General features: G+C 70.2%; 203 protein-coding genes, 4 tRNA genes, 2 pseudogenes and 1 riboswitch (2 of these 210 only partly in view). Of the genes and pseudogenes, 120 read left to right on the plus strand and 89 right to left on the minus strand.

The window, feature by feature from the left end; translation table 11 throughout:
• Positions 1–214, minus strand: partial view of a class I SAM-dependent methyltransferase gene (locus tag OG584_RS20575; protein ID WP_405779844.1) — the start only. Its footprint begins 635 nt before the window's first position; the window shows 214 of its 849 coding nt (coding positions 1–214); its start codon is at positions 212–214; its stop codon lies beyond the left edge, outside the window.
• Positions 215–427: 213 nt separating this feature from the next.
• Here OG584_RS20575 and OG584_RS20580 point away from each other — a divergent pair, with 213 nt between their 5' ends.
• Both OG584_RS20580 and OG584_RS20585 read left to right on the plus strand, forming a co-directional pair.
• Complete coding sequence (locus OG584_RS20580) at positions 428–1,867, plus strand: MATE family efflux transporter (RefSeq protein ID WP_405779846.1); 1,440 nt, start codon at positions 428–430, stop codon at positions 1,865–1,867.
• Positions 1,868–2,448: 581 nt separating this feature from the next.
• Positions 2,449–3,060: a hypothetical protein gene (locus OG584_RS20585; protein WP_405779848.1), complete on the plus strand. Its 612-nt coding sequence runs from the start codon at positions 2,449–2,451 to the stop codon at positions 3,058–3,060.
• A gap of 632 nt (positions 3,061–3,692) precedes the next feature.
• Here the strand turns inward: OG584_RS20585 and OG584_RS20590 are convergent.
• From OG584_RS20590 to OG584_RS20605, 4 genes are all read right to left on the minus strand, one after another.
• Complete coding sequence (locus OG584_RS20590; RefSeq protein ID WP_405779850.1) at positions 3,693–4,142, minus strand: STAS domain-containing protein; 450 nt, start codon at positions 4,140–4,142, stop codon at positions 3,693–3,695.
• Positions 4,139–5,233, minus strand: coding sequence for a B12-binding domain-containing protein (locus OG584_RS20595; protein WP_405779852.1), 1,095 nt, complete (start codon positions 5,231–5,233; stop codon positions 4,139–4,141). The genes OG584_RS20590 and OG584_RS20595 overlap by 4 nt, the downstream gene beginning before the upstream one ends.
• Positions 5,230–6,924 carry a PP2C family protein-serine/threonine phosphatase gene (locus OG584_RS20600; protein WP_405779854.1) on the minus strand — a complete coding sequence of 565 codons (1,695 nt, stop codon included), beginning with the start codon at positions 6,922–6,924 and terminating at the stop codon, positions 5,230–5,232. Before OG584_RS20600 ends, OG584_RS20595 begins: the two co-directional genes overlap by 4 nt.
• 238 nt (positions 6,925–7,162) lie before the next feature.
• Positions 7,163–8,344 (minus strand): PP2C family protein-serine/threonine phosphatase, encoded by a 1,182-nt coding sequence (locus OG584_RS20605; RefSeq protein ID WP_405779855.1) that lies wholly within the window; start codon positions 8,342–8,344, stop codon positions 7,163–7,165.
• Between the two features lie 95 nt (positions 8,345–8,439).
• On the opposite strand from OG584_RS20605, the gene OG584_RS20610 reads away from it, so the two are divergent.
• Entirely contained in the window at positions 8,440–8,943 is a 504-nt protein-coding gene (locus tag OG584_RS20610) for a MarR family winged helix-turn-helix transcriptional regulator (RefSeq protein WP_405779856.1), read from the plus strand.
• A 156-nt stretch (positions 8,944–9,099) separates the two neighbouring features.
• Here the strand turns inward: OG584_RS20610 and OG584_RS20615 are convergent, their stop codons facing one another.
• Together OG584_RS20615 and OG584_RS20620 are read right to left on the minus strand one after the other, a co-directional pair.
• Entirely contained in the window at positions 9,100–9,507 is a 408-nt protein-coding gene (locus OG584_RS20615; protein WP_405779858.1) for a hypothetical protein, read from the minus strand.
• Positions 9,504–11,207, minus strand: a complete 1,704-nt coding sequence (locus tag OG584_RS20620) for a right-handed parallel beta-helix repeat-containing protein (RefSeq protein ID WP_405779859.1) — start codon at positions 11,205–11,207, stop codon at positions 9,504–9,506. Before OG584_RS20620 ends, OG584_RS20615 begins: the two co-directional genes overlap by 4 nt.
• Before the next feature lie 277 nt (positions 11,208–11,484).
• Between OG584_RS20620 and OG584_RS20625 the strand changes: the two genes are divergently transcribed.
• A complete protein-coding gene (locus tag OG584_RS20625; RefSeq protein WP_405779861.1) occupies positions 11,485–12,120 on the plus strand; it encodes a hypothetical protein in 636 nt (211 codons plus the stop codon).
• A 308-nt stretch (positions 12,121–12,428) separates the two neighbouring features.
• On the opposite strand, the gene OG584_RS20630 is transcribed toward OG584_RS20625, so the two are convergent.
• Positions 12,429–13,256 (minus strand): hypothetical protein, encoded by an 828-nt coding sequence (locus OG584_RS20630; RefSeq protein WP_405779863.1) that lies wholly within the window; start codon positions 13,254–13,256, stop codon positions 12,429–12,431.
• A gap of 555 nt (positions 13,257–13,811) precedes the next feature.
• Here OG584_RS20630 and OG584_RS20635 point away from each other — a divergent pair.
• The 3 genes from OG584_RS20635 to OG584_RS20645 all read left to right on the plus strand — a co-directional run bounded on the left by OG584_RS20635 (position 13,812) and on the right by OG584_RS20645 (position 17,189).
• A complete protein-coding gene (locus OG584_RS20635) occupies positions 13,812–14,408 on the plus strand; it encodes a hypothetical protein (protein WP_405779865.1) in 597 nt (198 codons plus the stop codon).
• Between the two features lie 995 nt (positions 14,409–15,403).
• Positions 15,404–16,594: a DUF262 domain-containing protein gene (locus tag OG584_RS20640; RefSeq protein WP_405779867.1), complete on the plus strand. Its 1,191-nt coding sequence runs from the start codon at positions 15,404–15,406 to the stop codon at positions 16,592–16,594.
• Positions 16,563–17,189: a HEPN domain-containing protein gene (locus OG584_RS20645; protein ID WP_405779869.1), complete on the plus strand. Its 627-nt coding sequence runs from the start codon at positions 16,563–16,565 to the stop codon at positions 17,187–17,189. Before OG584_RS20640 ends, OG584_RS20645 begins: the two co-directional genes overlap by 32 nt.
• 531 nt (positions 17,190–17,720) lie before the next feature.
• On the opposite strand, the gene OG584_RS20650 is transcribed toward OG584_RS20645, so the two are convergent.
• Both OG584_RS20650 and OG584_RS20655 read right to left on the minus strand, forming a co-directional pair.
• Positions 17,721–18,233, minus strand: a complete 513-nt coding sequence (locus tag OG584_RS20650; RefSeq protein ID WP_405779870.1) for a GNAT family N-acetyltransferase — start codon at positions 18,231–18,233, stop codon at positions 17,721–17,723.
• Positions 18,234–18,246: 13 nt separating this feature from the next.
• Positions 18,247–19,020: a GntR family transcriptional regulator gene (locus OG584_RS20655; protein WP_405779871.1), complete on the minus strand. Its 774-nt coding sequence runs from the start codon at positions 19,018–19,020 to the stop codon at positions 18,247–18,249.
• Positions 19,021–19,155: 135 nt separating this feature from the next.
• Between OG584_RS20655 and OG584_RS20660 the strand changes: the two genes are divergently transcribed.
• The 13 genes from OG584_RS20660 to OG584_RS20720 all read left to right on the plus strand — a co-directional run bounded on the left by OG584_RS20660 (position 19,156) and on the right by OG584_RS20720 (position 25,969).
• Positions 19,156–19,485, plus strand: coding sequence for a hypothetical protein (locus OG584_RS20660; protein ID WP_405779873.1), 330 nt, complete (start codon positions 19,156–19,158; stop codon positions 19,483–19,485).
• Positions 19,486–19,487: 2 nt separating this feature from the next.
• Complete coding sequence (locus OG584_RS20665; protein WP_405779874.1) at positions 19,488–20,840, plus strand: FtsK/SpoIIIE domain-containing protein; 1,353 nt, start codon at positions 19,488–19,490, stop codon at positions 20,838–20,840.
• 80 nt (positions 20,841–20,920) lie between these two features.
• Positions 20,921–21,103: a hypothetical protein gene (locus tag OG584_RS20670; RefSeq protein ID WP_405779875.1), complete on the plus strand. Its 183-nt coding sequence runs from the start codon at positions 20,921–20,923 to the stop codon at positions 21,101–21,103.
• 41 nt (positions 21,104–21,144) lie between these two features.
• Positions 21,145–21,816 carry a DUF2637 domain-containing protein gene (locus OG584_RS20675; protein WP_405779877.1) on the plus strand — a complete coding sequence of 224 codons (672 nt, stop codon included), beginning with the start codon at positions 21,145–21,147 and terminating at the stop codon, positions 21,814–21,816.
• Positions 21,817–21,834: 18 nt separating this feature from the next.
• Positions 21,835–22,020, plus strand: coding sequence for a hypothetical protein (locus OG584_RS20680; RefSeq protein WP_405779879.1), 186 nt, complete (start codon positions 21,835–21,837; stop codon positions 22,018–22,020).
• 2 nt (positions 22,021–22,022) lie between these two features.
• Complete coding sequence (locus tag OG584_RS20685) at positions 22,023–22,211, plus strand: mobile element transfer protein (RefSeq protein ID WP_405779881.1); 189 nt, start codon at positions 22,023–22,025, stop codon at positions 22,209–22,211.
• An 11-nt stretch (positions 22,212–22,222) separates the two neighbouring features.
• Positions 22,223–22,534: a SpdD protein gene (locus OG584_RS20690; protein ID WP_405779882.1), complete on the plus strand. Its 312-nt coding sequence runs from the start codon at positions 22,223–22,225 to the stop codon at positions 22,532–22,534.
• Positions 22,535–22,549: 15 nt separating this feature from the next.
• On the plus strand, positions 22,550–22,786 hold the full coding sequence (locus OG584_RS20695; RefSeq protein WP_405779884.1) for a hypothetical protein: 237 nt from the start codon (positions 22,550–22,552) through the stop codon (positions 22,784–22,786).
• 91 nt (positions 22,787–22,877) lie between these two features.
• Positions 22,878–23,060: a hypothetical protein gene (locus tag OG584_RS20700; protein WP_405779885.1), complete on the plus strand. Its 183-nt coding sequence runs from the start codon at positions 22,878–22,880 to the stop codon at positions 23,058–23,060.
• A gap of 5 nt (positions 23,061–23,065) precedes the next feature.
• The gene (locus OG584_RS20705; RefSeq protein WP_405779887.1) at positions 23,066–23,236 is read left to right on the plus strand and encodes a hypothetical protein; all 171 of its coding nucleotides are present in this window, start codon (positions 23,066–23,068) and stop codon (positions 23,234–23,236) included.
• Positions 23,233–24,627 (plus strand): replication initiator protein RepSA, encoded by a 1,395-nt coding sequence (gene repSA, locus OG584_RS20710; protein ID WP_405779888.1) that lies wholly within the window; start codon positions 23,233–23,235, stop codon positions 24,625–24,627. Before OG584_RS20705 ends, repSA begins: the two co-directional genes overlap by 4 nt.
• 2 nt (positions 24,628–24,629) lie before the next feature.
• Entirely contained in the window at positions 24,630–24,842 is a 213-nt protein-coding gene (locus tag OG584_RS20715; protein ID WP_405779889.1) for an excisionase family DNA-binding protein, read from the plus strand.
• The gene (locus OG584_RS20720) at positions 24,842–25,969 is read left to right on the plus strand and encodes a tyrosine-type recombinase/integrase (RefSeq protein WP_405779890.1); all 1,128 of its coding nucleotides are present in this window, start codon (positions 24,842–24,844) and stop codon (positions 25,967–25,969) included. The genes OG584_RS20715 and OG584_RS20720 overlap by 1 nt, the downstream gene beginning before the upstream one ends.
• 81 nt (positions 25,970–26,050) lie before the next feature.
• Here the strand turns inward: OG584_RS20720 and OG584_RS20725 are convergent.
• Together OG584_RS20725 and OG584_RS20730 are read right to left on the minus strand one after the other, a co-directional pair.
• Positions 26,051–26,123 (minus strand) — tRNA-Arg (locus tag OG584_RS20725).
• 227 nt (positions 26,124–26,350) lie between these two features.
• Positions 26,351–27,277, minus strand: coding sequence for an RNA polymerase sigma factor SigF (locus OG584_RS20730; RefSeq protein ID WP_405779892.1), 927 nt, complete (start codon positions 27,275–27,277; stop codon positions 26,351–26,353).
• Between the two features lie 549 nt (positions 27,278–27,826).
• On the opposite strand from OG584_RS20730, the gene OG584_RS20735 reads away from it, so the two are divergent.
• Together OG584_RS20735 and OG584_RS20740 are read left to right on the plus strand one after the other, a co-directional pair.
• Entirely contained in the window at positions 27,827–28,270 is a 444-nt protein-coding gene (locus OG584_RS20735) for an ATP-binding protein (protein ID WP_405779893.1), read from the plus strand.
• A 143-nt stretch (positions 28,271–28,413) separates the two neighbouring features.
• A complete protein-coding gene (locus OG584_RS20740; protein ID WP_405779895.1) occupies positions 28,414–30,303 on the plus strand; it encodes a class I adenylate-forming enzyme family protein in 1,890 nt (629 codons plus the stop codon).
• Positions 30,304–30,586: 283 nt separating this feature from the next.
• Here the strand turns inward: OG584_RS20740 and OG584_RS20745 are convergent, their stop codons facing one another.
• Positions 30,587–31,939, minus strand: a complete 1,353-nt coding sequence (locus tag OG584_RS20745) for a M6 family metalloprotease domain-containing protein (RefSeq protein ID WP_405779897.1) — start codon at positions 31,937–31,939, stop codon at positions 30,587–30,589.
• Positions 31,940–32,239: 300 nt separating this feature from the next.
• Here OG584_RS20745 and OG584_RS20750 point away from each other — a divergent pair, with 300 nt between their 5' ends.
• Positions 32,240–32,878, plus strand: coding sequence for a TetR/AcrR family transcriptional regulator (locus tag OG584_RS20750; RefSeq protein WP_405779898.1), 639 nt, complete (start codon positions 32,240–32,242; stop codon positions 32,876–32,878).
• 424 nt (positions 32,879–33,302) lie between these two features.
• Positions 33,303–34,832 (plus strand): MFS transporter, encoded by a 1,530-nt coding sequence (locus OG584_RS20755; RefSeq protein ID WP_405779900.1) that lies wholly within the window; start codon positions 33,303–33,305, stop codon positions 34,830–34,832.
• A 290-nt stretch (positions 34,833–35,122) separates the two neighbouring features.
• Here the strand turns inward: OG584_RS20755 and OG584_RS20760 are convergent, their stop codons facing one another.
• Positions 35,123–35,668 (minus strand): MarR family winged helix-turn-helix transcriptional regulator, encoded by a 546-nt coding sequence (locus tag OG584_RS20760; protein ID WP_405779902.1) that lies wholly within the window; start codon positions 35,666–35,668, stop codon positions 35,123–35,125.
• 91 nt (positions 35,669–35,759) lie between these two features.
• Between OG584_RS20760 and OG584_RS20765 the strand changes: the two genes are divergently transcribed.
• Positions 35,760–36,539 carry a dioxygenase gene (locus OG584_RS20765; RefSeq protein WP_405779903.1) on the plus strand — a complete coding sequence of 260 codons (780 nt, stop codon included), beginning with the start codon at positions 35,760–35,762 and terminating at the stop codon, positions 36,537–36,539.
• A 163-nt stretch (positions 36,540–36,702) separates the two neighbouring features.
• Here the strand turns inward: OG584_RS20765 and OG584_RS20770 are convergent, their stop codons facing one another.
• Complete coding sequence (locus tag OG584_RS20770; protein WP_405779905.1) at positions 36,703–37,251, minus strand: GNAT family N-acetyltransferase; 549 nt, start codon at positions 37,249–37,251, stop codon at positions 36,703–36,705.
• A 181-nt stretch (positions 37,252–37,432) separates the two neighbouring features.
• Here OG584_RS20770 and OG584_RS20775 point away from each other — a divergent pair, with 181 nt between their 5' ends.
• The gene (locus OG584_RS20775) at positions 37,433–38,413 is read left to right on the plus strand and encodes an RNA polymerase sigma factor RpoD/SigA (protein WP_405779906.1); all 981 of its coding nucleotides are present in this window, start codon (positions 37,433–37,435) and stop codon (positions 38,411–38,413) included.
• A 312-nt stretch (positions 38,414–38,725) separates the two neighbouring features.
• Here the strand turns inward: OG584_RS20775 and OG584_RS20780 are convergent, their stop codons facing one another.
• On the minus strand, positions 38,726–40,201 hold the full coding sequence (locus OG584_RS20780) for an MFS transporter (RefSeq protein ID WP_405784194.1): 1,476 nt from the start codon (positions 40,199–40,201) through the stop codon (positions 38,726–38,728).
• A gap of 220 nt (positions 40,202–40,421) precedes the next feature.
• Here OG584_RS20780 and OG584_RS20785 point away from each other — a divergent pair, with 220 nt between their 5' ends.
• On the plus strand, positions 40,422–41,393 hold the full coding sequence (locus tag OG584_RS20785) for a helix-turn-helix transcriptional regulator (RefSeq protein WP_405779908.1): 972 nt from the start codon (positions 40,422–40,424) through the stop codon (positions 41,391–41,393).
• Between the two features lie 267 nt (positions 41,394–41,660).
• On the opposite strand, the gene OG584_RS20790 is transcribed toward OG584_RS20785, so the two are convergent.
• Positions 41,661–42,407, minus strand: a complete 747-nt coding sequence (locus OG584_RS20790) for a DUF6227 family protein (RefSeq protein WP_405779909.1) — start codon at positions 42,405–42,407, stop codon at positions 41,661–41,663.
• A 157-nt stretch (positions 42,408–42,564) separates the two neighbouring features.
• Positions 42,565–43,656 carry a P1 family peptidase gene (locus OG584_RS20795; RefSeq protein WP_405779911.1) on the minus strand — a complete coding sequence of 364 codons (1,092 nt, stop codon included), beginning with the start codon at positions 43,654–43,656 and terminating at the stop codon, positions 42,565–42,567.
• Between the two features lie 423 nt (positions 43,657–44,079).
• Between OG584_RS20795 and OG584_RS20800 the strand changes: the two genes are divergently transcribed.
• From OG584_RS20800 to OG584_RS20825, 6 genes and pseudogenes are all read left to right on the plus strand, one after another.
• Entirely contained in the window at positions 44,080–45,222 is a 1,143-nt protein-coding gene (locus tag OG584_RS20800) for an MFS transporter (RefSeq protein ID WP_405779912.1), read from the plus strand.
• Entirely contained in the window at positions 45,219–47,564 is a 2,346-nt protein-coding gene (locus OG584_RS20805) for a molybdopterin oxidoreductase family protein (RefSeq protein ID WP_405779913.1), read from the plus strand. The genes OG584_RS20800 and OG584_RS20805 overlap by 4 nt, the downstream gene beginning before the upstream one ends.
• Before the next feature lie 7 nt (positions 47,565–47,571).
• Positions 47,572–48,168: pseudogene (locus OG584_RS20810) on the plus strand (4Fe-4S dicluster domain-containing protein); the annotation flags it as partial.
• Positions 48,169–48,395: 227 nt separating this feature from the next.
• Positions 48,396–49,079 (plus strand): ubiquinol-cytochrome c reductase iron-sulfur subunit, encoded by a 684-nt coding sequence (locus tag OG584_RS20815; RefSeq protein WP_405779915.1) that lies wholly within the window; start codon positions 48,396–48,398, stop codon positions 49,077–49,079.
• Positions 49,076–49,453, plus strand: coding sequence for a hypothetical protein (locus tag OG584_RS20820; RefSeq protein WP_405779916.1), 378 nt, complete (start codon positions 49,076–49,078; stop codon positions 49,451–49,453). Before OG584_RS20815 ends, OG584_RS20820 begins: the two co-directional genes overlap by 4 nt.
• Positions 49,454–49,664: 211 nt before the next feature.
• Entirely contained in the window at positions 49,665–49,871 is a 207-nt protein-coding gene (locus OG584_RS20825; RefSeq protein WP_405784196.1) for a hypothetical protein, read from the plus strand.
• Between the two features lie 13 nt (positions 49,872–49,884).
• Here OG584_RS20825 and mscL read toward each other — a convergent pair whose 3' ends face one another.
• The 6 genes from mscL to OG584_RS20855 form a co-directional block, all read right to left on the minus strand.
• Positions 49,885–50,361 carry a large conductance mechanosensitive channel protein MscL gene (gene mscL / locus OG584_RS20830; RefSeq protein ID WP_405779917.1) on the minus strand — a complete coding sequence of 159 codons (477 nt, stop codon included), beginning with the start codon at positions 50,359–50,361 and terminating at the stop codon, positions 49,885–49,887.
• 123 nt (positions 50,362–50,484) lie between these two features.
• Positions 50,485–50,814, minus strand: a complete 330-nt coding sequence (locus OG584_RS20835; protein ID WP_405779919.1) for an RcpC/CpaB family pilus assembly protein — start codon at positions 50,812–50,814, stop codon at positions 50,485–50,487.
• Between the two features lie 668 nt (positions 50,815–51,482).
• On the minus strand, positions 51,483–52,367 hold the full coding sequence (locus tag OG584_RS20840; RefSeq protein WP_405779921.1) for an S-methyl-5'-thioadenosine phosphorylase: 885 nt from the start codon (positions 52,365–52,367) through the stop codon (positions 51,483–51,485).
• Between the two features lie 88 nt (positions 52,368–52,455).
• A complete protein-coding gene (locus OG584_RS20845) occupies positions 52,456–52,845 on the minus strand; it encodes an FmdB family zinc ribbon protein (RefSeq protein WP_405779923.1) in 390 nt (129 codons plus the stop codon).
• A gap of 66 nt (positions 52,846–52,911) precedes the next feature.
• Entirely contained in the window at positions 52,912–54,297 is a 1,386-nt protein-coding gene (locus tag OG584_RS20850) for an MFS transporter (protein WP_405779925.1), read from the minus strand.
• 244 nt (positions 54,298–54,541) lie between these two features.
• The gene (locus OG584_RS20855; protein WP_405784198.1) at positions 54,542–56,050 is read right to left on the minus strand and encodes a potassium/proton antiporter; all 1,509 of its coding nucleotides are present in this window, start codon (positions 56,048–56,050) and stop codon (positions 54,542–54,544) included.
• A 190-nt stretch (positions 56,051–56,240) separates the two neighbouring features.
• On the opposite strand from OG584_RS20855, the gene OG584_RS20860 reads away from it, so the two are divergent.
• Positions 56,241–58,997, plus strand: a complete 2,757-nt coding sequence (locus tag OG584_RS20860) for a penicillin acylase family protein (RefSeq protein ID WP_405779926.1) — start codon at positions 56,241–56,243, stop codon at positions 58,995–58,997.
• A gap of 87 nt (positions 58,998–59,084) precedes the next feature.
• On the opposite strand, the gene OG584_RS20865 is transcribed toward OG584_RS20860, so the two are convergent.
• Positions 59,085–59,678 carry a 5-formyltetrahydrofolate cyclo-ligase gene (locus tag OG584_RS20865; RefSeq protein WP_405779928.1) on the minus strand — a complete coding sequence of 198 codons (594 nt, stop codon included), beginning with the start codon at positions 59,676–59,678 and terminating at the stop codon, positions 59,085–59,087.
• A 94-nt stretch (positions 59,679–59,772) separates the two neighbouring features.
• Here OG584_RS20865 and galU point away from each other — a divergent pair, with 94 nt between their 5' ends.
• From galU to OG584_RS20900, 7 genes are all read left to right on the plus strand, one after another.
• On the plus strand, positions 59,773–60,675 hold the full coding sequence (gene galU / locus OG584_RS20870) for a UTP--glucose-1-phosphate uridylyltransferase GalU (RefSeq protein ID WP_405779930.1): 903 nt from the start codon (positions 59,773–59,775) through the stop codon (positions 60,673–60,675).
• 3 nt (positions 60,676–60,678) lie between these two features.
• Positions 60,679–61,983, plus strand: coding sequence for a gephyrin-like molybdotransferase Glp (gene glp, locus OG584_RS20875; RefSeq protein ID WP_405779932.1), 1,305 nt, complete (start codon positions 60,679–60,681; stop codon positions 61,981–61,983).
• A 60-nt stretch (positions 61,984–62,043) separates the two neighbouring features.
• Complete coding sequence (gene moaC / locus OG584_RS20880; RefSeq protein WP_405779934.1) at positions 62,044–62,544, plus strand: cyclic pyranopterin monophosphate synthase MoaC; 501 nt, start codon at positions 62,044–62,046, stop codon at positions 62,542–62,544.
• Positions 62,545–62,630: 86 nt separating this feature from the next.
• A complete protein-coding gene (locus tag OG584_RS20885; protein ID WP_405779936.1) occupies positions 62,631–63,179 on the plus strand; it encodes a molybdenum cofactor biosynthesis protein B in 549 nt (182 codons plus the stop codon).
• Between the two features lie 22 nt (positions 63,180–63,201).
• On the plus strand, positions 63,202–63,813 hold the full coding sequence (locus OG584_RS20890) for a GNAT family N-acetyltransferase (RefSeq protein WP_405779938.1): 612 nt from the start codon (positions 63,202–63,204) through the stop codon (positions 63,811–63,813).
• A 198-nt stretch (positions 63,814–64,011) separates the two neighbouring features.
• On the plus strand, positions 64,012–65,130 hold the full coding sequence (glpR, locus tag OG584_RS20895) for a gephyrin-like molybdotransferase receptor GlpR (RefSeq protein WP_405779940.1): 1,119 nt from the start codon (positions 64,012–64,014) through the stop codon (positions 65,128–65,130).
• A gap of 84 nt (positions 65,131–65,214) precedes the next feature.
• Positions 65,215–65,288: transfer RNA gene (locus OG584_RS20900), tRNA-Ala, on the plus strand.
• A 270-nt stretch (positions 65,289–65,558) separates the two neighbouring features.
• On the opposite strand, the gene OG584_RS20905 is transcribed toward OG584_RS20900, so the two are convergent.
• Positions 65,559–65,795: a hypothetical protein gene (locus OG584_RS20905; RefSeq protein WP_405779942.1), complete on the minus strand. Its 237-nt coding sequence runs from the start codon at positions 65,793–65,795 to the stop codon at positions 65,559–65,561.
• Between the two features lie 169 nt (positions 65,796–65,964).
• Positions 65,965–66,222, minus strand: coding sequence for a hypothetical protein (locus OG584_RS20910; protein ID WP_405779944.1), 258 nt, complete (start codon positions 66,220–66,222; stop codon positions 65,965–65,967).
• A gap of 372 nt (positions 66,223–66,594) precedes the next feature.
• On the opposite strand from OG584_RS20910, the gene OG584_RS20915 reads away from it, so the two are divergent.
• Together OG584_RS20915 and OG584_RS20920 are read left to right on the plus strand one after the other, a co-directional pair.
• Positions 66,595–67,167, plus strand: coding sequence for a TetR/AcrR family transcriptional regulator (locus OG584_RS20915; protein ID WP_405779945.1), 573 nt, complete (start codon positions 66,595–66,597; stop codon positions 67,165–67,167).
• Between the two features lie 112 nt (positions 67,168–67,279).
• On the plus strand, positions 67,280–68,056 hold the full coding sequence (locus tag OG584_RS20920; RefSeq protein ID WP_405779947.1) for an SDR family NAD(P)-dependent oxidoreductase: 777 nt from the start codon (positions 67,280–67,282) through the stop codon (positions 68,054–68,056).
• Positions 68,057–68,513: 457 nt separating this feature from the next.
• Here OG584_RS20920 and OG584_RS20925 read toward each other — a convergent pair whose 3' ends face one another.
• The 7 genes from OG584_RS20925 to OG584_RS20955 all read right to left on the minus strand — a co-directional run bounded on the left by OG584_RS20925 (position 68,514) and on the right by OG584_RS20955 (position 77,938).
• Entirely contained in the window at positions 68,514–70,829 is a 2,316-nt protein-coding gene (locus OG584_RS20925; RefSeq protein ID WP_405779948.1) for an arylsulfatase, read from the minus strand.
• A gap of 114 nt (positions 70,830–70,943) precedes the next feature.
• The gene (locus tag OG584_RS20930) at positions 70,944–72,782 is read right to left on the minus strand and encodes a dipeptide ABC transporter ATP-binding protein (RefSeq protein WP_405779950.1); all 1,839 of its coding nucleotides are present in this window, start codon (positions 72,780–72,782) and stop codon (positions 70,944–70,946) included.
• Complete coding sequence (locus tag OG584_RS20935; RefSeq protein WP_405779952.1) at positions 72,779–73,681, minus strand: ABC transporter permease; 903 nt, start codon at positions 73,679–73,681, stop codon at positions 72,779–72,781. The genes OG584_RS20930 and OG584_RS20935 overlap by 4 nt, the downstream gene beginning before the upstream one ends.
• A 5-nt stretch (positions 73,682–73,686) precedes the next feature.
• On the minus strand, positions 73,687–74,631 hold the full coding sequence (locus tag OG584_RS20940) for an ABC transporter permease (RefSeq protein ID WP_405779954.1): 945 nt from the start codon (positions 74,629–74,631) through the stop codon (positions 73,687–73,689).
• 1 nt (position 74,632) lies between these two features.
• Positions 74,633–76,225 (minus strand): ABC transporter substrate-binding protein, encoded by a 1,593-nt coding sequence (locus OG584_RS20945; protein WP_405779956.1) that lies wholly within the window; start codon positions 76,223–76,225, stop codon positions 74,633–74,635.
• Between the two features lie 334 nt (positions 76,226–76,559).
• Positions 76,560–76,631 carry a putative leader peptide gene (locus OG584_RS20950; protein WP_405784200.1) on the minus strand — a complete coding sequence of 24 codons (72 nt, stop codon included), beginning with the start codon at positions 76,629–76,631 and terminating at the stop codon, positions 76,560–76,562.
• Between the two features lie 101 nt (positions 76,632–76,732).
• Complete coding sequence (locus tag OG584_RS20955) at positions 76,733–77,938, minus strand: ROK family protein (protein ID WP_405779958.1); 1,206 nt, start codon at positions 77,936–77,938, stop codon at positions 76,733–76,735.
• 578 nt (positions 77,939–78,516) lie between these two features.
• On the opposite strand from OG584_RS20955, the gene OG584_RS20960 reads away from it, so the two are divergent.
• Positions 78,517–79,482 (plus strand): TauD/TfdA dioxygenase family protein, encoded by a 966-nt coding sequence (locus OG584_RS20960; protein ID WP_405779960.1) that lies wholly within the window; start codon positions 78,517–78,519, stop codon positions 79,480–79,482.
• On the plus strand, positions 79,479–80,957 hold the full coding sequence (locus OG584_RS20965) for a sulfatase-like hydrolase/transferase (protein WP_405779962.1): 1,479 nt from the start codon (positions 79,479–79,481) through the stop codon (positions 80,955–80,957). Before OG584_RS20960 ends, OG584_RS20965 begins: the two co-directional genes overlap by 4 nt.
• A gap of 180 nt (positions 80,958–81,137) precedes the next feature.
• Here OG584_RS20965 and OG584_RS20970 read toward each other — a convergent pair whose 3' ends face one another.
• Positions 81,138–83,945: a glycosyl hydrolase 2 galactose-binding domain-containing protein gene (locus OG584_RS20970; protein WP_405779964.1), complete on the minus strand. Its 2,808-nt coding sequence runs from the start codon at positions 83,943–83,945 to the stop codon at positions 81,138–81,140.
• 285 nt (positions 83,946–84,230) lie between these two features.
• Between OG584_RS20970 and OG584_RS20975 the strand changes: the two genes are divergently transcribed.
• On the plus strand, positions 84,231–85,016 hold the full coding sequence (locus OG584_RS20975) for an SAM-dependent methyltransferase (RefSeq protein ID WP_405779966.1): 786 nt from the start codon (positions 84,231–84,233) through the stop codon (positions 85,014–85,016).
• An 82-nt stretch (positions 85,017–85,098) separates the two neighbouring features.
• Here the strand turns inward: OG584_RS20975 and OG584_RS20980 are convergent, their stop codons facing one another.
• Positions 85,099–85,593, minus strand: a complete 495-nt coding sequence (locus OG584_RS20980) for a GNAT family N-acetyltransferase (protein ID WP_405779967.1) — start codon at positions 85,591–85,593, stop codon at positions 85,099–85,101.
• Positions 85,594–85,790: 197 nt separating this feature from the next.
• The gene (locus OG584_RS20985) at positions 85,791–86,798 is read right to left on the minus strand and encodes a 4,5-dihydroxyphthalate decarboxylase (RefSeq protein ID WP_405779969.1); all 1,008 of its coding nucleotides are present in this window, start codon (positions 86,796–86,798) and stop codon (positions 85,791–85,793) included.
• Positions 86,799–86,924: 126 nt separating this feature from the next.
• On the opposite strand from OG584_RS20985, the gene OG584_RS20990 reads away from it, so the two are divergent.
• Together OG584_RS20990 and OG584_RS20995 are read left to right on the plus strand one after the other, a co-directional pair.
• Positions 86,925–87,566 (plus strand): TetR/AcrR family transcriptional regulator, encoded by a 642-nt coding sequence (locus tag OG584_RS20990; protein ID WP_405779971.1) that lies wholly within the window; start codon positions 86,925–86,927, stop codon positions 87,564–87,566.
• A 137-nt stretch (positions 87,567–87,703) separates the two neighbouring features.
• Complete coding sequence (locus tag OG584_RS20995) at positions 87,704–88,498, plus strand: exodeoxyribonuclease III (RefSeq protein ID WP_405784202.1); 795 nt, start codon at positions 87,704–87,706, stop codon at positions 88,496–88,498.
• 87 nt (positions 88,499–88,585) lie between these two features.
• Here the strand turns inward: OG584_RS20995 and OG584_RS21000 are convergent, their stop codons facing one another.
• Positions 88,586–89,284, minus strand: a complete 699-nt coding sequence (locus tag OG584_RS21000; protein WP_405779973.1) for a MerR family transcriptional regulator — start codon at positions 89,282–89,284, stop codon at positions 88,586–88,588.
• Positions 89,285–89,415: 131 nt separating this feature from the next.
• On the opposite strand from OG584_RS21000, the gene OG584_RS21005 reads away from it, so the two are divergent.
• The 4 genes from OG584_RS21005 to OG584_RS21020 all read left to right on the plus strand — a co-directional run bounded on the left by OG584_RS21005 (position 89,416) and on the right by OG584_RS21020 (position 93,049).
• Positions 89,416–90,972 carry a flavin-containing monooxygenase gene (locus OG584_RS21005; protein ID WP_405779975.1) on the plus strand — a complete coding sequence of 519 codons (1,557 nt, stop codon included), beginning with the start codon at positions 89,416–89,418 and terminating at the stop codon, positions 90,970–90,972.
• A complete protein-coding gene (locus tag OG584_RS21010) occupies positions 90,969–91,871 on the plus strand; it encodes an alpha/beta fold hydrolase (RefSeq protein WP_405779977.1) in 903 nt (300 codons plus the stop codon). The genes OG584_RS21005 and OG584_RS21010 overlap by 4 nt, the downstream gene beginning before the upstream one ends.
• The gene (locus tag OG584_RS21015; RefSeq protein ID WP_405779979.1) at positions 91,868–92,749 is read left to right on the plus strand and encodes an SDR family oxidoreductase; all 882 of its coding nucleotides are present in this window, start codon (positions 91,868–91,870) and stop codon (positions 92,747–92,749) included. Before OG584_RS21010 ends, OG584_RS21015 begins: the two co-directional genes overlap by 4 nt.
• Before the next feature lie 99 nt (positions 92,750–92,848).
• The gene (locus OG584_RS21020) at positions 92,849–93,049 is read left to right on the plus strand and encodes a hypothetical protein (protein WP_405779981.1); all 201 of its coding nucleotides are present in this window, start codon (positions 92,849–92,851) and stop codon (positions 93,047–93,049) included.
• Positions 93,050–93,177: 128 nt separating this feature from the next.
• Here the strand turns inward: OG584_RS21020 and OG584_RS21025 are convergent, their stop codons facing one another.
• Both OG584_RS21025 and OG584_RS21030 read right to left on the minus strand, forming a co-directional pair.
• Positions 93,178–96,552, minus strand: coding sequence for a S41 family peptidase (locus OG584_RS21025; protein WP_405779983.1), 3,375 nt, complete (start codon positions 96,550–96,552; stop codon positions 93,178–93,180).
• Between the two features lie 156 nt (positions 96,553–96,708).
• A complete protein-coding gene (locus OG584_RS21030; protein WP_405779985.1) occupies positions 96,709–97,149 on the minus strand; it encodes a hypothetical protein in 441 nt (146 codons plus the stop codon).
• Positions 97,150–97,300: 151 nt separating this feature from the next.
• Between OG584_RS21030 and OG584_RS21035 the strand changes: the two genes are divergently transcribed.
• The 4 genes from OG584_RS21035 (at position 97,301) to OG584_RS21050 (ending at position 102,261) form a co-directional block, all read left to right on the plus strand.
• Complete coding sequence (locus OG584_RS21035) at positions 97,301–98,560, plus strand: sensor histidine kinase (RefSeq protein WP_405779986.1); 1,260 nt, start codon at positions 97,301–97,303, stop codon at positions 98,558–98,560.
• On the plus strand, positions 98,548–99,195 hold the full coding sequence (locus tag OG584_RS21040) for a LuxR C-terminal-related transcriptional regulator (protein WP_405779987.1): 648 nt from the start codon (positions 98,548–98,550) through the stop codon (positions 99,193–99,195). Before OG584_RS21035 ends, OG584_RS21040 begins: the two co-directional genes overlap by 13 nt.
• A gap of 123 nt (positions 99,196–99,318) precedes the next feature.
• Positions 99,319–99,906 (plus strand): TetR/AcrR family transcriptional regulator, encoded by a 588-nt coding sequence (locus OG584_RS21045; RefSeq protein WP_405779989.1) that lies wholly within the window; start codon positions 99,319–99,321, stop codon positions 99,904–99,906.
• 159 nt (positions 99,907–100,065) lie between these two features.
• Positions 100,066–102,261, plus strand: a complete 2,196-nt coding sequence (locus OG584_RS21050) for an MMPL family transporter (protein WP_405779990.1) — start codon at positions 100,066–100,068, stop codon at positions 102,259–102,261.
• A gap of 49 nt (positions 102,262–102,310) precedes the next feature.
• On the opposite strand, the gene OG584_RS21055 is transcribed toward OG584_RS21050, so the two are convergent.
• A complete protein-coding gene (locus tag OG584_RS21055; protein ID WP_405779991.1) occupies positions 102,311–102,766 on the minus strand; it encodes an SsgA family sporulation/cell division regulator in 456 nt (151 codons plus the stop codon).
• Positions 102,767–102,992: 226 nt separating this feature from the next.
• Here OG584_RS21055 and OG584_RS21060 point away from each other — a divergent pair, with 226 nt between their 5' ends.
• The 3 genes from OG584_RS21060 to OG584_RS21070 are packed head-to-tail and all read left to right on the plus strand — an operon-like array spanning position 102,993 to position 105,560.
• Entirely contained in the window at positions 102,993–104,042 is a 1,050-nt protein-coding gene (locus OG584_RS21060; RefSeq protein WP_405779993.1) for an energy-coupling factor ABC transporter permease, read from the plus strand.
• A 1-nt stretch (position 104,043) separates the two neighbouring features.
• On the plus strand, positions 104,044–104,805 hold the full coding sequence (gene cbiQ, locus OG584_RS21065; RefSeq protein ID WP_405779994.1) for a cobalt ECF transporter T component CbiQ: 762 nt from the start codon (positions 104,044–104,046) through the stop codon (positions 104,803–104,805).
• On the plus strand, positions 104,793–105,560 hold the full coding sequence (locus OG584_RS21070) for an energy-coupling factor ABC transporter ATP-binding protein (protein ID WP_405779996.1): 768 nt from the start codon (positions 104,793–104,795) through the stop codon (positions 105,558–105,560). Before cbiQ ends, OG584_RS21070 begins: the two co-directional genes overlap by 13 nt.
• Positions 105,561–105,605: 45 nt before the next feature.
• Here the strand turns inward: OG584_RS21070 and OG584_RS21075 are convergent, their stop codons facing one another.
• A complete protein-coding gene (locus OG584_RS21075; RefSeq protein ID WP_405779997.1) occupies positions 105,606–106,022 on the minus strand; it encodes a DUF6176 family protein in 417 nt (138 codons plus the stop codon).
• 191 nt (positions 106,023–106,213) lie between these two features.
• On the opposite strand from OG584_RS21075, the gene OG584_RS21080 reads away from it, so the two are divergent.
• Positions 106,214–107,371 (plus strand): serine hydrolase domain-containing protein, encoded by a 1,158-nt coding sequence (locus tag OG584_RS21080; protein ID WP_405784204.1) that lies wholly within the window; start codon positions 106,214–106,216, stop codon positions 107,369–107,371.
• 7 nt (positions 107,372–107,378) lie between these two features.
• Positions 107,379–108,158 carry an SDR family NAD(P)-dependent oxidoreductase gene (locus tag OG584_RS21085; RefSeq protein ID WP_405779999.1) on the plus strand — a complete coding sequence of 260 codons (780 nt, stop codon included), beginning with the start codon at positions 107,379–107,381 and terminating at the stop codon, positions 108,156–108,158.
• Between the two features lie 20 nt (positions 108,159–108,178).
• Here OG584_RS21085 and OG584_RS21090 read toward each other — a convergent pair whose 3' ends face one another.
• Positions 108,179–109,540 (minus strand): chloride channel protein, encoded by a 1,362-nt coding sequence (locus tag OG584_RS21090; RefSeq protein WP_405780000.1) that lies wholly within the window; start codon positions 109,538–109,540, stop codon positions 108,179–108,181.
• Between the two features lie 195 nt (positions 109,541–109,735).
• On the opposite strand from OG584_RS21090, the gene OG584_RS21095 reads away from it, so the two are divergent.
• Both OG584_RS21095 and OG584_RS21100 read left to right on the plus strand, forming a co-directional pair.
• A complete protein-coding gene (locus tag OG584_RS21095) occupies positions 109,736–110,752 on the plus strand; it encodes an ATP-binding cassette domain-containing protein (RefSeq protein WP_405780002.1) in 1,017 nt (338 codons plus the stop codon).
• Positions 110,749–111,534, plus strand: coding sequence for an ABC transporter permease (locus OG584_RS21100; RefSeq protein ID WP_405780003.1), 786 nt, complete (start codon positions 110,749–110,751; stop codon positions 111,532–111,534). The genes OG584_RS21095 and OG584_RS21100 overlap by 4 nt, the downstream gene beginning before the upstream one ends.
• Here OG584_RS21100 and OG584_RS21105 read toward each other — a convergent pair.
• The 3 genes from OG584_RS21105 to OG584_RS21115 form a co-directional block, all read right to left on the minus strand.
• Positions 111,515–114,664 carry an ATP-binding protein gene (locus tag OG584_RS21105; protein WP_405780005.1) on the minus strand — a complete coding sequence of 1,050 codons (3,150 nt, stop codon included), beginning with the start codon at positions 114,662–114,664 and terminating at the stop codon, positions 111,515–111,517. The genes OG584_RS21100 and OG584_RS21105 overlap by 20 nt on opposite strands.
• Before the next feature lie 88 nt (positions 114,665–114,752).
• Positions 114,753–114,971: a DUF397 domain-containing protein gene (locus OG584_RS21110; protein ID WP_405780007.1), complete on the minus strand. Its 219-nt coding sequence runs from the start codon at positions 114,969–114,971 to the stop codon at positions 114,753–114,755.
• Positions 114,961–115,782, minus strand: coding sequence for a helix-turn-helix domain-containing protein (locus OG584_RS21115; RefSeq protein ID WP_405780009.1), 822 nt, complete (start codon positions 115,780–115,782; stop codon positions 114,961–114,963). The genes OG584_RS21110 and OG584_RS21115 overlap by 11 nt, the downstream gene beginning before the upstream one ends.
• Positions 115,783–115,955: 173 nt before the next feature.
• On the opposite strand from OG584_RS21115, the gene OG584_RS21120 reads away from it, so the two are divergent.
• The 3 genes from OG584_RS21120 to OG584_RS21130 are packed head-to-tail and all read left to right on the plus strand — an operon-like array spanning position 115,956 to position 116,924.
• On the plus strand, positions 115,956–116,237 hold the full coding sequence (locus tag OG584_RS21120; RefSeq protein WP_405780010.1) for a hypothetical protein: 282 nt from the start codon (positions 115,956–115,958) through the stop codon (positions 116,235–116,237).
• Positions 116,237–116,665, plus strand: coding sequence for an ATP-binding protein (locus OG584_RS21125; RefSeq protein ID WP_405780011.1), 429 nt, complete (start codon positions 116,237–116,239; stop codon positions 116,663–116,665). Before OG584_RS21120 ends, OG584_RS21125 begins: the two co-directional genes overlap by 1 nt.
• Entirely contained in the window at positions 116,655–116,924 is a 270-nt protein-coding gene (locus tag OG584_RS21130; protein WP_405780013.1) for a hypothetical protein, read from the plus strand. The genes OG584_RS21125 and OG584_RS21130 overlap by 11 nt, the downstream gene beginning before the upstream one ends.
• Before the next feature lie 223 nt (positions 116,925–117,147).
• On the opposite strand, the gene OG584_RS21135 is transcribed toward OG584_RS21130, so the two are convergent.
• Positions 117,148–117,726, minus strand: a complete 579-nt coding sequence (locus tag OG584_RS21135) for a TetR/AcrR family transcriptional regulator (RefSeq protein ID WP_405780014.1) — start codon at positions 117,724–117,726, stop codon at positions 117,148–117,150.
• An 85-nt stretch (positions 117,727–117,811) separates the two neighbouring features.
• Here OG584_RS21135 and OG584_RS21140 point away from each other — a divergent pair, with 85 nt between their 5' ends.
• Entirely contained in the window at positions 117,812–118,696 is an 885-nt protein-coding gene (locus OG584_RS21140; protein ID WP_405780016.1) for an SDR family oxidoreductase, read from the plus strand.
• 299 nt (positions 118,697–118,995) lie between these two features.
• Here the strand turns inward: OG584_RS21140 and OG584_RS21145 are convergent, their stop codons facing one another.
• Entirely contained in the window at positions 118,996–119,589 is a 594-nt protein-coding gene (locus tag OG584_RS21145; RefSeq protein WP_405780017.1) for a TetR/AcrR family transcriptional regulator, read from the minus strand.
• Between the two features lie 163 nt (positions 119,590–119,752).
• Between OG584_RS21145 and OG584_RS21150 the strand changes: the two genes are divergently transcribed.
• The 3 genes from OG584_RS21150 to OG584_RS21160 all read left to right on the plus strand — a co-directional run bounded on the left by OG584_RS21150 (position 119,753) and on the right by OG584_RS21160 (position 123,336).
• Positions 119,753–121,405: a serine/threonine-protein kinase gene (locus OG584_RS21150; protein WP_405780019.1), complete on the plus strand. Its 1,653-nt coding sequence runs from the start codon at positions 119,753–119,755 to the stop codon at positions 121,403–121,405.
• Between the two features lie 189 nt (positions 121,406–121,594).
• Complete coding sequence (locus OG584_RS21155; RefSeq protein ID WP_405780020.1) at positions 121,595–122,236, plus strand: RNA polymerase sigma factor; 642 nt, start codon at positions 121,595–121,597, stop codon at positions 122,234–122,236.
• Positions 122,233–123,336 carry a CU044_5270 family protein gene (locus OG584_RS21160; protein WP_405780022.1) on the plus strand — a complete coding sequence of 368 codons (1,104 nt, stop codon included), beginning with the start codon at positions 122,233–122,235 and terminating at the stop codon, positions 123,334–123,336. The genes OG584_RS21155 and OG584_RS21160 overlap by 4 nt, the downstream gene beginning before the upstream one ends.
• Positions 123,337–123,433: 97 nt before the next feature.
• Here the strand turns inward: OG584_RS21160 and OG584_RS21165 are convergent, their stop codons facing one another.
• Positions 123,434–124,270, minus strand: a complete 837-nt coding sequence (locus OG584_RS21165) for an alpha/beta fold hydrolase (RefSeq protein ID WP_405780023.1) — start codon at positions 124,268–124,270, stop codon at positions 123,434–123,436.
• The gene (locus tag OG584_RS21170) at positions 124,267–124,860 is read right to left on the minus strand and encodes a TetR/AcrR family transcriptional regulator (protein ID WP_405780025.1); all 594 of its coding nucleotides are present in this window, start codon (positions 124,858–124,860) and stop codon (positions 124,267–124,269) included. The genes OG584_RS21165 and OG584_RS21170 overlap by 4 nt, the downstream gene beginning before the upstream one ends.
• 288 nt (positions 124,861–125,148) lie before the next feature.
• Between OG584_RS21170 and OG584_RS21175 the strand changes: the two genes are divergently transcribed.
• A complete protein-coding gene (locus OG584_RS21175) occupies positions 125,149–125,916 on the plus strand; it encodes an alpha/beta hydrolase (RefSeq protein WP_405780027.1) in 768 nt (255 codons plus the stop codon).
• A 125-nt stretch (positions 125,917–126,041) separates the two neighbouring features.
• Here the strand turns inward: OG584_RS21175 and OG584_RS21180 are convergent, their stop codons facing one another.
• Positions 126,042–126,749 (minus strand): MBL fold metallo-hydrolase, encoded by a 708-nt coding sequence (locus OG584_RS21180; protein WP_405780028.1) that lies wholly within the window; start codon positions 126,747–126,749, stop codon positions 126,042–126,044.
• Positions 126,750–126,846: 97 nt separating this feature from the next.
• On the opposite strand from OG584_RS21180, the gene OG584_RS21185 reads away from it, so the two are divergent.
• The 3 genes from OG584_RS21185 (at position 126,847) to OG584_RS21195 (ending at position 129,377) form a co-directional block, all read left to right on the plus strand.
• Positions 126,847–127,413, plus strand: coding sequence for a TetR/AcrR family transcriptional regulator (locus OG584_RS21185; RefSeq protein ID WP_405780029.1), 567 nt, complete (start codon positions 126,847–126,849; stop codon positions 127,411–127,413).
• Positions 127,414–127,704: 291 nt separating this feature from the next.
• Complete coding sequence (locus OG584_RS21190) at positions 127,705–128,157, plus strand: universal stress protein (RefSeq protein WP_405780031.1); 453 nt, start codon at positions 127,705–127,707, stop codon at positions 128,155–128,157.
• Positions 128,158–128,165: 8 nt separating this feature from the next.
• Positions 128,166–129,377: an adenylate/guanylate cyclase domain-containing protein gene (locus OG584_RS21195; protein WP_405780033.1), complete on the plus strand. Its 1,212-nt coding sequence runs from the start codon at positions 128,166–128,168 to the stop codon at positions 129,375–129,377.
• Positions 129,378–129,476: 99 nt separating this feature from the next.
• On the opposite strand, the gene OG584_RS21200 is transcribed toward OG584_RS21195, so the two are convergent.
• The 3 genes from OG584_RS21200 to OG584_RS21210 all read right to left on the minus strand — a co-directional run bounded on the left by OG584_RS21200 (position 129,477) and on the right by OG584_RS21210 (position 132,257).
• Positions 129,477–130,322 carry an EamA family transporter gene (locus tag OG584_RS21200; RefSeq protein WP_405780034.1) on the minus strand — a complete coding sequence of 282 codons (846 nt, stop codon included), beginning with the start codon at positions 130,320–130,322 and terminating at the stop codon, positions 129,477–129,479.
• Complete coding sequence (locus OG584_RS21205; protein WP_405780036.1) at positions 130,319–130,807, minus strand: YbaK/EbsC family protein; 489 nt, start codon at positions 130,805–130,807, stop codon at positions 130,319–130,321. Before OG584_RS21205 ends, OG584_RS21200 begins: the two co-directional genes overlap by 4 nt.
• Positions 130,808–130,901: 94 nt before the next feature.
• Complete coding sequence (locus tag OG584_RS21210) at positions 130,902–132,257, minus strand: MFS transporter (protein ID WP_405780037.1); 1,356 nt, start codon at positions 132,255–132,257, stop codon at positions 130,902–130,904.
• A gap of 176 nt (positions 132,258–132,433) precedes the next feature.
• Here OG584_RS21210 and OG584_RS21215 point away from each other — a divergent pair, with 176 nt between their 5' ends.
• Complete coding sequence (locus tag OG584_RS21215) at positions 132,434–133,459, plus strand: LysR family transcriptional regulator (protein ID WP_405780039.1); 1,026 nt, start codon at positions 132,434–132,436, stop codon at positions 133,457–133,459.
• 238 nt (positions 133,460–133,697) lie between these two features.
• Here the strand turns inward: OG584_RS21215 and OG584_RS21220 are convergent, their stop codons facing one another.
• Positions 133,698–135,365 carry a penicillin-binding transpeptidase domain-containing protein gene (locus tag OG584_RS21220; RefSeq protein ID WP_405780041.1) on the minus strand — a complete coding sequence of 556 codons (1,668 nt, stop codon included), beginning with the start codon at positions 135,363–135,365 and terminating at the stop codon, positions 133,698–133,700.
• 162 nt (positions 135,366–135,527) lie between these two features.
• Positions 135,528–137,297, minus strand: coding sequence for a dolichyl-phosphate-mannose--protein mannosyltransferase (locus OG584_RS21225; protein ID WP_405780043.1), 1,770 nt, complete (start codon positions 137,295–137,297; stop codon positions 135,528–135,530).
• A 61-nt stretch (positions 137,298–137,358) separates the two neighbouring features.
• Here OG584_RS21225 and rsmI point away from each other — a divergent pair, with 61 nt between their 5' ends.
• The 5 genes from rsmI (at position 137,359) to OG584_RS21250 (ending at position 141,674) form a co-directional block, all read left to right on the plus strand.
• Positions 137,359–138,252, plus strand: coding sequence for a 16S rRNA (cytidine(1402)-2'-O)-methyltransferase (gene rsmI, locus OG584_RS21230; protein ID WP_405780044.1), 894 nt, complete (start codon positions 137,359–137,361; stop codon positions 138,250–138,252).
• A gap of 164 nt (positions 138,253–138,416) precedes the next feature.
• Entirely contained in the window at positions 138,417–138,854 is a 438-nt protein-coding gene (locus tag OG584_RS21235; RefSeq protein ID WP_405780046.1) for a hypothetical protein, read from the plus strand.
• Positions 138,855–138,940: 86 nt separating this feature from the next.
• Entirely contained in the window at positions 138,941–139,822 is an 882-nt protein-coding gene (locus OG584_RS21240) for a TatD family hydrolase (protein ID WP_405780048.1), read from the plus strand.
• A 47-nt stretch (positions 139,823–139,869) separates the two neighbouring features.
• Complete coding sequence (gene rsmA, locus OG584_RS21245) at positions 139,870–140,748, plus strand: 16S rRNA (adenine(1518)-N(6)/adenine(1519)-N(6))-dimethyltransferase RsmA (protein ID WP_405780049.1); 879 nt, start codon at positions 139,870–139,872, stop codon at positions 140,746–140,748.
• Positions 140,745–141,674 carry a 4-(cytidine 5'-diphospho)-2-C-methyl-D-erythritol kinase gene (locus OG584_RS21250; RefSeq protein WP_405780051.1) on the plus strand — a complete coding sequence of 310 codons (930 nt, stop codon included), beginning with the start codon at positions 140,745–140,747 and terminating at the stop codon, positions 141,672–141,674. Before rsmA ends, OG584_RS21250 begins: the two co-directional genes overlap by 4 nt.
• Here OG584_RS21250 and OG584_RS21255 read toward each other — a convergent pair.
• Together OG584_RS21255 and OG584_RS21260 are read right to left on the minus strand one after the other, a co-directional pair.
• Complete coding sequence (locus OG584_RS21255) at positions 141,662–141,922, minus strand: Txe/YoeB family addiction module toxin (protein ID WP_405780053.1); 261 nt, start codon at positions 141,920–141,922, stop codon at positions 141,662–141,664. The two genes, OG584_RS21250 and OG584_RS21255, sit on opposite strands and share 13 nt — an antisense overlap.
• Positions 141,919–142,170: a type II toxin-antitoxin system Phd/YefM family antitoxin gene (locus tag OG584_RS21260; protein ID WP_405784206.1), complete on the minus strand. Its 252-nt coding sequence runs from the start codon at positions 142,168–142,170 to the stop codon at positions 141,919–141,921. The genes OG584_RS21255 and OG584_RS21260 overlap by 4 nt, the downstream gene beginning before the upstream one ends.
• A gap of 133 nt (positions 142,171–142,303) precedes the next feature.
• Between OG584_RS21260 and OG584_RS21265 the strand changes: the two genes are divergently transcribed.
• From OG584_RS21265 to OG584_RS21280, 4 genes are all read left to right on the plus strand, one after another.
• Entirely contained in the window at positions 142,304–144,112 is a 1,809-nt protein-coding gene (locus tag OG584_RS21265; protein ID WP_405780054.1) for an ABC-F family ATP-binding cassette domain-containing protein, read from the plus strand.
• Between the two features lie 230 nt (positions 144,113–144,342).
• Positions 144,343–146,178: a PQQ-binding-like beta-propeller repeat protein gene (locus OG584_RS21270; protein ID WP_405780056.1), complete on the plus strand. Its 1,836-nt coding sequence runs from the start codon at positions 144,343–144,345 to the stop codon at positions 146,176–146,178.
• Positions 146,179–146,224: 46 nt separating this feature from the next.
• Complete coding sequence (locus OG584_RS21275; protein ID WP_405780058.1) at positions 146,225–148,051, plus strand: PQQ-binding-like beta-propeller repeat protein; 1,827 nt, start codon at positions 146,225–146,227, stop codon at positions 148,049–148,051.
• Between the two features lie 236 nt (positions 148,052–148,287).
• Positions 148,288–149,004, plus strand: coding sequence for a LuxR C-terminal-related transcriptional regulator (locus OG584_RS21280; RefSeq protein ID WP_405780059.1), 717 nt, complete (start codon positions 148,288–148,290; stop codon positions 149,002–149,004).
• Positions 149,005–149,042: 38 nt separating this feature from the next.
• Here the strand turns inward: OG584_RS21280 and OG584_RS21285 are convergent, their stop codons facing one another.
• Both OG584_RS21285 and OG584_RS21290 read right to left on the minus strand, forming a co-directional pair.
• A complete protein-coding gene (locus OG584_RS21285) occupies positions 149,043–149,339 on the minus strand; it encodes a hypothetical protein (protein ID WP_405780060.1) in 297 nt (98 codons plus the stop codon).
• Between the two features lie 15 nt (positions 149,340–149,354).
• Positions 149,355–151,025: a sodium:solute symporter family protein gene (locus OG584_RS21290; RefSeq protein WP_405780061.1), complete on the minus strand. Its 1,671-nt coding sequence runs from the start codon at positions 151,023–151,025 to the stop codon at positions 149,355–149,357.
• A gap of 214 nt (positions 151,026–151,239) precedes the next feature.
• Here OG584_RS21290 and galT point away from each other — a divergent pair, with 214 nt between their 5' ends.
• From galT to OG584_RS21310, 4 genes are all read left to right on the plus strand, one after another.
• Positions 151,240–152,325: a galactose-1-phosphate uridylyltransferase gene (gene galT, locus OG584_RS21295; RefSeq protein WP_405780062.1), complete on the plus strand. Its 1,086-nt coding sequence runs from the start codon at positions 151,240–151,242 to the stop codon at positions 152,323–152,325.
• On the plus strand, positions 152,322–153,323 hold the full coding sequence (galE, locus tag OG584_RS21300) for a UDP-glucose 4-epimerase GalE (RefSeq protein WP_405780064.1): 1,002 nt from the start codon (positions 152,322–152,324) through the stop codon (positions 153,321–153,323). The genes galT and galE overlap by 4 nt, the downstream gene beginning before the upstream one ends.
• Before the next feature lie 3 nt (positions 153,324–153,326).
• Positions 153,327–154,457, plus strand: a complete 1,131-nt coding sequence (gene galK / locus OG584_RS21305) for a galactokinase (RefSeq protein ID WP_405780065.1) — start codon at positions 153,327–153,329, stop codon at positions 154,455–154,457.
• A 177-nt stretch (positions 154,458–154,634) separates the two neighbouring features.
• A complete protein-coding gene (locus OG584_RS21310) occupies positions 154,635–155,402 on the plus strand; it encodes a LuxR C-terminal-related transcriptional regulator (protein WP_405780066.1) in 768 nt (255 codons plus the stop codon).
• On the opposite strand, the gene OG584_RS21315 is transcribed toward OG584_RS21310, so the two are convergent.
• Positions 155,361–155,858: a MarR family winged helix-turn-helix transcriptional regulator gene (locus OG584_RS21315; RefSeq protein ID WP_405780068.1), complete on the minus strand. Its 498-nt coding sequence runs from the start codon at positions 155,856–155,858 to the stop codon at positions 155,361–155,363. The genes OG584_RS21310 and OG584_RS21315 overlap by 42 nt on opposite strands.
• Before the next feature lie 103 nt (positions 155,859–155,961).
• On the opposite strand from OG584_RS21315, the gene OG584_RS21320 reads away from it, so the two are divergent.
• Entirely contained in the window at positions 155,962–156,747 is a 786-nt protein-coding gene (locus OG584_RS21320) for a trans-aconitate 2-methyltransferase (protein ID WP_405780070.1), read from the plus strand.
• On the plus strand, positions 156,747–157,109 hold the full coding sequence (locus tag OG584_RS21325; RefSeq protein WP_405780071.1) for a VOC family protein: 363 nt from the start codon (positions 156,747–156,749) through the stop codon (positions 157,107–157,109). The genes OG584_RS21320 and OG584_RS21325 overlap by 1 nt, the downstream gene beginning before the upstream one ends.
• Before the next feature lie 34 nt (positions 157,110–157,143).
• On the opposite strand, the pseudogene OG584_RS21330 reads toward OG584_RS21325, so the two are convergent.
• A pseudogene (locus tag OG584_RS21330) lies at positions 157,144–157,254 on the minus strand (Uma2 family endonuclease); the annotation flags it as partial.
• A gap of 147 nt (positions 157,255–157,401) precedes the next feature.
• Here OG584_RS21330 and OG584_RS21335 point away from each other — a divergent pair.
• Positions 157,402–157,905, plus strand: coding sequence for a hypothetical protein (locus OG584_RS21335; protein WP_405780072.1), 504 nt, complete (start codon positions 157,402–157,404; stop codon positions 157,903–157,905).
• A 90-nt stretch (positions 157,906–157,995) separates the two neighbouring features.
• Here the strand turns inward: OG584_RS21335 and OG584_RS21340 are convergent, their stop codons facing one another.
• Together OG584_RS21340 and OG584_RS21345 are read right to left on the minus strand one after the other, a co-directional pair.
• On the minus strand, positions 157,996–158,685 hold the full coding sequence (locus OG584_RS21340; RefSeq protein WP_385030778.1) for a TetR family transcriptional regulator: 690 nt from the start codon (positions 158,683–158,685) through the stop codon (positions 157,996–157,998).
• Positions 158,682–159,665 carry an acyl-CoA desaturase gene (locus tag OG584_RS21345; protein ID WP_405780073.1) on the minus strand — a complete coding sequence of 328 codons (984 nt, stop codon included), beginning with the start codon at positions 159,663–159,665 and terminating at the stop codon, positions 158,682–158,684. Before OG584_RS21345 ends, OG584_RS21340 begins: the two co-directional genes overlap by 4 nt.
• Positions 159,666–159,901: 236 nt before the next feature.
• On the opposite strand from OG584_RS21345, the gene ppc reads away from it, so the two are divergent.
• Positions 159,902–162,637, plus strand: a complete 2,736-nt coding sequence (gene ppc, locus OG584_RS21350; RefSeq protein ID WP_405780074.1) for a phosphoenolpyruvate carboxylase — start codon at positions 159,902–159,904, stop codon at positions 162,635–162,637.
• Between the two features lie 272 nt (positions 162,638–162,909).
• Here ppc and OG584_RS21355 read toward each other — a convergent pair whose 3' ends face one another.
• From OG584_RS21355 to OG584_RS21385, 7 genes are all read right to left on the minus strand, one after another.
• Entirely contained in the window at positions 162,910–163,374 is a 465-nt protein-coding gene (locus OG584_RS21355) for a hypothetical protein (RefSeq protein WP_405780076.1), read from the minus strand.
• Between the two features lie 42 nt (positions 163,375–163,416).
• A complete protein-coding gene (gene pth / locus OG584_RS21360) occupies positions 163,417–164,010 on the minus strand; it encodes an aminoacyl-tRNA hydrolase (RefSeq protein WP_405780077.1) in 594 nt (197 codons plus the stop codon).
• Between the two features lie 179 nt (positions 164,011–164,189).
• Positions 164,190–164,780 carry a 50S ribosomal protein L25/general stress protein Ctc gene (locus OG584_RS21365; protein WP_405780079.1) on the minus strand — a complete coding sequence of 197 codons (591 nt, stop codon included), beginning with the start codon at positions 164,778–164,780 and terminating at the stop codon, positions 164,190–164,192.
• 178 nt (positions 164,781–164,958) lie between these two features.
• Complete coding sequence (locus OG584_RS21370) at positions 164,959–165,936, minus strand: ribose-phosphate diphosphokinase (protein ID WP_405780080.1); 978 nt, start codon at positions 165,934–165,936, stop codon at positions 164,959–164,961.
• 139 nt (positions 165,937–166,075) lie between these two features.
• Complete coding sequence (gene glmU, locus OG584_RS21375; RefSeq protein ID WP_405780082.1) at positions 166,076–167,509, minus strand: bifunctional UDP-N-acetylglucosamine diphosphorylase/glucosamine-1-phosphate N-acetyltransferase GlmU; 1,434 nt, start codon at positions 167,507–167,509, stop codon at positions 166,076–166,078.
• A 168-nt stretch (positions 167,510–167,677) separates the two neighbouring features.
• Positions 167,678–167,750 (minus strand) — tRNA-Gln (locus OG584_RS21380).
• Between the two features lie 7 nt (positions 167,751–167,757).
• Positions 167,758–168,639 (minus strand): hypothetical protein, encoded by an 882-nt coding sequence (locus tag OG584_RS21385; RefSeq protein WP_405780083.1) that lies wholly within the window; start codon positions 168,637–168,639, stop codon positions 167,758–167,760.
• Between the two features lie 142 nt (positions 168,640–168,781).
• Between OG584_RS21385 and OG584_RS21390 the strand changes: the two genes are divergently transcribed.
• A complete protein-coding gene (locus tag OG584_RS21390; RefSeq protein WP_405780085.1) occupies positions 168,782–170,122 on the plus strand; it encodes a sensor histidine kinase in 1,341 nt (446 codons plus the stop codon).
• Positions 170,123–170,454: 332 nt separating this feature from the next.
• Here OG584_RS21390 and OG584_RS21395 read toward each other — a convergent pair whose 3' ends face one another.
• Complete coding sequence (locus tag OG584_RS21395; protein ID WP_405780086.1) at positions 170,455–170,973, minus strand: SUKH-3 domain-containing protein; 519 nt, start codon at positions 170,971–170,973, stop codon at positions 170,455–170,457.
• A 10-nt stretch (positions 170,974–170,983) separates the two neighbouring features.
• A complete protein-coding gene (locus OG584_RS21400) occupies positions 170,984–171,532 on the minus strand; it encodes a YwqJ-related putative deaminase (protein ID WP_405780088.1) in 549 nt (182 codons plus the stop codon).
• Positions 171,533–171,793: 261 nt separating this feature from the next.
• Between OG584_RS21400 and OG584_RS21405 the strand changes: the two genes are divergently transcribed.
• From OG584_RS21405 to OG584_RS21415, 3 genes are all read left to right on the plus strand, one after another.
• Positions 171,794–172,777: an HNH endonuclease gene (locus OG584_RS21405; RefSeq protein ID WP_405780089.1), complete on the plus strand. Its 984-nt coding sequence runs from the start codon at positions 171,794–171,796 to the stop codon at positions 172,775–172,777.
• Between the two features lie 7 nt (positions 172,778–172,784).
• Positions 172,785–175,472 (plus strand): SUKH-4 family immunity protein, encoded by a 2,688-nt coding sequence (locus OG584_RS21410; protein WP_405780090.1) that lies wholly within the window; start codon positions 172,785–172,787, stop codon positions 175,470–175,472.
• Positions 175,473–175,836: 364 nt separating this feature from the next.
• Positions 175,837–176,733 carry a cellulose-binding protein gene (locus OG584_RS21415; protein ID WP_405780092.1) on the plus strand — a complete coding sequence of 299 codons (897 nt, stop codon included), beginning with the start codon at positions 175,837–175,839 and terminating at the stop codon, positions 176,731–176,733.
• Between the two features lie 312 nt (positions 176,734–177,045).
• Here OG584_RS21415 and OG584_RS21420 read toward each other — a convergent pair whose 3' ends face one another.
• Positions 177,046–177,438 carry an HIT family protein gene (locus OG584_RS21420; RefSeq protein ID WP_405780094.1) on the minus strand — a complete coding sequence of 131 codons (393 nt, stop codon included), beginning with the start codon at positions 177,436–177,438 and terminating at the stop codon, positions 177,046–177,048.
• A gap of 687 nt (positions 177,439–178,125) precedes the next feature.
• Between OG584_RS21420 and OG584_RS21425 the strand changes: the two genes are divergently transcribed.
• Entirely contained in the window at positions 178,126–178,914 is a 789-nt protein-coding gene (locus tag OG584_RS21425) for an ABC transporter ATP-binding protein (protein WP_405780095.1), read from the plus strand.
• A complete protein-coding gene (locus tag OG584_RS21430; protein WP_405780097.1) occupies positions 178,911–181,484 on the plus strand; it encodes an ABC transporter permease in 2,574 nt (857 codons plus the stop codon). The genes OG584_RS21425 and OG584_RS21430 overlap by 4 nt, the downstream gene beginning before the upstream one ends.
• 445 nt (positions 181,485–181,929) lie before the next feature.
• On the opposite strand, the gene OG584_RS21435 is transcribed toward OG584_RS21430, so the two are convergent.
• The gene (locus OG584_RS21435) at positions 181,930–182,430 is read right to left on the minus strand and encodes a hypothetical protein (RefSeq protein WP_405780099.1); all 501 of its coding nucleotides are present in this window, start codon (positions 182,428–182,430) and stop codon (positions 181,930–181,932) included.
• Positions 182,423–182,914, minus strand: coding sequence for a SigE family RNA polymerase sigma factor (locus OG584_RS21440; protein WP_405780101.1), 492 nt, complete (start codon positions 182,912–182,914; stop codon positions 182,423–182,425). The genes OG584_RS21435 and OG584_RS21440 overlap by 8 nt, the downstream gene beginning before the upstream one ends.
• 299 nt (positions 182,915–183,213) lie before the next feature.
• Between OG584_RS21440 and mfd the strand changes: the two genes are divergently transcribed.
• The 3 genes from mfd (at position 183,214) to OG584_RS21455 (ending at position 189,958) form a co-directional block, all read left to right on the plus strand.
• Positions 183,214–186,753 (plus strand): transcription-repair coupling factor, encoded by a 3,540-nt coding sequence (gene mfd / locus OG584_RS21445; RefSeq protein ID WP_405780103.1) that lies wholly within the window; start codon positions 183,214–183,216, stop codon positions 186,751–186,753.
• Positions 186,754–186,881: 128 nt separating this feature from the next.
• On the plus strand, positions 186,882–189,146 hold the full coding sequence (locus OG584_RS21450; protein WP_405780105.1) for an MMPL family transporter: 2,265 nt from the start codon (positions 186,882–186,884) through the stop codon (positions 189,144–189,146).
• Positions 189,147–189,253: 107 nt separating this feature from the next.
• The gene (locus tag OG584_RS21455; protein WP_405780107.1) at positions 189,254–189,958 is read left to right on the plus strand and encodes an HNH endonuclease family protein; all 705 of its coding nucleotides are present in this window, start codon (positions 189,254–189,256) and stop codon (positions 189,956–189,958) included.
• A 97-nt stretch (positions 189,959–190,055) separates the two neighbouring features.
• On the opposite strand, the gene OG584_RS21460 is transcribed toward OG584_RS21455, so the two are convergent.
• The 8 genes from OG584_RS21460 to OG584_RS21495 form a co-directional block, all read right to left on the minus strand.
• The gene (locus tag OG584_RS21460; protein ID WP_405784208.1) at positions 190,056–191,210 is read right to left on the minus strand and encodes an MFS transporter; all 1,155 of its coding nucleotides are present in this window, start codon (positions 191,208–191,210) and stop codon (positions 190,056–190,058) included.
• Positions 191,211–191,310: 100 nt separating this feature from the next.
• Positions 191,311–191,805 (minus strand): GNAT family N-acetyltransferase, encoded by a 495-nt coding sequence (locus tag OG584_RS21465; RefSeq protein WP_405780109.1) that lies wholly within the window; start codon positions 191,803–191,805, stop codon positions 191,311–191,313.
• Positions 191,806–193,041, minus strand: a complete 1,236-nt coding sequence (locus tag OG584_RS21470) for a type III PLP-dependent enzyme (protein ID WP_405780111.1) — start codon at positions 193,039–193,041, stop codon at positions 191,806–191,808.
• Entirely contained in the window at positions 193,031–194,338 is a 1,308-nt protein-coding gene (locus tag OG584_RS21475) for a DUF6271 family protein (RefSeq protein WP_405780113.1), read from the minus strand. The genes OG584_RS21470 and OG584_RS21475 overlap by 11 nt, the downstream gene beginning before the upstream one ends.
• The gene (locus OG584_RS21480) at positions 194,320–195,384 is read right to left on the minus strand and encodes a phytanoyl-CoA dioxygenase family protein (RefSeq protein WP_405780115.1); all 1,065 of its coding nucleotides are present in this window, start codon (positions 195,382–195,384) and stop codon (positions 194,320–194,322) included. The genes OG584_RS21475 and OG584_RS21480 overlap by 19 nt, the downstream gene beginning before the upstream one ends.
• 369 nt (positions 195,385–195,753) lie before the next feature.
• Entirely contained in the window at positions 195,754–197,256 is a 1,503-nt protein-coding gene (locus tag OG584_RS21485) for a glycoside hydrolase family 3 protein (protein WP_405780117.1), read from the minus strand.
• Between the two features lie 321 nt (positions 197,257–197,577).
• Positions 197,578–199,314, minus strand: a complete 1,737-nt coding sequence (locus OG584_RS21490) for a thiamine pyrophosphate-dependent enzyme (protein ID WP_405780118.1) — start codon at positions 199,312–199,314, stop codon at positions 197,578–197,580.
• A 13-nt stretch (positions 199,315–199,327) separates the two neighbouring features.
• On the minus strand, positions 199,328–200,911 hold the full coding sequence (locus tag OG584_RS21495) for an FMN-binding glutamate synthase family protein (protein WP_405780120.1): 1,584 nt from the start codon (positions 200,909–200,911) through the stop codon (positions 199,328–199,330).
• 255 nt (positions 200,912–201,166) lie between these two features.
• Here OG584_RS21495 and OG584_RS21500 point away from each other — a divergent pair, with 255 nt between their 5' ends.
• The 5 genes from OG584_RS21500 to OG584_RS21520 are packed head-to-tail and all read left to right on the plus strand — an operon-like array spanning position 201,167 to position 205,154.
• The gene (locus tag OG584_RS21500) at positions 201,167–201,355 is read left to right on the plus strand and encodes a hypothetical protein (RefSeq protein ID WP_405780122.1); all 189 of its coding nucleotides are present in this window, start codon (positions 201,167–201,169) and stop codon (positions 201,353–201,355) included.
• A gap of 10 nt (positions 201,356–201,365) precedes the next feature.
• Positions 201,366–202,052, plus strand: a complete 687-nt coding sequence (locus OG584_RS21505; RefSeq protein WP_405780123.1) for a hypothetical protein — start codon at positions 201,366–201,368, stop codon at positions 202,050–202,052.
• The gene (locus OG584_RS21510; protein WP_405780125.1) at positions 202,049–203,095 is read left to right on the plus strand and encodes a DUF6895 family protein; all 1,047 of its coding nucleotides are present in this window, start codon (positions 202,049–202,051) and stop codon (positions 203,093–203,095) included. The genes OG584_RS21505 and OG584_RS21510 overlap by 4 nt, the downstream gene beginning before the upstream one ends.
• Positions 203,092–204,057 (plus strand): DUF6895 family protein, encoded by a 966-nt coding sequence (locus tag OG584_RS21515; RefSeq protein WP_405780127.1) that lies wholly within the window; start codon positions 203,092–203,094, stop codon positions 204,055–204,057. The genes OG584_RS21510 and OG584_RS21515 overlap by 4 nt, the downstream gene beginning before the upstream one ends.
• Positions 204,054–205,154, plus strand: coding sequence for a serine hydrolase domain-containing protein (locus OG584_RS21520; protein WP_405780129.1), 1,101 nt, complete (start codon positions 204,054–204,056; stop codon positions 205,152–205,154). Before OG584_RS21515 ends, OG584_RS21520 begins: the two co-directional genes overlap by 4 nt.
• Before the next feature lie 48 nt (positions 205,155–205,202).
• On the opposite strand, the gene OG584_RS21525 is transcribed toward OG584_RS21520, so the two are convergent.
• The gene (locus OG584_RS21525) at positions 205,203–206,069 is read right to left on the minus strand and encodes a class I SAM-dependent methyltransferase (protein ID WP_405780131.1); all 867 of its coding nucleotides are present in this window, start codon (positions 206,067–206,069) and stop codon (positions 205,203–205,205) included.
• Positions 206,070–206,401: 332 nt separating this feature from the next.
• Here OG584_RS21525 and OG584_RS21530 point away from each other — a divergent pair, with 332 nt between their 5' ends.
• Positions 206,402–206,950 (plus strand): winged helix-turn-helix domain-containing protein, encoded by a 549-nt coding sequence (locus tag OG584_RS21530; protein ID WP_405780133.1) that lies wholly within the window; start codon positions 206,402–206,404, stop codon positions 206,948–206,950.
• On the opposite strand, the gene OG584_RS21535 is transcribed toward OG584_RS21530, so the two are convergent.
• Positions 206,951–207,874 carry a class I SAM-dependent methyltransferase gene (locus tag OG584_RS21535; protein ID WP_405780135.1) on the minus strand — a complete coding sequence of 308 codons (924 nt, stop codon included), beginning with the start codon at positions 207,872–207,874 and terminating at the stop codon, positions 206,951–206,953.
• 107 nt (positions 207,875–207,981) lie between these two features.
• Entirely contained in the window at positions 207,982–210,540 is a 2,559-nt protein-coding gene (locus OG584_RS21540; protein ID WP_405780137.1) for a YfhO family protein, read from the minus strand.
• 151 nt (positions 210,541–210,691) lie between these two features.
• On the opposite strand from OG584_RS21540, the gene OG584_RS21545 reads away from it, so the two are divergent.
• From OG584_RS21545 to OG584_RS21600, 12 genes are all read left to right on the plus strand, one after another.
• Positions 210,692–211,144 carry a GtrA family protein gene (locus OG584_RS21545; RefSeq protein WP_405780138.1) on the plus strand — a complete coding sequence of 151 codons (453 nt, stop codon included), beginning with the start codon at positions 210,692–210,694 and terminating at the stop codon, positions 211,142–211,144.
• A 111-nt stretch (positions 211,145–211,255) separates the two neighbouring features.
• Positions 211,256–211,912 carry a SurA N-terminal domain-containing protein gene (locus OG584_RS21550; protein ID WP_405780140.1) on the plus strand — a complete coding sequence of 219 codons (657 nt, stop codon included), beginning with the start codon at positions 211,256–211,258 and terminating at the stop codon, positions 211,910–211,912.
• Between the two features lie 22 nt (positions 211,913–211,934).
• Positions 211,935–212,975 carry a nucleoside triphosphate pyrophosphohydrolase gene (locus OG584_RS21555; protein ID WP_405780141.1) on the plus strand — a complete coding sequence of 347 codons (1,041 nt, stop codon included), beginning with the start codon at positions 211,935–211,937 and terminating at the stop codon, positions 212,973–212,975.
• Positions 212,972–214,225, plus strand: a complete 1,254-nt coding sequence (locus tag OG584_RS21560) for a cytochrome P450 (protein WP_405780142.1) — start codon at positions 212,972–212,974, stop codon at positions 214,223–214,225. The genes OG584_RS21555 and OG584_RS21560 overlap by 4 nt, the downstream gene beginning before the upstream one ends.
• 136 nt (positions 214,226–214,361) lie before the next feature.
• A complete protein-coding gene (locus OG584_RS21565; protein WP_405780143.1) occupies positions 214,362–215,405 on the plus strand; it encodes a transglycosylase family protein in 1,044 nt (347 codons plus the stop codon).
• A gap of 257 nt (positions 215,406–215,662) precedes the next feature.
• A riboswitch (cyclic di-AMP (ydaO/yuaA leader) is annotated at positions 215,663–215,849 on the plus strand.
• Between the two features lie 3 nt (positions 215,850–215,852).
• The gene (locus tag OG584_RS21570; RefSeq protein WP_405780144.1) at positions 215,853–216,563 is read left to right on the plus strand and encodes a transglycosylase family protein; all 711 of its coding nucleotides are present in this window, start codon (positions 215,853–215,855) and stop codon (positions 216,561–216,563) included.
• 238 nt (positions 216,564–216,801) lie between these two features.
• Positions 216,802–218,091 carry a phosphopyruvate hydratase gene (gene eno / locus OG584_RS21575; protein ID WP_405780146.1) on the plus strand — a complete coding sequence of 430 codons (1,290 nt, stop codon included), beginning with the start codon at positions 216,802–216,804 and terminating at the stop codon, positions 218,089–218,091.
• A 108-nt stretch (positions 218,092–218,199) separates the two neighbouring features.
• Positions 218,200–218,676, plus strand: coding sequence for a septum formation initiator family protein (locus OG584_RS21580; RefSeq protein ID WP_405780147.1), 477 nt, complete (start codon positions 218,200–218,202; stop codon positions 218,674–218,676).
• A 225-nt stretch (positions 218,677–218,901) separates the two neighbouring features.
• On the plus strand, positions 218,902–219,450 hold the full coding sequence (locus OG584_RS21585) for a DUF501 domain-containing protein (RefSeq protein WP_405780149.1): 549 nt from the start codon (positions 218,902–218,904) through the stop codon (positions 219,448–219,450).
• Positions 219,451–219,506: 56 nt separating this feature from the next.
• Positions 219,507–220,454 carry an exopolyphosphatase gene (locus OG584_RS21590; protein ID WP_405780150.1) on the plus strand — a complete coding sequence of 316 codons (948 nt, stop codon included), beginning with the start codon at positions 219,507–219,509 and terminating at the stop codon, positions 220,452–220,454.
• A 638-nt stretch (positions 220,455–221,092) separates the two neighbouring features.
• Positions 221,093–222,505, plus strand: coding sequence for an NAD(P)/FAD-dependent oxidoreductase (locus tag OG584_RS21595; protein ID WP_405780151.1), 1,413 nt, complete (start codon positions 221,093–221,095; stop codon positions 222,503–222,505).
• Positions 222,506–222,707: 202 nt separating this feature from the next.
• Positions 222,708–224,003 carry a class I SAM-dependent methyltransferase gene (locus OG584_RS21600; RefSeq protein ID WP_405780152.1) on the plus strand — a complete coding sequence of 432 codons (1,296 nt, stop codon included), beginning with the start codon at positions 222,708–222,710 and terminating at the stop codon, positions 224,001–224,003.
• A 103-nt stretch (positions 224,004–224,106) separates the two neighbouring features.
• Here the strand turns inward: OG584_RS21600 and OG584_RS21605 are convergent, their stop codons facing one another.
• Together OG584_RS21605 and OG584_RS21610 are read right to left on the minus strand one after the other, a co-directional pair.
• Entirely contained in the window at positions 224,107–226,629 is a 2,523-nt protein-coding gene (locus tag OG584_RS21605; RefSeq protein ID WP_405780154.1) for an ABC transporter permease, read from the minus strand.
• A gap of 77 nt (positions 226,630–226,706) precedes the next feature.
• Positions 226,707–227,477: an ABC transporter ATP-binding protein gene (locus OG584_RS21610; protein ID WP_405780156.1), complete on the minus strand. Its 771-nt coding sequence runs from the start codon at positions 227,475–227,477 to the stop codon at positions 226,707–226,709.
• A 471-nt stretch (positions 227,478–227,948) separates the two neighbouring features.
• On the opposite strand from OG584_RS21610, the gene OG584_RS21615 reads away from it, so the two are divergent.
• Positions 227,949–228,008 (plus strand) — tRNA-Leu (locus tag OG584_RS21615) (it continues 23 nt past the right edge of the window).

Raw genomic sequence — 228,008 nt, forward strand, 5'->3', positions numbered from 1 at the left:
ACGAGACGCTCCCGGTCCCGCACCCCACATCCAGCACGGAGGGGCCCCCGGCCTCAGGGCCGCCGGTGGCATCGGCGCCCAGGACACCCCCGACACCGGCCGCGTCCAGCACGTCCTCCACCGTATGCGCGCACAGAGCGGCGAAGCTGACTCCGTAGGCGGTCGCCCGCCCGGCCCACAACTGCCGTTCGTGCACATCGAATGCCGTGCTCACCCGCACATCGCCTCCGTACACATCCGCCGTGTCCACCTGTGTCCCACTTCCGTGCATCCTCCTTCGTGCGGTCACCCGGCCGCTCGAGACCCTAGTCACGTGCGGATGGGGCCGGCGTGAAGAGAACCCGGCGCCCGTATGCCTGCGGAGGGCCGGGCGGCCGCCCCCGGGTTCCTTCGCGCGCGGTCGGCCCGAGTGGCAGGATCTGCGTATGTGAGCAACGAACGCAGCACGTTCATGGCCATCGCCAGGACCGCCGCCCCGCTTTACGTGACGACACTCGCCGCATCCGCCGGTTCACTCGTCGACACCGTGCTCCTCGGCCGGCATGCCACCGCCTCGCTGGCCGCGTTCGCGGTGGCGGTGGCGGTCTTCGCACCCGCCACCGCCACGGTGGCGGGTGCGCTGCGCGGGGTGATGCCGTTCATCACGCCCCACCGTGACGACCCGGACGCGCTGCTGCCCCTGGTGCGCAGCGGTATGTGGCTGGCGTTCGCGGTGGGCGGTGTGTGCGCGGCAGCGGTCGCGGCGGTGCCTCTCATCGGCGGCCTGTGGGGTGTGCAGCCCGCGGTGCTCCACCAACTGGGCCCGCTGCCATGGATGCTGGCGGCCAGTGTGCTGCTCATCGCCGTGGGCAACTCGGCGACATCCGTTCTGGTGGCGCTTGGCCGGTCGGCGCAGGTGATGCGTTCCGGCCTGGTGGGCACCGCCGTATCGGTCACCCTCTCGGTCCTGCTGGTCGGCGGCCTCGGCCCGCTCCCGAGCTACGGGCTGACCGGCGCCGGCGTGGCCATGCTCGCGGCCGGCCTGATCAGCACCGGGCTCAACCAACTCGCCCTGCGCCGCGGGACCGTACTGACCGGCCGGTCGCTGCGGCCGGGCCTGCCGGACCCACGGCGCGTGCTGCGCCTGGCCGCTGTGGGCATCCCGCTGGGCGGAACGGTCCTGGTGAAGTTCTCGGTACTGGGCGTTCTGACGTTCGCCGCGGCCCGGATCAGTACCGACGCGGCAGCCGTGCACGGTGTCTCGGAGTCGCTGGTGAACGTCATCTTCACCGCGGCGGTCGCGGTGGGCCAGTCCACGGTCCCGCTGATCGCCGACTACGCGGCTCGGCGTGACCTCCGCAGTGTCCGCGGCAGTGTGGGTGCGGGCGTCCGGGTGGCGCTGAGCGCGGTCACGGTGCTGGGAGCGGCTCTGCTGGCACTGCGGGGCCCGGTGGTGGGCCTGTTCACCACGGACGCTTCGCTCAGCCACCAGGTGATGAGGCTGCTGCCGCTGGTCCTCGCGGTGGTGGTGGCGGACGCGCTGCAGGCGGTGGCGGGTTTCGCGCTGGTCGGCCTGAAACGGACCGGCCCGAGCCTGGTGTCGACTGCGGTGTGGTTCGGGGTGCTTGCCGTCCTGGCGGTCCCGGTGGGCGACACGTACGGCCTGACCGGCCTGTGGGCGGCGCTCGCCTGCGCGAACCTTCTCCAGGCGGGGACGAAGACATTTTCGTTCCTGCGCCACAGCCGCCGGATCGTGGGCGGAACGGATCGGACGGTGGTGGCAGGGCCCGCGGGTGGGACGACGACCGGGACGAGCACCGGCGCCGGCAGCGGTGCCACTTCCGGTGGCGGTGCCGCCGGCCCGGAGAGCCGCGGCGACCTGCTCTGAAGGGCGGCCCGAACGGATGCCCGCGCCGGTCGCCCGAGCGGCCGCGGCTCCCCGTCGCTCGTACGGGTGGCGGCAGCGAGTCCGCGGGACGCACCACGGCTGAAGCACAAGGGTGAGGGGATAGCCGAGGAGGGACCCCAGGGTGCTGAGAACGCCGCAATGCCCGCACTGCCGCGAATACCGCCTGCTGTGGAAGGACACCAGCACCACCGCTCCGAAGACGCCCGACCGATGGCGCTGGTACTGCACGGGCTGCCGGCAGGTGTGGGAGCCCACCGAGGACCACAAGCTGAGATACCGGGGAGCGCCGGCAGCGCCGGACTTCCGGCCGGCGGCCCGGTCCGGGATGCCAGGGAGCTGAGTCCGCTTCCCCGGATCATCGCGAGACCGTCCCCAACTGGCCACACTGCCGGTGGGTTTGCCCGGACGGGGCAAGGTCGCCGACGCGAGGCGGGACGATCACCTCCTGGAGGCACACTGCTGGTCAACGTGCGGGCGGCTGTGGCGAGTTACGTTCTGTGGTGGCAGGTCTGCCGCAGACGGAACCGACCGGGGTGCGGGCAATGCGAGGGGGGACGTCCATGCGTGACGGGGGAGGGGGCGGCGGGAGAGCCGTTCCGGGTGGCATCGCGGAAACTTCGCAGCCCGGAGGCATCCGCGAAACCGCTCGGGCAGGGCCCGGCGCGCGGCGACGGCTGGCGGGTCCGGCCGCTGTGGTGGCGGTCCTCGTCCTGCTGGCAGGAGGCTTCTGCTGGTTGTTCCGCGGCGAGTTGCTCCATCCGTTCGGCGACGGCCGCGCCTGTGGGGGCAGCGACACGGAGCTTCCGGCGGTGATCTCCGCCGGGGGAGCGCCGATCCCCGCTGACGCCTCGGAGATCCACTACGTGACCGGGGACGGCAGGGCTCAGGTGTCCTTCCGGAGCGATCGGATGCCCGGCTACCTGCACCGCACGGGACTCGTTCCGGAGGGAAAGCCCCTGCTGGACGGGGGCTTTGGCGGCGCGTACGCCCTCGGCGAGGGTGAGAGCGAGCTTCCCGAAGGGCTGTGCGGCCCGGCTCTCAGGGGGCCCGCGTGGAGTTATCGGACCGCGGGGCCCGGCCCGGTCGTGGATGTACTGGTGGAACGCAGTTCCCTCACCCACGACACCTTGCGTTCCCCGGCCCGCGTCGTCGTCTCCTTCGGGATCGGCTGAGGGGGCCTGGTGAGCGGGTCATGAGATCGCTGAAGGAACGCTGTTGTTCCCGGCGCGAAATGCAGGGCTGACGTGGCATGGTGTGCTCATGAACAAGCGATCCAGAAAGGACGATGCCGCGTAATCGGCCGTCCCGGCTCCGCCGTGTCAGTCGTCGCACAGGACGGCAACCGTACAGAACACCGGTACCGGGTCTGGCGCGTGGCTCCAGCGCCCTCGCAAGCGCGGTCACCGCCCTTGAACGCGACCGGCTCTGGCCAGGTGCGGTAGCCCAAGCACTCCGGCAATGGTCGAGAGCGGCCCGCGATCCCGGTTTCGCTCTCGCGGACGGGCGAGGCTGTCCCCTGTGTGACCCCTTCTCCATCACCGACGAACGCGCTGTCCTGGAACTTGCCCTCCATGCGCTGCCATCGCGGCCGGCGCGTGAGCTGCGAGACATGGTCCAACCACTCGACGCCCTCTACACCGCTACGACCTGGCCCGATTCCTCTGCGCCACCCGGCGGCCACTGGTGGGCCCGTCGGGGCCGCGGCTGACGTGCACCGTCATTCCCCGTGCTCGGGAGGCGGGCGACCGGTCGACTCCCGCAAGAGGCAGGGTGGGACCCGGGCCGACGCTAAAGACAGCCGACGCTAAAGACAGGGGGTGTGGGGTGGGGTGCTGCTGAACTGCTTTCGTACGGGCGGACGTTCGTCGTGCGGCTCATCCGTCTGCCCGCCCCGGGCCTGGGCCTGGTGGCTCTGGTCCTGGACCTGGACCTGAGCGAAGAGGCGCCGCGTGCCGGTGATGGCCAGGAGCCGTTCCAGGAAGGGCGGCGCGTTGTCCAGGTGGAGGCGGACCTGGTGTGCGGTGGCGTTGCGGTGGATCTGGATGAGGGTGGACAGGCCCATGGAGTCGCACAGCGTGAGGTGCGCGCAGTCCAGGTGCAGTTCGCGCAGCCGTGGATTCTCGGCCAGGCACGTGCCGGCCCGCCGGGTGAGTTCGGCGCAGGTGTCGTAGTCCAGTTCCCCGGTGAGCCGTAGATGCGCGGTGTCCGGCCCGGGTTCCACGGTGAGGGCGAAGGAGGGGCGGGGAAGAGTCATCCGAGAGCTCCGGGGTGTGGGCCGGTTGTGACGAGGGTGCTGTCCAGGGCGAGCCGTGCCTGGTCGAGCAGCCGGATGGATCGGGGGAAGTCCTTGAGCTCGGTCGCCAGGATGTCCAGGGCGGGGTGCAGGGACCGGGCGGGGACGTTGCGGGCGGTGAGGATGCCGGCGGTCCAGGTCATGAACGTGGTGAACAGGTCGTCGTCGTCGGTGTAGAGAGCGACGGCCAGGAACTCGACGATGTGCGCGATGTCCTCGGCGGTGCGCTCGCGTTGCTGCTCGCTGTAGGCGGCCATCGCCGGGAACCGCTCCTCCAGCTGGGTCAGGACCTGCTTGACGAGCTGTCCCTGGGAGCGTGTGACGAGGGTGTATTCCTGGTCGGTCAGGTGGGGCAGGTCGTCGATCTGCTGCCGCCCGCCGGCCACGCTGTGTACCGGGATCCCGTCCGTGAGCTGCTGGGCGGCGGAACGGGCGTCCGGGGCCCAGGCGTTGGCACCCAGCAGGCGTGCGTAGCGTCCGTCGGGTCCGAAGGCGGCCCCGCCCACCAGCACCGGAATGCCTATGGCCTGGCAGGCGGTGATCGCGGCATGGGCGGTCGGCAGCCGGGTGGGGAGGGAGGAGGAGAGCGCGACCGCGTCCGCGCCGCTGCTGTGGAGATGGGCGATGAGGTGCGGCGTCGGGACCTGGGCGCCGAGGAAGTCGACATGCCAGCCCCGCAGGGAGAGGACTTCGGTGAGGAGCCGGGCCGGGAGGGAGTGCCATTCCTGGTCGACACAGGCCACAGTGATCCGGCCGAGATGGGGCGCGGTGCGGGTGGCGGGGTGGTGGGCGAGGGCGGCGACGACGCGCTCGGCGATGGCGCTGGCGGCGTGCTCCTGGGCGACGGTGAGGCGGTTGGCCGCCCACTCGGTGCCGACCTTCCTCTGTACCGGTGCGATGACGTCGAGGAGCGCCGTCTCGGCATCCATTCCGCTGTCCAGCGCGGCGAACACGACACCCGCCGCACCGAATTCGTCACGGTCTGTCACAGCCGCCCACAGCTGGTCCCGCAGTGTGTGGATGTCGTGGGCACCGGTGGTCATCACGTTCATGCGGTGTACCTGCCCCGAGTGTGGCCGTTCACCGCACTCAGATGTGTGGTGCGGGGCGCGGTGATCGCCACGACCGCCATGTCGTCGTGGCTGCCGCCGTGGAGCCACTGGGAGGCGAGCATCTGGATCCGTTCGACGACTGCCTCGCTCGGCATGTCGGCGCATTCGGACAGAGCGCGCTTCAGACGCTGGTCGCCGTACATTTCGTCACCCAGGGGCCCTCCGCGGGCCTCGGTGATTCCGTCGGTGTAGAGCAGGCACGTCTCGCCCGGCTGGAGGACGGTTTCCACGGTGTGCGCTTCGGTGTCGGGCAGGGCGCCGATCAGGGTGCCGTACGTGGGGACCTCTTCGACGGTGCCGTCGGTCCGCACGATCAGCGGCGCGGGGTGGCCCGCCGATGTGAGACGGAGGCGGACCTGGCTGTCGGTGCGCCGGACCGAGGCCATGACCATGGTCGCGAAGCGGGTGTGGTGGGAGTTGAGGAGCGCTCCGTTGAGGAGCTGCAGCATCCGCTCGTGGTCGTCGGACATCGGGGTGAGCGCCTGAAGAGTGTTGCGGATCTTGCCGGTCAGGACGGCTGCGTCCAGACCTTTGCCGCAGACGTCGCCCAGCACCACGAGGGACGCGTCCGCGGCTGTGCTCCCGGGGTGGACGTCGTAGAAGTCGCCTCCGACTCTCTCCCTGGCCCCGGCGGCCTGGTAGCCGCCCGCGAACTCCACCCCGTTGACCCGGTGCAGCTCCGGCGGCAGCAGATCGCGCATCAGTGTGCTGGTGATGTCGCTCTGTTCCGCGTACAGCCGGGCGGCGGACAGGGCGGCACCGGCCCGCGCTGCGAACAGCCGGGCGAAGATCTCCTCGTTCTCGGTGAACCCGCTCTGCCCGGTGCGGCGGAGCAGGATCAGCGCCCCGGCAGGCACGCCGTGCCCAGGCAGCGGCGTCACGACGACCGATCCGATCGTCCCGGTGAACCCTTCCGGCAGGACCCACGCGGGCAGGGCAGTGGGGTCGATCCAGCGCGAGGGTACGGGTGGGAACCCCTGCAGCGCCTCACTCAGACCCGGCAGTTGCGACGGGTCGGCGTCGACCAGGCCGCGAGTGACGTCCTGGCCCGCCGTGGCGTGCGCGACGGGCAGCCTGCGGCCCGAGGAAGGGGCGACGACGACGGCTACGTCCGTGAGGTATTCGGCGGCAAGCTGGGCGGTGGCGAGCATGCACCTGTCGGTATTCAACGAAGCGAGCAGAACACTGGAGGCCTCCGCGAGGAACATGGTGCGCTCCCGCTCCTCGGCGAGCGCTTCTTCGGCGAGACGGCGGTCGGTGTCCTCGACGAGCCACCACACCACATTCCCGTTCTCGCTCCGGGTGGGATGCGCTTCGAAGCTCTGGGCGGCGATCCGTCCGGTGATCGACGGAAGTGCGCCGGCGCCCTGTGAGCCCTGGCCCGGCAGAGTGACCCGCCCGCTCGCGTCGTCGTGCCCCTGGGCAAGCCATCCCGGCACCGTCTCGGCCATGCTGGCTCCGGGCGTCACGCCCTCCAGCAGCAGGGAGGCGGCGGGATTCAGTTCCACGACGCTGCCTGCGGCGTCGGCCACGATCACGGGATACGGGGCCATGCCCCATATGGCGGGCGTCATTCCGGGCGTCGGTTGCTGCTCAGTTTTCGTAACGGTGATTCCCTTGGTGGAGGCCATGGAGGGGGCTCGCCTGTGGCGAACCGCACCACCTTCCAACTGGACGGAAGAACATTTACCTTCCGGCAACCATCCCGCAGTCGTGCTCGGGATAGCAACCCAACCGCGCGTACGGGTCCCCGAAGTCGGCGTGCGGGGCGCCCATTCCGGGGCGAACGCCCAGTTCCTTCACACAAAGAACACAAGTGAGGGCGTAAACGAAGGGCGCAAACGAAGGGCGCGAGGACCGGGGCTGGCGTCAGCCGGTGGCCGGCCGGCCGTGCCAGTCCAGGCATACGACCAGGCAGTCGTCCGTAGCAGGACCAGTGCCGCGGTGCCCCAGCAGCTCCTGCAGCATCGCCCTGGGCACCTGGGAAGCGGGCAGCAGCCGCGTGCTGGTGATCGCCCTGGCCAGGGCGTGAAGGCTGTACTTCTCGCCCGCGGGTGACAGCGCGTCGTACACACCGTCACTGATGAACAGCAGCCGGTCCCCGGGCTCGACCTCGAAATGCTGAGGTGTGTACGCGGTGTCCTCGAACATCCCCAGAGGCATCTGTGCCTCCAGCTCGATCGCCTCGACGTTCCCGGCGCGCAGCCGCCAGATGCGGGGTGAACCGGCGTCGATGATTTCGGCTTTGCCGGTGGGGAGGTGGAAGCGGAGCAGCAGGGTGGACAGGAACTGCTGCCCCTGGTGCCGGCCGTAGATGGCCTGGTCGGCCAGGAGAGCCTGGGCGGCAAGATCCAGGCCGGCGCGGCGGGCGTTGCGCAGGGCGTTGATGGCGAGATTGGTGAGCAGGGTGGCTTCGATGCCTTCGCCCATGCCGTTGCTGACCGTAAGGATCAGTTCGTCGGCGGACGCGGACCAGTCGAAGCTGTCGCCGAAGATCGCGTAGGCGGGTTCCAGCTGGGCGCCGAGGCTGTACTCCGGCCGGGCGCACGAACGCCCCGGCAGCAACTGCCACTGCATCTCCGCGGCCAGAGTCAGCCGCTCCGCCCGGCGGGCCTGCAGGAACAGATCGGTGTCGCGCTCCGCGACGACGATCTCGTGCGCCAGCGCACCGGCGCACTCCGCGAGATCCTCCAGCACCTCGGCGTCGACGTCGCTCCCGTCGACGGGCAGCTGAACCCTGAGCACGCCGAGCCGGTCCCCGCGGACGCTGACAGGCAGGTAGACCGTTACGGTGGATACGGCGGGGTCGTGCACCCAGTGCGGCTGCTGGGTGCTGAAGGTGCGTCCCGGAGCGGTGCCATGGACCGGCACCGGGTCATGGGTCTGCGGGAGAACCCCCACGGGCTGGAGTTGCGTCAGGGCGTAGTCGGCCATCAACAGCTCGACGGCGACCGCGCCGTGGCGCCGCTCGATCAGGGCCCGGACCACGTCGAAAACCTCATGAGGCGCGGCCTCACGCAGCAATCGCTCGACCGCGCTGGGTCTGTCCACCGGTTCCCGGCCTGCTTTCTTTGGCATATCTTCATCACGCGGCTGTTCACATCGACCAGCCGGCCGAGCACGAAATGCTCACACGGGAGTGTCACATGCGCGAGGACCCCATCGCCCTCCACCAGCAGGTGCCCGACACCCTTGAAGTCAGTCACGTTCTGGAGCTCCTGGAAATCGCCTGGGACCGCAGCCGTGACATCCTGAGCACAGCACCCGTCTCGGCCGCACAGACCCGTGTGATGTACATCATTGAGCACGAGCCCGGTATCAACCTGAGCGCTCTGCGCCATCACCTGTCGGTAGCCGCGCCCTCCGCCACGCGCATCTGCGACCGCCTCCAGGCCGCCGGCTTCCTCCGCAGGACCCCAAGGCCGGACAACCGCCGTGAGATGCAGCTGACACTCACCGAGGCCGGCACCGCACACCTGCACGAGATCCGACGCCGCCGCGAGCAAGCCCTCCGCCAGGTCATGAACCGCATGACACCCACCACACGCGATGCCCTGACCACCGGCCTCGCCGCCTTCTGCGAAGCCGTCACCGAACCGCTCCCGCACGCGGACGACCGGCTGGGCGACCAGTTCCACGAGAGCGCCTGAGGGGGCGAGCCCGCCCGGCGGACCCGGCGGGGCGCTGCGCCTGTGCTGTGCCACGGGCCCGCGGCGCCGAATGGAAGGCGTACGGTCACCGCTTCCCCGCCCGTCCCGACGAGGTCTCGGAGAGGACGCGCCGCGGACCGCTGATGCCGGCGCTGGTCAGACGATGCCGGTCAAGCCCTCGATCGCCGCCCGAGCCCACTCCTGCGCTCCGGCCGCCGTACCAGCCACGACGCCGGTCGCGACCGGAGCGAGTGCTCCCTTGAGCGTGGCAATCGCGCGGCGGAGCCTGCCTGGCGCAGGAGGTTCCGGCTGGGCGATTGCCGTGAGGATCTCCCTGGCCGCCGAATCGGCGTCCTCGCGGTCCTGATCGGTGAGCCCTGCCTGGGGCAGCTGCCGCAGCAGGTCGGTGACCAGCTTGGCGAGCTCCTCGAAGCCCGGGGCCACGGCCCTGTTGTTCTGCTGGTTCTGGGTGGCCGTCTCGTTGTTCCAGGCGAACTGGGCGCCGGAGACGCCGGCGTTGAACACGGGACCGTCGTAATTGTTGACGTTCTGTGGCTCGTTCATGTGCTGGAACCGTCCTCGCCGGTCTGCTGCTGGATGACCTTGTTGTTGTTCCACGCCAGCTGAGCGCTGTGGACCGCGGCGTTGAACACGGGGCCGAGGTAGTTGTTGACGATCGTCGGAGGCTGCCCGACCGGCTTCGCGATCTCCTTGACGACCGGCAGCGAGGTGCGGAGAGAGACCAGGTCGACGCGGCCGTTGTCCTGTACGGCCACCCCCGCTGCGCCGCTGACGGAGCAGTCCACCAGCCGGCCGCCGGACGTGTGGTTGAAACTCGCCCCTACCGCGCAGTCGACGAACTGGCTGTTCGCGACATCCAGGTAGGCGGAGTCCTGCCCGAAGAGGCCGATTCCCTCCGAGCCCGACACGGTGAGGTTCCTCGCGACGAGCCTCGCCTTGCCGAGCCCGAACGCTCCGCATCTGCTCACCGCTGTGACGCGGCAGTCGTGCACGAACAGCTGAGCGTCCTCGCCGGCCCCGAAGCCCATCGGCCCGCGCTCCGCCTTCACACCTCTGAGCGTGACCCGTGACTGGCCGAGGGCCTCGACCGCGGACATGCCGAAGTCGCGGAACACCGAGTCGGTGATCTCGGCCGTGGTACCGCCGTCACCCCGGGTCTCCACGGGCGACGGGCAGCGCTCGACGCCGACTTGCTCGAACACCGCCCTGGCCCCGCTGTGGACCCGCAGCGCGACGCTCGTCAGGTCCTCGATCTCGACCCGGGTGAAGCGGCCCCTGCCGGCTTCAGTGACGGCTATGCCGACGTTGCCCCGTGAGATGCGGCAGCCGTGGACCTCAGGAGCGCCGCCCTTGGTCGAGAACACCGCGATGTTGCCGGCGTCGAAGACCTCGCAGTCCTCGAACCTGCCACGGCCCGAGGTGTGCACGTTGATGCCGGTGTCGCGGCACTCGGTGAACGTGCAGCCACGGACCACCGGGTCGGCACCACTTACCACGGCGATGCCGTGCTGCGCATCGGTGACGCGCGTGCCGTCCACGGAGCCTTTCGACTGCTCGATGAACGCGATTCCTTCCGCATGCACAGCGTTGATCGTGCAGCCGGTGACGCTGAGTTCCGCCTGCGAGTCCGCCATGACGGCCGCTTTGCCCGTACCGGTCAGCTCGCACCTCGTGACCTGCGCACGCGCACCGCTGACCCGCACTCCGTGGATCATGCTGCCGCCGATCCAGCTGTCCTGGACCGAGACGTGGGCGCCTTTGATCACCGCGACGGCATTGTCGGTGGCGTCGGTGAACCGGCACCGTTCGATGAGCCCGTTCGACCCGCTGAAGAGGACTCTGCCATGCAGAACCACGCTGTCCCGCAGCGTGACGGAGGTGTCCGGCCTCGCGTGCACACTGACGCCGTTGTGCGCCCGGATTTCCGAGTGCTCAAGGGTGAGCGTTCCCGTACGGCAGCCGACGACGTCGGCGTCGCGGCCGACCAGCACGAGGCCGTGCACACGAACCGACCCGCAGGCGTCGAGAACAGTGCCGTGGGGCCGGCTCACGACTACGGAGCCCGGCTCGCCGTGCGTGGCCAGCTGGACCTCGCCCCGGACGGTGAGCGCTTCCCCGTAGTGACCTGGCGCGATCTCGATCAGGGCCGCTCGCCCCCGTGCGGCCGCGGCAGCGAGAGCGGACGTGATGTCGGAGTAAGCGCGACGACCACCGCGCGGCGAGACGAAGTACCTGGCGACCATCTCCGCCCCCCACGCGCGGCCCACTGGAGGAGCCGATGTTACCCGAGCGCTCTGGAGCAGCCAGGTCACAGAGCGGCACCCGCGCCGGACCCGGTTGATCGCCTGGGCGCCGCGCGCCGGGCGAGCTGACTGATCCCCCCCGGAGCCCCGGCTGTGTGCTGCGACGCCGCAGGCCTTTCCGGCCCCGACCTGGCTGGGCGTCAACAGGCATTCAAACGCATTCAGTTGGTGCTCCGCACATGGAAGACTTCGTGAGTTGTGCGGAGGGGGATGGCCAGTGAGTAAGAGACACATACGCACGATGCTGCGAACGATGGAGAGCGGGGAGACCGTCAAGGTCACCAGGAGTACGGGGTCGGTCCGGACTCTTGCCCGACTCGCCTTCATCGCCCAACAGTTCGGTTACGCGTACGCCGACGCGGGGCTGGGCGGCTTCAAGTCGGAGCAACTCGTGCTGCGCCTCGTGCCGGACCCCGGGCCGGAGGCGCGGGCGCGCGCCGCGCGAAACCGGGAGCTGTACCCGAACGCGGGCGACGGGGTCTCGCTGCCGCCCCTCGTGCGTGAGGAGGTCGATTTCCTCGAGGCCCGCATCTCGTTCGACATCACCACCCAGTACACCGGCAGACAGCGACTGGCGATCGGGATTCCCGCCCTCACCGTGTTGGCGGCGGCCCCCTGCCTCCGATTCGGCGTGCACAGCACCGTCGCTCTCGTCGCCGGCATCGTCTGGGCCGTACTGATGGCCCTGCTCCCTCTCGGGCTCGCGAACCTACGGCGCAAGCGAGCCGGGTACGCCGCCCGGCTGCTCGCCGCAGGCTTCACACCGGTCACCGACATGCTCGGACGGCTGCGGTACGTGCCGCCGGGCGGACAACTGCCGGGACGCGGTGACCCGTCACCCGAGGGGGCGTAGGAACCTGGCGCGGCGGGCCGAGTGGCGGGCCGGGCTGCGGGCCGGTCCGAAGCTCGCGCGGGGGAGCGTGGGCAGGAAGGGGGAACGCCGTGCCCGCCGCTTCGAGGAGCGAGGAGCGAGGAGCGCTGTGGGGAGATCGGGGGAGCTGGCGACTGCTGTGGGGTGAGTTGAGGCCTGACCTGCGGGATGCCGACTTCGACGGCTACCGGCCACCGGCTCGGTTCACCGCCGGCTGCCGAGGTTCCCCACGAGCCCCCGCCCGATCCGGCGCGGTCGTGGCACGGCTGTGGCACGGCGGAACCTCCGAACTATCGCGACCCCACTCGCGAGTCCTGCTGCTGCCTCGGCCCCCGCGCGTTCACCGAGGATGCCACCACGCGCCGCTGGCGGTGCAGGAGCCGCACCATCACCCCGCACACCAGGACCGGCACCGTCACGAACACGGTCCACCACGGGATGCCGAACCACACCGACACGGCCCCCACGCCCACACCGACACCGATGTTGGTGAAGACCAGCCACCTCCCGTACGGCTCCCTGAAAAAGGCCGAGCGAGCGGTGGGCCTGACCAGGCGGACCGCGCCGAACACCAGCGACTGGGCCGCGAGGAGTGCTACGACGACGCCCAGCGCGGCATTCCCAGGGTGCTCGTGGCGGGGGGCGTCGGACGTGTTCTGGCGGACGCCGTCCTTGCTGAGTACGACGATCTCGCGGCGCCAGCCGGTCACCGTGACCTCGTCGCCCCGATGCAGCTTGCCGACGAGCGGCCCGGAGTCGCTGAACCGCACGGCCCTGTGCCAGGAGCCGTCGCCCCTGTCCTCAAGGGTCACCTCGTAGGCGGTGACCTTTCCTGTGTGTATGGACTCCGCCTTCGTGACGGTGGAGTGCCGGGTGGTGAGGCACTCCTCCGTAGCCGCCTCGTGCGGGGAGGCCTGCGCAGGGCACGGCTCGGCTGCCCGGTAGTGCTCGTAGCGCTCCTGCTGGTCCGGAACCCACACCGTGAATGCCAGGTAGCTCAACACCGCCCCCACCAGAGACAGCACGACCAGCACCACACCCGTGAGCCGCACCCGGCCCACCGATCTACGGTCGGGACTGTCCTGATTGCCCGCCGTGGCCCACGCCCGCTCCGCCATCGCTGACCCCCTCCACCCGTCCTTCATGAGCTGGAGCAGGAATAGCACCCCTGGCTCGCTGCATCAACTCACCATTGTCAGGCCCTTGCTGCCAGGCCCTTGCCGTCAGGTGCCGGCGATGACTTGGCGACCGTTGGGCGGACGGACGTGAGGTGCGTCGAAGTCCTGGGACCGCAAGGCGGCGCATGTCGTCACCGGTTGCCGTGAGTGCGGCGGCAGGGCTGCGGATCATGCAGAAGGGCCGGGTCAGAAGAGTGCTCCTTCTGACCCGGCCCTTGGTGCTGTGCCCCGGCAGGAGTCGAACTTGCAACAGCCGCTTCAAGGAGCGAGGTGGGGCGAGTTGAGGGCTGACCGGCGGGATGCCTACGTCGGCGTCTGCTGGCCATGGCCCCTGCCGGTGGCTGCGGTTCCCGTGAGTGCCCCTCCGATCTGGAGCGGTTGTGGCACACGGCTTTTGTGATCCGGAGTCAGCCCAGTCTCGGGGAATTCCCTTCGTGTGCCCGTGCGAGCCGAGACCCTGTACCCGGCAGGTCGCTCAACCGCTCTGGAGGATGTATGTCTGGCGAGGCTCTATCCGAAGCGGCCCTAGTTGTGTCGATTGTGGCATTCGGGCTGTCGTTGGCCGCCACGGTGGCTCAGAGGCGGAGGGCCAACATGGAGATTGCCCGTGCACTCCATGTCGACTTGACCTCGGGTGTTGTGGCGGAAGCGCGCAGGCCCCTGGGCGAGCTCGCATTCGCGCTCAGAAGTGACTGGGAAGCCGGGGGTGACGCAGCCCCAGGCCAGGTGCTGAGGCGGAACGGCGTGGACGCGGCGGAGCTGCGACATCACTACTTCGTCTTGCTGTGGTGCTTCGAGCGAATTTGGCATGGATATCAGGTGGTTAGCCGCGACCGTGTGCTGGGCCTCGGGGCAGGCAAGGAGTTCGCGAGCATGCTGGGGTGGCACGTTCGGAACTGGTCCGAAGACTTGCCCGCGATCAAGCAGGCCTTGGAGACGGAAGTGGGCGAGATCCATGACGGCCACGCTGTTCGGGCGCTCGCTGCGTTGGGAGACGCAGTGTTCACAGAGGCAGACATCAGAATGATTCGAAGCAGGCTGGGGCAGAGGAGTCTGCAGCCCGTGGGTAACCCCGCATGGGGGGTTGGGTAGAGCAGACTGCGCAGTCCTCTACTTGCCCTGGGCCGCGGCTGCTCGGCTTTACCTGGGCCGGAGGTGGTCGGGATGGGACCCTTCACTACGCTCGCCACGGCCCGGTCGGCCCTCGCGGACGGCACCCACCACTCGGCCCGCGTCTTTTCACCGCCCGCCAGAGGTATGTCTCTGGCCGTGGTCACGAAGTTTGCGGGCTCGACTCACGCCCTCTGGCCTATTCGCAGTGGGCGCGCCTTGATGAGGCAGAGAATCCTGTAACAGGTCAGTCCAGTCCTCCGGCGAGATGTAGCACGCGGCAGGGGTGCTCTTGCCGGACCGCAAGGGGTGGGTGGATTCGCCGCTCTTGTCGCAGGCGGGTTGTTCGCAGAGCCGCATGGCCGTGAGGTCTCGCGTCGGGTTCCGCTCCGGCGAGTTGGCTTCACCGCGTCGGCGGGAGATCGGCACCACGTATCTGCGCTCGCGGAAGCGGATCCGTAGTGGTCTTCCGAGTGTGCGTGGCATGGCGCCGTGATCATGCAGAAGGGCCGGGTCAGAAGAGTGCTCCTTCTGACCCGGCCCTTGGTGCTGTGCCCCCGGCAGGATTCGAACCTGCGACACCCGCTTTAGGAGCGAGGTGGGGCGAGTTGGGGTCTGACCTGCGGGATCCCGACTTAGGCGTCTGGCTGCTCTGGTCCCTGCCGGCAACCGCAGCTCCCCGTGAGTTCCCGCCTCATCTGGCGCGGTTGTGGCACAGATGCCGCCACCGTTAGCGCGCTCCATCAACACGGCCCGCGGCCACTGCGAGGCCCTCGAACACGGCATGCCGACGAGGGGCGGTTGCCGGAGCGCGAGTTGTCGGTGCTGTCGATCTGCTCAGTGCCCAACTCCAACTACCGTCAGCGGCGACCCGGCACACCCAAGACAGACGCCCTGCAAACCTTGTTTCGCGTTCGATGGCCTCGCCTCCGTGGCACGATGTGATCGACGCCTACCTCACCTGGAGACACAACGCAATGAATTCTGATGACGAAACAAATCTGCCTGACGATACATCGAATGATGCGGAAGAATTGTTCGGTGAGTCTGAGGACGATCTCACAAAGCTTCGCGAGGCGGCTTCCTTCGACGCGTTCGTCGTTTCGAGCGACTGGACTGCGGAAACGCTCCTTAGTCAGATTCAGCGCAACAATATTGAAATGGACCCTATCTTTCAGCGGCGGGATGCTTGGGATAGGAAAAAGAAGAGCCGCTTTATTGAGTCGCTGATCGTCGGACTGCCCGTACCGCAGGTTGTCCTTGCGGAAAGGAAAGGGAAGAAAGGTCAATTCATTGTATTGGACGGAAAGCAGAGGCTTCTAACCCTGGTTCAGTTCGCACAAGGTGAATTCAAACTGAGCGGACTTGAGCTTCGTTCGGATCTCAATCGTTGCAACATTGACGGCCTGCCGAGCGACGAGCGCCTTGCCTTTGAAACTCAAACTCTTCGCACCATGGTTGTACGGCACTGGCAGGGTGATGAGTTCCTGTATCTAGTGTTTCATCGATTGAATACAGGAAGTGTTCCGCTTAGCCCGCAAGAGCTTCGGCAGGCACTCCATCCAGGGCCATTTGTTGCTTTTGCTAACAGGTACACGACGGAAGATTCCACTTTTGCCCAGCTTTTTGGTCGGAAGAATGGCCCTGACTTTCGGATGCGTGATGTTGAACTACTAGTTCGACACTTCGCCTTCATTCGATTCCTTCCGGATTATGCCGGCAATCTAAAGGATCTACTCGATCTGACTTGTGCCCGATTGAACAAGTCCTGGTCGAATGAAAGCGCCTTGGCGGAAGAGGAGGCTAGGGATTGCGCTGAGGCGATTTCCGTAGTCACCGAAGTGTTTGGGAAGAACGCATTCCGGCGCCACAACGGTGAGGGCTACGAACGTCCCTTCAACCGGGCGGTTTTCGACATCATGTGTTTCTACGCGCGCCATCGTGAAGTGCGTGAACGGATGCAGTCTCGACAGGATGACGTTCGTAGCGCCTTCGAGCGGTTGTCGAGGGATAGTAAATTCGTTGCCTCGCTGACTAGCACTACGAAGAGTATGGACGCCGTGGAGACTAGGCTATCCAAGTGGGGTAGGGCGCTGGAGCAGGCGATCGAGATGGAGCTGCAAATCCCCGTGCTGCATGGGAGTCGCATTGCCTACTCAGCGGTATAACAAATTAAAGCGGAGGATTGATAGGCTGGATCGCCTATTTCTCCCAACGCAAAGCCCCGTCGGGTCGTATACCGCAGACGAATATGACCAAGTTCGTGCCTTCATCATGCTGAGTCATGCCGAGGTTGAAGAGTATATCGAGGCGATGTGCCTCGATATTTTGCAGAAGGCCGAAGCGCGTTGGTCTGGCTCAGATTTCGCTGGAGCGTGTGTAGCGGCGTTGATGCTCTATAACGACAAGCAGGCTAAGCCCCCCAAGTCGCTTGCTAAGCAGGCCCAAAAGGACACCATTAGCGAAATCGTCAAGTCGGCCTTCGAAAAGCATCGCACTCTCGCGGAGCGTGAAAATCATGGAGTGAAGGAAGCGAATCTCCTGCGGCTTCTGCTCCCCATAGGGTTCAAGGAATCCGACTTCGACAGCGTCTGGTTGGGTGTGATGAACAGCTTCGGCACTAATCGAGGAATGGTGGCACATCAATCGGCAAGTAGGGTGCAAAATCCGCCCGACCCAGCGATTTCGCGCCAACAAGTAAAAGACGTTCTGAGTGGCCTTCTTCTCTTGGAGGGCGTATTCGCTCGCATCAGGCGTAGATGACGGAACGTTGCGAGTGCGGGAACCTTTTGCGCCTACTCCTGTTGGTGTCGGAGATTTCTGGGCGGTCGTAATGCAAGTGGTCATGGCTCGCGGACCCCGCACTACTTACCCCAGCTCCCATCCCGTCCGCCTTCGGCCCACACACCGTGGAGCGGTCGTGGTTCAGGGCGTCAAGGTGGAGCGCGCCACTGTACGAACGACCTTGACGCCCTGGGCCGCGGCTGCTCGGCTTTGCCTGGGTCGAAGGTGGTCGGGATGGGAGCCCACCACGCTCACCACGAGACAGCCGGCACCCGCGAACGGCGCCCCGACCCATCCCGGAGTCTGAGCGCCCCCGCCGGAGGCATGTCCTTGGCCCGCGGATCGGTCTCGACTCATGCCCTTCGGCCTATCCACTGCGGGCGCGCGTCGGCGGCGGCAGCGACGAGCGGGCCGAAGGCAGGAGCGCGGGAGCGGCCAGAGCCGGGGCGCGCCCGGCGGAGCGGAGCGCAGCCGGGTGCCTTGATGAGGTAGAGAAACCTGTAACAGCTCTCAGAGCTTCGGCGAGACGTAGCACACGGCAGGGATGCTCTCGCCAGATCCGAAGTGGTGGATGGCTTCGCCGATCTTGCGCCAGCCGAGCCGTTCGTAGAGCCGCATGGCAGCGACGTCCTTCGTCACCACATCGAGGACGAGGCGTAGGTTCTGGTCCTGAGCGAAGCGAACTGCGGCTTCCATCAAGTGCTCGCCGACCGCGTTCTTCCGCGCGGCTTTGACCACGAACAGCCGTGCCAACACCCCTACATGCGCCTCGTCGTCACCGCTCTGTTCGGTCCACAGGGAAACCGCATCTTCTCCTTGCGACTGCATCACAGCCACATGCCCGACGATTTCCCCATCTGACTCCGCTACCCATGCCGCCAGCACGTCATCTGACGTCAGCCACGCCTCGGGATCTTCAACCCCCTCCACGGGGTACCCGTCCGTCTTGTGGACTTCGACCAATGCGGTTGCGGCGGATTCCAAGTCGTCGCGCTCGAAAGGTCGCACGATCGCGGATTGCATCAACGGTTCCTATCTACTCGACGGGCAGTTCGTAGAGAAGGCCGGTTCGGTCTGCGCGGTGTACGTACCGGGAGACCTCGAAGGGAACTCCGTCCTGATCGAGGCTGGTGTGGAGAACCTCAAGCACTGGCACACCGGGCAGCAGATCGAGGACCGCCGCTTCGGCCGGCGTGGGCATCCTCGCGCTGATCTCATCTCGCACGCGGGTCATTAGATGCCCAAGCTCTTCAAGACGGCCATAGATGCCGTCCTTACCCGTCTTGGGCTGCATCAAGAGCGTGCCCTGTGCCTCGTCCCAGCGCAGATAGGTTGAGACGATCTGGACGGGTTCGTCATCTGCGAAATAGTGGTTCTCGCGGTGGATGACGGTTTCCTCGTCGGTGGTCACCTTCAGCCGCTCGGCCACGTCGACCGGAGGGCGTTCGCGGGCGATAGATGGGACATCGATCCTCGGAACCTTGCCTTGCCGCTGAGCTTCGAGCCTGAACGGCGTGAGTCCCGTCTCGCGATTCTTGATCGAGTACCGATCACTGCCGAAGCGGAACAGCTTCTGTGGCTCTCGCACGAACACTCCGCTGCCGTGCTTCGCGGTGACAAGGCCCTGTTCCGCGAGTATCCGGATGGCTTCCCGCGCGGTGTTCCGTGCGGCGCCGTACTGCTCGGCCAGCCTTCGCTCTGAGGGCAACTTGTCGCCGCTGCGCAGCTCCCCAACCTCGATCTTGCGGCGTAGATCTTCGGCGATGCGCCTGCTCGGAGGCGGTTGGGTCGAGTGGCCAGGCGGAGTCATGCCCACATTCTAGCAACTGGCTCAAGCCACCTTGTTGACCCCGAGGCGGCCATGTGTTCAACTGGCTCAAGCCAGTAAGTGGCTCAAGCCAGTTGGGCGAGCTCCTGGAGCACGCCCTGGATCAGGGAGACACACATGCCGTCCTTCAAGATTGACGTTTCGACCGCTGTGGTGTTCGTTGCGACGCCTCCGACTCCGAAGCTGGTGAACAAGCAGACCGGTGAGATCGCGATTGACCGGGAGACCGGTGCCCCGCTCGCGACGGTGGGTCTGCTGATCTCGGATGAGGGTGAGGGGAACCTGTACCAGGTGACCGTGCCGTCCACGGGTGTCCCTGAGAACCTGGTGCCGGGTACGCCGGTGTCGGTGGTCGGCCTCAAGGCCCGCGACTGGGAGAACGAGTTCAACGGCCAGAAGCGCCACGGGATCAGCTTCCGCGCGGTAGCGATCACGGCGGGTGCCTGATCATGTCGGACGTTGCCGGAGTGATCGAGGTGGCCGGGGCCTTATCGGCTGCTGGTGGTCTCGGGTTCGCGAAGGTGCGGGCGCCGCGGGTGTTCTGGTCGGTGGCTGGTCTGCCGGTCGCCCGGGTGCGGTTTTCGCTCACGTACCGGTCCACGATGGATGTGTGCGGGCTGACGGTCCAGCCGTCTCGCCTGCGGGCGTTCATGGTCCGCAACCTCGGCCGCCGACAGGATGTGCAGCCGGTGCCCCCGAGGGTCCGACGGGTTCGGGGTTCCTCGACGGGGATGCGGGTCACGCTGCGTCTTCCGGCCGGGTTGGAGCCTGCGGACGTTGCGGCGGCTTCGGAACGGCTGCGCCATGCCTGGGGTGTTCACTCCGTTCATGTGGTGGAGACGAAGCCGGGGTTCGTGGAACTGCGGATGACCGGCTACGACGTCCTGGCGCGGGTGAAGATGCCGCGCCGCCTGCCCCGTACCGTGTCCGGGCCGATGGTGGTTCCGGTCGCGCTGCGGGAGGACGGCACCGCGTTCGTCCGGGACTACAAGAAGATCCCGCACTCTCTGACGCTGGGTGCGAATCAGTCGGGCAAGTCGATGTTCCAGCGCAACCTGATCACGGGGCTCGCGAAGCTCCCGGTGGGGTTGATTGGGATCGACTGCAAGCGCGGGGTCGAACAGCGTGGATACGCGCCCCGGCTCTCAGCTCTGGCCACCACTCCCGAGGAAGCCTCGGCCCTGCTGGAAGTACTCATCGGCGAGATGGAAGAGCGTTTCGACGCCCTGCGCGATCACGGTGTTTCCGACCTGTGGGCTCTGCCCGCGAAGGTACGGCCGGTGCCGTTGGTCGTCCTGGTGGACGAGGTAGCGGAACTGTTCCTGACCGCGGCGAAGAAGGATGAGGAACGCCGGGACCGGATGGTGATGCATCTGGTGAGGCTCGCGCAGATGGCCCGTGCGGTCGGTATCTACCTGGAGATCTGCGGGCAGCGCTTCGGGTCCGAACTCGGCAAGGGCGCCACGATGCTCCGCGCTCAGCTCACCGGCCGGGTCGTGCACCGCGTCAACGACAAGCAGACCGCGGACATGGGCCTGGGTGACATCGCCCCGGAAGCGGTCTTCGCCGTGACCACGATTGCCCCGGATCGGCCCGGGGTGGCGGTGGCCGGTGACTCCTCGGGCGGCTGGTCCCGCATCCGCACCCCGGAAATGTCCCCCGCCGAAGCCGTCGCGATCTGCCGCGAGTACGCCCACATGACCCCGGACGTTGCGGCCTTGGCCCCGTTCCGCCCGGTCGTCGCCGTGCCCTCGGCGGCCAGTGCTCCCTCGCTGGTCAAGCCGGTACCGGCCACCAAGTAACCCCCTGCTCTCACCGGTTGGCGTGACCCTCTCGCGCCAGGTCCCTACCCCCGCCATGCCCGGAACCGGAAGGAATCACCGTGACCACCAAGAAGCCCACCACCCAGCGCACGAAAGCCGCCCCGGTCGAAGAGCCGAAGTGTGAGCCCTGCGGGGGCACTGGAAACGTCCCGGTCACGGTGCGCGTCGGCCGCAAGCGCCGCCCGGTCGGCACACAGGACGGCCTGTGCCTGAACTGCTTCGGCACCGGCACCGCCGCCTGACCCTCGCTCCCTGCACCCCTTTCGAAGGGAGGTGACCCCTCATGTTCCGCACCATCCGCCTGGATGCCGTCCTCGTACAGGCCGTGATCGCCGGTGCTCTGTCCTTCTCCCACCTCCACGACCTCTCCGAGGCCGCCGGACAGCACGGCTGGAAGGCATGGGCGTATCCGGTCAGCGTGGATCTGCTGCTGGTGGCCGCGTGGCACCGGATGCGCACCCGCGCCGACAACCGGGCCGCCTGGATCTGGTTCGTGATCGCCCTGACCGCATCGCTGGGCGCGAACATCGCCACCGCCGGACTCCTCGACCTGAACGCCGTACCGGCCTGGCTGCGGATCCTCGTCGCCGGATGGCCCGCGCTGGCCTTCCTCGGCGGAACCCTCCTCGCCCACAGCCACGCCCCGGCCACTGCGCCGGCCGAACCGGAAACTGCCCCAGCACCCGTCCCGCTGCCTGCGGACGATCCGCAATCGGCCCCGGACATCACGGTCGAGCGCACTCCTGAACCCGCTCCCGAACTCCCGCCGCCCACGGCTCTGGCCCCCACGGCGGCTCCGGCTGCGGCTGTTCCTCCGGCCCTGCTCGATCACGCCCGGAAGGTCGCTGACGCCTACCGCGCCACGACCGGCGACCGCATCGACCCCGAAACCCTGCGCGCCCGCCTCGGTGTCCCCGGGCCGCTCGCCGAGTCCATCACTTCCCAACTCGCCTGACCTGAAAGGACATCGCTCATGGCCCTCTTCAACTTCAACCGTGCCGCCGATTACCTCGACGCGGCCCGCGAGATGGCCGATACCGGCCGCCCGACCCTCGCTCGAATGCTGGCCGAGGAAGCCGCGGACCGCACCACCGACCCAGCCGAAGCCGCTCGTATCCGGAACCAGTTCACCGGCCCCTCTCTTCGACAGGAGAACTGACCATGTCGCGCCCGAATCGCTTCTACGACGTGATCCGTATCGGACCCGTCCAGGTCGGTACCCACCACGACGGCCGGGGCCGCACCCGGCACACCGCCGCCTGCACCGCCCCCGGCTGCAACTTCTCCTCCGACTACCTCAACCGCTCCGCCGCCGAACTCGCCGCCCGCACCCACCACTGCAACCCCTGAAAGGAACAGCCATGTTCACCCCGAAATACCCCACCCCCGACACCGCCCCGGCTCTCCGACCGACCACCCACAACTCGCTCGCCCCAGTCTGCGACCACCACCACAGCCCCGCCCCCCTACCGGCCGCGGCACCAGCCCCAGCCACCCGGTCCGGTGTCCAGCTCACCCCGGGCACCCTGGCGGTCGCTATCGCTGGCGGCGCCGGTGTGGTCCTCGTCGTCGGCGCGGTCCTCGTCTCGATGCTCCTCGCGGTCGCCCTCACCGGCGTCTCCGTCGCGATCTGCGCCGTGGTCCTGCGCTCGCTCCTCAACAACCACCGCTGAAAGGAAGTCCCTGACATGGGCCTGTTCCGCCGCACCGAAAAGTCTGAGCCCGCCAATCCGGCCATGGTCGAACTCGGCCGTGAGTACGCCATCGCCAAACGCCACGGTGACCGCAAGGTAGCGAACCGCATCACCCGACAGCTCGGCAAGGGCAGCGTCTCTGCGTCTGACCGGAGCGCGTTCCAGCAGGGCAAGGAGGGCTACGACTCGATCCCGCCCGTGAACACCCCGCGCCGCAACCGGCGCCGCTGACAGCCCCCGGGGCGGCCTCAACCGCCAAGTTTCCGCCGCCCCGGGCGCCCAACCCAATCCAGGCCCAACAGACCCGAAAGGGAAAACCATCATGCCCCAGCACACCTCGAACCTGCCTGTCTGCTCTCACTGTGACGGCTTCCCCAACGTCGCCATCACCACCGGCCAGACCACCCCGGACGGCCAGCGCCAGACCATCACCGCCGACTGCCCCGCCTGCCACGGCACCGGCCACACCACCCCCGCCCGCGCCTACGCCCGCGCCGGGGCGTGACCGCGGTGGCACTCCTCAACTGGCGCTCCGCCGAGCACTTCGACCACACCGGCGACAAGCCCTGCGTCTGCTGCAACAAGCCCACCCAGCTGCGCTCAGACCGCGGTAAGCCCGTCCACAAGGTGTGCGCCGAAGCGTGGATCGACTCGCACACCCCGAAGGAGAACGAGCAGTGATCGACTCCGCCACCGCGGCGGGCCTGGACCCGATCACCCTGGGCGACCTGCTCCGGGTGGCCGGGTCCACCGGTTTCGACCGCTGGAACGAGCAGATCCGCCGCACCGGGGGATGCGCCGAACCCATCCACCTGTCCGGCACGACCAAGACCATCGACCCGACCACCGGCACCGTCCTGCACTCCTACAGCACCGACGCCGAACCCGGCGGGCGCCTCCGTATCGCGTGCGGTAACCGGCGTGCGTCCCGCTGCCCGGCCTGCGCCTGGACGTACGCCGGAGACACCTACCACCTCATTCGCGCCGGACTCACCGGTGATCCCGCCAAGGGCACCCCGCATACCGTCCGCGATCACCCCCGGGTCTTCGCCACCCTCACCGCCCCCTCCTTCGGCCCCGTCCACAACCGCCCCGGCAACCGCCCCTGCCGCTGCGGAACCCGCCACGGAGAGGACGCCCCGGAACTCGGCACCGCCTTCGATCCGGCCACGTACGACTACGCGGGAGCGGTCCTGTGGAACAACCACGCCGGGCACCTCTGGCGCTACGTGACCATCTACCTCCCCCGCGAACTCGCCGCCCGCGCCGGCATTACCCAGAAGGCGTTGAAGGAACAGCTGCGCGTCTCGTACGGCAAAGTCGCCGAGTACCAAAAGCGCGGCGCCATCCACTTCCACGCCGTGATCCGCTTCGACGGACCCGACGGCCCCGACACTGAACCACCCGCCTGGGCAACGCTCGATCTGCTCACCGACGCGTTACGCGCTGCCGCCGCCCGTGCGGAGATCGCCCTGCCCCCGGCCGGGGACCAGCCTGCCCGGGTCCTGCGCTGGGGCACACAGCTCGACGTCCAGCCGATCGGAGCGTTCGGCAACGGCGAAGACCTCACCGAACAAGCCGTCGCCTCTTACGTCGCCAAGTACGCGACCAAGGCGGCCGAGACCACCGGCACCGTAGACCGGCGCATCGGAGAACTCGCCGAACTCGACAAGCTCCCCGACCTGCCCGACCACACCCGCCGCCTCATCCGCGCCTGCTGGGACCTCGACGCCCTCTACCCGGACCGACGCCTCTGGCAGTGGGCCCACATGCTCGGCTTCCGCGGCCACTTCTCCACCAAATCCCGCCGCTACTCCACCACCCTCGGAGCCCTCCGCCAGGTCCGCGCCGACTACCGCGCCAACCAGCAACGAGCCGCCCTCGGCCTCCCCGACCCCGACGACCACCCCGAAGCAACCACGCTCGTCATCGCGCACTGGGAGTACGCCGGACACGGCCACACCCCCGGCGAATCCTGGCTCGCCGCCAACATCCACCGCGACATCCAACACAACCGCCAACACGCCCGCGAAGTACGCGCCGAACTCGATGACCACGAAGGGGAGTGGTGACCATGACCGACCGCCTACTGACCGTGGAACAAGTCGCCGAACGGCTTGGAACGACCGTGCGCTTCCCGCGCAGGCTCATCGAGGAACGACGGATCACCTTCGTGAAAGTCGGCCGACACGTCCGCATCCCCGAGACCGCCGTACTGGCCTTCGTCGCGTCCAACACAGTGGAGCCGGTGACGATCCGCCGGGCCGGATTGCGGAGGGCTGCCTGATGGCCAACAAGAAGGGCAACCGTCGGCGCTTCGGCTCCGTTCGGCAGCTTCGATCCGGCCGTTGGCAGGCTCGATACCGTGACCCTGCCACGGGGCAGCTCCGCGGCGCCGAACAGACCTACGCGACCAAGACAGACGCAGACGTCGCGCTGACCCACATCGAGGCGGACATCTCGCGCGGCCAGTGGGAAGACCCGGACAAGGGTGCCGTCCCCTTCACCGAGTACGCCAATGCCTGGCTGCGTGACCGCAAGTTGGCCGACCGCAGCAGGGAACGGAACGAGGCAGTGATTCGGCTGCACATCACGCCGACGTTCGGTTCGGGATCTCTGGCTGACGTAACCACGTCCCGCGTCCGGGCCTGGCGAGGCAAGCTCCTCGCGGCCGAAGTGGGGGAGCCGACCGTGGTCAAGGCCTATCAGCTTCTCCGCGCCATCATGAACACGGCCGTTGATGACGAACTGATCCGCCGCAACCCCTGCCGGGTCAAGGGAGCCGACCGATACGACGTACCCGAACGGCCGGTGCTGACCGTAGCTGAGGTGTACGCCGCTGCCGATGCAATCGCTCCCCGGTACAGGCTGCTCGTCCTGCTCGCCGCGTTCACCACGCTGCGGTTCGGTGAGCTGGCCTCCCTGCGCCGCCGGGACATCGACCCCGCCGGGCGGGTTGTCCTGGTCCAGCGATCCCAAGCTGAGATGCAGAACGGCAGGCTCTTCGACAAGGCTCCGAAGTCGGCGGCCGGCGTCCGCCCCGTCGCCTTTCCGGACGAGATCCTGGCGGATGTCACCGAGCACCTGGAGCGCTACGCGGGCGCGGGACGTGACGGCCATGTCTTCCTCGGCCCCCAAGGTGGACAGCTGCGGCGCAGCAACTTCCGGGAAGACTGGATCAAGGCGCGCAAGGACGCGGGCATCGCTGCGGACGTCCACTTTCACGATCTACGCCACACGGGAAACAACCTCGTCGCTGCCACGGCGAGTACGCGTGAGCTGATGACACGCATGGGACACAGCACCGCCCGCGCCGCGCTGATCTATCAGCACATGACCGCCGACCGGGACCGCGCGATCGCCGACCAGCTGGGGGCGATGATCCGCAAACAGCAGGGAGACGGCGGGACGTAGTGGCACGGGCGTGGCACGGTCACGATCATGCAAAAGGGCCAGTTCGAGAGGATCAATCCTCCGAACTGGCCCTTAGTGCTGTGCCCCCGGCAGGATTCGAACCTGCGACACCCGCTTTAGGAGAGCGGTGCTCTATCCCCTGAGCTACGAAGGCGAGCAGTCGGCCAGTGACCGACCCCCGACAGGGTACCGGATACGGACTCGGTGGGTCTTGCGTGTCCCGGCTTCGGATCCGCGGACCGTTCCGGGGGCCGCCCGGGTGCCGCTGCAGGGCGCCGAACAGGGGGTCTTCCGGTCCGGCCGGGCCGGGCGGTGACGCGGGCGCGCCGGTCGCCCAGGGTTTGCGGGCGGCCGGCGCGGCGCGGTGTGGTCAGTGGCGGGTCACTCTTCTACGAGCATCCCGCTGCGGAGACGCTTCAGGATGCGCGACAGCAGGCGTGAGACGTGCATCTGCGAGATGCCCAGCTCTTCGCCGATCTGGGACTGGGTCAGCTCCTCGCCGAAGCGCATTTCCACGATGCGGCGTTCGCGGGTGTCCAGCTTGCCCAGCAGCGGGGCCAGCGCGTGCAGGTCCTCGACCGTCTCCATGGCGGGGTCGGCCTCACCCAGCACGTCGGCGAAGGTGCGGCCGCTCTTGGTGGCCTGGCCGTCGCCGGTGGACTCGTTGGGCATGTCCAGGGAGCCGGCCGTGTAGCCGTTGCTCGCGACGATGCCCTCGACGATTTCGTCCTCGGTCAGCTCAAGGTGCTCGGCGAGTTCGGCGACCGTCGGGTCGCGGTCGAGCAGGACCGCAAGGTGTTCCTTCCCCTTGGCGATCTCCACTCGCAATTCCTGCAGCCTGCGCGGGACATGGACGGCCCAGCTGGTGTCACGGAAGAAGCGCTTGATCTCGCCGACAATATAAGGAACAGCGAATGTGGTGAATTCAACTTCACGGGAAAGGTCAAAGCGGTCGATGGCCTTGATGAGGCCGATTGTGCCGACCTGGGTGATGTCTTCCATCTCGCCGCTGCCGCGGTGGCGGAACCGGCTGGCCGCGAACCTGACGAGTGAAAGGTTCATCTCGATAAGGGTATTGCGGGCGTACTGGTATTCGTGAGTGCCCTCTTCGAGGACCTGGAGCTGGTCGAAAAAGATCTTTGAGAGCGCTCTGGCGTCCTTCGGTGCGACCTTCCCCGCGTCCTCGATCCAGGGGAGTTCACCCACGTCCGGCACCGCGGGCGCGGCGGTGGCAAGGATCGTCCCGCCAGATACCGACCCGGCAGGAACCGACTCAGTCGTGGCGGCATGCGCGGACTTCTGCGTCATGGTGTTCAGCCTCCCCAAGTAGCGGACCCCGTTCAATGTCCGCTCCTGCCCGGAGGTCGCGACTTCAATCCCCCCAGATCGCATGGAGGGATAAGTGGGGCTGTTTGCCCGAGTATGTACCGAAGATTTGTCCGTGATCCTCCTTGTCATGCTCGTCATCCGCGCTTGGGGGCGAGGTCTTCCGGTGGGTGCCGGCCGACGGCTTCTGTGGCCTCCGTCTCGGTCCGGGCGGATCGCGGTCCGGGCTTCGTGGGATCCGCGCCCGGCGGAGATCGATCTTCATTGCCCCGGTGCCCCGGTGCCCCGGTGTGTCCGGTGTGTCCGGCATTCCGTGTGGCCGGTGGTTTGCCGTGCCGTCCGCTTGCTGCGGGCTTGCCAGCAGTTCAGCTGCCCCACGTCTTCCGGTTCATGCATGCGAGTGAATCGGATCGAATCGGTGATTCTGCCTGTTGGATCCTGTGGTCGGGGGTAGGCGCGAAACTGTCAGCGAAAAGAACGGGCGTGCCAAGAAGGGCGTTTCAGTCAGCACCTATCGGCGGGGTGAGTCATATGCATCAGGACTTTGATGAGGGGCGCGGCGGCGTCGGGACGTGTGGCGAAACCGAATCCGATGACCTCCAGTTCGTCGACTGGACTTGTCGGCCGCGCCTCGCGGCCGAGGCTCGCGAAGCCGCTTCCGGGTTTCTCGCCGGGCTGCATCCGGCTCCACCGGCGCACACGTCGCAGAACCTGGTTCTCCTGGTCTCCGAACTCGTCACCAACGCCCTGCGTCACGCCGGAGGCGTGACCGTGATGCGGCTCAGGGCCGACCGTCGCAGCTTTGAGGTCGCCGTCGCGGATCCCAGCCCGGCGCACCCGCAGGACCGTACCCCCGACCTGACCGGGCGCACCGGCGGGTTCGGCTGGCCCATGGTGCAGCGGCTCGCCCGTTCTGTCGCCGTGAGCAGTGGGGTGGACGGCGGAAAGGTCGTCTCCGCCACTCTGGCGCGGTGACGCGGTGACGCGGTGACGCGGTGACGCGGTGGCGCGGTGGCGCGGTGATGCCGTGAGCCGGTGCGGAGTGGGAGTTCTTGACCCGGTTCGGATGGAGGCATAGCGTCCCAGGGGACTGAGCAAGCGCTTAGAAAGGGTCTTCAGTGCCGCAGACCGAGCCCCCCACCGCTCCTCCCGACCCTGCCGCCGTCGAAGCCGCGCTGCGTGCCCCCGGAGCCCCCTTCGCTGTCACGCGGGCAGAGGACGGTTCCCCGGTCTACGCGAGCGGGCCGCGTACTCTGCGGGAGTTCGTCGAGGCCGCCTGGGCCTTCGGGGATCAGCCGTTCCTCGTGGCCGAGAGCGGTACGTACAGCTACGGCGAGTTCTTCGCCGCCGCCTCCGCGCTCGCCCGGCGCTTCGTCGATGTGTACGGGCTGAAGCCGGGTGACCGCGCGGTGGTGGCGATGCGGAATCATCCCGAGTGGCAAATAGCCTTCTGGGCAGCGCAGTTGGCGGGGCTCGTTGCCGTACCGCTCAATGCCTGGTGGACCGAGGACGAGTTCACTTACGCCCTGGGCCACTGCCGGCCCCGCGTGCTGCTCGTCGATGGCGAGCGGCTGGAACGGGTGCTGCCCTGGGCCGAGCTGCAGGGCCAGGAAGCGGGGGACACCGGAAAACCGGAGGAATCAGGAACCCCTGGAGGGCCAGGAACCCCTGGAGGGCCAGGAACCCCTGGACGGCAAGGAACCCCTGGAGGGCCAGGAACCCCTGGGGGACCGGCAGCACCCGGGCAGGACGACGGTGATGTCGAGCCGGAAGCGCGGGGCGATACCCGGCCGTGGATCGTTGCCTTCCACTACGACGGGCCCAGCACATCCGACCGCTTCGAGCGCTACGCCGAGTTCCCTGCGGCCGATCCCGCCCTCGGCCCGCCCGATGTGGAGATCCGCCCCGAGGACGACGCCACGATCATCTACACCTCGGGCACCACGGGGCGCCCCAAGGGGGCGGTGGCCACGCATCTCGCGCAGGTCGGCGCCATGATGAACCCGCTGTACCACGCCGCCGCCTCCGCCCTGGCGCGCGGCGCGGTGCCCGGACAGGGGCCCGCGCCCGTGGTGCTGATGACCTTTCCGTTCTTCCATGTGGCCGCCTTCACCAGCGTCTACTCGGCGATGGCCGTGGGCGGCACCCTCGTCCTGATGCGGAAGTGGGATGCGGGTAAAGCGCTGGCCGCCATCGGTACGCACGGCGTCACGCATTACGCAGGGGTGCCCGCCACCGCGCTTCAGCTCCTCGAAGCCGCAGAGGTGAGCGGCGACGGCATGGAGAGTCTCGCCATGCTCAGCACGGGGGGCGCGGCGGCCCCGCCGGAGCTCGTACGGAGCGTCGTCGCCCGGCACAGCGGGCGGATCGAGGCGCGGAACGGGTACGGGCTGACCGAGACGAGCGGCGGCGTCCTGGCGAACTTCGGTGCGGAGTACCGAGCCCACCCGGAGAGCGTCGGCCGGCCCACACCAGCCACTGAGGTACGCATCGCGGACCGGTCCGGCCGGGCGCTGGCCGACGGGGACGTCGGTGAGCTGTGGCTGCGCGGGCAGGCGCTCGTACGCGGGTACTGGAACGACCCCGCGGCCACCGAGGCCGCCTTCCAGGACGGCTGGTTCAAGACCGGGGATCTCGCGACCGTCCACGACGGCCGGGTCAGTGTGGTCGACCGGATCAAGGACATGGTCGTCCGGGGCGGCGAGAACGTGTACTGCGTCGAGGTGGAGGCCGCTCTGCACGCGCATCCCGATGTGCTCGACGCGGCCGTACTGGGGGTCGCGCACCCGGTGCTGGGCGAGGAGGTCGCAGCTGTGGTGCAGCTGCGGGACGGCAGCGAGACCGGGCCCGATGCGCTCCGGGCGCACGTCGGGAAGTCGCTGGCCGCCTTCAAGGTCCCCGCATACGTCTTCGTACGGGCGGAGCCGCTGCCCCGCAACGCGACGGGCAAGGTGCTCAAGCGTGAGCTGCGCGGGCCCGTTCAGGAGCGGGTGTCCCGGGGTGAGTGACCGGGGCCGGAACGGCTGACGGGGCCAGCGGGTTGCACGATCACGCGTATCGGCCGGGGTGGGCCGGTCATTCCCGAGCCGAGCCGAGCCGAGCCGAACCGAACCGAACCGAGCGGATTCGAGCCGAGCGGATTCGAGCCGAGCCGGGCCGGTCCGGATGCCGGGCCGGGTCCCGGCGCCGGGCTGGTCGGGTGCGGCCCGAGCGTGAGCCCGGTGAGGGTGGTAGCGGCGGCCCGTGCGGCCCGGCGGTGCTCGGTGTGCGGCGCGGGACGGGAGGCTGCGGTCAGGAGCGGGTGATGCGCACGCGGTAGTCGCCGGATTTGTCCTTGCCGGTGACGTTGATGATGATGCCGTGCGCCGCGTCGGTGAAGGTCTGGCCCACTGCGTACGGGGCGTCGGACAGTTCGGCCTGCACATTGGCGCGCAGGGTGCAGCCGCCGCTGTCCGGGGTGCTGTCCCTGACGGAGACGGGGCCCTGGCCGGTGTCGACATCGCCGTCCACGCGATAGATCAGGACGCCGGGGCGGCAGACCGCGTCGTCGTTGCCCGCCCGGGTCCGGACCTCCATCACGTAGGCAGCGGACTCCGACATCGGTATCACCGCCAGTTTGGTGCCGCCGCGCGTGGCCAGTGGGGAGAGGGCCGCCTCGTGGGTCCCGGGCGTCGACGCACAGCTGACCTGGCTGTCGTCCAGCCAGCCGAGCTTCCACTTGTGCCAGCCGAGCATGTCGTTGTTGGCCCCCCAGTCCTCGGACATGATGTCCCAGTGCCCGACCGAGCCGCCGCCGCTCTGTGTGTAGAGGTCGGGGAGCCCGAAGGTGTGGCCGTTCTCGTGCGGCAGCACGCGGTAGCCGGTGTGGCTGTACGAGCCCGATCCGTCGTCCTGGCGGCTGTAGATGAAGGACATGTTGGAGAGTTTGACGCCGTCGGCCACGGGCGCCTCGTCATTGCCGGAGAACGTCACCGAGAGCACAGTGTCCAGCGCGGAAGGGCCCGCGTTCGGGGTGGCCAGCACATTGATCAGGTCGTACTTGCGGAAATTCACCTGGCGGTCGGCGACCTTCACGATGTCCTGGGCGAGCTTCCGGTAACCCGGCTGGTAGGGGGACCCCCGCTGTATCCCGTACGAGCTGAACGGCTGCGGCATCCGCAGCCAGCGCCTGACCGGCGCGTCGGGGTGGTAGGCGAGCCGCCCGTAGGAGCTGGTGCGGTACCAGGTGGACGTCTGGGGGAAGAACTCGCCGTAGCGCTTCATCGCGGGCCCGGAGCCCGGCGCGTCCGGGAAGTCGATCATGAGGGTGAGGGCGTGGACCGAGCCGGTCGAGTGGGCGTAGCCCGGTGCGGTGGGCAGGCCCTCCGACATCTGGACCCCCAGTGCGCCGCCGATCCGGCAGGGGCCGAGCGATACGGCCGAGCCGGTGTGGTCGGCGCGTACGGAGAGCCGGCCGCTGGTGGCTGCCGGGCCGCCCGGCGGGGTCTTCTGTATCAGCGTGGTGCTGCCCGACGTCAGCGCGGCGAGCGCGAGTGAGGCGAGGGTGACTATGGCCAGTGGACGGCGGGGGGAACGTATCCGCGGGCGGCGGTTCCGTGAACGGCCGGTGGGGTTGCCGCTCGACCTGGGGCGGGTCTCATGCATGCCTTCGCCTTCGGGCCGGGGCAGCCGACGGATCCGAACTGCACTCGTTCGATCACCCTCTGTCGGGCGTGGCGGGGGCGCGCGCTGGGTGGGCCGATCGTGGGCTTTCCGGGCGCCCGGCCACGGGGCAGCGCTCAGTGACTCAGGTCACATGGGGAGGGGGAAATAACCGGGGACCCTTTCCCCGTTTGAACCCTTGTCACAGCGAAGCGGGGAGACCTTCCCCGGTTACGGAAAAGCAATGCTGTTCGGGACCGACCGGAGCTGTTCGGGGTCGGCCGGAAAGGGAAGGGAAGCGCCGTGGACACCGCCACCGCCGTCCGGCCGCGCACCAGGGCGGATGCCCTGCGCAACCGGAAGCGGATCGTATCGGCCGCGCGTGAGATCTTCGTGGAGTACGGGCCGGACGTGCCGCTCGACGAGATCGCCCGCCGGGCCGGCGTAGGCAACGCCACGCTCTACCGGCACTTCCCCGACCGGATCGAACTCTTCCGGCACGTGGTTCTCTCCGTCATGGCCCGCGTGGCGGACCAGGTGGAGGCGGCCATCGCTGAGGAGCCCGACAGTTTCGCCGCACTCCGCCGCTTCGTGCACGCCGCGGCCGACGAGAAGATCGGTGCGCTCTGCCCGATGCTCTCCGACGGCTTCGACCGCGCGGACGCCGAGATCATGGCGGCGCGTGACCGGCTCGCGGAGTCCGTGGAGGACCTCATGAGCCGCGCGCGCCAGGAAGGGCACCTGCGCCCCGACGTCGATGTCGGGGATCTGTTCGTCGCCCTTTCCCAGCTCACCCGGCCGCTGCCGGGCGCGGGCTGCCTGGGGCTCGACCGATTCGTACACCGTCATCTACAGCTGTTCCTCGACGGGCTCCAGGCCTCGGCGCGGACGGTACTCCCCGGGTCACCGGCGACCCTTGAAGACCTGCGCAGGCCGTCGTGAAGGCAGCCGTGGCGCCTGACCGCGACAGCGCCTGGGCGTGACGAAGCCAGAACGTAACGAAGCCTGAACGTAACGGACCTGAACGTAACGAAGCCTGAAGCCTGCGGTGTCGGACAGAGTGCCTGGACGCGCTGCCGGGGCTTGCCGCCCGATCTCGACGTTTGATCACGACGCCTGAACAGGACGCCTGAAATGCACGCCTGACCTTGATGCCCGACGTACTCGCCCGAGGCGCATCCGAAGCTCCATGCCGGCCGCGCCCGAAAGCACTGACCGAGTACCTGAAGTACTGAAGCACTGAAGCGGACTCCCGGCACTCCCGGAGTGCGGCTTCTGAACTCTTGTTCAGGACCTCTTCTCACCTCCTGCTCGGGACCCTCTCGCTGCCCGTCCGACCTCTCCGCACCCATAGGTGGCTCCACCCATGCCAAAAATTGCCGACATATCACTCCCTGACCCCAACCGCTGGAAAGCGCTGGTCTTCATCGCCCTGGCGCAGCTGATGGTGGTGCTCGACGCCACGATCGTGAACATCGCGCTGCCGCACGCCCAGGTCGACCTCGGCATCTCCGATGCCAACAAGCAGTGGGTCATCACGGCCTACGCTCTCGCCTTCGGCGGACTGCTCCTCTTCGGTGGCCGTATCGGCGACCTCTGGGGCCGTAAGCGCGCCTTCGTCATCGGGCTGCTCGGCTTCGCCGCGGCGTCCGCTGTCGGCGGCGCCGCCGCCAACGAGGCGATGCTGCTCACCTCCCGTGCGGCCCAGGGCGTCTTCGGTGCGCTGCTCGCGCCGGCCGCGCTGTCGCTTCTCGCCGTGACGTTCACCGATGCCAAGGAGCGCGCCAAGGCGTTCGGCATCTTCGGAGCCATCGCAGGCGGCGGCGGCGCCGTGGGCCTGCTGCTCGGTGGATTCCTCACCGAGTACCTGGACTGGCGCTGGACGTTCTTCGTCAACATCCCGTTCGCGGCCGTCGCCGCGCTCGGCGCCTACTTCGTGATCCGTGAGCCCGCGGGCGGCCGCAACCGTTCGCCGCTGGACATCCCCGGTGTCCTGCTCTCCACGACCGGCCTGGTCTCCCTCGTGTACGGCTTCACGCGCGCCGCGTCCGACGGCTGGTCCGACCCGGTCACGATCGGCCTGTTCGTCGCCACCGTCGTCCTGCTCGGAGCCTTTGTCGTCGTCGAGTCGAAGGTCAAGGCGCCGCTGCTGCCCCTGCGCGTGGTCGCGGACCGCAACCGAGGTGGCATCTACGCCTCGCTGGGTCTGGCCATCATCGGGATGTTCGGTCTCTTCCTCTTCCTGACGTACTACCTGCAGGTCGTGCAGGGCTACTCCTCGGTCAGGACCGGCTTCGCCTTCCTGCCGATGGTTGCGGCCATGATCACGGGATCCACGCAGATCGGTGCGCGGCTGATGACCCGGGTGCCCGCCCGGTTCCTGATGGGTCCCGGCTTCGCCGTCGCGGCCGTCGGCATGCTGCTGCTGACCCGTATCGAGGTCGGCTCCTCGTACGCCGGAGTGATCCTGCCGGGCATGCTGCTGCTGGGCCTCGGAATGGGTACGGCCTTCATGCCCGCCATGTCCCTGGCCACACACGGCATCGCACCGCGTGACGCGGGTGTCGCGTCGGCGATGGTGAACACCTCGCAGCAGGTGGGCGGCGCGATCGGTACGGCGCTGCTGAACACGATCGCTGCCTCCGCCACCACCGCGTACCTCGTGGGGCACGCGGGATCCGGCGGCAACCCGAAGCTGGTCCAGGCCCAGGCGCTGGTGCACGGCTACACGAACGCCATCTGGGTGGCGGTCGGCATCCTGGCGATCGCCTCGGTGATCGCGCTGACGCTCATCAACGCCGGTCGTCCCTCGGTCACTCCGGCTCCCGCGGACTCCGGTTCCGGAGAATCGGACGTGATCGAGGACGAGGTGCAGATCCCGGTGATCGCTCACTGAGGATCGACCTCTGAGCTCGTTGAGCCCACAGTGATCGCTGAGTTCGCTGAGCCATCGGGGCTTCCGCCGCTGCGGGATACGGGGTACGTGCCCCGCAGTGGCGGAAGACCGGGGCGGGGGCCCGCGACTGGCCGTCCGTGACTGAACGTTCGCGGTTCAGCTCCTGCGGTTCAGCTCCTGAGGATCGACACCTGCGACTCAAGGGCGTGGCTCAAGGCCTGCGGCTCGACGCCCGCGACTCATCGATGGCTGCTGCCCTGGTTCGGCACGGACGTCTCCACCGTGAGGCGTCAGCGGAGCCAGGGCAGATCCGCGTCCTCACCCTGAGGCTGCAGCCCCTCGGCCATCACCCGCATGATTTCGCCGAGCTGGCCGGTCTGTTCGGGGGAGAGCCGGTCGAACAGCGCCTGGCGTACGGCCTCGACGTGGCCGGGCGCGGTCCGCTCAAGCACTGCTGTTCCTGCGGGTGTCAGGACCGCGTTCTGGCCACGCTTGTCGGACGGGCAGTCCTCGCGGCGCACCCAGCCGTTGCGTTCCAGCCGCGCTATGGCGTGCGAGAGCCGGGAGCGGGTGATCTTCGCGTCCCGGGCCAGCTCGGTCATCCGCATCCGCCGCCGGGGTGCCTGGGCAAGCTTCACCAGGAGCCCGTAGTAGATGTGCGGCATCCCTGCATCACGCTGCAACTGGCGGTCCAGGTGATCCTCCAGGAGCGTGGTGGCGTGGAGGTAGGCGCGCCAGATGCGCTGCTCCTCGTCGCTGAGCCAACGCGGTTCGTCGGGGCGAGCTTCGTCCCGGAGGGGTTCGTCAGGGGGCGGTGCCGAGGTCATGTGCTCCACTGTACGACTCTTTCTTGAATATTAAACTAGATGCGGTTAGGGTTCGTCATCAAGTAAGTGCTTGATGATTCAAGTAATGGAGTTGTCGTCCATGACTGCCGCTGCCCCGGAACGTATGCCCGCTCTCTACCTCTCCCACGGTGCGCCGCCGCTCGCCGATGATCCGGTCTGGCCGGGCCAGCTCGCCGCCTGGGCCGTCGGTCTGCCGCGCCCGAAGGCGGTTCTCATGGTCTCCGCGCACTGGGAGGACGCCCCGCTGGCACTGGGTGCGACCGTGCCGGCTCCGCTGGTGTACGACTTCTGGGGTTTTGACGAGCGCTACTACCAGGTGCGGTACGACGCCCCGGGCGCGCCTCGGCTGGCCGAGAGCGTACGGAAACTGCTGCGCGGAGCCGGCCACCCGGTCCAGGACGTTCCGGACCGGGGGCTCGACCATGGGGCGTATGTCCCGCTGGTGGAGATGTTCCCGGACGCCGGTATACCGGTACTGCAGATGTCCATGCCGACGCTGGACCCGCGGAAGCTGATGGAGATCGGGCGCAGGCTCGCCCCGCTGCGGGACGAAGGCGTACTGATCGTCGGCAGCGGATTCTTCACGCACAATCTGGCCGCGCTGCGGCACGGGGGCGTCCCCGGGTGGTCCGTCGAGTTCGACGCGTGGGGGCGTGAGGCGCTGGAGGCGCAGGACATCGACGCGCTGCTCGACTTCGAGCACAAGTCCCCCTCCGGCCGGCTCGCCCACCCGCGGACCGAGCACTTCGCGCCGCTGTTCGTCACGCTCGGGGCGGCCGGGGACGGGCTGGAGAGTCGGCGCGATGTGATCGACGGCTTCTGGATGGGGCTGGCGAAGAGATCGGTGCAGTTCGGCTAGGGCGCACGCGACACGGCGAGGCCACGGGGGAGTGGAGGTCACCCCGCGTGCCGCCCCGCGGTCCGCAGCCAGGCCGTGCGCCGTGCTGCTGTGACCTGTTCTGACGTCCGCTGGTACGTCGTGCGCCGTGCTGCTGTGACTCGTTCCGTGGTCCGCCGGCACGCTATGCCGCGGTCTGTTCCCCAGCCGCACTGCCGAGCTCCTTCTCGTACCAGGCGACGTCGTGGTACGCCCCGAACTTCCGGCCCACCTCCCGGTGTATGCCGGCCGGTGCGAAGCCGAAGCGGGTGTGCAGGGCGACGGAGGCCTCGTTGGGCAGGGTGATCCCGGCGTACGCCCGGTGTACGTCCTCGTCGCCCAGCGCCTCGAACAGCGACGTGTAGAGCAGTGTGCCGATCCCGCGGCCCGCTGCGACGGGGTCGCAGTAGACGGTCACCTCCACGGAAGTGGAGTACGCGGCCTTCGGTCGGAACGCGCTGCTGGTTGCGTACCCCAGAATGCGGGCAGACGGTACCTCCTGAGCAACCAGCAGCCGGTGCGGGCCGTCTTCAGGGTGGGAGACCAGCCAGGAGCGGCGCTCCTCGGGGGTGAAGACATTCGTGTCGAATGTGATCGCAGTCTCACGGACGTAGTGGTTGTAGAGGTCGGTCAGGGCCTGGAGATCCGCCTCCTTGCCGGGCCTGACCAGCACTTCCGTACGTTCCGTAGGCATTTGCTCTCCCTTGGTGGCCGGACAGGGTACTGCATGATCACTAAAAACAGAGCGCGTCATGGGAATTCTGTCCGGATTCCAGTCGTTGTTTCCATCAGATGCAGGACACCGGAGAGGGTGTTCCGCACCACACGAAGCCTGATTCGCGACCTCATCACGTTACTCACGTTAGGGAGCACGCATGGCAACCCGTGCCGTCGCCCGTCGTTCCGACCGGGCAAGCAGCGTTCGCGCCGTAGGCGGCGAGATCGCCGACCGCGACCTGGTCGGCATGTATCTCGACGAAATCGCACGTACGCCGCTGCTCGATGCCGAGAAGGAGGTCGAGCTGTCCCAGACCATCGAGGCCGGGGTGTACGCCCGGCAGATTCTGGACGGTTCCGTCGAGAGTGGGGCGGGTGGGGCCTCGCGCGACGAGCTGGAGGCGCTGTACGCCGCCGGGGAGCGCGCGAAGGACGTCTTCATCCGGTCCAACCTGAGGCTGGTCGTCGCTGTCGCCCGCCGTTATCCGCGAGCGGGGCTTCCGCTGCTCGACCTCATCCAGGAGGGCAACGCGGGCCTGGTGCGTGCGGTCGAGAAGTTCGACTACGCCAAGGGTTTCAAGTTCTCCACCTATGCGACGTGGTGGATCCGGCAGGCGATCACGCGTTCCATAGCCGACCAGTCCCGCACCATCCGGCTCCCTGTCCACCTGGTGGAGGAGCTGGGCCGGATCCGTCGCGTCCAGCGCGAGTTCAACCGCGAGCACGGCCGTGATCCGGAGCACGAGGAGATCGCCGCCGAGCTGGACACCAAGCCGGCGCGCGTAAGTGACGTGCTGGACTGGGCCCGTGACCCGGTCAGTCTGAACATGCCGGTGGACGACCAGGGCGAGACCCAGTTCGGTGACCTCCTGGAGGACACGTCGGCGGTGTCTCCCGAGCAGTCGGTGATGACGCTGCTGCGCAGCGAGGAGCTCGACGAGCTGATCGGCAGGCTCGATCACCGTACGGCTTCGATCATCAAGATGCGGTTCGGTATCGACGACGGCCGCGAGCGGACGCTGACCGAGGTCGGCAAGGAGCACGGCTTGACGCGTGAGCGGATCCGCCAGATCGAGAAGCACGCGCTGCTCGAACTGAAGAAAATGGCCGACGACGTGGGCTTCGACGCAGCGGCGTGAGCTGCTCGCCCCACCAATTCCGCGTCCCTCCCCGGCTGACCGCCCGCCGGACGCCGCCGCACGCGGCGCCGTCCGGCGATTGCTTTCCCCGCTGCCCCGGTGGCCCCCTTCCCGCGGCCCTCGCCCTGTTCGGTCACACGACATGACACGACACGGCACGGCCTGGACACGGTCGGCCATGTCCAGGTGACTCGTGACCGGCGGGACGGGTGACGAACCTTGGCGGCCCGCTCTTCGAACCTCGCGTCCCCTCCAGTGACACCGATCGTGAGAGGCCGGGTGAGGAGCCGGGCAGCCGTTCCCCGCTCAGGTTCAGAGGGCGAGGACTGCTTCGCTGGGCGCCTCATCCCCGGCGGAGCTCGCGTCGGTGTCCGACCCGGTGCCGGTGGCTGACGGATGATCCGTCCCGCTGCCCGCGGGTGCGCGTTTCGGCAGGGCGAACATCAGCAGGAAGATCGCACCGAGCACCCCGGCCACCCACCACAACGAGTCCATGAACGCGTGGACGAACGCGGGCCCGGTCGCACTCGGTGTCAACCGGTCGCTGATGGAGCCGAAGAACACCACGGACACCAGGCCGAGCCCCAGCGCGTTGCCCATCTGCTGCACGGTGTTGATCAGTCCGGAAGCCGAACCGGCGTGCTGCTTCGGGACATCCGCGAGTACGGCATCCGTCAGCGGGGCGACGATCAGACCCATGCCGACCCCCATGACCGCGAGCGGCGCCACCATCTGCCAGGACGTGATCCCCGTCCCGTACCGGTCCGCCTCCCAGATGTAGAGCAGCAGTCCGGCCGCCATCAGCAGCACACCCGCTTGGAGCACCTTGCGGCCGAAGCGCGGTACCAGCTTCTGTACGGAGATACCGGCGGCAGCCGAGACGGCGACCGAGAACGGTATCCCTGTGACCCCCGCCCGCAACGCGCTCCAGCCGAGCCCGATCTGCATGTACATGGTCCAGACAAGGAAGAAGATGCCGAGCGCCACACCGAACGTGGCCTGCACGGCGACACCTGCCGCGAAGCTCTTCACGCGGAACAGCTCCAGCTCGACCAGGGGCGAACCGTCCTTCCGCGCCTTCAGCCGCTCGTACGCGACCAGCCCGCCGAACACGGCCAAGCTGCCCGCCATCGAGACGTAACCCCAGACCGGCCAGCCCAGCTCGCGGCCGCGCGTCAGCGGGTACAGAAGCATCAGGAGCCCCACCACCACGAGCAGCACACCGACGACATCCAGCCGGAGTGCCTTCGGGGCCTGGGACTCGGTGATGAACCTGCGCCCCAGCAGCAGCCCGACCACTCCGACCGGCAGGTTGATCAGGAAGATCGGGCGCCACTCCAGACCGGCGATGTTCCACTGGGTGAGCAGTGCGCCGAGCAACGGTCCGGAGACCGCGCCCAGGCCGACGATCGCGCCGAACAGCCCGAAGACCTTGCCGCGTTCCTCCGCGGGGAAGGTGGCGTGCACGATCGACAGCACCTGGGGCACCATCAGCGCCGCCATCGCGCCCTGCAGGATCCGTGAGGCGACCAGCATCTGCGGATCGGCCGCGAAGCCGCACAGCGCGGAGGCCAGTGTGAAGCCGCTTATGCCGATCAGGAAGAGCCTCTTGCGGCCGTGGATGTCGCCGAGGCGGCCACCCGTGATCAGTCCGGCGGCGAAGGCGAGCGCATAGCCGGCGGTGATCCACTGGATCTGGCTGAACGAGGCGCCGGTGTCCTTCTTGATGGACGGGATCGCGATGTTGACGATCGTGACGTCGACGAGGTCCATGAAGGCCGCAGTCATCACGATGGCCAGAGCGAACCACCTGCGGCGGTCCGATCCGGGCGCATCCGGCGCCGTCCGCCCGGCCGCTGCCGTCCGCCCGGTCTGTGCCGTCGGCGCGTCCGGGGTGTCCTGTGCACCGGGCGCATCCGGTGGGGTGTGCTGGGGTGTTGAGGTCATACTGCGAAGTTAGCGGGCATGTAGGTCAGGCTATGTCCCACTTCCCCGGCATCCTGTTGCCATGACGGACACTCCGGTACGGCTGCTGCACCTGCTCTCGCTGCTCCAGACTCCGCGTGAGTGGCCCGGTGGCGAGCTCGCCGAGCGTCTCGACGTCAGCAGGCGCACGATCAGGCGCGATATCGACCGGCTGCGCGACCTCGGCTATCCCGTCCAGGCCACGATGGGCGCCGAGGGCGGCTACCGGCTGGTCGCGGGCAAGGCCATGCCCCCGCTGGTCCTCGACGACGAGGAGGCGGTAGCCATCGCGGTGGGGCTGCGCGCCGGGGCCGGGCACGCCGTCGAAGGCATCGAGGAGGCCTCCGTACGGGCCCTGGCCAAGCTGGAGCAGGTGCTGCCGTCGAGGCTGCGCCACCGCGTCGCCACGCTCCAGGCCGCGACGATCCCGCTGACCAGTGGTGACGGTGCGACGGTCGACCCGGCGACGCTGACAGTGATCGCGGCGGCGGCCACCGGGCCCGAGCGGCTGCGCTTCGGCTACCGCGCCGGCGACGGTACGGAGACGAAGCGGCTGGTCGAGCCGTACCGGCTGGTGTCCACCGGACGCCGCTGGTACCTCGTCGCGTACGACATCGACCGGGACGACTGGCGTACGTTCCGGGTCGACCGGGTGAGCGAACCGTTCGCGACCGGGGCGCGGTTCGCCGGACGTGAGCTGCCTGTGGGGGACGCGGCCGAGTTCGTCATCCGGTCCTTGTCGCGGCGGCAGCCGTCGGTGGATCTCGACGTCACTTTCGAGGCGCCTGCGGAGTTCGTGGCGGCCCGGCTGCCGAACGGGATGGGCGTGCCCGAGCCGCTGGGCGAGCGGCGTTGCCGGCTCCGGGCGCCGGTGGCGGACTCACTGGAGTGGCTGGGACTGCGGCTCGCGGTGGTGGACGCCGAGTTCACGGTGCACCACCCGCCCGAGCTGGTGGAGTACGTGGCCGAGCTCGGGGCCCGACTGGGCCGCGCGGCGGGACAGCGTGGACAGTGAACGGGGCCGGTGGACTTGTGGGCCGGTGAGAACTTCGCCGGGCCACCGGGGCCACGGGGGCCGCACGGGGCAGGGCCAACGGCCGTAGGGCGGGGTGCCGGGCGTGCGCGGGCGACGAGTGTGAGTGGCCGGGAGCCGGGCGGCCCGGTACGTGGGCGTGGCTCACCGGTGAGGCTGTCCCGCGGTCCGCCAACGGGTCCGGTTCTCGGGTTCTCCGGTTCGCCGGTCCCCCGGTTCGTCGGTCCCCGGTTCGTCGGTCCCCGGTTCTCAGCGCACGCGGGCGCGGAGCTCCATCGCAGAGCGCGCCGCACTCTGCGATGCGTACACCTCGCACATGTGGCGGCCGTCCGGCGTCGCCGTGTGCTCGACCTCCCAGAGACTGAACTCCTGGCCGTCGAAGAGCAGGAAGGCGTGCTCGTAGAGGGTGAAGGACGCGGCGTCGCTGCTCTCGAACCGGCACTGGCTGCCGAAGGCCTGGCTGATCTGATGGGCGAAAGCGGAACGCAGCAGCCGAGCCACGTCGTCACCGGGACGGTCCGGGTTCTCCGCGCGGCGAAGCACCCGGCGGGCGTGGTCGGCCGAACGGTCGGCCGAGTACGTCCTGGCCACCGCGGGCGGCGGAGCGGACTGCAGCGCGGCGAGGATTCCCAGGTCGTCCTCGGGGTCGTCGTCGGGGAACATCGCCGCGGCGTCCGCCCCGCGGATCCGGGTCACGGCGAGCCTGGCCTCCGCCTCGCCCGGATACAGCTCGTACTGCGGACCCGCACCGGTGCCCGTCTCGTACACCAGCTCCCACAGCGTCAGGTCGGTGCCGTCGGCGATGAGGAACGTGTGCCGGTACGTCTCGCGGTGCAGGCCGGCGCCCGAGCTGTGGTGCGAGGAGTGCAGCGAGGTGCTGTGCGCCAGCGCGGAGCCGAGCCGCTCGGCGGTGGAGTCGGGCAACTCGAAAGCGTTCAGTGCGCGGCCGAGGAGGCGCGCAAGGTGCTCCTCGGTCGTCTCATGCGAATGGCTCAAGGTCTCTCCAGGCCGTCGCGGCAAGTCATGAGGTCGGAACTCAACGTAGTCCCTGGGTCTGACAACGGGGCCTTCGTTCGGCAAAACGATGGGGGCGTGCGGAGAGTTCCCGGGCGCTCCGCCAACTGACTTGTCCGGTACGTCAGTAGATGCCGCGTCAGTTCCGGTCCGTTCCCGTCTCCGCCCCGTACAGATCGCGATGGGACGGGTACCGGCCACCGGGCCCCTCCACCGATTCCGCGGCTCGGACGGCCCGCACCACGGCCCGGCTCAGTGTATCGGCGCCCGCGGCCAGCACCTCGTTGAGGATGCTCAGGTCGGGGGGCTGCCCGGTGCCGGTGGCAAGTGCGAATACGGTGTCGCCGTCGTGCAGGAGATGGACGGGCCGTACGGCGCGGGCGAGGCCGTCGTGCGCGGTCCCCGCCAGCTTCTGGGCCTGGGCGCGGGTCAGTTCCGCGTCGGTCGCCACGACGGCGATGGTGGTGTTCAGTGGGGGGCGCGCATTGTGTTCGCGCGCCAGGGCCAGCCGTCGCTGTGCCTCCTCGTGGACGGCGGGGGCGGGGTATTCGGGGCGCCCCGTGCCGTACTCGCCGTAGAGCACACCGGTCAGCGGATCGACCGGTGAGCCCACCGCGTTGACCACGGCGAGGGCGCCCACGGTGACACCGGAAGCGAGTGTGACGCTCGCCGAGCCGACGCCGCCCCTGAGCCCGCCGGCAACCGCGCCCGTACCGGCACCGACACTGCCCTGTTCGACCGGTGTGCCCGTTGCCGTGTCCGCGGCGGCCTCCACGGCCGCGCGTCCGGTCGACGCGTCCGGCCTGGCCCGCCAGTGCCCTCCGCGGCCCAGATCGAAGATGCAGGCGGCGGGGACGACCGGCACGACCTGGGCGGGATCCGGCCCGACCTGGAAGCCGCGGCCCTGTTCCTCCAGCCAGGCCATCACGCCGGACGCGGAGTCCAGCCCGTACGCGCTTCCGCCCGTGAGGACGACGGCGTCCACGCGCTGTACGAGGTTGCGTGGATCGAGGGCGTCCGTCTCGCGGGTGCCTGGGCCGCCGCCGCGCACATCCACGGCCGCGACCGCCCCGCCACGCGGGGCGAGGACGACGGTGGTGCCGCTCAGTGCGAGCTTGCCGGGAACCCGTGCGTGTCCGACGCGGAGCCCGGTCACGTCGGTGAGCGAGTCGACCGGGGCGCCGGCCGGGCGGGGCCGTGCGGTTCCTGACGGGGTGTCTGATGCTGCCATGCCCCTATGGGACCACTGTCTCCCGTGCCTGGGGCGCCCATTGCCGTGCGCCGTTTGCTGCCGTGATGCGCCTGTCTGCCGTGACGTGCCTGTCTGCCGTGACGTTGCCGCACGTTGTGGTCGCCCTCCGCGTGCCGTGATGCGCCTGCGGACCTGGCGTATCCGCATGCCTGGCCTATCCGTGTGCCTGGCGTATTCGTCTGCCGCGGCGGGCCCGCCTGCGGTGATGCGACCGTCCGCCGTGCGGCAACTGCTGCTCGTGGCACGGCCCCTGCGACGCGCCCGCCGCTGCGGCTCCGGGTGGCCGCTGGGCCACGGGGCCCGCTCCCGCCCTGCGGTGGCCGGACCGGCATCTGAATGAAGCCTCACCCGCCCATCGCGCAGAAAGCGCATAAAAGGGATATAGGCGACTACGGTGGCGCCGTGACCGAGCCGCCTGCTGCCCCCGCCGTGCCACCGCCATCTCCGCCCGTCCCGCCGGAACCGCAGGTGTCTCGGGCGGGCGCTCCCGGCTCCGGCGGTGGGGCGGCCACCGGGCCGCTGTGCTCCGTCTCGGCACGTGCGACGACCGCGGGCGTCGTGGTCTCGCTGCTGCTGATCGTGGCGATCGTGCTGGGCAGCCGCTTCCTGCACGACTTCGACTCGGCTCTGTTGCCGTACGCGGTCGCCAGTGTCTTCCTCGCCTTCGGTGTCGCCCACCGGTACACCGTCTGGGTCTCCGCGCCCGGCGCCCGCAGACTGTTCAACAAGGGCTGGGGCAGCTTCTTCTCGCGTGCCAACTTCCGCAAGGCCCCGACCGCCCTGCCGAAGATGATCGCCACCTACCTCGGCCTCCAGAAGTTTCTCGGCGCCCGCTCGCATGCCCGCTGGGCCGCCCATCAGCTCATCTTCTGGGGGTGCATCCTCGCCTCGATGATCACCTTCCCGCTCACCTGGGGCTGGTTCACCTTCACTTCGGGCAGCGGCTCGGGGCCCGGCTACGAGATGCGGATCTGGGGCTTCAAGATCCTCGGCTTCGACTCGCTGAACATTCTGGGCTGGCTGATGTTCCACGGCCTTGACCTCGCGGCGGTCCTGGTCATCCCCGGCGCCTCGTACTTCCTGTGGCGGCGGATGAAGGACCGGGGGGCCATGACGGGGCAGCGGTTCGCCTACGACCTGGTGCCGCTGCTCGCATTGATCATCATCTCCGTGACCGGCCTCCTCCTCACCTTCTCCTCGGTCTTCCTGCACGGCGGCGGCTACGAATTCCTCGCCCTTCTGCACATGGTCTCGGTGATCTTCACGCTCATCTACATCCCGTTCGGCAAGTTCTTCCACATCGTGCAGCGACCCGCCGCCGTCGGGATGCAGCTCTTCAAATACACCGCCCGCCAGGACGACCAGGTCTTCACCTGCCGCCGCTGCCACGAGCCGATCGACACCGGGCCCTACGTCGAAAACCTCCGATCCACCATGCGTGACCTGGACCTCAGCTTCGACGCCTGGGCCGAGTACTGCCCCCGCTGCAAGCGGGTGCTGCGCGGCAACGCCTACCTCAGCCAAGTGAAGAAGGGCTTCAAGTGAGCACCCCGCACGCCCCGGCTGCCCCGCACGACCCGGCTGAACCGCACCGCCCCGCTGTCCCGTTCGACCCGGCCCTCGCACCTCCCGGCACCCGCAACTTCCGGGACGCGGGCGGCATCCCGGCCGACCAGTGGCACGCCGACCAGAACGGCGAGACGCTCGTCCCCACCCACTGCTGTTTCTGCGGGGTGCAGTGCGGCATGTACCTCCGGGTGGACAAGGGCGGCAAGGTCTTCGGGGTCGAGCCCCGTAACCACGACATCAACCGGATGCGGCTCTGCCCGAAGGGCATCAACGCCTACCAGCAGGTCAATCACCCCGACCGGCTCACCGCCCCACTGATGCGCCGATCCCGGGACGAGCCGTTCAGGGAAGCCTCGTGGGAGGAGGCGCTCGACTTCACCGTCGCCGAAATCCGGCGTATCCAGGGGCAGTACGGCAACGACGCCTTCGGGCTGCTCGGCGGAGCCAGCCTCTACTCCGAGAAGACGTATCTGGTCGGCAAGTTCGGCCGGGTCGCGCTCAAGACGCGCCACGTCGACTACAACGGCCGGCTCTGCATGGTCAGCGCGGCCGGTGCGAACAAACTCGCCTTCGGTATCGACCGGGCGGGCAACCCCTTCTCCGACATCCTCCTCACCGACTGCCTGCTCATCGCCGGCTCGAACGTCGGCGAGTGCTTCCCCGTGCTGACGCAGTACATGTGGGGAGCCAGGGACCGGGGTGCCTCCCTCATCGTCATCGATCCGCGCGAGACGGCCATCGCCCGCACCGCGGACATCCACGTCGCGCTCAAGCCGGGCACCGACTCGGTCTTTTTCAACGCCGTACTCAACGTGGTGATCCGCGAGGGCCTCGACGACAAGGCCTTCGTCGAGGCGCACGCCACCGGCTGGGAAGAGGTCCGTGCCAAGGCCGCCGAGTACACCCCGGAGCGGGCCGCCGAGATCTGCGGAATTCCCGCCGCGCAGGTTGTCCAGGTCGCCAGGGCCTTCGGCGGCGCCGACAGGGCCATGGCCTGGCATGCCCGTGGTATCGAGCACCACTCCCAGGGCGTCGAGAACTGCCTCTCCGTCATCAACCTCTGCACCGCCACCGGCCACATCGGCCGTCCGGGCGCCGGCTACGGCACCCTCACCGGCCAGGGCAACGGGCAGGGCGGCCGCGAACACGGCCAGAAGTCCGACCTCCTCCCGGGCGGCCGCTCGATCATGAACCCGGAGCACCGCAGGCAGATCTGCGAGATCTGGGGCATCGAGGAATCCGAACTCCCTCCCGCGGGAACCTCGATGATGGAAATGGTCTGGCAGATGCAGCGCGGTGAGATCCGCGGTCTCATCGGCATCTGCAACAACCCCTTTGTCTCGCTCCCGAACTACCGTGTGGTCAAGGAGGGTTACGACGCCACCGAGTTCCATGCGCAGTTCGACTTCTTCCTCTCGGAGACCGCGGCCAACGCGCACGTGGTCTTCCCCGTCACCACCTGGGCCGAGGACGAGGGCGTGATGGCCAATGCGGAGGCCCGTGTCGTCAAGCACAACAAGGCGCAGGACCCGCCCCCCGGGGTGCGGACCGATACCTGGGTGATCTCGCAGCTCGCCGAGCGCCTCGGCGTCGGTGACAAGTTCACTTACGCGGGCTCCCGAGACGTCTTCGAGGAACTGCGCATCGCGTCCGCCGGCACGGTGATCGACTACTACGGCATCACCTACGAACGGCTTGAGGAGACCGGCGGTATCGCCTGGCCCTGTCCGTCCACCGATCACCCCGGCACCCCCCGGCTCTTCGAGGACGGCACGACCTACCACCCCGACGGCAAGATCCATATGCAAGTCGTCGAGTGGCACCCGCCGATGGATCCGTACGACGACGAGCACCCCATGTCGCTCACCACCGGACGAACGGTGGCGCACTTCCTCTCCGGTAACCAGACCCGAAGGCTCGGCGGGCTCGTCGAGCAGACCCCGCGCCCCTGGGTGGAGGTGCACCCGTCGCACGGCTTCAGGTCAGGTGATCCGGTGCGTGTTGTCACCCGGCGGGGCAGCGAGGTCTTCCCCGCACTGGTCACGGAGGCCATCAGGCCCGACACCGTCTTCATCCCGTACCACTGGCCGGTTCCCGCCGCTGCCAATGCCCTCACCATCGATGCGCTCGACCCCCGCTCCAAGATTCCCGAGTACAAGGTCTGTGCCTGCCGTATCGAGGCCGCCGAGCGAGTCGACGAAGTCCCCGCACCCCCTGTCGCACCCGGCGGTACGGCCTACCCAGAGACGCAGATTTCCCGCACCGACCCCCTGCCGCCCTCGGCCCCGCAAGGGCGTGGCACGGCGGAGAGGAGCTGAGCCCCGCATGATGGGCAGAACGATCTTTATCGATCCAGGGCGCTGCATCGGCTGCCAGGCCTGTGTCTCCGCCTGCCGTGAGTGCGACTCGCACCGGGGCAAGTCGATGATCCACCTCGACTACACCGATCCCGGCCAGTCCGTCGCCTCCCTCCCTACGGTCTGCATGCACTGCGAGGACCCGGTGGCGCCCTGCGCCGAGGTCTGTCCGGCCGACGCGATCCTGGTGACATCCGACGGTGTGGTGCAGCAGGCCGACACCACCCGCTGCATCGGCTGTTCCAACTGTGTGAACGCCTGTCCCTTCGGCGTACCGAAGATCGACCTTCAGGCGAAGCTCCAGCTGAAGTGCAATCTCTGCTACGACCGCACCGCGTACGGCCTCGCTCCCATGTGCGCCACGGTCTGCCCGACGGGAGCGCTGTTCTACGGAACGCTGGAGGAGCTCCAGGCCGAGCGGCCGGGGGTCCAGGTCGCCGATTCCTTCGCGTTCGGCGATGTCGTGGTCAAGACCGGGGTCGCGATGGTGGTCCCCGCCGAGAAGGTGCAGTGGCCGGTGCCCGGCGGGCTTCCGGTCGTCGAGGTCAATGGAGTCGATGTGAGAGAAACACCTGGTGCCGACGGTGTTGGTGGTGTCGGTGCGGTTGGTGGTGGTGTCGGCGGTGCCGGTGGCGCTCGCGGTGTGAGCGGCGCCAGTGCTTCGGGCCGTACCGATGATCCGTTCGGCTCCAGTAGTGCTTCCGGCTCCGGTAACGCCTCTGGTTCCGGAAGCGCTGGTGATGCAGATGGTGCGGGCGGTGCCGACGGCGCGGTGGGCGGGGGCAGCGGACGATGAGTGTCACCCAGCAACCTCCGGGCCAGCAGCCACCGGGCCAGCAGCCCCCGGGCGGCGGCTCGGTGAACAACGGCGGGGCCCGTGAGGCGCTGCACGACCGGATCAGCGCGGATGCGCTGAGCACGCGCCGCGACTATCTGCGGATCGTCACCACCGTGTCGGGGGGCCTTGCCGTCGGCGGCCTCGGCGTCGCGGGGGGAATCCTGAAGCGGCACGGCGACAGTGAGACCGCCCCCGCCCCGAAGAAGGTCACCGACCGGTTGCAGCCCGGCGAATCCGTCTCCTTCCGCTTTCCTGGGGACGAGGACCGTGCTGTCGCCGTACGGCTCGCGGACGGCAGTCTCGCCGGGTACTCCGCCGTCTGTACCCACCTCGCCTGTGCCGTCCTGTGGCGCAAGGACCGAGGTACGGAGGGCGAGCTCTACTGTCCCTGTCATGAGGGTGTCTTCGACGCCAGGACCGGAGAGGTCACGGCGGGCCCGCCGCCTCGGGGGCTGCCCCGGGTGCTCCTCGTCGAGCGGGACGACGGCAGCGTCTGGGCCCTTGCCACTGCCCGCTCGGGCGAGGACACCAAGGACGCGGTGTGCCGGCAGTTCAAGGAGTCGGACCCGGAATCGACCGCGAGGATCGGCTGTCCCGGTGTGACGGGGGCTACACGTGAGCGAGGGGAGCAGACATGACAGGCCAGCCACCGCCGCCCGACCGGCCCCGGCCCGACTACCGGCCGGGCAGTGCCCAGCCCCGCCTCAACCGGCCGGTCGCCGAACGGTATCCGCAGATCCGCCCCACCAGCGGGTACGCCGATCCACGGATCCGGCACACGGGCCCCGGCCCCGGCGCCGGGAGTGAGCAGGAGCCTGAGCGTTCGTCCAAGCTGACCGCCCGGCTGGTCCTGGCGATGTCGGTCGTGATCGGCCAGCTCTGGGCGCTGACGATCACCGTGAACGAGTGGATGGAGGGAAACACGGGCACCGCCTGGTGGGGCGCCGGATTCCTCTGCCTGTCCTTCCTGGTGGTGCTCGGCCTCTGGTTCCTCGACCCGAAGGACCGGTGAAGGGCAGGCTGGGAGGAGGACCAGCCCGAAGAGGGGCCTGGAGCGCGATGGGCCGGGGCGGCCGGAGCCGCGGGGCGGACGGGGGTCGTACCCTTGCGGTATGAGCACTGCCCCCGCTTCCGGACCCGGTGACGACGGCGACCGCGCCCCCGGGCCCCGCCGAGGCGCGAAGCTTCCGGAGTCCGAGCCGAGCACGGAGCCGAGTGCAGACGTGAGCACCGAGCCGAGCCCCGAGCCGAGCGCGAAGGTGGATCCGAAGCCGAGGCCCAAGCCGCAGTCCAAGCTGGTCTTCGATGATCCGCTCGACCAGCAGTCCCCGGACGACACGGACCACGGCTGGGGCGGGCAGACATCCTCCGGGAGCAGCGCGTCGGATCTGGCTCGCTTCCTGGACGAGAAACCGCCGCACCACATCTGATCCGTCTCCGGTGTCAGGAATCGTGAGCTGATCCCGGCCCGTGCTGGGCTACCAGCGCGTCCCTGATCTCCCGCAGCAGCGCCACCTCGGCAGCCTCGGCCTCCACGGTTTCCTCGTGCAGCGCCTGCTCCTTGGCGGCCTTGCGTGCGAGGTACTTGGCCATGGGCAGCACCATGAGGAAGTAGACGACGGCCGCGGTGATGACGAAGGTCAGAACAGAGTTCAGCACCGACCCCCACAGGATGTAGATACCGCTGGTCACATCGCCGGAGGCGTTCACGGCGCACGGGTGCTTGAAGCAGGACTTGTACGAGTCCAGCTGCGAGGTGCCGAAGGCGCCGACCAGCGGGCTGATCACGCCCTTCACCACGGAATTCACCACGGCTGTGAAGGCGGCGCCAATGACGACGGCGACAGCGAGGTCGATGACGTTCCCCCGCATGAGGAAGGCTTTGAAGCCCTCCAGCAGGGTCGGGTTCTCTTTGCTCATCAAGCGATCCTTCTTCGTGTGCGCCGGTGGCGGAACGGTCCGCTCCGCCACCTAAGGCGCTGCACTGCGAAGCTGTCCAATTACCCCACTCCCGGAGGGGATATGACAGGGCATCAGTTCTATTCAGCACAGGGTCACCGCCAGTTCCGACGTTGCTCCGGCACCTGCCAGCGCGGTCGCCGTCGCGCGGGACACGTCGAGGACGATCAGCGCTCCGGGGTCGGAGGACCCGGAGATCTCGGAGGGTTCGGACGACGTGTCGCCCGCGCTCGGTACGTCGGACACGCGGGCCCCTGTCGCGACCACCCGGGCCGCGCCGGCGGAACCCGGCACGTCCCGCCCGGCGGCGGTGCCATCGGCTGTGCCGCTGCCGATCGCGATGACATCCACCCGGTCGCCGGCCGCCAGCAGGCGTACGGTCCCCGCGTCGGCGATCCGAATCGGCGCGGACACCAGGGGAGCGCGGCCCGAGGCCGCGGGCGTGCTCGGCGCGCGTGATCGCACGGCCGCCGGTACGTCTGATTCCGCTCCAGCGCGGGCATCAGCCCGGATGTCGGGCCCGGCCTCCGCGCCTCCCGCGTCACGTGGTGCCCAGGCAGCCAGCCCGGCAGCCGCGAGGACCAGCCCGGCGGCAACCGTCCGCCGCCATCTGCCCATAGCCCGCCGCAGGCGGAGCCGCCCAGGGGGCACCCGCAGTGGGGCGAACAGTGGCACTCCGCGCGGCTCGGGCGCGGATACGGCCGGTACGGGCATGGGGATCATGGGAACCACCGCCTGGTGAGAGGAGTCCGGGGCAAGCTCCACCCACGATCAGGGGTCCAGCGATATCCCGCTGAGAGCTGTGGACTACCCGCGAGTTGTGGAAAACTCCCTCACTCGCACGGTGCCCGCCGACACCGCATGGCGTCCCCGCCGACACCGCGCCTGCGCCTTCACCAGTACCGCGCACCAGTACCTCGCACCAGCGCCGCCCCCGCACCAGCGCCGCCCCCGCACCAGTGCCCGCCTCCCAGGGCGGCACCGCCCCGTCACCAGCACCAGCACCGCCCGGCCACCAGCACCGCCCCCGCACCAGCACCGCCCGGCCACCAGCACCGCCCCCTCAAGGCAGCGCGATCGCCTCAGGGCAGCGCGATCCCCGTGTCGACTCCGTCCAGCGCACGCGCGCAGTGGCAGGCCTGCGACTGCTCGGCGGGCAGCCCGGCCACCGCGTCGAAGAGCACCGTGCGCAACCGGTCCACATTGGCGGCGAACACCTTGAGCACCTCCTCGTGGGAGACACCTTCGCCGGCCTCGGCCCCCGCGTCCAGGTCCGTGACCAGTGTCATCGATGTGTAGCAGAGCCCCAGTTCGCGGGCGAGGACCGCCTCGGGGTGGCCGGTCATGCCCACGACGGACCAGCCCATCGCCGCGTGCCAGCGGGACTCGGCCCTGGTCGAGAATCGCGGTCCCTCGATGACGACCAGGGTCCCGCCGTCCACCGGCTCCCACTTCTGCCCGCGGGCCGCCGCGAGGGCCGCCCTGCGTCCCTCGGAGCAGTAGGGGTCGGCCAGCGACACATGCACCACGTTCGGGATGCTGCCGTCCGGCAGCGGCTCGCCGTCGTAGTACGTCTGGGTGCGGGCCTTCGTGCGGTCCACCATCTGGTCCGGCACCAGCAGCGTCCCCGGCCCGTACTCCGGTCGCAGCCCGCCCACCGCGCACGGGCCGAGCACCTGCCGTACGCCGACGGACCGCAGCGCCCAGAGGTTCGCGCGGTAGTTGATGAGGTGCGGGGGCAGATGGTGGCCCCGCCCGTGCCGGGGAAGGAACGCCACCCGGCGCCCGGCGATCTCGCCGAGGAAGAGGGAGTCGCTCGGCTTCCCGTACGGGGTGTCCACCACGACCTCGGTCACGTCGTCCAGGAAGGAGTAGAAGCCGGAGCCACCGATGACACCGATGTCCGCTGCCGGGGCCGCGGTTGCCAGTTCTGCTGCCAGGTCTGCCGGGTTCGCCACATTCACCATGCCGGTCACACTATCCGGGGTTCCGGAGGCGCCCCGGACACACCGAAGACCCCACCGTCGACGACGGCGGGGTCCTGGGAAAGCGGAATCAGGCGGCGGAGCTGCCGCTGGAGGAGCCGCTCGACGAGGAGGACGACGCCGGACTGCCCGACTTCGACGCTCCGGCCTTCGAGTCGGAACCCGAAGAGCCGGTAGATCCCGAGGACCCGGAAGAGCCCGAAGAACTCGACGACGAGCCCGACGACGAGTCCGTCGAGGAACCGCCGGACTTCGACGACGCCGCCGTGCTGCTCGACGAGGAGCCACGGCTGTCGTTCCGGTAGAAACCCGAGCCCTTGAAGACAATGCCGACCGCCGAGAACACCTTCTTCAGGCGTCCTTCGCAGCTCGGGCATACGGTCAGGGCGTCATCGGTGAACTTCTGCACCGCCTCGAGGCCCTCGCCGCATTCGGTGCACTGATACTGATAGGTCGGCACTTGCTCCTCCTGGCACTCTCACTCAGTGAGTGCTAACGACGCTCTATAGTGACGTATTCCGCTGGATCAGTCCACTGAGACCGGCACTCGGTGACCGATCCCACGCCCGATCCCACGCCCGGCGCCATGACCGGCGCCCTGGGAGGTGCCGCTTTCCCGCTCCCGCGCGGAGTCCCGTTCGGTGTCGCGCCCGACTGGGACGGCCGGTCCGGAGTCCGGTTCCGTGCCCGGTCCGGAGCCGCGCGGCGTCAGCCGCGACCGCAGGGCGAGGAGGACGGCCAGGGCCAGTACCGTCCCGCCCATCGGCACCAGGAAACCGGCGCTCGAGCTGTACGCGTCGGTCAGCTCGCCCGCCACCGAGACGGCCGCGGCCTGCCCCAGGGCGACCGAACCGGTCAGCCAGGTGAAGGCCTCGGTGCGTGCCGAAGCGGGCACCAGCGTCTCCACCAGCGTGTAGCCGCTGATCAGCGCCGGTGCGATGCAGAGCCCGACCAGCAGTCCGAGCCCCGCGACGAGCGGCGCCGTGTGCATGGCCCAGAGCCCGGACGCGGTCACGGCCAGTGCCGTGTACGCGGCGAGCAGCCGGAACTTCGGACCGGTCTTCCAGGCGACAGCCCCACAGATGATGCCCGCGAGCATGTTGCCCGCGGCGAAGACCCCGTACATCAGGCCGTTCACGCCGGGCTGCCCGATCTCCTCGGCGAACGCCGTCAGGGAGACCTGCATGCCGCCGAACACGGCGCCGATCCCCAGGAACGCCACGGCGAGCACCCGTACCCCGGGCACCGACAGCGCGGAGACCGGGCGCACGGAAGTGTGGCCCTCCTCACGGCCGCCGACGACCGGCTGGGTCCGGCGCTGCGCCGCGAAGACCAGGCCGCCCAGCAGGGTCAGCGTGGCCTCGGTGATCAGCCCGGCCGCCGGGTGGATTCCGGTGCACAGCGCGGTCGTCAGCACCGGGCCGATGACGAAGGTGAATTCGTCCGTCACCGATTCGAAGGCCGCGGCCGTCGTCATGAGGGGGGAGCCGTCCAGCTTCGCGGCCCAGCGGGCCCGCACCATCGGGCCGACCTGCGGCACCGAAGCACCGGTCGGTACAGCTGCGATGAACAGGGCCCACAGGGGTGCTCCCGCCAGGGCGAGTGACGTCAGGGTCACCACCGACGCGGTGTGCACGAGCACGCCGGGGAACAGCACCGCGCGCTGTCCGAACCGGTCGGCGAGCTTGCCGCTCTGCGGCGCGAACAACGCCATGGAGACACCCGTCACAGCGGCGACGACGCCGGCGCTGCCGTACGAACCCGTCGTGTGCTGCACCAGCAGCACGATGCCGATCGTCAGCATCGCGAACGGCTGCCGCGCGGCGAAACCGGGCAGCAGGAACGTCCATGCGCCAGGTGTGCGCAGCAGTTGCCCGTACCCCGGACGGGTCTCGGAGACCGTGGACACCACGGCCTAGCCTTTCTGCCGCCTGGTGGCGCTCCCCTTGTCGTACGGGCATGCAGGGGCATGCGTACGGGAGCTGCCGAGAGCTGTCCTCTTGCGCGGAACTGCGGTAGGCCGGGCTGTTTCGTCGTGCGGAACACCTGCGCGGATACCGCGCAGGCACCGCGACGGGGGTGCCTCGACCGCCATACGGTCGCGCCAGCTCTGCATCAGGCAGAGTTGGTCGATCAGGTCAATCTGGTCAATCGCGTCAAGTCGATCGGTTCATGGTACCGCTATTGGCGAGCCAGCCCGCCAGCTTGCCTCCTTGGCCGATGGCCCGCAACCGTGCCTCGGCCGCGTCGCGGACCGGATCGGTCGCCACCACGAGCAGTTCGTCCCCGCGGCGCAGCACGGTCGAAGGCTGCGGTACGAAGCTCGTACCGTCCCGGACGACCAGGGTCACGGCGGCGCCCTTGGGCAGGCGCAGTTCGCCGACCTCGACGCCGTGCATCCGCGAGGTCTCCGGGATCGCCACCGACAGCAGATGTCCGCGCAGCCGCTCCAGCGGCGCCGATTCGATGCCGAGGTCCGCGGTCCCGGTGCTGTCGCCGAGATTCAGCTTCCTTGCCAGCCAGGGCAGTGTCGGTCCCTGGACCAGGGTGTAGACGACGACGAGCACGAAGACGATGTTGAAGACCCGGGAGCTGCCGTCGATCCCGGACACCATCGGGATGGTGGCCAGGATGACGGGCACGGCTCCGCGAAGTCCGGCCCACGACATCAGGGTCTGCTCCTGCCAGGTCACCCGGAAGGGCGCCAGGCTCAGCAGTACGGAGACCGGCCGCGCCACCATCGTCAGGACCAGGCCCACGATCACGGCGGGCCAGAAGTCACTGCCCAGCTCGTGCGGGCTCACCAGCAGGCCGAGCAGCACGAACATGCCGATCTGGGCGATCCAGCCGAGCCCTTCGGCGAATCCGCGAGTGGCCGGCCAGTGCGGCAGCTTGGCGTTCCCCAGCAGCATCGCGGCGAGGTAGACGGCGAGGAACCCACTGCCGTGCGCGATGGCCCCGGCCGCGTACGCCATGATCGCGATGGCCATCACCGCGATCGGGTAGAGGCCGGAGGCGGGCAGCGCGACATGGCGCAGCCCCCAGGACCCGAGCCAGCCGACGGCGAGGCCGACGGAGGCGCCGATCGCCAGTTCCAGGGCGATCTCGCCGATCAGTACGTACCAGTGGTCCACCGGGCCCGCCGTCGAGAAGGCGATCACCAGGATCACCACCGGGGCGTCGTTGAAGCCGGACTCGGCCTCCAGCACTCCGGTGATCCGGGACGGCAGGGGCACCTTGCGCAGGACGGAGAAGACCGCTGCGGCGTCCGTCGACGAGACCACGGCACCGATGATCAGGGCCTGGCGCCATTCGAGACCGACCAAGTAGTGCGCGCCCGCGGCGGTGATGCCCACGCTCACGGCGACGCCGGCCGTCGACAGCACCACGGCCATCGGCAGGACCGGCTTGATCTCTTTCCACTTGGTGCCGAGGCCGCCCTCGGTGAGGATCACTACCAGAGCGGCGTAGCCGATCACCTGCGTCATCTCGACGTTGTCGAACTTGACGTGGAAGATGCCGTCCTGGCCGATCGCCATCCCGATGCCGAGGTACAGGAGCAGGCTGGGGAGGCCGCTGCGTGAGGAGATGCGCACGGCGGCCACGGCGATCAGCAGGACCAGCGAGCAGATCAGCAGGAGCTCGTTGAGATGGTGGACAGTCAGTGGCCGTTCCTTCCTTCGTGCACCTGCAGTTACTTCGTTACCCTACCTAATCCTTGACGCTTCCTTGACGCTTCGCTTACTTGTGCGATGCCGGCGGGGATGCCGAGTCCGGAGCGGGCGGGCGCTGCGCCTATGGTTGCTCCAGCGCTCCGTCGGTACTACAGACCACCCTGCCCCTCGAAGGACAGCGATGCCCGCCGCCACCACCTCAGCCGCCCCTTCCGGCACGAAATCCGGCACGAAATCCCGCAGGAAGAAAGGGCGTCGCGCCAGGCTGCTCGTGATCGTCCTGGTGCTGGCGCTCGTCGCGGGCATCGGGTACGGGACGTACTGGGGCGTGAGCACTGTGCGGGCGTCCCTGCCGCAGACGTCCGGTGAGATCAAGGTTCCCGGCCTCTCGGGCAACGTCGACGTCAAGCGGGACAGTTACGGCGTTCCGCAGATCTACGCGGACACCGACGCCGACCTCTTCCGGGCGCAGGGCTTCGTCCAGGCGCAGGACCGCTTCTACGAGATGGACGTCCGGCGTCACATGACGTCCGGCCGGCTCTCCGAGATGTTCGGATCGGGGCAGGTCAAGACCGACTCCTTCCTGCGCACGCTCGGCTGGCACCGGGTCGCGCAGCAGGAGTACGACACCAAGCTGTCGCCGCAGACCAAGAAGAACCTGCAGTCGTACGCGGCCGGGGTCAACGCATATCTGAAGGGCAAGGACGGGAAGCAGATCTCCGTCGAGTACGCGGCCCTGAACCTCACCAACGACTACAAGCCCGAGGCGTGGACGCCCGTCGACTCGGTGGCCTGGCTCAAGGCGATGGCCTGGGACCTGCGCGGCAACATGCGGGACGAGATCGACCGGTCGCTGATGACCTCGCGGCTCGACGCCAAGCAGATCAGTGACCTCTATCCGTCCTACCCGTACAGCCGGAACAAGCCGATCGTGCAGCAGGGCGGCATCGACCCGGTCACCGGCAAGTTCGACCAGGACGCGAACCCGGGCGGCTCCGTGGGCGGATCCAGCACCGCGGGCGGCGCGGTCGAGGGCATGCAGTCGCAGCTGTCCTCGCTCTCGGACACGCTGGACAAGATCCCGACGCTGCTCGGCCCGAGCGGCAGCGGCATCGGATCCAACTCCTGGGTCGTCTCCGGCAAGCTGACGACCACCGGCGAGCCGTTGCTGGCCAACGATCCGCACCTGGCGCCGCAACTTCCGTCCCTCTGGTACCAGATGGGCCTGCACTGCCGGACCGTCTCCAGCAGCTGCCACTACGACGTCGCGGGTTACACCTTCTCCGGCATGCCGGGCGTGGTCATCGGCCACAACCAGGACATCTCCTGGGGCTTCACCAACCTCGGCGCCGATGTCACCGACCTCTACCTGGAGAAGGTCACCGACAACGGCTATCTCTACGACGGCGAGGAGAAGCCCTTCACGACCCGCAAGGAGACCATCAAGGTCGCCGGCGGCAAGTCGCGGCAGATCATCGTCCGCGGGACGAACAACGGCCCGCTGGTCTCCGACCGGGACACCGAGCTGGCGAAGGTCGGCGAGAAGGCGCCGGTGGCCTCGGCCGCCCCCGACCGCGGCGACGGCTACGCGGTGGCCCTCAAGTGGACCGCGCTCCAGCCGGGCAACTCCTTGGACGCGGTCTTCGACCTGGACAGGGCCAAGGACTGGACCGGCTTCCGCGCCGCAGCCAAGAACTTCGACGTCCCCTCGCAGAACCTGATCTACGCCGACACCAAGGGCAACATCGGCTACCAGGCGCCCGGCTCCATCCCGATCCGCTCCAAGGGCGACGACGGCACGATGCCCGCGCCGGGCTGGGACCCCAAGTACAAGTGGAAGGGCACGATCCCCTTCGATCAGCTGCCCTACGAGTTCAACCCGAAGCGCGGCTACATCGTCACCGCCAACCAGGCCGTGATCGACCCGAAGAAGTACCCGTACCTGCTCACCGAGGACTGGGGCTATGGGACCCGCAGCCGGCGGATCACCGACCTCATCGAGTCGAAGACCAGGGACGGCGGGAAGATCTCGACCGAGGACATGCAGAAGATGCAGCTGGACAACAGCAGCGAGATCGCCAAGCTGCTGACCCCGCTGCTGCTGAAGCTCAACGTCAAGGACCCTGACGTCCGGCAGGCGCAGAAGCTCCTGGAGGGCTGGGACTACACCCAGGAGTCGGACTCGGCGGCTGCCGCGTACTTCAACGCGGTCTGGCGCAACATCCTCAAGCTCGCCTTCGGCAACAAGCTGCCCAAGGAGCTGCGGGTGGAGGGCCAGTGCCTCAATGTGCCGCCGGCCGACAGCGCTTCGGGCCCCGCCGACGAGCAGGGCAAACTGGTGCGGGAGTGCGGTCAGCGCTCGGCCGACTCGGCGCAGCCGGACGGCGGCGACCGTTGGTTCGAGGTCGTGCGCAAGCTGCTCGACAAGCCGGACAGCGACTGGTGGAAGACCCCCAGGACCCGGCTCGACCAGCCCACCCACAACCGTGACCAGCTGCTGGGCCGGGCCATGAAGGACGCCCGCTGGGAGCTGACGGCCAAGCTCGGCAAGGACGTCGACACCTGGAACTGGGGCCGGCTGCACCAGCTGATGCTCAAGAACCAGACCCTCGGCACCGACGGTCCCGGCGTGCTCAAGTGGATGCTCAACCGCGGCCCGTTCAACCTGGGCGGCGGCGAGGCGGCGGTCGACGCCACCGGATGGAACGCGGCCGGCGGGTACGGCGTCGTCTGGGTCCCCTCGATGCGCATGGTCGTGAACCTCAAGGATCTCGACAAGTCGCAGTGGATCAACCTGACCGGGGAGTCGGGGCACGCGTACAGCGCCCACTACACGGACCAGGAGAGCAAGTGGGCCAACGGCGACCTGCTCGGCTGGTCGTTCAGCAAGGCCGCCGTCGACAGGAGCACGGTCGACACGCTGGTGCTCAAGCCCTGACGCGGGGCGCCGGGTGGCGAACCGGTGAGTGCCGGTGCCGGGGTGCCGCCTGCCGGCGGCATCGCGAACACGGCCGGGCGGGCCTGCTCAGGCGCTGAAGCGGCGGACGCCCTCCGGGGTCACCACCGCGTGAACGGGGTGGTCGTGCGGTTCCTCCGGGACCCGTGCGACCACCTCGCCGCCGTACAGCAGCACCACCAGGGCGGGGTGCGCGGCCGCTCCCGCGAGACGGGCGAGCACCCGGTCGTAACTGCCGCCGCCGCGCCCCAGCCGCATCCCCCGCCCGTCGACGGCGAGTCCCGGCAGCAGGACGGCGTCGGCGTCGACCACCGCGCGTACGCCGAGCCGTGCGCCCCCCGGCTCAAGAAGCCCGCGCCCGGCGGGCACCAGTGCGTCCGCGCCCTCGTACGCGCCCCAGTCGAGGTCGTTGTCGGGCAGCAGTACCGGCAGCAGTACCCGGACCCCGCGGGCGCGCAGCGCGTCGAGCAGCGGGCGGGTGCCCGGCTCGCGGCCCACGGAGACATAGGCCGCGACGGTGTGCGCCCGCGCGAGCTCCGGGAGTGCGACGGCGTGCCCGGCGAGAACCGAAGCGGCCGATTCGACGTCTTTACCGGTCAAGAGGGTTCTCGCGGCGAGGAGTTGCCCCCGCAGGGTTGCTTTGTCCGTTTTTTCGGGCGCCATGGGGGATTCGCAATCCTCTCGTAACCTCGGGTATGAGGATCTATTAACCGGAGCATCATCTTCCGCCCAGAAGCCAGCGGATATGGTGCTGCGTATGACTCAGTCGCCACCCAGGATCAGCAAGGCTGTCATTCCGGCAGCGGGCCTCGGCACCCGGTTCCTGCCGGCCACCAAGGCCACTCCGAAAGAGATGCTGCCCGTGGTCGACAAGCCGGCCATCCAGTACGTCGTCGAGGAGGCGGTCTCGGCCGGCCTCTCCGACGTACTCATGATCACCGGCCGTAACAAGCGCCCGCTGGAAGACCACTTCGACCGCAACTACGAGCTGGAGTCGGCGCTCACCCGCAAGGGCGACGCCGAGAAGCTCGCCAGGGTCCAGGAGTCCAGCGACCTCGCGACCATGCACTACGTACGCCAGGGCGACCCCAGGGGCCTCGGCCACGCCGTCCTGTGCGCCGAGCCGCACGTCGGCGACCAGCCCTTCGCGGTCCTTCTGGGCGACGACCTGATCGACCCGCGCGACCCGCTGCTGGCGCGCATGGTGGAGATCCAGGAGCGGGAGGGCGGCAGCGTGATCGCCCTCATGGAGGTCGAGCCGAGCCAGATCCACCTGTACGGCTGCGCGGCCGTGGAGCCCACCGGTGAGTCGGACGTGGTCAAGGTCACCGACCTGGTGGAGAAGCCCGCGGTGGCCGACGCCCCCAGCAACCTCGCGATCATCGGCCGCTATGTGCTGGACCCCGCGGTCTTCGCCATACTCCGCAAGACCGAGCCCGGCCGAGGCAACGAGATCCAGCTCACCGACGCGCTGCAGCAGCTCGCCCACGACGAGAAGGCCGGCGGCCCGGTGCACGGCGTCGTCTTCAAGGGCCGCCGCTATGACACCGGCGACCGCGGCGACTATCTGCGGGCCATTGTCAGACTCGCGTGCGAACGTGAGGACCTGGGGCCGGACTTCAAGGCCTGGCTTCGCCGTTATGTCACCGAGGAGATGTAGCACGTGAGCAACACCCCGATCTGGTCGGTGGACGAGCACCTGGAAGACATCCTCGCGGCGGTCCGCCCACTCGAACCGATCGAGCTGCAGCTCCCGGACGCGCAGGGCTGTGTTCTCGTCGAGGACGTCACGGTGGAGGTCTCGCTGCCGCCGTTCGACAACAGCTCGATGGACGGGTACGCCGTCCGCACCGTCGACGTCGAGGGTGCGAGCGAGGAGTTCCCCGCCGTCCTCACGGTCATCGGCGACGTGGCGGCCGGGATGGCGGACCTGCCCGCTGTGGGGCCGGGCCAGGCCGCGCGCATCATGACCGGAGCCCCGCTGCCGCCCGGCGCGCAGGCCGTCGTGCCGGTCGAGTGGACCGACGGCGGCACCGGCGGGGGAGCGGCCACCACCATGCGGGCCGCGAGCGGCGCCCCCGAGGGCGCGAGCGGTGAGGTCCGCGTGTACCGCTCGGCGGAGGCGGGCGCGCACGTCCGTGAGCGCGGCAGCGACGTCCGCTCGGGTGATCTCGCACTCGAAGCCGGTACGCTGCTCGGCCCGCCGCAGATCGGGCTGCTCGCCGCCATCGGGCGGGGCTCGGTGCGGGTCCGCCCGCGCCCGCGCGTCGTCGTGATGTCGACCGGCAGCGAGCTGACCCAGCCGGGCGAGGTGCTCGCCGAGGGCCAGATCTACGACTCCAACAGCTTCGCCCTGGCCGCGGCGGCGCGGGACGCGGGCGCCATCTCGTACCGCGTGGGAGCGGTCACCGATGACGCGGCGACTCTGCGCGCCACCATCGAGGACCAGCTGATCCGGGCCGACCTCCTGATCACCACCGGTGGCGTCAGCGTGGGCGCGTACGACGTGGTGAAGGAGGCTCTTTCGTCCGTCGGTGACGAGGACGAGCACGGCAGCGGCATCGACTTCCGCAAGCTGGCGATGCAGCCGGGCAAGCCCCAGGGTTTCGGCTCGATCGGCCCCGACCACACCCCGCTGCTCGCGCTGCCGGGCAACCCGGTCTCCAGCTATGTCTCGTTCGAGTTGTTCGTGCGCCCCGCGATCCGCGCCCTGATGGGGAGGAAGGACGTCCGCCGCCCCACGGTCCGCGCCACCCTGGAGACTCGCCAGGCGCTCACGTCGCCCGCCGGCCGGCGCCAGTTCCTGCGCGGCAGATACGACGCCCAGAAGGCCACCGTCACCCCCGTGGGCGGTTCGGGTTCGCATCTGATCGCGGCTCTCGCCCACGCCGACTGCCTGATCGTGATCCCCGAGGAGGCCGACGGAGCCGAGCCGGGCACGGAGCTCGAAGTGGTCCTCCTGGGCTGAACACGGCGCTGTGGCGGTACCGTGTCTGACCACACAGGCCTGACCGGGAGCGCCACAGCAATGAGTACGCAGCAAGGGCTCACGCACATCGACGAGGTGGGCGCGGCCCGCATGGTCGACGTCTCGGACAAGGACGTCACCGCGCGCACCGCACGCGCCAGCGGGCGGGTCCTCGTCTCGCCTCGCGTCGTCGAACTGCTCAGGGGCGAGGGCGTCCCCAAGGGAGACGCCCTGGCCACCGCCCGTATCGCGGGCATCATGGGGGCCAAGCGCACCCCGGATCTGATTCCGCTCTGCCACCCCCTGGCGGTCTCCGGGGTGAAGCTCGACCTGACCGTCGCCGACGACGCGGTCGAGATCCTCGCCACCGTGCGGACGACCGACCGCACCGGTGTCGAGATGGAGGCGCTGACGGCCGTCACGGTTGCCGCGCTCACCGTGATCGACATGGTCAAGGCGGTCGACAAGGGCGCGGTCATCACCGACGTCCGGGTCGAGGAGAAGACGGGCGGCAAGTCCGGCACTTACCGCCGCCCGACGGCGGAAGGCGACGCGGCATGACGACGCCTGCCACCACCCCTCCCGTAGCCGGCACTCCATCCGTCGCGCCTGTCGCACCTGTCGCACCCACGGAGCCGGCACTGTCCGTGCTGCCTGACACGCTGCCCCAGTCCAGCGACCCGCATCCGTCACCGCACTCCGGCGCCCCGTACACCGCCCTCGTCGTGACGGCGTCGAACCGCGCGTCGGCCGGGGTCTACGAGGACCGGGGCGGGCCGCTCATCGCCGATGCGCTCGCCGGACTCGGCTTCACCGTCGAGGGACCGCAGGTCGTCCCGGACGGCGACCCGGTCGAGCAGGCGCTGCGCGCCGGGGTCTCCGCGGCGTACGACGTCATCGTCACCACCGGCGGTACGGGCATCTCGCCCACCGACCGCACCCCCGACGCGACCCTGCGCGTCCTCGACCGCGAGATCCCGGGCATCCCCGAGGCGATCCGCGCCGAAGGCCTGGCCAAGGTCCCGACCGCCGCCCTCTCACGGGGCGTCGCCGGTCTTGCGGGCACGACCCTCGTCGTCAATCTCCCCGGCTCCACCGGCGGGGTGCGCGACGGACTCGCCGTACTGGAACGGCTGCTGGTGCACGCCGTGGATCAGATCCGGGGCGGCGACCACCCCAGACTGCCGGGAGCATGAGCTGAACCTCTCACCGTGGCCCGTGGAACTGGCGGAAGGCCCTGTTGCCCTGCGCCCCATAAAACTGCGGGACCAGAAGACGTGGCGCGAGGTGAACCGGCGCAACCGCGACTGGCTGCGCCCCTGGGAGGCGACGGTACCGCCGCCTGCCCCCGGCGGTCCGGTCGCCCAGCGCCCCACCTACCGGCAGATGGTGCGCCACCTGCGTGCGGAGGCGAACGCCGGGCGGATGCTGCCGTTCGTGATCGAGTACCAGGGGCTGCTGGTCGGGCAGTTGACCGTCGCCGGGATCACCTGGGGTTCCATGTGCTCGGGGCATGTCGGTTACTGGGTCGACCGCGAGGTCGCCGGCCGGGGCGTCATGCCGACGGCGGTCGCGCTCGCTGTCGACCACTGTTTCCGTACGGTCGGGATGCACCGCATCGAGGTCTGTATTCGTCCGGAGAACGAACCGAGCCGGCGGGTCGTGGAGAAACTCGGATTCCGCGAGGAGGGGCTGCGGCCGCGATATCTGCACATCGACGGTGGCTGGCGTGATCATCTGGTCTTCGCGCTGACCGCCGACGAAGTCCCTGACGGCCTGCTCAGCAGGTGGCGCAGAGCACGTCCGGGGACCCCGCGGAAGCTCTCCTGAGACTGTCAGAAGACCCTATAAATAAAATACATGTTCGAAATTGGCGGCCAATCGGACGTGGTTCGGCAGTGAACACGCCCACATTCGGAGACTGTTGATCCGAACAATCACAAAAAAAGTTCGAGATATCAGCCGGATTGTGCGACACACCGGGCCAATTGGCAGATGGCCCCACGTGGACCCCTCTACGGTGTGAGGGTGAGCAGCAGTGGCCTCATCTACGCAGTCATCGTCGGGGCCTGGGCCGCCTACTTGGTGCCGATGTGGCTCCGCAGGCAGGACGAGCTGAACGAGGCCCGTCCGACGGAACGCTTCAGCACCGCCATCCGGCTGCTGTCCGGACGGGCGGGGATGGAGCGCCGGTACGCCAGGGAGCTGCAGGAACGCGCAGCGGGCGAGGGTGTTCCCGACGATGCGGTGCCGGACGGCACGACGGAATCCCGGAGTTCCGTCGACGTCCGGTCCTTCGCTGTGTCCTCGGCGGACCCGTCGGCTCCGGGGGACCCGGCCGAGCCGGCACCGGAGGGCGCCGCGGACCCGCACCAGGGCCCCGCGGCCCGCCGGGAGCGAACCGCACGGCGCGCCCGCAAGGCCGCGCCGGCCACCGGTCCCGCCGCCGAGCGCGCCCGGCGCCTGAAGGCGCTCGCGCGCCGCAGACGCACCACCGTGCTCCTCTTCGCGGCCTTCACCCTCGGCGCCGTCGTCGCCGCGGTCGGCGGCCTGGGCTTCCTGTGGGCGCCGGCCGTGCCCGCGCTGCTGCTGAGCACGTACATCGTGTACCTGCGGACGCAGGAGCGCCGCCGCTTCGCTTTCACCATGGACCGCCGCAGGGCGGAGGCCGCGGCGCAGCGGCTGCGCGAGAACCGCCCCCGCCGCCCCGGCCCCGGCGCGGCCGAGCAGCGCGCGGACACCGGCGCCCGCCGCCCCGAGCCGGAACCCGCACCGGTGGTCTCGGCGCAGGAGGCCGGCCGTCGCGCCCTGGTCGAGCAGACGGACCACGCCGAGTGGGTCGACCAGCAGCGCGAGCGCGGCCGGGGCCGCGGCGACAGCTGGGAGCCCGTCCCGGTGCCGCTCCCGACCTATGTGACCGCCCCGGTCGCACCGCGCGCGCCGGAGAACATCGACCTCGGCGCCCCCGACACGTGGAGCTCGGCCCGCTCGTCCAGCGTCGCCGAACCGGCATCGGACGACACCCCGGATCCGGCCCCCGCCCCGGACCGGCAGAGCCCGGCGTCCCGCCGCCCCCGCGAGCGCGGGCGCACACCGCTCTTCGATCAATACGAGGATGAGGACCGGCCGCGTGCGGCCAACGAATGACCGGCCGTGGCGGGCGTACGTGACCAGCGGGGGAGCGGATTTCCGAGCACCCCGGCAGGGGTGCTAAAGTTTCACTCGTTGCAAGGGCCTGTGGCGCAGTCTGGTAGCGCACCTCGTTCGCATCGAGGGGGTCTGGGGTTCAAATCCCCACAGGTCCACCGCAGGGCCGTTCACGGGTTTATCCCGAAACGGTTCACGAGATCCCGGTCAGACGGTCACCGTCTGACCGGGATCTCGTCGTTTGAGCTCCTGTTTGAGTGAAAGTCAGCCTGCCGGGCCGTCGGGAAGCGCGGCGGTCCGCGTCGGAACGGACCGGGGCGCGGGATGCGGACATGCCGCGGGGACCGCAGGCGTGGAGGCAGACTCCTGCGGTCTCGCGACGTGTCGATCTTCAATTACCCGGAACGTGCCCGCCCGGGGGCTACGGCTCAGTCGTTGAGTGTGTCCATACGGGTGAGTGCGTACGCCTCGATCTCGCGCAGCCGCTCTCGGAGCGGGATGCTTTCGCGCTCGTTCTTGGCGCTGCGGATCTGCGAGTACAGGTCGGGCAGACGGCGTGGCGTGAGGGGGCAGAAGAGTCGGCCAACTTTCGTGATCGCGCCCTGGTGATGGCCTTCCGCCCTGGCGGAGTTGACCTGGGGACCAGTGAAGTCGAGCACGGGCATGTAGCCGAGGGCACGCATCGGCCGGTGGAAGTTCTCGGGGAGGAGTTTGGTGCAGGCGCGGTCGGCCGCCGTGAAGCCACGGAGCTCGTGAGCTGTGCCGGCACGGCGCTGACGTGGTGGGCGTGGCGGCCCATGTCCTTCTCCGGTGTGTGGAGCACCATGCCGAGGATCAGCTGAGGGTAGCCGCCGGCTCGGTCCGGACGGCCAGGGCCCAGCGCTCGCCATCGGGACCACCAGTGGCCCAAGCCCCCACCAGGGATTCCTCCTCGGTGGCGCCGATCGCTCCCGGGGCCACGAGAGCGGGGTTACTGAAACGTCCGACGGCGTGCAGCATGAGCCGCCGGTGGCGGTGCACGTCGCGGCCCATTCCGGCGAGGGCCGAGACCGCGTCGTCGAGGGGATCGTCCTGAACGACGCCGCTCGCCACAGAAAGCACGTTCTCTGGAGCCACGGTGAGCCCGAGGGCTCGGATGGGGCGGGGGGAATGGCCTGCCCCCGCCTGGATTGGCGTGGGCATTGTCTGCAACACCCGCCGGCGGGCCGGTAAGCGCCCCGTCAGCCCTCAGGAGGGGGGAGGTCTTCGACGGCCGAGCCGAAGGGGCATTCAGTGCCGCGGTGCCGAGTTCAGGACATCGCGCTTTGCCAGCGTCTCCACTCCGGTTCCCGTGAGCGTGACCTTGCCGGAGTGAACGGTGTCCAGTTGCTCGACCTGCTTCCCGCGCGCTGCGGCGCGCGACTCTACCCGGTGACGCCGGTCACTCAACTTGACTGCCTACCAACTAGAAGGTAGCTTTGTCGCGTGACTACCACAGCGGATCGGATCCTGGACAGCGCTCAGGCGCTGGTGCAGGTTCGGGGGTACAACGGCTTCTCCTACGCCGACATCAGTGCCGAGCTGTCCATCACGAAGCCGAGCATCCACCACCACTTCCCCACCAAGGCCGCGCTGGCCGAGGCGCTGATCGCGCGGTATCGGGAACGGTTCGCCGTAGAGCGAAAGGAAGTCGACGACGATGCGGCGGGCGCGCGGCAGCGCCTGGTGGGTTATGCCGGGCTGTACGCCGAGACCTTCGCCCAAGGTGGCCGCATCTGCCTCTGTGGCGTCTTCGCCGTGGATGCGGAGAGTCTGCCCGTTCAGGTACGGCAGGCGACGGACGCGTTCTTCGCCGATCAGCGGCAATGGGTGGCCGGCGTGTTGGCCGAGGCGGGCATGCCCGCCGCCCGGACCGGTGCGGCGGGCGAAGCTTTCCTTGCGTCCCTGGAGGGGGCGCTGCTCCTGGCCCGCGCTCACGGGCAGCCGGACGGCGCCGCCGCACAGAATCGGGATGTGGTCCGGTCGGTGGCGGCGACCTTGGTCGACGCCCTGCTCTGAAAACGCACCACCCAAAGCCACCACCCAAAGCCACCGCGCGTGGCACCGCGGCGCCTTTGTGCATGACCAATCAACCATCCAACTAGTAGGTAGCCAGATGAGGAGAACCACCATGGGACAGGACTTCACCGGTCGCAAGCTCGTCGTAGTCGGCGGTAGCAGCGGCATGGGCCGTCAGATCGCCGAGGACGTCGTCAGCCGCGGCGGCAGCGCGGTCGTCATCGGCTCCCGCCGTGAACGGGTCGAGACGACCGTGGCCGACCTGGCCACCCGCGGACAGGCGTGGGGCATCACCGCCGACCTCCGCGATCCCGCTGAGGTGACGCGGGTGCGCGAGGAACTGGCCGGCCAGCACGCTGACACGACGTTGCTGGTCAACGCGGCAGGCGTGTTCAGGCCGCTGCCGTTCCTCGAACACACCCCGGCCGACTACGACGCCTACCTGGACCTGAACAAGGCCACCTTCCTGATCACCCAGACCGTGGCGCAGGGCATGGTGAACACCGGCCGCGGTGGCGCCATCGTCAACATCGGCAGCATGTGGGCGAAGCAGGCCATCGCCGCGACCCCGTCATCGGCGTACTCGATGGCCAAGGCCGGCCTGCACGCCCTGACTCAGCACCTCGCCCTGGAACTGGCCGCCCACAAGATCCGGGTCAACGCCATCTCCCCGGCCGTGGTAGCCACCCCCATCTACGAGGGCTTCATCTCACCGGCTGAGGTCGACACCGTCCTGGCGGGATTCAACGACTTCCACCCGATCGGCCGGATCGGCACCACCGAGGACGTCTCCGCCGTGGTCACCTTCCTCCTCTCCGACCAGGCAGGGTGGGTCACCGGCGCGATCTGGGACGTCGACGGCGGTGTCATCGCAGGCCGAAACCAGTAACCTCCGAGGCACTGCCAGGGCTGTACGGGTTTCACGGTTCGGAGCCCGTACAGGCCCTCGCCCCCCCTGGGTGCTCAGCAGTTCGCCCATCACAAGGCACAACTGCGGATACCCACCGGTTCGAGACCAGCCGAACGTCCGCTCATGCCGCATACCGGTGGTTCGGGAACGCGGCTGCGGCCAATGAACAGCGTGATAACCCGTTCCGCTTCTGCGCGAGTGCCGGTGGTCCCGCGACTGGCAACACGGTGGTCCCTCGGCAAATGGCAAACGACAGCCTCCGAGGTGGTTGACCGCGGTTCGACGGGGAGCGATCACTCGTCGCACGGGGATGGTTGGCGAAGTCCCGTCCGATCTGCTGATCGGGCGGGACTTCGTCGTTTCTGCGCGGTTTTCACGCCGGCCGGTCCCGCGCGATGGGGCCGGCCGGCGTGTGATCACCGCCGGGCCCGCAGGCTCACTCGAAAGCGGCCGCGGCCTCCTTCAGTGCGGCGGTCACCGCCTCCGGGGAGTCCGGCCCCGGGTCCCCGGGGCGGTACGTGACCGACCGCAGCCGACCGCTGTGGCGGAAGGAGCCGTGGCGTTCGTACAGCGGCCAGGAGACCGGGGACTTGCGGTCGATGCCTACGCTGATCCCCTGGAACGGGGCCATGCCGATGAGCTGGTGGACGCTGGGCGGCGCGGCCCGGACCTCGCCGTCGACGGTCACTGTGAACGCCCAGCGCAGCCCCGGCTCGGCCGTGGCGGTGAGCGTGATCAGCTGCGCTCCCGGCGCCGATGGGCCGGCGTCGGTCTCGTGGAGCACGCCGTACTCGTTGTAGGCGAAGTGGAGCCGGCCGTTCTCCACGTACAGGCTGTAGCCGCCGCCCTGGTCTCCGTGGGAAACCAGCACCCCTTCCCCCGCGTAGTCGAGGGCGACGGCGATCTCGAAGGAGCGCAGTGCGATCAGGCGGGACGAGCGGTAGCGCTCCAGTTCCGGGGTGCCAGGCAGCAGCGTCAGCGGGCGGGACAGCCTGCGTTCGGCCGGGTTGCGGCGGGCGAGGGCGCCGCTGCCGTCGGGCAGGGGGAAGACGCCGTTGCGCCGGGCCGCGGACTCCCACGCCGCCGACAGTTCCTTGACGAGGCCGGGCCGGTCGGATGCCAGGTCGTGGATCTCGGTCGGGTCGGCCCCGATGTCGTACAGCGCCCATTCGGCGTCGTCGTAGGGCGTGCCGGGCCTGTGCAGGGTGACGAGTTTGTGGCCGTCGCTGTAGTAGCTGCGGTTGCCGGTCATCTCGCAGTACTGCTCGGGGTGGGTGGACCGGTGTTCCGCGTCGGCGATCACGGGGGTGAAGCTGACCCCGTCCGGCTCCTGGACGGCTACGCCGCGCCGCTCGGCCGGGCGGTCGACACCGGCCAGGCGCAGCAGGGTGGGCGCGACGTCGGTGACGTACTGGTACTGGGTGCGCAGGCCGGGGGCGAGCTGTCCCTCGCGGGCTCCTCTCGGCCAGGACAGCACGAAGGGCACGCGCACCCCGCCTGCGTAGGTGTGCCCCTTGTAGAGACGGAAAGGGGTGTTGGACGCCATGCCCCAGCCGCGCGGGTAGTGCACGAGGCTGCGCGGGCCGCCGATGAGTGCCGGGTCGCGATCGACGTCCGGGGTCCAGTCGCCGGGGAGCGCGGGGTGGTGCACGAAGCGGCTGAAGTAGGAGCGGGTGCCCTCGGCGCCGCCCTCGCCGGTGCCGCCGTTGTCGGAGGTGAAGACGATGATGGTGTTGTCGAGCTCCCCGAGGGCGTCGAGGGTCTCGGTGAGCCGGCCCAGGTTCTGGTCGATGTTGTCGACGAGGGCTGCGTACACCTCCATGTACCGGGCGTACAGCTGCTGTTGCTCCTCGGTGAGGTCGGCCCAGGCGGGGACATCGAGTCCGGCCTCGGCGTTGCGCTCGGGCAGTTCGGTGCCGGGCGGGAAGAGGCCGCCGGCGAGCTGGGCGGCGAAGCGCCGCTCGCGCAGGACGTCCCAGCCCTCGTCGTAACGGCCCCGGTGGCGGGCGATGTCCTCCTCCTTGGCCTGGAGCGGGCCGTGGACGGCGTTGTGCGCCAGGTAGAGGAGAAACGGCTTGTCGGGGTCGTGGGCGCGCAGTGACTTCACCATGGAGATGGCCTCGTCGGTGATGTCGTCCGTGTAGTAGTAGCCGTCGGGGAACTCGTCGATGTCCAGCGGGCTGTTGTCGCGGACCAGTTGGTGGGGGTGGAAGAGGCTGGTGAGGCCCTCCAGCACGCCGTAGTACTGGTCGAAGCCCTTGCGCAGCGGCCAGTTGGCCCGGTCGTCGGCCGCGTTGGAGGCCGAGTCGCGCACCAGATGCCATTTGCCGACGGCGTACGTGGCGTAGCCCGCGTCGTGGAGCAGTTCGGCGAGGGTGGGGATGTCGTCGGCGATCTCCATGCCGTAGCCGGGGAAGCCTGGGTCCGAGTTGGCGACCATGGCGTAGCCGACACGGTGCGGGTTGAGTCCGGTGAGCAGCGCCGCACGGGCCGGTGAACAGAGCGGCATCGTGTGGTAGTTGGTGAGCTGTACGCCCTCATCGGCCAGGGCCGTGAGGACGGGCGTGGCGATCTCGGAGCCGAACGGGCCGATGTCGCTGTAGCCCATGTCGTCGACGAGGACGACCACGATGTTCGGGGCCTTCTCCGGCGGTGCGGCGCGCGCGGGCCAGGCGGGCTCCGACTCGGCGAAGGTGCGGCCTATCCGGCCCGGGAAGCCGTCGTACGGGTCGCGTCGGGCGCTGGTGGTCATGGGCGTGGGGCTCCGTCATCGTGAGGAGGGGAGGGGTGTGCCGCGGCGGCGGTGCGGTGGGCGGGTCGGGGCCGGGGCCGGTGGTGGACCGGAGCGGCTACCGGCAGCGGCGCCTCACGCGGGCACCTCCTTCCGCTGCGGCCGGGGCGGCTGGGGCACCGGTTCGGGCGCCGCCGCCAGCAGGGCGCGTGTGTACGGGTCCCGGGGGTGCTCGCAGACTTCGTCCGCGCTGCCGCTCTCCACGATCCGGCCCTGGTGCATCACCGCGATGCGGTGGCTGACCTGCCGGACCACCGCGAGGTCGTGCGCGATGAACACCAGGGCGAGACCCAGGTCGCGCTGCAGGTCGGTGAGGAGGCCGACGATCTGCGCCTGGACCGAGACATCGAGCGCGGAGACGGGTTCGTCGCAGATCAGGACCGACGGTTGCGGAGCGAGCGCACGGGCGATGCCGATGCGCTGGCGCTGTCCGCCGGAGAAGGAGCGGGGGTACCGGTCGGCGACCGCCGGGTCGAGGCCCGCCCTGCGCAGCAGTCCAGCGACCCGCCGCTCCCGCTCGTCCCGGTCTCCGGCGCCGAAGGCGACCAGGGGCTCGGCGACGATCTGCCCCACCGTCATCCGGGGGTTGAGCGAGGCGTACGGGTCCTGGAAGACCATCTGGACCTGTCGGCGCACCGCGTGCAGTTCGCGGCGGGACGGCCGGGTGACGTCCGCACCGCGCAGCCGCAGCGAGCCGCCGTCCGCGGGGTGGGCGTGTGCGAGGACCCGGGCCAGAGTGGACTTGCCGGAGCCGGACTCGCCGACGATGCCGAGGGTCTCCCCGGCGGCCAGGGTCAGGGACACCCCGTCGAGCGCGGTGAAGCGCCGCCCCCGGGCTCCGCGCCCCTTGTACGTCTTGCGCAGGCCTTCCGCCTCCAGAACGGTCGCCCCGGGTGCTGCGCGGTCGATGGGGGCGGGCGTGACCGGCGGCCGGGTGCGTCCCGCGGCGGGCGGGCAGGCGGCCCGTACCCCGTCTCCGAGCAGTGTGAGCGCCGGTGTCTCCTTGCGGCAGCGGTCCTCGGCGAACGAGCAGCGGTCGGCGAAGGCGCAGCCGTCACCGAGCAGGGTCAGGTCGGGCGGGCTGCCGGGGATTCCGGTGAGCCGGGTGCCCGAGGGGGAGGAGAGCCGGGGGACCGCGGCGAGCAGGCCCGCAGTGTACGGGTGGCGGGGACGGGTGAGCACTTGGGCGGTGGGGCCGTCCTCGACGACGGTGCCGCCGTACATGACGAGGACACGTGCGCAGGCGCGGGCGACGACGCCCATGTTGTGCGTGATGAGGACCAGGGCGGTGCCGGTCTCCCGGTTGAGGTCGGCGAGCAGGGTGAGGATCTGGTCCTGGACGGTGGCGTCGAGCGCGGTCGTCGGTTCGTCGGCGAGGAGGATGTCGGGCTCGCCGGCCAGCGCCATCGCGATCAGGATGCGCTGGCGCTGGCCTCCGGAGAACTGGTGCGGGTGGTCGTCCGCGCGGCGGTGCGGGTCGGGGATGCCGACCCGGTCGAGGAGCTCGACGGTGCGTGCGCGGCGGGCGGCCCGGTCGTGGTTGCCGTGGGCGCGGAGCACCTCGTCGAGGTGGCGGCCCGCCGTCAGGACCGGGTTCAGGGCCGTCATCGGGTCCTGGAAGATCATGCCGATACGGGCGCCGCGCACCCGGCGCAGCTCATCCTGGCCCGCTGCCGCCAGGTCCTGGCCGTCGAGGCGGACGGAGCCGGTGGTGATGAGGCCGGTGCCGGGCAGCATCCGCGTCAGGGCGAGCGCGGTGGTGGACTTGCCGGAGCCCGACTCGCCGACGATTGCCAGCGTCTCGCCGCGGCCGAGGGTGAACGAGACGTCCCGTACGGCGCGCAGGGCCTTGCCATCGGGGGTGGTGAACTCGACGCCGAGGTCATCGACCTGCAGCAGTTCCGGGTCGGTCATCGGCGTATCTCCCGGTTGAGCGCCTCGGCGACGAGCGAGAGCCCGAGGACGAGCGCGGTCACGGCGATCAGGGGCCCGGCCGCGAAGTTGGGGGCCTGGGCGAGGTAGGGCATGGACTGGCTCAGCACGGCTCCGAGCGTGGGTTGCGGTGGGCGTACGCCCACACCGAGGAAGCTCATCGCCCCCTCGATGAAGACGGCGACGCTCAGCGACACGGCGATCTGGACGATGAGCGGGTCGGCGGCGTTGGGCAGGATGTGCCGCATCAGCACCCGGCGGCCCGAACTGCCGCCGACCCGGGCGGCCGTCACGTACTCCCGTTCCCGCTGGACGAGGATGCCGCCGCGCAGCAGCCTTCCGAAGGCCGGGACCTCGGCGAGCGCGATGACGAGGATGACGGGGAGCCTGCCGGGGCCGAGGATCGCGGTGATGGCGAGTGCCAGGATCAGACCGGGAAACGCGAGGACGAGGTCGAAGACGCGCTGGACGACGGTGTCGGCGACCGGGTGCGCAGCGGCCACGAGTGCGAACAGGCAGCCGAGGACGGCGCCCCCTGGAACCGCGAGCGCGATGATGCCCAGGTCGGCGCGGATGCCGTACAGGACCCGGCTGAGCAGGTCGCGGCCGAGGTCGTCGGTGCCCAGCGGATGCCCCGGGGTGCCGAGGGCGGCGAGGCTCTGACCGCTCTGGTCGGTGGGCCCGTGTCCGGCGAGGACCGGTGCGAGCAGCCCGGCGATGATCACCGCGCCGACCAGCACCAGACCGGTGCGGGCGCGTGCGGTGGACAGCGCGCTGCGGTAGGGGTGGCGGTTGCGTGCCGTGCGGCGCGGCTTTCGGGGCGCGGCCGGTGGCGGCGCGCCGCCGGGGGTGAGGGCGGTGAGATCGGCGGTCGTGGTCATGGCTGTTACTCCCACCTGATCCGGGGGTCGACCCAGGCGTACACGACGTCGGTGAGTAGCTGGACGAGGACGAAAACGGCGACCAGGAGGAGCAGGAGGTCCTGCACGACCGGGTAGTCGCGGAGGGTGAGGCCCTGCTGGGCGAGCCGGCCGAGGCCCGGCCAGGCGAAGATCGCCTCGACGAGTACGGCCCCGCCGAGCAGTTGCCCGGTCTGCATGCCCAGCAGGGTGACGACGGGGGGCAGGGCGTTCGGCAGGGCGTGGCGCCACAGCAGCCGGCGCGGTGCCACACCGGCGGCGGTGGCGGTGCGCACGAAGTCCTCGGCGAGCGCGCGCTCGATGCCGTCCTTGAGGTACCGGCCGAGGACGGCCGCGCTGGGCAGCGCCAGGCAGAGCGCGGGCAGCAGCAGGTACTGCGCGGCGAGGTCGGGCGCGGTGAGGAAGGACACCCGGCCGCCCGGAGGCAGTACGGGCAACACCACGGCGAAGACCCACACGAGCAGGACCCCGCTGACGAACGGCGGCACGGCGAGGGCCGCGGTCGTGGTCACCCGGATCGCGCTGCGGACCCACCGGCTGCGGGCGGTGGCCCCGAGCACCCCGAAGGCCGTACCCAGGACGACGACGAACAGCAGTGCTCCCAGGGTGAGTTCGGCGGTGGCGCCGAGGCCGTTCCCGATCAGGTCGGCGGTCTGCCCGCCCACGGCGTACGAGGGCCCGAGGTCTCCCCTGATGAGGGAGCCGATCCAGTGCGTGTACTGGGACAGCAGCGGTGCGTCGAGGCCGAGCCGGTCCCGGATCGCGGCGACGGTCGCCGCGTCCGCGTCGGGTCCGGCGAGCGTGGTCGCGGGGTCGCCGGGGACGAGCCGCAGGATGGTGAAGATCAGGAACGAGGCGGCGACCAGGACGAGGAGGGCGGACGGCAGCCGCCGGAGCAGGTAGCTGCGCATGTCAGACCAGGTAGGCGTGGTCGAGGCTGAGGTACGAGAACTTGTTCAGGGTGGCGCCGTGCAGTCCTCGGGCGGCGACCTGGACCTGGCCGCGGACGACGAGGTCGATGATGAACGCCTCGTCGAGCAGGATTCCGGAGATCTCGTCGTGCAGGGTGTTGGCCCGCGCCGCACTCGACTCGGGCTCGGTCCATGCCTCCCGCACGACCTGTGTGTAGTGGGCGGAGCGGTACTTGGAGGTGTTCTTGGCCTCGTTGAAGGGATAGGCGCTCACGGCGAGGGTGGAGGGCTGTACCTGGGCGAAACCGTGGCTCATGGTCCACAGGGCCGGCATGCCCTGGGAGATCAGTTTCTTCTGCGCGGTCGCCGAGTCGGTGGGCTGGAGGGTGACGTCGATGCCCACCTGTTTCAGGTCGTACTGAAGGGCTTCGGCGACCGCCGTGTCGCTGGGCAGCGCGATGTGCAGCAGGTCGAGCGCGAGTCTGCTGTGGCCGGCGGACTTCAGCAGCTCACGGGCTCTGCCCGGGTCGTGGGTGTAGTGGGTGCGGTGCGCCTCGGTGAAGGCCGGCGATGACTTGGGCCACGGGGCCGCGGAGGCGAGGCCGTACCCTCCGAGCACCTGGCCGAGGAGCCGTTCGCGGTCCACGGACCAGGCGATGGCCTGGCGGACGGTCCGGTCGTTCAGCGGGGCGACCGTGGTGTTGGCGCCCAGGTAGACGGCGCCTGCGCCGGTGTCGTACGCGGTGATGCCGAGGTCCGGTGTGGTCTTGACGAGGCCGAGGCTCTTGCCGGGGACGTCGAAGGAGAGCTGGGACTGGCCGGAGCGCAGGGACGAGATCAGTGCGTCGGCCTGGGGTATCACCCGTATCTCGACTCTGTCGAGGTAGGGGCGGCCCGGCAGCCAGTAGCCTTCGTGCCGCGTCAGGCTCAGCCCGGAGCCGGGGCTCCACTTCTTCAGTGCGAACGGGCCGGTACCGATCAGCTTCCTGCCGGTGACGGCGGAGCCGACCGAGGCCGGATCCGTGATGATCATGAACTCGAAGAGGTCGAAGAGATTGTTCACGCGGTGGGCGAGCTTGAGCACGAGCTCGTGCTCCCCGCGCTTCTCGAAGCCGGTGACCGTAGCCGCGGTGGAGCGCAACTGGGCCGCCCGCACCGGGTTCTGGAGGTTCTTCACCGCGAAGATGACATCGTCGGCGGTGAACGTCCGGCCGTTGTGGAACGTGACGCCCTCACGCAGTCTGAGCGTGATGCTGCGCCCGTCCTTCGCGTACGACCAGGAGGTGGCGAGCTCGGGCTGCGGGCTGAGCCGGTCGTCGTACCGGGTCAGGGTGTTGTAGATCAGCCGGTGCTGCAGGGACTGGTTGCTCTGGGAGAAGAGCAGGCCAGGCGTGAAGTCGCTGTTGACGGCGATGTTGAGGGTGCCACCGCGCCTGGGGGCCGCGCCGGCGCTCTTCGACCCGGACGAGGCGTCCGAGACCGCCGACCGGCAGCCCGCCAGGCCCAGCACCGTCATCAGGGCGCCGCCGCCCGCGGCGGACAACGTCGTACGGCGGGACAGCCCGGTGGGCGTGGAGGGGTGGAGCTCGGTCATCGAAACCTGCCTGTGACGGTGAGGGACGGTGAGAGTGGCGGTCCGGTGGTGCGGGTGCGCTCGGACATTGCTTCCGCTGCGGTACGAATGAGGGCGCGCGCGGAGAACGGTGCGGGGTCGAGCACGGGAGACGTACCGAGTCAGTGCGGATGAGCCTGACCGCGAAGGGAGTTGGCGACCCGTGCAGGGGAGACGGCGGCACGGCGGAACGGGCCGTACCGGACTGGAACGTGAAACGGGCGCCGGGCCAGGGCCGGTCGGGAGCGGGCCCGCGGGTGCCGGGTCGGCTGCCGGCTACGGGTGTCCGGGCCGGGCCTTCGGGGGAACGTCCGGGTCAGCCGCGGACGGCACAGACCGCGCTGGCCTGTCGGCAGAGGTCGACGTGCCTGCGGGAGACGAGGCGCATGTCCGGGTTCACGGGAGCAATATGACAGTGGCTTCGCCGGGCGGTCAACACGTTCCGTCCGGATCCTGATACCGGGGCCGCCGTCTGCTCCGGCTGCCGGGCTAGCCGTCGAATGCCGTCAGAGGGTTCCTGAACAGCGGGTTCAACAGGATCGTCCCCGCTGCCACGGACAGGGCCGCCGTTCCGGCATGCGGGCTCACGATCCGCCCGGGATCACCGCAGACGTGGGACTGGTCGACGGCCGCGCCCCGGATCTCCTCCAGGTACTCCGGATTGACCAGGCTGGAGTGTTCCGTGACCACGATCAGATCCGGATTGAGGACATCGAGCAGCAGGGCCGCCGCACGGCCCACCGCGCGGGCCCGCTCCCGCAGCAGCCGGTCCGCACGGCGGTCACCGGCCGCAGCCGCGTCCACCACCAGGAACACGTCCGGCTCGGGAACGATGCCGCGCCGTACGGCGGTCAGCGCGACAGCGGTGTTGGAGGCCGTCGCCTCCAGACACCCGGACCGCCCGCAGGAGCACGGGACCGTGGAGTCGGGTACGGGCAGATGCGCCACGTCACCCGCACCGGAACCGGGACCCTGGTGGACCACCCCCGCGATGCCGAGGGCCGCGTCGACCACGTTGCCGACGAAGAGATGCACCAGGCTCCGGCGCGCGGCCGGCCGGCCGAAGAGGATCTCGGACTGTGCGATGGCGCGGGCGTGATTGTCGATCCGTACCTGAAGTCCGCCCAGACCGGAGGTGAGTTCGGCGGCGAGCGGCCGTTGCTGCCAGCCCAGCGCGTCGTGCCGCACGACCGTTCCGGGGCCGGGGTCCACCCACCCTCCGAGCGCCGCGCCCACCCCGAGCAGGCGCCGGCCGTGACCGGTGTCGGCGAGGAACGCGCGCAGCCCGCGGATGATGCTGTGCGGCAGGTCGGCGGGGGCGATGCCGTCGTGCGGGAGCCTGCGGCTGTCCAGCAGCCGGCCGCGCAGATCCAGCAGGCCGAACGTCGAGGCGGGCACACCGATGTGCACACCGCCCGCCACCGGGCCAGTGGTCTCGCCGGTGTGCAGGTCCACCGGGATCTGAGGTCTGCCGACACCGCTGCTCACCGTCAGATCGGGCAACTCCCTCACCAGGCCGATGCGTACGAGGTCGGTGCACTGACGTGAGACGGCGGCCGGGCTGAGACCGGAGCGTTCGGCGATCGTCCTCCGGGCGACGGGCCCGTGATCGAGCACGGTGCGCAGCACCGATGCGGCATTGGCCTCGCGCCGGCCGTCACCGGTCGTCCGGGAGGCCCGGGAACTGACTGTCATGGGATGTTCCTTCGCTCCTGCGGCGCCGGGGCGGTCGCAACATTACGGCGGCATGAAATCGCACCCGCCTCCTCACGCGGTGCCGGGACAGGGTGCGCGTCCCTCCCCCGAACTGGTGAGAACCCGCTGTTCAGAAGTGATTTCACGGGGTGCGGGCGGGAGATCCGCAGGCCCCGCGCAAGCGCCGATTCAACCACCACGGGGCACCCCCGGCGGCGGGGAGGCTCTTGACGCGGGCCGACAGGCGCTGGAAACCTCCGGGGCATGTTCGCGATGGCCGTTCCCGAGGCGGGGCCCACCGGCACAGCCGGCACAGCCCGCGCCGCCCGTGCCGCGGCGCCGGTGGCGTGTCCCGGCTCCTGTACCGCCGCCTGACCGCACAACGCCCCGGCCTCACCGCCCCGTGGACCGGTCGCCCGTCGCCGACGACTCGCCGCCACATCACCTCCTCGCACGGCCACCGCCACCTCTTCGCAGGGCACACCGCCTCCGCTCCGACCCGGCACCGTTGCCCGCCCTCATTAATTCCTCTCCGAGATTAATCGCCCGATGGTCTCGGCTTCCGAAGGGAACACCTCATGTCCTCGGCAACCACAGCCCCCGCTTCGACCGTCACCGTACGGAAACTCGGCGGCCGTATCGGCGCCGTCATCTCCGGCGTACGCCTCGGAGGCGGCCTCGACCCTGCGACCGTCACCGCAGTCCGGGACGCCCTGCTGGCCAACAAGGTCGTCTTCTTCCGCGGCCAGGACCACCTGGACGAGGACAGCCACGAGGCGTTCGGCCGGCTGCTGGGCACACCGGTCGCTCACCCCACCGTCCCGTCCGCCGACGGCCGTTACTCGCTCGGCATCGACTCCGACCACGGCGGCCGGGCCAACCAGTGGCACACCGACGTCACCTTCGTACCCGCCTACCCGGCCTTCTCGATCCTGCGCGCCGTCGTCATACCGCCGTACGGCGGCAACACCCTGTGGGCCAACACCGCTGCGGCCTACGCCGGGCTCCCCGAGCCGCTGCGCGCGCTCGCCGACGCGCTGCGCGCGGTCCACTCCAACGACTACGACTACGTGGCCCTGCGGCCCAACGCCCGGCCGGAGGCGCTCGCCCAGTACCAGAAGGTGTTCACCTCGACGAAGTTCCTCACCGAGCACCCGGTGGTGCGTGTCCACCCCGAGACCGGCGAACGCGTGCTGCTCCTGGGCAACTTCGTCCAGCGCATCAGCGGCCTGACCGGACGTGACTCGCGGGCGCTCCTCGACGTCTTCCAGTCGCACATCGAGCGCCCCGAGAACACCGTGCGCTGGCAGTGGCAGACCGGCGACGTCGCCATCTGGGACAACCGCGCCACCCAGCACTACGGCGTCGACGACTCCGACGACCACGAGCGCAAGCTCCGCCGCGTCACCATCGACGGCGACGTCCCGGTCGGTGTCGACGGCCGCGCCTCCACCCTCATCAGCCCCGAGGAGATACCGGCCCCCGCCTTCGGTATCCCCTCCGGAGCCTCGGACGCCCGGGTGGCAGAGCAGGCCGGAGTGTGAGCGGGTCCGCCTCGCAGAACGACGCGGCCGTCCCAGCGGACGGGGGCGCCCCGGTGCCCGCCGCCGGGGCGCCCCCGCAGGTGATCGTGGTGCTCACGGACCAGCAGCGCTGGGACACGGCCGGGGTGCACGGCAACCGTGCGGGAGTGACGCCGGAATTCGACCGCATCGCCCGCGAGGGCACCCTGTTCGAGCAGGCGATCACCCCCAACCCGGTCTGCGCGCCCGCGCGTTCGGCCCTGCAGACCGGCCGCTACCCCACAGCCGCCGGGGTGTTCCGCAACGGGCTGCCGCTCCCGCAGGACATCCCCACGCTCGCCGGCGCCTTCGCCGGGGCCGGGTACACGACCGGGTACATCGGCAAATGGCACCTGGCGGGCGAGGACTGCCCCGATGGCCCCGTGCCGCCCGGACGGCGCGGCGGCTACCAGAAGTGGCTCGCGTCGGACCGGCTCGAATTCACATCGGACGCCTACCGCACGGTGGTCCACGACGAGGAGGGCGAGGCGGTCCGGCTGCCCGGCTACCGCTCGGACGCGCTGATCGACGCGGCCATCCGGTTCGTCGCCGACCATCACGACCGCCCGTACCTGCTGTTTCTCTCCCTGCTGGAACCGCACCACCAGAACCCCACCGACGACTACCCGGCCCCCGCCGGCTATCGCGAGCGGTACGAGGGCAGCTGGCTCCCACCGGACCTGGCGGCACTGGGACCGGGCGCACCGCAAGGGGGCGCACACCGCCACATCGCCGGGTACCTCGGCCAGATCAAGCGGGTCGACGAAGGGGTGGGAAGACTGCGCGACGCGCTGCGCAGCCTCGGCACCGAGGACAGCACGGTGCTGGCCTGGACCGCCGATCACGGGTCCCACTTCCGTACCCGCAACAGTGAGTACAAGCGCTCCGCCCACGAGGCGTCGGTCCGTGTACCGCTCGCGCTGACCGGCCCCGGATTCACCGGCGGCGGGCTCGTGCGGCAACCGGTCGGGACGGTGGACCTGATGCCGACGCTGCTGGCCGCGGCGGGCATCGGCGTACCGGACGGCGTGCAGGGGCGCTCCCTGCTGCCGCTGACCGGCGGCGGCCGCGATCCCGGCAGGCCGGACTCCGTCTTCGTGCAGATCAGCGAGGACCGGGTGGGCCGGGCGGTGCGCACATCGCGCTGGAAGTACGCGGTGGAGGCGCCTGGCGCGGATGCCTGGAACGAGCCCGCAGCGGACCGCTACACGGAGACCGAGCTGTACGACCTGGCGGCCGACCCGTACGAGCTGGAGAACCTGGCCGGATTCGACTCGCACCGGTCGGTCGCGGACGGGCTGCGGGACACGCTCCTCGCGTGGCTGGAGCGCATCGAGGATGTGAAGCCCGTGATCGAACGGGCCGCACCGCGTCCCGCCGGACAGCGCCGCGCGGAGTCGTTCCCGGCGGAAGTCCCCTGGGAGGGGGTGCGGTTCGGGCACCGGCCCGGACGATGAGGGGCGCCGCGCGAGCGGGAGGTGTGCGGGCCGCGGCCCCGTGGGACCGGGCTCCCGTAAGGGTCCCTTGCACTGCGCCCGTCCAAGGTCATCGGATGCTCATAGTGCAAGGGCCCCTGAGAGCACGGTAATTCTGCGGACGGGGGCGGCCGGATGGAGTCGGCCGCCCCCGCGCACCGGCTACCCGCCGAAGGTCTTCTCCGGCGGATGAGTCGACAGCGCCGCCTGATTGAAGGTGACGGCCACTTTGTGCCCCCGCAACCGGGAAGCGTGCTGGTCGATCTTCCAGCCGTCGATCCGTACGCCGATCTCCTGGTGGCGACGGACTTGCTCACCGTCCAGCTGCACGCGGGCGGTACCGGACTCGCCGCCCGCCAGATTCAGGTAGTTGTCGTCGAACGTGGCCGGCAGGACGCGTTCGCCGGTCCGGGTGTCGTACACCTGCAGGTGCAGCATCAGTGCCACGGCGGTGCCGGTGTTCTCGACCTCCACCGTCAGCCCGACGCCGTCCCGCCCGTGCCGCGCGCGGGCCACGACGGAGACGGCGGCCGCGGGCGCGTCGTCCAGGCTCACGAATCCCGCGGCCCGCGCCGGATTCTCGGCCCAGTAGAAGTTGCGGACCGGTTCAGCACCGTGCGAGCTCTTGAACGACAGCCGGACGAAGGCGACGTCGGACGGCGCGCCCTTCAGCTGGGGGGCGATGTTGCCGACCACGGTGTGGTCGGACGCCGCCGCCCCGTCGACACGCAGGGAAGTGGCGGCGAACTCCGCCCCGTTCAGGTCGTGGAGCGTGACGGATACGGTGCCCCGCACCGCCCCTCGGGTGTGGTTGGCCACCACCACGTCGAGTGTCTGGCTGTTGAGAATCACGTTGACCCGTCGGCAGGCGTGCTGGACCGCGTAGAACGACGAATGCGCCTCCAGGTCGTGGCTGTACATCTGCCAGACGAAGCTGGGCTGCGCGGGATTGGTCATCCACATGATCACGCCGGTACGCGGGTACGGCTTGCCCTGCGCGGCACTCTGCATGTTCGCGGCGTGCGCCTCGTAGATCGCCTTGATGCACTCGTAGTTCATCAGCTGGGACTTGCGGGCGAAGTCCGGGAGGTTCTGCGGTTCGCCGTAGCGCTCCGCGGTGAGCTTGAGATATCCCGCGCCGCCGCCGTTGCCCCCGTTGCCGTTGACGTCACGGTCGGCCCAGAAGTCGTCCGGGTGCTCCCACGAGGCCTCGGGGAGCATCTTCTTGATGAATTCGAGCGTCGGGATCGAGTACGAGCCGACCTCGTTGTGGAACGGAGGCCAGTGCGTGCCGTCGTTGAGGGAGAAGTGGGTGCCCGGCGTGACCCAGTGGTACGGCCCGCCCGAGCTGTACCCGCCGATCGGGTCCTTGCCGGTGTCGCCGGCCGAGCTGGTCAGCGCGGCGCGTTTGGGGTCCAGCTCCGCGACCAGCGCGTTCAGGCCGTCGATGAGCGGCTGCGGGGGCGGGCCCTCGTTGCCGCCGCACCAGAGCAGGACCGACGGGTGGTTGCGGAACCGCACGATGCAGTCGCGGATGTTGTCCAGGTCCCGGGTGACGTTCGCCGGCGGTGGGCCTTCGGTCGAGCAGAAGAAGTCCTGCCAGACGAGGATGCCGTACTCGTCGCATGCGTCGAAGAAGTCCTCGGTGCTGCTCTGGCCGTTCCAGTTCCGGATCAGGTTGAGGTTGGCGTCGCGGTGCAACCGCAGCTGCGCGCGCAGCCGTTCGCGCGGAATGCGCTTGAGTGCCTCGTCCAGGCCCCAGTTGCCGCCCATCACCAGGATCGGCTGGTTGTTGACGGTGATCGCCAGGCAGTCGGCCGGGTCGCCGGACGGTGACTGGATCGGCTTGGTGTACTCGATCCGCCGGACGCCGAAGTCCACCGTCCGCTCGTCGTGGACCTGGCCGCCGGACTCGACACCGATCGTCAGCCGATAGCGGTGGGCGTCGCCGTAGCCGTTGGGCCACCACAGCTTCGGGCGGTTCAGCCGCAGGCAGTCGATGTCATCCGGCGTCACCGTGACCGAGGATGAGCCGGCCGGCACGGTGACGGTCCGTTCGAACTCGTGGCCATCGAGGGATCCCCGCACCGTCACGGCGCTGGGCTTGCCGAGCGCGCTGTCGAGGCCCAGGTCGATCGCGATGTCGGCCGTACGAAGATCGGCGGAGAGCGTCGGATCGACGCGGACGTCGGTCAGCCTGACCGGCCCGGTGGTGTACCAGGTGACCGGCTGCCAGATGCCGAGGTCGCGGTCGGGGATGGTGGGCAGCCAGTCCCAGCCCGCCGTGCAGAAGAGCGTCGGCCCGTTCTTCAGGGTGATCCCGGTCTTGCCGCCGTTGCGCCCGCCGCGGGTCACACCGCTGGCGTAGCTCGGCAGCGCCGGGGGATCGGCGTAGTCCAGCTTGCCGACCAGCACCGCGAGATGAGCCGTGCCGTCCGCTTTCGCGATGATGTCCGTGACGTCGAAGACACCGCGTTTGAAGGCGCCCTCGATGGTGCCCACCTCGGCGCCGTTGAGCCAGATGTTCCCCAGATAGTTGATGCCCTCGAAGTGCAGCCAGAACCGCTGGCCGGGGATCAGCCGGGGCACGGGGAAAGCGACCCGGTACCAGTAGCCGGTGTCTTTGAGGGTGTCCGGGACGGTGTCGGTCACGATGTGGCCGTACAGCGGATCGGGGTACTCGCCGTTGGCGATCATGCTTGTGAGCGGTGTCCCCGGCACGACGGCCGGCTTCATACCGGCGACGTGCCGTGCGCCGGCCTGCGCTTCGCCGGGCACCGTGGTGCTGTCGGCCGCCATGAACGTCCAGCCGCCGGTGATCTCGTGGCTGTCGGTGTGGAGGGGACGGGCACTGTCGGTTCCGCCCGTCGCCGCCGCGGCGAGGCCGGGCATTGCGAGCGCGCCGAGAACACCACCACCGGCGACGGCGATTCCACTGGACAGGAAACGCCTGCGATTCAACTGGGTCACGTCGCTCCCGATACACGCTTGACAACGTTGTCAGACCTGTCGGTTCAATGATCGGTAGGCTCCGGCTCCTTTGTCAAGAGGTCTCCGGGGTCTCCGCGATTCGAAGAATCCTGTCGGGTGGGACGAGCCCTGAAGCCTGAAGAGCCCGCCTGCGCAAGGGACTTGAGGGCAACCCGAAGGAACGGGGCGCGGCGGGCGCCGACCGGGTGCGTCGACCGTACGGCCTCCGGCTACCGTCCCGACTACCTTGTAGGGCACGCGATTCGAACACCCGAGGAGCACACTGTGACGGCCGGCAGCGACAAGCCCCTGATCGACACCAGCAGACCCCATCCGGCGCGCGTCTACGACTGGCTCCTGGGCGGCAAGGACAACTATCCGGTCGATCAGCAGGTCGGTGAGAAGCTGCCGTTGGAAGCGCGCGCCAACGCGGCGCGGAACCGGGCCTTCATGCACCGCGCGGCCGGCTGGCTCGCGCGGAACGGGGTGGATCAGTTCCTCGACATCGGTACGGGGATCCCGACCGCGCCCAACCTGCACCAGGTCGTCCAGGCGATCACGCCCACGGCCAGGGTCGTCTACGCGGACAACGACCCGATCGTGCTGCGCCACGCGGAAGCCCTGCTCATCAGCAGCCCGGAGGGTGCGACCGAGTACATCGACGCGGATGTGCGCGAGCCGGAGCTGATTCTCGGACGCGCGCGTCAACTGCTCGACTTCGAGCGGCCCGTAGCCCTGTCGCTCATCGCGCTGATGCACTTCCTGCCCGACGACCAGGACCCGTACGGCATCACCCGCACGCTCGTGGACGCGCTGCCGCCCGGCAGTTACCTGGTCCTCTCGCACGGCACGGCGGACCAGCATCCGGAGCTGGAGGACGAGACCAGGACGGCGTACCGCAAGGGCGCCATCGAGCTGCGGATGCGTACGCGGGCCGAGGTCGAGCCGTTCTTCGACGGGCTCGATCTCGTCGAGCCGGGGCTGGTGCCCGCGACGGAGTGGTACAAGGAGGGGCCGGCGCCGGAGAAGGAGCGGAGCGGGTTCTACGTGGGGGTCGGCCGGGTGCGCTGAGCCGGGCGCGGGCGGCGGTGCCGGTGACTCCGGCGCGGCGTGCGGGGCCGGAGCCGCCCCGTGTGCCGCGCGGGCCCGCCGCTCACTCGGCTGCCGGGGTCAGCTGCTTCGCGAAGCAGCGGCTGCTCTCGTACTCGCGGTAGTGGCCGAACTTCTCGCAGGGCGCGTAGCCGCTCGACGCGTACAGCTCTATCGCCTCGGGCTGCCGGTCGCCCGTTTCGAGCACCATGCGGGTACGGCCCGCCGCACGGGCGCTCTCCTCCAGGGCGGCGAGTATCCGCCGGGCCAGCCCGAGCCCGCGCGCCTCGCGGACCACGTACATCCGCTTCAGTTCGGCGTCCCCGGCCGAGTAGCCGTGTTCACCGGCTCCGTCCTGGTTCCGCCAGCCGCCGGTCGCCACCGGCCTGTCGTCCTCGTCGTACGCCAGGAGGTAGAGCCCGGCGGGCGGGTCGAACATCGTGGCGTCCAGCGGTGTGATGTCGCCGTCGTCGCCGTACCGCTCGGCGTATTCGAGCTGCACCTGGTCGTTGAGCTTGACGGCGTCGGGGTGATCGTAGCGGACCGGCTGGATATTCATGCGTTAAACCGTACATCTATACATAGGGGGAGGGTGATGCGGGTGCCGACGGGTGTCGTACCGCCCGTCGGGCCCATCCTAAATGGGTGAAAACGCGTTCACTGTGACTGTCTGTCTGCCTGCCCGTCTGCCCGTCTGCCCGTCTGCCCGTCTGCCCGTCTGCCGGACGGCCACGGTCGGGCGGGCGTGGTGGGAACTCACCCTTGAGCGGCGCCGCGCAGACCGGGGACGAAGATGTCCTCGGACGTGAGCAGCCGCTTCGACAGGCCCTGCTCGTGGTGGTAGCGCAGGAAGGTGTCGACGGCCTTGCGGTTGGCGTCGATGCCGTAGGGCCACCAGTCCTCGCCGAGCAGCGCGCGGTTCTCCGCGAACAGCTCGCTGAACCAGGGGGTGATCACCGACATGTGCTGTTTGGCCGCACCGGCCCGGTACCGCTCCTGCACGATGTCCTTGGCCTGGCTGAACGCGCGGTACACGGACTGCGCCAGGCCGGGCACTTCGGCCAGTTCACGGCGGATCGCGACGACGTGCATCATCGGGAAGACGCCGGTGCGGCGGTAGTAGTCGCGCTCGACCGCCCCGTAGTCGACGAACAGCCGCCGGATCTTCTTCGCCGAGCCGTCGATGAGGCCCTGCGGGACGTCGACCGACAGCAGGGCGTCGATCTCACCCGCTTCGAGCATGGCTCCGAGCGTCTGGTCGCCCTCGGTGTGGCGCACATCGACGCCGTCCGGGACGGGCTGCGGAATCCAGTCGAAGGCGGGGATCGGGTGATCGGTGCCGCCGATCACCCAGCGCATCCGGTCGGGCGTGACGCCGTACTCCTCGGCCAGGACGCCCTTCATCCAGACCCCCGGGTCGTGGCCCCACAGCGCGAACTCCCCGACGGTCCTGCCCGCGAGGTCCTCCGGCTTCTCGATCCCGCTGTCGGTGTTCACGAACAGCGACGAGTGGCGGAAGTTGCGGTTCGGGAAGACCGGCAGGGCCATGAAGGGTGAATCGTCCAGGTCGAACGTGCGCAGGAAGTAGGTCAGCCCGAATTCCGCGATGTCCAGTTCACCCTTGGCCATGCGGCAGAAGACGTCGGAGATCAGCGGCGAGGTGTCGAGAGTGGCGTCGACGCCGGCGATCGTGACCCGTCCGTCGAACAGCGGCTCGGTGTGCTCGTAGCGGTAGAGGCCCACCTTGAGCTTCAGCTCGGTCATCGTGGTGCTCCTTCTCCTCGCGCAGCGCGGGCCGCTTCCGTGAATGAGCGTTCACGTTTATGGTGAGGGAAGGCGTTCGCCGCCGTCAAGGCGAATGACTGTTCATTTACGGAAGGGGTGTGACCCGTGCCGCGCATCACTGCCGAACGCCGGGCGGCGAACCGGTCGCAGATCGTGGCGGCGGCCCGTCGCTGTTTCTCGCGTGACGGCTTCCACCAGACGTCGATGCCCGACATCGCGGCTGAGGCGGGTGTGTCGGTGGGCGCCCCCTACCGCTACTTCGCCGGCAAGGAAGAGCTGATCCTGGAGATCGCTGGTGACGCCTTCCGTGTGATGTTCGATCCCGTCGAGCGCCTCGTCGGCGAGGCCGGCGATGTGACGGTCGCCGATCTGGTCGCGGCGGCGGTCGACCCGGTGAGCGGTGAGGTCGCTGTCGACGGCACCGGCCGGGCCGTCCCTGTCGACGAGCTTCTGCGCTGCGCGGTCCAGGCATGGGGCGAGCTGCTGCGGCACCAAGGGCTGCGGGAGCAGGCCGGGGCGGGCTTCGAGCGTGTACGGGAACGCATCGCGGACGCGCTCCGCGCCGGTCGGCGGGCGGGAACTGTGCCGGCGGGGCTGGACCCCGATCGCGGAGCGCGTGTGGTGATGGCGTTGCTGCACGGTTTTGTACTGCAGTACACGGCGTTCGGACTTGACGACCCGGCCGGCTTCGCGCACGACGTCCGCGTCGTACTCAGCGACGCGGGAGTGCTGCGCGGCGATCGCTGAAGCCGGCCATGCGCGTTCCGGCCTCGCACGGCGAGGGCCGTACCTGCGGCTGTGCCGGCGGCCCGGCGCCGCCCCGTGGGCGGATGGGTAGGCTGCCTCACTCGGACAGCAGGCAGTAGGAGCATGTTTTGATCACCGTGACCACCGTGAACGTGAACGGGCTGCGCGCCGCCGCCAAGAAGGGCTTCGTGGAGTGGCTGGCGCAGACCGACGCCGATGTGATCTGCCTCCAGGAGGTACGCGCCGAGCCCCAGCAGCTGACCGACGAGGTCCGCGAGCCGGAGGGGTGGTTCACCGTGCACGCTCCGGCTGCTGCGAAGGGGCGCGCGGGTGTCTCGCTGTACGCCCGGCGTGAGCCGGAGCGGGTGCAGATCGGCTTCGGCAGTGCGGAGTTCGACGGCAGCGGGCGGTACGCCGAGATCGACCTGCCCGGTGTGACGGTCGCCAGCCTGTATCTCCCCTCGGGTGAGGTCGGCACGGAGCGGCAGGACGAGAAGCTGCGGTTCATGGCGGAGTTCCTGCCGTACCTCCAGGGGCTCAGGGAACGGGCGGCCGCCGACGGCCGTGAGGTCGTGGTCTGCGGCGACTGGAACATCGCCCACCAGGAGGCCGACCTCAAGAACTGGAAGGGCAACAAGAAGAACTCAGGCTTCCTGCCCGAGGAGCGCGAGTGGCTGACGCGCGTCTTCGCCGGGGACGACGGCGCCTACGTCGACGTGGTGCGGGCGCTCCACCCCGGTGTGGAGGGCCCCTACTCGTGGTGGTCCTACCGGGGGCGCGCCTTCGACAACGATTCGGGTTGGCGCATCGACTACCAGGTGGCGACCCCCGGGCTGGCCGCCAAGGCGGTCAAGGCCTGGGTCGAGCGGGCCGCCACGCACGACGAGCGGTGGAGCGACCACGCGCCGGTGACGGCGGTGTACGACCTGTAGGACCTGCGCCCCCGTACGGCCGGCAGGACCGGACCGGCTCGCACGGCCATGGCGTACGTGGCTGCGGTGCGGGCGGCCCGGCGGGTGTCACTCCCCTTCCGGGCCGCTCTTCTCCGCCCGTACCCGCCGGTCGAGCGACATGGAGAGTTCCGCTTCCACCACGTCCTTCGCCAGGGGCCGCACCCGCTCCATCGCGCTCGTGAACTCCTCGTCCCCGAGGTGGGTCCGGACCAGGCCGGAGAAGAGTTCGGTGAGGGCCTCGGTGTGCCTGCGGACCTCGCGGCCCGACGCGAGGACCGATGCCAGCGGGACGCCCTGGCGGACCAGGGCCGCCGATACGTCCAGCAGGCGGCGGCTGATGTGGATGATGTTGTCGCCGTCCGTGGCGAGATAGCCGAGGTCGAGGGCGGCTGCGAGGTTCTCCGCTGTGACCTCGCCCTCGAAGTAGTCCGCGAGCTGCTCCGGAGTGAGCCGGACCGGTTCCTCCTCCGTCCAGGCCGGCGGCTCGGTGGCGGCCAGGCCCAGGAGCTGGCCCACGTCCCGGCCGCTCTCGAAGGCCGTGGCGAGATCGGCGATGCCGCTGAGGGTGTGACCGCGCTCCAGCAGGGCCGAGATCGTGTGCAGCCGGGCCAGGTGGTGTTCGTCGTACCAGGCGATGCGGCCTTCGCGGCGCGGTGGCGGGATCAGCTTGCGTTCGCGGTAGAAGCGCAGGGTGCGCACGGTGATACCGGCCGCTTCGGCCAGCTCCTCCATGCGGTACTCGCGCCCCGTTCTTTCCTCTGCCACGCCGGAAGCCTATGCCGTACCGGCGCGAACTTTCCTTGGTCTGCCCCCTACCCATGAGTACGCCACTGTTCTACTCTCCAACTGTGCCAGTGATTACTGGCAGAGTTCGGGGTACTGCGGGAGGCGGCAGCATGGCCCAGCACGAGCACGTACGAGTGGCGGTGATCGGATCCGGATTCGGTGGCCTCGGGGCCGCGGTCCGGCTGCGCCGCGAGGGAATAACCGACTTCGTCGTCCTGGAACGGGCCGGCTCGGTCGGCGGGACCTGGCGAGACAACAGTTACCCGGGGTGCGCCTGCGACGTGCCGTCCCACCTCTATTCGTTCTCCTTCGCGCCCAACCCCGACTGGCCGCGCACCTTCTCCGGCCAGCCGCACATCCGGGCCTACCTGGAGAACGTCGCCGACACCTTCGGGCTGCGGCCGCATATCCGCCTCGACCACGAGGTGCAGATGATGCACTGGGACTCCGCCGAACTGCGCTGGGAGATCGAGACCACGCAGGGCACGCTGACCGCCGACGTGGTCATCTCCGCGACCGGGCCGCTCTCGGACCCGAAGATGCCGGAAGTGCCGGGACTCGACTCGTTCTCCGGCGAGGTCTTCCACTCCGCGCAGTGGGACCACGGGGCCGACCTGCGCGGCAAGCGCGTCGCGATGATCGGGACCGGTGCCTCCGCGATCCAGATCGTGCCCGCCATCCAGCCGGAGGCCGGGCGGCTCACCCTCTTCCAGCGCACCCCGCCGTGGGTGATGCCCCGGATGGACCGCGCCATAAGCGGTGCCGAGCGGTGGCTGCACGGGAAGGTGCCCGCCACCGCCGCGGTGCGCAGGCGGCTGCTGTGGAGCATACGAGAGCTCCAGGTCAGCGCCTTCACCAAGCACCCCAACGAGCTCGGGCTCATCGAATCGATCGGCAGGGCCAACATCGGCCGGTCCATCAAGGACCCGGCGCTGCGGGCCAAGCTCACGCCCTCGTACCGGATCGGGTGCAAGCGCATCCTCCTTTCCAGCACCTACTACCCGGCTCTGGCGCAGCCCAATGTGGACGTCGTGGCCTCCGGACTCAAGGAGGTCAGGGGAAATACGCTGGTCGCGTCCGACGGCACCGAGACCGAGGCGGATGTGATCATCTTCGGGACCGGCTTCCATGTGACGGACATGCCGATCGCCGAACGGGTGGTGGGCGCCGACGGCGTCACGCTCGCCGAGGCGTGGAAGGACGGCATGGAGTCGCTGCGCGGGGCGACGGCCGCCGGGTTCCCCAACTGGATGACCATCATCGGTCCGAACACCGGGCTCGGGAACTCCTCGATGATCCTGATGATCGAGGCCCAGCTGAGCTATCTCGCCGACTACATGCGCCAGTTGAACGTCCTGGGCGGCAGGGTCGCGCTCGATCCCCGCCCGGCGGCGGTGGACGCGTGGAACGTCCGCGTCCAGGAGCGCATGAAGCGGACCGTCTGGAACACCGGCGGCTGCACCAGCTGGTACCTCGACGCCAACGGGCGCAACACGACGATCTGGCCGGGCACGACAGCCGAGTTCCGCAAGGCGACGCTCGGCGTTGACCTCGGTGAGTACGAGGTCGTACGGGCCGCCGCCGGACAGACCGTCGTACGGCAGCGCACCGGTGATCACGACAGCGACGGCGCCCAGGACCGCACCGTGGACCGGGAGTCGGTGTGAGCGGCGTGGGAGTGCGGGAGCTGACAGCGGTCTCCGCCGACGGGGCGCGTATCCACGTCGAGGTGCACGGCCCCGACGGCGCCCCCGCTGTGGTGCTCGCACACGGCTGGACCTGCTCCACCCGCTTCTGGGACGCCCAGATCAGGGACCTCTCGGCGGACCACCGGGTGGTGGTGTACGACCAGCGCGGCCACGGGCGCACGCCCGGCGCGGACCCCGGCGGCTACACCACGGACACCCTGGCCGACGACCTGGAGGCGGTGCTCGCCGCCACCCTCGGACCGGGCGAACAGGCTGTGCTCGGCGGCCATTCCATGGGCGGGATGACGATGATGGCCGCCGGAGCGCGGCCCGGGTTCCGGGAGCACGCGGCGGCGGTGCTGCTGTGCAGTACGGGCAGCTCGCGGCTGATCGCCGAGGCGACCGTGCTGCCGATGCGGCCAGGCAGGCTGCGGACCCGGCTGACGGGCGCGGTGCTCGGGTCGCGGGCGCCGCTCGGGCCCGTCACGCCCGTGTCCAGAAGGATTCTCAAGTACGCGACGATGGGCCCCGGTTCGGCCCCGGACCGGGTGGCCACATGTGCGCGGATCGTGCACGCCTGCCCCCGGGCGGCGCGGGTGGGCTGGTCGCATGTGCTCGCGGCCCTCGATCTGGGTTCGGTGATACGGGAGTTGACCGTGCCCACCGCGGTCGTCGTCGGAACGGCCGACCGGCTCACCCCTGCGGTGCACGCACGGGAACTGGCTGCGGCGCTGCCGCACTGCCTCGGCCTCACCGAACTGGTGGGGATCGGGCACATGACGCCGGTGGAGGCGCCCGAGGTGGTCGGCGCGCGCCTGCGTGAACTGGTCGCCGCCCATCTGCGGGTGGACCGAGTGGAGAAGGAGGAGGCCGTATGAGCAGGACGAGTCTTGAGGGCCAGGTCGCGGTCGTCACGGGCGCCGCGCGCGGGGTCGGTGAGCTGCTCGCCCGCAAGCTCTCGGCGCGCGGGGCGAAGGTGGCGCTCGTCGGCCTGGAGCCGGACGAGCTGAAGGCGGTCTCCGGCCGTCTGCACACCGAGAGCGCGTACTGGTACGCCGATGTCACCGACCATGTGGCGATGGCGGACATCGCGCAGCAGGTCAAGGCGCATTTCGGGAAGGTCGACATCGTCGTCGCCAACGCCGGGGTGGCGTCCGGCGGGCCCTTCGTGGACTCCGACCCCGAGTCGTGGCGGCGGGTCATCGAGGTCAACCTGGTGGGCGGGGCGGTGACCGCGCGGGCGTTCCTGCCGGTGCTGATGGAGAGCCGCGGGTACTTCCTCCAGATCGCCTCGCTGGCCGCCGTCACACCCGCGCCGATGATGTCCGCGTACTGCGCGTCCAAGTCGGGTGTCGAGGCCTTCGCGCACTGCCTGCGGGCCGAGGTCGGCTACAAGGGCGTACGGGTGGGCGTCGGCTACCTGTCCTGGACGGATACGGACATGGTGCGCGGCGCCGACGAGGACGACGTGATGCGGGAGCTGCGCCAGCGGCTGCCGTGGCCGGCGAACCGCACGTATCCGCTGGGCCCGGCCGTCGACCGGATCGTGGCCGGCGTCGAGCGGCGGTCCGCGCACGTGTACGCGCAGTGGTGGCTGCGCGGGATGCAGTCCGTACGGGGCTACCTGCCCGCGCTGATCGGTACGGTCGGCCAGCGTGAGATGCGGCGCTTCGAGCCGAGGCTCGCCGGGGTGAGCAGGGGCCTGGTGGGTGCCGGCGGGGTGGCGGACGAGAAGGCGCGCACGGAGCGTGACTGATCGAAATGCGGTGAATGTTCCGTCATGTCAGTCTGGTTGAGGCCTGGAGGGCACAGCCCTCCATCCCCTCACACTTCACTGGGAGTGAACCTCATGGGCATGAAGGACCAGTTCAAGGACAAGGCGCAGCAGCTCGCCGACAAGGGCAAGCAGTCGGCTGACGGTGCGAAGGACAAGGCTCCGGAGCGCTCGCCGCGCCCCGGTGACGAGGCGAGGGAGCGCGGCGGGAACGTCGCGGACCGGGCGCGGGATCGCGGCCAGGGCCAGGCCGACCAGGTCCGGGACCAGTTCGACTCCTGAACGTGAATCCGTGAGAGGGCGCGCCTCCCTTGGGGGGCGCGCCCTCTCGGCGTGCGGTGGTGTGGGGCCGTGCGGTGGTGCGCGGCCTGCCCGCACGCGCCCGTCCGCGACAGCGCGGGCGCGTGCCCCTACCGGGGCGGCAGCGTCGGCCGCCGCTTGTCCGGTACCGCCGAGTAGTCCGGTGGTTCCGCGGCCGGCTTCGCCGCCAGGAGGTCGAGCGCCGTCCACACCGCGTCGTCGAGCTGCCCGTGCCGGCCCTCCGCCCAGTTCAGCGGGGTGCGCAGGGCCTCGACGTCCGGTTCCACACCGTGGTTCTCGACCGACCAGCCGTAGTCGTCGAACCAGGCCGCGTTCATCGGGACCGTGATCACCGTGCCGTCGCCGAGCCGGTGGCGGCCCGTCATACCGACCACGCCGCCCCACGTGCGCTGGCCCACCACCGGGCCGAGCCCCAGCAGCCGGAACGCGGCCGTGATCATGTCGCCGTCGGACGAGGTCGCCTCGTCCGCGAGGGCGACCACCGGGCCGCGGGGCGCGTTCGACGCGTAGGAGACGGGCTGGGCGTCCCGGGTGAGGTCCCAGCCCAGGATCGTGCGGGTGAGTTTCTCGACGACCAGCTCGCTGATGTGCCCGCCCGCGTTGCCCCGTACGTCCACGATCAGCGCGGGGCGTGAGACCTCCAGGCGCAGATCGCGGTTGAACTGCGCCCATCCCGAGCCGCCCATGTCCGGGATGTGCAGATAGCCGCACCGGCCGTCGCTCAACTCCCGTACGACAGCGCGCCGTTTGGCCACCCAGTCCTGGTAGCGCAGTGGCCGCTCGTCGATCAGCGGGACCACCGCGACCCGGCGGGAGCCGCCCTCCGGGCCCGCCGGGCCGAAGGTCAGCTCGACCGTGGTGCCGCCCGCCGCGGCGAGCAGCGGGTAGGGGCCGGTGACGGGGTCCACCGGGCGGCCGTCGACATGGGTCAGCGCGGCGCCCTCGCGGATACCCGTACCCGCCAGCGGGGAGCGGGCCTTGGAGTCCGACGAGTCGCCGGGCAGGATGCGCTTGACCACCCAGGCGCCCTCCCTGCACACCAGATTCGCGCCGAGCAGGCCCATCACCCGCTGGTAGTGGGGCGGTCCCTCGTTGCGACGGGCGGCGGTGACGTACGCGTGCGATGTGCCCAGTTCGCCGAGCACCTCGCGCAGCAGGTCGGCGAACTCGTCCGGGGTCGCGACCCGTTCGACCAGCGGGCGGTACTGCGCCAGGATCGCCGACCAGTCGATGCCGCCCATCTCCGGCTCCCAGAAGTAGGAGCGGATGATGCGCCCCGCCTCGTCGTACGCCTGGCGCCACTCGGACGCGGGGTCGACGTCGTGCAGGATGCGCCGGGGGTCGAGGTAGACCGTGGTGTCGTTGTCGCCGATGTCAGTGGCGGGAACCGCGCGCAGCTCGCCCAGGTCCATGACCACCAGCCTGCTGCCGTCGCCGCTGATGGCGAACCAGTCGAGGTGGCCGACCAGTTCGGTCTTGCGGGCCCGTGCGACGGCGAAGTGTTCGAGCGTGGGGCGGCCCGAGATGTCGGCCGGATTGACGAACGTCTCGCCCAGCGCGCCCGAGATGGGCCAGCGCAGCCAGACGAGACCGCCGCCGCTGACCGGGCAGAGCGAGGAGTACTTCGAAGCGGGCACCGGGAAGGGCGTGACCCGGCTCTCCAGCCCCTCGATCTCGACCAGCACCTTGCTGCCGTCCGCGCTGTCCCCCGGATCGTCGGCCGGGTCGAGACCGCCTGCCGCGGGGCGGCCGTCGGGGGAGAGGGCGAAGGGCGAGGGCGTCGTGGAGGTGAGCGGCACGAGGTACGGGCGGCAGCCGAGCGGGAACGACAGGTCGCCGGTGTGGACGTCGTACACCGGGTCGAAGCCGCGCCAGGAGAGGAACGCCAGATAGCGGCCGTCGCTGGTGAAGACCGGGTTCTCGTCCTCGAAGCGGCCGTTGGTGACATCGACGACGGTCGGGGCCATCGGCCCGGCGATCTTCGCCATCTTGATCTGGCGCAGCGAGCGGCCGATCCCGGGGTGCGACCAGGTCAGCCAGGTGCCGTCGGGGGAGAACGCCAGATCGCGCACCGGGCCGTTGAGGGAGCGGATCAGCTCGGTGACCCCGCCCTCGCCGTCACTGTCACCGTCACCGCCGGCCCGGGGGTCCGCCGGCTCGCCGTCCGCGCTGCCGTCCCCCGGCGCCCCCTCGGGTCCCGGTGTTCCGTCCGGTGTGTCCTGCGGAACCGTGAGCAGCAGCAGCCGCCCGTCGTGCGAGGCGATGGCCAGCCGCTCCCCTTCGGGGTCCGAGACCATCTCCTGGACGCGTCCCAGCTCGCCCGCGGCGAGCAGTACGGGCGGCCGGTCGCCGCTGGCGCGCGGCATGTACGCGACCTCGACCGCGTCCTCGCCCTGCGCGTCCGTGACGTAGGCGATCCGTCCCGCGCTGCCGAGCATCTCGGGCAGGCGGACCCGTACCCCGGGGGTGTCCGTGATGGTGCGGGCCGGGCCGTCGCGGTGGGTGAGCCAGTACAGGCTGCCGCGTACGAGGACAGCGCTCGCGCGCCCGGTCTCGTCGACGGACAGGCCGTCCACGTTCGCCGACGCGGGGATCTGATAGGCGCGCCGGCCCGTGCGCGGGCTGCCGATGCGGACCTCCAGCTTGCGCGGCACCGCGCCGGGCGACAGGTCGTCGGCCAGCCAGATATCGCCCGCGCACTGGTAGACCACCCGGTGGCCGTCGGTGGAGGCGTTCCTCGCGTACCAGGCGTCGTGGTCGGTGTGGCGGCGCAGATCCGTGCCGTCCGGCAGGCAGGAGTACAGGTTGCCGATCCCCTCGTGATCGGAGAGGAAGGCGACCCGGTCGCCGACCAGCATCGGGCAGCCCAGATGCCCGTCGATCCCGGCGAGCAGCCGCTCCCCGTGCAGCCAGAGGCGGCCGGTGGCGCCGCCGCGGTAGCGCTTCCAGGCGGCCGGTTCGTGCGGAGGCTTCCCGGTGAGCAGAAGCGTTCGCCGCTCGCCGCCCACGTCGCCGACCGCGATGTCGTGGACCGGCCCCCAGGGCAGCTTGGCCCCCGGTGAGCCGTCGGTGGCCACCGTGTAGGCCCAGCTGAAGTGCGAGAACGGCTGGTTGTGCGAGGCCACGGCCAGGATGTCGCCCTCGGGCGTCCAGCCCCGGACGCGGGTGTCCAGGGAGCCCCAGTACGTCAGGCGCCGGGACGGGCCGCCCTGTACGGGGGCCAGATGGATCTCCGGGTCCAGGCTGCGCCAGGACGTGTACGCGATGTGTGCGCCGTCGGGGGAGAACCGCGGCTGGCCCAACCGGGTCCGGTCCGCGGTGATCCGCCAGGCCCGGTCGGGGCGCTCGGCCCCGGCGGCGAGAGGCGCGACCCAGAGGTCGTCCTCGGTGGCGAAGCACAGCAGGTCGCCGTGGAGGTTCGGGAAGCGGAGGTACGCGGCATCTCCCACATCGGCATGGCTCACCCCTCAATGCTTTCCGCGCTGAGGGGGCCCGGCAACTCGTGGGGCTCGCCATCTCAGCCGTTGCCCCTCCCATTGCGGGCCTGCCTGTGACCGCCGTGGGGCCGCACGCACCACTGCGCAGTCCGAGCCCGGAGAGCCCGCGGGAGCTGAGGGGGGTCAGCCTGACTTGGGGAAGGCGGCGCGCAGTGCGGAGCCGCGGGTGGTGAAGGCGGCTCGGATGACGGGCAGCATGCAGAGGGCCTGCATCACGGCGTACCACGCAGGGCAGACGCCCGGGATCAGGTCGACGCCGATGATCGCGATCGGCATGATGACGACGAGGGCGGTCAAGCGCTCGAAGGCCCGCCGGGATCCCCGGGAGGCGGAGGTGGCCGTCCGGTGGAGCAGCAGGGCGACCACGGGCAGCAGGACTGCCCGGACCCACATGAACGTATTCACCGTATGACCGCTGCCCGATACCGCGACGACTGCCAGGAGGGCGACGGCGCCGAGTGCGCCGTAGACCTTGATGCTGTTCTTCGCCGTGCCGAAGGCTTCCTGGGCGCGGGGGGTGTCGAGGGATGCTGCCCCGGCTGTGGTGTGTCTGTTGGTCTCCATGCTCATCGACGCTACGAAGCGCCCGCCTGACGCGGTATCCGTCTGGACCCACGGGTGGGTGGGGCCAGCCCCACTTCCCTGCTGACCAGGGCGGTGGCGGACTCAGTGCGGTGCACAGTGGAAGCACCGAACGGAAGGCGACAGAAGAATCATGGGACAGCTGGGTTCGTGGCCGGCGCGCGTCGGCGTGGGGTTCGTCAGGGCGTGCGTCGTGTCGGTCGTCAGCATGCTGGTCCCGGCCGTGTGGGCCGGCGCCGTGGCACTGGGGATTTGGTGGGGGGCGGGGAACCCGTGGTCGTGGGTGGGGCCGGTCGTGCTGGTGTGCGTGGGGACGCTCGCCCTGTGCCGCCCGGTCTGCCGGATGACCCGCTCACTCGTAGCGAAGTGGACGGCAGCTGTCGTCCCGGCCGGATACCGGCAGGCCGGGCCGGTGACGCGGATGTCCACCGGGTACTGGTGGAACGGCTTCAGTTACGAGCGCACCCGCCGTGACGCCCTCCTGGACCAGAAGTGGCGGGTCCGATGGAGCGACCCCGCCAACTGGCGCGACCTGCGCTTCGTGGCTGTCGCGCCGTTCACCGCGGGCCTCGTTGCGTGCCTTCCGCCGGCCGGGGTGGCCGTGGCGGTCATCGGGCTCGGCCGGCCGGGGATACCCGGCCGCGTCGCCGGGCTGCTCGGCCTGGGCATGGCCGTCGCCAGTGCGCCGTACGCCTGGCGTCCCGTCGTGCCGGTCGCCGTCCGCTACCTGCGGCCGTCATCCGCCATGGAGCTGTCGGACCGGGTGGACGAGCTGACCGCCCAGCGTGCGGAGGCGACGGTGGCCCAGGCCGCCGAAATCCGCCGGATCGAGAGGGACCTGCACGACGGGGCACAGGCCCGCCTGGTCGGGCTCGGGCTGTCGTTGGCGACTGCGGAGAAGCTGATGGAGACCGACCCTGAACAGGCCAGAGCGCTGATGCGGGATGCGCGGGAAGGCGCCACCGCGTCGCTGGCCGAACTCCGTGAACTGGTGAAGGGAATCAACCCGCCCGTGCTGAACGACCGCGGGCTCGTCGATGCCGTTCGCGCTCTCGCCCTGGACAGCCCGCTGGAAGCGGCTGTCAGCGCCGGCCTCCGGCTCCGCCTGGACCCGCCGGTCGAGTCAGCCCTCTACTTCGCCGTCGCCGAACTGCTGACCAACGCGGTCAAGCACGCCCGCGCGACTGGGGCCCGGATCTCCATCACCCAGGACGGCGCCGGCATCGTCGTCGTCGATGTCGAGGACGACGGACGCGGTGGAGCCGTCATCCGAGACGCCGGAGGCCTCGCCGGGCTGCGCCGCCGCCTCGCGGTCTTCGACGGCACCCTGGAGATCACCAGCCCGGCCGGTGGCCCGACCCGGGTGAGGATGATGGTGCCATGCGAATCGTAGTAGCCGAGGACCTCTACCTCCTGCGCGACGGAATGGTCCGCCTCATCGAGGCGTGCGGGCACCAGGTGGTGGCGACGGCCGCCACGGGACCCGAGACCCTCGAAGCGCTGCTGAGGTGGCGGCCGGACGTCGCCGTCATCGACGTCCGCATGCCGCCGGCCCAGTCGGACGAGGGCCTGCGCGCCGCTCTCGCCGCCCGTCGCGAGCTGCCTGGACTGCCGGTCCTCATCCTCTCCCAGTACGTCGAGCAGCTGTATGCCCGCGAACTCCTGGCCGACGGCGCCGGCGGCATCGGATATTTCCTCAAGGAGAGTGTCTTCGACGCCGACCAGTTCATCGACGCCCTGGAACGCGTCGCCGGTGGGGGAACGGCCATGGACCCGGCCGTCATCGCCAAACTGCTGTCCAGCGGGTCCTCGAACCGGCGGCTGGAACGGCTCACCGAACGCGAGCATTCCGTGCTCGGCCTCATGGCCGAGGGACTGTCCAACCAGGCCATCGGCCGGCGGCTCTTCCTCAGCGAGAGCGCCATCAGCAAATACACGACCTCCCTCTTCGGCAAACTCGGCATCACCGACGACGACAGCAACAACCGCCGTGTCCTTGCCGTTCTCACCTACCTGAACAGCCCGTGATCCGCTTCGGTCTTATCCCGGTCCGACAACCGTGATCGAGTCCACAAGCGAAACGTTGCCGTTTCGCTCAGAGGCGGCGTACCGTCGTGGTGTACGAAACCGTTTCGCTCGGGAAGGCCGGGGATGGCAAGCAGACTGACGCCGGAGCGCGAGGGTGAGCTGTACGCGGCCACGCTCGATCTGCTGCGTGAGGTCGGCTACGAAACCCTGACCATGGACGCCGTCGCCGCTCGTACCCGCTCCAGCAAGGCCACCCTCTACCGCCAGTGGGGGAGTAAGCCGGAGCTGGTCGCCAGGGCGCTCCGGTACAACAAGCCCGTCCGTATCGACGAGGTCGACACCGGTTCGCTGCGCGGGGACTTCCAGTCCATGGTGGCGCGCGAGGACGACTGCGAGATGGAGCGGAATTCCGCACTGATGCGGGGCCTGATGCATGCCGTGCATGAGAACCCGGATCTTTTTCAGGCGCTGCGCGAGCTGCTGATCGAACCCGAGGTGACCGGGCTCAACCGCATGCTGGAGCGCGCTGTGGAGCGCGGCGAGGTCAGTGCCGACAACCCCGCGCTGAGTTTTGTCCCGCACATGATGGTCGGCGCTTTCGTCGCCCGTCAGCTGCTGGAGGAGCAGCCTGTCGACCAGGCTTTCCTCTCCTGTTATCTGGACGCTGTGGTACTCCCCGCTCTCGGCGCCCAGCCACCGGTCAACCCGTGACCAGTCACTGATCAGTCACTGATCAACCCGGTCCCCGCGGTGACCACCACTGAGCCATCGCCTGACACACCTGAACATCTCTCCACCTGACACGCCGCTCTCGTCGTCGGGCTGGTTCATTACGCCCTTTTCCACCCGACCTGACCGGGAGACGCCCTCGTGGCCACGTACCTCTACAAGCTCGGACGGTTCGCCTTCCGGCGCCGCCGTTATGTCGCCCTGGTGTGGGTGGCGCTGCTGGCGCTCGCCGGCTTCGGCGCCTCGTCCGCCGCCACCGCGACCGCAAGCTCCTTCTCGATACCCGGCACGGAGGCCCAGAAGGCCTTCGACCTGCTGGGACAGCGGTTCCCCGGCACCAGCGCCGACGGCGCGACCGCCCGGGTCGTCTTCAAGGCCCCCTCCGGCGAGAAGATGACATCCGCGCCGAACAAGGACGAGATCAAGACGGTCGAGAAGGAGCTCAGCGCCGGCTCCTCCCAGATCGCCTCGGTGAAGGACCCCTACAAGGCGAAGGCCGTCTCCAAGGACGGCAGCACGGTCTACGTCCAGGTCACCTACAAGGTCAGCTCGATGGAGCTGACCGACAAGTCCAAGGACGCGCTCCAGGACACCGCGGACAAGGCCCAGCACAACGGATACACGGTGGAGATCGGCGGTGACGCGCTCCAGGCCATGCCGGAGACCGGCTCCGGCGAGATCATCGGTGTTGTGCTCGCCGCGATCGTGCTCATCGTGACGTTCGGCTCGCTGATCGCCGCGGGGCTCCCGCTGCTGACCGCGCTCATCGGCGTCGGTATCGGTGTCTCGACGATCACGGCGCTGGCCAATGTGCTGGACCTGGGCAACACCACGTCGACACTGGCGATGATGATCGGCCTCGCGGTCGGTATCGACTACGCGCTGTTCATCGTCTCCCGCTACCGAGCGGAACTGGCCGAGGGCAGGGAACCGCAGGAAGCCGCGGGACGGGCGGTCGGAACGGCCGGCTCGGCCGTGGTGTTCGCCGGACTCACCGTGGTCATCGCCCTGGTCGGCCTGGCCGTCGTGAACATTCCGATGCTCTCCAAGATGGGCTTCGCCGCGGCCGGTACGGTCGTGATCGCCGTCCTCATCGCGCTCACCCTCATCCCCGCGCTGCTCGGCTTCGCCGGAAAGCGCGTGGTGGGCCGCAAGGCCCGCAAGAACCCGCCGGTGCCGGGCGCCGAGGTCAAGGCCAACGGCGGCACCCGCTGGGCGCGGGTCGTCCTGCGCCGCCCGCTGCTCGTGCTGCTCGTCGGTGTGATCGGCCTGGGTGCCATCGCGATTCCTGCGGCCTCCCTGGAGATGGGCCTGCCGGACGACGGGGCGCAGCCCACCAACACCACCCAGCGCCGTGCGTACGACCTGCTCTCCGACGGCTTCGGGCCCGGGTTCAACGGCCCGCTGACGGCCGTCACGGACGTCAAGGGCATCAGCGGCGGTACCGGCGCGGTCGACGAGGTACGGCAGAAGATCTCCAAGCTCGACGGTGTGGTCTCGGTGGGGCCGGCGTTCTACAACAAGGCGCACGACACCGCGACGATCACCGTCATCCCCAAGGACCGGCCCTCCTCGGTCAAGACCGAGGACCTGGTCCACTCCATCCGTGACGCGGGCGCGGAGGTCAAGTCCGAGACCGGTGCCACGGTGCTGGTCACCGGCGCGACGGCGATGAACATCGACTTCTCGCAGAAGATGAACGACGCGCTGGTCCCGTATCTGGCCCTCGTGGTGGGGCTCGCGTTCCTGCTGCTGATGCTGGTCTTCCGCTCGGTGCTGGTCCCGCTGAAGGCGGCGCTCGGCTTCCTGCTCTCGGTGGTCGCCGCCCTGGGCGCGGTCGTCGCGGTCTTCCAGTGGGGCTGGCTCGGGTCGCTCTTCGGCGTCCAGCAGACCGGCCCGATCATGTCGATGATGCCGATCTTCATGGTGGGTGTGGTCTTCGGCCTCGCGATGGACTACGAGGTCTTCCTGGTCACCCGGATGCGGGAGGCGTACGTCCACGGGGAGACCCCCGGCCAGGCCATCGTCACCGGCTTCAAGCACGGTGCGCGGGTGGTCACGGCTGCGGCCGTCATCATGATCGCGGTCTTCTCCGGCTTCATCGGGGCCAGCGACTCCATGATCAAGATGATCGGCTTCGGCCTCGCCATCGCGGTCTTCTTCGATGCCTTCGTCGTACGGATGGCCATCGTGCCGGCCGTCCTGGCGCTGCTCGGCAAGCGGGCGTGGTGGCTGCCGCGCTGGCTGGACCGCGCGCTGCCCAATGTGGACGTCGAGGGCGAGGGTCTGAACAAGCACATCGAAGCGCAGGCGCAGCGTGAGCTGATCGACGCCTGACGGCATCCTGACGGCGTGACGAGTGGGCGGCCCCGGCCGGGGCCGCCGCTCAGGCGCTGAGCGGCCCTCCATGCCCGACGGCGTGGGGGGCTTCTTCGCGCGCCGGTTCCCCGACGGGCGCTTCCCCGGCCGGGGCTTCCTCGTGGGGCGCCTCGGCGAGGGGGGTCTTGTCCAGGGGTGTCGCATGGGTGCTGCGCAGGAAGCGGATCAGCGGCGCGTTGTCGAACTGCACCACGGCCACCCCGTTCGCCGAGTAGAACTCCAGCACCACCTGGGCCCGCCCGCACGGCCAGATCCCGATGTCGCCCGTGCGCCGCGGGGTCCGCAGCCCCGCTTCGAGCAGCTCCCTGGGGAAGGTCCACTCGTTGTCTCCCGGGAAGGCGAAGCGCACGGCGCCAGGGTCGCCCTCCGGGTCGTAGCGGAGCGCGACGTACACCACCGTCCACTGGCCGGGGACGTCCGTCACGACATGACCACGTACGGGCACCTCGATGGCGGAGGACATGCGCGCTCCCTTGCTCCGGACATTCACGGTCGACGGCCTGGGTGGATGCCCTTTTTTGACTGTTTACATCTCTAATGTCCCATATTTTGACTGAGGCGCCACCGCTCCGCCGCTGCTCGGCCGCCGTAGCTGGGAGGCAGGCGCTCTTGCGAGCCGTTCGCAACAAGGCTCTATCATCGAACGGTTCACCACCGCCGGTGTGCGTTCGCGAGGAGAGAGTCACCACATGCATGTCCCCGACGGATTCATCAATGCCCCCGTCTCGGCGGTGACCGGTGTCATCGCCGCGGGCGCGATTGCCGTCAGTCTCCGGGGGGCGCGCCGCGAGCTGGACGAGCGGACCGCGCCGCTCGCCGGCCTCGTCGCCGCCTTCATCTTCTCCGTGCAGATGCTGAACTTCCCCGTCGCCGCCGGTACCAGCGGCCATCTGCTGGGAGGCGCGCTCGCCGCGATCCTGGTGGGGCCGTACACCGGTGTGCTCTGTGTGTCCGTCGTCCTGCTGATGCAGGGCATCCTCTTCGCCGACGGCGGGCTCACCGCGCTCGGTGTGAACATCACGGACATGGCCATCGTGACGACCGTCGTCGCGTACGCCGTCTTCCGCGGCCTGGTCAAGGTGCTGCCCCGCCGCCGCAGCTCGATCACCGCCGCGTCCTTCGTCGCCGCGCTGCTCTCCGTGCCGTGCGCCGCACTCGCCTTCACCGCGATGTACGCCCTCGGCGGCACCACCGATGTCCCGGTCGGCAAGGTGCTGACCGCGATGGTCGGCGTCCACGTCCTCATCGGTATCGGCGAGGCCGCGATCACCGCCCTCACCGTCGGCGCAGTGATCGCCGTCCGTCCCGACCTGGTCTACGGCGCCCGCGGCCTGACCGCCCCGCTCAAGCTCCGGGTGGGCGGTGAACTGATCGACGCCCCCGCAGCGGCCCCGGCCGCCGCCCGCTCGGCCCGGTCCACCCGCAAGGTCTGGGGCATCGGGCTGATCACGGCCCTCGTGCTGGCCGGGTTCGTCTCCTTCTACGCCTCCGCCAGCCCCGACGGCCTGGAGAAGGTCGCTCACGACAAGGGCATCGACGCCAAGGAGCAGCCGCACCACACCGGGGACTCCCCGCTCGCCGGGTACGGCGTCAAGGACATCTCCGACGCCCGGCTCTCCGGCGGCGTCGCCGGGCTGATCGGTGTCGGCGCCACGGTCGTCGTGGGCAGCGGAGTCTTCTGGGCGGTCCGCCGCCGCCGTGCGCAGTCGCCGGCCGGCCCGCACGCGGAAGCCGTCTGACATGGGCGCCGGCCACGCGCACAAGCTCTACCGGCACGGTCACTCGCCGGTCCACGACCTGCCGCCGCACTGCAAGCTCGCCGCCGTCTTCGCCTTCGTGATCGTGGTGGTCTCCACGCCGCGCGAGGCGATGTGGGCCTTCGCGCTGTACGCGGTGCTGCTCGCGGCGGTGACCGCCGCGGCCCGCATCCCGGCGGCCTTCCTCCTCAAGCGGCTGCTCATCGAGATCCCGTTCGTGGCGTTCGCGGTGCTCATGCCGTTCGTCGTCCCCGGCGACCAGGTGCACGTCCTGGGCCTCTCGCTCAGCGAGCCCGGCCTCTGGGGCGCCTGGAACGTCCTGGCTAAGGGCACCCTCGGCGTCGCCGCTTCCGTACTCCTCGCTTCGACCACCGAACTGCGCTCCCTGCTGCTCGGGCTCCAGCGGCTGAAGCTGCCGCCGATGCTGGTGCAGATCGCGTCGTTCATGATCCGGTACGGCGATGTGATCACCGACGAGATGCGCCGGATGTCGGTCGCCCGCCGCTCGCGCGGGTTCGAGGCGCGCGGCGTACGGCAGTGGGGGGTGCTCGGCAAATCGGCCGGGGCGCTCTTCATCCGCTCCTACGAGCGCGGCGAGCGTGTACATCTGGCCATGGTCAGCCGGGGATACACCGGGACCATGCCCGTCATCGACGAAGTGACGGCGTCGGGCGCGCAGTGGCGGTCCGCCGCGGCACTCCCCGTCGCCGCCCTCTGTATCTGTCTGCTGGGATGGACCTTGTGACTACGACCCCCGCTGCCCCGCCCTCCCTGGAGGTCGCCGGCCTCGCGTACGCCTACCCCGACGGCCATCAGGCCCTCTTCGGGGTCGACCTGGCCGTCCAGCGCGGACAGCGCGTCGCGCTGCTCGGCCCGAACGGCGCGGGCAAGACCACGCTGGTCCTCCACCTGAACGGCATCCTCACCGGCGGTGCCGGCACCGTGTCGGTCGCCGGACTGCCGGTGGCCAAGGCCAACCTGGCGGAGATCCGCCGCCGCGTCGGCATCGTCTTCCAGGACCCCGACGACCAGCTCTTCATGCCGACGGTCCGCGAGGACGTGGCCTTCGGCCCCGCCGCCTCCGGGCTGCGCGGTCCGGAGCTGGAGGCCCGGGTCACCGCCGCGCTCACCCAGGTCGGCATGGAGTCCTATGCGGACCGGCCCCCGCACCACCTCTCGTACGGCCAGCGCCGCCGCGTCGCGGTCGCGACCGTCCTCGCGATGGAGCCGGAGATCCTGGTCCTGGACGAGCCCTCGTCCAACCTGGACCCGGCGTCCCGCCGTGAACTCGCGGACATCCTGCGGTCGCTCGATGTGACGGTGCTGATGGTGACCCACGACCTGCCGTACGCCCTCGAACTGTGCCCGCGCGCGGTGGTGCTCAGCGACGGCGTGATCGTCGGCGACGGACCGACCGGCGACATCCTGGCCGACGACGCGCTGATGCGGGCACACCGCCTTGAGCTGCCGTTCGGATTCAACCCGCGCACGGTGGTCTGAGCCCGTGGACCTGCGCGCGCTCCGCGACCGCGCGGTCCGGACCCGCTACGGCTCCTCAGCGGGCCTCGCGGGCACCTCGCGCAGCGACCAGGCCAGGACCGCCTCCCGTACGGGGGCGGGAAGCATGAGGACCTGCGGTTCGGCCTCGACCCAGCCCGGCTCCTTCGTGCGCTTGGCCTGCTCGATGTGATCGCGGTCGATGGGGAGGCCGGGATCCGCACCGGCGCCGTTCTCACCCTTGACGGTGACCCAGTACAGGTACTCCTCGCCCTCCTCGCGCAGCCTGAATACGATCTCGATGGCCATTCGTTCCCGGTCCAGCGTCGCTACGCACTCGTCGAGCCGGTTGTTGAGCATCTGCATCCAACGGTCGGCCTCCGGGCCCCCGTCGGGTCTGACCTTGGCCCGGGACAGCTCAACGACCAGGCCTTCGGGGATGCTTGCGGGTCTGTCGGCAGTCATGAACGCAGAGCCTGCCAGATCCCGCTCCCGGGTCGCCGCGTGGTCCTGCTGTCCTCCGCCCGCCACCCGGCGGGCCCGCGCCTTCGCGCACACGCAAGACCCACCCCCCGGCGACTCCCGCCCGAGCCGCACCGCACCATGGACCCTGTACGCCAGTCCGGGCGTACAGCTAGACGTGGGAGCGCGACGTGGTGGACGTCCAGGGCACAGTGGCGGACGGATTCGAGCCGGTCCGGGAGGCTTTCGTACGGAACTTCACGCACCGTGCGGAGCGCGGCGCCGCCGTCACCGTCTACCGCGAAGGACACAAGGTCGTCGACCTCTGGGCCGGTACGAAGGATGTCGACGGCGCCGAGCCCTGGGCCCTCGACACCGCCCAGGTCGTCCGGTCCGCGACCAAGGGGGTGGCCGCCGCGGTCCCGCTGCTGCTGCACCAGCGCGGCCAGCTGGACCTCGACGCGCCCGTCTCCACGTACTGGCCGGAGTTCAAGGCGGGCGGCAAGGAGCGCGCCCTCGTCCGGCACTTCCTGGCCCACCGCACCGGCGTACCCCTCCTCGACCGTCCGCTCACGCCCGCCGAGGCCATCGACGGGGTTTCGGGGCCGCGCGCCGTCGCCGCCCAGCAGGCCGCCTGGGAGCCCGGCACCGAGCACGGCTACCACGCGCAGACATACAGCTGGCTGCTGAGCGAGCTCGTCCGGCGGGTCACCGGCCGCACCATCGGCCGCTGGATCGCCGAGGAGATCGCCCGCCCCCTCGACATCGACTTCTGGGTCGGCCTGCCCGCCGAGGAAGCGCACCGGGTCGGCCGGATCGGCACCGTCGCGGCGCCGCCGGTAGGCACCGGCCTCAAGCTCAAACCGAAGAGGTCCGTCAGCGACGCCTACCAGGACCCGTCCTCGCTGACCAGCCGCGCCTTCGGAGCCATCGAGCCGTTCCCCGACGAGAACGACCCCGCCTACCGCGCCGCCGAACTCCCGGGATCCGGCGGCATTTCCACCGCCCGCGCCCTGGCCCGCGTCTACGCCGCGATGATCGGCCACGTCGACAACGGCAGCCGCCTCTTCGCCCCCGCCACCCTCGCCCTGGCCCGCAGCGAGGAGTCGTCGGGCCCGGACCGGGTGCTCGTCGTCAACACCCGCTTCGGCCTCGGCTTCATGCTGCACGGTCCGTCGGCCCCGCTGCTCGGCCCCGGTTCGTTCGGCCATCCCGGCCGCGGCGGCTCGCTCGGCTTCGCGGACCCGGAGTCGGGGATCGCGCTGGGGTACGTGACCAACGCGCTCCAGAAGGGCGTCACCGCGGATCCGCGCGCCCAGGCCCTGGTCAGAGCGGTGCGCTCGGCTACATGATCGCTGTATGGATGCAACGAGGCGGTTCGAGGGTTACGCGGTACTGATCACCGGCGCGGGAAGGGGGATCGGCGCGGCCACCGCCCGCCGGTTCGCCGACGAGGGCGCCCGCGTCCTGGTCACCGACCTGGACGGCGCCCGCGCGCGGAAGACGGCGGCGGAGCTGCCCGGCGCGCTGCCGTTCACCTGCGACGTCACCGACCGGTCCGCCGTCGAGGCGGCAGTTGCGTACGCGGTGGCCGAGTTCGGCGGGCTCGACGTGCTGGTCAACAACGCGTACGCCTGCTCGCCCGACACCCCGCTCTTCGAGGACGAGGACGACGCGTCCTGGCACCGCGACCTGGACGCGACCCTGAGCGGCGCGTTCCGCGTCTCGCGCGCCGCCATGCCGCATCTCGCCGCGGCGGGCGGCCGGGGCGCCATCGTCAGCGTCGGCTCGGTCAACGGCGCGCAGGACTTCGGCAACCACGCGTACAGCGCCGCGAAGGCCGGCCTGGCGAGCCTGACCCGTACGCTCGCGGGCCACGCGGCACCGCGCGGTGTCCGGGTCAACCTGGTCGCGCCGGGCACGATCCACACGGACGTGTGGGCGCTGCGCGGAGTGGAGGACACGCTCGAACAGGCCGCAAAACACTACCCGTTGGGCCGGGTGGGGATACCGGACGACATCGCGGCGGCGGTGGCGTTCCTGGCGTCGGGTGATGCCGCCTGGATCACCGGGGTGACCCTGCCGGTGGACGGCGGGCTGCTGAGCAGCAACCTGGGGCTGCGGAACTCGCTGGGCTGAGTGGCTGACCGGCGGGCTGGTCAGCCGGCCGAGGGCGAGGGCGCGGCCGGTGGTGCCGCGGCCTCCGCCGGCGGCGGGTTGAGCCGTGCCGACACGACGTGGCAGACCACCACTGCCACGATCACCAGCGGCATGACAGTGAGCCCGTCATGTCCCAGCAGCAGCGTGGCCAGCAGCACGGAGGTCATCGGCAGCCGGAGCAGTGCCACCGACATCGCGCCCATCCCCATCGCGGCGGCGGAGACGAAGGGCAGCCCCGGAAGGTGCGACAGCGCGATCCCGCCCGCGGCGCCGAGGAACAGCGCCGGGAAGATCGGGCCGCCGCGGAAGGCCGCCAGCGATACGCAGTAGGCGATGCTCTTGCAGACGAGGAGCAGCACCAGTGCGCCGAGGGAGTACGAGCTGGTGCTGAGCAGGAGGTGCGGCAGCGCGCTCTGCCCGGAGAACAGCACGTCGGACGTTGCCTTCCCGGACCCTTCGGCGTACGCGATGGCGAGCCCCGCCACGGCCAGGCCGATCACCGGTGTCCACACCGTCCGCCGCCGGTTCACGCCGGGTTGGAGCCGCAGCGCCGTGCGGCGGACCCCCGCACCGAGGAATCCGGCGGCGATTCCGATCACCAGCGCGTAGCCGAACTGGGCGATGTCAGGGCGCTCCACATGGGGCAGGTTCGGGATGACGAGCGTTCCGGCGCCGACACCCGCCCAGGTGCCGAGCCCGGTGAAGATCAGCGAGCCGATCCCGGCGGCCAGCAGCCCGGGGACGAGCACGATCCCGAGCATCGGCCCGCCGAGCCCGGAAGCCTCCATCAGCAGGAAGGCCCCCACCAGCGGTGAACCCAGCAGCGCACTGATGGCGGCGAAGCTTCCGGCTGCCGCCACCAGGGCCTGTTCCCGCGCGCCGGCGCCGGGCCGCAGCAGACGGAAACCGTAGAGGGCGACACCGCCGCCCAGCGCGATCATGGGCGCCTCCGGGCCGATGACCGCGCCGAGCGCGAGGGAGGCGACGGCGGCCAGGAGGATGCCGGGCAGCTCGGCGGCGGGGGCGGCCCCCTTCGTCTTGAGCCCTTCGGCGGGCTGATGACCGCCGTTGCCCGGCAGGTACCGCACGGTCAACGCGACCAGCAGCCCGGCGAGTACGAGCAGGGGCACCGGCCACCAGACAGGAACGCTGTCAAGCCCGAGCGCGTGGGGCAGGTCGGTGAAGACGGCCTCCTGGAGGTAGTGGACGGCTTCCAGGAAGCCGTAGGCACCGGCCGAGAGCACGACACCGAAGAGCCCGGTGAGGACGAGGAGCATGAGGTAACCCCTGCTCCGCAACGGCCCGAACGGGTCTGCGAGCAGGGCGGCTTGCTGGTCGGCTGCTGGCTCGTCCGCTGACATCAGGGCGTCTCCTCAGGGGCCGACCGGGGCGGTCGGCTGCCTGACGAGCATGACAGCACAACGGATGTTTCCCCGCATACCTGGACACAATGCGCCCCGAGGGGCGGAACGCTCCTCACCCGCAGCCACCTGGTTCCAGGCCGCTGAAACCGTCGTGAAACCGCGTTGAATGCGCCCTGCCGGAACCTCATCGGCATGACGACAACGATTCCGCACTCCCTCGCCATCGAGGCCAGGGGAATGTGCAAGGCCTACGGGGACAAGACGGTCCTCGACGGCATCGACATCGCGGTACCGGCCGGCACGGTCTTCGCACTCCTCGGCCCGAACGGCGCCGGCAAGACCACCGCAGTCAAGATCCTCTCCACCCTCATCACCCCCGACGCCGGCGACCTGCACGTCGGTGGCCACGACCTGGCAAGCGACCCGCGCGCCGTGCGGGCAGCGATCGGTGTCACCGGGCAGTTCTCCGCCGTCGACGGCCTGATCACCGGCGAGGAGAACATGCTCCTCATGGCGGACCTGCACCACCTCTCCCGCACCGAGGGCCGCCGTACCGTCGCTGAACTCCTGGAGCGCTTCGACCTGGTGGAGGCCGCGAAGAAGCCCGCCGCCAGCTACTCCGGCGGTATGAAGCGCCGCCTCGACATCGCCATGACACTGGTCGGCAGCCCGCGGATCATCTTCCTCGACGAGCCGACCACCGGCCTCGACCCGCGCAGCCGCCACACCATGTGGGGCATCATCCGCGAGCTGGTCTCCGGCGGCGTCACCGTCTTCCTCACCACCCAGTACCTGGAGGAGGCCGACGAGCTCGCCGACCGCATCGCGGTACTCAGCGACGGCAGGATTGCCGCCGAGGGGACCGCCGACGAACTGAAGCGGCTCATCCCCGGCGGGCACGTCCGGCTCCGCTTCACCGATCCGGACGCCTACCGGTCCGCCTCCGCCGCCCTGCGCGACGCCACCAGGGACGACGAGGCGCTGTCGCTGCAGATCCCCAGCGACGGCAGCCAGCGCGAGCTGCGCTCCATCCTCGACTGGCTGGACTCGGCCGGGGTCGAGGCGGACGAACTGACCGTGCACACCCCCGACCTGGACGACGTGTTCTTCGCCCTGACCGGCGGCACCGACGTCCCCGGCCAGTCCACCCAGCCCACCCAGCCCGGCCAGCCCGGCCAGCCCGGCCAGTCCAAGGAGACAGTCCGATGAGCGCCCTCTCCCTCGCCGTACGCGACTCGGCCACGATGCTGCGCCGCAACCTGCTGCACGTACGGCGCTACCCGTCGATGACGCTGAACCTGCTGCTGACGCCGATCATGCTGCTGCTGCTCTTCGTCTACATCTTCGGAGATGTGATGAGCGCGGGCATCGGCGGCACCGACCGCTCCGACTACATCGCCTACATCGTCCCGGGCCTGCTGATGATGACCGTCGGCAGCACCGTGATCGGGGCCGCGATCTCCGTCTGCACGGACATGACCGAGGGCATCATGGCCCGCTTCCGCACGCTGGCGATCTACCGGGGCTCCCTGCTGATCGGGCACGTCGTGGGCAGTGTGCTGCAGGTACTTGCCAGCCTGGTCCTGGTCGGCATCGTCGCCGTGGCCATCGGCTTCCGCTCCACGGACGCCACCCTCCTGGAGTGGATCGCGGCCTTCGGACTGCTCACGCTGTTCACCCTGGCGCTCACCTGGATCGCGGTCGGGATGGGCATGGCCAGTCCCAACCCCGAGGCCGCCGGCAACATGGCCATGCCGCTGATCCTGCTCCCGCTCATCTCCAGCGCCTTCATCCCGGCCCACACGATGCCGGGCTGGTTCCAGCCGATCGCCGAGTACCAGCCGTTCACACCGGCCATCGAGACCCTGCGCGGTCTGCTCCTCGGCACCGGGATCGGCAACAACTGGTGGATCGCGATCCTCTGGTGCGTCGCACTGACGGCGCTCGGCTACCGCTGGTCGACGGCGCAGTTCAACCGCGACCCGAAGTAACCGCCATGACAGCGCGGGCAGCCTCCCGCAACTCGTCACGCCCCAGGGCGGCGTACTCCGACACCGCGTCGGTGTACGCCGCCCCGGCGGCGTTCCCGGTGGCCGCGACCGCCTGCCGGGCGCGCTCCGCCGACATCGTCGGCTGGAAGTCACGCAGCACCCGGAGCCGTTCGGCCAGCGCGATCATCCGCCCCGCGCAGGCGTCGCCGGTCACGAGCCCCGCCATGCCGAGCGCGTGCAGCACCGTCCCCCACACCGGCAGCTCCAGGAGCGAGCCGGGCGGCTCGGCGAGCAGGGTCCGCAGCCGCTGCCGCAGCCGGTCGACCGACTCCGCGACCGGTTCCAGGCGCCCCGCGTGCGCGTGCGCCGTCACCGCCGCCGACTGGATCTGCAGCGCCCAGGGGTCGAGCCAGGGGTCGCTGCTCAGTACGGAGCCGGCCGCGGGCATCCGCTCCACGGCGCGGCGCCACAGCTGGAGCCCGACCTCCGTCAGCCCGCGGGCCAGCGCTATCTCGGCGCGCCCGCCGAAGTCGGGGTTGTAGAAGTCGTCCTGCGGCTGGGGGTTGTCGCTCTCCACTTGCCGCGCCCAGTACTCGGCCTCGTCGGGTTCGTCGCGCTGCAGGCAGGCGAGGACGAGGGACGTGCGGATGCCGATGTAGTCGCGCCCGTCGCCGAGCCGAGGCAGCACCGTGAGCGCCGCTCTGAGGTGTTCGTACGCTTCTTCGCCCAGCCCGGTCCGCATACACAGCTCGCCCAGCCGGGAGTGCCCCATGAGCTGCAGCGACGGGTTGTCGAGGGGAGCCAGCGCGGGGATCATCCGCCGGGCCGATACGAGGGCCCGGTCGATGTCGTGTTCGTACTCCCAGACGTACGAGGCGATGCACTCGGCGATGCCGGCTACCAGCGGCTCCGCACTGTCGCAGAGCTGGTACAGCACGTCGTAGCCGGGCGGCCGCATCTCGGGGACCGCGCTCAGTACGACCGCCATGGCGCGCAGCAGCGTGTCAGGCCTGGCCGGAGGCAGCCGGCGGAGGCTGACGAGCTGGCGTACGGCCTGCAGGCCATAGCCCATGAGCAGGCTGGCCGCGCACAACACCGCGGCGGCGCGGGCGACTTCGACGTACTCGGGCGCCGGACGGTAATGCGAGAGGGCCGGTCCGGTATCGGCGGAGAGGGAGACGAGGCGCGGAAAGTTGGAGTCGGTGGACCACTGGGCGGCGAGGACGGCGGTGAGGGCGGCGGTGGTGGGCCCATCGGTACGGGCCAGCGCGTGCCGCAGGGCCAGCACGAGATTGTCCTGCTCGGCCCTGATCCGTTCCCAGGCCGGCAGGCGGTCGGGGCCGAAGAGTACGTCGTGGTGCGTGACCCCGAACTCCCGTGCCCAGTCGAGGAACCGGCCCACCGCCTCGTCGTCCTCGCCTGCCTCCGCGCACCGTGCCGCGCAGAACTCCCGTACGGTCTCCAGCATCCGGAACCGCACTCCCGACGGGAGCTCGGCGACGGTGAGCAGCGACTGACCGGCCAGCTGCTCCAGGAGGAACAGCGCTTCCTCCCCGAGGACCCGTTCCGCCGCCTCGCCGGAGAATCCGCCGGGGAAGACCGAGAGCAGACGCAGCGCCGCCCGTGCGTCCGGTGCGAGCAGGTTCCAGCTCCACTCGACGACCGCGTGCAGCGTGCGGTGGCGCTCCGGTGCGTCGCGCGCCCCGCCGCGCAGCAGCGCGAACCGGTCGCCGAGGCGCCGGGCGATCTCCGGGACCGAGAGCACCCGCACGCGCGCCGCGGCCAGCTCGACGGCGAGGGGCAGCCCGTCGAGCTGGCGGCAGAGCTCGGCCACCGCGTCCGGCGGCAGCTGCACGCCGGGCCGGGCGGCGCGGGCCCGCTGGGTGAACAGCTCGACGGCGGTGGCGGGCGCGAGCTCCGGCAGCGCGTACACCGACTCCGACGTCAGGCCGAGGGGGGCCCGGCTGGTGACAAGTACCCGCAGGTCCTCCGATGACGAGACCAGGGCCCCCACGAGATCGGCGGCGCCGCGCACGACCTGCTCGCAGTTGTCCAGGACCAGCAGCGTCGTCCCGGAGCCGAGCACGCCGAGGATGCCGGACACCTGGTCCGCCGCGACGTTGCCACTCAGGGCGCCGGGGCGGCCCTCGCCCGCGCCGAGCGCGGAGGCCACCTCCGCGGCCACGTCCTCGTCCGCCGTGACACCGGCGAGCGGCACGAAGTAAACGACCCGCTGCCCGGCCCGGCGGCTCACGGCGTGCGCGAGCCGGGTCTTGCCGAGGCCGCCGGGGCCCATGACGGTGACGGCACGGGAGTCGTGCAGCAGTCGCTCCACCGCCGCGATGTCTTCTTCCCGGCCGAGGAGCGGGTTGGGCTCGTGCGGCACCCCGTGCCTGGCCACGGGCGCCTCGCCGCGCAGCAGCTCCTGCTGTACGGCGGTGAGCCCGGCGCCCGGATCCGTGCCGAACTCGTCCCGCAGCTCGCGGCGGTACGCCTCGTAGCGCATCAGCGCTGCGGACGGGCCCGCCGTCGCCGCCTCGCCCCGCAGCAGTTCGGCGAGGACCTCCTCGTCCCGCGGTTGCTCCGACGCGGCCACGCCCAGGGGCCCGGCCGCCTCCGCGCGCCGTCCGAGGCGGGCCAGTGCGAGTGCCTGCGCGCGGACGAGAGCGCTGCGTACGGGGGCGCGCTCGGCCCGCAACGCGGCTGCGGGGTCGCCGGATTCGGCGCCGGTCCTGTCCGGAGCGCCCTCCCACAGCGCGAGCCCCGCCCCGGCCGCGGCCAGCGATCCCGCGTGGTCCCCGGCCCTGGCCCGGTCCGCGCTCGCGGCGGCGTGCAGCAGCAGGGCGGAGCTGTCGACCTGGTCATCGGCGAGCCCGAGCCGGTATCCGGTCGGCGTGCTGACGATGACGTCGGCGCCCAGCTGTGTCCGGGCCCTGGACACGAGGACCTGCAGCGCTTTTCCGGGCCGCTCCGGCAGCTCCTCCGGCCACAGCCCAGCCACGAGCCGCTCGGTGCTGCAGCCCGTACGCAGGTCGCCCGCGAGCAGCGCGAGGAGACCGCGCAGCCGTGGCGCGGTGACCTCCTGACCGCGATAGGCGACACGCGGCAGCAGGGTCAGGTCGGTGGTCATCCGTGCAGATTAGCCAAGCCCCGCCTGCCGGGCTCCCGTTGCGGCCCGAACTCCCGCCGGACGGGGGGATTCCGCTCTCTGTGCGGCGTTACGCGGTGAGATGCCCGCCCTTCACGGCGGTGACGAAGGCGGACCAGCCGTTGGCGGGGAAGACGAGGGCGGCGCCGTGGGGGTTCTTGGAGTCGCGGACGGGGACGGAGGTGTATCCGTCGGCGACTTCGAGGCAGTCGTCGTTGCCGGGTCCGCTGTAGCTGGACTTGCGCCAGTCGCTCACGAACGCGAGGTCGATGTGCGCGCTACCGTTCACGTTCGTACTCCTTCGCTACGGCCCTGACCAGGGCCAGTGATTCCTTGGCGGACAGGGCATCGCCCAGAGCCAAATCGTAGGCGAGGTGGCAGTGCTTCACCATGCTCGGATCGTCGAAGACATGACCAGTTCCGACGCCCTCCACATACGCGATGGGCGGAGCGTCTTCGAAGCTCAGCAGATACAGCATTCCCGCGAGCAGGGCGTGCGCCCCGACTCCGAACGGCAGGACATGCAGGCGGATTCGCAACCTCTCGGCCAGGTCAGCGATCTTGTGCAGTTGTTCAGCCATGATCTGCGGACCACCGATCCGCCGCCGCAGTGCCGCTTCGTCCAGCAGAGCCCAGAACACGGTGTTGGACGGGCTCTCAATGACGGGCGCACGGTCCATGCGGTTGACGACGTGTTCGTCAACCGGAGTCATCGGGTCGAGTGAGGCGTGGGCGCTGAGCACCTCCTTTGCGTAAGCGGCCGTCTGGAGCAGGCCGGGGATGAGCGAGCTCCCGTAGTGCCGTATTTCCACGGCCTGTTGCTCGAAGTCCGCAACCGGAGCGAAGTGGCTTGCGTACTTCGAATCCAGATCCTTCAGCCAACGGGCGAAGAACCCATCGGCCCCCAGAACCCGGTCCAGGCGCTGCGCATCGTCCGGGCTGGGCAGACGCCGCCCCGCCTCCCAGTGACTGACCAAGGTCGGTGAGCAGACCACCCCCTCGCTCACCGCCTCCTGCGTCAGGCCCGCAGCGACGCGCCGGATTCTCAGCTCTTCGCCGTACTTCTGGCGGATCGATTGCGACTTGGGTGTTCCGGTCACTGGGCCAACTCCTTCACTTGACGGTCGCGTTGTCAGGTCGAAACCCCTGGCAGCGTAGCGACGCAGGCAACAGTCTGTGAGTTATTCATCACAGTGCGACAGAAGCACGCAAGACCCCCGCGACCGCTGCAACGGTCCGGGGGCATGGTCAACGCCAATCCAGGAGCGCCGACATGCTGCATTTTATTGACCGCCTCACCGGCCCGGTGGTCCGATTCCTGAATCGGTCGGCGAGGCGGCGGCCCGGCCCGCCGTCGCCCCCACTCGTACTCCGCAGGCGCCGCCTGCTCGTATGCCGTGTGTATCTGCCGCTCGGTCACCAACTCCGCCCGAATCTGGGCGCGTTCTCGGCTCTGGCCCACGAGCGTCTGGAGTACAGCCGGATCGCGTGGTTCGACCTGCACGGCGTCGGCATCGGGCCGCGCTGCCCGCTCCACGGTGTGGCGGTGCGCTGATGGGGGCTGCGGAGAGCACCGTGGTGCGGCGGTGGAGCCGGCACCCCGCCTGTGTGGCCCGAGCGCGGGCGGAACTCCGTACGGTGCTGGAAGGCTGGGGGCTCGCACCGCTCACGGATGTGGCCTCGGTCGTCCTGTCCGAGTTGCTCACCAACGCCGGTCAGCACGCCATGGTTTCGCCGGGGCGGGAGATCGAGACCCGGTTCCTGCTGGGTGCGCCTGGCGACGCCTTCCGTATCGAGGTGCACGACGCGTCGTCCGCACCTCCGCGTCTCCTCGATCCGGACCCGGAGGCGTCCGGCGGCCGGGGCCTGCTCCTGGTGGACACCCTCTCGGACACGTGGGGCTTCGGCGAGCGGTGCGGGCCGGGCAAGGTGGTCTGGGCGGAGTTCGGCACCGGCGGCGGGGGTGGTGTCCGTGCCGGGTGAGGGCGACATGTGCGCCGTCCTGGTGGTTCCTGGCGACCTCGTCAGGATCCAGGGGGCGTGGTGCGAGGTACGGGCCTCGCGGCTCGAACGCTTCATGACCGGCGGCGCGGTCATAGTCCTGACCCTGGCGGAACGGCCCCCGCTGCGCGTGCCGGTGTTCCTGCGGCTCGCGGTGGCCCGGGGGGAGCGGGGTGCCCGGCAGCCTGCTCCCCCGCCCACGGCTGCACCGTCGGCGCAGGTCGGAGCCGAGGGGGCGTAGGCCGATTCGTTTGGATCGTCTGTTCTGGTCGGGGGATCCAGACGGAGGACTCCAGCCGCGGACCGCCGCCAGGCCCTGGTCGTACAGGCCCAGGATGTCGCCCTGCCCGTTGTCCTCGACCCATGCCGCGGCGGCGGCGTCGAAGCACGCGAACGATGTCGCGACGATGGCGCGGGCCTGTGCCCTGCCCGCCCCCGTTCGGCAGCCAGCCCCTGTCCGGTGGTCAGCCCAGTGAGGCGCTCGCGGCACGCAACTCGTCCAGGGCCGCCAGGGTGTATCCGGCGAGCTCGTCCGTGGTGTCGCGGGCGCCCTCGGACCATTCGGCGAATCCCCGTTTGAAGGCGAGGATGCCCAGCTCGCCGGCGAGAGCCGAGGTCGGTTCAGGGATGCCGCGGGCGATCAGGGCGGCTGTCACCGCAGCCGCGAGGCTGACGCTCTTGAGGGCGTCACGCTCCTGGAGCTCGGCGCTGGCGGCGACGGCCGCTTTCAGGCGAGGGGCGATCTCGCGGTTCACGGGGCCCATCGCGCTTGAGGCGCGCTCAAGACCAGCAGCGACCGCATCGAGCGGGCCGGCGTCACCGGGCGCCTCCGCGATCCCCTCGGTCAGCAGCCGGCTCAGCGTCTCCTGCCCGGCCACCAGCAGCTCGCGCTTGTCGGGGAAGTGCCGGAAGAAGGTGCTCTTGGTGACTCCCGCGCGCTCTGCGATCTGCGTGACGGTCGTGGCGTCGTACCCCTGCTCGGTGAACAGGTCGACGGCGGCCACGACGAGGCGTTCACGTGCGCCTGGTTCCCATCTGCCCATGAGGTCATCGTATGCGATGGGACTCTTGTCCCGTCGCTTTGCTAGAGTGATGAGACAAGAGTCCCATCGCTTACGGGAGAGTCTCATGCGTGTCTTTGTCACTGGTGGCACCGGTCTGGTCGGTTCCGCCGTAGTCGCCGAACTGCTCGGCAACGGTCACACCGTCCTCGCGCTCGCCCGCTCCGACGCCTCCGCGCTGGCCGCCGAGGAGGCCGGCGCGGAGGTGTTGCGGGGAGGTCTCGCCGATCTGGACATCCTGCGGGCCGGCGCCGCTCAGGCCGACGGGGTGATCCACCTGGCATTCACCAACGACTTCAGCAGCGCCGAGGTCCTCGCGAAGTCGGTGGCCGAGGAAAGTGCCGCGCTCGCGGCGCTGGGTGAGGAACTGGTCGGAAGCGACCGTCCCCTGATCACCGTCTCCGGTACGCCCTACGCGTCGGGCGGCAGCCTCTCCACCGAGGCCGATCCGGTGCCGACCGACGGGCCGGTCGGCGGCCGTGGCCGTGCGGTCACCGCGGCTCTGGGCCTGGCCTCACGCGGGGTCCGGAGTGCGGCCGTACGTCTGCCCCGTACCGTCCACCGCCAGGGCGCGGGCGGGTTCGCCGGGATGCTGACCGGCATCGCCCGCCAGAGCGGGGTGTCCGGATACCCGGGCGACGGCGCACAGCGCTGGCCGGCCGTGCACGTCCTCGACGCGGCCGTCCTCTTCCGGCTCGCCCTGGAGCAGGCCCCGGCCGGCAGCGCGTGGCACGCCGTGGCCGACGAGGGAGACACCGTGCGCGACATCGCCACGGTGATCGGCCGGCGGCTGGGTCTGCCGGTCGAGTCGGTGCCGCCGGAGACCTACGGTCCTCTCGGCCCGATCTTCGCGACCGACCAGCCCTCGTCCAGCACCCACACCCGGCAGGCACTCGGCTGGGAACCGAAGCACCCCGGCCTGCTGGAGGACCTGGAGAACATCCAGCCCTGACCGGCCCAGGGGGAGGCGCAGGGGACCGATGGCCCCGTGAGTCCGCGTGAAGCGTCGCTCCGACGGGCGCGGCCCACCCCGGCGACCAGAAGATCGGGCAGGGAGGCGGGGTCAGTGAGCCGGGCGGGCGCGGCGCACTGGCCCCGCGCCCGGATCGGGCCCGGTCCGGGCGCGAGCCTGGATGGCGGGGCCGCCCGGTGCTCCCGGCGCCTGGATGGCCGATTCCGAGGGACCGGCTGCGTATGTGAGGCGAGGGCATCGGCATCCGGAAGGCCCTCGGGGTGCGTGGCCGGTTCAGGCTACTGGCGGCTGACGGAACGCCAGATGTGCTCGGGCAGCGTACGGGCGGCTTCGTCCAGATCGATGTCGCCCACGGTGAGCCAACGGCGGACGACGGCGACGACCGGACCCATGACGAGGGATTCGGTCACGGGGGCGGAGAGATCGGCGAGTTCGCCGGACTCCTGGTGCGCGCGGATCCAGAGGGCGATCGGTGACAGACGGGCCTCCTGGGACTCGCGGAGCTGCCCGGCGCGGGGCGTGTTTTCACGGTCCGCGGTGGCGGAGTGCATGATGCGGGCCGCGTCCGGATGGGCCTTCGCGAAGTCGAGGTAGGCCAGGACCGCGGCCTGAATACCGGAGCGGGCGTCGGCGGCTTCCGACACGGCTGTCGACAGCCGGTGCAGGAGCTGGTCCAGTGAGCGCAGCGCGAGGGCGGCGATCACACCGTCGAGGCTGCCGAAGTGGTGATAGATGCTTCCGGAGCTGACGTCGCTGGCCTTGGTCATGGCGCCGAGGGTGAGACCGGCTTCCCCTGATGAGGCGTAGATGCGCATCGCTGCGTCCAGCACCTGCTCGACCGTGACAGTGCCACGCTGCTGCTTCGGACTCATCGGGCAAGTGTCCTCAATCTCGTGGCGACAGACCGCGTCAGCCCCCTCGTTGCGGACAGCGTAGAACCCTTTCTAATTTATTTTCTAGAAAGTGTTCCGGATTTGGGGACTGTGGCCACAGACTGACTCCAGCGCGGGTGCCGAGGCAGCACGGGGGTTGCGGATGTCGAGCCGATTCAGACCACTGACCGACGACGACCCGAAGACGGTCGGCGGATACGGCTTACGCGCCCGCATCGGAGCCGGTGGCATGGGGTGCGTCTATCTCGCCTTCACTCCTGGCGGCCGTGCCCTCGCAGTCAAGGTCGTACGGCCGGACTATGCCGAGGACGACGAGTTCCGCCGCCGGTTCCGCAAGGAGATCCAGGCCGCGCAGCGCGTACAGGGCATCTACACCGCGCCTGTCGTGGACGCGGACAGCGAGGCGGGTCTGCCCTGGCTGGCCACCGCCTACGTGCCGGGGCCCTCGTTGCACCAGGCCGTCACGGAGCACGGACCGTTCCCGAAGCTGACGGTGTTCCGGCTCCTCGGGGGAGTGGCCGAGGGGCTCACGGCGATCCATGCGTGCAAGCTGATCCACCGCGATCTCAAACCGGCCAACATCCTGCTCGCCGAGGACGGCCCCCGCGTCATCGACTTCGGCATCGCCCACGCCGCGGATGCCACGGCCCTCACCAGTACCCATGTGCGCATCGGTACGCCCGCGTTCATGGCACCCGAGCAGATTCGCGGCCGCTCCGCGAGCCCGGCCACCGATGTGTTCGCCCTGGCCAATCTCGCGGTGTTCGCCGCGACGGGACGTACTGCGTTCGGCGAGGGGAATCCGGACGCCCTCTTCTACCGAGTCATCAACGAAGAGCCGGAGCTGGGTAGTTGCTCCCCCGAGCTCCGCGTCATCGTTGAGCGGTGCCTCGCCAAGGAGCCCGGGGAGCGGCCTCCCGTCGCGGAGATTGTGGATTACGCGCGCCGCCAGACCCAGGGCGAGACGATGGGCTTCGCCGAGTCCTGGCTGCCCGAGCCAGTGGTGACATCGCTGGCCGGGTACGGCACGGCAAAGTACGGCAAGACCGCCGAGGTGAAGGCGGAGCCCATCACCAAGGTGAAGGAGGAGCCTGCCACCAAGGTGAAGGAGGAGCCTGCCACCAAGGTGAAGGAGGAGCCTGCCACCAAGGTGAAGCAGGCAGGGGGGACCAGCGGGACCGACAAGGCAGGGACCACCGGGAAGCCCAAGCCCAAGCCCAAGCCCAAGCCGCCTGCGGGCGGCGTCAAAGCCCCTCCGAAGCAGGAGAATCCGGGTGCGTCGATGGTCGGCTGGCTGGCCGTGATCGGCGTCGTCGTGGTGCTCGTCGTCGGCCCTCATAAGGTGCTCGACTGGGTCAAGTCGGAAGCCAAGCCGTCGAATCCGGCGGCACATGCGACTCCGGCCTTCACCTACCCGGCGCCGTCCCCGTTCGCCACGGGTGTGGGTACAGGGGTGCTGCCCACCGCGACGAGGACGACCGACCCGGGCTGTGATCAGGCGAACCAGGCGATGAGGAGCAACACCAACACCTTCACCAAGGCGTCTGCCGCCTCATTGGGCTCCCTGGCGTCGAACCTCGACGCCGCCGCGGACGCCGCGGACGATGCCGGGGCGCGCACCGCGATCCGCGCGCTCGCCAATGACAGCCGGTCCATGAGCGACAGCTCGGCCAGCTTCCATGATGCGATCGACCAGCAGAATTCCACTCAGTCCCAGGTCTACTCGGACGCGTTCAGCGCCGAGTTCAAGCAGTGGAAGAGCGATGCGGACACCTTCGCGTCCGCCTGCTCCTAGATGATGGAGTCCAAGGGCTCAGCGATTCAGCGGTTCAGCGGAGGGACATCGGCGTGACCGTGGACCGCTTGGACCTGGCGCGCGGTCCTCACCTGGGCGGTGGGACCGCCCAGGCCGTCCCGGCACACCGGCGGGACGACGTGAGGCAGGCCACAGGAACCCCTGCCCGCTCGCGGAGAGACAACGGGTATGAGGGACACAGACGACGGAGACGGCATGCGCGCGCGCATCCGGGCGGGAGACCGCCGGGCGTTCGCCGATCTCTACGAGGCACACGCGCGGTCGGTCTACAACCACGCCCTGCGGCTGACCGGTGACTGGTCGACCGCGGAGGAGGTGATGTCCGAGACCTTCCTCGCCGCCTGGTCCCACCGGGAACAGCTGGAACCCGAGGGCGGTTCGCTCGCGCCCTGGCTGCTGGGGATCGCGACGCACAAGGCGTACAACGCCAACCGCGGCCTGCGGCGGCGTCGCACCTTCCTGGCCCACCGGCCGCCCCCGCCTCCGACGCCGGACTTCGCGGAGGAGGCGGCAGGCCGCATCGACGACTCCCGCCGGCTCGCGGCGGTCCACGCCGCGCTGAGCGGACTGCGCCGCCATGAACGGGAGGTGCTCGCCCTGTGCGTGTGGTCGGGGCTGGACTACGCGCAGGCTGCCGAGGCGCTCGGAGTGCCGGTGGGCACCGTGCGGTCGCGTCTCTCGCGTGCCCGCGCCCGCCTCGGCAGGCTCAGCGAAGAACATCAGGAACGGCGGGAACCGCGGAAGCGCCGCGGAGAGGGAAGAAGCGAAGCCGTTTTCGCGGCCCTGCCCCTTCGGGAGGAGAACTCATGAACGCCGCCGAACCGTCCCGTCCCGGCCCCCAGCCGGACGACGTGGAGGAACTGGCCCGACTGCTGCCGCGGCCCGTGGAGTTCGACCTGCCCGCCGGGCGTCACCTCCACCACAAGGACCTCCTGATGCAGCACATCGACCACGACCGCGACTCCACCGCCCCGCAGGCCACCGCGCCGCTCGCCCCACCGCTCCGGCGCGGGCTGCTGCGGCCCGCCGTGCTCGTGCCGGCCGCCTCGCTGGCCCTGGCCGGAATCCTGGCCCTCACACTGACCGGCGGAGCCGGAGGCGCCCCTGCCTCCCCGGCGCAGAGCGCGCCGCACGCTGTCACCGCGCTCCACAGGATCGCCGACGCCTCCCTGAAGACCGACATCACGCCGGTCAAGGACAGTCAGTTCGTCTACGTGCGCAGCCTCGTGCAGGAGAACATGGGGACCATCGACGGCCCGGTGAAGCTGGGCAGGCCCCACAAGAGCGAGCGGTGGATGGCGCAGGACCCGGCCCCCGTCACCGTTGTCGGCTGGATGCGCGACACCGGCAAGGACGCCTCGATGTCCGGTGAGGACATCCCGATCGAGACCTCCGTACCCGACGGTTCGGACAGCAGCGGCGCCGAGGCCCCCGGGTTCCGCCGGCCCACCTACCGGTGGCTGGAGTCCCTGCCGACCGACCCAAAAGCGCTTCTGAAGCTGCTGGCCTCGCACAGCGGGGCCGACGAGCACGAGTCCAAGGACCAGGCGGTCTTCGAGATGATCGGGGACATGCTGAGCGGCAACCTCATGCCTGCCGAGAACGCCGCGGCCTTCTACCGCGCCATGGCCGAGATTCCTGGTGTGCGGGAGGTTCCCGACGCGGTGGACACGGCCGGCCGCCACGGCATCGGCATCACCCGCGACGACGACTCCTCCTCGACCCGCGACGTGTGGATCTTCGACAAACACAGCCTGACGCTCCTCGGGTCGCTCTTCTACACCACCGCGGACAAGAAGCCCGGTAAGGCGGACGTCCTGACCGGGTCCGTCGCCAACCTCCGGAGCGGCATCGTCGACCAGCACGGCATGGTGCCGGAGAAGGGCGCCGGTACCTCCGCCGCCGGCTGACCCACCGGCACACGAGCCCGCCCGGCGGCGCGGCCGGACGACGGGCGGGGCGGGGGAGCGGGCGGCGCGGGTCCCGATTCCCCCGGGGGGACTGCACTCAGGCGCGGAAGGCCTTCCGGAGCAGCTCCCCGAACTCGGCGGGGTGGGTGGTCAGGCCCGTGTGCCCGCCGGGGAAGTGCAGCAGCGCTGTGCCCAGACGCCCGGCCAGGAATGCGGCCGGGCGGTAGGGCAGCTCACCGCGTGAGTCCTGGCCGCAGGCGAGTACGAGCCGGTCCGACAGCGCCTCGAGCCGGTGGATGTCCGGGGCGTAGGACATGAAGCCGGGCACGATGCGCCCGACAAAGTACGGCAGGTCCGCCAGGGTGCGTTCGGCCCGCGCCGCTGCCTGCGGCGGGAGCCTGAGCCCGGTCTCCGGCTCGCTGGTGTCGCCGTCCTCCTTCAGGCCCGCGGCGAACACCGCCATCGCCGGCGTGAGCCCCTGGGTGCGGAACGTCTCCCGCACCCGTGCGACGAGTGCGCGGTGTTCGGAGGCGTCCGGCAGGACCTCCACCACGGGCGGCTCGTGCGCCACTACGCGTGCGACGTGCGCGGGGTGGGCGGTGAGCAGATGCAGGGCGGCGATGGCGCCCGAGCTGGCACCGAACACCCGGGCGGGCTCGTCGGGCGAGAGCAGCTCCAGCATCCGGAACGCGTCGTCGGCGTGCTCGGCCACGTACTGCTCGGCCCCGGGGTCGTCCAGCGTGCTGCGGGACATGCCGCGCGGGTCGTAGGTCGCGACGGTGTATTCGGTTGCCAGGCCGTCGGCGATGTCGTCATAGGAGGCCGCACCGCCCGTCCCTCCGGGGATCAGCAGCAGGAGCGGGCCCGCACCGCGCACTTCGTAGTGCAGGGTCGCGCCGTTCACGCGCAGGCTGCCGGTGGCCGGGGCGGTCATGAGGAGCCTCCTTCCCGGGACGGGGGCCAGTGCTCCAGGAGCCCGTGCAGGGCGTCGAGGGTGCGGGCCCAGGAGTCCTGGGGCGAACGCGCGTGCGCGAACCCGCCGGCGCCTTCCAGCGCGACGAAGCCGTGGAACGTGCTGCGCAGGAGCCGGACCGCGTCGGTCAGATCGGGCTCTGCCAGTCCGTAGCCGCGCAGCATGCCGTAGGTCAGCTCGACAGCGCGCCGCGGTCCGGGCGCTGCCGCGGCCAGTTCAGGATCGATCCGGATCTGGGTCTGCGTCGCCGTGTAGCGGCCCGGATGCGTGTGGGCGTACTCCCGCCAGGCGTTGGCGAACGCGACCAGCGCGTCCTTGCCCGCCCGCCCGGCGGTCGCTTCCGCGATACGGATGGTCTTCTCGTCCGCCGCGAGCAGCGCGACCCGTCCGCGCAGATCCTCCAGGCTGCGAACGTGCGAGTAGAGGCTGGCGTCCTTCACGCCGAGCCGCCGGGCCACCTGAGACATGGTCATCCGGTCGAACCCGACCTCGTCCGCCAGCTCGGCGCCCGTGATCGTCACCCGCTCCGGCGTCAGCCCGGCCCGCGCCATGTGCCCTCCTCATGTTCCTAGGGCTCCTAGTTTTAGACTAGGGGCCCTAGGGAGGCAAGCGGGAATCCGGTACCGATCCTGTTGAGGGGAAAGCCTGTTGAGGGAAAAGGGGGTGCACGGTCTCGCGGCCTGCTGATAGCTTCCGGTCGACCGCGACACCGTGCGAGGAGGTGAGACCCATGAACGCTGTTTCCGAGTGGGTGCTCCCCCTCCCGTCACGGTCAGGCGATTGACGTAGCTGTCGCCGGGAGCGCCTCGATCACAAGGCACTCCCGAAAGGCATCACTCATGTCCTCTCCGCAGTTCACCGCCGAGTCGTCATCGAACGGCATGCTCGAACGAGACTTCACCGTCGGCGGCGTCCCCGGCGTCCTCTGGTCACCCGCGCCGAGCGCGGCCGACCGTGCGCCCCTGATCCTGATGGCCCACGGCGGCGGCAACCACAAGAAGCACCCGGCGATGGCCGGCCGGGCCCAGCGCGCCGTGACGGGCTGCGGCTTCCATGTCGCTGTCATCGATGCGCCCGGCCACGGAGACCGGCCGCGCACGGCGCACGACGATGCGGAAATCGCCGAGCTGTTCCGGGCGAGAGCGGCGGGCGAGCCGGAAGGCCCGGTCGTCGTGCGCTACAACGACCACCTCGCGCAGCTCGCCGTGCCCGAATACCGGGCGACTCTGGACGCCCTCCAGGAACTCCCGGAGATCGGCACCGGCGGGCCGGTCGGCTTCTGGGGCATCAACATGGGCACCGCGATCGGTGTGCCACTGGTGGCGGTCGAACCCAGAATCACCGCCGCGGTCCTCGGCCAGCACTGGCCCGATGTCCTGGCCGAGAAGGCGAAGCAGATCACCGTCCCGATCGAGTTCGACATGCAGTGGGACGACGAGCACATCTCACGCGAGGAAGCTCTCGCACTGTTCGACGCCTTCGCGTCGACGGAGAAGTCCTTGCACGTGAACTCGGGCAAGCACAAGGAGCTGCCCCGGTTCGAGGCCGACAGCGCGGTCCGGTTCTTCGCCCGGCACCTCGGCGGGCCGGCCACCGTCCCGGCCTGACCCGGCCTGAGCCGACCTGAGCGGATGCGGCGCCCGGCTCGACAGCCCGGCGCCGCAACCGCGCTCCCGGCCGGGGCTGCCGGGCGACAGCACTGGCCGCGGGCGGTGAGCCGCCCCGCAGCGCCTCAGCCCTTCCTGATCGCCTCGCTCACCCGCGCCGGTGAGGTCTGCCAGGGGGCGCCGTGGCCCGGGAGTACCCAGGACGCCGTCAGCGGGGCGATGCGGTCGAGGGAGGCGAGCGCTTCGGCGGGGTCGTCCGTGAAGGGGGCGGGCTGCGGTCCGGCCTGTCCGGTGAGGACGTGCCGGGTGGTCAGCGCGTCGCCGACGAAGACCGCGTCGGCGAGCGGTACGTGGACCGCCACGCTTCCCGGGGAGTGCCCCGGCATGCCTACGATCACCGGCTTCCCGGGCAGGTCCAGGACCTGCCCGTCATGGACCTCGGTCACCTCGCCGACGTAGCGGGGGCGCAGGCCGTTCTTGCGGAGGGAGTACCCGAGGAACGAGAGTGCCGGGCCCAGGCGCATGGGGCCGGCCGGGGTCTTGGGCTTGTCGCCCGTACGGGCGCGGACGGCGTCGGCGGCATGCACGAATACCGGCACGCCGTGCTCGCTCCGCAGGCGCTCGGCGAAGCCGATGTGGTCGGAGTCCCCGTGGGTCAGTACGAGACCGCGGATGTCGTCGGCGGACTTGCCCAGGGAGTCGAGTTCGCGCTGCAGGTCCCGCCAGTGACCGGGCAGGCCCGCGTCGATGAGGGTGATGCCCTCGGGGGTGTCGATGAGGTAGCACGCCACCAGGTCGTTGCCGAGGCGGTGCAGATGGGGTGCGAGTTTCATGGGTCACTCCCGGGCAGGTACGGATGCGGGATATCGATGGCTAAGGTACTTAGCTATGATGGCTAGCGTCAATAGCCATGCGGTGAAAAGGTGAACCATGCCGACCCCTGAGAAGACCTCGCTCGACGCGATCGTCGCTGCGGGCCGTGACCTGCTGGAAGCCGACGGCCGGCAGGGGCTGACGATGCAGGGCGTCGCCGCACGGGTGGGGGTGCGGGCCCCGTCGCTGTACAAGCGCATCGAGAACCGCGCCGCCCTCCTGGCTGCCGTGGCCGGGGCCACCGTCGACGACCTGGCCGCCCGGCTGGAGGCGACCGACGGCTCGATCGAGCAACTGGCGCGCTGCTATCGGATGTTCGCCAGGAATCGCCCCGAGGGATTCCGGCTGCTGCACTCCGTGCAGGCGCCACCCGACGCCGGCCTCGTCCGCGCGGCGGGCCCGGTACTGCGCGCCGCCAGGGAACTCGTGGGCGAGCGGGAGGCGCTCGACGCCGCGCGCCTGCTGACGGCCTGGGTCACCGGCTTCATCGAGATGGAGCTGAGTGGCGCCTTTCGGCTCGGGGGCGACGTCGACCACGCCTTCGAGTACGGCCTGACCGGTATGCGCCGAGCGCTCACGGGTGGCGAGAGTGGTCAAGGTGCCCAGGGAGGCCCGGCGGTCTGACATTCGACGGAGACCACAACTGCCGTCCGTGCGGCCTCACTTTCCGTTCGCCGCGGGATGCGGGCTGATCATGGTGTTGAAAGTCCGGGGCCGCGACCGCAGCGACCTGAACGCCGCGGAGGTACGGCCCGGACCATATCGGGCCGGGCGCGGCCCGCCGCCCCGGATTTGGCGCTCTCCGAGCAAGCAAGTGGCCCGCGCCGCACCGGGTTTGTCAGTGCGGTACAACCTGGGCGCGTACCGCTCGTGCGGGCTCGTGGGGCGGTGTCCGGGCGGCTATGGTCACCCGTCATGACCGCATACGAGACCGTGATTGTCGGCACCGACGGGTCGACTTCGTCCTACGCCGCGGTGGACCGGGCAGCTGCCGTCGCCGTATCGAACGACGCCCGGCTGATCGTGCTCTGCGCCTACCGGCCCATCGGCCGGGACGACAGGGCCGCCGCCCAGGAGGCGCTGGGCGACGAGGCTTATCAGGTCGAGGGGTCCGCGCCCGCCGAGCAGACCCTGCGGATCGCTCTGGGGCGGGCGGAGGCCGTCGGCGCTCGCCGGGTCGAGACCCTCGCGGTGGAGGGGGACCCTGTCCCGGCGCTGGCCCGCGCTGTTGTGGAGGCCGGGAGTGCGAGTCTGGTCGTCGTCGGCAACCGGGGACTGAACACTCTGGCCGGCCGGCTGCTCGGATCGGTGCCGTCCGACATCGCCCGCAAGGCGGCCGCCGACGTTCTCATCGTCCACACCACCTGACCGCCCGGATGACCACCCCGGAGCCCGGCGCCGCCGCTGCCCCGGACCTCGAAGAGGTCCTCCTCGGTGGGGCCCGCCGTTACACGCGTGAGCAAGTCGCCGAACTCTCCGGGTTGCCCGGGGAGCGCCTCCGCGAGCTGTGGCAGGCTCTCGGCTTCGCCGCCGCGGACGACGATGCGGTGATCTTCACGGACGCGGATGTCGCCGCTGCCCGCACCGCTGCCCGCCTCTTCGGCTCCGGTCTCGTCGCACCGGGGCAGAAGTCCGCGGTCACGCGCGCGCTGGGACATCACCTGGCGCGGCTGGCGGAGTGGCAGATGTCCCTCGTCGTCGCGAACGGTGGCAGCGACAGCGGTGGCATCGGCAGCGACAACGACAACGACAGGGGTGCGCCCGACCGGCCCGACTCGCCCCACCCGCCGGGGGCAACCAGTGCATCCGGTACGTCCGGTACATCCGATACGGCCGCCGCCGGGGCCGGACATACGGCGAAGGCGGCGGAGTCTGCTGCCGAGGCGCTGCCCGCCCTCGAATACCTCCAGAGCTATGTCTGGCGACGCCACCTCGCCGCCCACGCGGGCCGGATCCTCGCCGCGCCGCCGGGCGCCGCGCGCTCCGGGCAGACGATCGGCTTCGTGGACATGGTCGGGTACACGGCGCTGACCCGGCGCGTCGCGGAGACGGTGCTCGTGGACGTGCTGGAGCGTTTCGAGTCCTTGGCGACGGACACCGTCGCCCGGCACGGCGGCCGCATCGTGAAGACCATCGGGGACGAGGTGCTGTTCCTGTTCGACAGCCCCGCCGCGGCAGCCGAGGCCGCGCTGGAGATGACGGAGTCAGCGGAACGCGACGCAGTCCTGCCGGAGTTGCGCACCGGACTGGCCTACGGGCAGGTGGTGCACCGGCTCGGTGACGTGTACGGCGAGGTGGTGAACATCGCCGCGCGCCTCACATCGGTCGCGCGTCCCGGCACGATCCTCACCGACGAGGCCCTCGCCGCCCGGATAGGCGGGCCCCCGTCGTTCGTGAACGGGGACGGCGGCGGACCCGGCGCGGCAGATGGCCTTGCCGGTGCCAGCGGTGCCAGCGGTGCCAGCGGTGCCAGTGGTTCCGGTGCGCCGTACCGGCTGCGTGCCCTGCGCCCGGTCTCGGTGCGCGGCTACAGCAGACTTCGGGTGTACGCCCTGCGCCGTTCACGGCAGGACGGCGGCCGGCCCTGAGCCGGACCGTCCCGGGCGAAGCCCTCGCGGCGCCCGGACCGGTCGGCTCCCGAGAGCTCCCGCGAGCTCCCGAGAACTCCCGCGAGCTCCCGCGAACCCCTAAGCCGTATGCAGCATCAGCCCGATACCGACCACCATCAGCCCGGCCGCCGCGATTCTCGGTGCGCCGAACTTCTCCTTGAAGAAGAGCGCGCCGATCGCCGCTCCCACGATGATCGACGACTCACGCAGCGCGGCGATCGGGGCCAGCGGCGCGCGCGTCTGGGCCCACAGGACCAGGCCGTAGGCGACCACCGACATCACACCGCCGACCAGACCGCGAGTGGCGTAAGGGCGGAGCTGGGCGACCAGTTGGCCCCGGCGGCGGTAGGCCGCGTACGCCGGGATGGCGACGCCCTCCAGGATCATCAGCCAGGCGATGTACCCGAGCGAGGAGCCCGAGTCACGGACGCCGACGCCGTCGACCGTGGTGTACGAGGCGATGGCCAGGCCGGTGGCCAGAGCGGCGACGATCGCGGGCCATTGCGGACGCGCCCCCTTCAGGCCCCAGAGGGCCACACCGACGAGTCCGGCGCAGGCCACCACCACCCCCGCCAGCTGCCAGCCGTTCGGGATCTCATGGACGAAGACCGCGGCCAGCACGGTCACCACCAGGGGCGCCGTACCGCGTGCGATCGGGTACATCTGGCCGAAGTCGCCGAGGGTGAACGACCGCATCAGCAACAGCATGTACGTGACGTGAAGCGCCGCCGATACGAGCAGATACGGCCACGCGGCGGCCGCCGGGAAGGGGACGAACGGCGCGGCCAGCGCACCGACCAGCAGTCCTCCAGCGGAGATCAGCGTGAAGGAGGCCAGCTGATCCTTGATGTGGTGGGCGATGGCGTTCCAGCTGGCGTGCGTTATCGCGGCGATGACGACCGCGACGATGACCGTCGGAGTCACGCGGCTGACTCCCGGACATCGGCGAGAGTGGCGCCCGCGTACTCGACCACCGACTTCGGCTCCAGGGCGAAGACCGTGTGCGGGGTGCCCGCGGCGGCCCAGACGATGCCGTGTTCCAGCAGGCCCCGGTCGGCGACGACGCGGGTGCGGTTGCGGTGGCCGAAGGGCGGCACGCCGCCGATCGCGTACCCGGTGGTCTCCCGGACGAGTCCGGCGTCGGCGCGCTTGACCTGCTCCGCGCCGAGCACCTCCCGTACGAGGCCGACATCGACGCGGGACGCCCCGTCCACCAGGACCAGGACGGGTGCCCCGTCCGCCTCGAAGATCAGTGACTTGACGATCGCGCTCAGTTCGCAGCCGACCGCGGCCGCCGCTTCGGCGGCTGTCCGCGTCGCCTCGGGAAAGCCGCGGACCTCGACCTCCAGGCCCAGTTCGCGCAGCGCCTCGGCGAACCGGGGATTGACAGTGGGTTCGGAAGTGCTCATGGCCCGCAACGCTAACGTCCGGTGTACGCACCACGCGACCCGGTTGATGCCGCTCCCTGATCAGGCACTGGGTGGGACATCAAGGGGCCGGACATCACGTGGTGAGGCGTACCGCCAGGGCGATGAGCACGAGCGCGGCGAAGGCCAGCACACTGGCGCACGGCACGGCCCACACCTCCCGCAGCCGGGCCTGCCGCTGCCACCGGCTCCGCACGCCGTCGGTATCCGCGGCGCCGGCCACGCACAGCAGCAGGGCGAGCACGGCGCCGAGCACGCACACCCCGTTCCAGCCCGCGTGGGCGTGGACCACCCCGACCAGGGCCGAGCCGATCGCCCCGCCGACGAAGTAGCACGTCATGTACGCCGAGGTGATACGGCCGCGTGCGTCCGGGCGCAGGGCGTAGATCAGCGACTGGTTGGTGATGTGCACGCCCTGGTGCGCCAGGTCCAGCAGCACGATGCCGGCGATCAGCATGGCCAGTTGGTGCCCTCCCGCGGCCAGCAGCCCCCAGGAGCCGAGCAGCAGCAGCGCGCTGACCATCGTGGTCTGCGTGGTACGTCCGCGGTCCGCCAGCCGCCCGGCGAGCTGGGCGGCGACAGCGCCCGCTGCACCGGCCAGCCCCAGCAGTCCGATCTCGCCGTCCGACCAGCCGTAGGCCGGTCCGGAGAGCAGGAAGGCCAGCGACGTCCACAGCGCGCTGAAGCAGGCGAAGGCCAGCAGGCCGATCAAGGCCCTTGCGCGCAGCACCGGTTCCTCGACGAGCAGCCGTGCGGTCGAGCGCAGCAGCTGTCCGTAGTGCAGGCCCGCCCTTCCGCGGTACTGGGGCAGCGCCCGGTGCAGGGCGGCGGCCAGGAGGACCATCGCCGCGGCCGCGGCCCAGTACACCGTGCGCCAGCCGCCGACCGATGCCAGGGCGCCGGACGCGGTACGGGCGAGCAGCATGCCGAGCACCAGCCCGCTCATCACCGTCCCCACGATCCGGCCGCGACAGTGTGGCGCGGCCAGATCGGCGGCGAACGGCACGAGCACCTGCGCGGTCACCGACAGCAAGCCGGTCAGCGCGGTGCCGGCCAGCAGCAGCCCGGCATTGGGGGCGACCGCGGTCAGTGCGAGGGAGCACGCAGTGGCCAGGGTCAGGCCGCACACCAGCCGGCGGCGTTCCAGCAGGTCACCCAGTGGCAGTACGAGGACAAGCCCCAGCGCGTAGCCGACCTGGGCAACCGTCACCACCAGCGCGGCGGAGGCGGCGGACAGCCGCAGATCCCGGGCGATGGTGTCCAGCAGGGGCTGGGCGTAGTAGTTGCTCGCCACACACAGTCCGACGGCCACGGACATCAGCACGACCGTGCCGCGTCCCGGGCCGTCGTCGGTGGCGGCGCCCGCACGGAACGGGGGAGCGCCCGCGGTGGACGGGGGGTGTGCGGCTGAGGAAGCAGGGGAGGTGGCCACGTCCGATTCCTTCCGGGAGTTCACTGACCGCGAACCGTGTCCCGGCGCCCTCGGCGCCGACCGGTCCGGACTCGCGTTCATGCTCCCCGGCCAGGGCAGATGAATCCAACAGATGGTTGTCATGCGAGCCATCTCGGAACGCGATGGATGACGTGCGCCGGTGGCAGGATGGGTGAGTGGAACTCCGTCAGCTCACCTATGCCGTCGCTGTCGCCGAGACCGGCAGCTTCACCCGCGCCGCCCACCGCTGCTTCGTGGTCCAGTCCGCGCTGAGCCACCAGATCGCCCGTCTGGAGAGCGAGTTGGGCACCCTGCTCTTCGAGCGCACCAGCCGCCGGGTGCGGGTCACCGCGGCCGGAGAGGCGTTCCTCGGCCCGGCCCGCGAGGCCCTGGCCGCCGTCGAACGGGCCCGCGACGAGGTGGCGGCCTGCGGCAGCCAGGTACGCGGCCGGCTGAGCATCGGCACCATTACCCCGCTCACCGCGGTGGACCTGCCCGACCTGCTCGCCACCTACCGGGACCGGTATCCCGCCGTGCACGTCACACTCTGCGCCCGGCCGGTCCGGGACCTGCTGCAGCAGGTGCGCGACCACGTCTTCGACCTGGCGTTCGTCGACACCCGTCCAGGGGCGCCCCCTGCCGGGCTGGCCGGGCGGGTGCTCGCGTACGAGGATCTGGTCGCGATCGTCCCGCACGGACACCGGCTGGCCGGGGCCGCAGAGGTCGCGCCGGGCCGGCTGGCCGAAGAGGACATGGTCGACATGCCGCCGGGCTCCGGTATCCGGGGGCACAACGACGCGGCGTTCGCGGCGGCCGGGGCCACCCGTACCGTCGCGTACGAGGCCGACACCATGGCGTTGCTCGAACAGCTCGTGGGGCGCGGCCTCGGTATCGGTCTGGTGCCCGCAGCCACGGCCGCGGGCATGCCAGGGGTGAGCGCGGTGGCGATGACGGGCGTCCCGCCGCGAACGGTGCGCGCGGTCTGGCTCGCCTCCGCGCCCTCACCGGCGGCTCGCGCGTTCCTCCAACTCCTGCGCGAACGCACGCCGGAGGAGCCGGAGGAGGAATCGGCGGAGCTCCGGGGGGAGATCCCTCCCGAGGCCTCGGCGGAGATCCCTCCGGAGATCCCTCCGGAGATCCCTCCGGAGACCTCGGTGGAGGCCCCGGAGGAGGCTGGCGGACCCCGGGGGGACCGGCCCTGACCCATGAGTTCGCCCCGCCCCGCGGGCGCTTGCCCCCACGGGCGATTGCCTCACGAGGCGCTTGCCTCATTCACCTGATCAGGACTCGCCCCACCGGGAACCCACCCCACGGGGAACTCTCGCCCCACCGGGAACCCACCCCACGGGGAACTCTCGCCCCACCGGGAACCCACCCCACGGGGAACTCTCGCCCCACCAGGAGCTCACCCCACCAGGAACCCACCCCACCGGGACAGGCTCAGGAACCCGCCGCCAGCACCGCTGCGACCACCGGGCCTGCGGCATCCCCACCGTGGCCGCCGGACTGGACGACCGCGGCCGCGGCCAGGTCGTCGCTGAACCCGGTGAACCAGCTGTTGGACTTGCCCTGGGCGTCGACCTCGGCCGAGCCGGTCTTGGCGCCCTTGTACCCGCCGACCCCGGACATCGCAGCGGTGCCCGTCCCGTACCCCGCTGTCGCCGTCGTGTGCATCATGTCCCGCAACTGCTGCGCGGTGCCGGCCGGGAGGGGCTGCGCGGTGGCTGTGTCCCCGTCCCGCAGCGACCCGGGCACGATCACCGGCTGGTGGAAGGCGCCGCTGCGGGCGGTGGCGGTGACGGACGCCATGTTGAGCGGGTTCATCTGGACCAGCCCCTGGCCGATCATCGCCGCCGCGGTGTTGGGTCCGGTCGTCTGCGGCACGCTGCCGTCGAAGGTCGGGATGCCGACGTTCCAGACCGCGCCGATACCGAAGTACTTCTTCGCCGTGTCCGGCAGCGCCGTGTCAGCGATACCGCGGTCGTGGAGCTTGCCGACCGGCTTGATGAAGGCGGTGTTGCACGAGCGGGCGAAGGCCTTCGCCATGGTGCCGCCGGGGATGGAGAAGTTGTCCAGGTTGTGGAAGGTCTGCCCCTGCCACACGACCGACGGCTCGCAGAGCAGGGGGCTGTTCTCGGATGCCAGACCGTTGTTGATGAGCATCGCGGCGGTCATGATCTTCATCGTGGAGCCGGGTGCGAGCTTGCCCTGCGTCGCCGCGTTGAACGCGTCGTCACGGTTGTTGGCGATCGCGCGAATCTCACCGGTGCTCGGCCTGACCGCCACCACCGACGACTCGCTGAACCTCTTCACCGCCACCTCGGCCGCCGCCTGCGCCCGCGCGTCGAGCGTGGTGTGCAGCAGCGCGGGGGTGCCCTTCGAGAGGGTCAGCAGGGTCTTGGCCGGGGCGGTGCTGTCCGCGGAGCCGTCGGCCCCGATGTACGTCTCGATGCCCGGCCTGCCGCCCGCCTTGTCGCCGTACTTCTGGCGCAGCGCGTCCAGGACCGGCCCGAGTGACGGGTACTTCTCCTTCGTCAGCTCGGTCCCGTTGTGGTCGACCGCCTTGATGGGCGCGGACCGCGCCTCACCCGTGGTGAGCGTCTCGCCCTTCTTCAGGTCCGGGTGGACGACCGACGGTTCCCAGTCCACCAGGGCCCGGCCGGTAGTCACCCCCCGTACGACGCTCAGCGAGGACGTGTACGACCAGGGCTTGGTCTCGCCCTTGTAGGAGACGGTGGCCTTCACCGTGAACGGCACCTTCGCACCCGAGGCCGCGCCGGGGGTCAGGACCACCCGCGTGACGTGCGCATCCTCGCGGTAACCGGCCAGCAGAGGCTGCGCGTCCGCCGCGTTGTCGGTCAGCTGCGACGCGGCGTCCGCGTCGCCCTTCGCCCAGGCGGCGAGGAAAGCCTTCGCCGCACCGCTGATCTCGTCCGCGGTCGGCGGGCCGGTGCGGGCGGGCGCGGCCTGAGTCGTCCCCGTGGGACCGCTGCCCCCGCCGCCCGAACCGTTCAGCCCGTTCCACAGGTTGTAGGCGCCGTAGCCGACCCCGCCGACCACGACCGCGAACACCCCGCCGACTATGCCTATCTTTGCCCCGTTACGCACTACCGCGTCCCCTCCCCAGGAGTCTCTTGAACATGTTCAAGAGAGTTACGCTCGGCAGCCTACGGGACCTGAGAGTCATCAGGGGTGCCCGTTACCCGACCGGGACCATGGGCCGTACCACAGCCGGGAGTTGCGGGAATCGGGGGCGGCGTGGCTCCGGGGTCAGATCCAGGTGCTCAGCCACATCCGGTTGTTCCACTGGCTCAGCGGGATCGCGTCTCCGGTGAACAGGGGCCAGAAATAAATGAAGTTCCACACGATCAGCAGCACCAGCACACCCGCGCCGACCGCTCCCACGGCTCTGCGCCGTTCGCTCGACCCGGGCGGCCCCAGGATCGCGCCGATCATCATGGCGACGGCCAGGCACAGGAACGGCACGAAGACGACCGCGTAGAAGAAGAAGATCGTCCGCTGCTGGTACATGAACCACGGCAGGTACCCGGCCGCGACCCCGCACACGATGGCCCCGGCCCGCCAGTCCCTGCGGAAGGCCCAGCGCCACAGGATGTAGAGGACCGCGAAGCACGCCGCCCACCAGAGCAGCGGGGTGCCGATCGCCAGCACCTCGCGGGCGCAGCTCTCGGTGCCCTGCGGGCAGCCGTCGACGCCCGGCTTGGGGGACTCGTAGAAGTACGAGACGGGGCGGCCCACCACGAGCCAGCTCCACGGGTTCGACTGGTACTGGTGCCCCTCGGTCAGATTGACGTGGAAGCTGTAGACCTCGGCCTCATAGTGCCAGAAGCTCCGCAGCGGCGCCGGGACCCAGCTCATGCCGAACTGCGGCAGATGGACCGTGCCGAGCACCGGCAGTTTGACGTGGTCGGGGGAGAGGCCCGCGCGGTGGTTCGCCCAGTCGCGGAAGTAGCCGCCCTTGGTCACGAACCAGCCGGTCCAGGACAGCAGGTACGTCACCACGGCGACCGGCACCGTCGAGACGAAGGCCGGCAGCACATCGTGGCGCAGGACGGCCCGGTACGGGCGTACGGAGCCCGCCGTGCGGCGCGCGCCCACGTCCCACAGCACCGACATGACCGCGAAGAAGACCAGGACGTACAGGCCGTTCCACTTGGTGGCGGCGGCCAGGCCGAGCAGTACGCCGCCGGCGACCCGCCAGGGCCGCACCCCGAGCCGCAGCGAGCTCGCGATACCGCTGTCGGGCCGCAGCCCGCCCTCCTCGCCCACCGGCAGCGCGGCGGCGAGCCGGGCCCGGCTTCTGTCCCGGTCGATCAGCAGCGCCCCGAAGGACGCCACGACGAAGAACATCACGATGAGGTCGAGGAGCGAGGTGCGGCTCATCACGAAGTGCAGGCCGTCGACCGCCAGCAGCAGGCCGGCCAGGCATCCCAGGAACGTCGAGCGCAGCAGCCGCCTGCCGATCCGGCAGATCATCAGCACCGAGAGCGTGCCGAGCAGCGCGGTCATGAAGCGCCAGCCGAACGGTGTGAACCCGAAGAAGTGCTCGCCGATGCCGATGAGCCACTTGCCCACCGGCGGGTGCACCACATAGCCGGGATCGGACGGCACCGAGACCCGGGAAGGATCGGCCAGGATCGCGTTGTTGATGTCGTCCGGCCAGTGGCCCTCGTACCCCTGGTGGACCAGGGCCCAGGCGTCCTTCGCGTAATACGTCTCATCGAATATCACGGCGTGCGGGCTGCCGAGATTCCAGAAGCGCAGCACCCCGGCGACCAGCGTGACAAGGAGCGGACCGCCCCAGGCCGACCAGCGCAGCAACCGCCCGGCCACGGCGGGGGAGAGGCCGAGCACGCCCCACACCTGCCGGCCCGGCGGGGCGTACGGCGGCACCAGCCGCTCGCGCAGACCCGTTTCGCGCGGGCCCGCGTACCCGAACCGGCGCAGCCTGCGCCCCCAGGCGGGCGGCTGTTCCCCGGGGTCTTGGCCCTTCAGGGCTTGAGGCGCTGTACTCGTCACCGCGCCATCGTAGGGAACCCGGCTGTGTGAGTGGCGTGCGCGGGGCTGGGAGAATGGAGTCGTGACAGGAATGCTGGTACTCGCAGGGACCCCCATCGGTGACGTGTCGGACGCGCCGCCCCGGCTCGCCAGGGAGCTGGAGACGGCCGATGTCGTCGCGGCCGAGGACACCAGGCGGCTGCGGAGGCTCACCCAGGCGCTCGGCGTCCACACCACGGGGCGTGTCGTCTCGTACTTCGAGGGCAATGAGACCGCCCGTACGCCGGAACTGGTCGAGGCGCTGACCGGCGGGGCGCGGGTGCTGCTGGTGACCGACGCGGGGATGCCGTCGGTCTCCGACCCCGGCTACCGGCTGGTCGCCGCGTGCGTCGAGAACGACATCAAGGTCACGGCGGTCCCCGGGCCGTCCGCCGTACTGACGGCGCTGGCGCTCTCCGGGCTCCCGGTGGACCGCTTCTGCTTCGAGGGCTTCCTGCCGCGCAAGGCGGGCGAGCGGCTCGGCAGGCTCCGCGAGGTCGCGGACGAGCGCCGGACGCTCGTGTACTTCGAGGCCCCGCACCGCCTCGACGACACGCTCGCCGCGATGGCGGAGGCCTTCGGCGACGAGCGCAGGGCGGCGGTCTGCCGCGAGCTGACCAAGACGTACGAGGAAGTGAAGCGCGGACCGCTGAAGGCGCTCGCCGAGTGGGCGGCGGAGGGCGTGAGGGGCGAGATCACCGTCGTCGTCGAGGGCGCCCCCGACACCGGGCCGCTGGAGCTCGACCCCGCCGAGCTGGTGCGCAGGGTTCAGGTGCGCGAGGAGGCGGGGGAGCGGCGCAAGGAGGCGATCGCCGCGGTCGCCGCCGACGCGGGGCTGCCCAAGCGCGAGGTGTTCGACGCGGTGGTCGCGGCGAAGAACGCGGCCCGCGCGGCGGACGGCGGCCGCGTGCCACCGGAAAGTAAAGGAACCGCGTGAATGGCAAAGCGGGCAACGTGATCGTGGGTCCTTTGGCCACGGCGAGGCCAAAAGCGGTCCAATAGTCGGCAGCCCCTGATGCATTCCGAGTGCCGCAGGCGTCCACTGGAAGTGGGACGGATTCGTCCCACGGAAGGCTTGTCCTTCGGGCAAGAGGAGCTGGCATGAGTGAGATCGTCGAAAGCACCGTCCACGAGGCGTATTCCTTCGCCTGTATGCGGTGCGGGCACGGCTGGGAACAGGCGTACGAAATAGAGCACCACGTCGACGCGTCCGGCCAGGCTTTTGTCGTCTACCGGGCCGACGGCGCGCGCGTACCGTCGCCGCTTTCCCATCCGAGCTGTCTCAACTGCGGCGGAAACGTCGTACGGATCATGGGGTCGGGGCGCGTCTCCTCGGTGCAGAATCTGCTTCATTACCCGGCGAGCGTCACGTCCACCGCCGGTACCGCACCCCACAGGACCGGCACCGGGCGTACGGCGAAGGCCGCGGCCGGGCCGGAACCGGTCCCCGCTCCACCCGCGGGCGGGGCGACCTCCGCCGGCGCCGAACCCCGGCACTGGCAGCTCCGGGACCTGCTGCACCCCTTCCACCGCCGGTAGCCGGCTGCTCCACCGCAGCTGAGCCGCCCGGGGCGGCCCTCCCCGGTTCCGCTGGGCCGGGAGGCGCCCCCATAGGATCGGGCGCCATGAGCAAGGACACTGCGCCGCCGCTGCCCGCACCGCTCGCCGTGCCGGTGGCCGACTCGCACACCCACCTGGACATGCAGGCCACCACCGTGGACGAGGCTCTGGCCAGCGCCTCGTCGGTCGGAGTGACCACCGTGGTCCAGGTGGGGTGCGACCTGAAGGGCTCCCGCTGGGCGGCCGAGACGGCCGCCGCGTACGAGAACGTGCACGCCGCGGTCGCCCTGCACCCGAACGAAGCGCCCCGCATCGTGCTGGGGGACGACGACGGCTGGTCGAAGCAGGGGGCGCGGACGGCCGGCGGGGACGGCGCCCTCGACGAGGCCCTCGGCGAGATCGACCGGCTGGCCGGCCTCCCGCAGGTGCGGGCCGTCGGTGAGACCGGCCTCGACCGGTTCCGTACCGGGCCGGAAGGCATGGCCGCCCAGGAACGTTCGTTCCGGGCGCACATCGAAATGGCGAAAAGGCACGGGAAAGCGCTGGTTATTCACGACAGGGAGGCCCACGCCGACGTACTCCGCATTCTGGAGGAGGAAGGGGCGCCGGACCGCACCGTATTCCACTGCTATTCCGGTGACGCGGAAATGGCCGAAGTGTGCGCGGCCCGCGGCTATTTCATGTCCTTCGCGGGAAACGTGACGTTCAAGAACGCCCAGCCGCTGCGCGACGCACTCGCCGTGGCCCCGCTCGATCTCGTACTCGTGGAAACGGACGCCCCTTTCCTCACACCCGCCCCCTATAGGGGACGGCCCAATGCGCCGTATCTCATTCCGGTGACGGTCCGGGCGATGGCCGCGGTGAAGGACATCGGTGAGGACGCTCTGGCAGCGGCCGTCATGGACAACGCGGTCCGGGCGTTCGGCCTGGACGGCCGCGCCGTGTGACGTCCGGTGCGAACCCGGGGCACCCGCCACGGCCGTAGGCTTTACGGGTGAGCAGCACTGAACCCGAGGCCTCCGAAGTCTCCGACGCCCTTCTGGGCCCCGCCGACATCCGCGAACTGGCCACCGCGCTCGGCGTACGCCCGACCAAGCAGCGCGGCCAGAACTTCGTCATCGACGCCAACACGGTGCGCAGGATCGTGCGGACGGCCGAGGTGACCCGGGACGACGTCGTCGTCGAGGTCGGCCCCGGCCTCGGATCGCTGACCCTGGCGCTCCTCGAAGCGGCCGACCGGCTGGTGGCCGTCGAGATCGACGACGTGCTGGCCGGCGCGCTGCCCGCGACCGTAGAGGCCAGGCTGCCCGCACGCGCCGACCGCTTCACGCTCGTCCACTCCGACGCGATGCAGGTCACCGAACTGCCGGGACCGCCGCCCACGGCGCTGGTCGCGAACCTCCCCTACAACGTGGCCGTCCCGGTCCTGCTGACGATGCTGGCCCGTTTCCCCTCGATCGAGCGGACGCTGGTGATGGTCCAGGCGGAGGTCGCCGACCGGCTGGCGGCCGAGCCGGGCAACAAGGTGTACGGCGTGCCGTCGGTGAAGGCCAACTGGTACGCGCACGTCAAACGGGCCGGCTCCATCGGCCGCAATGTGTTCTGGCCCGCACCCAACGTCGACTCGGGCCTGGTGTCGCTGGTCCGGCGCACCGAACCGATCAGGACGACGGCTACCAGGGACGAGGTCTTCGCGGTCGTCGACGCGGCGTTCGCGCAGCGCCGCAAGACCCTGCGGGCCGCGCTCGCGGGCTGGGCCGGGTCGGCGCCGGCGGCCGAGGCTGCGCTGGTCGCCGCCGGGATCTCCCCGCAGGCGCGCGGCGAGTCGCTGACGGTGGAGGAGTTCGCCCGGATCGCGGAGGGCAAGGTATGACGGTCCACGACGGTGCGACGGGCGTGACCGTCCGCGTCCCCGCCAAGGTCAACGTGCAGCTCGCGGTGGGCGGCGCCCGCCCCGACGGCTTCCACGACCTGGCCAACGTCTTCCTCGCGGTCTCGCTGTACGACGAGGTCACCGCCACCCCCGCCGACACCCTGCGCATCACCTGCACCGGCCCCGGCGCCGACCTGGTCCCGCTGGACCGTACGAACCTGGCCGCGCGGGCGGCCGAACTGCTCGCCGCCCGCCACGGCATCGCGCCCGGCGTGCACCTGCACATCGACAAGGACATCCCGGTCGCCGGCGGCATGGCGGGCGGCAGTGCCGACGGAGCCGGCGCCCTGCTGGCCTGCGAAGCACTCTGGTCCACGGGGGCATCCCGCGATGAACTCCTCGACATCTGCGCCGAGTTGGGAAGCGATGTGCCCTTCAGCCTGGTAGGCGGAGCGGCGCTCGGCACCGGCAGGGGCGAGCAGCTGACACCACTGGAGACGGGCGGCGCCTTCCACTGGGTCTTCGCGATGGCCGACGGCGGCCTCTCCACCCCGACGGTCTTCCGCGAGTTCGACCGCCTCACCCCGGACGCGGGCCCGCCCCAGGCGTCACCCGCGCTGATCGAGGCGCTGCGCACCGGCGACACCGTGGCCCTGGCGGGCGCCCTGTCCAACGACCTCCAGCCGGCGGCGCTCTCGCTGCGCTCCTCCCTGGCGGACACGCTCGCGGCAGGCACCGCGGCCGGGGCACTGGCCGCGCTCGTCTCCGGCTCCGGCCCGACGACGGCGTTCCTGGCGAAGGACGCGGACGCGGCCGAGCGGATCGCGGCGGAGCTGGTGGCATCGGGGACGTGCCGGTCCGCTCGGGCCGCGGTGTCCGGGGTGGCGGGGGCGACGGTGGTGCGGGAGCCCGGTCAGTGCCCGTAGCGGTAGCGGCAGGCGGCGATCCGGACCTCTTCGTCGACCACCTTGCAGATCAGCCGGTGCTCTTCGGTGATGCGGCGGGACCAGTACCCCTGGAACCCGTGTTTCAGGGGCTCCGGCTTGCCGATGCCCTCGTTGCCGTTGCGGGCGATGTCCTGCAACAGGGCGTTGATGCGCTTGAGGATCTTCCGGTCCTGGGCCTGCCACCAGACGTAGTCCTCCCAGGCGGATTCGTCCCAGACGAACTTCACTCGACCGGCTCCCGCGCAGTGCCACCGCCGTCTTCCAGGCGCTCGATCGACGCCAGCAGGCGTCGGGCGTTCGCCGGACTCCGGAGCAGGTAGGCCGTCTCCTTCAGTGACTCGTACTCGTCGAGAGCGACGATCACGACTGGATCGTGCCCGGCGCGAGTCACTATGACCTCCTCGCGGTCGTCGACCACCGCATTAAGCGTTTCGGCATATTTCGCCCGTGACTCCGTGTAGGTCATGGTTCGCATGGTGTCCGCCTTCCTGGGTTGTACAGAAAGCTGTACGTACAGGAAAACGTACGCGAGTGTGGGAGGTGTCGCAAGGAGCCCTCCCGCCGCGCCGTACCCTGGGAGATCGATCACCCCCGTCCCAGGAGCGTCAATGGCCGTCAACCTCGTCAATGTCGAGGCCGTCAGCAAGGTCTACGGCACCCGTGCCCTGCTGGACGGTGTCTCCCTCGGCGTCTCCGAGGGCGACCGCATCGGCGTCGTCGGGCGCAACGGGGACGGCAAGACGACCCTGATCCGGATGCTCGCCAGGCTGGAGGAGCCCGACACCGGCCGCGTCACCCACAACGGCGGCCTGCGCAGCGGCGTCCTCACCCAGCACGACTCCCTCGACCCGCAGGCCACCGTGCGGCACGAGGTCATCGGTGACCTCGCCGACCACGAGTGGGCGGGCAACGCCAAGATCAGGGACGTCCTCACGGGGCTCTTCGGCGGGCTCGACCTGCCCGGATTCTCCGAGGGCCTGGACACCGTCATCGCCCCGCTCTCCGGTGGCGAGCGCCGCCGGATCGCCCTGGCGAAGCTGCTCATCGCCGAGCAGGACCTGATCGTGCTCGACGAGCCCACCAACCACCTCGACGTCGAGGGCATCTCCTGGCTCGCCGGTCACCTGCGCGCCCGCCGCTCCGCACTCGTCGTCGTCACCCACGACCGGTGGTTCCTGGACCAGGTCTGCACTCGCATGTGGGACGTCCAGCGCGGCGCCGTCCACGAGTACGAGGGCGGCTACAGCGACTACGTCTTCGCACGGGCCGAACGCGAACGCATCGCGGCCACCGAGGAGTCCAAGCGGCAGAACCTGATGCGCAAGGAGCTGGCCTGGCTGCGGCGCGGCGCCCCCGCCCGTACGTCCAAGCCCCGCTACCGCATCGAGGCCGCCAACGAGCTCATCGCCGACGTGCCGCCGCCGCGCGACACATCCGAGCTGATGAAGTTCGCCAACGCCAGGCTCGGCAAGACCGTCTTCGATCTGGAGGACGTCACCGTCCGGGCCGGCGACAAGCTGCTGCTCCAGCACCTGACCTGGCAGCTCGGCCCCGGCGACCGGATCGGCCTGGTGGGGGTTAACGGCGCGGGCAAGACCTCGCTGCTGCGGGCGCTGGCCGAGGCGGCCCGTACCCAGGGAGACGCCCAGCCCGCCGCCGGGAAGGTCGTCGTCGGCAGGACCGTGAAGCTGGCCTACCTCTCGCAGGAGGTCGCCGAACTCAAGCCCACCCTGCGGGTGCTCGAGGCGGTGCAGCAGGTACGTGACCGGGTCGACCTCGGCAAGGGCCGCGAGATGACCGCGGGCCAGCTCTGCGAGCAGTTCGGCTTCTCCAAGGAGAAGCAGTGGACACCGGTGGGCGACCTGTCCGGCGGCGAGCGGCGCCGGCTGCAGATCCTGCGGCTGCTGATGGACGAGCCCAACGTCCTGTTCCTCGACGAGCCGACCAACGACCTGGACATCGAGACCCTGACCCAGCTGGAGGACCTCCTCGACGGCTGGCCCGGATCGATGATCGTGATCTCGCACGACCGGTTCTTCATCGAGCGCACCACCGACCGCGTCTTCGCGCTGCTCGGCGACGCGAGCCTGCGGATGCTGCCGCGCGGTGTCGACGAGTACCTGGAACGCCGCCGGCAGGTGATCGACGCGCAGACCCCGGCCGCCGTGCAGTCCACGGCCAAGGAGGTGCCCGGCGCCGTGTCGGCCAAGGACGGCCGCGCCGCCAAGAAGGAGCTCCAGAAGATCGAGCGGCAGCTGGACAAGTTCTCCGACCGGGAGGGCAAGCTGCACGCGCAGATCACCGAGAACGCCACTGACTTCGGGAAAGTGGCCGAACTGGACGCTGAACTGCGTGAACTGGCCGGTCAGCGCGAAGAGTTGGAGATGCGCTGGCTGGAGCTCGCCGAGGACGCGTAGTCCGCCGGCGGGACATGCGTAACGGGGGCATCACGGCCCGGTTCTCCCTTGGGAACAGGGGCGGACCGGGCCCGCTCACGGCGTTCTGCGGGTGATAGAAAGAACTCCCGCTCGACTGACGTTGATGTGCGGGATCCACACCCGATTCGCTCCTTTCCGGCGGCCTGTGCCGCTGGAATTGCGGGGGAGGCCGGTCGGGCAGTGGACCCCGCGTGAAGAGGTATGTGCTGATGACTCAGCCGCCCGACCAGCAGCCGCCGCAGGGCGGTTTCGGCGCCCCGCAGGACCCTCGGGCCGGTGGCTTCGGCGCCCCGACACCGCCGTCCCAGCCGCCGCAGATGCCGCCGCCGCCCCAGACACCGCCGGTCCAGCCGCCGGCACCGCAGGGGCCCCCGGCCGCACCGCAGGGACCCCCGTCCGGACCGCAGCCCGGTTACGGATATCCCCAGCAGGCCCCGCAGCAGCCGCAGTCGGGCCCCTACGGATACCCGCAGCAGGCGCCGGGTCCGTACGGACAGCCGCCGCAGCCCGGCCCCTACGGCCAGCCGCCGCAGGGCCCGTACGGCCAGCAGCAGGGCCCCTACGGCTACCCGCAGCAGCAGTTCCCCGGCGCTCCCGTCCCGCCGCAGGGCGGCGGCAAGAACCCCTTCAAGGGCAAGCCGGGTGCCGTCATCGGCGCAGTCGTCGCGGCGCTGCTCGTCGTCGGCGTCGGTGTCTTCTTCGCGGTCAGCGGTGGTGGCGACGGCGACAAGAAGCCGGTCGCGAGCGACAGCAGGAACACGGACGGCAAGCCGACCGCCTCTCCGAGCGTCGACCAGGGCGACGGCAGCGGCGACGGGCGCTCCGGCGACGACGACCTCAACGCCGGACGCAAGGCCGGTGAGGACAAGGTCCTCTGGCTGCAGACCAATGACGTCGCACTTCCGCAGGACGGCGCGCAGAACTACGGCATGTGGTTCAGCGGCGACGTCGTCGTGCGGGCGATGTACAAGAAGGTCACCGCGTACGGGGTGAACGACGGCAAGGAGAAGTGGAGCGTGCCGGTGCCGCACGCGATCTGTGCCGCACCGCGCCAGTCCACGCCCGACGGCAAGATCGTCATCGCGTACAAGAGCAACGACACCGACAAGGCCGACTGCAACCAGATGCAGCTCATCGACCTCAAGGCGGGCAAGGGCGGCTGGAAGAAGCAGATCCCCCAGGAGGGCGCCTTCGACATCATGAGCTCCCTGGAGCTGACGATCGCGGGCAACACCGTGACGGCCAGCCGGATGGGGCCCTCCAGCGCCTTCTCGGTCACCGACGGGCACAAGCTCTTCGGCCGGATGGACGGCGCCTGCCAGCCCGACGCGTTCGCGGGCGGCGCCAAGCTCATCGCGGTCGAGTCGTGCACCAAGAACAGCCAGCCGGACGCGAGCGAGCAGGTGCAGGAGCTCGACCCGTCGTCCGGCAAGTCCAAGTGGACGTTCCCGCTCCCCGCGGGCTGGCAGGTCAAGAAGGTCTACTCGCTCGACCCGCTGGTCATCTACTCGACCAACGAGAAGAAGAAGTCCTGGAACATCTCCGTCCTCAAGCACGACGGGACCCGGCGCTCCCAGCTGACCACCAAGGACAGCTTCCAGCCCGAGTGCGGCCTGTCGATCATCGACCGTGACCTCCAGGGCTGTGTCGGCACGGCGGCCGACGCCAACACGCTGTACCTGCCGACCCAGGTGAAGAGCGGTGCGAACGCCGTCGTCGCGTTCAACCTGAACACCGGCAAGGAGAAGTGGCGGGTGTCCGCGGGCAGCGACCGTACGATGCTGCCGCTGCGGATGGACGGCTCCAGCCTCATCGCGTACAAGGAGCCCTCGTACAACGGCGGCGGCGCGGTCGTCTCCATCCCGTCCACGGGCGGCAAGGCGAGTGTGCTCCTGCAGAACCCGGAGTCGACGCAGTCCATCGAGAACTCCTTCTACTCGAAGCTGGTCGCCTACCAGGACGGCCGGTTCTTCCTGATGTCGGGCCAGGTCAGGGGCAAGAAGGGCGACACCACCGAGAAGACGATGCTGGTCTTCGGCAAGTGAGCGGTCCCCGCAACCCCAACTCCCCCTCCACGAAGGCAGAAACGCGATGACGCAGCCGCCACAGCCACCTCAGCCGCCCAACGGACCACCGCAGGGAGGGTACGGCGCACCCAAGAACTCTCCGGGCGGCTACCGTCCCCCGACCCCGCCCCCCAACACCCCGCCGGGCCCACCGCAGATGCCGGCGGGCGCACCGCAGATGCCCCCGCCGCCCGTGGGAGCGCCGCAGGCCGGCCCCCCGCAGGATCCGGCGTACGGCTATCCGCAGACCCCACCGCCCGCCCAGCCCGGTTACGGCTATCCGCAGCAGCAGGCGCCCGGAGGGCCCGCCTACGGCTTCCCGCAGCAGCAGCCCGGCCCACCCGCGCAGCAGTACCCGACCCAGCCCATGCAGCAGCACGGCGCGGGATCCGGTACCGGCGGCGGGAAGTTCGGCATCGACGCGAAGATCATCACGTCCGCGGTCGTCGCGATCGTGCTCATCGTCGGCGCGGGCTTCGTCTACTCGTCGAGCAAGGGCGACAAGGAGCCCAACGTGTCGAGCGCGGGCCCCACGGGCGGCGGCGACGGCAAGAACACCGCGGACACCGCCAAGGGCGCGGGCGGCAAGGAGAAGGTGCCGGCCGACACCAACTCGAAGGTGCTCTTCCAGACGCCGGCCCCGAAGGTCAGTGACGTCACCGGCGTCAACGGCTCCTGGACCACGGACACGCTGTACGTGAAGTCCGGCGTCAACGAGATCGTCGGCTATGACGCGGTGAAGGGCACCAAGACCTGGACCCTTCCGCTGCCGGGCCCGCTCTGCGCCGCGACGAGCCACGTCAGCAAGGACAACAAGACGGCCATCGCCTTCCAGGCGAAGAAGCCGACGAAGGCCAAGCCGTCCTGGGGCTGCACCGAGGTCGCCGCGCTCGACCTCGACCAGGGCAAGCTCCTCTGGCAGAAGTCGTACAAGGACGGCGACCAGAAGGTCAGCGTCGACGAGGTCACCCTCGGCGCCGACACCGTCGCCGCCGGCAGCACCGGCGGCGGCGCCGCCTGGGACCTGCACAAGGGTTCCGTGCGCTGGCTGCCGAAGGCCAGCACCGACCAGTGCGAGGACGCCGGCTACGCCGGCGGCGCCACGACGCTGGTCGCCGTCCGCAAATGTGGGAACTACGACAGCCCGCAGGTCAGCGTTCAGAACCTGAACCCGACGACGGGTGCGCCCCTCTCCTCGTTCAAGATGCCGTCGGGCGTCGAGTACGCGCACATCGTCTCCACCGACCCGCTGGTCGTGGCCGCCGACGTCGGCGACACCGCCGGCGACGGCAGCGGCATCTCGGACTACTTCTCCGTGGACGCGAAGACCGGCAAGCTGCGCGCCCGGATCCCGGCCGACGGGGACAAGTACGCCGGTAACTGCGACAGCACGGCGGTCGAGCTCTGCAACGACCTGGTCGTCGGCAACGACCGGCTGTACGTGCCCACGGAGGAGCACGACGGCGTCGGTGACGACATCGGCCAGACCAACGAGATCGTCGCCTTCGACCTGGCCGACGGCAAGCCGGTACCGGGCCGCGCCGACGCCGGCGCGGGCTACTCGGCCTACCCCGTACGGATGGACGGCTCCAACCTCATCGCGTACAAGAAGGGCCCGTACAACAAGGGCGGTCAGGTCGTCTCGGTCAACGGCTCGACCCTCAAGCAGACGCTCCTGATGAACAACCCGTCGGACGAGGCGGTCCGCGACGCGGAGGCCACCTTCCTGCCGGACAGCGCCGAGATCCGGTTCTCCCACGGCCGTCTCTACCTCGCCGACGACTTGCTCAGCCAGTACACCGGCGACGACACGGAGAAGCACTACCTGGACATCGGCTTCGGCACGAGCTGACCGGGCCGGCCACCGCCGGGCTTCCGGAACTGCCGATGGGGCGCCACCCGGTGACGGGCGGCGCCCCATCGGCGTACCCAGGAGACTCACGACGGCCTGCCCGGCGGGGAATTCGGCAATGCGGGGGGCTTCTGGCCGTAAGGGGCGCGCGGCGCCTGACAACCGTGTAGCTTGCCGGGGCAGGAAAGCCGGGGCCGGGTCCGCTCCCGGTGCGGGGGGAACAGGGGGACTGCTCCATGGGCGTGCGGCTCATGGTGGTCGACGACCACCGACTGCTCGCCGAGGCGCTCGCCTCGGCACTGAGACTCCGCGGACACCGGGTGCTCGCCGCGGCCGCGCCCACCGGGGGCGCGGCCGACCTCGTGGTGAACCGGGCGCCCGACGTCTGCCTGTTCGGTACGGCCGCTCCCGCCGGGCCCGGGGCCTTCGACCCGGTCGTACGCATCAAGAAGGAACGCCCGCAGGTCGCCGTGGTGGTGCTGGGCCCGGTGCCCAACTCACCGGGAATCGCAGCCGCGTTCGCCGCGGGCGCATCCGGCTACGTACGCCACGACGAGCGCATCGAAGGCGTCGAGCGTGCCATGGTGCAGGCGTGCGCGGGCGAGACAGCGGTCTCACCGCAGCTGCTGCAGGGCGTCTTCGCGGAGCTGCTCAACCCGGCGGCCCCGCCGGACGACGAGGGCAGGCGCCTCCTGGGGCTGCTCACCGGACGTGAGGTGGAGGTCCTGGCCCGGGTCGCGGAGGGCGAGGACACCCGGCTGATCGCGGCCCGGATGCGTATCGCGCCGAGTACCGCCCGTACGCATGTGCAGCGGGTCCTGGTGAAGCTCGGCGTCGGCTCCCGCCTGGAGGCCGCCGCGCTCGCGGCGCGCACCGGGCTGCTCGACCACGCCGTGGTGCGGGCGCTCCCGAGCGCCCCGAGCACGCCGGAGGGGCCGGACTCACCTGAGTGAGGTCCGGCCCCTCCGGCGTACCGTCGCGGGACTTTCCGCTACGGCGTCTTCTGCTCGGCGGGTATCTCCTCGGGCGTGGGCGGCGCCACCGGGCGCAGCCACAGCCAGAGCAGGAAGAGCAGGCCGAGGACGAGCATCGCAAGCCCCGTCCAGAGGTTGATGTTGATCCCCTGGGCCTTCTTGAGATCCGCGTCGGACGCGGTGATCCCGGCGATCGTCACGATGATCCCGTAGACCACGAACAGTCCGCCGATGATCCTGCGGATGTCGAAGAGGCGGGCCGCCGTCGCGGACTTCTGCTCCAGTTCGGAGACTTCGTTCTGCAGTTCAGACATGGTGGGTGCCTCCGATCAGAGCGAGTAGGGCAGGTAGCAGAGCGCGGCGATGACGATCGCGCCCCAGCCGAGCAGGGCCGGCTTGCGGTACCACGCGTCGTCGCCCTCGGCCGGTGCCTCAGGTGCGTCCGGCGACTCCGTCCCGTACACCAGACCGGCCAGTTCGGCCTCCGGCTTGGGCGCCGTGAAGAGCGTGACGAGCACCATGACGACCGCACCGGCGACGAAGCCGACGATGGCCGAGACGAAGTTGGCGCCCTGGTCGGTCGGGATGTCGATGATGCCCTGCTTGTAGATCCAGAAGTAGTTGATCATCGCGGCGCTGGTGCCGGCGACCAGGCCCCAGACACCGGACTTCATCGAGGCGCGCTTCCAGAACATACCGATGATGAAGACCACGAACAGCGGGACGTTGAAGAAGGAGAAGAGCGTCTGGAGGTAGCTCATGATGTTGGAGAAGCTGGCGGCGATGAAGGCTGTGCCTATGGAGGCCAGCACGCCGACCGCCGTGATCAGCCGTCCGAAGCGCAGGTAGTACGCGTCGGGCTTGTCCTTCTTCACGTACCGCGCCCAGATGTCCGTCGTGAAGACGGTGTTGAACGAGGAGACGTTGGCGGCCATACCGGCCATGAAGGCGGCCAGCAGACCGGTCACCGCGATACCGAGGACACCGTTGGGCAGCAGCTCCTGCATCAGCAGCGGGATCGCGTCGTTGTACGTGAGGTCCGAGCCGGGCGTCCCGATCTTCGGGGCGATGACGGCGGCGACCAGGCCGGGGATCATCACGAGGAAGACGATGAACATCTTCGGGAAGGCGGCGATCAGCGGGGTGCGCTGGGCGGCCGAGAGGTTCTTCGCGGAGAGTGCCCGCTGCACCTCGGCGAAGTTCGTCGTCCAGTAGCCGAAGGAGAGCACGAAGCCCAGACCCAGGATGATCGTCAGCCAGTTGGCGCCGAGCGGGTTGGCGTGCCCGATGGACGTGCCGTTCCAGGCGGTCATGAAGTCATGGCCGTGGCTCTTCGTCAGAGTGTCGGACAGTCCGTCCCAGCCGCCGACGCGCTTGAGGCCCAGGACGCAGAGCGGGATCAGCGCGGCGAGGATGACGAAGAACTGCAGCACTTCGTTGTAGATCGCCGACGAGAGTCCGCCGATGGTGATGTATACGAGGACGAAGAGGCCCGCGACCACGATCGCGACCCACTGCGGCCAGCCAAGGAGCGCCTCCACGACGATCGACAGGGCGTAGAGGTTCACGCCCGCGATCAGGACCGCCGAGAAGGCGAAGAGTATGGAGCTCAGCAGGTGCGCCGACTTGTCGAAGCGGTGCAGCAGGAACTCGGGTACGGAGCGCACCTTCGACTTGTAGTAGAAGGGCATCATCACCAGGCCGAGGAAGACCATGGCGGGGATGGCGCCGACCCAGTACCAGTGGACGACGGCGACGCCGTACTGCGCGCCGGTCGCCGCCATGCCCAGGATCTCGGTGGCGCCGAGGTTTGCGGCGACAAAGGCCAGACCGGTCACCCAGGCGGGCAGTGAGCGGCCCGACAGGAAGAAGTCGAGGCTCGTCTTCACACTCGCTCTGGCAGCGAAGCCGATGCCCAGAACCACGATGAAGTAGATCGCCAGAATCGTGTAGTCGAGCCCGTTCGTGGGGAGCCGGAGTCCGGCAGCCAGGTATTGCATGAGTACTCGCTTCGTTGCCAGAACTTTTCCGCTGTGGAACCTACGCCCCCATGTTCAAAAAATGAACACATGATTGGTGTTCTTTGTTTGATTGTGATCGGGCCGGTTGCTATGTCCCGATGAAAGCGCTTGCTTCCTGCCCATTGACTGATCTGTTGACTTGTGGTTTGTTGTGTTCGGTTCTGTTTGGTAGCAGTGGGCGAGGAGCGCCAGCGTGAAGAAGACATCGACCCGTCTCGCCGACGGTCGTGAGCTGCTCTACTACGACTGCCGGGACGACGTGGTCCGTGACGCCGTTGACCGGCGCCCCCTCGGCCCCGTGGCCACCGCCTCCGAGATCCGCACCGACCCGCTGCTCGGCGACGCCGTCGCCATCTCCTCGCACCGGCAGGAGCGCCCCTACCACCCGCCGGCCGACGAGTGCCCGCTCTGCCCCTCGCGCGACGGACGGCTCAGCGAGGTCCCCGACTCGGACTACGACGTCGTCGTCTTCGAGAACCGCTTCCCCTCGCTCGCCGGGGACTCCGGCCGCTGCGAGGTCGTCTGCTTCACATCGGACCACGACGCGTCCTTCGCCGACCTCACCCCCGAACAGGCCGGTCTGGTCCTGGAGGCCTGGACCGACAGAACCGCCGAGCTGGCCGAACTCCCGCAGATCAAGCAGGTGTTCTGCTTCGAGAACCGCGGTGCCGAGATCGGCGTCACCCTCGGCCACCCGCACGGCCAGATCTACGGCTACCCCTTCGTCACGCCGCGCACCGCGCTGATGCTGCGCTCCGCCGACGCCTTCCAGGAGAGCAGCGGCGGGCGGAACCTCTTCGACGAGAACGTCGCACGCGAAGTCGCCGACGGCTCCCGTGTGGTCCTGGAGGGCGAGCACTGGGTCGCGTTCGTCCCGTACGCCGCGCACTGGCCGTACGAGGTGCACCTCTACCCGAAGAAGCGCGTGCCCGACCTGCGCTTCCTGGACGACGAGGCGCGCGCGGAGTTCCCGCGGATGTACCTGGAACTGCTGCGGCGCTTCGACCGCATCTTCGACGGTCCGGACGCCGCGCAAGAAGGGGCGGGCGAGCCCCCGACGCCGTACATCGCCGCCGTCCACCAGGCACCCTTCGGCGACCTGGAGGGATACGGCATCAACCGGGACGAATTCGCCCTGCATCTTGAGCTTTTCACCATTCGCCGTACTTCGGGCAAGCTGAAGTTCCTCGCGGGTTCCGAGTCGGGCATGAACGTCTTCGTGAATGACGTGCCGCCGGAGACCGCGGCCGAGCGACTGCGAGAGGTAGCGAGCAAGTGAGCAAGAAGTACCTGGTCACAGGTGGCGCGGGATATGTCGGCAGTGTCGTGGCGGCCCATCTCCTCGAAGCGGGGCACGAGGTGACCGTGCTCGACGACCTCTCCACCGGCTTCCGCGCATCCGTCCCCGAGGGCGCCGCATTCATCGAGGGCCGCATCCAGGACGCCGCCGAATGGCTCGACCCCTCGTACGACGGAGTGCTGCACTTCGCCGCGTCCTCGCAGGTCGGCGAGTCGGTCGTCAACCCCGAGAAGTACTGGCTGAACAACGTCGGCGGCACCACCGCGCTGCTCGCGGCGATGCGGTCGGCCGGCGTCCGCACGCTGGTCTTCTCATCGACCGCCGCGACCTACGGCGAGCCGCAGACCGTCCCGATCAGGGAGAGCGCCCCCACCGCTCCGACCAACCCGTACGGCGCCACCAAGCTGGCCGTCGACCACATGATCACCGGCGAGTGCGCGGCGCACGGCCTGGCCGCGGCCAGCCTGCGCTACTTCAACGTCGCGGGCGCGTACAAGACGTACGGTGAGCGCCACGACCCCGAGTCGCACCTCATCCCGCTGGTCCTCCAGGTGGCCCAGGGCCGCCGTGAAGCCATCTCGGTGTACGGCGACGACTACCCCACCCCGGACGGCACCTGCGTCCGCGACTACATCCACGTCGCGGACCTGGCCGAAGCGCACCTGCTCGCCCTGGACGCGGCCGCGTCCGGCGAACACCTGATCTGCAACCTCGGCAACGGCAGCGGCTTCTCGGTCCGCGAGGTCATCGAGACCGTACGCAAGGTCACCGGGCACGCCATCCCCGAGGTGGCCGCCGACCGCCGCGCGGGCGACCCCGCCGCGCTCGTCGCCTCCGCCGACGCCGCACACGAGCGGCTCGGCTGGACCCCGTCGCGCTCCGATCTGGCCGGGATCGTCTCCGACGCCTGGGCCTTCGCGCAGAACAGCCGCGCATCCGCGCAGGACAGTGTTGTCCCACAAAAGGGGAGTTGCTGAGGAATGAGTTTCGAGGAGCTGTACGGCAGTGCCCCCGAGGGCACGTGGGCCGCACCGGGCCGGGTCAACCTCATCGGTGAGTACACCGACTTCAACGACGGCTTCGTCATGCCGCTCGCCCTGCCGCACACCGCGGTCGCACAGGTCTCCCGCCGCACCGACGGCGTACTGCGGCTGTACTCGGCCGACATCGAGGGCGGCATCGTCCAGCTCCGCACCGACGAACTCGAACCGCTCACCAACACCAGCTGGGCCGCGTACCCGGCGGGCGTCGTCTGGGCGCTGCGCGAGGCGGGCCACCCCATCACGGGCGCCGACATCCACCTCAGCTCCACTGTCCCCACCGGCGCCGGACTCTCCTCGTCCGCCGCCCTGGAGGTCGTCACCGCACTCGCCCTGAACGACCTGTACGAACTGGGCCTCGACTGCAACCAGCTGGCGCTGATCGCCCAGCGCGCCGAGAACGCCTTCGTCGGCGTGCCCTGCGGCGTCATGGACCAGACGGCCTCGGCCTGCTGCGCCGAGGGCCACGCGCTGCACCTCGACTGCCGCGACCACTCGATACGGCAGGTCCCCTTCGACCTGGCCGCGCAGGGACTGCGGCTGCTGGTCGTGGACACCAGGGTCAAGCACGCCCTGGGCGACGGCGCGTACGCCGAGCGCCGCGCGGGCTGCGAGGAGGGCGCGCGCATCCTGGGCGTCCCCGCGCTGCGTGACATCTCGTACGAGCAGCTGCCCGACGCGCTGGCGAAGCTCGCCGACCCGAGGGTGCGCGGCTACGTCCGCCACGTCGTCTCCGACAACCACCGGGTGGCGCGGACGGTCGCGCTGCTCGACGCCGGCGACGTACGCGGCGTCGGACCGGTCCTCACCGACGGCCACGCCTCGCTCCGCGACGACCTGCTGGTCTCCTGCGACGAACTGGACCTGGTGGTCGCATCGGCGAACGCGGGCGGCGCGCTGGGAGCCCGGATGACCGGCGGCGGGTTCGGCGGATCGGCGATCGTGCTCGTCGAGGAGGTGCACGCGGAAGCGGTGTCCAAGTCGGTGGCGGAGGCGTTCACGGCGGCCGGACACGCGCCGCCGCGGATCTTCACCGCCACGGCTTCCGCGGGAGCGCGCCGCCTGTCGTGACGTGAGCCCCGCCGTGCGCCCCGCGAGAACCCGCGCGGCGCACGGCCCCCGCCCGTGCGGCGGCACCCGGACAGGCCCCGGCCGGCGCAGTGTCCGCAATCGCCGGACGGGCCTCACGCACGCCCGTACGCTGGAGGACCACCGGTGGGGGCCGGTGCGCGGGCGTGGGGGGTTCACATGGTTCATATCCGGGTGCTCGTCGTCGACGACCACCGCATCTTCGCCGAGTCGCTCGCAGCGGCCCTCGCCGCCGAGCCCGATGTGGAGGTCACCGCGGCGGGCAGTGGTGCGGCCGCGCTGCGCTGCCTGGACCGTGCCGCGGCGGACGGGCGCGCGTTCGACGTGCTCCTGGTCGACGCCGATCTCGGCCTCGCGGCGGGCTGGGGGGCCCGTCAGGACGCCGCCCCCGGCAACGGGCAGGCCACCGCGGTGGACGGCATCTCGCTGGCCTCATCGGTGCGCGCGTCCAGACCCGCGCTCAGGACCGTCGTACTCGCCGCCAGGGACGACGTGCGCCGGGCCGCGCAGGCGCTCCAGGCCGGAGCCTCGGGATGGGTCGCCAAGGACTGCTCGCTGCAGCGTCTGCTCGCTGTGATCCGGGGCGTCCTGCGGGACGAGACCCATCTGCCGCCCGCGCTGCTCACCGGCGTCCTGCGGGAGCTGACCACGGCCCACAGGCACCGCACCGAAGGCGAGCTGCTGGTCGAGGCGCTGACGCCCAGGGAGCGCGAGGTCCTGCGGTGCATGGTCGCGGGCCTGGGGCGCAAGGCGGTGGCCGAGCGGCTGTTCCTCTCCCCGCACACCGTGCGTACCCATATGCAGAACGTGCTGGGCAAGCTCGGTGTGCATTCCACGCTCGCCGCGGTCGCACTGGCGAGACGCGCGGGTGTCGGACCCGCCGACCTAACCGGGGATGTTGTCGAACGGGGCAGTCAACTGGCGTAGCAGACTGGCCAGTTCGCCCCGCTGGCTGCGCGAGAGCTCGGCGAGCAGTGCACGCTCCTGGGCGAGCAGCCCGGCCAGCGCCTGGTCGGCGCGGTCGCGCCCCTCGTCGGTCAGCCGGACCAGCACCCCGCGCCGGTCGCTCGGATCGGGCAGCCGCTCGACGAGCCCCTTGGTGGCGAGCCGGTCGATGCGGTTGGTCATGGTGCCCGAGGTGACGAGTGTCTGGGTCAGCAGCTGTCCGGGGGAGAGCTGGTACGGGTCGCCCGCGCGGCGCAATGACGTCAGGACGTCGAACTCCCAGGGCTCCAGACTGTGCTCGGAGAACGCGAGCCTGCGGGCCCGGTCGAGGTGGCGCGCCAGCCGGGAAACGCGGCTCAGCACCTCAAGTGGTTCCACGTCGAGGTCAGGGCGCTCCCGCCGCCATGCAGCCACCAGCCGGTCGACCTCATCCTCCATGTGGATCAGTGTAAAGGGTCTGTCGACATGAAGTCTCTTGGCGTCAACTATCTCGTCAACAACTATCTTGACATCGAGAGATTTTCGGGGGAATGCTGAACCCATGACCGCACCCACCTGGGATCCGCAGCAGTACCTGCGCCACGCGGACCACCGCACCCGGCCCTTCCATGACCTGCTCGCCCGGATCTCCGGCACCCCGGCCACCATCGCCGACCTCGGCTGCGGCGCCGGAAACGTCACGGCCCTGCTCGCCGAACGCTGGCCGGACGCCCGCATCACCGGCTTCGACAACTCCCCGCAGATGCTGGAACAGGCCCAGCGGTACAGAGGGCCCCGGCTCGGCTTCGCCCACGCCGATGCCGCCACCTGGACGCCCGCCGAACCCTACGACCTGCTCGTCTCCAACGCCCTGCTCCAATGGGTCCCCGGCCACCCCGACCGCTTCGCCGGCTGGCTGGACGCCCTCGCCCCCGGCGGCACCTTCGCCTTCCAGGTCCCCGGCAACTTCACCGCACCCAGCCACACCATCCTCGCCGCACTGCGCGAATCCCCGCGTTGGAAGCCCCGGCTCTCGGGCGTCGGCGACCGCACGGCAGCCGTCCTGGAACCCGCCGAATACCTCTCCCGCCTCACCGGCCTCGGCTGCACCACCGACGTCTGGGAAACCACCTACCTCCAGCTGCTCACCGGCGAGGACCCGGTCCTCGACTGGGTCAAGGGCACCGCGCTGCGCCCCGTCCTCACCGCGCTCGCCGACGACGAGGAGGCCACAGCCGCCTTCCTCAGCGAATACCGCGACCTGCTCCGCGAGGCCTACCCGCCAGGCCCGCACGGCACGGTCTTCCCCTTCCGGCGCATCTTCGCCGTGGCCCGCAGGGAGAAGTGATGCTCGCAGCTTTCGACCACGTACAGCTCGCCGCCCCGCCCGGCACCGAGGACGAGCTCCGCGCGTACTACACCGGGGTGCTCGGCATGACCGAGATCCCCAAGCCGCCTGCCCTCGCCGCGCGGGGCGGGTGCTGGTTCCAGTACGGCCCGGTCCAGCTCCACCTCGGCATGGAAGAAGGCCACCGCCCCTCGGCGAAGGCCCACCCGGCGCTGCGCGTCACGGGCATCGGGGCGTACGCCCAGCGGCTGGAGGAACGCGGCGCGAAGGTGGTGTGGGACGGCGACCTCCCCGGCCACCGCCGCTTCTACTCCTGGGACCCGGCAGGAAACCGCATCGAGTTCCTGGAGCCGGTGGCCTGACGGTCCTCGACCTCGGCTTCACCCTTTCGGACGATCACATCGGGACACCGACCGTGAGCTTGTCATGGTGGATCCCGGACAGCGCGTACGTCTTGGACAGCGGGTCGAGTTCATGGACGTGCACGACGGGGTGCTGATTGGCACCGGCCGTCTGCCGGAATCCGGAAGCGTCATCACAAGGAGTGACACCAGGCCCGGAGGCGGTGAACCACGCCCGCGCGCGCCGGGGGACACTGATCAGGGAACAGCCGTACGGGGCGGACGGCGGCCCGGCGACGGAGGTGAGAACGGGATGGCGAAGTTACGCGACTGGGCCGAAGTGGAGGTGGGTCCCGACTACCGGACGTTCGGCATAGTCGACGAGGCCTGCGCACAGGAGACCCACACCCCCGACGCCCCCGAAGGGAGCTGGCTGCGTGCGGCGCGGGGCATGGTGTACCTGGAGTGCCCGGGTGACGTCATCACGGTCCGGCTCCGGCTGGAGGCATGGAGTGGCCCGCCGCCTGCCGCGGGGCAGTGGTCGGGTACGGGCGAAGCGGAGGTGGAGCTGCCCAGTGGTGTGCTGTGCGTCGACATGCTGACCGCCGGCTGGGAGGAGGCGGTGTTCACCCTCCCCAAGCCCGGACACTACCGAGTGCGCATGCTGTGGGCGTTCAACCCCGAAGCAGGGCCCTTCCACTCGTCATTGACCGGCGCCACCGCCCTCGACACACCACCGGGGCGCGAGGAGCAGCTGGCGGGGGTGGACCAGTTCTGCCTGGCGCAGTTCTGGCGGCCGCCCTCGTTGGCCGGCTGATCCGGCCCCGGCTCGTACGGAGGCGGGCCGCCGTGGACCGGCCGCCGCCCGCCCCCATCGCCCGCGCGGGAACACCGGAGCGTGCGGGGCTCAGCCCTTCCGGTGCCCTATGAGCCGCGGCTTCGGCTCCAGACCGTCCAGACCGTGCCACGCCAGGTTCACCAGATGCGCGGCCACCTCCGCCTTCGGCGGCTTGCGGACGTCCAGCCACCACTGACCCGTCAGCGCCACCATGCCGACCAGCGCCTGCGCGTACAGCGGCGCCAGCTTCTGGTCGAAGCCGCGCGCCTTGAACTCCATCCCCAGGATGTCCTCGACCTGCGTGGCGATATCGCTGATCAGAGACGCGAACGTACCCGTCGACTGGGCCACCGGCGAGTCCCGCACCAGGATGCGGAAACCGTCCGTGTACTCCTCGATGTAATCCAGCAGCGCGAAAGCCGCCTGCTCGCACAGCTCACGCGGATGGCCCGCAGTCAGCGAGCCCGTCACCAGATCCAGGAGCTGACGCATCTCGCGGTCGACCACCACCGCGTACAGCCCCTCCTTGCCGCCGAAGTGCTCGTACACCACCGGCTTGGAGACCCCGGCCTTCGCCGCGATCTCCTCCACCGAGGTGCCCTCGAACCCCTTCGCGGCGAAGAGGGTGCGACCGATGTCCAGCAGCTGCTCGCGGCGTTCCTTCCCGGTCATACGGACCCGGCGCGCACGCCGGGCCGCGGGCGGCCGGTTCTTACCACCGCTGGTGCTGCTGCCTTCGATCGCCACGTCTGTCATCATGCCGTTTCTGTGAGCTCGCTCTTGCGCCGGGCATCGATCCGGGAAGCGGACGGCCAGCGCACGTCGTACGCCCAGCCCAGCTGCTCGAACCAGCGGATCAGACGCGCGCTGGAGTCCAGTTGGCCCCGCAGGACACCGTGCCGGGCGGACGTCGGGTCCGCGTGGTGCAGGTTGTGCCAGGACTCCCCGCAGGACAGGACCGCGAGCCACCAAACATTGCCCGAGCGGTCCCGCGACTTGAACGGCCGCCTGCCCACCGCGTGACAGATCGAGTTGATCGACCAGGTGACGTGGTGCAGCAGCGCCACCCGGACCAGCGAACCCCAGAAGAACGCGGTGAAAGCGCCCCACCACGACATCGTGACCAGACCGCCCACCAGCGGCGGGATCGCCAGCGACAGCACCGTCCAGTAGATGAAGTTCCGCGAGATCCAGCGGATCGCCGGGTCCCTGACCAGGTCCGGGGCGTACTTGTGCTGCGGAGTCTGCTCCTCGTCGAACATCCAGGCCATGTGCGCCCACCACAGGCCCTTGAGCAGGGCCGGGAAGGTCTCCCCGTACCGCCACGGCGAATGCGGGTCACCCTCCGCGTCGGAGAACTTGTGGTGCTTGCGGTGATCGGCCACCCAGCGCACCAGGGGCCCCTCGACCGCGAGCGACCCCATCATGGCCAGCACGATACGAAGCGGACGCTTCGCCTTGAACGCGCCATGCGTGAAATACCGGTGGAAACCGATCGTGATGCCGTGGCACCCGACGTAATACATCACCACGAGCAGCCCCAGATCGAGCCAGCTCACACCGCCCCAGCTCCACGCCAGCGGCACCGCCGCGACCAGAGCGAGAAACGGCACGATGATGAAGAGCAGCAGACCGAACTGCTCCACGGAGCCCTTACTGTCCCCGCCCAGCGTCGCGGAAGGGACTACGGGACCGGTCGGGGTCTGGGCGTCATCGATCAGATCGGGACCAAATGTCATGAAGGACTCCCCCGTGGGGTGAGGAATGCGGCTGATGCCCGGCTACGGTTCCGTAACCTACGGCCTCGTAAGTATGTCAGCGAGCAGCCTCGCGGCAAGAGGGCTGTGGACGGCCCGGCGAGGCGGACACCTATCCTGGTTCCGTGTCGTCGGACAGCGCGGTCCGTTCTGTGACTTCTGGGAATGACACCCAGACCCCTTTGCCAGTCGTGCCAACACTGCAAGGAGCCGCACCTGTGAGCAGTGCCGACCTGACCTCCAACCCGACCGCCAGCCCCGAGCTGCGCGCCGATATCCGCCGCCTCGGTGACCTGCTGGGCGAGACCCTCGTACGCCAGGAGGGCCCCGAACTCCTCGAACTGGTCGAGCGCGTCCGCGCCCTCACCCGCGAGGACGGCGAGGCAGCCGCCGAGCTGCTCGGAGACACCGGCCTGGAGACCGCAGCCAAGCTGGTGCGCGCCTTCTCCACCTACTTCCACCTGGCGAACGTCACCGAGCAGGTGCACCGCGGCCGCGAGATGCGCGCCGTACGCGCCGCCGAGGGCGGACTGCTGGCCCGCACGGCGGACCGGCTCAAGGACGCCGACCCCGACCACCTGCGCGAGACCGTACGCAACCTCAACGTACGGCCCGTCTTCACCGCGCACCCCACCGAGGCCGCACGGCGCTCCGTACTCAACAAGCTCCGGCGCATCGCCGAGCTCCTGGAGACCCCCGTCATCGAGGCCGACCGCCGCAGGCACGACCTGCGGCTGGCCGAGAGCATCGACCTCATCTGGCAGACCGACGAGCTGCGCGTCGTACGCCCCGAACCCGCGGACGAAGCACGCAACGCCATCTACTACCTCGACGAACTCCACGCGGGCGCCGTCGGTGACGTCCTGGAGGACCTCGCAGCCGAACTGGAGCGAGTCGGCGTCGAACTGCCCGCAGGCACCCGCCCGCTGAGCTTCGGCACCTGGATCGGCGGCGACCGCGACGGCAACCCCAACGTCACCCCCGCCGTCACCTGGGACGTGCTGATCCTCCAGCACGAACACGGCATCACCGACGCCATCGAGCTCATCGACTACCTGCGCGGCCTGCTCTCCAACTCCATCCGCTACACCGGCGCCACCCAGGAACTGCTCGACTCCCTCCAGCTCGACCTGGAACGCCTCCCCGAGATCAGCCCCCGCTACAAGCGCCTCAACGCCGAAGAGCCCTACCGGCTCAAGGCCACCTGCATCCGGCAGAAGCTCGTCAACACCCGCGAGCGCCTCGCCAAGGGGACCCCGCACCGCGACGGCCGCGACTACCTCGGCACCTCCGAACTGATCGCCGACCTGACCCTCATCCAGGCCTCGCTCCGCGACCACCGCGGCGGACTCTTCGCCGACGGCCGCATGGACCGCACCATCCGCACCCTCGCCGCGTTCGGCCTGCAGCTCGCCACCATGGACGTACGCGAACACGCCGACGCCCACCACCACGCACTCGGCCAGCTCTTCGACCGGCTCGGCGAAGAGTCCTGGCGCTACGCCGACATGCCCCGCGAATACCGCCAGAAGCTCCTCGCCAAGGAACTCAGGTCCCGGCGTCCGCTGGCCCCCAGTCCCGCCCCCCTCGACGCGGCCGGTGAGAAGACACTCGGCGTCTTCCACACCATCAAGCAGGCCTTCGAACGGTTCGGCCCCGAAGTCATCGAGTCCTACATCATCTCGATGTGCCAGGGCGCCGACGACGTCTTCGCCGCCGCCGTACTCGCCCGCGAAGCCGGCCTCCTCGACCTGCACGGCGGCTGGGCCAAGATCGGCATCGTGCCGCTCCTGGAAACCACCGACGAACTGCGCGCCGCCGACGTCATCCTCGACGAAATGCTCGCCGACCCCTCCTACCGGCGGCTCGTCTCCCTGCGCGGCGACGTCCAGGAAGTGATGCTCGGATACTCGGACTCCTCCAAGTTCGGCGGCATCACCACCAGCCAGTGGGAGATCCACCGCGCCCAGCGCCGGCTGCGCGACGTCGCCCACCGCTACGGCGTACGGCTGCGCCTCTTCCACGGCCGCGGCGGCACCGTCGGCCGCGGCGGCGGCCCCTCCCACGACGCGATCCTCGCCCAGCCCTGGGGCACCCTCGAAGGCGAGATCAAGGTCACCGAACAGGGCGAGGTCATCTCCGACAAGTACCTCGTGCCGTCCCTTGCCCGCGAGAACCTCGAACTGACCGTCGCCGCCACCCTCCAGGCATCCGCCCTGCACACCGCGCCCCGCCAGTCCGACGAAGCGCTCGCCCGCTGGGACGCCGCCATGGACGTCGTCTCCGACGCCGCGCACGCCGCGTACCGCAAGCTGGTCGAGGACCCGGATCTGCCGACGTACTTCCTCGCCTCCACACCGGTCGACCAGCTCGCCGATATGCACCTCGGCTCCCGGCCCTCCCGCCGCCCGGGTTCGGGCGTCTCGCTCGACGGCCTCCGCGCCATCCCCTGGGTCTTCGGCTGGACCCAGTCCCGCCAGATCGTCCCCGGCTGGTTCGGCGTCGGCTCCGGCCTCAAGGCCCTGCGTGAAGCCGGACTCGACACCGTCCTGGATGAAATGCACGAAAAGTGGCACTTCTTCCAGAACTTCATCTCCAACGTCGAGATGACCCTGGCCAAGACGGACCTGCGGATCGCCAAGCACTACGTCGACACCCTCGTGCCCGACGAACTCAAGCACGTCTACGCCGACATCGAAGCCGAACACGAACTGACCGTCCGCGAAGTCCTGCGCGTGACCGGCGGCCAGAAGCTGCTCGACTCCCACCCGGTGCTCCAGCAGACCTTCGGCATCCGGGACGCCTACCTGGACCCGATCTCCTACCTCCAGGTCTCCCTGCTCGCCCGCCAGCGGGCAGCGGCCGAACGCGGCGAGGAAGCCGACCCGACACTCGCGCGGGCACTGCTCCTCACCGTGAACGGCGTCGCGGCAGGACTGCGCAACACCGGCTGACCCCCGGTCGGAGGCGGATCCGGGAGGCCCGGGGCGAACTTTCGCCCCGGGCCTCCCGCCTGCCGGGGACCGCGGCCCCGCACGCAGGACGGGCGGAGGAGCGGCAGCCGGTGAGCCAGTACGCCCAGGAGCCGGTCCCCGAACGCCGGACGGACCCGCAGTACGGCCGTCGGTCCCCGGCCGGCCGGCAGCGCCGCGACGCGCTGGACGGAGTGGCCCGAGCGGCCCCAGGGCCCAGCACTATGAGCGCAAAGCCCCCTGACGCGCGCGGTTCAGAGCGCCACGAAAGCCGCCACCAGCAGCCCCGCACCCACCGCCCCCGACACCCACGCCGTACGCGGCATCCGCAGCCCGCCCCCGATCACCAGCGCCGCCAGCATCAACGCCCCGCCCAACGGCACCCAGGCATGCAGCCCCCCGGCCCAGCCCGTCCGTATCGCCTCGTCCGAGCCGGGACGGACCACCACCGGCAGCCGCTCACCCTTCTTCGCCGCAGTCGACTTGTCGATCCTCAGCCCCACGTGCGGAGCCGACCCCGCCGACGGCACGAACGGGCCCGTACACGTGTCACCCGCACACGAAGCCACCGTCAGCACGCCGTGATCACGGCCCTTCGCGAGGATCACATGCTGGGCCGTCCCCCACGACGACCAGAACCCGGCCACCAGGATCAGCGCCGCGACACAGCCCATGGCCGCCCGGCGCGCGAACAGCAGGACGCCACGATTCCGCTTCATGGGGCGCGATCCTTGGCCATAGGGCCACGCCAGGTCAAGCCGTCAGGAGTTGTACGTGGTCTGCGCCCGCTCAAGACCCTCGATGACCAACGCCTCCACCGCATCAGCGGCCCGGTCCACGAAGTACCCCAGCTCCTTGCGCTCCGCCGACGAGAAATCCTTCAGCACGAAATCCGCCACCTGCATACGACCCGGCGGACGCCCGATACCGAACCGCACCCGGTGGTAATCGGGGCCCAGCGACTTCGTCATCGACTTCAGCCCGTTGTGGCCGTTGTCCCCGCCACCCAGCTTCAGCCGCAGCGTCCCGTAATCGATGTCCAGCTCGTCATGGACAGCCACGATGTTCGCCGCCGGCACCTTGTAGAAATCCCGCAGCGCCGTCACCGGACCACCCGAGAGATTCATGTACGACAGAGGCTTCGCCAGCACCACACGCCGATTGGCGGGCCCAGGCGGACCCACCCGGCCCTCCACCACCTGAGCGCGCGCCTTGTGCGCCTTGAACCGGCCCCCCATGCGCTCGGCGAGCAGATCAGCCACCATGAAACCCACATTGTGGCGGTTGGCCGCATAGTCAGGACCAGGATTACCCAGGCCCACGACGAGCCAGGGAGCGGTCGGGTCGGGCGTCATCTGCACGTCTCCCTCTGCACGTGTCCGCCTGCCCGCCCTCACGAGCAGCGGCGAAACCGGAAAAGCCGGTGAACAGCCAGCCGCCGCCCGCGCCTTGCGGCACGGACGGCGGAATCAAGCACCCCGGGACGGCACAGCCCCCGGGCCGCCGGACCAGCCGGCGGAGATCAGCGCGAGGCTCAGGCCTCGGCGCCCTCGGCCGCCTCATCGGCGTCCGCGGACGGCTCCTCGGCCTGCGCGGCCACAACCTGGATGACCACAGCGTCCTCCTCGGTGGCGAGGGTCGTACCCGAAGGCAGCGGAACATCCTTCGCCAGGATCGAGTCGCCCGCGTCCATACCCGCGACCGAGACAGTGACCGACTCGGGGATGTGCGTGGCCTCGGCCTCGACCGTCAGGGTGTTCAGCACGTACTCCAGCAGGTTGGCGCCCGGCGCCAGGTCGCCCTCGGCGTGCACCGAGACCTCGACCGTGACCTTCTCGCCCAGCTTGACCGCCAGCAGGTCAACGTGCGTCAGGTCACGCTTGATGGCGTCACGCTGAACAGCCTTGGGAATGACGAGCTCGGTGCGGCCCTCGATGTCCAGACGCAGCAGAGCGTTGGCGGTCTTGAGCGCCATCATCAGCTCGTGGCCCGGAAGGGTGATGTGCACCGTGTCGGCGCCGTGACCGTAAACAACCGCCGGAACCTTGTTCTCACGACGGATCTGGCGGGCAGCGCCCTTGCCGAACTCGGTACGGACTTCAGCGGTGAGCTTGACCTCAGCCATGTGGCACTCCTCGGAGGTGACGAAAACGGATGGGTCACCCGGCCACGTATCGCGGCCTGCTACGAAGAGCGCGTCGATAACGGAGCGCCGTACCCATGAGTACGGCCTCCCTCGCCGAGCAACTCCGTGAGTCTACCCGGCGGGGAGGCCGTCCCAGAAATCGATCTTCAGACCGCTGCTACGCCTGCTCCTCGAAGAGGCTGGTGACCGAACCGTCCTCGAACACCTCGCGCACCGCGCGGGCGATCGTCGGCGCCATCGAAAGCACCGTGATCTTGTCGAGCTCCAGATTGTCAGGGTCGGGCAGCGTGTTCGTGAAGACGAACTCACTCACCTTCGAGTTCTTCAGGCGGTCCGCCGCCGGACCGGAAAGCACTCCGTGCGTCGCCGTCACGATGACATCCTCGGCACCGTTCGCGAACAGCGCGTCCGCCGCGGCACAGATCGTGCCACCCGTGTCGATCATGTCGTCGACCAGGACACAGACGCGGCCCTTCACCTCACCCACCACCTCGTGGACGGTGACCTGGTTCGCGACGTCCTTGTCACGCCGCTTGTGAACGATCGCCAACGGGGCACCCAGCCGGTCGCACCAGCGATCCGCGACACGCACCCGGCCCGCGTCAGGCGAGACGATCGTCAGCTTCGAACGGTCCACCTTCGCGCCCACGTAGTCCGCCAGTATCGGCAGCGCGAACAGATGATCCACCGGACCGTCGAAGAAGCCCTGGATCTGATCGGTGTGCAGATCGACCGTGAGGATGCGGTGCGCACCCGCCGTCTTCATCAGGTCCGCGATGAGACGCGCCGAGATCGGCTCGCGGCCGCGGTGCTTCTTGTCCTGCCGCGCATAGCCGTAGAACGGCACGATCACAGTGATGCTCCTGGCCGACGCCCGCTTCAGGGCGTCGATCATGATCAACTGCTCCATGATCCACTGGTTGATGGGAGCCGTGTGGCTCTGCATCAGGAAGCAGTCCGCACCGCGGGCCGACTCCCGGAAGCGAACGTAGATCTCGCCGTTCGCGAAGTCGAAAGCCTTAGTCGGCACCAGGTCGACCCCCAGCTGGGACGCGACCTCCTCGGCCAGCTCGGGGTGGGCGCGGCCGGAGAAGAGCATCAGCTTCTTCTCGCCGGTCGTCTTGATCCCGGTCACAGCACAGTCTCCTCAGACGTGTTGATTGCTGCTGGGCGAGCCAGCCGGCGGTATGTACCGGGGCGTACCCCGGAGTCCCGGCCCGTAAGCCGAGCATGCGTCTATCACGGTACGCGCAGATGAACGCACGTGTTTCCGGTCAGCTTTCGCCACCGGGCTCGTCGGACGCGGCCTGAGCGGCCTGCGCGGCGGCACTTCCGGGACGCTTCCTGGCCACCCAACCCTCGATATTCCTTTGCTGGCCCCGGGCGACAGCCAGTGCACCCGCCGGGACGCTCTTCGTGATCACGGAGCCCGCCGCGGTGTAGACACCGTCCCCGACCGTGATGGGAGCCACAAACATGTTGTCCGAGCCGGTCCGGCAGTGCGACCCGATCGTCGTGTGATGTTTGTCCTGTCCGTCATAGTTCACGAAGACACTCGCGGCGCCGATGTTGCTGAACTCACCGATCGTCGCGTCCCCCACGTACGAGAGATGAGGCACCTTGGAGCCCTCGCCGATCGTGGCGTTCTTCGTCTCCACGTACGTCCCGATCTTGCCCTTCGTACCCAGCCGGGTACCGGGCCGCAGATAGGCGTACGGGCCCACGGTCGAACGCTCCCCGACCTCCGCCCCGTCCGCCACCGTGTTGTCCACCCGCGCGTACGGCCCCACCACGGTGTCCTTGAGCCGGGAGTTGGGGCCGACCTCGGCACCCTCCGCGAGATGGGTCGTGCCGAGCAGCTGCGTACCGGGATGGACCACCGAGTCCGGCTCGAACGTCACCGTCACGTCGATGAACACCGACGCCGGGTCGATCACACTCACCCCGGCCAGCATCGCCCGCTCGAGGAGCCGGGCGTTCAACAGGGCACGGGCCTGCGCCAGCTGCACCCGGTTGTTGATCCCGACGATCTCCCGGTGGTCACCCGCGACGGACGCACCGACCCGGTGACCGGCGGCCCGCAGGATGCCGAGCACATCGGTGAGGTACTCCTCGCCCTGGCTGTTGTCGGTACGGACCTTGCCCAGCGCCTCCGCGAGGAGCCGCCCGTCGAAGGCGAACACCCCGGAGTTGATCTCCCGGATCGCCAGCTCGGCCTCGGACGCGTCCTTGTGCTCGACGATCGAGATCACCGCACCGGTGGCGTGGTCGCGCACGATGCGCCCGTACCCGGTGGCGTCCGGGACCTCGGCGGTCAGCACGGTGACGGCGTTGCCGTCGGTGGAGTGCGTGGCGGCGAGCGCCGACAGCGTCGCACCGGTGAGCAGCGGAGTGTCGCCGCAGACGACGAGAACGGTGCCTTCGGGGGCGGCGCCCAGCTCTTCGAGTGCGGTGCGGACGGCGTGCCCGGTGCCGTTCTGGGCCTGCTGCACGGCGGTGCGTACGCCCGCGTCGGCCTCGGCGAGGTGGGCCTGCACCTTCTCGCGCTCGTGTCCGACCACCACGACGAGCTGTTCGGGTTTCAGCTCACGGGAGGCCGCCACGACGTGGCCGACGAGCGAGCGCCCGCTGATCTCGTGCAGGACCTTCGGGGTGGCCGACTTCATCCGGGTGCCCGCACCTGCGGCGAGAACGACGACGGCGGCCAAGGGGGCCTCTCCCCCTGTTCGCGCGGAGCCGAGACCTTGGGGGGGATTGGCGCTCACGGTGGTGCCCTTCGGGTGCGGGTGGTGGACGTCCGCAGAATACCGGGGGGCCGGGGGGTGGACAGGGGGCGGGTCCTGACCTTGGGAGGTCAGGACCCGAACCGCGTATTGCTCCGCCGCTAGGACTCGAACCTAGACCGAACATCTCCAAAGGATGCCGTGCTGCCGATTACACTACGGCGGAACGCGCGTCAGCCAGGCAAGGAACGCCCGCCGACCAAAACGCTGGCATCTACTATGCCGTACCACCAGCCTTCAATGCGACGGTAAAGATCAGCGCTTTTTTGAACCTGGACGACGAGGCAGCCGCGGTAGTCGGCGCCGATGTTCTTGCGCAGGGTCTTCACGTTGTGCTTTTTGAGAGTGGTCTTGCCGAACGACGAGGTGTCGCTCCCCACGAGAGCCGCCCAGTACTTCTCGGCGGCGAGCACATCGGCCGACTCGTGAATCGTCACGTGGAAACGGAGTAGTTCGCGGTCCACTCCGAGGAGATCCAGCCAGGCCAGGAACACCTGAATCATGCCGGGGTCGCTGTTGATGAATGCGACCCTCTCGCGCCGTGCATGCGGCTTGTCCTTGGTCCCCTCGGACCAGTAAAGGGCCACCCCAATGATGAACAGCTCCCGCTCGGACATCGCGCCGATCTCGTCCGTGGCCGCCTGTTTGGTCTGCCGGCGCTCCACCTCGCGCCGCTGAAGGGTGGCCTCCCAGCCGCGCTTGGCGATCGCCGAGGCGTCCTCCCGTGTCCGCCGGGGAGGCTTCGGCAGATCCCGCACCCACAGGGAGATCGAACTCTTGGAGCACCCCAGCTCCACCTGTATCCGGTCGTACGTCATGCCCTGCAGCCTGAGTTCGCGGGCCTCTGCGCGGAGGTCGTCCTTCGCGTTCGGGCGCTTGGTCCACTCGGGGGCGGGCTCGCCCTGCAGCAGGCGGTTGAGGATGTCGTTGTTGTCGACGAAGAGACGGTCGCGGATCTGGCGGCGGCTGAGCCCCTCCCGGCGCAGCGCGATGGCTTGTTCGCGCAGTCCTTCGAAGTCGGAGTACTTGCTGTTTTCGCTGCGGATATCGGTCACATGAACAGACTCGTCCGGAATGCGGACGTCCGGTTCGAAAGTCTGCTCGATTCACTGGATCGAGTGATCGGGGCGTATTGCACGTAACCTCCCGCATCGAAATTCGTGGGGTGGGAGAGCGCCCGCCCGTAGGCTGGATGCCATGACCGCAACGGGGGCGCAGGACGCCACGGCCACGGGGCTGACCACCCGTGGCTGGTGGTGGTGGGAGCGGCGGCGCGGTGCCGCGCTGGATGTGGGGCTGGGCGTCGTCTCGGCTCTTGAGTGCGGGTTGGAGGGTGTGGACTTCTCCGGGCAGGCCGGGCTGCCCGTGCCGTTCGGGGTGGTGTTCGGGCTGCTGGCTGGATTCGTACTGGTGCTGCGGCGGCGGTGGCCGATCGCGGTGGTGCTGGTGTCGATCGCCACGACGCCTGCCCAGATGGGTTTCCTGATGGGCATCATCGGGCTCTACACGCTCGCCGCTTCCGACGTGCCGCGCCGGCTGACCGGTGTGCTGACCGTGATGGCGACGGTCGGCACGCTCATCGTCACGTTCGTACGGCTGCGGCACGGTGTGGGCGCCGAGGACGGGAGTCCGGGGCCGCTGTTCGTGGTGCTCGGGTCGGTCTTCATGTCGCTGGGGCTGACGGCCCCGCCTGTGCTGTTCGGCCTGTACATAGGGGCGCGGCGCCGGCTGATGGAGAGCTTGCGGGAGCGGGCCGACAGTCTGGAGCGGGAGCTCTCGCTGCTGGCCGACCGGGCGGAGGAGCGGGCCGAATGGGCGCGCACCGAGGAGCGGACGCGGATCGCGCGGGAGATGCACGATGTGGTCGCGCACCGGGTGAGTCTGATGGTGGTGCATGCGGCGGCGCTGCAGGCGGTGGCGCTGAAGGATCCGGCGAAGGCGTCGAAGAACGCGGCGCTGGTGGGGGACATGGGGCGGCAGGCGCTGACCGAGTTGCGGGAGATGCTCGGCGTGCTGCGTTCGGGCGAGGCGGTGCGTGTCCCGGCGGCGGTTCCGCTGGCGGCTGTCGGGGTCGCGGCGGCCGCGGCTGCCGCGGCGGCGGGGGAGGACGGTCCTTGCCTGGATGAGCTGGAGGTGCTCGTCGGGGAGTCGCGGGCCGCGGGCATGGTGGTGGAGCTGCTGGTGGAGGGCGAGGCCGGGCCGTACGACGCGCTGGTCGAGCAGACCGCGTACCGGGTGGTTCAGGAGGCGCTCACCAATGTGCACAAGCATGCTGCGGGGGCGAAGACGCGGGTACGGCTCGCGCACCGGGGGACCGAGGTCGCTCTGCAGATCGAGAACGGTCCTTCGGATGCCGGGGCGGCCGACGCGGGACTGCCGAGCGGGGGGAACGGGTTGCTGGGGATGCGGGAGCGGGTGACCGCGCTGGGCGGGGTGTTCGTGTCGGGGCACACGGAGGCCGGGGGGTTCCGGGTGTCGGCGGTCCTGCCGGAGCGTCGGCCTGTTGCACGTGCCGAGGTGACGGACACGGCGATGTGACGGGCGTGCAGGGGTGACGGACGTGGCGACGTGGCGGACGTGTCGAGGTCACGGACGTGGTGGCGTGACGGACGTGCAGGGGTGACGGGCGTGCAGGGGTGACGGACGTGGCGACGTGGCGGACGTGTCGAGGTCACGGACGTGGTGGCGTGACGGGCGTGCAGGGGTGACGGGCGTGCAGGGGGTACGGACACGGCGACGTGACAGGCGTGCCGAGGTCACGGACCTGGGGACGTGACGGGCGTGCCGGGGTGGCGGGACGCGGTCACGTGACGGGGGCGGTGACGCGATGGGCGTAGGACGTCGCGGGGGCGTGGCCGTGGGCCGGGCTGCTATCCGGAGCCGAGCCTGACCGGCTGGAGGCCGGTGATGAGGGTGGCGAGGCCTTGGTCGATGTCGTGGCCCAGGTACCAGTCGCCGGTGTGGTCGATGCTGTAGATCCGTCCTTCGGAGTCGATCGCGAGCAGTGCTCGGCCGTCTCCTTCCTCGCCGAGCGGGGCGATCTCGGTGTCGAGTGCGCGGCCGAGGTCGGCGAGGGTGCGGGCGAGGTGCAGGCCACTGAGCGGGTCGATCCTGACCGGGGCGGGGGCTGTCTGGCGTCCGGGTGCGGGGCCGGTGATGCGCAGTCCGCCGAATTCGGCCCAGGCTTCGACGGCTGCGGGGAAGACCGCGTGCTGGTGGCCGGCGGGTGAGACGTGGGCGCGCAGGGTGTCGGCCCACTGTTCGGCGCCTCTGATGTCCCAGCGGCCCGGCAGCCAGCCTGCTTCGCGGAGTGCGGCGTCCACGGTTTCGGGGAAGCGGGTGCTCGGGGTGGCGGGTGCGTCCGGCACGTCCTGCGGGTGCGGCGGCATCGGCGGTGGTTCAGCCCTTCTCGGTGGTCGGGTCGACTGCGCGTACACCGAAGTGGGCGAGCATCGCCGTACAGGAGCGGCAGGGGGGTGCGTAGTTGCCGTGGAGGGGGTCGCCGTCCTCGCGGATGTGGCGGGCGGTGACTTTCGCGTGCTTCAGGGTGCGGCGTGCTTCGCCGTTGGTGAGGGGTTTGCGGGCGGCTCGTCTGGAGCGGGTTCCCTCGACGGCGGTGAGGTGGCGGGAGAGCAGGATCGCTTCGGGGCAGCGGCCGGTGAACCGTTCGCGCTGGCCGCTGGTGAGAGTGGTGAGGAAGTCCTGGACGAGCGGGTGGAGCGTGGGCGGCTGGTCGGCCTTGCCGGCGGTGGAGGTGAGGGTGTCGGCTCCGCGTACGGAGAGCGCGGCTGCGACTGTGGGGAGGATGCCGTCCCTGCGGTGGCGGAGTTCGGGCGGGCGGGATTCGGCACTGCTCCAGCGCAGGCGTGGGTCGCCGGACGGTCCCGGCGTTCCGGTCGGTCCGGGCGGCCCGGTCTGTGGCGATTGTGGTGTCTGTGCGGTGTGCATGGTCGTGCTACCCCTCCCACCCCGCGGCGGCTGCCGCCGGTGTTGCGCCCCCGTGTTGCGGGGTCAGCCTGCCAAATGGGGCGCCGGGTGGGGAAGCTGGGGCCTGTGATCGGGGTGTTGTATCGGCTCCCGGTCACTCGAACGTGACCGTCCGTTACGCCGGCGGGCAGGTGTCCGGCTGTGCGGTGGTGGGGCGGGTCCGCCCCTTGCACCACCGCATAGGCTGTCGTTCCAAGCCATTCGCAGCAGGGGGCAACCGCCATGACGACAGGTCGGCTCGGGCATCAAGCCGCGCCACCGAACGCGGCCTATGCCGGGCAGCTCGTAAGCTTCCCGGACCCGGTCCGGGCCGCGCGCCACCCTCGTGGGGTGCGGGTGGACGGGAACGGGTTTCCGGATTTCTCGCCCTACGCGCGTGCGGCCGCGGAGATAGCGGATCCGCCCGAGGGGTTCGGCGTCGATGAGCTGCGGCTCACGGACTATGTGTCGGCCAATGCCGCGCTGGCGGCTTCGGGACACGAGCTGTGGGACACGATCCCGGCGGTCGCGACGCCGCACGGCTGGACCTGGCACCACGTGCCGGGTGCGCGCCGGCTGGAGCTTGTGCCGGTCGAGGTCAAGGCGTTGCTGCGGCATCACGGAGGGCTCGCGACGGCGGCCGTCGATCAGAACAAGCGGGGTACGCGTCCGCTGCAGGACACCCGGCCGGTCCATTTCGGTCTGCCCAGGGGTTCGGCGGCGGTCGGCGAGCAGCTGGTGCTGGCTGCCGAGGAGGATCTGGGGTACCGGCTGCCTGCCGCGTACCGGTCGTTCCTCAAGGCGGCGGGTGGGTGTGCGCCGGTCGGTACGGCGCTGGACGCGGAGTTGGGGCTGCTGGTGGACCAGCCGTTCTTCACGGTGCGCGACGAGGCTGCGGTCAATGACCTGGTGTACGTCAACAAGTGTCTTCGGGACCATCTGACGAAGGATTACCTGGCGGTCGGTTTCGTCCAGGGCGGGATCGTCGCGGTGAAGGTCAAGGGCGGCGGGATCGGCACGGTCTGGTTCTGCGCGTACGACGATGCCCGCGACCAGGACGCGTGGCCGCCGCCGGAGCGGGTGGAGCGGCTGCTGTTGCCGTGCGGTGAGGATTTCGACGCGTTCCTGGAGCGTCTCGCGGGCAATCCGCCGGAGCTGGAGACAGTGGCGAACCTGATGGTAGACGGCGGCTTCGCGCAGGCCGTCCCGGTCCCGGCCGAGGGGTGAAGAGCCGATGGTGACGTTTGCGCAGGCGCAGGAGCGCGCGGAGGAATGGGTCAACGGGGACGTGCCCGCGTATCAGCACCGTGAGGTGCGGGTGCGGGAGTTCGAGCTCGGTTTCGTGGTGTGGGCGGAGGACCGGGCCGATGGTCCTTCGGGCGGTGGTGGCCGGCAGCGGCTGGTGATCGCGCGTGATGGCGGTGACGCGACGCTGTGGCCCGGTCTGCCGGTGGGTGAGGTGGTCCGGCGGTACGAGGAGGAGTACGGGGTGGCGGGCGAAGCGCCTGCTGCGCCGGAGCCGCCGCAGCGGATCGATCTGAATCAGACGTCGTTCCTGCTGACGCCGCCGGAGTGGTTGCAGGACGCGGCGGACAAGCTGGGGATTCCCGACCGCCGGTCCGGGGCGGGGCCCGGTTCGGAGGCCGGGGCCGGGCAGGGTGCCGGTGTGCCGGTTGCGGGCGGTAGTTGGGGTACGTCGGGTGGTTCGCCGTCGGCCGACGGCAGTGTGTCGCCGTCCTGGCCGGACGCAGGTGGTTCAGGTGGGTCGGGTGTGTCCGCCGGTGCCGGCGGGTCCACTGGCTCCGGGGTGCCCTCCGGTTCAGGTGGGGCCGGTGGTTCTGGTGGGGCCGGTGGTTCTGGTGGGGCCGATGGGGAACACGAGCCCACTGCCAATGAGGGTGTTCCGGCGGACGGGACTCCCTGGGCCGGGACCGACACCAACGGTGCTCCCGGGGGTGCGGACGGTTCGGTTCCGCTGCCGGCGACGGTTTTCGCACCGCCGCTGGCGGGTTCGGACGACGAGGGCTCCCCGCCGTCCGGTGTGGCACCCGAGGCCCGGACGGCGCTGATGTCCGGTGGCAGTGGACTGCCCAGGACGACGGTCGCGCCCGCGCTCGACGGGTCCGGGCAGCCGCCGCAGCAGCCCTCTCAGCCGCAGCAGCCTTCTCAGCCGCAGCCGCAGCCGTTGCCCCAGCCGCCGTCGCAGGTTCCGGCGCCTCAGCCGGGTGTGCCCGGACCGTTCGCGGCCGGGCAGGTTCCGGGCCGGGTCCCCGGTCCTGGGCCGGACGGCGCGTCCGGCTCAGGTGATATCTCCGACGCCGCGACCAGTAAGGCCGTGGCGCCCCCGCGGGTACCCCGGGGCGCTCGGGGCAGCGGTGTGACCACGCCGCCCCCGCCCGGTGCTCCGGGAACCCCGGGTGCGCGGCCGGACGCGGCTCCGCCGCTGCCGCCGGGTGTTCCGGCCGAGGGTTACGTACGGACTCAGATGGTCTCGAACCTCGGCCCCGAAGGGCCGCAGCAGCCCGGTCCGCCCGGCGCCCCGCAGCCTCATGGTCAGCAGCCGCCGGGCCCGCCCGGTCCGCCTCCGCCCCCGGGCGCGAGTGCGGGTGGTGGTGTGCACCATGCCGCGACGATGCTGGCGGGCCCGAGTCTCGGTGGCCAGGGCAGTCTCGGCGGGGCCAGGCCTACGAGTGGTCCGCCCCAGCCTCCGGGGCCGCCCGGCATGCCCGGTGCGGGTGCGCCCCAGCCGCCCGGCCCGCCGGGCCGGCCGGGTCAGGCCGGTCCGCCTTCCAGTGGGGGTGGCGGTGGGGATGTGCACCACGCGGCCACCATGCTGGCCGGTCCGGGAGTGGGCGCTCCGCAGCCCGGTCCGGTGCCGCCGCCGGGTCCGGTGCCGCCGCCGCAGGGCGCCGCGTACGGGTATCCGCAGCAGCCCCCCAGCGGGGTGCCGACGGTGGGCCCCGGCTATCAGGCCGTGCTGCGCTACCGCGCGCAGGACGGGTCCGAGCAGCAGCTCATCCGCCGTTCGGCGCCCGGCACGCCGCACCCGGAGTGGCAGATGCTGCATGAGCTGCGGGCCATGAACGTGCCGCCGCAGCAGGTCATCGAGCTGCATACCGAGCTGGAGTCGTGTGAGCTGCCCGGTGGGTACTGCGCGCGGATGATCCGGGAGACCTGGCCGCAGGTGCGGATCACCAGCGTCGCCCCGTACGGCAGGGACCACGCCAGCCGTCAGCAGGGCATGCAGCACCTGCTGACTCATCAGGGTGAGCTGCATCAGGTCGCGGACGGTCCGGCGCGGCCGGCCCCGGTGCGGGCTCCGCTGCCGGCGGTGCAGCCGGTGCCGCCGATCCCGCCTGAGGGCGTCGCGCACGAGCTGGTGCAGGCGTTCGGGCCGCAGGGTGTCTTCCGTTTCGATCAGCGGGCCGTGTCCCGCCAGGGTGTGCCGGAGGTCGTGGCGCAGACGCTGGTGTGGGCCGGGCTGCCGGTGGACTTCGGGCCGTTCTTCTGGGCGCAGGCGGTGCCGGGGCAGCCCGTTCCGACGCTTGCTGAGCTGGCTGCGCAGCGTCAGGTGCAGCCCGCGTCGGACGCGGGCTCGTATCTGGTGATGGGTTCGGACTTCGGCCGGGCGATCTGTGTGCAGTACGGGACGGCGAATATTGTGGCCGTGCCGGTGGAGGCGGGGCCGGGCGGTCAGCCGGTGGCGCCGCAGTTCGTGAACTCCGGGCTGCCCGAGTTCGTAAGGTCGCTGGCGCTGCTGGGCCGGATGTGGCGGCTGCGCTTCGGCCTCAATCCGGAACAGGCGGGCCGGTGGACGGTTGATTTCCAGGCGCAGCTGATGATGCTGGATCCGGCGGCGCTCGGTTCGCCGGAGAGCTGGTGGTCGGTCCTGCTGGAGCAGATGTGGGACGGGCTGATCTGACGCGTCCGGCGTAGATCCTGGCACGCTCCGGTACGCCGTTCGAGGCGCCCGGCCGCAGATTTCGCGGCCGGGCGCCTCTGCCGTGTGCGCGGGTACCGGCCGGTGGCTGCCGTGTGTCCGGGAGGCGGGCATACGGGGCCGGGGCCGGTCCTGGCGTACGGATGCGGGTCCTCCCCGGCGGATTTGGGTCCGAAATCAGCCGTCTGGGACGGCGATGCCGACTTCCTGCGCCGGGTACCGCATCCTGGGGGGATGGGATGGGCGGAGTGTCGCGGTATGGGCATTTCGCGATGATCTACGAAGATGTGCGCCGGGCCGCGTGGAGCGTCCTGTCTCGCATCGTGTTCGAAGAGGGGCTTGAAGGATGAGTTCAGCAGCGGTGTCACCTCATGGCTTCACCGGCGTGCGGGGCCGCGGGTACCGGCCCGAGCAGGTCGACGGGTTCGTCGCGGGTCTCTCGGACGAACGGGACGGGGCGTGGGAGCGCGCGGCGCGGCTGACCGTACTCATGAAGGAGATGGAGGCCGACTCGGCGGCGCTGGCCGAGCGGGTGGCCGGGCTCGCCCCGCAGACGTACGAGACGCTGGGTGAGCGGGCCCGGACGCTGATCGCGCTGGTCACGGAGGAGGCCGCCGGGCTGCACAGTGATGCGCTGGCGGCGGCGCAGCTGCTCCACGAGGAGGTCGGTGCGGCGGAGCGGACGCTGCGGGACGCGGCGCGTGCGGACGCTGACGCGGCTCTGGCTGCCGCGGAGGCGCACGCCCAGCAGGTGCTGGCCGCGGCGCAGGGGACTTCCGAAGAGCTGCGGATCGGATCGCGCAAGGACGCGAAGCTGTGGCGCGCCGAGGCGCTGGGTGTGCTGCGGGAGATGCGTGAGCGTACTGCGGCGGCGCTGGCGGAGCTGGAGAAGGAGCACGGTGAGCGCGCCGATGCGGCCGATCGTGAACTGGCCGCCAGGGAAAGTGATTTCGATGCCCGTCACGCGGATCTGATCGCCCGCGCCGAGGCCCGCCTCGCGGAGGCGCACCGGGTGCTGGCGGCGACGGAGGAGTCGGCGCGGCACGGTCAGGAGGACGCGGACGCGCGGGCGGCGGAGCTGATCGCGCATGCCGGTGTGCGTGCGGAGCGGACGGAGCGCGAGACGGAGCGGGTGCTCCGCGAGAACGGTGAGGCGCAGGAGGAGCTGCGGGCGCACATGTCCCATGTGCGGAGCAGCCTGGCCTCGCTGACGGGCAAGGCGACGGCCGCCGACGGCAGCTGAGCTGTGGCCCTTGCCCCCACGCCGCGCGGTTGGGAGGGGCGGGGCCGCAGGCGTCGCTCGGGGGCGGTGGGGGGAGCGCTTCGGCCGCGCCGGCGCTTCAGGCCGGTGCTGCCGGGCCACGCCGGACCAGGTCGAGCTGACCGGTGAGCGCGGGGAGGCCCGTGCGCGCGGTGCTGCGGTCCCGTGCTTCGGGGGGCACGGAGGCACCTCGCCGTTCCAGTGCCGTCGGCGTGGCGCGGGCCCGCGCTTCGGACATGGCTACGGGGCCGGTCCCTGCCGTGGGTGGCTCCGTACAGGCAAACGGGCCCTCGCTCAGTTTCCGTGATTGGTCACTGAGCGTTCAGGTGGCGGCTTGAGCCGGGTGTGGAGGGAGCGCGCGATTCCATCCACCAGGTCAGCTGCCACTCGTTGTTGTGCGGGCCGCCTGAGTAGTTCGAATACACCTGGTCCACGCAGTTCCGGAGACAGGCTGGCCATGCGGGGCATCACGTGGAAGTGCACATGTGCGAAGCCCTCGGCCTCGGCGAACCGTGCCACATAGGTCTTCACGCAGCCCGTCACATCGTGGAGTGCTCGGGACAACCGCACCTGCCACGTCCCCAGCGTTGTTGCCTCGGCGTCGGTGAGTTCATGCACCGCTGTGACGTGGCGCCGAGGCAGCAGGACGAGCCGGCCGGGGAGAGCGGTGTCGAAAGCGTGAACCACCCGCCAATGCTGATCGAAGCGATCCGCTCGCTGAGTGGTGACCCGTCCAGGCGGGCCTCCTGGCTGCACGTGTAGCACTCCGGTGTCATGGCCGGAGCGTAGGCCGTGTCACCGCCGCTCACTGGCCACTCGAACGGAACGGCGGCCCGCTGTGTGGGGCCACGCCAGGAGGACTTGTGTAGCAGGAGATTCCCGCGCGAAAGCGCGTCAGAACCCGCTCTCGTGAACAGAGCCACTGTGTGCGAGGGCGGAGAAGGCGTACGGCACGGCCGACCCAACAGGCCCTGGCCGGTTTCAGGTTGATGTTCCGGTGCGGTGGCTGTGCCCCGTGCCCGCGGTGCGTGGCCCACACCGCGTTCCCCGTACATCTTTCCGGGGCCGCCGGGCGCGCCGCCCTTGAGCCTCCGGCGGCGTCAGGGCCGGTCTTCCCTGAGGGCCGGTCCTCCTGGAGGCGGAGGCCCCCTAGGGACCGACCCCGACTTATGCCCCGGCGGCGTTCGTCCCGGCGGAGGACGTGACGGGGCGGGCTGTTCCTTAGCGTTTGTTTATGGCCGCCCGTAGCGGCGGGGGTGGGGAAAACCCCAGGGCGAATGCGGAGACGTGCACCAGTGCGCCCGGATGCCCGGATCGACAGACTTCATACGTACCTGCCGACAAGTACGGCGGGACCGACATAGGAGACTTACCGTGACAACGGCTGTGACCATTCCCAGGCACGGGGGCACTGGAGGGCGTACGGCCGTTGCCGCGCGAGCGCGTCAGGTCGTCAAGGCGTACGGGACGGGGGAGACCCGGGTCGTCGCGCTCGACCACGTCGATGTGGACATCGCCCGGGGCCAGTTCACCGCGATCATGGGCCCGTCGGGCTCCGGCAAATCGACGCTGATGCACTGCCTCGCCGGTCTCGACACGGTGAGCGGCGGGCAGATCCATCTGGACGAGACCGAGATCACCGGGCTCAAGGACAAGAAGCTCACCCAGCTGCGCCGGGACCGTATCGGTTTCATCTTCCAGGCGTTCAACCTGCTGCCCACGCTCAACGCCATCGAGAACATCACGCTGCCGATGGACATCGCGGGGCGCAGGCCGGATGCTCAGTGGCTGCGTCAGGTCGTGGAGACCGTGGGTCTCGCGGACCGGCTGAAGCACCGGCCGACGGAGCTCTCCGGGGGGCAGCAGCAGCGGGTCGCCGTGGCGCGTGCGCTGGCCGCACAGCCCGAGATCATCTTCGGTGACGAGCCGACGGGCAACCTCGACTCCCGTGCCGGCGCCGAGGTGCTCGGCTTCCTGCGCAAGTCGGTCTCCGAGCTGGGCCAGACCATCGTGATGGTCACGCACGACCCGGTGGCGGCCTCGTACGCGGACCGGGTGCTCTACCTCGCGGACGGCAGGATCGTGGACGAGATGTACGGCCCCACGGCCGACCAGGTCCTCGACCGGATGAAGGACTTCGACGCGCGCGGGCGGACGTCATGACCGTCTGGAAGACCTCGATGCGCAACTTCCTCGCGCACAAGGGGCGGATGGCGCTCTCCGCCGTAGCGGTCCTGCTGTCGGTCGGCTTCGTGTGCGGCACGCTCGTATTCACCGACACCATGAACAGCACGTTCGACAAGCTCTTCGCCGCCACCGCGGCGGATGTCACCGTCAGCCCCAAGACGGCCAAGGGCGCCGCAGACAGCAATCAGAACGCCAAGCCGAAGTCGCTGCCCGCATCAGCGGTGCGGCAGGTGGCGAAGGCCGACGGGGTGCGGTCGGCGCAGGGTTCGGTCACCAGCATGAGCGTGACGGTCGTCGACGGTCACAACAAGGACATGGGCTCCAGCAACGGCGCTCCGACGATCGCCGGCAACTGGACGGCCAACGAGACCAAGTCGATGGAGATCACCTCGGGCCATGCGCCGCGCGGCCCGACCGAGGTGATGGTCGACGCGGACACGGCGAAGAAGCATCACCTCAGGCTCGGTGACGAGCTGCGCACCATCTCCGTCACGGGTGACACCAGGGCCCGCATCTGCGGTATCGCCGCGTTCAAGGTGACCAACCCCGGTGCGGCCGTCGTGTACTTCGACACCGCCACCGCGCAGCACGAGCTGCTCGGCGGGACGGGCCTCTTCACGAGCATCGCGGTCAACGCCGAGTCCGGTGTCAGTGACGCCCGGCTGAAGCAGAACGTGGCAGCGGTGCTGCACGGCCCGTACAAGTTCGAGACGCAGAAGGAGAACGCGGACTCCAACCGTTCCCAGGTCGGCTCGTTCCTCGACGTGATGAAGTACGCGATGCTCGGATTCGCCGGGATCGCCTTCCTCGTCGGCATCTTCCTGATCATCAACACCTTCTCGATGCTGGTCGCCCAGCGCACCCGTGAGATCGGCCTGATGCGAGCCCTCGGCTCCAGCCGCAAGCAGGTGAACCGCTCGGTGCTGGTCGAGGCGCTGCTGCTCGGTGTCTTCGGTTCGATCCTCGGTGTCGGCGCCGGAGTCGGCCTCGCGGTCGGGCTGATGAAGGTGATGAGCGCCGTCGGCATGGAGCTGTCCACGGATGACCTGACGGTCAAGTGGACGACTCCGGTCGTCGGCATGCTGCTCGGTGTCATCGTGACGATCGTCGCCGCGTACGTACCGGCCCGCCGGGCCGGGAAGATCTCACCGATGGCCGCACTGCGGGATTCCGGGATGCCCGCCGACGGCAGGGCGGGACGGCTCAGGGCAGCGATCGGTCTGGTGCTGACCGGCGCCGGTGCGGCGGCTCTGCTCGGGGCGGCCGCAGCGGACAAGTCCAGTCAGGGGTCGCTGTACCTCGGCCTCGGCGTCGTCCTCACACTCATCGGCTTCGTGGTCATCGGCCCGCTGCTCGCAGGTGTGGTGGTCCGTGGGATCAGCTCCGTCGTGCTGCGGATGTTCGGCCCGGTCGGGCGGATGGCCGAGCGCAACGCGCTGCGCAACCCGCGGCGCACGGGGGCGACGGGCGCTGCTCTCATGATCGGGCTCGCGCTGGTCGCATGTCTGTCGGTCGTCGGTTCGTCGATGGTGGCCTCGGCCACCGACGAGCTCGACAAGTCGGTCGGCGCGGACTTCATCGTCCAGGGCAGCAGCGGCCAGCTGATCGTGCCGCAGGCCCAGAAGGCTCTCGCAACGGCGCCCGGTATCGAGCACGTCACCAACTACAAGGCGCTCGACTCCAGACTGACCGCGCCCGACGGGAAGAGCGAGGACGAGTCCGTCATCGCAGCCGACCCGACGTACGCCCAGGACCTGCGGCGCGAGACCGTCGCGGGCGACCTCTCGGCGGCGTACGGCAAGGACGCCATGTCCGTCGGCGACGCCTACGCCAAGAAGCACCGCATCAAGGTCGGTGACACCATGTCCGTGGCGTTCAGGAGCGGCCGGACGGCGAAACTGACGATCGCGGCCATCACCTCCGACGACACGAGCGTCGACAAGGGCGCGATGTACCTGAACATCACGACGGCCGCGCGGTACGTGCCGGCCGACCGGATGCCGCCGAACGTCATCATGTTCGCCAAGGCCAAGGACGGCCAGGAGAAGGCCGCTTACGCCGGACTGAAGAAGTCACTGGCCAGGTACCCGCAGTACAAGGTGCAGGACCAGACCGACTTCAAGCAGGACCTGAAGGACCAGATCGGACAGCTGCTGAACATCGTGTACGGGCTCCTTGCCCTGGCGATCATCGTCGCGGTGCTCGGTGTGGTGAACACGCTGGCCCTGTCGGTCGTCGAGCGGACCAGGGAGATCGGCCTGATGCGGGCGATCGGCCTCTCGCGGCGGCAGCTGCGCCGGATGATCCGGCTGGAGTCGGTGGTCATCGCGCTCTTCGGCGCACTGCTCGGCCTGGGGCTCGGGATGGGCTGGGGCACATCGGCCCAGAAGATCCTCGCCCTGGAGGGCATGGGGGTCCTGGAGATCCCGTGGACCACGATCGGCACGGTCTTTGTGGCCTCGGCGTTCGTGGGCCTGTTCGCCGCCCTGATCCCGGCGTTCCGGGCGGGCCGGATGAACGTGCTGAACGCGATCGCGACCGACTGACGAGCGCGACCGGCTGACGGTCTCGGGCGGGCTGCACGGCCCGGCCGGGCGAAACCCGGCTGGACCGACTCGACTCGGTCCGACTCGGAGCGGTCGGAACGGTCTGGGCCGACTCGGCAGGGCGTGGAGCGTCTCGGACCGACTCGGAATGGAGCGGTTCAGCCCGCCTCGGCCCAGGCTGCTCCGTCCTGTTCGGACTGGTCCGGGGGCCAAGTGCCGGGGGATGCGGGGATGGGGGATACGGGGAACGGGGAAGGTTCGGCCCCGGTGGGCGCCAGGCGCGTCTGCCGGGGCCGGGCCGTGTCCGGCGCCCCGGATGTCCGCTCGGATACCGGTCCGCCCGGTTGCCCGACACTGCCGCCGATGTCCGCCGACGCGGCCGCCGGCGGCTCCGCCCTGCCGGGCCGGGAGGGCGTGTGCGTCCGCCGGGGGCGTGGACGGAGGGTCAGGTGGGTGAGGGCGACCACGGGGGTGAGGTCACCGGCGCTGTGGGGGTCGTCCTCGCGGTGCCGGTGGGCCTGGCGCCGGTGGTACGCGGCGGTGTGTCCGGGCCGGGGGGCAGGCTCGGGCGTTCGCTGCGCGGGGAGTGGCGCGGGCTCGGTGGCGCGGCGGGGAGCGCGGGGGCGCCGGGCTGGAGCTGCAGCACGGCCACCACGACACCACTGGCCAGGACACACACGGTGGTGGCGGCGGCCGATGCCAGGACCCGGCGCCTGCGTCTGGCGCCCCGTGCCGAGACGAGTGCGGCAGGTACGGGCACCGCCGTGCGGCCCGCCGATTCCGCCGCCTGCTTCATCGCGCGGGCCAGGGCGCGGTCGGCCCCGTGGCCGGGCCCGTGCGGCTCTCCCTGCCCGCTCCGGCCGTTCTGGTGGTTCGGCTCGTTCCTGTCGCTGTTCGTGTTCGCGCGGCCGTACTCGTACGGGTGCTGGTACTCGGTCTCAGACACCGTGCTCCTCCTCGGAGAGATGCGGCGCGAGCGAAGCGCGGGCTCGGGAGAGATGGGTCTTGACCGTCCCCGCCGATATCCCCGTCTCGGCGGCCACCTGCTCGACGGTCAAGTCGCACACGTAGTGCAGCACCGCCACCCGACGCTGCCGCTCGCTCAGCTGCCGCAGAGCGGAGACCATCGCGACGGTGCCCGGATCGGGCTCGGGCGCGGTCGAGGGGCGGGTGTCGCTGTGACGGCGCCAGGCATCGGCGCTCCGGCCGCGCCTGCGCCAGCGGCTCACCGCGAGCCGCCAGGCGACCGTTCGTATCCACGCCTCGGGGCCCGCTTCGCGGTACAGCGCGGACCGCCGGCCCCAGGCCCGTACGAACGCCTCCTGGACCACGTCCTGGGCCTCATGGAGGTCGCCGGTCATCAGGTAGACCTGTCCCACCAGCTGTTTCGCGGAGTGAGCGTAGAACTCCTCGAACTCCTCGACGGTCATGCGGCTCCCCGGACGTGGACAGTTCTCTGACGTGGACAGGTGTCATGGAGGAATACGGTCAGGAGGCCGGTCCGGTTGACACGGCACGCCGACTTCTTCGCGAAGTCGTACGCTGGGGAGCCCCGGCCCGTGACACGTGTCGGGCCCTTCGCGTTGCGCCCCGCACCACCCGCACCACCCGCACCACCCGCACCACCCGCACCACCCGCACCACCCGCACCACCCGCACCACCCGCACGATGCCCGTCTCTGCCCGCCACCACCTGATTCTCCGGATCCACCGGACGGAAAGCGTTCCCATGAGCCTGCACGGTCTGCTCGATGCCGCCATCTCGGATCCCGCGCTCGCCGAAGCGGTGAAGGCCGCCGGCGACGGGCACCGGATGCATGTCGATCTGGTCGGCCCGCCCGCCGCCCGGCCCTTCGCCGTGGCCGCGCTGGCCCGCGAGACCCGCCGTACGGTGCTGGCGGTGACCGCCACCGGCCGTGAGGCCGAGGACCTGGCCGCCGCGCTGCGCTCGCTCTTCCCGGCGGACCAGGAGGACGCGGTGGTGGAGTACCCGTCGTGGGAGACGCTCCCGCACGAGCGGCTCTCGCCCCGGTCCGACACCGTGGGCCGCCGGATCGCGGTCCTGCGCAGGCTGGCGCACCCGCGCTCCGACGACCCGTCCGCCGGTCCGGTCAGCGTGGTCGTCGCGCCGATCAGGTCCGTACTCCAGCCGCAGGTCAAGGGGCTCGGCGACCTGGAACCGGTGGCGCTGCGATCGGGTTCGTCCGCCGACCTGATGGAGATCACCGAGGCGCTGGCCGCTGCCGCGTACGCGCGAGTGGAACTGGTCGAGAAGCGTGGTGAGTTCGCCGTCAGGGGCGGCATCCTCGATGTGTTCCCGCCGACCGAGGAGCACCCCCTCCGGGTGGAGTTCTGGGGCGACGAGATCGAGGAGATCCGTTACTTCAAGGTCGCGGACCAGCGTTCCCTGGAGATCGCCGAGCACGGTCTGTGGGCGCCGCCCTGCCGGGAACTCCTGCTGACCGACGACGTGCGGGAGCGGGCCGCCGCGCTGGCGCTGGCGCACCCGGAGCTGGCCGAGCTGCTCGACAAGATCGCGGAGGGGATCGCCGTCGAGGGCATGGAGTCGCTGGCTCCGGTCCTGGTCGACGACATGGAGCTGCTGATCGATGTGCTGCCCGCCGGTTCGATGGCGGTGGTCTGCGACCCGGAGCGGGTCCGGAGCAGGGCGGCCGACCTGGTGGCGACCTCGCAGGAGTTCCTGCAGGCGTCGTGGGCGGCGACCGCCGGTGGCGGGGACGCCCCCATCGATGTGGGGGCCGCCTCGCTCCGGGGTATCGCCGAGGTCCGCGACCGGGCGCGTGAGCTGGGCATGATGTGGTGGGCGGTGAGCCCGTTCGCCGCGGACGAGGACATCGCCGACGACATGATCAAGCTGGGGATGCACGCCCCGGAGACGTACCGCGGCGACACCGCGCGGGCCCTCGCCGACACCAAGGGCTGGATCGCCGACGGCTGGCGCACGGTGTATCTCACGGAGGGCCACGGCCCGGCGAGCCGCACCGTCGAGGTCCTCGGCGGCGAGGGCATCGCGGCCCGGCTGGACGCCGACCTCGCCGAGCTGACGCCCTCGGTCGTGCACGTCTCGTGCGGCTCCATCGACCACGGGTTCATCGACCCGGCGATCAAGCTCGCGGTCCTCTCCGAGACCGATCTGACAGGACAGCGCACCGCGTCCAAGGACCTGGGCCGGATGCCGGTGCGGCGCCGGAAGTCCATCGACCCGCTGACGCTGGAGACGGGCGACTTCATCGTCCACGAACAGCACGGTGTGGGCCGCTACATCGAGATGGTGCAGCGCACGGTGCAGGGCGCGACCCGTGAGTACCTGCTCGTCGAGTACGCCCCGGCCAAGCGCGGCCAGCCCGGCGACCGGCTGTACATCCCCACCGACCAGCTGGAGCAGGTCACCAAGTACGTGGGCGGCGAGGCGCCGACGCTGCACCGGCTCGGCGGCTCGGACTGGACGAAGACCAAGGCGCGCGCCAAGAAGGCGGTCAAGGAGATCGCCGGGGACCTGATCAAGCTCTACTCGGCGCGGATGGCGGCGCCCGGCCACTCCTTCGCCCAGGACACTCCGTGGCAGCGGGAGCTGGAGGACGCCTTCCCGTACGTGGAGACGCCCGACCAGCTCTCCACGATCGCCGAGGTCAAGGAGGACATGGAGAAGACGGTCCCGATGGACCGGCTGATCTGCGGCGACGTCGGCTACGGCAAGACCGAGATCGCGGTGCGTGCCGCATTCAAGGCGGTCCAGGACGGCAAGCAGGTCGCGGTCCTGGTCCCGACGACGCTCCTGGTGCAGCAGCACTTCGGCACGTTCACCGAGCGGTACGCGCAGTTCCCCGTCGTCGTGCGTGCGCTGAGCCGCTTCCAGTCGGACAGCGAGGCGAAGGCGACCCTGGAGGGCCTGCGGGACGGCTCGGTCGACATGGTCATCGGCACGCACCGGCTGTTCTCGTCGGAGACGAAGTTCAAGGACCTGGGCCTGGTCATCGTCGACGAGGAGCAGCGGTTCGGTGTCGAGCACAAGGAGCAGCTGAAGAAGCTCCGCGCCAACGTCGACGTCCTGACGATGTCCGCGACGCCCATCCCCCGTACGCTCGAAATGGCCGTGACCGGCATCCGTGAGATGTCGACCATCACGACGCCCCCGGAGGAGCGGCACCCGGTGCTGACCTTCGTCGGCCCGTACGAGGAGAAGCAGATCGGCGCCGCCGTCCGCCGTGAACTGCTCCGCGAGGGGCAGGTGTTCTACATCCACAACCGGGTCGACTCGATCGACCGTGCCGCGGCCCGGCTGCGTGAGATCGTTCCGGAGGCGCGCATCCAGACGGCGCACGGGCAGATGGGCGAGAGCGCCCTGGAGCAGGTCGTCGTCGACTTCTGGGAGAAGAAGTTCGACGTCCTGGTCTCCACGACGATCGTGGAGTCCGGCATCGACATCGCGAACGCCAACACGCTGATCGTGGAGCGCGGTGACAACTTCGGTCTCTCGCAGCTGCACCAGCTGCGCGGCCGGGTGGGCCGCGGCCGCGACCGCGGCTACGCGTACTTCCTGTACCCGCCGGAGAAGCCGCTGACGGAGACCGCGCACGAGCGGCTCGCGACGATCGCGCAGCACACCGAGATGGGTGCGGGCATGTACGTCGCGATGAAGGACCTGGAGATCCGCGGCGCGGGCAACATGCTCGGTGGCGAGCAGTCGGGTCATATCGCGGGTGTCGGCTTCGACCTGTACATCCGGATGGTCGGTGAGGCGGTGGCCGACTACCGTACGGCGGTCGACGGGGGAGTGGAGGAGGAGCAGCCGCTGGAGGTCAAGATCGAGCTGCCGGTCGACGCGCACGTCCCCCACGAGTACGCGCCCGGTGAGCGGCTGCGCCTGCAGGCATACCGCTCGATCGCCTCCGCCACCACGGAGGAGGACATCAGGGCGGTGCGCGAGGAACTCACGGACCGGTACGGCAAGCTGCCCGAACAGGTCGAGAACCTGCTGCTCGTGGCGGGTCTGCGGATGCTGGCGCGGGCCTGCGGGGTCGGCGAGATCGTCCTTCAGGGGTCCAACATCCGGTTCGCGCCGGTGGAGCTGCGGGAGTCCCAGGAGCTGCGGCTCAAGCGGCTCTACCCCCGTACGGTCATCAAGGCGGCGGCCCATCAGATCCTGGTGCCGCGCCCGACGGCCGGGAAGATCGGCGGGAAGCCGGTGGTCGGCCGCGAACTCCTCTCGTGGACCGGGGAGTTCCTGGCGTCGATCCTGGGGGCGTGAGGCAGGGGTCCGGCGTTCCCTTGGCGGAGGCGCGCCCGTCGGACGGACAAAGCGGTTGATCACCCCCGGAAAGCTACAATCACCGCGTTTGTCTCGGCTGTCGGATCTCCGCACCTCCAGGGGAACGCATGAGCGCGCAGAACGGTACGGGCACGGGAGCGACGGCGGCGCCGGGAGCAGCGGGCGCGCGGGGCCGGCTCCAGCGGCTCGGGGAGTGGTGCGCCCGCCATTTCATCGTCGTCATCGTGGCCTGGCTGGTCGCGCTCGGAGCGCTGCACGCCCTCCAGGGCGCCTTCGGCGGCACGTATTCCGACGACTTCTCACTGCCGGGTACGCAGTCGAACAACGGCGCGGAGGTGCTCGGCCGCCACGACCCGGCCGCGGGCGGGATCGGCGCGCAGGTGGTGCTGCACGACGGGCAGAAGTCCCTGTCCGGCTTCCAGAGCCAGATCGACCAGACCGTCGGCTCGCTGCAGAAGCTCCCGCACGTCCTCTCGGCGGCGAACCCGCTGCCCGCCTCGTCCTCGTCGCCGCCCACCGGCGCACTGTCGTCCGACGGGAAGACCGGCTACATCACCGTCCGGTTCGGCGCCAACCCCACCTCGTTCGGGACGTCCTACCTCCACGGGGTGGACTCCGCGGTGGCGCCACTGCGGAAGGCGGGCGTCGAGGTCGAGTACGGCGGGCCGCTCGGTGAGCTGGCCCGGCCCAAGGCCGCCGATCTCACCAGTGAGGCCATCGGGTTCGCGGTGGCCGTGGTCGTGCTGCTCATCGGCTTCGGCAGCGTCATCGCCGCGGGCGTCCCGCTGGTCACCGCCCTGATCAGCGTCGTCGTCGGACTGAGCTGTCTGGCTCTGCTCGCCGCCGCGTTCACCTTCGCGAGTGTGTCGCCGACGCTCGCCACGATGATCGGGCTCGGCGTCGGGATCGACTACGCGCTGTTCCTGATCACCCGTCACCGTCAGCAGCTCATCGACGGCGCCGACCCGGTCACCGCTGCGGGGCGGGCGGTCGCCACCAGCGGCCGGGCCGTCCTGGTCTCGGGCTGCACGGTCGTCGTCGCGCTGGCCGGACTGTATGTGTCGCAGATCGGCTTCATCGGCAAGCTCGGGGTCGCGTCCGCCGTCACAGTCGTCACCGCGGTGATCGGCGCCATCACCCTCGTACCGGCGCTCCTCGGGCTCGCGGGGCGCAGGATCGACCGCTACCGGGTACGCACGACGGTCGCCGAGGGCGGGGCGGTGCCTGCGGCGGGACAGGCCGTGGAGGGTGCGGGGCAGGGCGACGGCTGGCACCGCTACGCGCAGCGCGTCGAGCGCCGCCCGTGGTGGTTCCTGGTGGCCGGAGTGGTCATCGCCGGGGTGCTGGCGATTCCGCTGTTCTCGATCCGGCTCGGCCACATCGGTGACGGAGCCGACCCCAGCAGCTTCACCGACCGGCGGGCGTACGACCTGATCGCCACCGGCTTCGGGCCGGGTGCCAACGGCCCGCTGACCCTCGTCGTCGACCAGAGCAAGGTGCCGTCCGGTGACCGTTCCGCGCTGGCCGACAGTCTCAAGAAGGCGCTCACCGGCGTCCCGGGCGCTGCCAGTGTCAGCAGCCTCGCGCCCACCAGCGACGGCCAGGTGCTGACGGGTACGGCGGTCTCCCGCACCTCCCCGCAGGACGCCGGTACCAGCACGCTCTTCAAGGACCTGAAGAACACGGTCCTGCCCGGCGCGGTGGCCGGGACCGCCGCCACGACCTATGTGACGGGTACGACCGCGGCGCAGGAGGACTTCCTGGACATCATCGCCGCCCGGCTCCCGCTCATCATCGCGGTCGTCGTCGCGGTCGCCTTCGTCATCATCCTGGTCGTGTTCCGCGGGCCCCTCGTGGCGCTCAAGGCCGCCGTGCTCAACCTCCTGTCCATCGCGGCGTCCTACGGTGTGGTCGTCGCCGTCTTCCAGTGGGGCTGGGGCGGCCCTTCGCTGGGCGTCCACGGCACGGTGCCGATCGAGAGCTACGTCCCGATGATGATGTTCGCCATCGTCTTCGGGCTCTCCATGGACTACGAGGTCTTCCTGTTGTCGCGGGTGCACGAGGCCTGGGTGCGCACCCGCGACAGCAGGGGCAGCGTCGCGCACGGCCTGGAGATCACGGCGCGGGTCATCAGCTGCGCCGCACTCATCATGGTCAGCGTCTTCGCGGCGTTCATCCTCAGCGACAGCATCGTGGTCAAGATGCTCGGTCTCGGCCTGGCCGTCAGCGTGCTCATCGACGCGACGGTCGTCCGGCTCCTGCTGGTCCCCGCCGTGATGACGCTGCTCGGAACGGGCGCGTGGTGGACGCCGCGTTGGCTCGACCGGGTGCTGCCGCACGTCGACACCGAGGGTCGGCAGAGCGGGGGCTGACGGGGCGCCGGCCCGTCCTGGTGTTCGCCAGGTGTGACGGAGGGCGCCCGGGGCAGCCGTACCTACGATGGTGCGGTCACTCCCTCTATCCGCCAGGACGGCTCTCCTTGATACGTACGCGCTCCGCCCTCCCCGCGGCCCTGGCCGTCGCCGCCGCACTCGCACTCGGCGGCTGCAGGAGCGGCGACCTGGCCTCGCCCGGTTCGTCCTCCGGTGCGCCCGCCGGGCCCGCCGGGAAGGCGGCGCACGGCTCCGCGCTAGCCGCAGCCGATGCCCTGACGGTCAAGGGCCGTGCGCCCAGGACCGGTTACGCGCGGGACCAGTTCGGCAGCGCCTGGTCGGACACCGACCACAACCACTGCCCGACCCGGGACGATGTGCTCAAGCGCGACCTGCGGGACGTGCGCTACAAGAGCGGCGACTGCCAGGTCGCCGGGGGAACTCTGGTCAAGGACCCCTACACCGGGTCGACGGTGAAGTTCGTGCGCGGGCACAGCAAGGTCGACATCGACCATGTGGTGGCGCTCTCCGACGCCTGGCAGAAGGGAGCGCAGCAGTGGGACAGGACCAAGCGGACCGACCTCGCGAACGACCCGCTGAATCTGCTGGCCGTCGACTCGTCCACCAACCGCAGCAAGGGCGACGGTGACACGGCGACCTGGCTGCCCGCTTACAAGCCGTCGCGGTGCCCCTACGTCGCCCGGCAGGTGGCCGTGAAGAAGAAGTACGCGCTGTGGGTGACCGGTGCGGAGAAGGACGCCATGAAGCGGGTTCTCTCCGGCTGCCCGTCCCAGAAGCTGCCCACCGGCTGACCCCTGTGCCCGGACACCGGGACGGCGCGCCCGGTGCCCGGGGCCGGCTCCGCTCCGGCAGCGGTGCCGGAGCGGAGCCGGAGCCGTCGGTGTTCTCTCAGGCCCCGTTCCCGGTCACGGGCACCCAGCGGATCTGTGTGGCGCACACGGAGACCAGGACGGCGGCGGCCGCCACCGCGCCCATGCCCCACACCAGACTGCTGGCGTTCGCGATGAAACCGATCATCGCCGGTCCTGCCAGCAGGCCGACGGTGCCCATCGCGGCGACCAGGGCCAGGGCCTCGGGGCCCTGCCGCGCGGCGGCGACGTACACACAGGGCGTCACAGCCGCCACACCCAGGCCGACGCAGGCGAACCCGGCCAGTGCCGGGACCACGCCGCCCACCAGCAGGGCGACGGCGAGTCCCGCGCCGGCCAGCACACTGCCGGCCAGGACGATCCGCCCGTCGCCCCAGCGGGTGCGCCAGCCGTCGGCGAAGATCCGGGCCAGCACCATCATGACGGAGACGACGGCGATGCCCATCGGGGCCACAGACGACGCGGCCTTGAGCACGTCCTTCATATAGAGCGCCGACCAGTCGTTCATGGCGCCCTCGGTCACGGTGCCGAACGCCATCGCGCACCCCATCCACACCGTCATGCGCGACGGTACGGACAGCCTGCGGCGGCTCTTCTTCTCGGTCTTGGGGTCCTCCGTCAGCAGCCCCGTCTGCGCGAACGCGACGAGCAGGAGCAGGATCGCGGCTGCCGCACCGAAGTGGGCGGCCAGCGACGGGGTGAGCGTGTTGACCCCGGACGCCAGGAGCGCGGCGCCCAGTGAGCCCGCGCTGAACGTGGCGTGCAGCTTGGCCATCGCCGTTCGCCCGTGGGCGACTTCGAGCGCGGCGCCCTGCGCGTTCATGGCGACGTTCAGACAGCCGACGGCGATTCCGTCGCAGCCCACGATGACGACGGCGACCGGATAGTCCGGCACCACGGCGAGCGCCAGCAGGAGCAGCCCGAGACAGAGCGCCGACAGGGACGCGAGGCGGCGGGAGCCCAGGCGCTTCATCAGCACGGTGACGAGCGGGAAGGAAACCGCCGCACCCGCGCCGCACGCCATCAGCAGCAGGCCCAGTTGCGCTTCGGTCAGATGGAGCTGCGCCTTGAGCGTGGGGAGCCGTGAGGCCCAGGTGCCGTACTGGAACCCCAGGAAGCAGAAGAGCGCGGCGATCGCCACCTGCGCCCGGCGGAACGGATCCCGCAGGCGGATGAGCCGGAGCGGATCCCGCGGTCCGCCGGTGTCCGGGCCGGAGTCCGGGCCGGTGTTCCCGGCCGTGTCCTGGCCGGCTGCGATGTCTTGGTGGGTCACTTCATACCGCCTTGGACATGTAGACCGCGTTCGTCCCGTAACTCCCGGGGAGCGCGACGTCGCGATGGGCCGCGTATCCGTTCGCCGACCAGAAGGTCTCGCTGCCCGCGACGGAGATCAGGGAAATGCGTTCGTGCGTCTTCGACCGGGCGGTCACCGTGAGGTGGTGCAGGAGCCGCTTCGCCAGCCCTCTGCCCCGCAGGTGTTCCGCGATGACGAGGTCGTGCAGATGGAGATTGCGCGACCGGAAGACGGTCCGCTCCGCCCGCTTCAGGTCGGGGTACTGGAACATCGGGTACGGCAGTGCCAGCAGGTAGCCCGCTGTCTGCCGGTCGATGCGCAGTACGAAGCAGGTGGCCGGTGAGGGACGGGCCCGGGACTCCAGCGCGTCCCGGCCCTCCGAGAGGTCGTCGGCGCCGTACGTGCGGGCTTCCAGCGCCGCGATGCCGTTCCAGTCGCCGCCGGATATGTTTCGTATGCGAACGTCCTGGCCCATTTACCGCAGACCCTTCATGGCTGTCCGGGCAGGAGCTGTCCCGGTGCCCGGCGGCAGCCCGCCTACCACGGTGTACGGCGGCGGGCTGAAGCCGTTGAATCCCTGCGTCGCGTAACTCGTGGCGTAGGCACCGGAGGAGAGGATCCAGACCGGATCACCTGATGCGACGGATTCGGGGACCTCGACGAGCTGCTGCCCGTGGGCGTGGGCGTAGGCGTCGTCGCTGTCGCAGGTGGGGCCCGCCACCACGGCGGGCACCGTGGCGGCCCCCTCGTGGGTGGGGAAGTACAGCCGGTACTGGAGCTGGTCCATCTCGTACAGGCCGTTGAACTTCCCGCAGCTCAGATAGAGCCAGCGCTGCCGTTCACCGTTCAGCTGCTCCCTCGTGGACAGCCGTGCCACATGGGCCCGGATGGCGCCGTGATCGGCGACGAGGTGGCGGCCCGGCTCCATGACGAAGCCGAGAGGCGATTCGGATACCGCCCCGAGCCGCTGCATGCCCTCCCGGATCGCCGCGAATATCTTGTCCAGCGGCGGATCCAGCGGCGTGCCGCGGCTGTCCAGGTATCCGAGTGCGGGCAGCCCGCCGCCGAGATTGACGTGGTCGAGGAGGATCCCCCGGTCCCGCAGCCCCACCAGCACATCAGCGAGGCTCGCGAACGCGCTCTCCCAGGCTTCGGCCGTCATCTGCTGGGAGCCGACGTGGACGGACAGACCGGCCGGGGTCAGGCCCGCGTCCCGGGCCGCCTCCATCACCCGCAGGGCATCTGCGTCCGAGCAGCCGAATTTCCGGCTGAGCCCCCAGAGCGCACCCTCCCCGCTGGTGGCGAGCCTGCAGAACACCCGGGCGCCGGGGGCGTGGGCGGCGATGGCCGCCACGTCCTCCACGCTGTCGGTCGCGAAATCCCGTACGCCGAGGCGGTAGGCGTCGGCGATGTTCCGGTCGGACTTGATGGTGTTGCCGTAGTGGACGGTGCCGACCGGCACGCCGGTCCCGAGGGCCCGGACGATCTCGTTGGGACCGGCGGCGTCGAACCCGGCGCCGATCTCCGCGAGACAGTCGAGGACCTCGTCCACCGGGCAGGCCTTCATCGCGAACCGGACCGCGACGCCCGGCAGTTCCCACGTCAGTGTTTCGTAGCGTTCCCTGATTCCCGCGAGGTCGAAGACGATCCGGTCCTCGTCGGCGGCTGACAGAGCGGCGCGCAGCGACGGATTCAGCCGGCTAGTGCCCATGGACGCCCGCTTCCCGGCAGGCCCGCACCAGTGGGCCCCACGCCTCGATCAGCAGCGCGAAATCCTCCATGTCCTGCTGGGCCTCGTTGAGCAGCTGCCCGCCGCGTGACGACAGGGCGTCGGCGAACCCGGCGTATCTGCCGCCGAGCTTCCGGTAGGACCGGTCGATGCTGCGCAGGCGCTCCTCGTTCTCCTCGCGGTCCAGCCAGCTGCTCTCCCGGACGTATGCGACGAGTGTGTCCGCGCGGAGGCGGAGATCTCCGTCGAGCAGTGAATCGCCGGCCGCGGCCATCCTCCGGTAGACGCAGTTGAAGTACAGCATCGACAGGAAGAACTTCACCAACCGCGTCTGGTACGCCGTGAATCCGGAGTCGGTGCGCCGTTCGCCGGTGTAGAAGTTCACGATGTTGCGGTTGTGCAGGACGCCGGGCAGCCCGGCGTCGTGGACCAGGTGCATCAGGAAGTAGTCACTGCCGATGGTGTCGGTCGCCGGCGGCAGCGGGATGCTCTCGTACACCTCGTGGTGGAAGCTGATGTTGCACATGTCCACCCGCATGGGGTCGACGAGGCCGAGGGCCGAGTGATCACGGGTGAACGCGGTGGTGCCCGCTCCGGTGAAGGCTTCGGCGACCAGCTCCCGCTTTGCCTCGTCCGGCCACTCGCGAGGGGCCCACAGGCTGACGACATCGTGGTAGACGTCCTGGTCGATCCGGTGCATCTCGCCGACGTCCACGGACAGTTCGCCCACGAAGGAGCTGCCCACCAGCGAGACCGGCCGCTGCTCGTGGGCCGGGTCGAGGAGGGATTCGGTCACGCCGTCCACCGCGTCGGCCGCTCGTTTGCCGAGGGACATCAGCTCGTGGTGGATGGGGTACACCGGCTCGCCGTCCACCGTCTGGTAGGTGCTGTCCGAGTCCCTGCGGTGCAGTGAGCGGCAGCCGAGCGCGGCGGCGAACAGGAAGGCGCGGTTCGTGCAGGCACCGTACGAGACCCCGGCGGGCAGCATGAGATCGAGCAGCAGATCGGGCTTGGGGGCATCGATGCGGCTGATCATCTTCCGCAGGAAGGCCCGCTGCTGGGCTTCGTCCAGGTGGTGCACGACCACCCGTGGGGACCCGGTGGCAGCGCCGGCGGCCTGCGCGTGCTCGGCGAACTCCTGGTCACCGGAGGAGTCCAGGATCAGCAGGTGCACCTCGACGTCGAAGTGCTCGGTCGCGTAGTGCGCCTCGGCCCGCATCGCCGAAATCGTCTCGGCGCAGGCCCTGTTGGTGGGGAGTGTCAGACAGATTCTATGCATTCCAGTTCTCCGGTCGACCCCTCGGCGTTCCGTCCGCTCCAGGACTCGAGTCCCAGGAGCTTCGCGCCGAGGTCGCTCAGTGCGGCGCTGCCGTACCTGAGGGATTCGTGCTGAGTCGCGTCGCCGACCAGCGTCTTGTTCCAGTCAGGGGTGCTCAGACTGCGCCAGGATTCGACCCGGGAGTCCCGCATCGCCCGGTGGGTCTCCAGGGCGGGCATCATGGAGAGGTACTGCACGGCGCGGACCCCGCTCCGCGAGATGTTGCGCGCCACTCCGTGCGCGAGCAGGCCGTTCCAGATCAGCAGGTCGCCCGCTTCGAGTTCCGGCTGGACGACGGGGAACTCCGCCCGGTCGGTGCCTGGCCTGATGGGGTCACGGTCGTCGGGCTGAGCGATCCTCCACCGGTCGAACCGGCGGAACAGCTCGGGTGAGCACTGGAACCCGCCCCGCTCCGGCTCGCTGTCGTTCAGCGCGATGATGCCCTGGACGCGCTGGGGCAGCACGCTGAGTGTGGTGTCGACGTCCCAGTGGAGCTCGATGTCGAAGCCCTTGTCCGTGGGCGCTATCAGCGCGCGGTCACGGTTCCTGACGTTCGGCGGGTTCAGGTTGAGACGGTCGAGCGTCACCCACAGCTCCTCGCAGTCCCACACGTCCACGAACGCGTCGTACACGCGCTGCGCCTGGCGGCTGTCCCAGATGAGCTGGTGGTGGTACGCCTCCACGAAGCCGTAGATGTGCAGTTCCCGGTCCAGGTCCGACCGGAACTCCCGTTCCGTGTACCAGGTCTCCGGCCGGTCCGGGTCGAGGCCCTGGAAGTCCCAGGTGAAATCGAGCAGTCGCCGCGCCGCCGCGGCGGGAATCGCCTCTTTCACGATGACGTAGCCGTAGGTCTGCCAGGAGGCGAAGTCCTCCTCGGACAGCACGCGCAGCGGCCGGGATTTCTTGATGTCCCGCAACGGTGTCTGCGCCAGGTACATCTCCCCGTCCGTACTGAAATAGGGGATGTCCGAAGAGGCTCGGTGCAGATAGGTGTCGGACGTAGACATGCAACCACTCCAGGTAGGGATGTGCTGGTTCTGAACGGATCGGGTGCGGCGGGCGGCCCCGGTACGGCGCCCTCACCGGCCGCGGGGTGTTGTCCCGTCCGCGCCGGGCCCGATCGGTACGCCTGCTTCCGGGGAGCCCGCAGCCGGTGGCCGGGCATCCGGAGAAGGGGGCCCCGCGGCCGGGCGGCGCGGGGCGGGGCCGGGCCGCGGATGCGTGCGGGCGGGCCGCGGGTACGGCGGCACGGTTGCGGGGGGCCCGGCCGCGCGCGGGGGTGTCGCCGCGCGGGAGCTGTGGGCGCCCGCCCGCGGGGCGGGATACCCCCGCTGCGGCGGGTGCGCCGGGCGGGAGTGGTCTGCGGCTGGCTGGGTTCAGCCCGCCAGCGCCTCTGCGGCGGCCACGCCCGACGCGGTGGTGGCCCCGTAGGTCGTGATGTGGACGGCGCCCTGTGTGCCGGAGGCAGGCAGGCCCATCTCGACCACGACGGAGTCGGGCCGGGCGTGCAGCAGGTGCTTGAGGGAGTCCGTCATCCAGGAGTGCCGGCAGGCGTCGCGCACCACGACGACCAGGGGCCGTCCGTCGGCCGGTCCCAGCGCGTACCGGTCGAGCGCGCTCAGGTCCGCAGCCACGTCCTCCTCGTGGATCCCGGCCGAGGTCGTACCGGCCAGCCGCTCGCGCAGCGGGGCCGCGACACCCCAGGGTGTCTCCTTGGCGATGGCGAGGTTCATCGTCGGGATGAGTTCCACGACGTGCGGTGCCGCCGGGAGCGGCAGGGCACCGTCCTCCGACACGGTCAGGCGCAGGGCGCGCCGGGCGGCCACGAAGCCGATGTCCGACTTGATCCGGTGGGGCGGCGCGGCGTGGAAGATCCCGTTCGACCAGGCGGAGAACTCCTCCACGCGTGCGACCGCTTCCCTGAGCCGTTCCTCGGGCAGCTCGCCGTCGCGGACGGCGGACACCAGGGCGGCGCTCAGCAGGTCGACCACCTCCGGGTCGGCGCTCTCGCCGCCGACACACACCGCGTCGGCTCCGCCGGCCACCGCCCGCACCGTGGCGCCGTCGATGCCGTAGAGCCCGCTGACGGCCCCCATCTCGATGGCGTCCGTGACGACGAGGCCGTCGAAGCCCATCTCCTTGCGGAGCAGGTCGACGAGGAGGCGCGGACTCAGCGTGGCGGGGAGGTCGGAGTCGTAGGCCGGGACGAGGAGATGGCCGCTCATGACGGCCCGCACACCGCTCTCCATCGCCGCGTGGAAGGGCGGGAGCGCCTGCTCCCTGACGACATCGGCGGACGCGTCGTAACGGGGCAGCCCGAGGTGGGAGTCCACCGCGGTGTCGCCGTGGCCGGGGAAGTGCTTGGCGCAGGCCGCCACACCCGCGGACTGGAGGCCGCGGATCCAGGCCCCGGTGTGCCGGGCGACCAGATCCGGTGTCGAGCCGAACGACCTGACCCCGATCACCGGGTTGTCCGGGTTGGAGTTGACGTCCGCGCTGGGTGCGTAGGTCAGGCTGATTCCGGCGGCGCGCAGCTCGTGCCCGATGTCGCGGGCGACCGCGGCCGTCAGGTCCGTGTCGTCGATGGCGCCCAGTGCCAGGTTCCCGGGGCGGGTGCTGCCGGTCAGCGACTCGATCCGCGTGACGTCGCCGGCCTCCTCGTCGATGGCGATGATGAGGTCGGGGTTCTCCGCGCGCAGCTGCCGGGTCAGCCGGATCAGCTGGCCCGCGTTGGCGATGTTGCGCGAGAAGAGCACTACGCTCGACAGGCCCTCACTGATCCGGCGGAGCAGCCAGTCCGGTGCCTCGGTGCCCTTGAAGCCAGGCTGGAGGATCTTGTAGGCGAGGTGCGTCAGTTCACTGCTGGGTGTGCTGGGCAAGGTCAGCCGGGCCTTCCTGGCGTGCCGATAGGGGACCGAGCCGCAACGCGCTTGGTCCAGACCAATTGGATAGTGGACTGGACCACGCGTCACGTCAAGTGCCCTCATCCGCCGCGGCCGCCCCCGCTCGCTCGGGGTGATTGCCCGTCAGTACCTCTGCATCTGCCCCGTAATGGGGCCCCGCCGCCCTGTCGGATGCGCACACGCGGGAGGTGGATTCCCCCGCCGGAGCAGGCGTGCGCCGGTGAACTCCGCTGCTGTCCCGCGGTGTTCACCGGCGCACGACATCGGCCGGACCGGCCGTGCCCGCCGTCTCGTCCGCTACTCGGTGCGGCCCCGCACGATCTCCTTCACCTTGGCCATCGCGAAGCCCCAGCCCTGTTCGACGGTCGGCTTGGCCGGTACGGCGATCTCGTCCGGGTTCGTCAGGACGTCCAGCAGGACCGGGCCGGGTGTACGCAGGGCACGTCCCACGGCGTCCTCCAGATCCTCCGGGTCGGTCACCCGGATCCCGGTGATGCCCATGGCGGTGGCGACGGCCGCGAAATCGGGGTTGTCGAGCTCCGTGCCGTACTCCGGCAGGCCCACCTGCTCCTGCTCCAGTTTGACCATGCCGAGCCGGCGGTTGTCGAAGACGACGAGTTTCACCGCGAGTTGGCTGCTCCTGAGCGTCATCAGGTCGCCGAGGAGCATGCTCAGTCCGCCGTCACCGCAGAAGGCGACCACCTGACGATCCCGGTCAAGACACTGCGCGCCGAGTGCGTGGGGCATCGCGTTGGCCATGGAGCCCAGGTTGTAGGAGCCGAGCAGCCTTCGCGCGCCGCGCATCTCGACGAAGCGTGAGAGCCACACGGTGGCCATACCGGTGTCGGACGTGAAGACCGCGTCATCGGCGGCCAGCCGGTCCACCACGGCGGCCAGTGCCTCGGGCCGGATGCCGTGGTCCGGATTGTCCAGCGCCGAACGGGCCCGCCCGACCGCCTTCTTGTCGTGCTCCGGGTCGGCGAGCCTGGCCTGGCCCTCGCGCCAGGTCTCGAAGTGCTTGCGCGCGTGGTCGAGATGGCCGCGGTCGCGGTCGCCCCCGGCGCCGAGGTGCTTGAGCAGGTCCCGCACGGTGGCACCCACATCGCCCACAAGACCGGTCTCGACCGGGACGCGCCGGCCGATGTGCGTGGGCTCGGTGTCCACCTGGACGACGGTCTTTCCCTCCGGATACCACTCCCGGTACGGGAAGTCCGTACCCAGGAGCAGCAGGGTGTCGGCGTCGTGCAGCGCCGATGCGGCGGCCGGGTTGCCGATGAGTCCGGTCTGCCCCACCTGGAACGGGTTGTCCGCGCCCTCGAAGCCCTCCTTCGCCTTCAGCGTGAGCACCATCGGCGCCGCGAGCCGGTCCGCCAGGGCCAGGACGTCCTCGCGGGCCGCGCGTGCGCCCTGGCCGACGAGCAGGCTGACCCGCCCGGCGCGGTCGAGCAGCTCCGCCGCGCCGCGGGTGGCCGCCTCCTCGGGCCGGGTCACCGCCGAACTCATGGAGAAACGCGCCTTGCGGTCGGTGGTCAGCTCCTGGCCGCCGATGTCCGCGGGCACGGTGAGGACGGCGACGCCCTTGTGGCCGAAGGCGTTCCTGACAGCGGTCTCCAGCATCTGCGGAAGCTGATCGGGTGAGGAAACCGTGGCCCGGAAGGCCGCCACGTCGGCGAAGAGGGCGTCGTTGTCGACCTCCTGGAAGGCGTTGCTGCCGATGTCGGCCAGCGGCACCTGTCCCGCGATGACCAGGACGGGCGTGCGGCTCTTGGCCGCGTCGTACAGTCCGTTGAGCAGATGGACGGAGCCAGGGCCGACGGTGCCCATGCAGACACCCAGGCGGCCGGAGAGCTGGGACTGGGCGCTCGCGGCGAAGGCCGCCGCCTCCTCGTGACGGCACCCCACCCACTCCACCCCGTCGGTGGTGCGGATGGCTTCGGTCAGGGGATTGAGGGCGTCCCCGACGACGCCGAACACCTGGCGCACGTCGAGTTCGCTCAATGCGTCCACGATGACGCGGGCAACGGTACGGGTCACAAGAGCCTCCAGCTCAGACGGTGAAGCGGTCGGGGTCGGCGGCCTGCCAGTCGGCGTCCCAGGACGCGGGGACCTCCGCGAGCAGCTGTCCGGGTTCCAGCCACTCGTACATTTCCTCGTAGGAGCGCAGGGTGTGCGGGTCGACGCGCCGCCGCAGCATGTGCGGACGCAGGCCGGCCGGCTCGGTCACGCCCATGCTGGCCATGATCTGCTGCGCGCTCTGCACGGTCGCCTGCTGCAGGCGCTGGACCCGGAGCGTCTTGTCCCCGACGTCCAGGGCGCGGGCCCGCCTGGGGTCCTGGGTGGTGACACCGGTGGGGCAGGTGTTGGTGTGGCAGCGCTGCGCCTGGATGCAGCCGACGGCGAACATCATCGCGCGTGCCGCGTTGCCGTAATCCGCGCCCTGCAGCAGCCGCTTGACCAGGTCGCCGCCGGTGGCGATCTTGCCGCTGGCCCCGATCCTGATCCGGTCGCGCAGGCCGGAGCCGACGAGGGCGTTGTGCACGGTGAGCAGGCCGTCGGTGAGCGGTGTGCCGAGCTGATCGGCGAACTCCAGCGGTGCTGCGCCGGTACCGCCCTCGGACCCGTCCACGATGATGAAGTCGGGGGCCGTGCCTTCCTCCAGCATGGCCTTGCACACGGCGAGGAACTCGCGGCGCGAGCCGGGGCAGAGCTTGAACCCCGTGGGCTTTCCGCCGGACAGCTCCCGCATCCGCGCGATGAAACGGACCAGCTCACGGGGGGTGGTGAAGGCCCGGTGGTAAGGGGGCGATGTGACGGTCCGTCCCTGCGGCACATCCCGTACACGGGCGATCTCCGCGTTCACCTTGGCTCCCGGCAGCACCCCGCCGATACCCGGCTTGGCTCCCTGCGAGAGCTTGAGCGACACGCATTTCACCTGGTCGTGGGCCGCCTTGTCGGCGAACTCGGACGCCTTGAAATCGCCGTCATCGGTGCGGCACCCGAAGTACCCGGTGCCGATCTCCCAGACGAGGTCCCCGCCGGGCCGCAGATGGTATTCCGACAGGCCGCCCTCGCCTGTGTCGTGCGCGAAACCACCGGCCGCCGCGCCGCCGTTGAGCGCGAGGATCGCGTTCGCCGACAGGGAGCCGAAGCTCATCGCCGACACGTTCAGCAGGGCCATGTCGTACGGCTGTGTGCAGTCGGGGCCGCCGATCCGCACCCGTGGCGGGGTCTTCGGTACCTCACGCGGCGCCATCGACGGCACCAGGAACTCGTAGCCGGTCCGGTAGACGTCGAGCTCGGTCCCGAAGGGCTCCTCGGCGGCCGTGCCCTTCGCGCGCTCGTAGACGATGCTGCGGGTGTCACGGTCGAAGGGACGCCCGTCGTAGTCGCGTTCCACGAAGTACTGCTGCAACTCGGGCCGCATGTACTCCAGCAGGAATCGGGCGTGCCCGAGGACGGGATAGTTGCGCAGCACCGCGTGCTTGCGCTGGACCAGGTCCCACACGCCGAGCAGTCCGAGCAGAGCGAGCGGCACCGCGGCAGCCAGCCACCACCATGAGACCCACCCGGCGGCTCCCGCGGCGGCAAGCGCCGCAAAGACCGTCAAACCAACACAACTGATTCGTATCACTCGGGACGCGTTGCCGCGTTCGGCGCTTCCACACCTGGGGGCGCCCCAAGGGACTCCCAAGGATCATCTGCGCGACGCCTCACCAGGCCTGCGAGCGGGACCCGCAAACCCCCTGTGAGCAGCGGGATTTCCTCTCCGTTCACTATTCAATTGAAGCCTTGATGAACCGGATTCCCGGCTCCCTTTGCGAGCGCCCCGTTCCTGCGTTTAGCTGGGACAGCAAGGAACGAATCCCCCATACGGATGGGAAGCGTTATGTACTCCACCGAAACGGTCACCGACCGCCTGGCAGAGGACCTCGATCAGGACGTCGAGGCCGCACTCAACCCGGGCGAAGCCGAAGGCGTCTTCCGCGACTCGCGTGAGTGCGCGGCCCTCGCGCTGGCCGCCGGCAGCGGATCGTTGCTGCTCTCGCCGCCGACTCCGCGCCCGAAGAAGGCGTAAGCAGTCGCACATGGACCAGTCAAGTGCTACCTCCCGCATCGCGGGAGCCGTGCGTGACCTGGCGTCCGAGGTGGTCTTCGCTCTGCAGAGCGAAGACCACCTCTCCACGGTCTGCGGCGCCGCGGGAATCGGCGAGGACGACAGGGCCGGGATCGCCGCGGTCAGGGTGATCGGTGCGGACCTGCTCCTGCCGAGTCTGCTGTACGGACGTGACCCGCACCCCGGTGACGTGGCGGTGCTCCAGCGTGCGGTGATCGACTTCCCGCCGCGGGCGGACGCCCCGGCTGCGACCGCCTGGAGCCACTGGGCCATGGAGTCGGCGCTCGGTGCGCCCCCGCCCAGCGACACCGTCGCGGAGCCCGATGCCGCGTGGCTGGAACAGGCCCCCTGGCAGGCGCTCACCCACCAGCTCTCCGTACTCGCGCCGCTCGCCAGGCCCGCGTCCGCGTCGGCGGTGAACCGCGCGGCGAGCAGCCGCCCGGTCGATGTGGCCCGCGGTTTCGTCCGCGCCGTACGGCGGCGCGACTGGCTCCAGGCAGCCGGGGCCGGCCGCTGGCTGGCCACGCTCGACGGGGTGCCCGACACCCTGGGCCTGGACGCCGGCCTCGACTTCGTCCAGCTCATGGGCGGTCAGGATCCGCGCGTAGCCCTGCACCTGCGCGCTGCCGGACTGATGAGGTCCGGAGCGGCGCGGTGACCGCCGGTCCCCAGGCCCCGCCGCAGCCGCCGGCCACCGCACTCGTGCACGGGGTCGCGGGCGCGGCCCTGGCATGGGCGCACGACAACCGCTCCGGCTTCGTACTCCCCGACGATGTGCTCGAACCCCATACGGGCGTCAACCGCACCATGAAGCCCCTCGGGGAACTGGCCCAGCTGTGCACCACGGTCCGCCGCCGCACCCGCCCCGGCGACCCCCACCACACCGTGGCCACCTCGCTCGTACGGTTCGCCTGGGAGCAGACCCGCCAGGGCGAACTGCTCCTCGACCTGGCTCGCGCCGAGCCGTTCGCCACGTACCCCTTCGAGATCTACGCCGCCTTCGCGGGCGACGGCCTGCGCCACCTGGGCTTCGAGCGCTTCGCCGGGGTCGTCGCGGGCACCCGCGGCTGGGCGCTCACCGAGCAGCACGCCAACCGCGAGCTCGGGGTGCTCAACTCGGAGCGGCGGATCGGTGTCCCCCCGCACACGGAGTCCGGCCCTGTCCTGCGGCGCACCTGGCTCGGCGGCCTTCCCGAACCGTGGACCTTCGAGCGGGCCTCCGGGTACGCCCTGACGCATGTGGTGTTCCACGTCACCGACTGGGGCAACGCACCGCACCGTATGCCGGACGACGTCGCCGGATACCTCCGTACGTGGCTCCCCGCCTGGATCGACGGCTGCCTGGAGAGCGGGCAGTGGGACCTGGGCTGCGAGCTGCTCGCCGTCGCCGCCTGCCTGCCCGGTCCGCCGCCGGCACTGATGGAGACCTTCTGGCCGGTGATCGCCGCTGTGCAGGACGGCACGGGAGCCGTCCCGGAGACCGGGCCCCCGCTCGTACGGGGCGGGGGAGACCAGCCGGACGGCGGGGGCGGCGGCCGGGACGCCGAAGCCCCCCGGCAGTTCCTGGACTGCTACCACTCGACACTGGTGACGGCCTTCGCGGCCGCCCTGACCCTGGCCCGGAACAGCCCGGAGGACCCGGACACCGGCACGGGTACGGACCTGGACCCGGCCGGCCGACAGAACGGAGGCGCCGTATGACCGGCGACCCGCAGACGGACGGCGTGGGCATCCGGCAGATCCACGACGTCGGATCACGCGCCCTGGAGTGGCTGTACCGGCACCGGGACGGCTTCCGTCTGGAGGACCACCCGGACCCGGAGACCGGCATGCTGGACCGCTTCAAGCCGCTGGGCGAGCTGGCTCTCATCGGGAAGGTCATCTTCCGCGAGGGTGTCGCGGGCTCGCAGCAGGCCGCGACCGCGCACAAGCTGCTCGACCACGCCTGGCACGAGCTGCTGGCCTCGGGCGCCAGGCTCGCGGAGGGCCAGTCCCACGAACCGATCTCGCCCGTGCCCTTCGAGGTCTACGTGCCGTTCAAGGAGCTCGGCTACAGCAACCCGGAGATCGAGGCCGCGGCACGCCTCAACCACCGCCTCGGCAGCTGGCAGGTCCTGGAGGTGCTCCCGGTCCGCAGGCTCGGACTCTCCGCGATGGAGCGCCGGTTCGGCCTCCCGCCCGGCCTGCCGCGGGACGAGGCGGCCGGCCGCACCTGGCTCGCCCACCGCCCCGAGCCGTGGACCGTGGAGGGACACATCGGGTACGACATCACCCACACGGTCTTCCATCTGAGCGACTGGGGTGAGAACCCGTCCGGGCTGCCACCGGACATCGCGGACTACCTGGCCACCTGGCTCCCGGTGTGGCTCGACGACTGGCTCGACCTCGGACGGTGGGACCTGCTGGGCGAGTTGCTCGCCGTCGACGCCTGCCTCCCCGAGCCGACGCTGGACCCGGCCGCCTGGCGCGGCTTCGCCGCCGCCCAGCAGCCCGACGGAGCGATGCCCGTCACCGGAGCGATGCCCGTCACCGGAGCGATGCCCGAAGGCGACCAGGAGGCCGTCTTCGACCTCGTCTACCACCCGACCCTGGTGGCCGCTTTCGCCTCCGCGCTGGCTGTCTCGCGCGCCATGGCGGACCTGGCCGCACCGGCCGCTTCATGACGGCCACGGGGCAGGAGACCCGGACGGTGACCGGGACGGCGGGCCGGCTGGCCGCCGCCGCGCAGGCCGTCGACGCCCCCGGCATCGTCATCGCGGTCAGCGACCGGGGACGCCGTACCGTCCACTGCGGCGGCAGCGCCCCGCCGCCGCCCGTCCCGCGCGACCAGCAGCGGTACGAGATCGGCTCGGCGTCGAAGACGCTCACCGGTCTCCTGCTCGCCGAACTCGTCCACGCCGGCCGCCTCGGCTACGACGACGCCGCGGCCCGGTACCTGACACCGGGGTGCGCGACACCGGACCACGGCGCAGCGCCCCGGACCGCAGCGCCCCTGAGCCCGGCGTGGCGTCACACCCGGCCCGGCAGCACGGCGACCCTGCGGCACCTGATCACGCACACCGCCGGACTGCCCGCGCTGCCGGCCGACTTCTACCCCCAGGCACTCCGCCGCTGGTCCACCGCCCCGTACGCGGACTACCCGGCCGAGCGCGTGGTGGCCGCCTTCCTCCGCAACCGGCCGCGCCACCGTCCGGGTACCCGCTGGCACTACTCCAACTTCGGCGCATCGGTCCTGGGCCACGCCCTGGCCGCTGCCACGGCCACCCCGTGGGAAGAGCTGATCGGCCACCACGTCCTGGCCCCGCTCGGCCTGACCGGCACCCGCCTGCACCCGGACACCGCGGGCGCGGACGGCGCGGACGCCCCCGGACACCGCCCGGACGGCGTCAGCCCCGTACCGGGGCTGGCCATGGGCGGCTTCCAGCCCGCGGGAGCCGTACGCGCGACCCCCGGCGACCTGCTCACCTACCTTGAAGCGCACCTGGACCCGGCCGGCTCCGCGGCGGCGGCCCTGCGCGCCGTCCGCCGGCCTGTGCTCCGGCGCGGCATCGGCCACCGCCACACGCACACCCTCACCTGGTTCCAGCACCCCTCGCCGCAGGGCCCGTTGTACTTCCACGCGGGGGCCACCACCGGCCAGCAGGCCTTCATCGGTTTCCGGCCCGACACGCATACGGCGGTGGTGGCCGTGGCCACGCGGCGTATCCGCATGCGGGACACCTTCGTCGCGACGGCGTACGCGCTCCTCAGCGAGGCGTGACCGGGCACCCCGAACAGACCGGGCACCCCGAACGGACCGGACGGGCGGTCAGCGGGCGAGCGTGGTGGCCACCAGCAGATCCTCTCCGCTCGACGGGCGGAGGCCGTCGGTCCGGCCGTCGAAGTAACGGTCGGCCAGCGTGGTTCCCGCCACGTGCCGGGTGTCATCGAAACCGGCATCGCGGGCCAGGGCCAGCATCTCCTGCGGGGTGTAGAAGCTGATGAACGGCGTACCGGACGCCTGGGCCTGCGGCTCGGTCGCCTCCATCGCGGGGCGGTCGGCAGCGTCGAGAAGGCCGGCCGGCAGCATGAACGTCATGGCGAGCGTCGACCCGGGGGCCAGCCCGGCGAGCCGGCGCAGCGTCGCGGCTGTGGCGTCCTTGGTGAGATACATGGTGACACCGGTGCAGACGACGACAGCCGGCCTTGCGGGGTCGAAGCCGGCGTCGGAAAGCTGTTCCCACCAGTCCCCGCCCGCCTCGAAGTCGACCGGAACCAGGCGCAGCCGGTCGGGGATCCCGTAACCGAGCTCGATCAGGCGCCGGCGCTTCCAGGCCTGGGTGTCCGGCTGGTCGATCTCGAAGACGCGCAGGCCCGCGGCGACGTCCGGCCTGCGCTGGGCGAAGGTGTCGAGTCCGGCGCCGAGGACGACGTACTGGGTGATGCCGTGGCCCGCCTGTTCGGTCACCAGGTCCTCGATGAAGCGGGCGCGGGCCACGATGGCGGCCCGGAATCCGCTCGTGGTGGCCGGGTCCATGTCCGGGCGGCGCTGCCATCCGTCGTCAGGGGCCGCCAGCCGCAGACCGATCTCGTCCTCGAACACATGCGGTGGCGGATCCGCCTGGACGTGCAATGCCCGCCAGAGGGCGACGCGCACCGCGCTGCTGTCCGGTACCGGGTTCTTCTCGTCGGCCACGATGCCGCTCTCCTTTTATCTTTTCCGTGAATTCTCCTTGAACTCAAGTCAGTGTGCCCGGCCGGGCGGCGGCTGCCCCGCCGGTGAACCGGGTCGCCCGTGACCTGCAACGCCGTGGCCCTGCGCAGCAGTTCCCCCGGACTGAGTAACCTCCACCATGCGGAGGTTACTTTCCGAACTCATCTCATCACGTGTAGTGTTTATCGCGCCCGCCGCCGATGCGGGAAAGCGAAGGCGTGCCGATGGATCGTGGTCCGGCGCCCGGGATTCGCGTCGGCACGGTCGTATTCCGCGACGTCTGCTCTGCACGCCCCGACGGGAATGAGTAGCCAATGCCCGCAGGCACTTTCACAGCAAACGGTTCGATCAGGACCGGATGGCACACCGTGTCGGGTCGTCCGCCGACCGACCCGGCGGTGACCGTCGAACCGATATCCCGTGGGCGGTGGGTGCTCGCGGCCCAGGGGTACGTCCCTGTGTCGGTACGCCAGACCTCTTCCGAGGTGCACCTGGTGTTCGCGCCTTCCCCGGGCCCCGACGCCGTTCCCGAGCCGGTGGCCGGGACGGCCGCACCGCCGGACACGTCTGCGGACCCGGTCCAGGTCGACCACGCCGCCCGCACAGTGCATGTGGCGGGCCGGCAACTGGAGCTGCCGCGACTGGAGTTCGACCTGCTGGCGTACTTCATCTCGCGCCCTCGGCACGTCCACGCGCGACACCAGCTCATCGCCGCGCTCTGGCCCGACTCGTCCGGCGGCGAGCGCACCGTTGACGTGCACGTCGCCCGGCTGCGCAGACGGCTCGGCCCGCAGTACCGCAAGGCCATCGCGACGGTCGTCGGCGTGGGGTACAAGTACGTACCGGCGCTCGCCTGTCCGTAGTCAGCCGCGCCGCTTCACGGAAGCGGCAGCTCTGGTGACGAACGGGGGCAGGACGCCGGCCGCGAACCGGCGCAGCGCCGGGCGGCTGCGCGGCCTCGCGGCGGGCACCCGAGGATGCGCGGCCTTCGGTGACGCCGGCTTCGCCGGTGCCTGATGCCGGGACGCCGGCTGCGGCGGGAGCTGGGCCTTCTTGCCGCTGATCCGGATGAGCGGTTCGCCCGCGACGGACTCCTCGCCGTGCCAGAGGTCGTCACGCGTCCTGAGCCAGGCCGCCAGGTCGGCCCGCAGTTCGGTGGGGTCGCCCCACGTCCCGTAGAGCTTGGTGCCCGTGATGCACAGGACGTGCAGACCTCCGCCGGTCACAGCCTGCCAGGCCGCGGCGGCCACACCGGGACAGTGCTCGGCGCGGAAGTCGTCCAGGACGACGACGCCGTGCGGATCGAGGACCGCGCGTGCCGTCACGATGTCCGCGCTGACGTGCTCGTACAGATGTGAGGCATCGACGTGCACGAAGCGGCAGCTGGCGTCGGGGACATGGTCGGACACCATCGATGAAAGGCCCTGCAGGACGGTCGGCAGCTCCTCGTGGAAGGACAGGTAGTTCGCCTCGAACGCCCGCCGGGTGAGCGTGGAGTACGACTTGGCCATCTCCGCCCCGTTCGCCGAGTCGTCGGCCGGGGCGTCGAACAGGTCGCAGACGGTGAAACGCTCACCGGGGCGCAGATAGGAGCCGGTGAAGATCGCGCTCTTGCCCAGGTATACGCCCACTTCCAGCAGGTCACCGGTCTCGGAGCGGTTCTTCTGCCGGGTCAGCAGCCAGTCGAAGAGCAACTGGTCCGCCGCGAAGAACCAGCCCTTCACCTCGTCGAGGCCGGTGGGGGCCGGGAGCTGCTCGTCGCCGGCCGGAGATGTGCTGCTGCTCATGAGGGATCCGTTCGAAGGTCGCTGAACCCGCCAGTGCGCCGGGCGCCGGCCGCGCCGTGGGTGCGCCGGGCCGCGCCGGTTGCCGGGGAGCCTTGCCGGTCCCGGTGTCATCGCGGTGAGGCCCACCCGTCCGCACTGTGAATGCGGGGTGCAAGGTCCGCATCTCCCGCCTCACACATGTCACCCGTATCGGCTGTATCTCCCGCGTCACCCGCACCGGGGCCTGATACGGGCCCCCGTGGAGTGCTCCGGACGCCGCGCCGCCGCCTCCGTATCCGTACGGCGGCCAGCGTCAGCAGCGCCGCCGCGGCCAAGGCCCCCACTGCCGACCCGATGCGCAGTCCTGGCGGCCGGAACGTGCAGCTCACGCTCGACGTGTCGCCCTTCAGAGGTACGGCGACCAGACCCAGATAGGAGCGTGCGGGGCGGTCGGCAGCGCTGCCCGTGCGGCACTGCCAGCCGGAGATGCGGGGCATCGCGAACACGGCCGTTCCCCGGGAGCCCGGGGGGAGCCGGGCGTGCACCGCGTCGTCGGTGACCTGGACCGAACGCGCGCCCGTGGCCCTCAGGCGGCTGACCGCCGTGGCCAGCTTCGTGGGTGAGAGACATCCTGTGGCGCCCTGCACGTGCGGGGTGACCGCCACACCGCCCGGCGCCCGCCCCATCGGCTGGAGCGGCGCGCGCCGGCCGCGCTGCCCGCCGCGCAGCTCCACGGGGTCGCCGCCGCCCAGCCGGGCGGAACCCGTGACGTACGGCGCGGAGTAGAAGACGTCACTGCCACGCGGGCACGTGTCCGCGTACGTATATAGGGGAGAGCCCAGCAGCAGTTCCTGGTTGCGGAACGGAGAGCGGCCGAAGTGCGGCACCGGGCCCGGTGGGCGGACGGTCACCAGCGGGGGCGCTGCCGCCCGCGTCACCGTCACGGCGCCGGCGCTCTTCCCGCCCGGCGCCGACCGTACCCGTGCGCCCACCGAGAAGATCGCGTCCGTCACCGGGTTGTCCAGCGACTGCATGCTGCGGCCGCGCGAGGTCCAGCCGTCCCCGAGCGCGGCCATCAGCCGGGTGTAGGCGTCCGGGGTCATGCTGCTGTAGTACGAGCCGCCCTCCCCGCCGACCAGCAGCGGATCGTTCCCGGTGGTCTGCTGACCACCCGGATCGGTCCGGTAGTGCGGCCAGCCGTCCGCCCCGGCGACCGCTGCCGCCTCCAGGTCCAGATGGTGGCCCCACGGCGGGTAGTCGTCGAACCGGTGGATCCTGACCCGGTCGGCGTACGCCGTCGTCGCGGCAGCCTGACCGGCCTGCGCCCCCACCAGCAGCAGCGCGGCCACGACCGGGCGCCAGCGACGCACCGGCAGTACGGGCGGCCGCCCGTCCGCCGCCCGCCCGGTTCTGCCCAGCAGCATCAGCCCCGCCACCACAGCGGCCAGGCCGAGCCCGAAGAGCGGGTACGTATATACGGTGACGGTCCGCGAGAAGCCCGCGAGGGCCGCCCCCGCAGCGAGCACCCCCACCCCGCCGGCCAGCGCCCGCCCGCGCGGCACCCCGTACGAGAGCGACGTCCAGGCCGCGATCACCAGCAGGCCGCTCAGGACGAACGTCTGCCGGTACGGGCTGCCGTTCGGCGTCGCGAAGAGGTGCCAGAGCAGATGTGTGGGCTTCCACTGCATCGACAGCCCGACCAGCACCACGAGCCCCGCCCATGCGGCCCGCTCCCGGCGCGGCACCGCCCGGTGGAAGGCCAGCGCGCAGGCGAGCAGCAGGGTGCCGGTGCCGAGGAAGAGCGCGGGTGTGGAGAAGCTGTACGTGGCCGGAAGCGTGCGGGCGAACACGTCCGTCCAGGAAGCGGGCGCGAAGTCCCGTGTCCAGCCCGGGTAGGCGTGCCGGGTCCCGAGGAAGACCGTGCAGAGCAGCGGCGCGGCGAGACCGGCACCGAGCAGCACCGTCCCGGCCGCCCGGAGCAGCACCCGGATCCGGCGGCGCGCCCCGGCCTCCTCCGCCACGACCAGGAGCCGGACCAGCAGCACCAGCGCCGCCCCGATGGTCGCCATGTACGCGGTGTAGAAGTTCGCGGTCCAGGCGAGCGCGACGACCACCGGCCCCAGCAGCGGTCTGCGCCCGCCCCGCACCCACTCGCCGACCAGACACAGCAGCGGGAAGGCGATGAGCCCGTCCAGCCACATCAGGTTGTACGACGCCTCCAGGACCGACCAGCCGCAGAGGGCGTAGGAGGCGCCGAGCAGACCGGCCGCCCACCAGCGGCCGGGGCGCAGCGTGAGGAGCAGGGACGTCATCGCCGCGGCGGCCGCCGCCATCTTGAGCAGCGTGACCAGGTACACCGCGAGGTCGATCCGGTCCTTCGGGAAGGCCGCGACGAGCAGCGCGAACGGGCTGCTCAGATATGTCCCGAGGTCCGGGAGGAAGGACGTGCCGTACCCCGACTGCCAGTTGAACAGCAGCCCGCCGTGTGCCCTGCCGTGCAGCAGATCCTGGAGGTGGGCGTGGAAGGGCACGTACTGGTTGCCCAGGTCGCTGATGCTGCGGTGGCGCGGGCCGTAAGGATAAATGCGTGCTGCGGCGTCTCCCGCGCACACGGTCAGTACGGTGAGCAGCGAGGCCAGTACGGTGGCGCGCAGACGGGGGGCCACGGCCGGACGGCGGGGTCTCATGCCCCGAATATGGCAGCGGATATGCTGAATCGGCCTGGAATATGGTGAGTTCACTCAGCCGTCGCCCGGACTTCACCGAGGACCGGCACCGGGGCGGCCGGGCCGTCCTCACAGCCGCACCACCCTTCCGCTTTCAGGAGCGCGTACGCAGATGAACACCGCACGGTTCGCCCCCACGGCGAAAGCAGGGCAGCTGGTCCGCTTCGCCCTCGTCGGCGTGGTGAACACCGGCACGTACTACGGCTTCTACCTGCTCCTGCTCACACAGCTGCCCTACCTCGCCGCGCACACCGTCGCGTTCTGTCTCAGCATGGCCGGCTCCTTCTTCATGAACGCCCGGTTCACCTACCGGATCCGGCCGACCTGGCGGAAGTTCCTGCTTTTCCCGCTGACGAACGCGGCGAACTTCGTGATCACGACCGGCGGGGTGTATCTGCTGGTGGACCTGGCGCATCTCGGTCCCCACTACGCGCCGCTGGTCGCGGCGGCGGCGGCCGTCCCGCTCACTTTCGTCATCTCGCGGACGATCATGCTCCGCCCCGACAACCGGGAAGCCCCCGAATCGTTGGTCGAACCAGTGGCCCCCGCCACGCCAAGTGCCTAACATCGATCAACGCAAGGCCTTGTGCGCCCACCCGGCGCCCGACCGCCACCCCTTGAGGGTGCGCCGGGCGCCGCACCAACGCCAGCACAAACCCGCCGCCAGGAGGCTCCTTTGCACCGCCGCCGTCGCACTGCGCTCTCCGTATCCGCCGCGCTCGCCGCAGCTCCGCTCCTCGCCGCCTGCGGCAGCCAGCCCCACCCGGGAGCCGCGGCCGTCGTGGGCAAGGACCGGATCACCGTCGCTGCCCTCCAGACGCAGGTGAAGGACGTACGCGAGGCACAGAACAAGTCCCCGCAGGCCGCCGACCTGATCAGGAACAGCAACAACCTCAGCGGCATGAAGCTCGGCAGCATGATCTTCGACCGGGTGCTCGCCAGGGCGGCGTCGGACGCCGGAGCCAAGGTCACGCGCAAGGACATCCAGGACGCGCGCGCCCAGCTGGTCAAGCAGGCGGGCAGCGAGCAGCGGCTCCAGCAGGTCTACCTCCAGCAGAACGGCGTCGCCCCCGGCCAGATCGACCAGGCACTCCAGGAGCAGGTCACCGCGTCGAAGCTGGCCGACAAGCTGGGCGCATCGCTCGGCACACCGCAGGGCCAGAGCGCCGTTCTCCAGGCGATGATGAAGACGTCGAAGGCGATGGGCGTCGACGTCAATCCCCGCTACGGGGTCTGGGATGCCAAGAAGAGCCAGCTCGGCGCGTACAAGACGCCGTGGATCACCCAGGTCACCAAGGAGCCGGCCGCGCAGTCCGCCGAAACCGGGGCGTAGGGCGGCGGGGTACTTTCGACGGGTGACCGCTGAAAACACCCCCACCGCATCCGAGACCTCTGCCGCACCCGACGCCGCCGCCGGCCGGGTCGTGCTGCTCACCACCAGCCACCGGGTCGCGCCAGGCCTGCTGTCCTGGCCGGCCTGGCAGCTGCTGCACTCCGCGGACCGGGTGTACTGCGCGGACGCCGGCCATCCCCAGCTGCCCTATCTGCACGAGGCGGGCGTCACGGTCGAGCACGCGGCGCCCGACGCGCACCGGCTCGTCGAGGAGTGCGCGGGCGGCCGTACGGTCGTCGTCCTCCCGTCGGGTGAGGGCGACCGGCAGCTCACCGACGGCCTGGCCCGGCTCGCGGGCGGCGGCCGGGTCCGGATGCCGGACCTGGAGCTGCTGCCGGGGTCGTATGATCTGCCCGGCGCGCGCCTGCTCGACCTGGTCCAGGTGATGGACCGGGTCAGGCGCGAGTGCCCCTGGACCTCGCAGCAGACCCACCGGGGGCTCGCCAAGTACCTGATCGAGGAGGCGTACGAACTCGTCGAGGCGATCGAGGACGGCAGCCGTGAGGAGCTGCGCGAGGAGCTGGGGGACGTACTGCTCCAGGTGGTCTTCCACGCGCGGATCGCGCAGGAGGGCACCGGGGAAGAGGGGGACGAACCGTTCTCCGTCGACGATGTCGCGGGCGGCCTGGTCGAGAAGCTGATCCACCGCCACCCGCATGTGTTCGGTGACGAGACCGCGGAGACCGCCGAGGACGTCCACGCCCACTGGAACCGCACCAAGGCGATCGAGAAGCAGCGGGCGTCAGTGACGGACGGCGTCCCGGTCGGCCAGCCGGCCCTCGCGCTCGCTGCGAAGCTGACGTCCCGGGTACGCGGATCGGAGCTGGACGTACCGCTTCCGTCGGGTGAGGGCGTCGGCTACCGGCTGCTCGCCCTGGCCGCGAGCGCGGAGGCGGCGGGCACGGACCCGGAGGCCGCGCTGCGCGCGGCGGCGCGGGCGTACCGGGACGCGATCCGGGCGGCCGAGAGGCGGACAGCGGGTACGGCTACCGTCGAGGAGTGACCGACAACAGCACCGCAGGACCGGCCCCCACCCTTTTCACCTGGGAGTTCGCGACCGACCCGTACCCCGCGTACGCCTGGCTCCGCGAGAACGCGCCCGTCCACAGGACCGCTCTCCCCAGCGGGGTGGAGGCCTGGCTGGTGACGCGGTACGCGGACGCCAGGACCGCACTGGCCGAGCCCCGGTTGTCGAAGAACCCGGCGCACCACGCCGAGTCCCCGCACGCCAGGGGCAAGACCGGGATTCCGGGCGAGCGCAAGGCGGAGCTGATGACGCATCTGCTGAACATCGACCCGCCGGACCACACCCGGCTGCGGCGGCTGGTGTCCAAGGCGTTCACCCCCCGCACCGTGGCGCTCTTCGCGCCGCGCGTGCAGGAGCTGACGGATCAGCTGATCGACGCCTTCCTGGCGAACGGGAGCGCCGACCTCATCCATGACTTCGCCTTCCCGCTCCCCATCTACGCCATCTGCGACCTGCTCGGCGTCCCGCGCGAGGACCAGGACGACTTCCGGGACTGGGCGGGCATGATGATCCGTCACGGCGGCGGGCCGCGCGGCGGCGTCGCGCGGTCGGTCAAGAAGATGCGGAACTACCTCGCCGAACTCATCCACCGCAAGCGGGAGAGCCCCGGCGACGACCTCATCTCGGGGCTCATCAGAGCGAGCGACGACGGCGAGCACCTGACGGAGAACGAAGCCGCCGCCATGGCGTTCATCCTGCTCTTCGCGGGCTTCGAGACGACGGTCAACCTCATCGGCAACGGCATGTACGCGCTGCTCCGCAACCCCGGGCAGCGCGAGCGCCTGGAGGCGTCGCTGGCGGCGGGCGAGACCGGCCTCCTGGCCACCGGCGTCGAGGAACTGCTGCGCTTCGACGGGCCGGTGGAGCTTGCGACCTGGCGGTTCGCCACCGAGGAGATGACCCTGGGCGGGCAGTCCATCGCGGAGGGCGATCCGGTACTCGTGGTGCTGGCCGCCGCCGACCGCGATCCCGAGCGGTTCACCGAACCCGACACGCTCGACCTCTCACGCACCGACAACCAGCACCTCGGGTACGGGCACGGCATTCACTACTGCCTCGGCGCGCCTCTCGCCCGTCTGGAGGCGCAGACCGCGCTCGCCACGCTGCTGCGCAGGCTTCCCGACCTGCGGCTTGCGGGGGAACCTGGCGATTTGCGCTGGCGCGGCGGACTCATCATGCGGGGATTGCGCACGCTTCCGGTGGAGTTCAGTACCCCGCCGAGCTGATGGTCCGGCATGTCCGCCACTGACGGGCTGTCAAGAATGTGACTTTCATGTGATCTCCGCTGCATCGACTTGTGACTGGTGTTCGAGTGCGGCTACGTTCACCCCTCGACTCATCCGTCACACGGAAGGCCACCGCATGCGCACCGGGAACGGTCGGCACCGCCGCCCCCGTCAGGCTCCAGCTCTTGTCGTAGCGGCAGGAGTTACGGGCTCTGCCATCGCCCTTCCGCTGCTGGCGTCGACCGGCGCCCACGCGGCCGACGCCACTACCTGGGACCGGGTGGCGCTGTGCGAGAGCGGCGGCATCTGGAGCGCCGACCTCGGCAACGGGCACTACGGCGGCCTGCAGTTCTCCCAGGCGACCTGGGACAAGTACGGCGGCGGGCAGTACGCGGCCCGCCCCGACCTGGCCAGCCGCTCCCAGCAGATAGCCGTGGCCCAGAAGGTGTACGCGGCCGAGGGGGCGACGCCCTGGGTCAGTTGCGCGGCCATCGCCGGGCTGACGAAGGGCGACGCGGCCACGGCCTCGGTCGACCCGGGCTCCCCGGACACCGAGAGTCCTGACCCCGCGAGACCCAGCGGTTCCGCCACGGACCCGGCGGACGGGCCGGCGAATCCCGGCCACTCCGGCACGCCCTCCGGCCGGGCCTCGGACGCCCCGTCGGGCTCCTCGTCCGATTCACCCTCCGGCTCGCCGTCGGAATCCGCGTCCACCGGCTCGCCGGACTCTTCCGGCTCCTCGGACTCTTCCGGCTCTTCGGATAGTCGCGACTCTTCGGGCGGATCGGACTCTTCGGGCCATTCGGGCGCCGGGGCCTCCGCCACGCCGGGAGGGCCGGACGCCCCGTCACCCGGCGCTTCCGCTTCCGCGTCGGACAGCGGCCGGGCGTCCGGCGAGGCGGGCAGGCACCGCGGTGGTGAGGCGACGGACGGCGCCGGGGCGCGCCGTGGCGAGGCCGGCCGGCACGCCTCGCGCGACGAAGGCCCCTCCCGCGATGACGCCCGTACGGACGGCAGATACACCGTCCGCGCGGGTGACAATCTCTGGTCCATCGCGAAGGCGCACGATCTGCCCGGCGGATGGCCCGCGCTCTACGCGGCGAACCATGGCACCGTCGGGGGCGACCCGGACTTCATCGTTCCTGGCCAGAGCCTTGATCTCGACCGGAAACAGGGGTAGTTCGAGACCGTATGTCCGCTTCTGTTCGAGTGAGACATGGCTCTCGTCGGGGCTACTGAATGCCCGGAGTGTCCGCCCGGCGTACGCCGTCTCTCACCTGCGGAAACGAGAGAGGCACGGACCTAAACCAGGGTTTTTCCCTCCGATGTTCATCTTTGAATATCGGGGGGTCCTGTGATTACGGTCAGACCGCTCGCACCGCGGGCCTCTTCGACCGCCACGCCGAATCCTGCCATCGGTCGAAGGGCAGCAGTTGACGCTAAGAAGCGCCGCAGGCAGGAGCGGGGGACCCAGGTAAGCGCCGGGGCCGGCCGTCCGTTCAGAGTCAGAGAACGGCACGAACCGGGACCGGCTTGGGGTGAAGTTGTGCGTGAGAACGCACAGCCGGGCAACTCATTGGCCCGAACCCGACAGCTCACCTCGTAGGCGTCGGTGAGGAGATTCTTCATGCTGTTTTCCAGCAAGTCCAAGCACCGTCGCCCGTCGAAGGCCGTCCGCGTCGCCACTCTCGCCGGTGTCGCCGGTGCGGCCGTAGCGGTGCCGCTGATCGGCGCGACCTCGGCCTCCGCCGCTTCGGTCTCCACCTGGGACGCCGTCGCGCAGTGCGAGTCCGGTGGCAACTGGTCCACGAACACGGGCAACGGCTACTACGGCGGCCTGCAGTTCAACAACTCCAGCTGGGCCGCCGCCGGTGGTACGCAGTACGCCCCGCGTGCCGACCTCGCCACCAAGGGCCAGCAGATCGCCACCGCCGAGAAGCTCCTCAAGATGCAGGGTCCGGGCGCCTGGTCCTGCGCCGGTGCCGGCAACCTGAGCAACGACGGTGTCGACCCGGGTGTCTCCACCTCGGGCGGCTCCTCCTCGTCGAGCGCCGGTTCCGACCAGCAGAGCAGCCACAGCGACCAGCAGGCCGCTTCGCGCAGCGAGGCCCGCTCCAGCGCCCCGGCCGCCCCGAAGCACGCCGCGCCGAAGCACGCTGCTCCCGCCAAGATCCAGAAGGGTGACGGCGAGTACAAGGTCAAGGCCGGCGACACCCTCTCCACGATCGCCAAGGCCGAGCACGTCAACGGTGGCTGGAAGAAGGTCTACGACCTGAACAAGGACATCGTGAAGGACGCGAACCTGATCTTCCCGGGTCAGCAGCTCCACCTGAGCTGATAGCGACCCCCCTTGCACCCCGGCCCGGCGCGACTCCCCCGTACGCGCCGGGCCGGGGTTCTGTCTGTCAGGACCGGCGGCTGACATTTTTGCCGCCTTTCATACCGTCATACGAGCTTTTGGGCTTTTTTTCGTCCCAGGGTCCGGGCGCCCGGCCGACTGAGGGCCCCGAGCCGGTTAGGCTCTTGTCGCAAGGCCAAAGAGACCCTGCGCCCATAGCGTCACATCCCAGAAGGAGATGCTAGTGCCGTCCATCGACGTCGTCGTAGCCCGGGAAATCCTGGACTCCCGAGGTAACCCCACGGTCGAGGTCGAGGTCGGCCTCGACGACGGCAGCACGGGTCGTGCAGCCGTTCCGTCCGGCGCCTCCACCGGTGCGTTCGAGGCCATCGAGCTCCGCGACGGTGACCCCAACCGCTACCACGGCAAGGGTGTCGAGAAGGCCGTCCTCGCCGTCATCGAGCAGATCGGCCCGGAGCTCGTCGGCTACGACGCCACCGAGCAGCGCCTGATCGACCAGGCGATGTTCGACCTGGATGCCACGGAGAACAAGGGCTCGCTCGGCGCCAACGCCATCCTCGGCGTCTCGCTCGCCGTCGCCCATGCCGCGTCAGAGGCCTCCGACCTCCCGCTCTTCCGCTACCTGGGCGGCCCGAACGCGCACCTGCTGCCCGTGCCGATGATGAACATCCTGAACGGCGGGTCGCACGCCGACTCCAACGTCGACATCCAGGAATTCATGATCGCGCCGATCGGCGCGGAGTCCTTCTCGGAGGCCCTGCGCTGGGGCGCCGAGGTGTACCACACCCTCAAGAAGGTCCTGAAGACCAAGGGCCTGTCGACCGGTCTCGGCGACGAGGGCGGCTTCGCGCCGAACCTCGAGTCGAACCGCGCCGCGCTCGACCTGATCGTCGAGGCGATCAAGGAAGCCGGTTACGTGCCCGGCAAGGACGTCGCGCTCGCGCTCGACGTCGCCGCGTCCGAGTTCTACAAGGACGGCAAGTACGAGTTCGAGGGCAAGTCCCGCTCGGCAGCCGAGATGACCGAGTACTACGAGGAGCTCGTCGCCGCGTACCCGCTCGTCTCCATCGAGGACCCGCTGTACGAGGACGACTGGGACGGCTGGAAGGTCATCACCGACAAGCTGGGCGCCAAGGTCCAGATCGTCGGGGACGACCTCTTCGTCACCAACCCGGAGCGTCTGGCCCGCGGTATCGAGGAGGGCTCGGCCAACGCCCTGCTCGTCAAGGTCAACCAGATCGGTTCGCTGACCGAGACCCTGGACGCCGTCGAGCTCGCCCAGCGCAACGGCTTCAAGTGCATGATGTCGCACCGTTCCGGTGAGACCGAGGACGTCACCATCGCCGACCTCGCGGTCGCCGTGAACTGCGGCCAGATCAAGACCGGCGCCCCGGCCCGCTCGGACCGTGTCGCCAAGTACAACCAGCTGCTGCGCATCGAGGAGATCCTCGACGACGCCGCGGTGTACGCGGGCCGTTCGGCGTTCCCGCGCTTCCGCTCCAACTGACACAGCCAAAGAACTGAATCAGGAGCAAAGGCGCAGCCAAGCGCAGCCGTCCCCGGACCCGGTCCCGTACCGTGTCCGGGGACGGACGTGCGTACACGGGGAGGCGGCATGGCAGGGAACCGGGACCGGTTCTCCACCGCGACCAGGCTCAAGGTGCTCGGTGAGCAGACCGCGGCCCGCGTGTACCGCTCCCAGTCCAGGCGACAGGCCCGCAGGCCCCGGCTCACCGGCCGGGCGGCGATGCTGCTGATGGTGCTCTGCACCCTGGTGGTGGCGCTCGCGTATCCGATGCGGCAGTACGTGTCGCAGCGCGGCGACATCGCCGACCAGCGGCGCCAGGTCACCGACGCGAAGGCGCGCGTCGAGGAGCTGCGGGACGAGAAGGCCCGCCTCCAGGACGACGCGTACGTGGAGCGGCTGGCCCGGGAGCAGTTGCACTATGTGCGCCCGGGGGAGACCAACTACACCGTGGTCGACCCGGACGCCCGTACCCGGCGCACCGGCAACAAGGGGGCGGCCGACCGGCCGTGGTACTTGAACCTGTGGGACGGCGTGGACAGCGCCGACCGCACCAAGGCCCCCTGAGCCGTGCCGCCCGACCGGCAGGGCCGTGGCATACCGGCGGCCGTCGCACGGGCAGCGGCTGCCGGGCGACCGGTTCACGGATGCTGAGTTCACGGCCCCTCGGCTCGCACCTTCCCGGTTCGCACCTTCCCGGTTCACAGCTTCCCGGTCCGCGGATCTTCGGCTCACGGACACTCAGTCAGTTCACAGACACTCAGTTCACAGACACTCAGATCCAAGGCAGGCATGGAAACGCCCCCTCCGCAGACCGACCGCACCGAGCCCACCGACGCGGACATCGCCGCGTTCAAGGAGCAGCTCGGCCGACCGCCCCGCGGGCTGCGAGCCATCGCGCACCGCTGCCCGTGCGGCAACCCGGACGTCGTCGAGACGGCCCCGCGTCTGGAGGACGGCACGCCGTTCCCGACGACGTACTACCTGACCTGCCCGCGCGCCGCCTCCGCGATCGGCACGCTGGAGGCCAACGGGGTCATGAAGGAGATGACCGAGCGCCTGCGGACCGACCCCGAACTGGCCGCCGCCTACCGGGCCGCGCACGAGGACTACATCGCACGCCGCGACACGATCGAGGTCCTGGAGGGCTTCCCGAGTGCGGGGGGCATGCCCGACCGGGTCAAGTGCCTGCACGTTCTGGTGGGGCACTCACTGGCCGCGGGGCCCGGGGTCAACCCGCTGGGCGACGAGGCCATCGCGATGCTGCCCGAGTGGTGGGCGAAGGGGCCGTGCGTGCCACGTGCGCAGGACGGCGTCCCGGCCACCCCGCCCGGCGACTGAGGCTCCGGGCCGGGACGGAACCCCACCCCCTTTCACACACCCGTGAGGACACCGATATGACCCGCGTCGCTGCCATTGACTGCGGTACGAACTCCATCCGTCTGCTTGTCGCGGACGCCGACCCCGCCACGGGTGAACTCGTCGACCTGGACCGGCGGATGACCATCGTCCGGCTCGGCCAGGACGTCGACCGGACGGGCCGGCTCGCCCCCGAGGCGCTGGAGCGCACCTTCGCGGCCTGCACGGAGTACGCAGAGAGCATCAAGGCCCACGGCGTCGAACACCTCCGTTTCGTCGCCACCTCCGCCTCCCGTGACGCCGAGAACCGCGACGAGTTCGTGAACGGGGTGCGCGACATCCTCGGTGTCGAACCCGAGGTGATCACGGGTGACCAGGAGGCCGGGTTCTCGTTCACCGGCGCCACGAAGGAGCTTGCCGGGCAGGGCGGTGAGTACCTCGTGGTGGACATCGGCGGCGGCTCCACCGAGTTCGTCGTCGGGGGCGAGAGCGTCCGGGCTGCCCGCTCCGTCGACATCGGCTGCGTACGTCTCACCGAGCGGCACGTCCGGCACGACCCGCCGACGCTCGGTGAGATCACCGCGATGCGCGCCGACATCGACGCCGCGCTGGACGAGGCGGGGGAGACGGTCCCGCTGTCCGGGAACCACACGCTCGTAGGTCTGGCCGGCTCGGTGACCACCGTCGCCGCGATCGCGCTGGGCCTCGACACCTACGACTCGACCGCGATCCACCACTCCCGCATCACGGCGGCCCAGGTCGGCGAGATCGCCGGCACGCTGCTCATCTCCTCCCACGCCGAGCGTGCGGCGATCCCGGTGATGCACCCGGGCCGGGTCGACGTCATCGGCGCCGGCGCGATGATCCTGCACTCCGTCATGAAGCGGACGGGTGCACATGAGGTGGTCGTCAGCGAGCACGACATCCTCGACGGCATCGCGTGGAAAGTGGCGGAAGACGTCACCGCGGGCCGAAAGGGCGACTGACCTGCGGGTGGATGCGCTGGCATGCAGGGCCCGCGGTACTCCAGGTGGCGCCGGGGCCCTAGCCGGAACCTGGCTGCGACCGGGGGTAGCGCGGAAGCTTCCGGCCGGCTGCCCTCGGATGGTGCGGTGGACGTCGCGGCGGCCACCTGCCTCGGCGACAGGGGCGGCGGGCCCGCTGATCCCCCGACTCGGCAGGCGGCGCCCGGTGGCGCCTGCGGGCTGTTCCGGGGTCTCGCGGAGGACCCTTATGACAGCGTTGTCAGGCTTCTGGGGCCGCCTCGGACGCCCGGCGGACGGACTGTCGCGAGAAACTTCGTGAAGTTCTTCACAAGGAATTGGGGCCTGTCGGCCGAAGATCTCGGGCCATTGGTCCCCGACGGGGGTCGGCGGGCACCGTTTCCGCGTGTAACAGGCGGTGTCGCGCGTGTTGCACGCGGATGTCATGGGGCAGTGGTCCACTCGCTGCGACACCGTGAGGGCCAGCTCAACGGGGGTGAACAACGTCCACCCCGGGGCGCTGGTTCCCTCGCGCGGAGATGACCTCCGTCACGTGAGCCGCGCAGTGTAGCAGAGGTACCCCCCGACCTTGTGAAGGGGCGCACGAGGTACCCCCTCCGAAGAGGTGGATACTCGTTGCCATGAGCACCACGGAGCGTCCCAGGATCCTCGTAGTTGGAGGCGGGTACGTAGGCCTGTACGCAGCTCGACGCATTCTCAAGAAGATGCGCTACGGCGAAGCGACCGTCACGGTCGTGGACCCGCGCTCGTACATGACGTACCAGCCCTTCCTCCCCGAAGCTGCTGCCGGCAGCATCTCGCCTCGGCATGTCGTCGTCCCGCTGCGACGCGTGCTGCCCAAGGCAGAGATCCTCACCGGCCGAGTCACCACGATCGACCAGGACCGCAAGGTCGCCACGGTCGCGCCGCTCGTCGGCGAGGCCTACGAGCTGCCCTTCGACTACCTGATCATCGCGCTCGGAGCGGTCTCCCGTACTTTCCCGATCCCCGGCCTCGCCGAGCAGGGCATCGGTATGAAGGGTGTCGAGGAGGCCATCGGCCTGCGCAACCACGTCCTTGAGCAGCTCGACAAGGCCGACTCGACGACCGACGAGGACGTCCGCCGCAAGGCGCTCACCTTCGTCTTCGTCGGAGGTGGCTTCGCAGGCGCGGAGACCATCGGCGAGGTCGAGGACATGGCCAGGGACGCCGCGAAGTACTACACCAACGTCAAGCGCGAGGACATGCGCTTCGTGCTGGTCGACGTGGCGGACAAGATCCTTCCCGAGGTCGGGCCGAAGCTCGGCGCGTACGGCAAGGAGCACCTGGAGTCCCGCGGGGTCGAGGTCTACCTCAAGACCGGCATGGACTCCTGCGTCGACGGTCACGTGGTCCTGAACAACGGCCTGGAGGTCGACGCCGACACGCTCGTCTGGACCGCCGGCGTCAAGCCGAACCCGGTCCTGGCGCGCTACGGCCTGCCGCTCGGCCCCCGTGGCCACGTGGACACCTCGGAGAAGCTCCAGGTGCAGGGAACGGACTACATCTGGGCCGCGGGCGACAACGCCCAGGTCCCGGACGTGGCCGCCCGCAAGGCCGGCGCCGAGAACGCCTGGTGCCCGCCGAACGCCCAGCACGCGCTGCGCCAGGCCAAGGTCCTCGGCGACAACGTCATCTCGGGTATGCGCGGCTTCCCGCAGGGCGACTACGAGCACGCCAACAAGGGTGCGGTGGCGGGCCTCGGCCTCCACAAGGGTGTCGCGATGATCGTCATGGGCAAGGTGAAGATCAAGCTCAAGGGCCGTCTCGCCTGGTACATGCACCGTGGTTACCACGGCCTCGCGGTACCGACGTGGAACCGCAAGATCCGCGTCGTGGCCGACTGGACGCTCGCGATGTTCCTCAAGCGTGAGGTCGTCTCGCTCGGTGCCATGGAGACCCCCCGCGAGGAGTTCTACGAGGCGGCCAAGCCGGCGCCCCGTCCCGCGGTGGCGTCCGAGGCAGGCAAGCCCGGAGCCGGCAAGAAGGCCGACGCCGAGAAGGCCAAGGCCTGACCCGGTAGTACAGCAGGTTCGTTCAGGCCGAAGGGGCCGCCCGCCATCCGTGGTGCGGGCGGTCCCTTCGGCGTACCGGGGCAGATGTACATGTATCGACCACGGATTTTACGCTCCCGTTACGTGGTATTGGGACTGTGTCGGCAGGTGTTCGGTGTTTACCTACTGCTGAGCCTTTCCCATCTGTACGGAGGTGTGCGCCATGGCCGACGCCGCGCTGCGGCTGACCACTCTCGCCGAGGAGCTGCTGGGAGCCCCGCTCCCGGTCCGCATCCGGGCCTGGGACGGCAGCGAGTCGGGGCCGCCGGGGACGCCGGTTCTCGTGATCCGCCACCGTCGGGCCCTGCGGCGGCTGTTGTGGAAGCCGGGGGAGCTCGGCCTGGCACGTGCCTGGGTGGCCGGTGAGATCGATGTGGACGGCGATCTGTACGCGGCACTCGACCTGCTCGCCGGACTCATCTGGGAGCGCGACGACCCGGCCGGGGAGAAGAAGGCGCGCCTCCCGCTGTTCGACCCGAAGCTGCGGGCCGCAGCCCGCGGGCTCCTTGACATCGGCGGCCTGCTGCCGCCGCCGCCCCCGCCCGCGGAGGAGATCAGACGCCGCCGGGGCCCCGTCCACACCAAGGGCCGCGACAAGCAGGCCATCAGTCACCACTACGACGTCGGCAACGACTTCTACGAACTGGTGCTCGGCCCGTCGATGGTCTACTCCTGCGCCTACTGGGACGGGGACTCCACGCTGGAGAGCGCCCAGCGCGACAAGCTCGACCTGGTCTGCCGGAAGCTGGCGCTCAAGGAGGGCATGCGGCTGCTCGACGTCGGCTGCGGGTGGGGCTCGATGGCGATACACGCCGCCCGTGAGTACGGCGTACGGGTCACCGGCGTCACGCTCTCCCGCGAGCAGGCCGCGTACGCCCGCAAGCGCATCGCCGAGGAGGGGCTGACCGACCGCATCGAGATCCGCGTCCAGGACTACCGGGACGTCAGGGACGGGCCGTACGACGCGATTTCGTCGATCGGGATGGCCGAACACGTCGGCTCGGTGCGCTACCGGGAGTACGCTGACGACCTCTTCGCTCTGCTCAAGCCCGGTGGCAGGCTGCTCAACCACCAGATCGCCCGCCGTCCCGAGCGGGACGAGTCGGCCTACGAGATCGATGAGTTCATCGATGCCTATGTCTTCCCGGACGGTGAGCTGTCGCCGGTCGGCCGGACCGTGGAGCTCCTGGAGGAGGCCGGTTTCGAGGCTCGTGACGTCGAGACGCTCCGGGAGCACTACGCGCTGACGCTGCGCCAGTGGGTGGCCAATCTGGAGGCGCACTGGGCGGACGCGATCCGGCTGACGAGTCCGGGCCGGGCCCGGGTCTGGCGGCTCTACATGGCCGCGTCCGCGCTCGCGTTCGAGAACAACCGGATCGGCGTCAATCAGGTGCTGGCCGTGAAGACCCCGGAGGGCGGCACCTCGGGGCTGCCACGCCGGGCACGCGACTGGCGCTGACCAGCCGCCGCCCGCGAACCGGGCGGGCGCACGGGGGCCCGGGACACTGTCGATGTCCCGGGCCCCCGTCTGCGTATGACCGGCACCTGCCGGGCTACTCCGGCTACTCCGTCTTGATCGCCGTCAGCATGTTCAGCCGCGCCGCGTTGCGGGCCGGCCAGAGCGCGGCCAGCACTCCGACGATCGCCGCGAGGACCAGGAAGACCCCGATCCGTCCCCACGGCATGACCAGGACGTAGTGCGGGATGCTCGACTTGATGGTCTGGCCGACCGCCCAGGCCAGGAAGGTTCCCAGCGCGATGCCGACCACCGCGCCGAAGAGCGAGATCACCACGGCCTCCAGCCGGATCATCCGCTTGACCTTGGCCCGGTCCAGACCGATCGCCCGCAGCATCCCGATCTCCTGCTGACGCTCGAAGACCGACATGGCCAGGGTGTTGATGACACCGAGCACCGCGATGATCAGGGCCATCGCCAGCAGCCCGTACATGATGTTCAGGATGGTGTTGATCATGCCGCCCATGGCGTTGCGGATGTCCTGCTGATTCAGGACGGAGATGGCCGGGTTGCCGCCCATCGCGTCCACCAGGGCCTGTTCGCCGGAGCCGCTGCCGCCCGTCTTCACGAAGATCTGCTGGATGTCAGGTGTCTTCTCGTGCGGCGCGAGCACCGACGTGGGGGCCAGGACGGACGAGACGAACTGGTTCTCCTTGAAGACCGCGCCGACCGTCAGTGAGCCCTTCTTGTCGTCCAGGTACTTCGCGGACACCTTGCTGCCGGGCTTCCAGCCATGCTTGTCCGCCGTCTTCTGCTCGACGGCGATCTCGCCCCTGGCGAGCGAGTCCAGCGATCCGGAGACCACCGGGAGCGTGAGCACCTGCTGGATGCCGCCGGGCTTCACGCCGGAGACCGACTGGTCGCTGCCGTCGATGACGATCTGGCTGCCGCTCTGCGGCGAGAGGGCGGTGACGCCCTTCGCCTTCTCCAGGGCGGAGACCGTGGACGGCGCAAGCGACATGCCGTTGGCCATCTCGACCATGTAGTCGCCCTTGAAGTTGTCCGTCGTCATCCGGTCCACGGACTGGCCCACCGTGACACCGATCACCGTGAGGCCGGTGACCAGAGTCAGACCGATCGCCAGCGCGGAGGCGGTGGCCCCGGTGCGGCGCGGGTTACGGACCGCGTTCTGGCCCGCGAGCTTGCCCGACACCCCGAACACCCGGGTCAGCAGCGGCCGTACGAGCGCGATGACCGGGCGCGAGAGCAGCGGGATCAGCACGATCACGCCGACCAGGGCCAGGAAGGCGCCCGCCCCGATCATCATCCGTCCGCCGGAGCCGGACGACGCACCGGCCATGATCACCGCGGCGCCGATCAGCGTGATGACGGCGCCGATCGAGTTCCGTACCACCAGGGACTTCGTCGTGGCGGGCAGATGCGCGCTGCCCATCGCCGCGACCGGCGGGATCCTCGCCGCCCTGCGGGCGGGCAGCCAGGCGGCGAGCATCGTGATCAGCACGCCGACGAGCAGCGCGGCAAGTGCGGTGGTGGGTGCCACGATCAGCGGGCCGCCGGGGACCTTCGCCCCGAAAGAGCCCATCGCGGAGCGCAGCCCCACCGCAAGGCCGATGCCGAGTACGAATCCGACCACGGACGCGACGGTGCCGACCACCAGCGCCTCGGCGAGCACCGAGCGGGTGACCTGCTTGCGGGAGGCGCCGACGGCGCGCAGCAGGGCCAGCTCCTTGGTGCGCTGGGCGACCAGCATGGTGAAGGTGTTGGAGATCAGGAAGATCCCGACGAAGAGCGCGACCGCGGCGAAGCCGAGGAGCATCTGGTTGAGCCCCGACATCTCCCGCTCGATCTGCTTCGCCTGCTCGTCGGCGAGCTGCCCGCCGGTCTTGGCGGTGGCGTTGTCCGGGAGCAGCGGTTCGACCTCTGAGCGGATCTTCGCCTCGGATACGCCGGGGGCCGCGGCGATGTCGACGTCCTCGTACCAGCCGGGCTGCAGATAGAGCTTCTGGGCGGCCGCGGTGTCGAACAGGACCAGGCTGCCTCCGGCGCCGACCGCGCCGTCGTCGGTGGTGAAGATCCCGGCGAGGGTGTACGTGCGTACCGGGCCGTTCGTCGCGACCCGCACGGTGTCACCGACGTGGTAGCCGCCCTTGTCCGCGGTGTCCCGGTCCAGTGCGATCTGGCCGGCCCGCGCCGGGCCGGAGCCGTCGGCGAACGCGTACCGGCTGTCCTTGCCCTGCGCGCCGGGGGAGAAGTTGCCGCCCTTGTTGGACCAGCCGTTGCCGATCAGCTTGCCGTCACGGTCGGCGACACCGGCGAATCCGGAGATGCGGCCGGTGGCCGAAGCGACCCCGTCCAGACCCCGGATGTGGTCCAGGGTCCTGGTGCTGACGCCCGGGGCCTCCTTGGCGTTGCTGGAGTCGGAGTACGAGGTGACGGCGACCGCCACGTTGTCGTAGCTCTTGGCCGACTGGTTGCGGAAGGCGTGGCCGAGAGTGTCGGTGAAGACCAGGGTGCCGGAGACGAAGGCCACGCCGAGCAGTACGGCGAGCACGGTCATCAGCAGCCTGGCCTTGTGCGAGAGCACATTGCGCAGGGCGGTACGGAACATGGTGGGTGTCAGTCCTGAGGTGAGGAGCAGGCGGGACGGGCGGAGCCGCTGGTACGAGTGGGGCCGGCCGGGCAGGGTCAGCTGGTACGGCCCCGGGCGTCGAACTCCTTCATCCGGTCCAGTACGGCGTCGGCGCCGGGCGACAGCATCTCGTCGACGATCCGGCCGTCGGCGAGGAAGATGACCCGGTCCGCGTACGCGGCGGCCATCGCGTCGTGGGTCACCATGACGACGGTCTGGCCCAGTTCGCGTACCGAGTTGCGCAGGAAGCCCAGCACCTCGGCGCCGGAGCGCGAGTCCAGGTTCCCTGTCGGCTCGTCACCGAAGATGATCTCGGGCTGCGAGGCCAGCGCGCGGGCCACGGCGACGCGCTGCTGCTGTCCGCCGGAGAGCTGGGTCGGCCGGTGGCTGAGCCGGTCCTTGAGGCCCACCATCTCGATCACATTGGCCAGCCACGCCTTGTCGGGCTTACGGCCCGCGATGTCCATCGGCAGCGTGATGTTCTCGGCCGCCGTCAGCGTGGGCAGCAGGTTGAAGGCCTGGAAGATGAAGCCGATCTTGTCCCGGCGCAACTGCGTGAGCTGCTTGTCCTTCAGGGTGCTGAGCTCGGTCTCACCGATGCGTACGGATCCCGATGTGAAGGTGTCCAGGCCGGCGACGCAGTGCATCAGCGTCGACTTGCCGGAACCGGACGGACCCATGATCGCGGTGAACTCGCCCTGCCGGAAGTCCACGGAGACGCTGTCCAGGGCGACCACCTGGGTCTCACCCTGTCCATACACCTTGGAGAGCTCGGATGCGCGGGCGGCCACCGCGGTGGCGCGGCGGGCGGTGGTGGTCGAGGTCACGTGGGGCTCCGTTTCGGGACAGGACGCGGGGACCTCTTCATCCTGGCTGCCGTCCGGCGCCGGGACGTCCCTCCGCATGCCCGTTCCTGTGGCCCTCTTGAGAGTGACCGGGCGGGTGCCGCCTCCTCCTCCGGTATGACACCACCCCTGAGGACACCACGCCCCGCCCGGCTCCCCGTCGGCATGCCCGGCCCGCCGCGGGACCGGCCCCGGGGCATGCACCCGTGCGGCGCCGCGTCAATGAGGCAGGCCGGCCGCAGGCGCCGAGCGGGACCCGCGGCGACGACTTTCCGTCATTCCCGTACCCGTCGATCCGGGGCCGCCACCACGTGCGGCATGTGCCGATGGCCAATCCGGTCGCTGACGGGCCTTCAGGCATCAATAAAATAAGACAACATCGGGTTAACTCGCCGCTGCTCGCACGGCACGTCCCGATAGTCTCTGAATCGCGATTGCGGTGCCGCGCGTCTTGCCCGGATGGTGGAATGCAGACACGGCGAGCTTAAACCTCGCTGCCCCTCGGGGGCGTAC

Origin of the sequence: Streptomyces sp. NBC_00859 (genome assembly GCF_045161865.1) — a bacterium.
Lineage (GTDB): Bacteria > Actinomycetota > Actinomycetes > Streptomycetales > Streptomycetaceae > Streptomyces.

What these genes read in the sequence shown, in the direction of transcription:
- OG584_RS20585 (WP_405779848.1), top strand. Translation starts at nt 2,449, where the DNA reads ATGCGTGACGGGGGAGGGGGCGGCGGGAGAGCCGTTCCGGGTGGCATC.
- OG584_RS20590 (WP_405779850.1), bottom strand. Translation starts at nt 4,142, where the DNA reads ATGACTCTTCCCCGCCCCTCCTTCGCCCTCACCGTGGAACCCGGGCCG.
- OG584_RS20595 (WP_405779852.1), bottom strand. Translation starts at nt 5,233, where the DNA reads ATGAACGTGATGACCACCGGTGCCCACGACATCCACACACTGCGGGAC.
- OG584_RS20600 (WP_405779854.1), bottom strand. Translation starts at nt 6,924, where the DNA reads ATGGCCTCCACCAAGGGAATCACCGTTACGAAAACTGAGCAGCAACCG.
- OG584_RS20610 (WP_405779856.1), top strand. Translation starts at nt 8,440, where the DNA reads ATGCGCGAGGACCCCATCGCCCTCCACCAGCAGGTGCCCGACACCCTT.
- OG584_RS20615 (WP_405779858.1), bottom strand. Translation starts at nt 9,507, where the DNA reads ATGAACGAGCCACAGAACGTCAACAATTACGACGGTCCCGTGTTCAAC.
- OG584_RS20620 (WP_405779859.1), bottom strand. Translation starts at nt 11,207, where the DNA reads ATGGTCGCCAGGTACTTCGTCTCGCCGCGCGGTGGTCGTCGCGCTTAC.
- OG584_RS20630 (WP_405779863.1), bottom strand. Translation starts at nt 13,256, where the DNA reads ATGGCGGAGCGGGCGTGGGCCACGGCGGGCAATCAGGACAGTCCCGAC.
- OG584_RS20635 (WP_405779865.1), top strand. Translation starts at nt 13,812, where the DNA reads ATGTCTGGCGAGGCTCTATCCGAAGCGGCCCTAGTTGTGTCGATTGTG.
- OG584_RS20640 (WP_405779867.1), top strand. Translation starts at nt 15,404, where the DNA reads ATGAATTCTGATGACGAAACAAATCTGCCTGACGATACATCGAATGAT.
- OG584_RS20645 (WP_405779869.1), top strand. Translation starts at nt 16,563, where the DNA reads ATGGGAGTCGCATTGCCTACTCAGCGGTATAACAAATTAAAGCGGAGG.
- OG584_RS20650 (WP_405779870.1), bottom strand. Translation starts at nt 18,233, where the DNA reads ATGCAATCCGCGATCGTGCGACCTTTCGAGCGCGACGACTTGGAATCC.
- OG584_RS20655 (WP_405779871.1), bottom strand. Translation starts at nt 19,020, where the DNA reads ATGACTCCGCCTGGCCACTCGACCCAACCGCCTCCGAGCAGGCGCATC.
- OG584_RS20660 (WP_405779873.1), top strand. Translation starts at nt 19,156, where the DNA reads ATGCCGTCCTTCAAGATTGACGTTTCGACCGCTGTGGTGTTCGTTGCG.
- OG584_RS20665 (WP_405779874.1), top strand. Translation starts at nt 19,488, where the DNA reads ATGTCGGACGTTGCCGGAGTGATCGAGGTGGCCGGGGCCTTATCGGCT.
- OG584_RS20675 (WP_405779877.1), top strand. Translation starts at nt 21,145, where the DNA reads ATGTTCCGCACCATCCGCCTGGATGCCGTCCTCGTACAGGCCGTGATC.
- OG584_RS20680 (WP_405779879.1), top strand. Translation starts at nt 21,835, where the DNA reads ATGGCCCTCTTCAACTTCAACCGTGCCGCCGATTACCTCGACGCGGCC.
- OG584_RS20685 (WP_405779881.1), top strand. Translation starts at nt 22,023, where the DNA reads ATGTCGCGCCCGAATCGCTTCTACGACGTGATCCGTATCGGACCCGTC.
- OG584_RS20690 (WP_405779882.1), top strand. Translation starts at nt 22,223, where the DNA reads ATGTTCACCCCGAAATACCCCACCCCCGACACCGCCCCGGCTCTCCGA.
- OG584_RS20695 (WP_405779884.1), top strand. Translation starts at nt 22,550, where the DNA reads ATGGGCCTGTTCCGCCGCACCGAAAAGTCTGAGCCCGCCAATCCGGCC.
- OG584_RS20700 (WP_405779885.1), top strand. Translation starts at nt 22,878, where the DNA reads ATGCCCCAGCACACCTCGAACCTGCCTGTCTGCTCTCACTGTGACGGC.
- OG584_RS20715 (WP_405779889.1), top strand. Translation starts at nt 24,630, where the DNA reads ATGACCGACCGCCTACTGACCGTGGAACAAGTCGCCGAACGGCTTGGA.
- OG584_RS20720 (WP_405779890.1), top strand. Translation starts at nt 24,842, where the DNA reads ATGGCCAACAAGAAGGGCAACCGTCGGCGCTTCGGCTCCGTTCGGCAG.
- OG584_RS20730 (WP_405779892.1), bottom strand. Translation starts at nt 27,277, where the DNA reads ATGACGCAGAAGTCCGCGCATGCCGCCACGACTGAGTCGGTTCCTGCC.
- OG584_RS20735 (WP_405779893.1), top strand. Translation starts at nt 27,827, where the DNA reads ATGCATCAGGACTTTGATGAGGGGCGCGGCGGCGTCGGGACGTGTGGC.
- OG584_RS20745 (WP_405779897.1), bottom strand. Translation starts at nt 31,939, where the DNA reads ATGCATGAGACCCGCCCCAGGTCGAGCGGCAACCCCACCGGCCGTTCA.
- OG584_RS20755 (WP_405779900.1), top strand. Translation starts at nt 33,303, where the DNA reads ATGCCAAAAATTGCCGACATATCACTCCCTGACCCCAACCGCTGGAAA.
- OG584_RS20765 (WP_405779903.1), top strand. Translation starts at nt 35,760, where the DNA reads ATGACTGCCGCTGCCCCGGAACGTATGCCCGCTCTCTACCTCTCCCAC.
- OG584_RS20770 (WP_405779905.1), bottom strand. Translation starts at nt 37,251, where the DNA reads ATGCCTACGGAACGTACGGAAGTGCTGGTCAGGCCCGGCAAGGAGGCG.
- OG584_RS20775 (WP_405779906.1), top strand. Translation starts at nt 37,433, where the DNA reads ATGGCAACCCGTGCCGTCGCCCGTCGTTCCGACCGGGCAAGCAGCGTT.
- OG584_RS20780 (WP_405784194.1), bottom strand. Translation starts at nt 40,201, where the DNA reads ATGACTGCGGCCTTCATGGACCTCGTCGACGTCACGATCGTCAACATC.
- OG584_RS20785 (WP_405779908.1), top strand. Translation starts at nt 40,422, where the DNA reads ATGACGGACACTCCGGTACGGCTGCTGCACCTGCTCTCGCTGCTCCAG.
- OG584_RS20795 (WP_405779911.1), bottom strand. Translation starts at nt 43,656, where the DNA reads ATGGCAGCATCAGACACCCCGTCAGGAACCGCACGGCCCCGCCCGGCC.
- OG584_RS20815 (WP_405779915.1), top strand. Translation starts at nt 48,396, where the DNA reads ATGAGTGTCACCCAGCAACCTCCGGGCCAGCAGCCACCGGGCCAGCAG.
- OG584_RS20820 (WP_405779916.1), top strand. Translation starts at nt 49,076, where the DNA reads ATGACAGGCCAGCCACCGCCGCCCGACCGGCCCCGGCCCGACTACCGG.
- mscL (WP_405779917.1), bottom strand. Translation starts at nt 50,361, where the DNA reads ATGAGCAAAGAGAACCCGACCCTGCTGGAGGGCTTCAAAGCCTTCCTC.
- OG584_RS20840 (WP_405779921.1), bottom strand. Translation starts at nt 52,367, where the DNA reads ATGGTGAATGTGGCGAACCCGGCAGACCTGGCAGCAGAACTGGCAACC.
- OG584_RS20860 (WP_405779926.1), top strand. Translation starts at nt 56,241, where the DNA reads ATGCCCGCCGCCACCACCTCAGCCGCCCCTTCCGGCACGAAATCCGGC.
- OG584_RS20865 (WP_405779928.1), bottom strand. Translation starts at nt 59,678, where the DNA reads ATGGCGCCCGAAAAAACGGACAAAGCAACCCTGCGGGGGCAACTCCTC.
- galU (WP_405779930.1), top strand. Translation starts at nt 59,773, where the DNA reads ATGACTCAGTCGCCACCCAGGATCAGCAAGGCTGTCATTCCGGCAGCG.
- moaC (WP_405779934.1), top strand. Translation starts at nt 62,044, where the DNA reads ATGAGTACGCAGCAAGGGCTCACGCACATCGACGAGGTGGGCGCGGCC.
- OG584_RS20905 (WP_405779942.1), bottom strand. Translation starts at nt 65,795, where the DNA reads ATGCCCGTGCTCGACTTCACTGGTCCCCAGGTCAACTCCGCCAGGGCG.
- OG584_RS20920 (WP_405779947.1), top strand. Translation starts at nt 67,280, where the DNA reads ATGGGACAGGACTTCACCGGTCGCAAGCTCGTCGTAGTCGGCGGTAGC.
- OG584_RS20925 (WP_405779948.1), bottom strand. Translation starts at nt 70,829, where the DNA reads ATGACCACCAGCGCCCGACGCGACCCGTACGACGGCTTCCCGGGCCGG.
- OG584_RS20930 (WP_405779950.1), bottom strand. Translation starts at nt 72,782, where the DNA reads ATGACCGACCCGGAACTGCTGCAGGTCGATGACCTCGGCGTCGAGTTC.
- OG584_RS20935 (WP_405779952.1), bottom strand. Translation starts at nt 73,681, where the DNA reads ATGACCACGACCGCCGATCTCACCGCCCTCACCCCCGGCGGCGCGCCG.
- OG584_RS20940 (WP_405779954.1), bottom strand. Translation starts at nt 74,631, where the DNA reads ATGCGCAGCTACCTGCTCCGGCGGCTGCCGTCCGCCCTCCTCGTCCTG.
- OG584_RS20945 (WP_405779956.1), bottom strand. Translation starts at nt 76,225, where the DNA reads ATGACCGAGCTCCACCCCTCCACGCCCACCGGGCTGTCCCGCCGTACG.
- OG584_RS20955 (WP_405779958.1), bottom strand. Translation starts at nt 77,938, where the DNA reads ATGACAGTCAGTTCCCGGGCCTCCCGGACGACCGGTGACGGCCGGCGC.
- OG584_RS20960 (WP_405779960.1), top strand. Translation starts at nt 78,517, where the DNA reads ATGTCCTCGGCAACCACAGCCCCCGCTTCGACCGTCACCGTACGGAAA.
- OG584_RS20980 (WP_405779967.1), bottom strand. Translation starts at nt 85,593, where the DNA reads ATGAATATCCAGCCGGTCCGCTACGATCACCCCGACGCCGTCAAGCTC.
- OG584_RS20985 (WP_405779969.1), bottom strand. Translation starts at nt 86,798, where the DNA reads ATGACCGAGCTGAAGCTCAAGGTGGGCCTCTACCGCTACGAGCACACC.
- OG584_RS21005 (WP_405779975.1), top strand. Translation starts at nt 89,416, where the DNA reads ATGGCCCAGCACGAGCACGTACGAGTGGCGGTGATCGGATCCGGATTC.
- OG584_RS21015 (WP_405779979.1), top strand. Translation starts at nt 91,868, where the DNA reads ATGAGCAGGACGAGTCTTGAGGGCCAGGTCGCGGTCGTCACGGGCGCC.
- OG584_RS21020 (WP_405779981.1), top strand. Translation starts at nt 92,849, where the DNA reads ATGAAGGACCAGTTCAAGGACAAGGCGCAGCAGCTCGCCGACAAGGGC.
- OG584_RS21030 (WP_405779985.1), bottom strand. Translation starts at nt 97,149, where the DNA reads ATGGAGACCAACAGACACACCACAGCCGGGGCAGCATCCCTCGACACC.
- OG584_RS21035 (WP_405779986.1), top strand. Translation starts at nt 97,301, where the DNA reads ATGGGACAGCTGGGTTCGTGGCCGGCGCGCGTCGGCGTGGGGTTCGTC.
- OG584_RS21040 (WP_405779987.1), top strand. Translation starts at nt 98,548, where the DNA reads ATGCGAATCGTAGTAGCCGAGGACCTCTACCTCCTGCGCGACGGAATG.
- OG584_RS21045 (WP_405779989.1), top strand. Translation starts at nt 99,319, where the DNA reads ATGGCAAGCAGACTGACGCCGGAGCGCGAGGGTGAGCTGTACGCGGCC.
- OG584_RS21055 (WP_405779991.1), bottom strand. Translation starts at nt 102,766, where the DNA reads ATGTCCTCCGCCATCGAGGTGCCCGTACGTGGTCATGTCGTGACGGAC.
- OG584_RS21060 (WP_405779993.1), top strand. Translation starts at nt 102,993, where the DNA reads ATGCATGTCCCCGACGGATTCATCAATGCCCCCGTCTCGGCGGTGACC.
- cbiQ (WP_405779994.1), top strand. Translation starts at nt 104,044, where the DNA reads ATGGGCGCCGGCCACGCGCACAAGCTCTACCGGCACGGTCACTCGCCG.
- OG584_RS21070 (WP_405779996.1), top strand. Translation starts at nt 104,793, where the DNA reads ATGGACCTTGTGACTACGACCCCCGCTGCCCCGCCCTCCCTGGAGGTC.
- OG584_RS21075 (WP_405779997.1), bottom strand. Translation starts at nt 106,022, where the DNA reads ATGACTGCCGACAGACCCGCAAGCATCCCCGAAGGCCTGGTCGTTGAG.
- OG584_RS21085 (WP_405779999.1), top strand. Translation starts at nt 107,379, where the DNA reads ATGGATGCAACGAGGCGGTTCGAGGGTTACGCGGTACTGATCACCGGC.
- OG584_RS21090 (WP_405780000.1), bottom strand. Translation starts at nt 109,540, where the DNA reads ATGTCAGCGGACGAGCCAGCAGCCGACCAGCAAGCCGCCCTGCTCGCA.
- OG584_RS21095 (WP_405780002.1), top strand. Translation starts at nt 109,736, where the DNA reads ATGACGACAACGATTCCGCACTCCCTCGCCATCGAGGCCAGGGGAATG.
- OG584_RS21100 (WP_405780003.1), top strand. Translation starts at nt 110,749, where the DNA reads ATGAGCGCCCTCTCCCTCGCCGTACGCGACTCGGCCACGATGCTGCGC.
- OG584_RS21105 (WP_405780005.1), bottom strand. Translation starts at nt 114,664, where the DNA reads ATGACCACCGACCTGACCCTGCTGCCGCGTGTCGCCTATCGCGGTCAG.
- OG584_RS21120 (WP_405780010.1), top strand. Translation starts at nt 115,956, where the DNA reads ATGCTGCATTTTATTGACCGCCTCACCGGCCCGGTGGTCCGATTCCTG.
- OG584_RS21125 (WP_405780011.1), top strand. Translation starts at nt 116,237, where the DNA reads ATGGGGGCTGCGGAGAGCACCGTGGTGCGGCGGTGGAGCCGGCACCCC.
- OG584_RS21135 (WP_405780014.1), bottom strand. Translation starts at nt 117,726, where the DNA reads ATGGGCAGATGGGAACCAGGCGCACGTGAACGCCTCGTCGTGGCCGCC.
- OG584_RS21140 (WP_405780016.1), top strand. Translation starts at nt 117,812, where the DNA reads ATGCGTGTCTTTGTCACTGGTGGCACCGGTCTGGTCGGTTCCGCCGTA.
- OG584_RS21145 (WP_405780017.1), bottom strand. Translation starts at nt 119,589, where the DNA reads ATGAGTCCGAAGCAGCAGCGTGGCACTGTCACGGTCGAGCAGGTGCTG.
- OG584_RS21150 (WP_405780019.1), top strand. Translation starts at nt 119,753, where the DNA reads ATGTCGAGCCGATTCAGACCACTGACCGACGACGACCCGAAGACGGTC.
- OG584_RS21155 (WP_405780020.1), top strand. Translation starts at nt 121,595, where the DNA reads ATGAGGGACACAGACGACGGAGACGGCATGCGCGCGCGCATCCGGGCG.
- OG584_RS21160 (WP_405780022.1), top strand. Translation starts at nt 122,233, where the DNA reads ATGAACGCCGCCGAACCGTCCCGTCCCGGCCCCCAGCCGGACGACGTG.
- OG584_RS21165 (WP_405780023.1), bottom strand. Translation starts at nt 124,270, where the DNA reads ATGACCGCCCCGGCCACCGGCAGCCTGCGCGTGAACGGCGCGACCCTG.
- OG584_RS21170 (WP_405780025.1), bottom strand. Translation starts at nt 124,860, where the DNA reads ATGGCGCGGGCCGGGCTGACGCCGGAGCGGGTGACGATCACGGGCGCC.
- OG584_RS21175 (WP_405780027.1), top strand. Translation starts at nt 125,149, where the DNA reads ATGTCCTCTCCGCAGTTCACCGCCGAGTCGTCATCGAACGGCATGCTC.
- OG584_RS21180 (WP_405780028.1), bottom strand. Translation starts at nt 126,749, where the DNA reads ATGAAACTCGCACCCCATCTGCACCGCCTCGGCAACGACCTGGTGGCG.
- OG584_RS21185 (WP_405780029.1), top strand. Translation starts at nt 126,847, where the DNA reads ATGCCGACCCCTGAGAAGACCTCGCTCGACGCGATCGTCGCTGCGGGC.
- OG584_RS21190 (WP_405780031.1), top strand. Translation starts at nt 127,705, where the DNA reads ATGACCGCATACGAGACCGTGATTGTCGGCACCGACGGGTCGACTTCG.
- OG584_RS21195 (WP_405780033.1), top strand. Translation starts at nt 128,166, where the DNA reads ATGACCACCCCGGAGCCCGGCGCCGCCGCTGCCCCGGACCTCGAAGAG.
- OG584_RS21205 (WP_405780036.1), bottom strand. Translation starts at nt 130,807, where the DNA reads ATGAGCACTTCCGAACCCACTGTCAATCCCCGGTTCGCCGAGGCGCTG.
- OG584_RS21235 (WP_405780046.1), top strand. Translation starts at nt 138,417, where the DNA reads ATGAGTGAGATCGTCGAAAGCACCGTCCACGAGGCGTATTCCTTCGCC.
- OG584_RS21240 (WP_405780048.1), top strand. Translation starts at nt 138,941, where the DNA reads ATGAGCAAGGACACTGCGCCGCCGCTGCCCGCACCGCTCGCCGTGCCG.
- OG584_RS21250 (WP_405780051.1), top strand. Translation starts at nt 140,745, where the DNA reads ATGACGGTCCACGACGGTGCGACGGGCGTGACCGTCCGCGTCCCCGCC.
- OG584_RS21260 (WP_405784206.1), bottom strand. Translation starts at nt 142,170, where the DNA reads ATGCGAACCATGACCTACACGGAGTCACGGGCGAAATATGCCGAAACG.
- OG584_RS21265 (WP_405780054.1), top strand. Translation starts at nt 142,304, where the DNA reads ATGGCCGTCAACCTCGTCAATGTCGAGGCCGTCAGCAAGGTCTACGGC.
- OG584_RS21270 (WP_405780056.1), top strand. Translation starts at nt 144,343, where the DNA reads ATGACTCAGCCGCCCGACCAGCAGCCGCCGCAGGGCGGTTTCGGCGCC.
- OG584_RS21275 (WP_405780058.1), top strand. Translation starts at nt 146,225, where the DNA reads ATGACGCAGCCGCCACAGCCACCTCAGCCGCCCAACGGACCACCGCAG.
- OG584_RS21280 (WP_405780059.1), top strand. Translation starts at nt 148,288, where the DNA reads ATGGGCGTGCGGCTCATGGTGGTCGACGACCACCGACTGCTCGCCGAG.
- OG584_RS21285 (WP_405780060.1), bottom strand. Translation starts at nt 149,339, where the DNA reads ATGTCTGAACTGCAGAACGAAGTCTCCGAACTGGAGCAGAAGTCCGCG.
- OG584_RS21290 (WP_405780061.1), bottom strand. Translation starts at nt 151,025, where the DNA reads ATGCAATACCTGGCTGCCGGACTCCGGCTCCCCACGAACGGGCTCGAC.
- galK (WP_405780065.1), top strand. Translation starts at nt 153,327, where the DNA reads ATGAGTTTCGAGGAGCTGTACGGCAGTGCCCCCGAGGGCACGTGGGCC.
- OG584_RS21310 (WP_405780066.1), top strand. Translation starts at nt 154,635, where the DNA reads ATGGTTCATATCCGGGTGCTCGTCGTCGACGACCACCGCATCTTCGCC.
- OG584_RS21315 (WP_405780068.1), bottom strand. Translation starts at nt 155,858, where the DNA reads ATGGAGGATGAGGTCGACCGGCTGGTGGCTGCATGGCGGCGGGAGCGC.
- OG584_RS21320 (WP_405780070.1), top strand. Translation starts at nt 155,962, where the DNA reads ATGACCGCACCCACCTGGGATCCGCAGCAGTACCTGCGCCACGCGGAC.
- OG584_RS21325 (WP_405780071.1), top strand. Translation starts at nt 156,747, where the DNA reads ATGCTCGCAGCTTTCGACCACGTACAGCTCGCCGCCCCGCCCGGCACC.
- OG584_RS21335 (WP_405780072.1), top strand. Translation starts at nt 157,402, where the DNA reads ATGGCGAAGTTACGCGACTGGGCCGAAGTGGAGGTGGGTCCCGACTAC.
- OG584_RS21340 (WP_385030778.1), bottom strand. Translation starts at nt 158,685, where the DNA reads ATGATGACAGACGTGGCGATCGAAGGCAGCAGCACCAGCGGTGGTAAG.
- OG584_RS21345 (WP_405780073.1), bottom strand. Translation starts at nt 159,665, where the DNA reads ATGACATTTGGTCCCGATCTGATCGATGACGCCCAGACCCCGACCGGT.
- OG584_RS21355 (WP_405780076.1), bottom strand. Translation starts at nt 163,374, where the DNA reads ATGAAGCGGAATCGTGGCGTCCTGCTGTTCGCGCGCCGGGCGGCCATG.
- pth (WP_405780077.1), bottom strand. Translation starts at nt 164,010, where the DNA reads ATGACGCCCGACCCGACCGCTCCCTGGCTCGTCGTGGGCCTGGGTAAT.
- OG584_RS21365 (WP_405780079.1), bottom strand. Translation starts at nt 164,780, where the DNA reads ATGGCTGAGGTCAAGCTCACCGCTGAAGTCCGTACCGAGTTCGGCAAG.
- OG584_RS21390 (WP_405780085.1), top strand. Translation starts at nt 168,782, where the DNA reads ATGACCGCAACGGGGGCGCAGGACGCCACGGCCACGGGGCTGACCACC.
- OG584_RS21395 (WP_405780086.1), bottom strand. Translation starts at nt 170,973, where the DNA reads ATGCCGCCGCACCCGCAGGACGTGCCGGACGCACCCGCCACCCCGAGC.
- OG584_RS21400 (WP_405780088.1), bottom strand. Translation starts at nt 171,532, where the DNA reads ATGCACACCGCACAGACACCACAATCGCCACAGACCGGGCCGCCCGGA.
- OG584_RS21405 (WP_405780089.1), top strand. Translation starts at nt 171,794, where the DNA reads ATGACGACAGGTCGGCTCGGGCATCAAGCCGCGCCACCGAACGCGGCC.
- OG584_RS21410 (WP_405780090.1), top strand. Translation starts at nt 172,785, where the DNA reads ATGGTGACGTTTGCGCAGGCGCAGGAGCGCGCGGAGGAATGGGTCAAC.
- OG584_RS21415 (WP_405780092.1), top strand. Translation starts at nt 175,837, where the DNA reads ATGAGTTCAGCAGCGGTGTCACCTCATGGCTTCACCGGCGTGCGGGGC.
- OG584_RS21430 (WP_405780097.1), top strand. Translation starts at nt 178,911, where the DNA reads ATGACCGTCTGGAAGACCTCGATGCGCAACTTCCTCGCGCACAAGGGG.
- OG584_RS21440 (WP_405780101.1), bottom strand. Translation starts at nt 182,914, where the DNA reads ATGACCGTCGAGGAGTTCGAGGAGTTCTACGCTCACTCCGCGAAACAG.
- mfd (WP_405780103.1), top strand. Translation starts at nt 183,214, where the DNA reads ATGAGCCTGCACGGTCTGCTCGATGCCGCCATCTCGGATCCCGCGCTC.
- OG584_RS21450 (WP_405780105.1), top strand. Translation starts at nt 186,882, where the DNA reads ATGAGCGCGCAGAACGGTACGGGCACGGGAGCGACGGCGGCGCCGGGA.
- OG584_RS21465 (WP_405780109.1), bottom strand. Translation starts at nt 191,805, where the DNA reads ATGGGCCAGGACGTTCGCATACGAAACATATCCGGCGGCGACTGGAAC.
- OG584_RS21470 (WP_405780111.1), bottom strand. Translation starts at nt 193,041, where the DNA reads ATGGGCACTAGCCGGCTGAATCCGTCGCTGCGCGCCGCTCTGTCAGCC.
- OG584_RS21475 (WP_405780113.1), bottom strand. Translation starts at nt 194,338, where the DNA reads ATGCATAGAATCTGTCTGACACTCCCCACCAACAGGGCCTGCGCCGAG.
- OG584_RS21480 (WP_405780115.1), bottom strand. Translation starts at nt 195,384, where the DNA reads ATGTCTACGTCCGACACCTATCTGCACCGAGCCTCTTCGGACATCCCC.
- OG584_RS21500 (WP_405780122.1), top strand. Translation starts at nt 201,167, where the DNA reads ATGTACTCCACCGAAACGGTCACCGACCGCCTGGCAGAGGACCTCGAT.
- OG584_RS21505 (WP_405780123.1), top strand. Translation starts at nt 201,366, where the DNA reads ATGGACCAGTCAAGTGCTACCTCCCGCATCGCGGGAGCCGTGCGTGAC.
- OG584_RS21515 (WP_405780127.1), top strand. Translation starts at nt 203,092, where the DNA reads ATGACCGGCGACCCGCAGACGGACGGCGTGGGCATCCGGCAGATCCAC.
- OG584_RS21520 (WP_405780129.1), top strand. Translation starts at nt 204,054, where the DNA reads ATGACGGCCACGGGGCAGGAGACCCGGACGGTGACCGGGACGGCGGGC.
- OG584_RS21530 (WP_405780133.1), top strand. Translation starts at nt 206,402, where the DNA reads ATGCCCGCAGGCACTTTCACAGCAAACGGTTCGATCAGGACCGGATGG.
- OG584_RS21535 (WP_405780135.1), bottom strand. Translation starts at nt 207,874, where the DNA reads ATGAGCAGCAGCACATCTCCGGCCGGCGACGAGCAGCTCCCGGCCCCC.
- OG584_RS21540 (WP_405780137.1), bottom strand. Translation starts at nt 210,540, where the DNA reads ATGAGACCCCGCCGTCCGGCCGTGGCCCCCCGTCTGCGCGCCACCGTA.
- OG584_RS21545 (WP_405780138.1), top strand. Translation starts at nt 210,692, where the DNA reads ATGAACACCGCACGGTTCGCCCCCACGGCGAAAGCAGGGCAGCTGGTC.
- OG584_RS21565 (WP_405780143.1), top strand. Translation starts at nt 214,362, where the DNA reads ATGCGCACCGGGAACGGTCGGCACCGCCGCCCCCGTCAGGCTCCAGCT.
- OG584_RS21570 (WP_405780144.1), top strand. Translation starts at nt 215,853, where the DNA reads ATGCTGTTTTCCAGCAAGTCCAAGCACCGTCGCCCGTCGAAGGCCGTC.
- eno (WP_405780146.1), top strand. Translation starts at nt 216,802, where the DNA reads ATGCTAGTGCCGTCCATCGACGTCGTCGTAGCCCGGGAAATCCTGGAC.
- OG584_RS21580 (WP_405780147.1), top strand. Translation starts at nt 218,200, where the DNA reads ATGGCAGGGAACCGGGACCGGTTCTCCACCGCGACCAGGCTCAAGGTG.
- OG584_RS21585 (WP_405780149.1), top strand. Translation starts at nt 218,902, where the DNA reads ATGGAAACGCCCCCTCCGCAGACCGACCGCACCGAGCCCACCGACGCG.
- OG584_RS21590 (WP_405780150.1), top strand. Translation starts at nt 219,507, where the DNA reads ATGACCCGCGTCGCTGCCATTGACTGCGGTACGAACTCCATCCGTCTG.
- OG584_RS21595 (WP_405780151.1), top strand. Translation starts at nt 221,093, where the DNA reads ATGAGCACCACGGAGCGTCCCAGGATCCTCGTAGTTGGAGGCGGGTAC.
- OG584_RS21600 (WP_405780152.1), top strand. Translation starts at nt 222,708, where the DNA reads ATGGCCGACGCCGCGCTGCGGCTGACCACTCTCGCCGAGGAGCTGCTG.
- OG584_RS21605 (WP_405780154.1), bottom strand. Translation starts at nt 226,629, where the DNA reads ATGTTCCGTACCGCCCTGCGCAATGTGCTCTCGCACAAGGCCAGGCTG.